Source organism: Salinarchaeum sp. Harcht-Bsk1, assembly GCF_000403645.1.
Lineage (GTDB): Archaea > Halobacteriota > Halobacteria > Halobacteriales > Salinarchaeaceae > Salinarchaeum.
In genome coordinates this window covers 2,840,473-3,061,611 of sequence record NC_021313.1, presented here as the reverse complement: position 1 = coordinate 3,061,611, position 221,139 = coordinate 2,840,473, and the positions used below count along the sequence as shown (strand labels likewise).

Below are 221,139 nucleotides of genomic sequence, written 5' to 3'. Positions count from 1 at the left end.
CCGAGGTGCACACCTCCGGCACCGGAGGAACGAGGTTCACCGTCAGGGCACAGGATTCCTCGGATCACATATAGGTTTGCGGCGGAGCAAGTCCTGACCATGTACGAATCCCGGATGGTGGATCGCAGATCGGTACCGGATCAAGGCGAGCGCGAGCGCATCCTCGCCGAGGCGGGGTACAATCTCTTTGCCGTGCCGGCAGACGCCGTCGCTGTCGACCTCCTGACGGATTCCGGAACTGGCACGATGAGTTCCGAACAGTGGGGCGCCCTGTTGCAGGGCGACGAGGCGTACGCGGGCAGCAGCAGTTTCGCCGATCTCGAATCCGCAGTCTCGGCGGTCATGGGCTTCGATCGGATCGTCCCCGCCCACCAGGGCCGTGGCGCCGAGCACGTCCTCTACGGGGCGATCGTCGACGACGGGGACGTCGTGCCGAACAACACCCACTTCGACACGACGCGGGCACACGTCGAAGCGGCGGGCGGCGATCCGGTCGACTGTCCCGTCGAGGGGGCGAGGGATCCCGACGCCGAGGGTGACTTCCTCGGAAATCTCGACGTGGACGCGGCGCGGGCCGTCGCGGCAGAGCACGGCGAGGACCAGGTTCCAGCGATCGTGGTGACGGTGACGAACAACGCGGCGGCGGGCCAGCCGGTCTCGATCGAGAACGTCCGGCGCGCCCGGACGCTCGCCGACGAGATCGACGCTCGACTCGTGATCGACGCCTGCCGGTTCGCGGAGAACTCGTTCTTCGTGAAAGAGCGCGAACCGGGCTGGGGCGACGCGTCGATCCAGGAGATCGCCAGGGAACTGCTCGGCTACGCCGACGCGCTCGTGATGAGCGGGAAGAAGGACGGCCTCGCGAACGTCGGCGGTTTCGTGGCCGTAGCCGACGACGGGACCGAGGCCGCGGACGCGCTGTTCGACGAACTGAAACAGCGCGCGATCCTCTACGAGGGATTCCCGACGTACGGCGGGATGGCCGGCCGGGACATGGCGGCGATGGCCGTGGGGCTCCGAGAGGCCGTCGAGCTACCGTACCTAGAGGATCGGATCGGACAAGTGCGGGAGCTCGCCGACCTGCTAGAGGCCGCCGGCGTACCGATCTATCGGCCCGTCGGGGGCCACGCCGTCTACCTCGATGCGGCGAGCGCACTGCCCGACGTTCCCGCTCACCAGTTCCCCGGACAGACGCTCGTCTGTGCGGGGTATCTCGAAGGGGCGGTACGGACGGTCGAGCTAGGGAGCTTCGCGTTCCCCGACACCGATCGGCCGGAACTCGTCAGACTCGCGCTCCCGCGACGGACCTACCACCGCGAACACCTCGAACTGGTCGCCGACACGTTCGGCCAGGTCGTCGATCGAGCGGCGTCGCTGGGCGGCCTGGAAATCGTCGACGAACCGGGTCGAGCGTCGCTCCGGCACTTCTCGGCGCGACTCGCGCCCGTCGACGGCGAACTGGTGGCACCGGCGGCGGAGTGACTGGTGGTCGACGACAACTGAAGCAACGGTGAAAGGTGCGGCCGATTCGAGCGGCGATCAGACCCACTCGGCGAGCGGACCCACGGCGTCCGACTGGATCCAGGCGTCCTCGATCTCTCGGTCGTAGATGATTGTCTCCTCGTGATCGACGGCCACCGCCGAGTAGCGGTCGCCGTCCGTGGCCTCGTGGTCGACCGAGCCGTTCGCCATCATCTCGTCCGTCTCGTCTGCTGGCATGAGTTTGGAGTGCAGGGTCGTCGTGACCCCGTCGTCTTGCAATTGTCGTGCGATTCAAGCACTGCTATGCGCCCATCCATGTTAACTGTTATCGTTCGTCAAACGATTGCCGGGTTAAGGCCGATCGCCAGTTGCGCTGGCCTCGCTCGGGGATGCCCTACGAGTCACGCGAGCGGCTCGAACCACACCGCCGCCACAAGCACGGCGAGGAAGACGTAGGCACCCCGGACGAGGAGCATGGTCGCGAGTTCGGCGTCGGCCCGCCGGGTCGCGACGACAACGGCACCAAACGCGGCGACTGCGAGCACGCTCGTCGGCGGAAACACTGCGACTGCGACGAGCGCGACGACGACGAGGAGACCGACGGCCATCAGCCCGTAGGCGAGCCGGCGAGCCGCAGGCGGTCCCACCGTGACGGCGACGGTGCGCTTGTCGATGGAGCGGTCGTACGCCACGTCCTGGGCGTCGTCGATGACCTTCACGCCGGAGAGCACGAGCAGGAAGACGAGTGCGAAGGCGGCCGTCACCGCTCCGATGGACACTGCCTGGACGTAGCTGCCCCCGAGAATCGCTAGCGCGATCCCCGCAGGGTAGCCCGTCGTCGCCGTGAGCGGATTTGTATCGAGCTGAGGGGCGTGGTGGTAACCGATCAGCCAGCCAGGAAGCGTGAGGAGGGCAGCGACGAGATTCACGCCGATCCAGAGGACGCCGAGCAACGAGAAGAACACCGCCGTCGCACCGGCGAGTGCGATCCGGCAGCCACTGACCGTCAGCGGGTGGTCGTCGTCCTCGTCGCGCACGTGGAAGTCGACGTAGCCGTCCTTGACGTGGGCGGTGTAGACCGCGGCGAAGATCGCTAACGAGTGGACCGCCCCGAGTGCGACCGATTCGAGCCCGCCGAGTACGGCGCCGAACCAGGACGCTGCGATCGGCGGGAGCATGAACACTGGATGGACCTGCGACCCGAACGCACGGAGGGCCGCAAACGGCCCGCTACCGTGACGTGCGATGCTGCCGCGGGGACCTTCCATGCTGAGACAGACGGTCGCATGCTACAAAATAGCACGTGCGATTGCTGGCGACCATTCGAGAGAACGTGGTCGACTGCAGGAACCGAACTCGCTTGCAGCGGAAACCGGGACGAATCGACGGCCGGCGGAGCCTCGCGTCGCGCAACTGGATCGCTCGCGTAGTGCTACTGGATCGATCGCGTAGCGCTACTGGATCGCCCGCGTCGCGTCGCGCATGATCGCGAGTGCGTCCTCTAGTTCCTCCAGTCCAGTCGCGTAACTGATCCGGGCGTATCCGGCACCCCGTTCGCCGAACGCGTCTCCAGGCACGACGACCACGCCGCGATCGATCACCTCGTCGACCCACCCCTCAGGGACGCTCGGCATCGCGTAGAAGGCGCCCTGTGGCGTCGGCACCTCGAGGCCCATGTCGGTGAGTTCGTCGAGCACCAGGTCACGGCGCTCCTCGAAGGCAGTGACCATCTCCTCGACGGGTTCGCGTGGGCCGGTCAGCGCCGCCTCGGCGGCGTACTGCGACGGTGCGCTCGCGCAGGCCTGGCCGTACTGGTGGACGCGAAGCATCCGCTCGATCCGTCGTTCGCTCCCGGTGACCCAGCCGAGTCGCCAGCCAGTCATCGAGTAGGTCTTCGAGCAGGCGGAGACCACGACGACGTTGTCGCTCTCGGCGTACTGGATCGGTGAGTGGTGCTCGCCGTCGAAGACGATGTGCTCGTAGACTTCGTCGGAGAGACAGAGCACGTCGTGCTCGTCCGCGATCCGGGCGAACTCGCGCATGTCGGCCTCGGACTGGACGGCGCCGGTCGGGTTGGCTGGGCTGTTGACGACGAAGACCGCGGTGTCGTCCGTGATAGCCTCCTCGACAGTCGCGGGATCGAGCGTCAGGTCCTCCCGGAGCGGAAGCGGCACCGGGTCGCCGCCGGCGATCTTCGTCAGTGCGTCGTAGGAGACGAACCCGGGGTCGGGGAACAGCACTTCCTCGCCCGGATCGACGTGGGCTTCGAGCGCGATGTGCAGCGCCTCGGAACCGCCAGCGGTCGCGATGACGTCCGCGGGATCGACGTCGATGTCCCAGTCCACGTCGTACCGGTGGGCGATCGCCTCACGGAGCGATTCGGTACCCTTGTTCGACGTGTAGCCGTCGGCGAGGCCGTCCTGGATCGCCTCGCACGCGGCGTCGCGAGCGTGGGCCGGCGTCGGGAAGTCGGGCTGGCCGAGTCCGAGGTTGATCGCGTCCTCGCCAGCGGCCTCGAACACCTTCCGGATCCCGCTGATCGACACCGACTCCACGCGTTCGGAGAATGCCGTCATGTGCCAACGAGCGTCCGGGCCGGCCATACCTCTTGCGGAGGCTCCGGCGGTCGTTCGCTCGGGCCCGACGGACGGTCCGATCGACGGCGTCAGACGTAACGTTCCAGGAGCGCTAAATTGGTCATGGCGGCGATTCCGCCGCAGACGTTCGTTCGGCGATTGCAGACGCTCGACCGAGCGGCGTTCGCTGACTTTCTGGCGGACCTGTGGGCAGCCTGCGGGTGGGACACCCGGATCGACGGAGCAGTCGTAACCGCGAGCAATGGAGCCGATGTGAAACGCATCGCCGTCCTTCCGCCCAGGCGGTTCTCGGGCCGTCGTCTTCGTCGGATCGCTCGGCGGTGGCAATCGGTCTCGCTTCCGGACGACGCCGACGTGGTCGCGTGGGCTGGCCGGGGATCGGCAGCGCCACCGGTTACAGGCGACCGGCCGATCCTCGACGCCGACGACCTTCGTGATCGAGTACTGTTCGGCGTGGACCCGCCAGTCGCCGACGAACTCTGCGAGCGTCACCTCGGCCGTCCAGCGAGGGACGAGCGCTGGAACCAGACGGCGCCGCAACGTCGACGCTGGATACCGACGCGTCCAGCCAGGAGCCGATCGACCGCTTCGGGCCAGCGGACCACTCGGGACGGCGTGCTATCGACGGGAATCGCGGTCCTCGTCGTGCTCGCTCTCATCGCAGGACCGGTTCTCTACTCGAACGCCGTCGGATCGTTCGGCGATCCCTTCGGTGACGATGGCCAGGCGTCGGCCACGCCTGTTCCGGAGCCCACCTGCGAGCGGAGCCCCGCCGAAGTCGCCACGACAGTCGGCGAAGCACTCCAGCCGCCCGAAGTCGGTGCCTCTGGCATGCACACCTTCTGGCAGTTCACCGTGCGGGACCTCCGGGAATCCATGCACTATCGAGCCTTCCGCGGGTACTACGAAGGGCCCCGCTTTGCTGCGCTACGGGAAGCAGACCAGGTCGCGTCCGAGATCGTCGAGCGCGAGGGCGATCGGGCGACCGTTACCGCCCTCGCTCGGACCGACCAGAACACGGCCTGGTACGTCTTCCAGCTCGACCGTCACGAGGACCCAGACGGTGCTGGAAGCTGCTGGCGCATCCGTTCGGTGACACCAGCCTAATCTGCAGGCGGCGTCGCGCCGGAACCGGGCATCGGTCCGTCGTAGCCCTCGGGAACGTACGGGCAGAGCGGGTCGGCTGCGAACGGATCGCCGGTCGTCGCGAACGCTCGCGAGCGGCTCCCGCCACAGACGTGCTTGAACTCGCAGACACCGCACTTGCCGCGAAGCTCCGACCGATCGCGGAGTCGCTCGAAGAGATCAGCGTCGCGGTAGACGTCGACGATCGACTCTTCGGGGACGACGCCCGCCGATTCCGGCAGGAATCCCGATGGGTAGACCTCCCCAGTGTGGGAGACGAACGCGAAGCCGTCACCGGCGACGATTCCGCTACGGCGGCCAGGGCTGCCACTGTCGGAGCGCTCCATTCCGTCAGTTCCGTCTCGCGAGGGGCCACCGCCGGTCTCGTCCTGCGCTCGCCGTGTTTGCATCGCGACCCGACGGTAGTGGGGTGCCTCGGTCGTCTTCACGCCGAACGATTCCTCCCGGGAGACCTCGTGTAACCATTCCATCACTTCTTCGGCGCGCTCCGGCGAGACCGGGTCGAGGAGTTCGCCACGCCCGACCGGCACGAGGAAGAACACGCTCCAGAGGGCCGCCCCGAGATCGGCGACGAGGTCACGGATGGCGGGAAGCTGATCGACGGTCCGGGCGCAAACCGTGGTGTTCACCTGGAGCGGGATGCCCGCCTCGCTCGCGTAGCTCGCGGCCTCGAGCGTCGCAACGAAACTGCCCTCCTCACCTCGAAACGCGTCGTGGTCGAGCGCGAACCCGCCGTCGATGCTGAGTGCCAGCCGGCGAATGCCAGCGTCGGCCAGGTCGTCGATCACGTCCCGCGTGAGTGACGCGGTCCCACTCGGCGTCACCGTCATCGAGAGCCCGAGATCCGTGCCGTACTCGACGAGTTCGATCAGGTCCGGCCGCGCGGCCGGATCGCCGCCGGACAGGACGACGAGTTGGCCGTCGCCGAACCCCCTGGCCTGCTCGAGCAGTTCCTTGCCCTCTGCAGTCGTGAGTTCGTCGGGATGGCGCTCGGCCTGTGCCTCTGCCCGGCAGTGGTCGCAGGCGAGTTCGCAGGCCTGGGTCAGCTCCCAGATCAACACGAACGGTCGTTGGTCGGTGTCGAGAGAACTCGGTCGCATGGTGGTGGCGGCGAGGTAGCCGCTTGTAATCGTCTTCGATAGCCGCCGAAAAGGCCGCGCCGCCCGTTCCCACGGCCTGGGAACGCGAGGGGCGGTTTTGGTCGTCTACCTGGAACTGCGTGTATGGTCGAGACGGCAGATCGATCGCGAGTCGGTGAAGAACCCCGGGGCGACCCGACGCGCGAGTGGGAAGTGTTCGTCCGCGAGAATTCCGACGACCCGCTCCGTCACGTCGGGAGCGTGAGCGCTCCGAGCGCCGAGGTCGCGCACGAGCAATCGAGCCGCCTCTTCGCGTGGTACGCCGACGATCTCTGGCTGTGTCCCGCCGACGAAGTCCGGCGGTTCTCCACGCACGATCTGGCCGAGGAGGAATCGTCCCCAGAATCGGAGGAATCGTCCCCGACACCGGAAGATCGATCCAGCTCGGAGGCCGTCGTCGACGAGGACGAGACTGCGACCTACGACGGGGCGGACGAGCCGCGCGTGACCGAACTCTGACTCGCGACGCACCGAGGAACCCACCCCATGATCTCCATCAGCAAGTTGCTCTGTGGCGGCGAAGCGGAAGGCGACGGGCTCCGGTACGACGCGGCCGGCGAATCCCGCAAGCCCCAGATTCGCGAACGGAAGCAACGACGGCCCGTGGTCGTCTGGAACACGACCAAGCAGTGCAATCTCTACTGTTCGCACTGTTACGCTGGCGCCGAAGACGCGAGCGCGCCGGGAGAGCTATCGACCGCCGAAGGGAAGGCCCTCCTCGAGGACCTCGCGGCCTTCGACGTGCCGGTCGTGCTGTTCTCCGGCGGCGAACCGCTGGTCCGCGACGATCTCGAGGAACTCGTCGCCTACGCGAGCGACCTCGGTATCCGGCCCGTCCTCTCCACGAACGGCACGCTGTTGACCGAGGGCAGGGTCGAGGCGCTCCGGGACGCCGGACTCGCCTACGCCGGCGTCTCCGTCGACGGGATGCCAGAGCACAACGACGAGATGCGGGGGCAGGAGGGCGCGTTCGACGCCGCACTCCGAGGGATCCGAACGAGTCTCGACGCTGGGCTCAAGACTGGGCTGCGGTACACGATCACGGAGGAGAACGCCGACGACCTCGAAGACGTCATCGACCTGCTGCACGAGGAGGGCGTCGATCGCTTCTGCTTCTACCACCTGGACTACGGCGGTCGCGGCGCCGAAATCGCCGACGCCGACCTCGCCCCCGAAGACAAGCGCGAAGCGGTCCGCACGCTCTGTGACCTCACGCGCGAGTACCACGATCGGGGTGACGAGATCGAGACGCTCCTCGTCGGCAACTACGCCGACGCCGCGTTCCTCGTCGAGTACGCGCGATCGGAACTCGGCGGTGACGCAGCCGAGCGGATCCGGGCGTACCTCGAACGCAACGGCGGCGATCCGACCGCGGAGCGGGTCGCCGACGTCGACTACCAGGGGAACGTCCACCCGACGCAGTTCTGGCAGTCCTACAGCCTCGGGAACGTGCGGGACCGATCGTTCGGCGATATCTGGACGGACGAGACGAACCCACTGGTCCGTCGGCTTCGCGAACGGGAGGACCACCTCACCGGTCGCTGTGCCAGTTGCCAGTACCGGTCCATCTGCCGCGGCGGCTCCCGGCTCCGAGCGCTCGCGGCGAGTGACGATCCGTTCGGACCGGATCCCCAGTGCTACCTCAGCGAATCCGAACGGGAACCCGGGGGAGCAGGGGATCTGGCCGCGGACTGACGGGAACGCGGACGCTTTGAGGCCCAGCGCGTCGGAGAGGTCGTAACCACATTCAATTACACAAAGTGGCCCTGAGCAACGGCTTCATTACCGATCGGCAGCATTCCAGAGACATGTCCGACTCGTTGCTCGGTGGCGCGAACCAGCGCCTCTCCCGGTCTGTCGCCAAGACGCTCGGGTATCGGGTGTTGATGCTCGCGATCACGATCACCGTCGCCTTCGCCGTGACCGACGACGTCGTCGCCGCGCTCAACATCGGCGTCATCACGAACGTCGTCAAGACCGGGACGTACTTCGGCTACGAGCGGCTCTGGGCCCGGATCTCCTGGGGGGCGACCTCGGCGTAACGATTACCGGAAGCGACGATTCCCCTCCACGACCGAAACTCCTACCGCCCGGGCGTTCGTTCTGCCGGCCATGTCGCTGACGCTGTACCAGCTAGATGGCTGCCCGTTCTGTGAGAAGGTCGCCGACGCACTCGACGACAACGGCATCGAGTACGACACGATCTGGGTCGACGCGCCCCACTCCGAGCGGAACGAGGTCAAGCGGGTATCGGGCCAGCGCGGCGTTCCCGTCATCGTCGACGAGGACCGTGGCGTGACCATGGCCGAGTCCGACAACATCCTGGAGTACATCGAGCACACCCTCGCGCCGCAGGCCAGCGCCTGAATCGTCCGAACTGGTTCTCACTGCACTCGTCGGTGGGCCGATCACGGCTCCCGATCACTGACGGGCGGTTCGCCCTGCAGCCGCCGTGCGCCGACGGTGAACAGCCCGAGGAGGATCAGGTACAGCTGCCAGCCGTGGACGGCGAACGGCACGATCCGCTCGACGTTCTCGTCGACCCCGCCGCCAGGCTCCGGATCCGTCGGCGTCGAAACGTGCACGTCGTCCGTGCTCCCCTGTTGGCCGACGTCGATGGTGGTGCGACCGCCGTCGTCGCTCCCGATTTCCACGAACGTCTGGATCCAGCCGTCCGCCGTCGAGTAGACCAGTTTCCCCTCGAGGCGGAAGAACTGGTCGCCGATCGGGTAGAGCAGATTGATCCCCGAGAGATGTGCCCAGTCGAGCAACAGGTGGGCGAGGAGATGGGTCGCAAGGAGTGCCCACGCAGCGCGAACAGCCCAGTCGCCACCACGCTCTCGGAGCCAGGAGACCTCGCGAACTCGCGTGTCGTAGGCGATGGCTGCAGCGGCGACGCCGACGAGCACCAGCGTGTGAAACATCGCTCGATGGGCGCCCGGTAGCCACCAGCCGGGGATCGAATCCAGGTCCGGGAAGATCAAGATCGCAGCGAAGACGGCGAGCAGGTTCCGATCGAACCGCTCTGACGGCAGGAGCGCGGCCGCGACGAGCAGCCCGAATCCGAGGTGCACCGTCGTCGCCGGCATCAGGCCGACACCTCGAGTCGATCACTCAGTTCCCAGCCACGGATCGCGAGCACGGCCACAGAAGCGACGACCACGATCGTCTGCCAGCCAGACTCGACGAGCGTCAGTCGTCGTTCTGCCCCGCGATCCCACCCGGTGTCCGGCGTCGGATTGAGCCAGGATTCGACGTGGTGGTTCGCGGTCGTTCCGGGCGAACCCACGGAGAGGAGACCCTCGTCACCGATCTGGACATAGGTCTGGACGAGTCCATCCTCCGTCGAGTAGAGTAGTTTCCCAGTGACGGCGTAGAAACGATCGTGAATCGGGTAGAACAGGTTCGCGCCCTCGGGACTGAACAGATCCAGGCCGATGCCGGCGACGACGTACGCCGCGAGCGCGACCCACGCGATCCGAACGCCCCGCCAGCCGTAGCGCTCCCGCAGCCAGGATCGATCGCGGCGGGTGGTGTCCCAGTACAGCGCGATGCCGAGGAGTCCAGGGAGTAGGAGGGTATGGAAAGCGGCGTTGGTCGCACCGAAAACGAGGAGACTCACGGCGGCGTCGAGATCCGGAACCACGCCAGCGAACACGACGATTCCGAGCGAGCGCCGGTCGAACGCCGGGCCGAGCAACGCAGCAGCGAGGAGCGCGGCGACCGCGGCGGCGACCAGCGTCGGCACCATAGGGAACCCTGACGCCTCGGCTCAATAAGTGCGCCGGAGGCTGAAATCCCGCTCGTGGCGATCACCGTCATTCCGATCCGTCCGCGGGCGGCAACCGTCGCGTCGAAGGAAAACCACTTGCCCGCGAACGTCGAATCTGTGGACATGAGCCAGGAGCAGGTCGCTGGGGACGCAGTCGACGCCGGCGAGGACCCACTCGCGGAGATCGCGGTCGTCGACTACGGTCTCGGCAACCTCCGGAGCGTCACGCGCGGCCTGGAGCGGGCCGGCGCCGCCGTCGAGATCACCGACGATCGCGACGAGATCCGCGCTGCGGACGGCATCGTGCTGCCCGGCGTGGGCGCATTCCGCGAGGGTGTCGAGAACGCGGGGCCGTTCCGGGACGCCCTCCTCGAAGCGGCCGAGGACGGCCAGCCCCTCTTCGGCATCTGCCTCGGGATGCAGATGCTCCTCACCGACAGCGAGGAGGCCGAGCGCGCCGGGCAGGGTGACGTCACCGGACTCGACCTGATCCCCGGCACCAATCGCCGGTTCGACCAGGGGCAGAAGGTGCCCCACATGGGCTGGAACGAACTCCACGTCGAACAGGAGCACCCGCTCGTCGAGGGCGTCGACGGCGACTACGCGTACTTCGTCCACTCCTACTACGCCGTCCCCGAAGACGAGGCCGCGACCGTCGCGACGACGGACTACGAGACCCGGTTCGCCAGCGTCGTCGCCAACGAGGCGGGCAACGTCTTCGGCACGCAGTTCCACCCCGAGAAGAGCGGCGAGACAGGCCTGCGGATCCTCCGGAACTTCGTCGAACTCTGCGCCGAGCAGTAACGCCTCGCGGCAGGCGTCGTTGCGCGGTGCTGTCGGGAATAGTTTATCCGGGATGCAGTGCTACGAAGTAGCATGGACTCCCGCAGTTACGCCTTCGAGGGGACGCGTCCGGCGATCGACGAGGATGCACACGTCAGTAGACAGGCGACGCTCGTCGGCGACGTCTCGATTGCGGCCGGCGCCAGCGTCTGGCCGTGTGCGGTGCTTCGCGGCGACGTCGGTCCCGTCGAGATCGGTGAGAGCGCCCACGTCGGTGATGGCGCCGTGTTGCACGCTTCCAGTGCGGCCGACGAAGCGATGATCGGCCACGGGGCGGTGCTGAACGACGCGACGGTCGGCGAGGACACGCTCGTCGGATTCAACGCGACGCTCAACTCCGACGTGACGATCGGTGCTGGGAGCGTCGTGGCGTCGGGATCGGTCGTGCCGGACGGCTGGACGATCCCGGAGGACTCGTTCGTCCGAGGCGTGCCCGCGCAGGTCACCCCCATCGAAGCGACGAGTCTCGACGCCGATCGAATCGCCGAACGGTACGCCTCTGGAGCCTACACCGATCTCGCCAGTCGACACGAGGAACTCTTCGCCGACGAAGCCGCAGAGGAGTAGTTCGGCCCGTACGCGCCGATCAGGACTGAAGTTGCTGGAGGACGGGGATCTCGGCGATGCGATCCGGATCGAGGAGCGGCCAGTCGACGCCCTCGGGCCTCGCACCGCTTCGTTCCGTTCGAATCGTCCGCTCCGGCGTGACGAGCAGGTCCAGTGGCACGTCGTGGTCGCCCGGATCGGGCAGGTCGTCGAGCACCTGTCGGTCGTGCACCGTCGTCACGACCGTCGTCGATTCGTCGACGGCCCCGAGTTCAGAGAGCACGGCGAACTCGAGATCGCTGTACCCCTCGCCCTTCCCGATGCGGGTGCCATCCGTCGAGACCGCGACGCTGCCCGAGACGATCAGGTCCACGTGCGGCACCGCCTCGGGCCCGACCGGTTCGCCGTACTCGTCGATCCCGGAGATCGTCGTCGCGTCGTCGATCGATGCCCCGTCGATGGCAGCGATGTGCTCGGGATCGAGCGCTCGAAACGGCTGCTCGTCGGCGAGGCGCGGGACAGCGACGTACACCGTTTTGCCTGCACGCAGCGCACGCCGGCGGACCGGGAGTTGAGGCGCGTCCGGATTCGCCTTGACGACGTCAGCGGCCGCCCACTCGTCCGTTTCCGAGAGGCGCTGGGCTGCCTCGCTCGCCCCCGCGAAGTTGGGGATGCGATCGTGCGGCGGGAACGGGAATCTGGCGATTCCCTCGTCTTCGAGGGCGTCCCAGATCGCGTCCCGAATCGACTGCTTGCTCATACGAACGCAGCGCGGTCATGCACAATGGAACTGCCGGAACGACGACCACCTAACCGAAACCGCGGAATACTTTTTGCGCGTGCAGCGGACAGATTCACCATGCAGGGCAAGCGCGTCCTCGTGACCGGCGGAGCCGGCTTCATTGGCTCCAATCTCGCCAACCACCTGGCCGCCGACAACGAGGTAATCGCCGTCGACGACTGTTATCTCGGCACCCCCGACAACCTCAGCGACGCAGTCGACTTTCGAGAGCAGAGCGTCCTCGACGAGGACCTTCCAACGGACGGGCTGGACGTCGTGTTCCACATCGCGGCGCTCTCCTCCTACAAAATGCACGAGGAGAACCCCACGCAGGGCGCTCGCGTCAACGTCGAGGGGTTCGTGAACACGGTCGAGCAGGCGCGTGACGACGGCTGTGACACGATCGTCTACGCTTCGACTTCCTCGATCTACGGCGATCGAACCGAACCCTCACCGGAAGATATGCCCGTCGAGGTCAACACCGGGTACGAAGCGTCCAAACTCGCCCGCGAGCGCTACGCCGAGTACTTCCACAATCACTACGACCTCTCGATGGCGGGGATGCGCTTCTTCTCCGTCTATCAAGGAATGGCGGAAGGCGCCGAGGGGCACAAGGGCGAGTACGCGAACCTCATCGCGCAGTTCGCCGACGACATCGCGAACGGTCGCCGACCCGAGATCTGGGGCGACGGGACACAGACCCGCGACTTCACGCACGTCGACGACATCGTGAACGGACTGGTACTCGCGGCGGAACACGAACTGAATGGGATCTACAACCTCGGTACTGGCGAGCAGTACAGCTTCAACCACCTCGTGGACGCGCTCAACGAGGAGCTAGGGACCGACGTGGAGCCCGTCTACGAGGAGAACCCCATCCCCGAGGAGATCTACGTGCACGACACGATGGCCGACCCCACCAAAATGCACGAGGCGACGGGGTGGGAGCCGGCGATCGACTTCGAGGAGGGAGTAGCTCGCGTCTGCGATCAATATACGTAGCGCCTGTCGTGATCGTAGCAGTGTGTGACTTCGTCCCAGGGGACGGCTACTTTTGAGAATCCCGCCCGTCGCGGACCACGTGCCATCGCCCCTCCCGCGAGCGTCGGTACCGACCACGGTACCAGAAAGTACATGCCAACCAAGCGAGGTACTGATGCCATGACCAGGGTCGCCGTCTTCGGTATCGGAAGTACGAACTTCCGGTACGCCGTCGCCACACCAACTGGCGAGTTCGTCACGGAGCCCGTCGTCGAACCCACTCGCCCTGAGTCGCTGGCCGAGCAGGTCGTCGACGCCGTCGACGACGTCCAGACCAGCGGCCCGGGACGGATCGACGCAGTCGCCGTCTCCGCCCCCGGATTGATCGATCGGGACGCAGGAACGATCAGGAAACTCGACGCACCCGACGGACGGACCGTCCCCGAAATCCACGTCCGTCGGGCCGTTCGAGACGCACACGACCTCCCGGTGTACGTCGAGAACGACTGCAACGCGTCCGTCCTGGCCGAGTGGCACTTCGGGTCGGCACCTGCAATCGACTCGGTCGCTCACCTGACGATTGGCACCGGGATCGGTGGTGGTGTCGTCGAACGCGGTCGCCTGATCGCTGGCGAGGACGCACAGGCAGGCGAATTCGGGCTCTTCTCGGTCGCTCCAGCGGGCGACCTCGAGAGCACGGGCGTCACCGGAGCCTGGGAGGCCTACTGTTCCGGGCGAGAGATTCCCCGGTTCGTCTCGCACATTCTCGAACACGAGGACGTCACCGGTGGCAGCTATACGGCGGACTCAAAGCTGGCGGCGTCGCTGGAATCGGGAGAGGAGATCACCGCACAGACCGTGTTTACCCATGCGAAGGACGGCGATGCCTTCGCCGAGTCCTGTCTCGAGCGGATTCACCGCTACAACGCCGTCGGCGTTGCCGGAATCTGCAACGCGTTCAACCCGGGCCTGTTGACCATCGGCGGCGGCGTCGCTCTCAACAACGACGACGCGATCATCGACGGTATCGAACGCTATATCGACGAGTACCTGTTCGTCGATCGCCCGGAGATCAGGATCACCGTCCTGGGAGACGACATCGGCCTCTACGGGTCGCTCGCGACCTACGTCGCTCGGTCAGAGGAACCCACGGGCGTCCCCGAGCGACAGGCGATCCGGTCCGAGATGGACTGATCCGGTCGGACTGTAAGTCCGGGGTCGGTACCGAGATTACTCGGCGTCGGCGGGCGCGTAGTAGTACTCGCCCTCGCGCTTTTGCTGGCGATCGAGCTGTGAGCCGGGCTTGTTGATCCGTGGCCGGCCGATTCGCTCGTCGCGACGGAACGTGATCTCGAGGTTGGAGAGGAACTCGTTCATCCCCGAACGCATCCCCTGCGGCGTGCCCGCGTGGCCGTGGACGGCCGGTTCGCCGTCGAAGACCTGGAGGCGGTCGGCCAGCAGGTCGATCATGTAGATGTCGTGGTCGATGACGAGCACGGTTGCGTCCTGTTGCTCGGCGTACCGACGGATCGCGCTCGTCGCCTGCACGCGCTGCTCGACGTCGAGGTGGGCAGAGGGTTCGTCGAGCAGGTAGAGGTCCGCGGGTTCGGAGAGACAGGCAGCGATCGCGACCCGCTGGCGCTCCCCGCCGGAGAGGTCGGTGAGCTGTTGTTCCATGATCCGGTCGAGCTGGAGGGGCTGGGCGATCTCCGTGTTCCAGTAGGAGGAGCCGAACTGGTCGGTGATCCCCCTGAGGAACGTGTCGACGCGCTGCTGACGATCGATCTCGATGTACTGGGGTTTGTAGGAGATGTCGAGGTCGGCGTCGATGGATCCCTCGTCGGGCTGGAGTTGGCCAGTGAGCAGCTTCGCGTAGGTCGACTTCCCGATCCCGTTGGGACCGACGATCCCGAGGACCTCGTTCTCGCGGATCTTCCCGGCGTCGACCTCGAGCGAGAACGCGTCGTCGCCGTAGCTCATCGTCATCTCGGGGTACTCGACGAGCGTCTCGGATCGAGAGACGGTCCGGGGTGCGTGCTCCTCGAACTGGATGGCCTCGGGCCGGATCCGCATGTTCTCGTTCTCCAGGTAGCCCGAAAGGTACTCGTTGATGCCGTTCCGGACGGACTTGGGATCTGTGACGACGCCGTACGCGCCGGGGCGGCCGTAGGCGACGTGGAGCGTGTCCGCGAGGAGGTCGAGGATCGCGAGGTCGTGTTCGACGACGAGCATCGAGCGGTCCTCGTCCTCGAGCGTGTCCCTGAGGAGGCGTGCGGCGGCCATCCGCTGGCCGATGTCGAGGTACGGCGTGATCTCGTCGAGGAAGTAGAAGTCGGCGTCGCGAGCCAGACAGGCCGCGATCGCGACCCGCTGGAGTTCACCGCCGGAGAGAGCGTCGATCGACTGGTCCATCACGGGACCGATGGAGAGGGCCTCGACGAGGTCGTCGAGGACGCACCGTTCGTTCGTACCCTCGAGAAGCTGTCGCGTGTTGCCGTCGAACTGGTCAGGGATTCGATCGACGTACTGGGGCTTGCGGGAGACGGAGACGTCGTCGTCGCGAATCGCCGCGAGGTAGTCCTGTAGTTCGGTGCCGCGATAGGCGTCGAGTACGTCGTCCCAGCCCACGTCGGCGTCGGGGTCGTAGTGGCCCAGGTTCGGCACCAGTTCGCCGGCGAGCATCTTGATCGCGGTCGTCTTCCCGATACCGTTCGGTCCGAGGATCCCGACGACGTTACCCGATTCGGGCGCGGGCAGGCCGTAGAGACGGAAGGCGTTCTCCCCGTAGCGGTGGGCGGGATCCTCCTCGAGCTCGCTGGGGAGGTTGACGATCTCGATGGCGTCGAAGGGGCACTTCTCGACGCAGATACCACAGGTTTCGCCCAGACAGATCTCCTCGCTGATCCGAACCTGATCCGGGTCGCCCTCGTCGGCGTCCTCGCCACGGAGCGTGATGCACTCCTTGCCCGTCCGGTTCGGTGGGCAGTAGTTCTTGCACTCGTAGTTGCAGCGGTCGGGCTGGCACCGATCGAGGTCCACGACCGCGATGGAGTCGTCGCTCATTGGCAGCCTCTAGACGATGCTCGCATCGGAAGTGAGGATGACGCCCCAGGTGACGAACCAGAGGATGAACGTCATGAAGGCGACGTAGAGGACGTCTTTGAACCCGCCCCAGTCCTCGAAGACGAAGTGATAGACCGGTAACTGTACTGCGACGATCGCGAGCAGCGCGAACTGTGCGTCGCGCGAACCCGCGGCAGCGCCGGGCGACATCCCCGACGTCAGCGCCTGCGAGACGATCGCAGCGATGACGCCGGCCAGGGCAGCCGTGGACGTGATCGCGATCGCCCGCACGTGGGTCTGGCGCTCCTCGACCTCCTCGCTCATGATCTGACGTGCGCGAGGGCGGGGCAAAAGGGGTTCGCTTTCGCCGCCGGGTCCCGGCTTTCGCCAGGTCGAGTTCGTCGTCCACGGATCGGATTCCGAACAGTGTCCCCAGTATTGCGGCCAGAGAGGGCAGCGAACGTGCGTTCGCACCCCCAGTACTGGCGGTCACGCCAACCGCGGCACAAATCTTTATCACTCCTCGCCTGTTTCGATTCGTAGTGATGGCAGGTACTGACGACGACGGCCTAGAGGATCTTCCACCGAGTGCCAAACTCGTTTTCAAGGTGCTCGAGTACGACGGGCCACTGACACAGAAGCAAATCGTCGAGGAGTCGATGCTGTCGGCGCGCACCGTCAGGTACGCCCTCGAGCGCCTCGAAAACATCGGGATCGTCGAGGAGGACATCTACTTCGCCGACGCCCGACAGAACCTCTACTCGATCACCGCCGAAGCGCCCTCCGATGCGGAACAGGGCGTCGACGCCAGCGCGACCGCGGAGTAATCCGCCGTCTTCTTTCTGCCACCACGTTCCTCCAGCGGCTGCATCGTCCGCCACCACCGTCCCGGGTACTGGATCGGCACGTTTTTTCACTCCCGCTCGAGTGTGCTGCTCAATGGCACGCTCGAGACCGGTCGCTGCGGCGATCGGTGCAGTGGGACTCGTGCTTGGCTGGGCGTTCCTCCAGGCGATGACGCCCAGGACGATGCCCGACACCCAGCCCTACGTCGAGACGATGAGTTTCGCCCTCTCGACGCCCGCCGGTCTCGTCTTCCTGACCTACCTGACCGCCGTCTTCGACTTCGAGACGTACTACGGCGAGCGAGGCTGGCCGGGGCTGTTCGGCGATTTCTTCCTGACAGTGCTGACCGCAGCGGCGGTAGGGATCCCGGCGACGGCGATCGTCGTCGAGGTCACCACGGCTCGGCAGGTGCTCTTCGTCGTCTCGTCGTTCGCGACGTTCGTCGGCGGGTTCGGCTTCTTCTACCTGCGGACGCGCCGGTACTTCGTGTGGGAGACCGACGGAGGCGACTGAACAGCGCCAGAGTACAGGAGCAACAGCTGCTACGAGCAGGAGGGAGACCGCTCCGGACAGTCAGGACGGCACGACCGTGATCTGTTGCTTCCGATCGATCGCGTCCTCGAGTTCCTCGGCGATCGCACTGCCCCGAGAGACCTGCACCTCCCCGCCACGGCTGACGGTCGCGGTGAAGAGGTAGTCGCCGCCGGCCTGCACCTCGACCGTCTCCCCCGCGTGGCCGTCGACGGGCACGACGACGTGTCGAGAGGTGATCTCCGGTTCGACGATCTGGCCCTCTCGACCGCCGCCACCGGAGCCTGAGGTTCCTCCGGCGCCGCCCGCTCCGCTCGTACCGCCTCCGCCAGCACCGGGCCGGTTCGCGGGGTTCTCGTCGTGGGTTCGGACGTCGATGCTGATGCCGAGTCGGTTCTCGACCTCGCTAATTCGGCCACCGCCCTTGCCGATCACGGTCGAGATGTCGTCGTCCTCGACGTAGACGATCGCATCGTTCGATCCCTTCAGCTGCACCTCGACGTGGCCGCGGGCGATCGAGCGGATCTCTCGTTCGATCTCCTGTTTCGCGATGCGCTCGACTCCCTGCTCGGAGCGGCCGCCGGCGCCGCCCTCGTCGTCCTGGAGCGGGACGGTCACGACCTGGCGGTTGAACGTGTAGATCTCGTAGGCCGGCTCCCCGGTCTCGAAGTCGGAGACGACGATCACAGGGCGCGCGAGGTCCTCCTCGGTGAGCCCGTGGGGCACCTTCACGTCTGTCTGGACGTCGTAGACGGTCTCGACCTCGCCGGCCTCGATGTAGACGACGGTGTCGACGACCTGGGGGATCATGCCGAGTTCGACGCGGCCGACGAGGCGCTGGAGCGCGTCGATCGGTCGAGTCGCGTGGACGACGCCGATCATCCCGACGCCCGCGAGCCGCATGTCCGCGAACACCTCGAAGTCGTCGGTCTTCCGGACCTCGTCGTAGACGGTGTAGTCCGGGCGGACCATGAGGAGCGAGTCGGCGGTCTTGGACATCTCGCCGCCAAGTTCCGTGTACTGGGTGATCTCCGGGCCGACCTGGAGGTCGCGAGGCTTCTCCATCGTCTTCACGACGACGTCGTGTTCCGCGAGGAAGGAGGCGGCTGCCTGCGCGAACGTGGACTTCCCGGCGCCGGGCGCTCCCGAGATCAGGATGCCGCGCTGGCGTTCGAGGAGCCGCTCTTTGAGCTCCTCGTCGTGCTCGTAGTCCTCGAGGTCGGTCTGGACGATCGGCCGCACGGCGGTGATCTCGACATCGTCGGAGAAGGGCGGTTCCGCGAGCGCGATCCGGTAGTCGCGGTACTGGACGATCGTCATCCCGGGCTCGGAGAGTTCGATGAACCCCTGATCGGACTGTCGTGCGGCGTTCTCGATCTCGTGTGCGAGGTCGCGAACGGACTCGGTGTCGAGGACCTCGTCGTCGATGGCCTCGTAGCGGAGGTCGCCGACGTGGCCACGCTTGGCCATTGGCTTCGTGCCAGCCCGGAGGTGGACGGACATCGTCGTCTCGTCGAAGTAGTCCTCGATCGAGAGGTCGGCCATCGACTCCGTGCGAGATGCGACGTAGTCGACGTCGATGCCCTTTGCCTCGGCGACCTCCGCCTGGACGACGTCGCTGGTGAAGAAGGTCGCGTCGAGATCGCTCGCGATCTCGCGAATGAGCGCGTCGATCTCGCCCTCGCTCGCGTGGCCTCGCTCGACTGCGTCTGGACGCTCGCCGACGTACTCGAGGTCGATGTCGCCGTCGTCGGCGAGGTCGGCGAGGCGCTGGAGTTCTGAGAGCCCGTCCCAGCCGCTCTCGTGGCCCTCGTTTGCCTGGGCCTCGAGTTCGGCGACGACGGCCTCTGGGACAGAGACGGTGGCGTCGGCGAACGCGCCCTCCGCGATACGCTCGGAGACGCGCCCGTCGACGACGACGCTCGTGTCCGGAACGACGTGCATACACGGTATTCCGGCGGCGTCGTTCAAAAGGGTGTCCAAGCGAGCGAGTGACAGGTCGACTGGGCGGACGCTGGACCCACGCCGACTGCTTCTCCCGGCCGATCGGGCAGCAGAAATATAGTGGTCGACAGTGAGGCGAGTGACATGAACGGCGACCCGGACGGCAATGGCGGGGAGCCGCCCGATCCGGCGGCGCTCCTCGATCGCGCCGGCCTCGACGTCGAGGGCCTCGCTCGGCGCAAGGCTGCGATCGGTCTCGACGAGCGGGACGCCCGGCGACTCTCGAAGCTCCAGCCCGTGCTCCGCGAGCGACGGGCGGAGATCGTCGAGCGGGTCAGCGGTTCGGCGGAGCACGGCGACGAGGAGAGCGACGGCGCAGGAGCGAGCGTTACCGAGCGGATCGAGCGGACGTGGCGGACGGAGTTGACCGGCCTCGGCACTGGAACCTACGACGAGTCGTTCGCTCGTGACCGGGCGGCGATCGCGCTCGAGACGACCGAAGCCGACGTGCCGCTCTCGCAGTACCTCGCAGTGCACGGGCGGACCTACGATCGCGTGTTCGCCGACCTCGAGGCCCGGATCACCCACGAGATCGAATCGGCGATCGAGTCCTGGGCCGAGGACCAGTCCGAGACCGACGGTGGCGGAGGCGTTCTCGGCGGTCTCAAAGCAGCCGTCGGCGGAAACGGTGACGGGACCGAGGACGAGGCGATCGAGGCGCTCGAATCCGCGATCACCGAGGCAGTCGCAGACGGCCTCGGAGACGCCGGTGCACTCGCTCGCGTCGGCGCCCTCGACGCCGGGATCGCGGCCGACGTGACGACCGAGCACTCCGAACGACGCGCAGAGCGGGCCCGTCGACGATGGGCATCGCTGCTCGACGCACTCGAGGACGACGTCGCAGTGCCACTTGGAAACGTCCACGAGACGGCCAGTTCCGTCGCGACGAGCGCGGCGACGATCACCGAACTCGCGGGCGCCCAAGCCGAAGAGGTGCCGGCAGCGGCAGCCGACCTCGACGACCTCACCGCGACGATCGAGGAGGTCGCGGCGACCGCCGAGGAGGTCCGGGACGCGAGCGCAGAGACCGAAGAGCGTGCAGACGCGGGGCTCGAGTCTGCACGTGAAGCCGTCGAGGAGATGGAAGCGGTTCGCACTGCGACGGAGGGGCTCGTCACCGTCGTCGAGGAACTGGAAGAACGTGCCGAGCGCATCGACGCGATCGCCGAGAGCATCGACGACGTCGCGTCCCGATCGAAGGTGCTCGCCAGCAACGCGCAAGCCCAGGCGAACCGCGACGTCGACGCGAAGCGGAGTCTCCAGGTCCTCAGCGAGGAGGTCAGTGCCTTCGCCGACGAGACCCGCGACGAACTCGGGGACCTCCCGGCAGAGGTAACGGCGCTCCAGGAGGTCGCCGAAGCCGTGGGCAGGGAGGTGGAACGGGCAGACGATCGCGTGACGGATGGCGCCGATCGGGTCGCCGCCGTCGAACGCGAGATCGAGGCGATGGCCACCGCCGCCGAGACGACCGCGAGCCACATGGACGAAGTCGCGGCTGCGACCGATCGGCAGGCGACGGCGGCCGAGTCCATCTCCGGGAGCGTCGACCGCCTCGCACGCCGCTCGGAACAGATCGCCGCGGAGACGGAGTCGGTCGCCGCGGCGACCGAAGAGCACGCCGCAGCGCTCGGCGAGGTCGTCGACTCGCTCGACCGCATCCGAACCGAGCACGCTGCGGCGCGGCAATCGGACGCCGAGTGACTACGTCCCCAGTCGCTCGGGCGTAGCACCTCGATCCGATCGCAGCAGAGCCTCGATCACCGCGGAGGACAACCCTTTTGCGCCCACTACTCACACTCACGAACATGGACTGGCCCCACGACCCGGACGACGAGGAGGGGAGCGAGGGAGGACGAAAGTACGGGATGGCGATCCTGGCGAAGAAGGTCGACGAGGACGAGGACTTTCCGCTCGACGTCGAGTCGTTCGTCGCCGAACACCGCGACGAACCGCTCCGGTTGAATCACCAGCGGGTCGTCTCCGTGGAGGACGTCTTCGAGTACGTCACTGCGGACACGTTCGAGGACATCGTCGACTTCCACAAGGGCGTGGGGAAGGCGATGCGCACTGGCGGCTTCTGGGAGTATCACCCCGAGGGCGAGAACCCGCAGCGCAAGCGCGCCTGAGGTGCCGACAGCGTCGCCGGCCTGCGGAGCCTCAGTGGGCGTGCAATCGAACGACTACGGTAAGGTAGGGGATAAGCTTGCCGGGAGTACCTTTTAGACCGACGATGCGGTACCGATTCACATGGAGGGAGTGACCGCCCGGGACGTGATGTCGCGCGCCTTCGCCGGCGTCTCCGAGGGGGACGACGTCGACGACGTCCGCGAGCTACTGATCGAGGAACGCGTCGACGACGTGCTCGTCCTCCGTGGCGACGAGCCAGTCGGTCACGTGTCGGCCCACGACGTGCTGGAATTCCTCAGCCGAGGAGCGCAGGGCGACTCAGCACCCGTGGAATCGATCATGCAACCCGCGCCGGAAGCGATCGACGCGGATAGCGACCTCGCGGACGTTCTCGCCCGCCTCTCCACGTCGGGCGTCGATCGGCTGCCCGTCACGAACGGCGACGCCGAACTGGTGGGCGTCGTCACCGAGGCCGACGTCATCGCCGCCGCCAGCAACGTCGTCTCAGAGCCACGGGCACCGAGCGTCGGTGGCCCGGAGCCGGTGAGCGAGGCGGAAGAAGACGCGATCGCTGGCACCGGTCAGTCCGCCGTCGCACGCACCACGGGAAAGGAGCACGAGGCAACGTCGGGTCAGTACTCGAATCAGAGCGTCTGTGAATCCTGTGGCACGTTGAGCGCCGACCTCCAGGTCGTGAACGGCCAGGCGATCTGCCCGGACTGCCGCGACGTGTGACCGGACCAGACGACCGGTCCGACGCCGGAGCCACAACGACCGAGCCAGCCGATCGGATCGCGGAGGCGACCATCGACGACCTCGACGCGATCGTCGATCGATGGGTGGCACTGATCGACCACGGCGACCAGTACGGCCTCCACATCCGCGGCGAAGCGAACCGCACGATTGCCCGGGAGAGCCTTGCGGCGGCGATCGCCGACGACCTGGCGTTCGTCGCGACGATCGAGGACCGCGTCGTCGGGTTCTGCTCGCTCACCCTCGAGACGGGCGGGTTCGAGCGAGACGTCGTTCGCGGCGTCGTCGAGAATCTCTACGTCGATCCGGCAGCCCGCGGCGTCGGCCTCGGCAGCGCACTGCTCGAGGCGGGGGAGCGACGGCTCGTCGAGCGCGGCGCAGACGTCATCGCCGTCGAGACGATGGCCGTCCACGAGTCGATTCGGGCGTTCTACGAGGAGCGAGGGTACCGACCGCACCGGCTGACCCTGGAACGCCGAGTCGAAACCAATAGGTAAGGCAAGAGCGGAGTCCCGACCGCGCCAGGGGAGCGTGGGCGGTGCACGCACTCGACTTGTAATCGAGACTCCGTGGGTTCAAATCCCACCCCTGGCTCGTAGCGAGGAACGGACGTAACGAGCGGACCTGAGCGGAGGTAACGAACGGCGAGGTGCGGACGTAACGAACGGCGAGGAACCGAGGAACTACCCTCGTACGACTACTTTCTGGTTGCAGTACCGTCGATAGTCCTCGTCGATAGCAGACTACCGACCCACCAGGATCCCAAGGACGAAGCCGATAGCGAACCCGACCGCAAGCAGTTGTCCCCGGTTGTTCTGTTGTCGCTGCTCGGCCTCTTCGGGGAAGTACTCCTCGAGCGCGTCGAAAGCACGCCGTCCGAGCTGCGTTCGGGCTTCGGTCGCCGTCTCCTGGGCCGCCTGCTGTGCACGCTCTCGCGCCTCCGTCTGCGATTGCTCTAGCATCAGTGTAACAGACACCCGAGCCGACGCATTGTAATGAACACCATAGCCGACGGCTGCTCGCGGACACGATGACCATACCAGCACGGTGCCAACCCCGAACGTCGCTCCCGTCGCAGCCGCTGCCCTACCTTTATCTCCACACTCCGCCCCACTGTCCACTGTGAACGCAGGAATGGGAAGAGGGATCGATGGCTGAACTCGTCACCCTCGGCGAGACGATGCTGCGACTCTCGCCGCCGACGGGCGAGCGCCTCGAAACGGCGACGCGACTCGAGTGCAGGACCGCCGGTGCAGAGAGTAACGTCGCGATCGCTGCGTCGAGACTCGGGACCGATGCGGCCTGGCTCTCGAAGCTTCCCGAGTCGCCGCTTGGAAGACGCGTCGTCGGTGACGTCCAGCGGCACGGCGTCGATCCACTGATCGCCTGGAGCGAGGACGGCCGTCAGGGGACCTACTACCTCGAGCAGGGCGGCGAGCCACGCGCAACGGACGTGATCTACGACCGCGCAGACGCGGCGATCACGAGCGCTACCACGGGCGACCTCGCCGTCGAGGCGGTCGAAGACGCCGAGTTGTTCTTCACGACCGGTATCACGCCAGCGCTCTCGGACACCTGCTTCGAGACGACGAGGCAGCTTCTGGAAGTGGCGGATCGGACCGCGTTCGACCTCAACTACCGGAGCAAACTCTGGAGCGACTCCGAGGCCGCCTCGGCCTACGAAGCGTTGCTTCGCGACGTCGACGTGCTCTTCGCACCCGAACGGGACGTCGAATCGATCCTCGGCATCGACGGCCAGCCCCGAACCGTCGCCGAGACGCTCAGAGACCGCTTCGGGTGTGAAACGGTCGTGCTGACCCGCGGCGAACACGGGGCGCTGGCGCGGACGCCCGCAGGCACCGTCGAGCAGCCAGCGATCGACGCCGACACGCTCGATCCGATCGGGACGGGCGACGCGTTCGTGGGTGGCTACCTCTCGCGGATCCTCGACGGCGAGGCAGTCGAGCGAGCGCTCGCCTACGGCGCAGCGACGGCAGCGCTCAAGCGAACGATCACCGGTGATCTCGCCGTGGTGACCGAGCGGGCGGTCGAGCGCGTGCTCGACGATCGGACGACCGACATCGAGCGCTAACCGGATGCAGGGCGGAAATGGAGCGAGTCAGGCGTTCGGAGCGCGGTCGACCTCGTCGAGTCTGCGATTGTGGACGGCCGCCGAGCTAGCTGCATCGAAGACGTGGATGGCTTCCGGCGGGAGGTACGCAGTGACGGCCTGGCCACTTTCGTACTGTTCCATTCCACCGACGGTCGCGGTGAGGCGGGACGAATCCCCAGCTTCGATGGCGTCTGCCGTATCCCCCTCGGAATCCGGACTCGTGGCTGCAGCCGACGATCGACCGCGGGAGCCGAGTCCGCGAACGAGCGAACCCAGCCGACCGAGGAGCCCCGACTGGCTGGAGCCTGTGGGCGATCCTCCTGCACTCGGTTCCTCGTCCCCGACGCCCACGGCGATTTGCCGATCCGAATCCTCACCCATTGCAGCCTCGTCCAGCGCCAGGTAGACCACGTTCTCGTCGCCGGTCGGTTCCACGACGTCGACGGTCGCCTCGAGAAGGTGGTCGCCACCGTCGCCACCGATCTGGAGTTCGATGTCTTCCGGGCGGATGCCGAGGACGTACTCCGCACCCGGTTCGAGCGACTCCTCGACGTCCGCCGGTAGCGAATACTCGACGTTCTCGTTCACCAGCGTGCCGTCCTCGTGGTCCACGTTCAGGAAGTTCATCGGCGGTTCGCCGATGAATCCGGCGACGAACTGGTTGTTCGGTCGGTGGTAGCACTCCAGCGGCGTGCCGATCTGCTGGAGGACGCCGCCATCGAGGATGGCGATCCGGTCACCCATCGTCATCGCTTCCGTCTGATCGTGCGTGACGTAGATCGTGGTGGTTCCGAGTTCGTCCTGCAGACGCTGTAGCTCCGTGCGCATCTGGGCACGCAGTTTGGCGTCGAGATTCGAGAGCGGTTCGTCCATGAGGAACACCTCCGGATCACGGACGATCGCTCGACCGAGTGCGACGCGCTGTTGTTGCCCGCCGGAAAGGTCCGCGGGCTTTCGATTCAACAGCTCGTCGATCCCCATCATGTGGGCCGATTCCTCGACTCGGCGATCGATGACGTCGCGCTCGAGCGTCGTCGACTCCTCCAGCCCGAACGCCATGTTCTCCCGCACCGTCATGTGGGGATAGAGCGCGTAGGACTGGAACACCATCGCGATGTCCCGGTGCTGGGCAGGCACGTGATTGACGACGTCGTCCCCGATCGTGATCGTGCCGGACGTGACCGTCTCGAGTCCAGCGATCATGCGAAGCGTCGTGGACTTCCCACAGCCCGACGGGCCGACGAGGACGAGAAACTCTCCGTCGTCGATGGAAAGAGACACGTCGTCGACGGCGACGACCTGATCGTCTCCGTCCTGGAAGACCTTCGTGACGGAGTCGAGCGTGACCTCAGCCACGGGTGATCACCGTGAGCGTCGAGCGATTCCGATCGATCGTGTGGATTCGTCGTTTCATTGTTACCCCGAGGAACCGGTGATCCCTTCGGCGAACTGCTTGCCGAAGAGGACGTAGATGATGACGGTCGGCGTCGCGACGACGAACGCCGCGGCGATGACGACCGGGAAGTTCGTCGTCATGGACCCGAATAGCTGCTGTAGCTGTTGGGTCGCGACCTGTTGCTCCGAGTCCGTGACGAGAATCAACGCGAAGAGGAGGTCGTTCCAGATATTCGTGAACTGGTAGATCATCGTGACCGCGAACATCGGCTTCGAGAGCGGCAGAATGATGCGTCGATAGACGGTGAACATCGACGCGCCATCTACCTGCGCGGCTTCGATCATGTCGGTATCGATCGTGAGGTAGTACCCACGGAACAACACCGTACAGATCGGAATGCCGTACGCCGTGTGCGTGATCGTCAGTTCGATCAGATCGGAGTGGTTCGCGAGCCAGTAGGCGCCCGAGGACAGTGGCGGGATCAACGAGTCCCCCAGGAGTTCGAGCGATCCAGCCAGCGCCATCTGCCCCCAGAACAGGCGGAGCGGTACGAGCACCGACTGGTAGGGGATGAACACGCCCGCGACGAAGAGCATGAGAATGCCGATCTGCCCACGCCAGGAGAGTTTCGTTAGCCCGAACGCTGCGAGACTCCCGAAGGTGGCGGACAGAACCGTCGCCGGGAGCACGAACAGGAAGCTGTTGATCAGCCCTGGCCTGACCGACTCGTAGGCCGTTCCCCAGTTATCGAGCGTGAACTCGTCCAGGCCCGGCGGAGCGTACGGGACGCCACTGATCCCCTGACTGATCGCCGTCATGAGACCCGAGTGCAGTGGAATCAGGTAGAAGACGAGGCCGGCGAGCAACGCCAGGTAGAGCACGATCCTGCCCGGCGCGAGCGGCAGGCCTTCGGCCAGACGCTCGGACGGTCGACGCGATTCCGTAACCTCGCCCTCGGACTGGTCGGTGTCGTCGGTCGGCGGCGTGGGGACACCACCTGCCATCAGAGATCACCTCGTCGGTACTGGACGTACAGGTAGGGTGCGATGATGCCCAGCGCCATCAGGAAGAGCACCGTCGCGACAGTCGAGCCGTACGCCCACTGTCGTTGCCCGAACGCGAGGCGATACATGAAGATCGGCATGATGTCCGCGGACGGTCCGGGGTTCGCGCCGCGGAAGATCACGAAGATGAAGTCGAACGCCTTGAGTCCGAACACCATCAGGACGACGGCGGCGCTCGTCGTGGAGGCGCGTAGCTGTGGAAGGATGACGCGCCAGTACATCTTGATCGTCGACGCACCGTCGACGCGTGCTGCCTCGTAGTGCTCGTCGGGGATCGCCCGGAGCCCCGCGAGGTACACGACCATACAGTACCCGCTGAACTGCCAGGTGAGTGCGAAGATGATGGCGAAGAGTTTGGTCGCGGGGTCGCCGAGCCACACGCGCGTGAGTGCGTCGAGACCGATCGCTTCGAGCGAACTGTTGATCACGCCACCGTTGTTCCGGTACATCCACCGCCAGAGGATCGCGGTGACGACGAACGACAGCGACATCGGCAGCAGATAGATCGTCCGGAACCCGTTCTCGAGACGGATGCCGCGATCGATGAGGATCGCGAGCAGCAGTCCGAGGATCAGTGAGGCCACCGTGAAGACGACCAGGAGGACGATCGTGTTCCGAAACGCCTGGCTCTCGATCGTTCCGCCGTTCAGGAGACCGTCGACGACGCGATCGAAGAACGTGACGTAGAACTCGAAGTCCAGGCCCTCGTAGGAGGGATCCCCGAGCCCTCGCCAGTCGGTCAGCGAGATCACGAAGTTCCACGTGATCGCCCCGTAGACGAACAGCGATACGAGCAGGAACGGGGGAAGCCAGAACGGAAGTGCGCGCACCCATTCCTGCTGGCGCAGCGTTCGTCCGGGGCTCTCCGGCCGCTCGGAGACGCCACCGTCCGTCGCTACCGCGGCGTCGCTGTCGGGAGTCTGCCGGGACGGCACGGGAAGACGAGCGGCGCACCCCCGAACGAACGTCAGCAGCCGACTGATTGTCCGACGTACCATGCCGGACAATCAGATTTGATCGACGATCTGGCCGGCCGTCTCTGACGCGTTCCAGTTCTCGAGGAACCCCGAGAAGATCTGCTCGAAGGTACTCTTGCTGTCCGGATCGGTCCCGCTCCCGTGGGCGATCGTCGGGATCTGTTCGCTGGAATCGCCGAAATCGGACGACTGGTCCTGCAGGAACGGAGGGAACTCGTCCATCGAGACGTCGGTTCGCGGCGGGATGGACCCTTTTCGGGTGTTGAACGCGATCTGCCCCTCCACCGAACCGCAGTGACGCAGCCACTGCTTCGTCATCGTCGGCGACGGATTCGGATCGGGCATCACGAACGAGTCCATGACGATCGAGTACACGTCCGACGTGCCGGGAACGGTGGCGTAGTCCCACCCGGAACCGTAGTCGAAGCCCTCCGCCGCGGCGTACTGTCCAGCGGCCCAGTCGCCCTGGTGGATGAGCAACGCGTCGCCGCTGATCACGTCCTGGTTCGCTTCGTCCCAGGTGACGGAGCTGGCGTTCGGCGTGAAGTACTCCCGGTAGTCCACGATGAGTTGGAGGGACTCCTGGATCTGCGATTCGTAGTCGCCGACGTTCCCGTCCAGCACGTCGCGGTAGGTGTCCGCGCCGTGCTGGCCCAGGAACACCATCTCCCAGAGCTGCAGCGTCGACCAGACCGAGCCAGTCTGCTGGGCCATCCCGATGTAGCCCGCTTCGTCGGCGCTGGCCATCGCGTCCAGCAGGTCTTCGGGCGAGGAGAGCCCACCGAGGTCGACGCCGACGTCCTCGGCCACCTCGACGTTGTAGAACACCTGATTCAGGCGGTGAATGTTCAGTGGGACGGCGACGAAATCGTCGCCGTCCTGTGCGGTGTCGATGACGCCGTCGAGGTAGCTACTCTCCATCTCGTCCGTCCAGACGTCGTTGATGGCGTTCAGCGCGTCCGCGTCCGTGTACGGCGTCAGCGATCCACCCGGCCAGATCTGGAACGTGCTCGGCGGATCTTCGTCGATGACCCGCGTCTGGATTGCCGTGTCGATTGCGGAACCAGCACCGCCCGGCGCCGGATTGTTGTTGATGTCGCTACCGGAGTAACCGTATGCTTCTGTGTAGGAGTCGATCAGCGCGTTGAGTGCCTCCTCTTCCCCACCAGCGGTCCACCAGTGGACGATTTCGAACGTCTCGTCCTCCGCTGGCTCGTCCGGAACGCCTTCCACTCCATCGCCACCGCCGTCGTCACCAGTGAGGCAGCCCGCGAAAAGTGTCGTGCCTGCGGCTCCCGCGGCTGCTGCGCCGCGCATGTACTCCCGACGGCCGAGTCCTGACTCCGTACTGTTGGTCATTGGTAGTGACTCACGTATGGAAAAAGAAGGCACACGTATTAGTATTATTTCAATATAGAGTTAATACGATATTAACGGAGGCGCATAGTATGTATTTGACATAGGAGGTGGTAGTTCCAGTTCGGCGGAAACGACCGGACGGTCAACGGTCGTACCCGGCGGACAAGAAGCCCACACGCGCGAATAAGCGTGTCAGAGGCCGCATCGTGCGTCCGTCGGTCGAGCATCGGTCACGGTGACATCGGTAGGAGGTTCCTATCCCCGGGCCGGTTCAGCTCCACATCTTTCCCCCTCTGACATATAAGTGAAGCCGGGGAGGGAAACGCGTACGACCGAGCGACCTTCGACGGTGGGTTGATGCACCCGGGGGTCCGTGCATCGAGCAGTGACGCAGACGATCACGGACTACGAACTCTACGAGGTGCCGCCGCGCTGGTGCTTCCTCAAACTCGAAACCAGCGACGGACGCGTCGGGTGGGGTGAACCAGTCGTCGAGGGGCGCTCGAAGACGGTTCGGGCAGCGGTCGAGGAACTGCTCGACGGGTACCTGCTCGGCGAGGACCCCGATCGAATCGAGCACCACTGGCAGCGCATGTATCGCGGCGGCTTCTATCGCGGCGGGCCGGTGCTGATGAGCGCGATCGCTGGCATCGATCAGGCACTCTGGGACGTCAAAGGCAAGCAGTTCGACGCACCGGCGTACGAACTCCTCGGCGGTGCCGTGCGCGATCGGATCCGCGTCTACCAGTGGATCGGCGGCGACCGACCCGCTGCCGTCGGGGACGCAGCAGCCGAACAGGTCGACGCCGGATTCACCGCGCTCAAGATGAACGCCACCTCGGAACTCCGGCGCATCGATACGCCGGCAGCGGTCAGAGCAGCCGAGAACAGGCTGGAGGCGGTGCGGAATCGCGTCGGGCCCGAGGTCGACGTCGGCGTCGACTTCCACGGCCGCGTCTCGAAGCCGATGGCGAAACGGCTCGTCGAGGCGCTCGAACCCCACGAACCCTTCTTCGTCGAGGAGCCGGTCCTCCCCGAACACCTCGACGGCCTCGGGGAGATCGCCCAGCACACGACGACTCCCATCGCGACCGGGGAGCGCCTGTACTCGCGGTGGGACTGCAAGCAGTTGTTCGAGGACGGACACGTCGACGTGATCCAGCCCGACCTCTCTCACGCCGGTGGGATCACGGAGTGCAAGAAGATCGCCGATATGGCAGCAGCTTACGACGTGGCGCTCGCGCCACACTGCCCGCTCGGACCGATCGCGCTCGCCTCCTGCGTGCAGGTCGACGCCGTCGCCCCGAACGCACTCATCCAGGAGCAGAGCCTCGACATCCACTACAACGAGACGAGCGACGTCCTCGACTACCTCGCAGATCCCGCGGTGTTCGAGTACGATGACGGCTACGTGACGCTGCCGGACGGTCCCGGACTCGGCATCGAAATCGACGAGGACCACGTCCAGGAGATGGCCGAGCAGGATGTGGACTGGCACAACCCGGTCTGGACCCACGAGGACGGCAGCGTCGCCGAGTGGTGACTCGCTCGGGAAACCGCGATCGAGAGAAGGAGAACCGTAGCCCGATTAGACGCCGCGGCCCTGCAGCTTCTCTTCCTCGGGGAGGTCGGCGTTCGCGTCGCCCTTCATACCCGAGCCGATGTTCGAGGAGATCTCCGCGAGTTTCTCGGGGTCGTCCCAGTTGTTGACGGCGTCGACGACTGCCGTGCCCATCGCCTCGGGGTCCTCCGCACCGAAGATGCCGGAACCGACGAAGATGCCGTCGCACTCGTGATGCATCATGAGCGCGGCGTCGGCGGGCGTCGCGATGCCACCGGCGGCGAAGTTGACGACTGGGAGACGGCCGAGCTCCGCAGTCTCGTGGACGAGTTCCGCGGGGGCTTCGTTCTCCCGGGCCCAGGCCTCGCGCTCCTGGTGAGTCGCGCCCTCGAGCTGGCGGATGGCGCCCTTGATCTGGCGCTGGTGGTGGACGGCCTGATTCACGTCCCCGGTGCCGGCCTCGCCCTTGGTGCGGATCATCGCCGCGCCCTCGTCGATGCGGCGAAGCGCTTCGCCGAGGTTCCGCGCGCCACAGACGAACGGCGCGTCGAAGTCGCGCTTGTCGATGTGGTACGCGTCGTCGGCGGGCGTGAGCACTTCCGACTCGTCGATCATGTCGACGCCGGTGGCCTGGAGGATCTCAGCCTCCTTGCGGTGGCCGATGCGGGACTTGCCCATCACCGGAATCGAGACTTCGTCGATGATCGCCTCGACGTCGGCAGGATCCGCCATTCGTGCGACGCCGCCGCGCTTGCGAATGTCCGCTGGTACCGCCTCCAGGGACATGACCGCGACTGCACCGACGTCCTCGGCGATGCGGGCCTGCTCGCGATTCACGACGTCCATGATGACGCCGCCCTTCTGCATCCGGGCGAACCCGCGCTTCACGAGTTCCGTCCCGCGCTTGAGTTCCTCCAGATCGGTCTCTGACGACATGCGAACGGATAGGGATCGGAGGCACTTACTGGTGTCCTTTGTGTGCGAACGTGCGTCGACGTCCGGACGGGCGCCGAGTGGGTGCCTCGGCGGCGTTACTCGACGACGACGATCGCGCCCTTCATCCCGAGCGAGAAGTGGGGCTCACAGTGATAGAGCGCCACGCCAGTCTCTTCGAAGGCCCGAGTGTACTGGACCCCGGAGCCACCCGTCGCCTCCCCGGAACTGAACTCGAAGTCGGATTCCCCGAGTTGCTCCGCTGGGAGTGCTTCGACGTTGTGGGGATTCCCCTCGCCCGTCCAGTCCCACTCGACCGTCGTCCCCACCGAAATCGCGACGGCCGACGGCCCGTAGGCGAACGAGCCGCCGTTCCCGTCCGCGCCGACGGCGACCGTCACGGTGTCGGTGCCGGTCTCGTCTGCGAGCGTGCCGTCCCACGAGTCGTCGGCCCCGCCGAGTTCCGTCTCCGTCAGCCACTCTTCGACGACGGGGTAGTCCTCGATCGACGGCGCGCCGCCGGTCTCGCCGTCCCCGTCGGTTTCGTCGTCTCCGTCGGTGGTCTCGTTCCCGCCGTCGGTTTCGTCGCCGTCATCCGTCTCGCCTCCGCCATCGGTCTCCTCGTCACCGTCCGTCATGTTCGCACCGTCGCCGTCCTCGCCGTCCTCCATCCCACCGTCCGTCGCGTCCGCACCACCGTCTTCCTCGGTGTCGTTTCCGTCGTCGTCGCCACCGACGCACCCGGAGACGCCGACGCCGATCGCGAGTGCACTACCGTACAGGAACCGTCGACGGGATGGATGCTCCATGGACCGTCTATTCGGCAAATACCTCGATAAACCCGGGCAATCGTTGTTTCGAACAACGCGACCTTATTCTCCGGAAATCGGACCGTACCGACTCGGTTCACGTGGGGGAGTGCGAGGGATGGGACGCCGCTCACGACGCACGGACCGCTACCGTTTTTGCCCGTCCATCGTTGGTCGAAGGTGATGCGTAGCTCCGAGGCGGCGACGGGATCACGGCTCCGCACGCTCACGAGTAGCGACGGCCTCCCCGAGCGCGCCTCACTCCCGTGGTATCTCGCGCCGGTTCCCGAGCGCCTCGAGAACCTGGGGCTCCGACTGGCGTGGGCGGTCGTCGTGACGAACCTGCTTGGAACGGCCTTCGGCTTCTGGTACTATCGCGCGCAGTTCGGCGAGACGCCGACGCCGATGTGGCCGTTTCTGCCGGACAGCCCGATGGCGACGCTGCTGTTCGCCGCCGCCGTCGCGAGCTGGAAACTCGGACGGAACAGACAGTGGCTGATCGCACTCGCCTTCGTCGGGAATATCGTCCTCGGTGCGTGGACGCCATTCGTCCTACTCACGTTTCGTGCGGAGTTCCCGGTCTCGCCGCCGATGTGGCAGTTCCTGTTCTGGAGCCACCTCGCCATGGTCGTCCAGGCGTTCGTCCTGCACCGGATCGGCGACTTCCCGCCGCGAGCGATCGCGGTCGCGGTCCTGTGGTACGGTACCAACCTCGTCGTCGACTACTTCGTGCCCGTGCTCGGCGACCATCCCCATCACACCGCTCTCCCAGTCGAGCCAGAGTACCCCGTTGCACTGGGTGCCAGTGCCCACGACGCCGCTGGTGCTGCGGCACTCGTGCTGGTCCTCTTCGCAGTGTCCGTTGCCATGGCGACGGGGAGTGCGAAGCGTCGAGGGCACGAAACTGCGGCCAAGCGTCTCGATTGAGCGCGACACCAGCTAGCAGCTCCTCGATACGTTGGCAGTGATAAAAAGCCGGCACGGCACCCAGCCAGTGGGCCCTCACTCGACGAGGAGACTCGCTGGCAGTTCGTTGCGGAGGAGCCGGCGACAGAGGACGACGGCTCCGTTGGTTCGGCCTTCTGCGACGATCCCCTGTTCGCCGCCGGAGTGATCGACGGGTGGCGTCGTCAAGACGAGCGTGTCCCGGTCGACGAGGACGAGGCGACCGATCTGCCCGTCGTCGCCGGACCCTTCCAGCCAGGGCAGTTCGGACTCGACGGTTTGGACGCCGTCGAGATCGCTCAGGTCGATCGACGCCCCCGGGATCGTGACGACGTGCATGGACACGCCACGATCGACAGCCACCTCGACGGCGTTCTGGAGTTCGGGCGTCCAGTCGTTCGCAGTCCCGAGGACCAGAATGGCCTCATCGTTCGCCCCAGTGATCGTCTCAGCGATCCTGGCGTCGAGCGTCCCCTCGGAGGCGACCGTCCAGACTTCAGGCGCGTCGACGTCCTGATCGGCGGCGTCCAGTTCGAGGTCGGCGAGCGTCTCGTGCAGGCGCTCGATCCGGACCTCGTACTGTTCGCGAAGCGTCCGGACGGCCTCCGATAGCGGAATCGCCCGGAACCGCTGGGGATTCGTGTGCTGGACCTCGATGAATCCCTGTTCTGCGAGCGCCTCGGTCGCGTCGTACACCCGCGTCCGCGGGACGTCGGCGACCTCGCTGATCTCGCGAGCGGTACCGCTAGGGATGGTGTTCAGGGCGGCGAAACACTCCGCCTGATACGTCTTCATCCCGAGTTCTTTCAACAGTTCGACAGCCCGATCGTGATCTGCAGTACCCATCGGTTCCAACCACCTACCCGGATTGTCATCCGTTTGTGACTCCTCCGACATATACGTTCTTGCTTACGTGACCGTGAGAACGACGAAAATTCTATCCCAAATTGAAACGTGGAGAGGTGAGAGAGCCGCTCTAGGCGCCGGATTTGCCGGATCGGGATGTTTCTATCCAAAGGAGGGTTCCATCAGTGGGTTAGTACGGTAACAAGAGCTGGTAATTACCTATCAACAATGAATAGTAGAACTCGGACCCGGGACCCGCCGGTACCGATGCCACTCACCATCGTTGGTCACCGAGGAAACCAGCGGACGATTCTCGCTACATCGATTTGGCCGTTCCTTACGCGCCGTTGACTTCGGATCGAAGCGTCGCGACATCGACGACCCGTTCCGCGTGTGCGTTGTGCTGGTGGATCGATTCGTCGTTCGACTGCCGCATGGTCACGACCGCGTCGTCGGGAAGGTCGGGGAAGGTTCGCACGACGCCTTCGGCCATCGATCGGACGCAGTCTTCGACGAACTTGGCGTCGCTGTGTGCATCGAACGTCATGTGGTCCTCGTCCGGACGCTTCGCGAGGTTGTAGATTCGTGCGCTCATCGAGTCGCGGGCGACGTCGATCAGATCGACGAGATCAACCTCAGGCACACCGTCGCTCTCGACCGTGAGCGTCGCGTGGCCACGCTGTGAGTGGCCGGGCTGGGGGACCTCATCCAAGAAAGCCTCGACGGTGTCGTCGTCGACGTCGAGATCCTCCAGCGTCTCTCGCGCCCTGGCTTCGGACATTCCCTGGGAGCACGGACAGACCGTCATTCCCGTGACTTCTGCGCCGATCTCGGTTCGCACGCCCTCGTCGGAGGCGGTCGCCCTGGCGAGAACGTCGCTCACGAACTGCGTCTCCCGCTCGCTCGCCGGCGTGTCCTCTCGCTGCACGAACTCGGCCTCCATCGACACTTCGGCCTTGCTCGTATAGTCGTGCTTCTCGAGAAGGCGTCGCGCCGCCTCCGTACAGACGTTCTCGATGCCGTAGACCTCGTCCCGGGTCGCTGCTTCGAGCGTCTCGTCGACGACCTCCATGTTGCGACTCATGTCTGCGCCTTTCCGCCACGACGGGAGGTCGACGAACACCTCGAACTCCGCCATGAGAACGATCGGGCGATCGTCAGGCCGGGCGATCTTGACCAGTTTCTCGACGCCAGTCACGCCGACCCGGTTCAACCCGACCTGCACGTCCGGCCTGTCGGCCTGGACGTCCGGCAGTTGCTGACTCATTGTGTCGTATGGGGTGCTTCGGCCGATTAGGACTTACGAAACCCGGGATGAATCGTCTCTCCCGCGATGCACCATGCAATCGCGGGCAAACGACGATTCTGTCGGGCCACCGGTACAGAAGCAGACGATGCGGGCCGTTACTCGAGTTTTCCGAGCGCCTCGAAGAAGTTCACGTCCGGGCCGGCGATTCGAAGGGGCTCCTCGCTGACCTCGACCGTGGCAGTGAACGGTGCCTCGAACTCGCGTGCTTGCCGTCCGTCGGTCACCACGTAGCCCGACGTGGCGTCCTCGACGCGAAGTTCGATCGTGGAACCGTCGTCGACGACGAGCGGCCGCGCTCCCGTGCGGGGAAACATCGGCGTGACGACCATCGAGTCGACCGCGGGATGAACCAGTGGACCGCCCTCGCTGAGGTTGTACGCAGTGCTGCCGGTCGGCGTCGCGACGAGCACGCCGTCGGCGATCTCGCGAGTGTAGGTCGAGTCGTCGACCGAGATGGAGACGGTGGCGTCTGCACCGGCCCCGCGGCGAGGGCCCTGCACGAGTACTTCGTTGATGGCCGGTTCGGACGACCAGTTCCCGCACTCGGCCCGGAGTCGCGGAACGTCCCGGATCGAGAGCGTGCCGTCCTCGAGGTTGGACACCGCTTCGCTGGCGGCCTCGACCGCCCGATCCGGCGGGACGGCGTTGAGGAAGCCGACTTCCCCGAGATTGACGCCCATGATCGGCGTGGTGCCACCAGCGCGGGCGGCGTAGAGGAAGGTGCCATCGCCGCCGATACTGATCGCGAGATCACACCGCTCGAAGGCTTCCGGCGGAACGCCCGCCACGTCGAGGGCGCTCGCAGTCGCCTCGTCGAGCACCACCTCGACCCCACGGGCCTCCAGCTCGTCGCGAACCGACGCGGTCACTTCGACCGCCCGGTCGCGCCCACGCTGGCCGACGATCCCCACCTGCATTGCTCCCGGCTACTTTCCCAGGGGGCAAAAACGCCCCGTCACGGAACGGACGCTCGCGAGACTCCGCATACTCGTCGGGGCGATTGCACAAATGCTCGCCGCGCTCGATCGAAGGAAGTCACCCGGAAACTCACAAAACTTTTATCGGGGGATTACCCTCTCAGAGATGGGGTGCGCTACGGTCTCCAACCACCTACCCCGCACCCCATCTTCCTGACGACACCGCGAGCGACGAGTGCTTCGCTACCGGATCGGTCGTCGACCGCGAAAATACAGCGTGCGAACGCAGGCCAGAGCGCCCAGCTTACGCGTCGACGATGACCGTCGCCGAATCGATCGCCAGTAGTTCGCCCTCGCCGTCGTAGGTCTGCTCGCGAACGAGTTCGTAGTGGTCCGGATCGAGCGTCTCGCCCGCAATGACGAGTCCTTCGTCGGTCTCCTCGTACTCGCCTGCCTCTATGGCCGCGTCAAACTCGCCGATCTGCTCGCCGAACTGGGGGCCAAGCGTCGCGTAGTCGAGATCCACGTCGACGATTCGCGTCGTGGTCGGCGCGTCTCCCTCGATTGCCGTCACCTCCTCGACGTGCATGACGTCAGCGACAGCGCCCTCGAAGCCGGCGACGTCGCCGTAGACGGTCACGGCGGAGAGGTCGGCGTTGAGCGGGAGTCCGTTGTCGGTCTTGTACCCGCGGAGTGCCGAGATGACGGCGAGAGCAGTCTCCCCGGCGTCGAGGTCGGCCGTCTGTCCGGTCGCGTCCGGCCAGTCCGTCGCGTGGATGCTCGCAGCCTCGCTGCCGTCCGCGTACGCGGCCTGCCAGATCTCTTCGGTCACGTGGGGGAGGATCGGGGCGAACAGCGAGCAGAACTGCTCGTGGGCAGTCCGAAGGGCGTAGGCCGCCGATCGCGATTCGGCGTCGGCGGTGCCGTCTGCCAGCGCCGCCCGGTCGGCGTCGTCGAGTCGCTGCTTGGCGATCTCGAGGAAGTCGTCACAGAACGTCTCCCAGAAGAAGGTTCGCAGCTCCGTCCGTGCCTTGGCGTACTCGTGCTCGCGGTACTTTTCAGTAATCGACTCGAGGACGGCGTCCTGCCGGGCGAGGAGCCACTCGTCGATCGGTTCGAGGTCGAGGTCGTCGGGAGCGATATCGTCCGGGTCGAGGACCGCATCGCCGGTGTCGTCGCCCGACGCCGCTCCTGGCGGTTCGACGTCGACGGGTGCGAGCTGGTGGACCAGCTTCGAAGCGTTCCAGAGCTTTCGCAGGAGCCGCTCGCCAGCCTCGAGGTCGCCCTCCTTGAACGGGAAGTCGTCGCCGACGGCGGTGCCGGCCGCCCAGAAGCGAGCAGCGTCGACGGGGAACGCGTCGAGGACCTCCTCGGGCGTGACGACGTTGCCCTTCGACTTCGACATCTTCTCGCGGTGCTCGTCCAGCACGTGACCGTTGATCATCACGCCCTCGAAGGGCACCTCGCCGGTGTGCTCGTAACACTTGACGACAGTGTGGAACAGCCAGAAGCTGATGATGTCGTGGCCCTGTGGTCGGAGGTCGAAGGGGTAGAGTTCGGGGTTGTCGAGCGTGAACGCGCCGTCGACGGCGTCGCTGGCGTGGCCGATTCCATCGGCTGGGTCGGCCTCGGGATCCCAGTCCCAGCCCGCATTGATCAGCGGCGTGAGCGAGGAGGTCGCCCAGGTGTCGAAGACGTCCTCCTCTGGCTCGAAGGCATCGTGTCCGCACGCAGGACACGCGTCGATCGGCGGCTCGTCCTCGATTGGCTCGACGGGGAGGTCCTCTCGGTTCGCGAGGATCGGTTCGTCGCACTCCTCGCAGTACCAGACCGGGAAGGGAATCCCGGAGTCGCGCTGCCGCGAGATCAGCCAGTCCCACTCCAGGCCCTCGATCCAGTGCTTGTACCGAGTGAACATCTTCTCGGGGTACCACTCCATCTCGCGTCCGGCCTCGAGGTACTCCTCCCGCCGGTCTAGCAACTCGACGTACCACTGCTTGGAGACGCGGTACTCGACGGGGACCTCACAGCGCTCGTGGACCTGCACGTCGTGGGTGATCGGGTCGTGGTCGTAGAGGAGCCCTGCGTCGTCGAGGTCCTCGATGATCGCCTCGCGGGCCTCCTCGGTGGACTTTCCCTCGTACTCGGCGGCGATGTCGGTCATCGTGCCCGAGGCGTCGATCGCGACACGGAGGTCCAGATCGTGTGCCTGGTACCACTCGATGTCGGTCTGGTCGCCGAAGGTACAGCACATGACGAGGCCCGTCCCCGTCTCGAGGTCGACGCGGTCGTCCTCGTAGATCGGGACCTCGTGGCCGAAGAGCGGGACCTTCGCCGTACCGCCGACGAGGTGGGCGTTCGCCTCGTCGTCGGGGTGGACGAACATCGCGACGCACGCCGGGAGCAGTTCCGGCCGGGTCGTCGAGATGACGAGGTCGTCGCCTGGCTCGGTCGGTGGGGCGTAGGGGCGCTCCTCGGCGGCTTCAGCGACTGCGTCGGCATCCGGCTCGTCGCCGGCTTCGACGAGTTCGAACGGAATGTCGTTGAAGGCGGAGTCGCGCTCGGCGTCCTCCATCTCGACCTGGCTGATCGCGGTCTCGCAGTCCGGACACCAGATCGCGGGCGCCTTCTGCCGGTACTCACGGCCCTGCTCGTAGAGGTCGATGAAGGATAGCTGTGAGATGCGCTGGACCCGGGGCTCGATCGTCTTGTAGGTCCGATTCCAGTCGATGGACATCCCCAGCGACTGCATCTTCTCGGTGAACTCCTCCTCGTAGTCCTGGCAGACCTCGCGACACTTCGCCTGGAACTCCCGACGAGAGAAGTCCTGATGGCGAATGTCGAGTTCGCGCTCGGTCAGGCGCTCGGAGGCGATCCCGTTGTCGTCGTAGCCGAAGGGGAAGAACGTATCCTGACGGTCCATCCGGTGGAACCGCGCGGCGAAGTCCTGGAGCGTGCTGCCGTAGAGGTGCCCCATGTGGAGGCTCCCCGAAACCGTCGGCGGCGGAGTGTCGATCGAATATGCGGTATCGGGGTCCTCGATATCGTCGTCGTAGCTGTAGACGCCTGCTTCGAGCCAGTAGTCTTGCCACCGCGATTCTGCTTCGCGGGGGTCGTACTCCCCCTCGAGGCTGGCCGCTGGGGCGTCCGTGCTCGATGAGTCGTGTTGGTCGGGCGTCGATGCTGCGTTCGCGTCGGCGTCGTCGGGATCTGACTGTGTAGCGTCTGGCATTGCTGAACTGTGTGGTGTGATTCGGGCCTGGAACGGCGTCGTCGGCCGACCGCGTACCGGATCCGTGGCGTCTGACCGAGGCCGGGGGCCGCGGGCGGCGAGCGATGCGAGAACTGGAGGTGAGATATGTGGGGCTACGAGGCCCCTACTACGACCGCCGCTACGACGGACCCGGAATGCATCAGTAGAACGTGTCTCCGTTCGGCACTTACCTCTTTCGTCGTCGCTGTGGGTGCAGCGACCGCGTGACGGTGACGATCGGTTCCGATCGGCCCGGGACGACGATCGGCCGAACCGGATTATCGCGGACTCGCCGTCTGGCAGAGTGGAACGTCGCGGACTCGCAGTCAGGCGAACCAGGTCGGCACGGACTCGCCGTCTGGCGAACCGGGTCCTCGCCGAGGGACCAGCACGGCAGTGTGCGCCAGGATGGCAGCGAACCGAACCTATACACCGGTCGCGGACGCAAGCAATCGGTATGTGCGAGAGCGGGTCGAACGCGCAGCCAGGTGGGAACGAGATCGGTCAGTCGCGTGGGCGAGGTCGCTGACAGATGGATCGGGATCTCGCGGACCGCTACGCCGACGTGCTCGTCGACAACAGTCGCATCGTCATCGTCGTGCTCCTGCTGCTCACTGCCATCGTCGGTGCCGGTGCAGTCGTCGGCAGTAGCGAGGAGGGCACGATCGGGGAGTTCCAGACGGAGTCCCCGGAGCGGGAGGCCCTCGACGAGATCGAAGATACCTACGGCACCGACGACACCACCGTCGCCCAGATCGTCGTCCGCGATCGCGAGGGGAACGTCCTGACGAAAGCGTCGCTCCTCGAGGGACTCTATCTCCAGCAGGCGATCCGATCGGACGAGTCGATCGCGAGCACGCTGGTCGAGGAGAACGCGATCGGTGGACTCGAGAACGTGGTCGCGACCGCAGCCTACTACGAGGACAATCCGGCGACCGCCGCTCCAGGCGGGAACGACACCAACGCCTCGAGTGGCGGTGCGCCGCCAGCAGGGCCGACGCTCCAGGAACAGATCGCCGCCCTCGAAGGGCGCTCGTCTGCCGAGGTCGAAGCGCTGCTCGAGCGGGTGCTCGACCCCGAGACCGACGTTCGTGCCGGCGACCCCTACCGGTACCTCCCGACGAGCTACGAGCCCGGGACGACGACCGCGGAGAGCAGGATCACCTTCGTCTTCCAGAGCGATCCGACCGGCGCCGACGAGGTGCCGACCGAAGCCTACGAGGCGCAGGTCGCGATCGACGACCTCGTGCAGGACCGCTTCGAGGACGGCTTCGTCTTCGGCCAGGGGATCAGCGACGACGCGTCGAGTCGCGCCGTCGGTGACAGCTTCCTGATCATCACGCCCGTGGCGCTCGTGCTCGTGCTGTTCGTCCTCGGCGTCGCCTATCGCGACGTGCTGGACGTGCTCTTTGGCATCTTCGGCATCCTGGTCGTCATGACCTGGCTCGGCGGCGTCCAGGGCTGGCTCCAGATTCCCTCGAGCCAGCTCCTGATCGCGGTGCCCTTCCTCCTGATCGGCCTCAGTATCGACTACTCGTTGCACGTGGTGATGCGCTATCGGGAGGCTCGGGAGGGCTCCCTCGATACCGACACCGAAGCGACGGGTCGCAGGAGTCCATCGGCGGCGATGCGCGTGGGAGTGGCCGGCGTCGGCGTCGCGCTCGCCGCCGCGACGTTCTCGACGGGGATCGGCTTCCTCTCGAACTACGTAAGCCCGCTCGTCGCGATCCAGAACTTCGCGCTGCTCAGCGCGGCGGGCATCCTCGCGACCTTCGTCGTGTTCACGGCGCTCGTGCCAGCGGTCAAACTCGAGGTCGAGAAGCTGCTCGACCGACGCGGCCGCGAACGGCACAAACCCGCGGTCGGCGTGACGGCAGGACCCATCAACCGGCTGCTCTCGGGGCTCGGGAGGCTCGCACGCCGAGCGCCGCTCGCCGTCGTCATCGTTGCACTGCTGCTGGGGACCGCGGGCGTCTACGGCGCCACGACCATCGATACCGAGTTCAACCGCGCCGACTTTCTGCCCGAAGACGCGCCAGACTGGGCGAAGTCGTTGCCAGGCCCGCTCTCGCCAGGCGACTTTGACATCCGCGAGAACGTCGCCTACCTCTCGGAGAACTTCCGCCAGCGCGGCGAGGGGACGGAAGCCCAGATACTGATACGCGATGGCGTGACCGATCCTGCGACGCTGTCGGCGATCGACGCCTCGACGAGTGAAGCCAGTCCCGACGACGCGATCGCCGACCGCGCCGACGGCTCCGTCGCCGCGGAGACGCCGGCGACCGTGCTCCGAGACGTCGCCGCGGAGAACGAGCGGCTCGCGGCTGCGATCGAGGAGCGCGACGACGACGGCGACGGACTGCCAGACCGCGACGTGGCCGCCGTCTACGACGTGCTCTTCGAGGTCGCTCCCGACCGCGGAGCGTCGGTCCTCTATCGCACCGACGACGGAAGCTACGCGTCCGGACGCCTCACCGTCGGCGTCCGGGGCGACGCCAGCGCCCAGACCGTCGCCAGCGACGTGCGGTCCCTCGCCCGATCGATCGAAGCCGACGCTCCGGTCTCCGCGGTCGCGACCGGTGGACCCGTCATCACCGCCGTGCTCCAGGACGCACTCCTGGAGACGCTGGTGCAGGCGCTGGCGATCACCCTGGTCGTGATCGGGGTCTTCCTGCTCGGCCTCCAGTGGTACAGGTACGGCGCACCGGACCTCGCACTCGTGACGATGACGCCGGTCGTGGTCGCCCTGGCGTGGCTGCTGGGCACGATGGCCGCCTTCGATCTGCCGTTCAACAGCGAGACCGCGGTGGTCACGAGCCTCGCGATCGGACTCGGGGTCGACTACAGCATCCACTTCGCAGAGCGGTTCGTCGACGAACGCCGGCGTCACGACGGCGTCGAGGATGCACTCACGGCGACGATCACCGGGACGGGCGGGGCGCTGCTCGGCAGCGCTGCGACGACGGCCAGCGGGTTCGGCGTGCTCGCACTGGCGCTCTCACCGCCGCTCCAGCGCTTCGGCACTGTGACCGGCCTCAGCATCGTCTACGCGTTCGTAGCGTGTCTGACGGTCCTCCCGAGCCTGCTCGTGCTCCGCGAGCGAGTCATCGCGTGGCGGAACGGACGCGAGGCCGAGGAACCGAGCGGCGCCTGATACGGTCGAGGGAAGACGCCGGTGGCACTGAAAGGCAGTCGTGACGTGTACGCCGGCCTCACTTCGACGCCGACTCGACTGGAACGCCGAGGAATCGAGCCCGCTCAGTCGACCTCGGCTTCGGCCGGCGGCGAGTCGGAGTGCGCCCGGACCCACAGCTCCCCGATCCGGGAGAGTCGCGTCCGGTGGGACTTGCCGTGGTGTTCCTGCTCGATGTACCCCTTCCCGCCGGGGCCGAGGCGATCGACGTTGTAGATGACTTTCGAGCGGAAGCTGTCGGTGTACTCCTCGTCGAGTTCGTCGGCCAGCGCCTTGGCGAGTTCGGATACGGAGTCGAACACGCCGGCCTCGCCGAGTTTGTAGAGAATGACCTCCTCGAACGGTTTGACGTTGGAGAAGGAGGCGACCGGTAACTCGACGATGTGGCTGTCGCCGATCTCCTTGGCGCCGATCGTCGTTCCCCGCTCGTCGAACTCCGCGAGCAGGTCCTCGGTGGCGTCCAGTCGCTGTGCGATGCGCTCGTCGGCGACGGCCGTCGCGACGTCGGCGTCGACGTCGTCGTCCTCGATTGCAGAACGGACGTCCTCCAGCAGGGCGCGCTGTTCGCGAAGCTCCTCGGCGAGTTCGGTTTCGAGGTACTTCTCCGGAGCCGTGTAGTAGGTGTGGATCTTCTCTCGGTCGGCCTCCCGCTCGACCATGATCGAGTGTGCGGCAGTCGCAAACGCGAAGGAAACCGGCCGGGGCATCGCCGAGACGTTGACCCAGACCTCGTTCCCGCGGTCGAGTTCGTCGTTGATCAGTTCGTAGGCCTGCTCGAAGGCGGCGTCGTAGTCGTAGACGTCCGCGAGGACGACCCGCTCGGTCGTCGCGCCGAGGAGGTTCCGGAAGTCCTGTTCGAGCTTCGTCGAGAGCCGGCGGGAGTACTCGACGTTCGCCTCGCTCCCGACGGCGCCCTCCAGGAGGATCGCACGATCCACGTCGAGCTGGTCGCGAACGAGCGGCGCGATCAGCCGGTCGTAGTCGAAGCCGACCGGGACGACGTGGGTTTGCATCGTTTGGTTTCGAGGACGAGCACGGTCCCTATCAGCCCATCGGTCGCCAGTAACGATTCGAACGCGGATCGGCGATCACGTAAGACGTAGTGACGGCCGCCGATGCCCGAACCGGCGACCTGCGTCCCGGGATCGGGCGACGGAGGGGAGGACCGAGCGCTCGGTGCCGGCGTCGTCAGTACCGGTACAGCGAGACGACGTAGGGTAGCTTGCCGAACATCCAGATCGCGATCGGGAGCCCGATGATCGAGACCGTGAACGCGTAGGCGACCGTCGTCCAGAGCAGACTCAGCCACCACCCGACGAGGAGGAAGTAGACGGCCCGGAGGAGGATCGACGACTGCTCGGGACGGGTCGTCTCCGTCGTCGTCTCGTCGCCCTCCGTGACGATCTGGGTCCTGACGTCTCTGCGTTTGAGCGAGAGCACGAACGGGATCCTGTTGATCAGTACGATCCCGAGTGGCGCCCCGACGATCGTGATCAGCAGGAACCAGGCGACGGCCAGCCAGATGCCGGTCAGCCACCAGCCGACGAAGACGAACCAGAGTGCTCTGACGAGGAGCGACGTGTTCTGGCGAGGCAGGGCGGTCGTGGACGCACTGCGATCGGCGTCTGCGCGCGAGGCGTCACCGTTAGCCATGACGTGTAGTCGTTGGTCTCGAACGCCATTAAACAGACCGCGGATACCGCGGTAGGACCTCGATACTGGTTCGAGGCGGTACTGGATTAAAGCGGTACTGGATTGAAGCGGTACTGGATGGTGACGGTAGCGGAGCGAGGCGGTACTGGAGCGAGAGTCGACGGGTGCCGCCGCCACAATCGCTTTCCGGGCTGGTGTACTATCCACGCCCCATGTTGGAACCGGGCGCACCAGCCCCGACGTTCTCTCTGCCCGGCGCACACGACGGGGAGATCGACGAGTTCGGACTGCCAGCGGAGCCAGACCGCGTCCACGTCGTCGTGTTCTACCCGCTGGATTTCAGTCCGGCCTGCACCAGGGAGATGTGCTCGCTGCGGGACGTCGAACTCTTCGGCCTCGAACGTGACGTCCGGTTGCTCGGGATCGGCGTCGACAGCGCCTACAGCCACCGCCGGTTCGCCGAGGAAAACGGACTCGGCTTTCCACTCCTCTCCGATCGACTCGGCGACGTCGCCGAATCCTACGACGTCCTCGCCGGGGAGGTTGAGGGGCACCCACGCGTCGCGAAGCGAGCGATCTTCGTCGTGGACCTCCACCGAACCGTGCAGTACGCCTGGAGCACCGACGACCCCCTCGAACAACCCGATCTGGGGCAGGTGACCGACGCCATCGAGGCGATCCAGGACGATCGCACGTCGATGCACCGCTACCGCGACGCCCACGAACAGTTCCAGTACGGCCGCTCGGAACTCGACGCGGCCCGCGCTGCGTATCACGAGAAGCACTGGGGGCTCGCCATCGAGACGTTTCAGGAGGCACAGTACTACCTCGACGAAGCCGCGGAGGGATTCTCCTCCGCCCGTCGGTTCGCAGAGTCCGACGGCATCGAAGCCGCGGCCGCCAGCGCCGCGGAGAAAGCCCGCCGTCTCCGGCAGGCCGCAGACTGGTTCGCGACCGCGGCGCGCAACCACGGCGACGGCGACGACGAGGCGGCCGAGGAGTACCACGACGACGCGACCGCGGCCATCGAGGAGGTCGGTGAACTTCCGTCACTCAAGCAGGAGGTCGACCTCGACATCGCGGGCGACGACGACTGATCGGTGCGGCGGACTCGCCGACCTGCCGTGCGACGCGGTGCGGTGTAACCACCGCGATTATCTGCCGTCCGCTCCGAGTCACGGCCATGGACGCCGAGGCGCTGGCCCGCCGGTACTACGCGGCCATCGACGATGGCGAGTACGACGACCTGCGCGAGGTGCTGGCCCCAGCGTTCACCCAGGTCCGGGGCGATCGCACCTTCGAGGATCGCGAGTCGTTCGTCGCGTTCATGCGCGACGACCGTCCGGAGACCGACACGACCCACGAAATCGAGCACGTGACGGCAGACGGCGACCGCGTGGTCGTGGAAGGGACGCTCCGACGCGCAAACGGCGACGTCTGGTTCCGGTTCGCCGACGCATTCGACGTCGAGAACGGACGGTTGGCGTCGCTCCGGACGTACACAGTCTGATGCCAGCGGTTCGAGCAGTGGCTGCCCCGTGGGTTGCAGCTACTCCTTCTCGCCTGCGCCGACCGCCGCCTCGCCGACCGGTTCGTGTCCCTCGATGACCTCTTGGCCGTTCATGTACGGCCGGAGCGCCTCGGGTACGGTCACGGTGCCGTCCTCGTTCTGGTAGTACTCGAGGATGGCGACCATCACCCGACCCACGGCAGTACCGGAGGCGTTGAGCGTGTGGCAGTACTCGGCGGACTCGTGGCGTTCGGGCCGGTAGCGCAGCCCCGCGCGCCGGGCCTGGAACGCCTCGAAGTTCGAAGCGCTGGAGACCTCGAGCCAGCGGCCGCCCTGCTCGGGACCGTCGGGCATGTCGTCGCCGGGCGCCCAGACCTCGATGTCGTAGGTCTTCGCGGACGCGAAGGTGAGGTCGCCGGTGCAGAGGTTCAGGATCCGGTAGGGAAGCCCCAGGCGCTGGAGCACTTCCTCGGCCTCGCCGACGAGCGTCTCGAGACGGTCGTAGCTCTCCTCGGGTTCGACGAAGTTGACGAGTTCGACCTTGTTGAACTGGTGGACGCGCACGATGCCGCGCGTCTCGGTGCCGTGTTCGCCCGCCTCGCGCCGGAAGTTCGGAGTGTACGCCTGGTGCTTGAGCGGGAGGTCGTCCTTCAGCAGGATGTCGTCGGCGTACATGTTGGTGACCGGGACCTCGGCCGTCGGGCAGAGCCAGAGGTCCTCGTCGTCGTAGTCCTCTGTCTCCGCACCGCCGAGTCGGTATGCGTCGTCGGCGAACTTCGGAAGCTGCCCGGTGCCCTCCATCGACGTGGACTTGACGGGGATGGGCGGGAAGACGTCGACGTATTCCTGCTCGCGGTGGACGTCGAGCATGAACTGGACGAGTGCGTGTTCGAGCCGCGCGCCGTCGCCCTTGAGGAAGTAGAAGCCGCTGCCGGTGGTCTTGGCGCCGCGTCGCTCGTCGATGACGTCGAGTTCCTCGCCGAGGTCGTAGTGGGAGATCACGTCCTCGGGGAGTTCCGCCCGGAGGTCGTCGAAGCCTTCCCGTCGAAGCTCCTCGTTGTCGCTCTCGTCCTCGCCGTCGGGAACCGACTCGTGGGGGAGCTGGGGAATCTCCATGAGGCGCTCCTCGAGTTCGGCTTCGAGGTCGTCGGCACGCTCCTCTACTTCCTCGAGTTCGGCCTTCAACTCGCTGGAGCGCTCGATCGCTTCCTCGGCTTCCTCCTCCTTGCCCTCGCGTTTGAGGTCGCCGATAGAGCGGCTGACCTCGTTGCGCTCGTGACGAAGCTCGTCGCCGCGTGCTTTCAGCTCGCGCCACTCCGCGTCCACCTCGAGCACCGCGTCGAGGTCGAGGTCGCTCCCACGGGCGTCGAGTGCCGCGCGGACCCGTTCGGGCTCCTCCCGGAGGGTCGTCCTGTCGAGCATTCTTGGCGTGACGTTTTCCGGGGGCCCGCAAAACCGTGTCGATGGTCCGACAGCCCGGGCCACGCGTAGTGGGCACCTTCGTTCGAAGCGTCGGTCGAACGAGCGGCGGGTTTTAAAACCTCCGGCCCGAACCTGATTTCAAGCGCTATGGAGCCATCTACCTCGAACGGCCGGGGAAGCCTCTCCGCAGCCGTCGATGCGCCCTCCTTCCTGCTCGTCGAACTCCCCCGCTTCGACGAACGCGACACGTCGGCCTGCCTCGATCTGCTCACTGCGTCGGAGCCTGCCGGAGAGAAGCTGCTGATCGTCAGCGTCACGGAGACGATCGGCAAGACCCACCGCCGCTGGGACGATCACGTGGGCGAGCACCCCGACGAGTTCGCCGTCGTGAGCGCGAGCTTCGCGGAGTCGGCCCCAGGTGAAGACGCCCCTGACGAGGCGGGGGGCACCACCCCGGCCGCTGCTGACGGGCCCGAACCCACGGCGAGTTCCTGGCTGACGACCCACCAGGTAGACGATCCGGGCGATCTCACCGGACTGGGGATCACCGTCAGCAATCAGCTCGCCGAGTGGGCCGACGCCGAGGAACAGGTCGTCGTCTGCTTCCGATCCCTGACGACGACGCACCAGTACGTCGGCACCCAGGAGCTCGTCCGCTTCCTCGGCGAACTTCGCAAGCACGTCGAAGCCAGCGACGCGATCGCGCACTTCCACCTCGATCCAGACGCGGTCGACACGCAGACGCGAGCGGCGATCCGCAGCGTGTTCGACGGCGTCGTCGTCGCCTCGGACGACGACCCTGGCGTCGAGTTGCTCCAGTGAGCGCTGGCACTCGAAGGGGTACGGGCCCCGTTAGCACTTTGCACGTACGGCGTCACTAGCGTTGTATGTCCCAGGGGATCACCCACTTCGCTGTGGGCGCGACGGTGACGGTGCTCCTCGTGACGGTGGCGATTCCCACCGTCCGGTACCCGCGGACGTGGACGCTGGTCGGCGGCGGGTGGGCGCTCGTTCCGGACGCGAGCAAACTCCACGCCGTTCCCGAAACGCTCGCGTTCCACGACTCCATCCTCGCCAACGTCTGCTGGGCGCATCGGACCCTCGATCGCCTGGATCCGGGAGATAGCACGACCTGGGCGAGCGCTGCGCTCCTGGCACTCTTCGGGGCGACGGTGCTCGCTGAACGGCGATCCTACCGGACGCCAGCACCGATCGCGTCCTGACTCGAGGCGAACACGATCCTCGATCGAGACTGACTGGCGGACGGTGGTGGTAGCGGAGGGGCGATCAGCGATCGATATCGATCCCGTCGAGGCCGTCGTCCCCGCGATCCGCAATCGTCCCGACGAGGAGTTGCCCACCGATCACGGCCGGGTTCACGACGACGTCGGCGCCAGCGCGACGGAGCTTGCTCGTGTTTTCGGCGTTGGTCGCGGCGGCGACGATCCTGATCTCGGGATCGAGCTGTCTGGCGGTGAGTACCGAGAACGCGTCCGCGGAGTCGCTGCTGGTCGCTGCGACGACTGCGGTCGCTTCGTCGAGGTTCGCTCGTTCGAGCGTCGCGTGGTCACTCGGATCCGCGTGGAGCGCGAGCACGTCGCGCTCGGCGAGTTCGGTGGCGGTCTGGGCCTGGCGGGTCGCGACGACGAACTGGCGATCCCGATCCTTCAGCGCGTCGACGATCGGCTCGGTCAGATCGCCGTGGCCCAGGACGAGCACGTGGTCCTCGAGGAGGTCGAACTCGCGGTTGCGAACCCTGCCGAGTGCGGCGGCGAACCGGGACTCGAGGATCGGAGCGAGCAGGGTACCGAGAGCGATCGCGAACGTCGCCGTCCCGAACACGAGCACGCTCATCGTGAACAGTCGTGCGACCTGCGTCGTGGGCGTCACGTCGCCGTACCCCACCGTCGAGGCCGTCACGAGCGTGAAGTAGAACGCGTCGAGGACGGTCGAGACGCCGGAAAACTCCTCGCGAAGCGCGTACGTGCCGACCGTGCCGTATAGCTGGACGCCGACGAGCGCGAGGCCAGCGGCGATCTGCGCCGTCGAGAGGGAAAGCGGGCTGCGGAAGTGGTGGCGACTGAGCACGAGCGTCGGCATCGAGAGGAGCGAGAAGACGACCAGCGGGAGCGAGAGCGGACTGGACTGGATCAACCCCTGCGCAGCGGTGATGGGGAGGAGGACGATCGTCAGGATCCACGCGGCGCGGTAGCCGCGCCTGAGTCCCAGGGCAGCGAGCAACACGAGAAACCCAGAGATGGCCCCGGAGAACCCGGCGACCAGCCGCACGGTCTCGGGAACGTAGGGCTCCAGCGGGCCGACGACTGCGATCGCGCCGATCCCCACGTTGGCGATCCCCGTGAGCACCGAGAGGACGCCCACGATCACCGCGAGGAGGACGCTCAATCGCTTGCCGGTCCAGGCCCCGAACATACAGGCGTCTGGGTAGGGCCACGGTAAGAAGGTCCCGGCACCGAACCGTCGGACGAGCCAATCGTGGAGCTCCTCCTCGAGGATACGATCTTACGAGCCCATGAGGATTCGCTCCGACGAGCCAGTGGAGGATCCGGTCGGTTCGAACCCAGGTGGATCCCGTCGGTTCGAACCCAGGTGGATCCCGTCGGTTCGAACCCAGGTGGATCCCGTCGGTTCGAACCTCGTGGCCCGTGGAGTCAAGCCCCTGACGCAATGAATACGAGCTACTCGCTGGCGCTTGCAGGCGCGAGGAGTCGGCCCTCAGGCGTTCTCGCCGAGGAGCTGCGCGACGACGTCGTCGACCTGCCGCTCGGAGAGCGCGACCTCCACGAGTAGTTCGCCGACGGCCTGACCGAGACTCACGACACGGTCGGCCCCGGCGGCCCGTAGCTTCGGCACGTCCTCTTCCTCACCGGCGAAGGTCACGACGTGCATCGACTCGTCGACGTTCATGACGGTGAGGACGGCGAGGACGTTCAGCTGGTCGTCGAGCGTCGCAACGAGGACCGCGTCGGCCCGATCGATGCCAGCCTCGCGAAAGCAGGCTTCGTTCACGTCGTCCGTGGGTACGACGGACACCGGGCGCTCGGCCAGCCCCTCGGAGGCCGACTCGCGGCGCGTGATGACCGAGACGGAGACGTCGAGTACCTCGAGTTCCGTGAGCACGGCCGGGGTCCAGCCGTCGTAGCCGACGACGACCACGTGGGAACCCGGTTCCACCGTCTCGTCGAGCGGATCGCCGACCACTGTGTCGTCGAGCGGATCGGCGGGCGGATCGGCGGCCACGGTTTCGTCGAACGGATCAGCGGCAGCGTTTTCGTCGAGCGAGTCGCTCGGCGGATCGTCGACCTCGCTATCGTCGAGGGAGCCGGCTGGCCCGGGTTCGTCGGTCCGTGCCTCGCCGGTAGCCGAGTCGATCGGCTCGGAGTCGTCACTCGACTCGAAGACGGATTTGGACGATTCCTGCTCCGACATCGCTACCGGACGCGACGGGAGCACGACCCACAGAGGTGTGGTTCTTTGACGTCGACCTCGCGGACCGTCGGCGAGAAGTTCATCACGCAGCGCTTGTTGTCGCAGTGTTCCAGGCCGAGCGTGTGGCCAATCTCGTGGACGATCTCCTTCCGGACGCGATCGCCGAAGATCTCGTCTGAGCCGCGTTCGGAGAAACCACCGTCGGAGGACGTCTGGAGGCGGTACGTGGAGACGACGGAACCGTTGCCGTCGAGGTAGGCGAGACCGAAGACGTAGTTCCGCCGACGGTAGAAGAGGTCCTCTGGCGTGAGTGCGATGTTCTTCTCGCCACGACCGACGCGGCTGGCGAGTTCGATGAACTCCTCGGCACGGTACTGGGAGCGGCCGTCGTCGTAGGCGCTCGCGGGGACCTGCTGGGGCTCGTGCACGGACACGTCGCAGTCGTAGACCGACTGGAGTGCGTCGGAGGCCTGGCGCTTGACTGGCGCCGGCACCTCCCCGACCGGCACGATGTCGACGAGCATGGACACCTGTTATGCCTTCCCGGCCATAAACGTCCCGGCGTGTCGGACGCGGATCGAACGACTGCGCTGGCCGACGCCCTGATCGAGGGGGTCCGATCCCGGCAGTCTCAGGAGAGTGGCGGCGGAGTCGAGCCAGCGGCGCTGCTCGAGGTCGGGATCGGCGAACGGACCGGAATCGCCGCGACACTGCTCGACCGTGGGATCGCGGTCAGTGCCGTCGACGTCGTGGCGCGCGCCGTTCCCGACGGAATGGCGTTCCAGCGAGCGGACGTGACCGAACTCGACGCGGCCGAGTTCGAGGGTATCGACGGCGTCTACGCGCTCAGAGCGCCGCCCGAACTCCACCGCCCCATCGCCGACCTGGCGAGAACGCTGGACGTACCGGCCGCGTTCACGACGCTCGGTGGCGATCCGCCGATCGTCCCGGTTCGTCCCGAACAGCTTCCCGGCGGGGAGACGCTCTACTGGGTGACGGACTGATCCGCATCGCCGCGGGGTGTGGTCGCATCCCTCACTCGTCCGCCGTCGGGTCGTCCCGACGGGCCGTGAGCACCGGTACCGGCGAGGCGCGGACGACTCGCTCGGTCGTGCTCCCAGCGGCGACGAACCGCGATAGCCCCGTCCGTCCGTTCGTGCCCATCGCGATGAGGTCGGCGTCGTGGTCCTCGGCGTACGCAATGATCTCCTCGTGGGGGACGCCAGTGAGGAACACCTTCTCGACGGTCACGCCCTCGGGTGCGTTCGATTCGATCCGCTCGACGGCGCTCTCTCCGGTGTCTTCCATGTTTTCGCGGACCACGTCGTAGTGGCTGTGCGCCGGAAACGTCTCGTCGACGACGTAGAGCGCGTGGACCGTGGCGTCGAACGCCGCCGCGAGCCGGTATGCCTGTTCGACGGCCCGACACGGCCCCTCGCTCCCGTCGGTCGGGACGACGATCGTGTCGTACATCGGGGCGGTGTTCGCGTGCCCCGATAAGGAGTGTTCGGGCCATCTGCGAAGCAGTCCGTCAAACAGGTGTCCTCCACCGATCTTCTGACCAGCACCGGTCCGATCCGAATGGGTACGCCCAAATGCGAGGCCGGCAAGTCGCAGGTATGCAGGTCGACGCTATCGTGCTGGACGTCGACGGCGTGCTCGTCGACGTCGCCGACTCCTACCGACGCGCCGTCGTGGAAACCGTCACGCACCTCGAGGGCACCAGGTTCGAGCGCGACGTCATCCAGCCGTTCAAAGACGCCGGCGGCTTCAACAACGACTGGGAGCTGACGGACGCCTTGCTGCTCTACGCCATCGCCCAGGACGCCGGCTACGACGTCGAGGTCGAAGCGTTCACCGACGCGATCGCCGAGGCGGGCGGCGGCCTCGACGGTGCCCGTGCCGTTCTCCGCGACGCGCTCGGCGAGGAGTCAGCGACCGACGTCGAGTCCCAGTGGGATCCCGACGCGGTTCGCGACGCGTTCCAGCTCCGATATCTCGGCGCGGAGCTCTATCGCGAGATCGAAGGCGAGGAGCCCGAACGGGAGCTTCGGGGATACATCCACGACGAGCCGGTACTGATCGAGCCGGAGACGATCGAGTGGCTCGAGGAGCGGTTCCCGATCGGCGTGCTGACCGGCCGCCCGGCCGCGGAAGCCGACATCGCCCTCGACCGCGTCGGCCTCGACGTACCGGACGACCACCGATTCACCATGGACGACTGGGAAGCGGGCAAGCCAGACCCTCACGCGCTCCGGACGCTCGCGGAGCGCTTCGACGCGACGGAAGTCGCCTTCGTGGGCGACACGCTCGACGACGTCCGGACCGCGACGAACGCGGCCGCCGCCGATCCGTCCCGGACCTACCACGGAATCGGCGTCCTGACCGGCGGGTTGACCGGCGAGGCTGGCCGGCAGAAGTACGAGGAGGCCGGTTCGAGCACCGTCGTCGACGACGTGAACGGGCTTCGGACGCTGCTGGCGCCCCACGACTGAGTCCGGCCGGAGTTCTCGACGCAGCTGCCCCTCCGTCCGCGGTCGCCACGGTGCCGCGAAAGCGACATTCCCTTGTGCGCCACGCGATAGGCACTGCCATGGACACCGATCGATTCGTCGAGTTCCTGTCGACGATCGTGATCGTCGGAATGATCGCCGTCCTCGCCGTCCCACGCTTCGGCGTCACCGGACTCGAGGATCGGCTCCTGACGTCCGCCGCCGTCGCCATCGTCGCGGGCGGCCCGTTCGCCGTGCTGGTCGTCTACGTCTTCGACGTCGACTCCAGTCACCTCGGACCGTGGGGCCCCGAGGACGTCGTCTTCGTCGCTGCCGTCGCGCCGCCAGTCGCTGCGACCGTCTGGGCAGCCGACGCCGTCGGGCTCAGTGGGACGCTCTACGGCGTCGCGGTGCTGGCAGGGGCGATCCTCTCGATCGGATTCGCCGTCGTGGTTCGGGACGCGACCGTCGGCGAGTGGCCGCCCGGGTCCGGAGCGGAGCGGCGTCGCGAAGCCCAGCAGCCCAGCAAGGACTAGCGAATCGACGGAACGTTTTTCGCGGCGGTCGGCGACGCATCGATCGTGCAGATCGCAATCCTCGGCGGCACCGGCGCACTCGGCGGTGGCCTGGCCCTTCGTTTGGCACACGATACCGATCACGAGCTCTCCATCGGCTCCCGCGACCCGGAGCGGGCCGCGGACGCAGCGGCCTCGTACCGCGAGACGCTCGCAGATCGCGGCGTAAACTCCCGGATCGAGAGCGGTGCCAACCCCGATGCAGCGGCTGGCGCAGCCGTCGTCGTCGCGGCCGTTCCCGCAACGTACGTGGCGGACACCATCGAAACGGTTGCCGATCGACTACACGAGGACGCGATCGTCGTCTCGCCAGCCGTCGGGATCGACGCCCACGCCCACGGGTTCGACGCGGCCCAACCGGCGCCAGGCAGCGTGACCGCAACCGCTGCCGACGCAGCGCCGGCGTCGAATCCGGTCGTCGGCGCGTTCCACACGCTCGCAGCGGGCCGGCTCTCCGACCTCGATGCGGCCCTGGAGATCGACGCACTGGTGGTCGGCGACGATCCAGACGCTCGCGACCGCATCGCGGCGCTCGTCGAAGAGATCGAGGGGCTCCGTGCCCTCGACGTCGGACCACTCGCCAACGCCCACGGCGTCGAATGCCTGACCGCACTCCAGTTGACCCTCATGCGTCAGAATTCGGCGCTGGAAGACGTCGGCGTCCGATTCCGCTGACGGGGATCCCGGCGCGCTTTTTGCCCCGGGCGACCACGGCCTAGTCGTGAGCTGGGCCGATCTGTTCGAGCGGGCAGCCGACTACGAGGTCGCCAAGGACGAGATTCGATCGACGCTCGATCGCCTACGAGGGGAAGATGCCGACGCCTGATCCGGCAAGCGTCGTGGCCGACGCCGACGTGCTCGCGGCGGACCTCCTCGTCGACGGAGCCGCTCGCCAGGCGCTAGACGTCGTGCGATCCCACTCCTGGATCGACCTCGTCGCGAGCGATCCGCTCCTCGACGACGCCGAGGCGGTGATCGCCAGCCGCTCCGACGCCGACCTCGCGGCAGACTGGCGGGAGCGAATCGAAGCGGAGCGACGCTCGGTTCCCCACCCCGCGGGCGACCATCCAGGCCTCGCCAGCGCACTCCACGGCGACGCGGCGCACCTGCTGAGCTTCGACGAGAATCTCACGAGCGCCGCTGCCGGGGTTGGCCTCCATGGCCACGTCTCCGTCAGCGTCCGGACGCCGGACGCATTTCTCGCCGTCTTCGACGCGAAGTCCCTCTACGAGTCCCTCGACGAGCGGAGCTATCCGGGACCGGATCGCGATCCACGCGACTGACTCGATCGGAACTACTCCTGGGCCGCGAGCCAGTCCGCGAGCTTCGCCAGCGCCCGTCCCCGGTGCGAGATCGCGTTCTTCTCCGCCGTCGACCGCTCGGCCATCGTCCGGCCCTCGTGCTCGAAGATCGGGTCGTAGCCGAAGCCGCCATCGCCACGGGGCGTGACTATCTCGCCACGCACCGTTCCCTCGAAGGTCGCCACGGCGACGCCGTCCTCGACGGTAACGCCGTCGTGCCAGTCGGGGTCGTCGTCGGTGACGTCTTCGTCCAGTGAATCAGCATCCGCTGCGTAGGCGACGACGCTCCGGAACGACGCGCGGTGGTCGTCCTCCGGTTCGACCAGACGGTAGACGCGCTCGATCCCGAGCGTGTACTCGGCGTACGCGGAGTAGGGACCGGGGAAACCCCCGAGGGCGTCGACGAAGAGGCCGGAATCCTCCACGGCGACCGGCTCCGTGCCGCCGAGTTCCCGGAACGATTCACGGGCGCCACGCGCGGCAATCGGCGCGAGGTCGTCGGACTGCACCTCCACGTAGTCGTAGTCGGTCTGCTCGACGGCCATCGGGAGGTACTCCCGCGCCTCCTCGACCTTGCCCTCGTTCCCCGTGACGAACCGCAGCATTCAATCGTCGACCAGGACCTCGACGGGTTCGTCCGAAGACGACTCCTCGGCCATCGCTTCGTCGCTGCCGGAGCGCTCCTGCCAGAGGAGCGCGCCGGCGATCCCGATGACGACCCAGGACCGCCAGTTCGCGAGGTTCAGCGTGTAGCCGACGCCGAAGGGCTTCTTCACGAGCATGCCGTCGCCGGGCTGCCAGTAAGAGGAGAGCAGCCGCCGCATGCTCGGCTTCTCGAAGTTGTAGGGGATCCCGAACAGTTCGCCGGAATTCGGCTTGTCGACCATGTCCGATGATACGTCGCCATCCGGGATAAAAACTGGGAGGGTGTGGGCGCAGGAGCGACTCGCTGGAGCCGACGAATCTCGCCGACATCGCCAGGTTCGAGCTACTGGTATCGGCCCCTGCCCTCGATCTCCCGGAGCCGATCGAGCACTGCAGGATCGCCCGCGTCGGCGTAGGCAGTCTCCAGCGCGTCCCGGCAGGCCACCGCGTCGTCGGCCGTTCCGTCGAGTGCCTGCTCCAGGACGTGCAGATCCATCGCCTTGTCCTCGACGTGGTCGCTGTCGTAGCCGAGGCCGAAGTCGATCAGCGCCACGCTGGTGTCGGACGCGGACTCGACATCGGCGTCCACGATCCGCACGTTTCGCGTCGTGGGATCCCCGTGAACGACCCCGTCGGCGTGCAGCGTCGCGAGGTGGGTCCCGACCTGCTCGAGCAACGCAGGATCGAGGTCGGCCTGCAAATCCCGGTCGCCGACCCGGGTCAGTTCGATCGTCGCTTCGACGGGATCGACGTCGAGCACGACCGGCGCCGGGACCCCGAGTCTGCGCGCCCGAGCGGTCAGTTTCGCTTCCGATCGGGTGCGCTCGCGTCGGAGGCGGTCGTCCAGGTCGGGGTGCCGATACCCCTTCGGCACGCGTCGCTTCACGACGCGGTCCTCGCCGACCTCGACGACGGCCTCCGCGCCTCGTCGCTCGCGCTCCTCGGCGGGAACGACGGCCGTCGAGGAGTCACCATCACGCCAGGTGACGGGGACCTGGTCGGGACGGTAGTCCGGTCGCACGCCCGAGTCCTCGATCGGCAGCGTATCGCCGGCCGCGAGCATCTTCGACCCCGTGAGTGCGATCATGGCCGCATTGTCGCCGAGGAAGCGGGACTCAGGCATGAAACACGCGGCGCCACGCTCCTCGCACATCCCCTGGAGCATCTCGCGTAGCCGGGCGTTGTTCGCGACGCCGCCGCCGAGGACGAGTTCGTCGCTCCCAGTCAGCGAAAGTGCTCGTTCGGCGACCTCCGTGAGCATCGCGAAAATGGTCTCCTGGAGCGAGCAGGCGACGTCCTCGATCGCCGCGCCGTCGTCGAGTGCGTCCTGCGCAGCCGTGACGATCCCTGCGAAGGAGAAGTCCATCCCCTTGACGACGTAGGGAAGATCGATCAGGTCGCCGTCGGCCGCAAGCTCCTCGAGCTTCGGGCCGCCGGGATGGGAGAGCCCAGCGTGGCGGGCCACCTTGTCCAGCGCGTTGCCCACGCCGGTGTCCATCGTCTCGCCCAGGACCCGATACCGACCACCGTCGGACTCGATTCGCTCGTTCGACGAGGCCGATCTCGCCGTGTTCGATCGACTGCGATGAAAGCCGAGGACGTGTGCGTTGGCGCCGCTGGCGTTCAAACAGACCGGCGCGTCGAAGCCCGATCGATGCCGGCCGATCTCGAGGTGGGCGACCATGTGGTTGACGCCGACGAGCGGCACGTCGAGCGTGTGAGCGACGGCCCTGGCAGCGGTTCCCGCGATCCGCAAACAGGGACCGAGGCCAGGCCCTCGCGAGAACGCGACTGCGTCGATCGGCGGTTCGGCGCTGCCCGCCTCGGCGGCGTCGGTAGCCACTCGATCGCGAGCCTCATCCAGGACGACCGCGACGACTTCGGGAATCGCGTCGGCCATGTGGTCGGCCGACTCGCGCGGATCGATGCCGCCGCTCTCGGGGACGTACGCGTCGGTCTCGACGAAAAAGGAGTCGTCCTCAGTATCGTACAGGGCAGCGCTGGCGGCCCAGGCGGTCCCTTCGATCCCGAGGACGCGCATCCCCTACTTCCACTCGGTGTAGCCGCACTTGCCGCAGTGGAGTCGATCCTCGTGCTCGCCGAGGAAGGTGTCCTCACAACGCGGGCACGGCTGGCGGTCGATCTCGCCGTCGTCGCCGTAGAGTTCGTGGCGGCTCATGCCTCCTCGGCCTCCTCGTCGGCCTCGGCCTCGACGCCGATCTTGTTCCGCTCGAGCATGTGGTCCTGCTCGATGTCGGTCGCGTACTCGGCGTCGTCGTAGACCTTCGCGGTGCCGATCGTCTCGCGCATCCCGAACTTCGTGTCGAGCTTGCGGATGACGACCTCCTCGGCGTCCTTGTTCAGCATCGCAGCGAGACTGTCGCGAACGGAGAGGCGCTCGGGCGTCGTCTCCTCGTGCACGACGCGAAATCGCACGTCGGTCCGATGCAACATGGGGTTCTCGTCTTCCTCGATGATGTCGACGTCCATGGCTCAGTTACGTGTATCTGGCCGGGAAACGCCTAAAAGGATTTCGAAGGGACCTTTTTAGGCTTCTGGTGGTACCGGGACGGACTGCGGGCGACCCTCGTCACCGCGACAGCGGTGCTCCCAGCAGGCGATTGCCGAAGGACCGATGCGTTCGCTCGATCGGTGCCAGACCCAGTACCTTTGTGTCGACTCGACGCGGGGACGCCGTATGGACCGCATCGAAGTGTCCACCGGGACCGGGTGGGAGGACCACGTCGGGTACTCGCGGGCCGTACGCGTCGGGAACCAGATTCACGTCGCCGGAACGACGGCGGTCGACGAGAACGGAGAACCAGTCGCACCGGGCCAGCCCTACGAGCAAGCGAACCACGCGTTCGCACTCGTCGAGGCGGCGATCCGAGACGCCGGAGGTGAGCCGTCCGACGTCGTCAGCACCCGCATGTACGTCACCGACGTAGAGGACTGGGAGGACGTCGGCCGTGCGCACGGGGAGGCCTTCGGCGATGCCAGGCCCGCGGCGACGATGGTCGAGGTCTCGGCGCTGATCGATCCGGACCTGGTGGTGGAAGTCGAAGCTACCGCGATCCTGGAGACAGACGGCGAGAACGGTACTGACGGCGAGAGCGGTTCAGACGCCGAGAGCGATTCAGACGGAGAGAGCGATTCAGACGGAGAGAGCGATTCAGACGGAGAGAGCAGTTCGGCCGCCGAGAGCAGTTCAGACGCCCAGTAATTGCAGTGCTCGTTCGACGTCACCGTCGAACGTCGAGAGCAGGTCGCGGAACTGCGCGCGGTGGTCCTCGGTCACGTCGACGGCGACCATCCCCTCGTCGGGTTGGCCGTAGACGACGGTGCCGCCGAGCGGCGCGACGAGGACGACCGGCACCGTCGCGAGGTCCTCCTCGCCGTCGACGACGATGGTCGTCGGTCCGTCCGTGTCGAGGGCGTCAGCGATCGCACCGAGCAGATCGGCGGTGATGACTCCGGCGGGGTTGCCGACGGTGATCCGATTCGGGCGCTCGTCGAGTTCGGCCCGGACGTCGTCGGGCGCGGTCTCGCGCTTGGTTCGGCCGTCGACGAACGCGACCGCTGGCTGGTGATCGGCCTGCTCGAAGTGATATGTGACGATGTCGCCGACGGTGACGATCGGGCCCGAGTGCTCTGCGAGCAGAGCGTCGACGTCGGTGTAGACGGGCCCGAAGGGATCTTTGAACTCTCCACGCGCTGCTTCGGGAAGTTCGAGCACGACGTCCGGTTCCGACGCGGATCGGTCCGCCGAGGTGCCGCTGTCCTCACCCCCCGACATTGCCTCAGCGAACCTTCAGCGCGTAGGCCCCGGGCTCCGTGACGCCCATCGCCTCGGCGATCTCGCTCTCCTCGGGGTGAGCGATGATCACGTAGCCCGCCCAGTCCTCCGTCAGCGAGGAGGAGCCACAGGTTGGACAGGCATCGACGTCGGGATCGACGACGGAGTGACACTCCCGGCAGACGAGACGGTCGTCGGCCATTACTGCTCACCTGCCGCGACGTCCTCGGTCTGTCGAGCCTCCTCGAGCCAGCCGTGCTTGCCGAGGCCGGGCTGCTTGGCCGTCAGGCCGATCTTGGAGTCCCGCGGATTGCGCTCGTCGATGGACTTCGTGACGATCCGGGAGCGGACGGAGTCGCCCTCGGCGAGCACCCGATTGGACTCGTTGGAGGCGAGCTGTCGATTCTCGCCGTCGAAGGCGAGGTACTCGTCGGAGATCTGGGAGACGTGGAGCAGGCCGTCGACGGGACCGATGCCGACGAACGCACCGAACTCCACGACCTCGACGACGACGCCGTCGACGACCTCCTGCATCTGGGGGTCGAAAGTGACTGCGTCGAACTCTGCGGTGTAGTAGACGCCGGGACGGTTCGGGAGCACCCGGCCCTGGCCGACGTCGTGGACCTCCGTGACGGAGACGACGGAGCCGAGGTCCTCGTCAACGAGACCCTCGAGCTTGTCCTGGAGCAGTCGCTTGACGAGCTCGGGCGTGACGTTCGCGAGCTCCTCGGGCGGTACCTCGACCGTGTCGGTGACTCTGACCCGTTTGTACATTGGTAGATGAGTGGCGGCTACGGTTGGGTTACTGCCAATTTATCGGTCCCCCGTAAACTAAGTACCGAAACGCCAGCGTCGAGGACGCGGTCGCGCAGGGGGAGGTCGTTCGTGACGACGTAGTCCGCAGTGCCCTCTCGAGCGAGTTCGACGATCGCGTCGTCGGCGACCGCAGTTTCGGTGTCCACCGGCATGCAGCGCTCCGTGGCGAGGTCGTACCCGACGCTCGCAGCGATGGCCTCCTCGCCACCGCCGCCTTCGGAGAGCCGCCGGAGTTCCTCGATGACAGCCTGGGGCACGATCGGCTCGAACCCTGCCCGGCCACCGTCGGCGCTCGCACCGCCGAGTACGCGATCGAGTTCCTCGAACAGCCGCACGTCGAGTTCGACTGGCATCATGAGCGCGTTCGTGTCGATCGCGACGGTCCTGGTCATCTGCTGGAGTCGGTGCGTGCTGTGTGGCCTGGCCGGAACGGTTCAATCGGTGAGGGTGCCGATGCCGATGAGTCGCCAGCGGGAACCGACGCGGCGGTTGATCGCGATCGTCGCACCCTCCTGGGCGCAGACTGGTCGCTGGAGCGCGACCTCTGCCTCGTCGCCGCGGGCACTCGTGACGGAGCCGACGGTCGTGGCCGTCCCGACTGTCATCATCAGTGGCTCGCCGGTGGTGATCTCGTCGACCTCCTCCTCGTCCATGTCGCCAACGACGCGGTCGAGCAGGTCGACGGACATCGTGAACTGCTCCCAGGTGGGCGGCAGCGACCCTTCGTGGCCCGCCACCTGCCCAGCGAGCGCGTCACCCTTCGTCAGGCTGGGGTCGAGTCCGGTCCCGATTCCCAGCAGTCCACCGGGCGTCGCTTCGTCGGTCGGCGTCCCGCCGGCCTGGATCGATCGAACGGTGGTCGAGATCGGGTCGTACCGCGTCTCGCCGCCTTCCTCGACCTCGCGGCCGGGGCGGATCTCGATCTCGTCGTCGACGGAGAGGGTTCCCTCGACGAGGCTGCCACCGAGCACGCCGCCCAGGAGGTCCTCCCAGGTCGTGCCCGGTCGATTGATGTCGAAACTCCGCGCGACCTGCATCCGCGGGTCGGCGTCGGGGTCGCGCTCCGGCGTCGGGATCTGATCCTCGATCGCCTCGATGAGGAGGTCCATGTTGACCCCCTGCTGTGCCGAGACGGGGACGATCGGGGCGCCCTCGGCGACGGTCCCCTCGACGAACTCCTCGATGGCCTCGTTGTTCGCGACGGCCTGCTCGCGATCGACGAGGTCGATCTTGTTCTGGGCGATCACGAGGTTGTCCAGCCCCATGATGTCGAGCGCCATCAGGTGCTCTTCGGTCTGGGGCTGTGGGACGTCCTCCGTCGCGGAGACGACCAGCACGGCGCCGTCCATGATCGCCGCTCCGGAGAGCATCGTCGCCATCAGGGTCTCGTGGCCGGGGGCGTCGACGAAGGAGACGGTGCGAAGCACGTCGGTCTCCACCTCGTGCTCGGGGCACTCCTCCGCGACGGTGTACGCCTGGGTGCCGTCCTCCTCGGGGCACTTTCGGAACGTCGTGTCGGCGTACCCGAGACGGATCGAGATCCCTCGCTTCATCTCCTCGGAGTGCTGATCGGTCCACTCCCCAGAGAGGGCCTGGACCAGGGTGGTCTTCCCGTGGTCCACGTGGCCGACCAGCCCGATGTTCACCTCCGGATGTCGGTTGCTACCTGCCATGTGAGCGAGTAATCGTGTCTTTTCTTCGCCTCCTCCGATTCATAAAGGTGCTGTTCTGGGTGCGTGCCCGCGTGCGGATGCTCGGCGCAGTCGAGTCGGGACTCTGGACCCCGAAATCGCGATCCATCGCGACCGATCACTGCCACCCCACACCCCGTGTTTTTGCCGACGCGGCCCTGACCCGCCGCCGTGCGCGAGTTCGGGTTCGAACTGTCGCTGTGTGCTCGGCTGGAAGCCCGTGGAGTCCCCACGCTGGACGGCAAGGACGCGATCGTGGCTCGGCAACTCGGCGCGGGCGTCGCGAACCCCGGCGGCCGAGTCCTCGACGCCGTACTCGTCGAGCCAGGCCCAGCGTTCGACGACCGGGCGGCGATCACGCCAGAACGGATTCCAGCGTCGGTGATCGACGCCGATCTCGGCCCCGGACGGTCCCGGCGCGTGACCGACGCGTTCGACGTGCGGCCAGACCGCGCGCGGTCGATCGCCGAGCACGCTGCGGAGATCGGCGTGCTCGAACTCGACCGACGCTCCGGACACCTGCACGCCAGACAGGTTGCGAGATATCCCGACCGGTGGTTCGATCGGCTCGTCGGCATCGAGAACAAGCCGGATCTCGGGACCCCCGGCGCGCTCGAGGAGCAACTCAGAATCGACGTCAGCCTCGGCGTCGCCGATCGAATCGTCCTCGCGACGGAGAGCTACGTGACGGGTGCCCACCGAAACCGGATACCCGACGATGTCGGCATCTGGCGGTTCGACCCCGAGGCCGACGAACTCGTCGTGATCCGAGAAGCAGCACTACTCCCGGCCGGTGAACCCGGAGTCGAAGTACTCGAGCGGCAAGCGGGCCGCGCCGAAATCGAGGTCGTCGATCCCGACGCGAAGGCTCGTGCCAGACGCCGGATCGCCGAGCGAGCGTACGGAAAGGGCTGGCGAACGTTCTCGTTTCCGGAGTGCGAGCAAGGGACGACGCGCAACCGGCATGGCGCGTCGCTGCCGTGGTGTGCCTGGAAGGATCGGGTCGTCGACCCGGCCAGCGAGTGCGGACCTGATTGCCCGGGATTCGAACCCGCGGACGCACCGGTTGTCGACGGCCAGACCGAGCGAATGCGCGCGTCGCCCTGGGTCGCGGAACCGGAGGGACGCAAGCGACGACAGACTGGGCTCGATCGATACTGAAATCCGGGCTAGGCAACTGCCTCTAGCCAGTGTCCTCCGCGGGTAACTGCTCCGCCCAGGATGGTCGCTCCCCCAGGGTCAGCGCTGCTCGTCCTCGTATGCGAAGTCCTCTCGAAATCGATAGGCGATGAGCACGACGGCGAAGATTCCCAGCCCGAACGTCACGACGGCGACCACTCGGTCGTCGAAACTGTATCCCTCAGCGATCAGGAGGTAGCTGGCCCCGGCGAGACTCAACAGGAAGAGGAACCGGCTGGAGTCCCGGAGAGCGCCCATAGGAGGACGGAAGCGATCGATGACCTTCAGCGTTCGCTGGCGGGAGGCGCTCAGGTAGATCGAAGATGGGCGAGGACCGATCTCAGAGGTCGCGAATCGCCGCGACGGCGTCCTCGATCGACGGCGCATCGAAGAACTGCTCGCCCACGTAAGCGTTCGCTCCGGCAGCGTACATGTCGCGTGCCACCTGGAGGACGTCGTCGTCGAGCGGTGCTGGCGCTGCGTCGCAGAGCCCCTTCCAGTCGGCGACGCCCTGGGCCTTGGCCTCCGTCTTCGCGACGTCGACGGCCTCGACCCACTTTGGCTGCGTTCGCTTATGGTACTGCCTGAGCACCTCCTTCGAGAGCTGTTGGCCGTCGTAAGCGAAGCGGTTCTCGTCGAACGTGCCGACGACGTCGGCGACGAGGAGATTGCCCTGGTGGTAGACGACCTCGATCTTGCCGTCCTCGTGAGCGAACCCCTGCGTCGCTGCCCAGCGAGTGACGAGGTCGTTCACCTCGCGAGCGAGGCCGTCGAGGTCCTCGATCGGCGCCTTGCCGGCGATCGCGTCGGCTTCCGTCCGGTCGAGGTAGCGATCGGACTCCTCGTACTTGGTGGAGAACTCGACGATCGGATCGTCGAGATCGACCGGCTCGTCGGGCCAGGTCTCGAAGTCGAGTCCGTGGTCAGCGGGGTCAGTGCGGGAGCGGAGACTCGATCCGATCGGCACCGAGTTCCGGAAGACGATCTCGAGGGGAACGACGTAGTTCTCGCCGGCTGCCTCGTGGTAGACGTCGTAGTCGTAGTCAGTGCCCTCACGGGGGAGATCTGGGCGCTGGGAGAGCGCGATCGCCATCTCTGTCGGCGGTTCGTCGACGACGTCCAGTCCGACCGGTTTGCCGCCATCGGCAGGGAGGACGCCACGATAGTGCGTGCGGATGCTCTCATTGGCGAGCAGTTCGAAGTTGAAGGCGCCCATCGTACACAGCGAGGCACCTTTGTCGGGAATCGGGTCGGGCATCTTCCCCCAGTCGAACACCGAGTAGTCGTCGGTGAACTCGAAGACGCCGTGGCCGAGTTCCTCGGCCGTCGCGGGCTCCTCGATGCGGAACTCCTTGACGCTCGTCATGCTCGAACGCTCTCCGCCCCGCTACAATAAGCGTTGCACTCGGCGGTGGCTTCGGCGCCGACAGGTCGACGATTACGACGGGGGAGGAATTTTTCGATATAAGCAGAAAATCTCGAGAAGGGGCAAATCCCTCGGAGCCAGCCCGCCGCGTTCGAAGTCCCGGCGAAAACCACCGCATCGGCGGCCTTCCGGCGTCATCGCACCCGGCGGGCACTGCCGGAAACCCCCTTGTTTTACCTACCGGAGTTTGTGATTGGAGCATAATGGGTGACGGGTTCATCTGCGGCGTCGACGTCCCCGAGGAGGGCGTCTCCGTCTCCTTCGACCACTTTCCCTGTACCGACCAGTCCTTCGAGAACGCCCTCGAGCGGGCCCGAGCAGGCGATCGCCTCTCCGTCGAGGACGGCGTCGAGCTGATCACCACCGGCACCGACGAGCCGGGCATCGACCCCGAGCGCAAGGAGCGCGTGCTCGAGATCGCGAACCGCCGACGCGCCGAGGCGGTCGGCGACGAGGTCACGTTCGTCGCGAACCTGAACAACAACGTTACGACGGCCTGTAACACGGGCTGCCTGTTCTGTAATTTCAAGGATCGCTCCCAGAAGTTCCGGAGCGAGTACCAGAGCGACCACGGTGGCTTCACCAAGACGCCCGAGGAGTCCAGGAGGATCGTCGACGACGCGCTCGACATGGGTATCTACGAGGTCACGTCAGTCTCCGGCCTCCATCCCGCCTTCGCGCTCGACGAGGAGCACCGGGAGATCCTCGAGGCGAAAGACGATCCGACGATGGTCAACTACCGACCGCCAGCGGAGTACGACACCTCGCCGGGGACCTACGTGGAGCAGATGGCGGCGATGAGCGTCGACGACGTCCACCTCCACTCGATGACGCCCGAGGAGGCCTACCACGCCCAGCGCGGCGCGGACTGGGACTACGAAGAGGTCTACGGCCGACTGAAGGACGCCGGCCTCGACTCCGTCCCCGGGACCGCAGCCGAAATCCTCGTCGACGAGGTCCGGGACGTGATCTGTCCGGGGAAGATCGACACCGAAGAGTGGATGGAAGCGATGCACGCCGCCGCCTCCGTCGGCCTCGACACCACGGCCACGATCATGTACGGCCACGTCGAGAACGCAATGCACCGGGTCATGCACCTCAAGCGGATCCGCGACCTGCAGGAGTGCACCGGTGCGATCACCGAGTTCGTCCCCCTCTCCTTCGTCCACGAGGAGACCCCGCTCTTCGAACGCGGCTACGTCGACGGCGGCGCGAGCACCGACCAGGACGAGTTGATGATCGCCGTCTCCCGGCTGTTCCTCGACAATATCGACCACATCCAGTCCTCCTGGGTCAAGTACGGCGACGCCCAGGGCCTCAAGATGCTCACCTGCGGCGCCGACGACTTCATGGGGACGATCCTCTCCGAAGAGATCACCAAACGCGCCGGCGGAGATTACGGGGAATTCCGCTCCTTCCAGGAGTACGCCGACATGATCACCGCGATCGGCCGGACGCCCGTCGAGCGCTCCACTGACTACCGTGAGCGTCGCCAGATCGACCCCGAGGCCGACGTCATCGGGCCGGCCCTGGGCCCCCGCGCGGACGGCACGCCGATGGTGGACCACACGCCGACGCCGCCGGAACGATCGAGCGACGAGTCCGGCGACCAGGAGCCAGTTGCACCCGCGGACGCGAAGCGAAGCGACTGATCACACGGCGGCCGCGCAATCCCACGCGTCCCCGCAATCCTCCACGTCCGCGCGACCCCTCACGCCCGCGCATGACGAGCGTCTGACGGGTGCTTTTGGTCGGTGGCGTCGTAGCACGCGGACATGACTGGTCTCGCTGACGCCTACACCGACGACGTCGGTGGGCTCCAGACCGACACCCGGCTCAAGGCGGGCGTGGCCCTGCTCGCCGTCGGGACCCTCCTGGGGCTGCTCGCGGTCGTCGTCGCCATCGCCAACCCGACCGAGTGGGGCGCCCGACGCGTCGCGGGTGCACTCGGACTCCTGGCTGCCCCGGCGCTCGCCGGCGGCGTGGTCGTGATCCTTCCCGCGAACCCCCGGCTCCGCGCCGCGGCGGCGATCGGTGCGAGCCTGACCCTCCTCGGCGTCGCAAGTTTCTGGCACGCCTATCCCCAGCACTGGCTCGGGCACGGCGACCAGCTAACCCCCTACGTGACCGCGATCTACTTCCTCGGGATGCTCACGATCGCGCTCTGTCTGTTCGCGGGGATCGCCACGTTCAAGCGACGTAACGATCCCGGCGGCACCGTCTCGCTGCGCGTCGGCGAGGGCAAGACGAAGTACGTCGAGGTCGAGGCCGACAACGAGGAGAGCGCGCTCGGCGGCGGCGTCGGCCTGCTCGGGGGAACGCCCGACGGCTCCGTCGAGACGCAGACGAACCGGCCGGAGAAGCGGGACGCCGAATCCTCGCACTCCCGGTCCGCAAACGACGACGCCACGGTCACGCGATCGAGCGGCAGTGGTCGTTCCGGCGGCACCTCCAGCACGGGTCGCACCTCCACCACGCGATCGAATCCGGCGACCGGCCTCGGCACCGCGAGCGACGGCGGCTCCGGTACGGAGACCCTCGCTTCACCACAGCCCAAGCCGGACGCGGGGTCGGATCGATCGGCCGACGTTGCGGACAAGTACTGCGGCAACTGCGAGCACTTCAGCTACGCCCGCACCGAGCAGGGGATGACGCCGTACTGCGCACACCGATCGGAGTACATGGACGACGTCGAGGCCTGCGAGGACTGGTCGCCGAACGCCGGTCGCTGAGACGGTCCGGTCGTCCCGTCCATTCGCTCCGTTCAGATCGCTTCCAGCGTCGCAGCCACGCGCTCCCAGTGACTCCCTTTCCAGAAACACTGTCCACAGTCGCGACACTGCCAGACAGCCATTTTGGCGGCATCTGGAACGTGGGATGGGGTGGTATCTGAGGGGTCGATGCGCCCGAGGCGGCCGTTACACCGCCCACACCGCGTGGGTTCCTCGGACAACTGGAGTTCGATGCCCTCCGATGCGAGCGTCGCGAGCTGCTCGGTCGCGTCAGTCGATTCGAGCAGAATGGCGTCGTCGGCTCGCACGACGAGGTCGCGATCGCGTGAGACGATCGTGCGGCCCTCATCGTGTGCGAGTGCGAGAATCTCCTCGTCGGTCTCGATACCACGATCCAGTGCGTAGACCGTGTCGTGACCGCACATCCGGAGGTGGGCTCGGATGCCGCCACACATGACGTCGAGGAGGAGTCGTACCACGATCCTCAGCGGAAAAGCCGCACCACGGCAATCAAAGGAGGAACTCGCGCACGTCCGCCGGGTCCCAGGTGTTGAGGACGTCGGCGGGTTCGGCCCACCCGCGTCGTGCTGTGTGAACGCCGTAGCGGACGTTGGCGTACTCCGCGGTCGAATGCGCGTCCGTGTCGATCACGATCGTCGCTCCGGATTCGACGGCCGCCTGCACGGCTTCGCCCCAGAGGTCGAGGCGCGCAGGGTTGGCGTTGATCTCGAGGGCGACGCCGTTCTCGGCCGCCGCCTCGCCGATCCTGCTGGCGTCGAACTCCAGGCCGGAGCGCTCGTTCAGGAGGCGGCCACTCGGGTGGCCGAGGACGTCGACGTGGGGATGCTCGATCGCGTCGACCAGCCGGTTCGTGGCCTCGCCGTCGAGGCCACTGTGAGGCGAGGCGATCACGACGTCGAGGTCCGCGAGCACGTCGTCCGGCGTCGAGACGTCGCCGTCGACGTCGACGTTCGTCTCTGTGCCGTGGAAGACGTCGATCTCGGCGTCGGCGTCCACTTCGGCGACGGCCTCCTGTTGCTCGCGGAGTTCTTCGGGCGTGAGGCCCATGCCGGCGACGACGCCCGGCCCCTCCGCGTGGTCGGTGATGGCGACGTAGTCGTGGCCGAAGTCGGCCGCGCCCTGCGCCATCGACTCGATCGTCTCGCGGCCGTCGGACCACTCCGTGTGGACGTGGAGGTCGCCCCGGACGTCGCCTTCCGCCACGACCTCGGGAAGCGTCCCATCGGCAGCGGCCTCGACTTCGCCTCGTCCCTCGCGAATCTCGGGTGGCATCCACGGCAGGTCAAGCACGTCGTACATCGACTCCTCGGTGTCGCCGGCGAGGCGTTCGCCAGCGTCCCTGGCGTCGCCGGGATCGACGTCGGGGTCGGAGACGTCGAAGGCGCCGTACTCGTTGAGCGAGACGCCGCGATCCAGCGCGTAGTTCCGCAACTGGACGTTGTGCTCCTTGCTGCCGGTGAAGTACTGGAGCGCGGAGCCGAACTGATCCGGCGCAACGACCCGGAGATCTGCCTGCTGGCCGTCGAGTCGCGCGCTGGCCTTCGTGGTCCCGGACTGCATCTCCTCGTCGGCAAGGTCGAGGAACGCGTCGACGGCGTCCTCGGCCTCGTCGGGATCGGCGGCGACGAGCAGGTCGACGTCGCCGATCGTCGGCCGCCACCGGCGGATCGAGCCGGCGACCTCGGCCTGTTGGACTGGTTCGGCGTCGCGCATCGCCTCGAGGAGGCGATCGGCGACGGGCCGGGCGTTCCCGAGCCGTTCGCGCCCACGGGCCTCCTTCGCGAACGCAATGTTGTCGAGGATGTTCTGCTCGGTCTTCGGACCAAATCCCTTGACCTTCTGGATCTCGCCGGCCTCGGCCGCCGCTTCGAGGTCGGCGAGGGTGCGGACGCCGAGGTTCCGGTAGAGCGTTCCAACGGTCTTCGGGCCGACGCCCTCGACGGCGGTGAGATCGTCCATCTGGACGGGCAACTCGTCGCGGAGCGTCTCCAGCTCCTCGATCTCTCCCGTCTCCAGATACTCGACGAGCTTCTCCGCGATCGCCTCGCCGACCCGATCGACGCGTTCCACGGTCTCGGGATCCTGGGCAGCGAGTCCCGCGATCGAACCGGGGTAGTCCCGGACGTTGTCCGCCGCACGACGGTACGCCGTCGGCTTGTACTCCACGTCCTGGGCCTCCAGTCGATCGGCGAACTCGTAGAGCAGCCCAGCGAGTTCGTCGTTCGAGACCCCGGTCGGGTCGAATGCCAGTTCGCCGTCTGCGTCGGTCACCTCCGTCTGGTCGTCGCTCATGAGTTCGAGATCACCTGCCTCCGGATCGCATCGACGCGCCCGGCCTCAGCCCAGATCACGGTCCCACCCACGATCATGGGCCCATCCGCCCCCGCGCGTCGTCGTTGTCGCGGCCAAGCGCCTGTTTCAGGAAGGACACCCAGCGTTTCTGGTCCGCGGCCTCCTTTCGCTCCCGCTCGCTCTCCAGATCCGTCGGGCCGAGCGATTCGAGTGCGTTCAGCGCCCGGTCGATCCCCACGATCGCGTTCGCGAGCGCCTCGCCCTCCGCCTTCGAGATGTCGGCCTCCTCGAGCCGTTCCAGGCGCTCGGTGCGCTCGCGGCGGAGGTTCCGCTTCGCGCGATCGACGCGCTCGCGCTCGCCGGCCGGGATCGTCTCCCGGCGCGAGATCTCCATGACGAACTCCCGGAGATCGACGGGTTCGCCCTGGACGTCGACGGTCTCCGGGATGGAGACGCCGATCGTCGCGCCATCGCGCTCGACGCGGGCCAGGAGCTGTTTGCGCTCGTAGGACTTCACATCGGAGGGTCGGTTCCGCAGGCGCAAAAAGCCAACTCACGGCGGTGGATCTGTTGACGAGCGAAGCGAGACGATAGCCGACGGGGGTTCGACCGGGGAGTCAGGCCGACTCCGCCCGCGGCTGCAGCGCCTCCGCTTTCGAGCGGGACTGTTCGACGACGGCCGGCCGGGCCGCGAACTCCACCAGCACGTCGTCGTCGCCGTAGGTCACGTCGTCGACGCGAGCGTTGTCGTGGAGCCAGGAGACGACGGACATCGTGTCGTCGGTCATCGGCATGACGAGACGCTCCTCCTCGAGTGGCGGCAGGGCGAGCCGGACTCGCTCGCTGAGTTCGTCGATCCCCAGCCCCTCCTTCGCGCTGACGGCGACGGGATTCGGCGCCAGCGCGGAGAGTGCCTCACGCTTGCGTTCCAGTTCCTCGTCGTCGACCAGATCCGCCTTGTTGAGGACAGTGACGATCGGCGCCTCGTTACGTTCGTACAGCGTATCGTGGGAGGTCACGAGCTTCTCGCGGATCGACTCGACGGGCTCGCTGACGTCGACGACGAGCAGGACGAGGTCCGCGCGGTAGGCGGCGTCGAGCGTCGACTTGAACGACTCGACGAGCCAGTGTGGGAGGTCGGAGATGAACCCGACCGTGTCCGTGACGAGGACGTCGCGACCCTCGAAGTCAGCACGGCGAGTGGTGGTCCCCAGGGTCGTGAATAGCTGGTCCTCGGACTCCGCGGTAGACTCGAGGTCCTGGTGGAGTTCCTCGTTCTCGTCGACGTCGAGTTCCTCGGCGAGGCGGCGCAGCAGGGTCGACTTGCCGGCGTTCGTATAGCCGGCGAGGGCGACGAGGTCGAAGCCGGACTCCCGGCGCTGCTCACGGCGATGCTGCTCGGTCTGCTCGATCTGGTCGAGTTCGTCGCGAATCCGGGAGATACGCGACTTGATGTCCTGCTCGCGGGACTCGTCGTACTCGCCCAGCCCCATGAACCCGGGGTGTTCCTCCCGCTTCGCGAGGCTCGTCTTCGCCTCGGCGCGAGGCAGTTCGTACCGAAGCTCCGCGAGTTCGACCTGTAGCTGGGCGGTGCGGGTCTCGGCGCGCTGGCCGAAGATCTCGAGAATGAGGGTGAAGCGATCGAGGACCTCTACGCCCTTGGGCAGCAGCTGGCCCAGGTTGTACGTCTGGTAGGGGCCGAGTTCGTTGTCGAACAGGACGGTGTCGGCGTCTTCTCGCTCGACGATTCGCGCGAGCTCTTCGGCCTTCCCCTCCCCGAACTCCAGGGCCGGGTCCTCGGTGCGAGTCTGCGTGACGACCGCCGCCACCTCGTAGCCGGCCGAGCGGGCGAGGTGTTCGATTTCCTCGGTTTCGGGCTCGCCTGCGTCGGCACGCTTGGCGACGACGGCGCGGTCTGTCGCTGACACTCGGGTGGTCTCCTCCGTAGGAACGGGTAGGGCACCCTCCACTATAAACGCAAGGCTGGGAGGGGCAGTGGGACTCGATTCGTTCGCACCGAAGTGGGCGTCCTGAAGACACGTGAGATCGGCGTAACCTGGGGTTCCAGCCGATCAGCATTGCCGTTCCACCTCCCGATCCGAGTGCCCGGAAATCCTCGATCGGCGTCCCGGCGAATCGGTCCTGTCGACGGCATCCCTAAACCAGCAGCGCAACAATGACAGCGTATGCGCGTCCTCGTGCTCGGCGGTGGCTACGCCGGCGTGACCCTCACCCGGAAACTCGAACGGCGACTACCCGACGAGCACGAGATCGTACTGATCGACGAAGACGGCCAGCAGGTGCTCCAGCACGAACTGCACCGCGTCGTTCGCCGACCGCAACTCGCAGCGGACATCGCGGTCGACCTCGGGACCGTTCTCGACCGGGCACGACTCCGGGTGGGCACCGTCGACGCTATTCGTCCCGACGATCGAGCGGTGGTCGTCGAGGGCGAGACACTCGAGTACGACGCCTGCGCGGTCGCCATCGGCGCCGCGCCTTCGACGGCCGTCGAGGGCACGACGGAGCACGGACTTCCGCTGAAGTCCCTCGACGACGCCCGGTCGATTCACGAGCGTGCGACCGACGTGCTCGACGGAACCGACGGGCAGATCGTCGTCGGCGGGGCAGGGCTCTCGGGCATCCAGGTCGCTGGCGAACTCGCCGTGCTGGCCGATCGTGCCGCTCCCGACGACGGCAGGGCGACGATTACCGTTCTCGAACAGGAGCGCGAGGTCGCACCGGGGTTCGACGCCCCGTTCCAGAGTGCGATCCATTCGGCGCTCGAATCCAGGGGCATCGAGGTCAGGACGGACGCAACCATCGATCGTGCCACGGCTGACGCCGTCGACCTCGTGCGTGGCGAATCGGTCCCGCACGACCTCCTCGTCTGGACCGGCGGCATCACTGGACAGGCCGCCTTCGACGGCGATCGACCGCTCGTCGACGCCCGCCTCCGACTCGGTGACCGGACCTTCGGCCTCGGTGACGCCGTGCGCGTCGTCGACCGCGACGGGCAGGCCGTGCCGGCGACCGCGCAAGCCGCCGTCCGCGAGGCAGACACCGTCGCGACGAACGTGAAGCGCGTACTGGAGGGTGGCACCACGTTCGAACCCAGACTGGAACGGTTCACCTTCGAGTCACCCGGCTGGGTCGTCAGCATCGGGAACGGTGCCGTCGCCCAGGTCGGACCGACGGTCGTCACCGGCACCGCAGCCGTCGCGATGAAAGCGAGCGTCGGCGTTGGCTACCTGAGTTCCGTCGGTGCACTCCGAGACGCCGTCGACCTCGTGAACGAGGAACTTGGACTTGCGGTCGGACGAGAGTGAGCACGCGCGACCGCGGCGAGTCGGAGGTCGCCGCTCGCTCCAACCGGTTCAGGCGCCCGGAATCCCGTAGGCGCCGATACCGCCGACGCCCAGCAGGTTCAGTACGACGAGTGCGACGATCGCAGCGACCCAGGCGAAGGCACCGATCAACCCGGCGCGGAGCCACCCCGTCTCGTACCGCCAGCCGATCACGCCGACCCAGACGACCAGTGCGACGAACGAACTCAGTCCAGGCGAGAGTCCGACTGCGGTGAAGAGGTAATTCACGACTGCCCACGCGAAAGCACCCAGGACCGCAGTGACGACGGCATGTCCGTAGTCTTTTGAGGCGAGCGCGAAAGCGGCCCCGACGTGGATCGCGAGGCCACCGATGAGGATACTCACGACGAGCACGAGAATCGACGAGGTCGCCCCACTTGCCATGGAGGGCCCTCGAAGGGTCCCGGCATACGTTTTGTGCCTCACCCCAAGCCCGTGGACGTCGAGGTGCGGACACCGCCGAGAGAACGGACGAGTAAGCGAGCTAGCGGACCTGGAGCGATGGCAAGCCGAGAAAGCGAGGGAGAAGCCGAGAGAGCGAGAGAGCAGGACGAGGAAAAATGGACAGGGTGACGAACGAAGTTCAGCGATCGAGCGCCGAACCCAGGCGGGCCAGCAACCTGCCGAGGATCCCCGAATCGTCGGCGTTCTCCGTTACGTCGGTGAGCGCCCAGCCAGCGCGGTCCGCCGCGTCCTCGACGTGCTGGAACTCCCAGTGCCGGCTCTCGGCCAGGTCTCGCTGACCGTCGACACCGACGAAGACGTACCGTTCGGTTCGGTAGTTCCCCTTCACCGCGTAGAGGGTTTCCGCGGGCGGGCGCGTCCCCGAGAAGAAGTCGAGTCGAATCCGCCGTTCCTTCGTGAACGAGAGGGCGCCGTTGGGCGCCGCCGACACCGCGCCGACGTACTGACTCCACTCGCGAGCGTCGTCGATCGCCACGGCCGGATCCGCGAGTTGCTGGAGTGCCTCCAGGGAGAACGCCAGCGTCATGTCGCTGCTGCGATCGGCCATCGGGTCGGAGTCCGTGGCGTGGACGCAAAAACCTCGCGTCAGCGACCGATCGGACTCGGCAGTGTGCAGGCGGACGGACGAATGAGGCGCGAATCCGAGGTTCGATCGACAGCGCTCAGACTCGGTAGCGGTACGGGCGGTCGCGGATCACGTCGACGTCGCCGCTGTCGGCACGGCGGCCCAGCACCGTCGCGACTCGGTGGGCGCTGTCGATGTCGTCCTCGTCGAGGTGCTCGAGGATCTCCTTCGCCGTCAGCGGCTCGTCGGCCTCCTCGAGGATGCGGCGGATCACCTCGTACTCGCTGTGACGGGCGGCCATCGATCACGTCTTGATCGTACTCGTCAATAAAACGGCGTCAGACGAGCGTCTGACGCGGGGAGTAATCGGGGAGACGCTCCTCAGATCGCGGCGTCGCGCTCGGACTCGAAGTCCCGCTCCGCACGGTACTGGTCGACGAACGCCTCGACGTCGAAGTCCTCGAGGTGCTGGTCGAAGACGGCGGCGTGGTCCTGGTCCTCGGCGTGGCTGATCGCGTGGTCCATCAGTTCGATCAGCAACTCGACGACGATTTCGTGCAGCCTGCGGTCGTCGAACTCGGTGATCCAGACCATCGCGTACCCGACCTCGCCGTCGCTGCTGGCGTCGTGCGTCGCCACCTGCTCCGGGAACTCCTCGATGACGGCACCCATGACGTGGGGCGTTCCGAACGTCTCGAAGTCGTCCTCGACGTCGACCACCGACTGGAGGACCTCCACGAGGAACTCGGGGACGAATCGTGCCGGCGGGTGGACGTCCATCACGACCGCGTGGTCCTCGCCGCAGGCGCAGTGGAACTCCCGCAGCCCCAGGTCGAGGTCCTGCGGACCGATCGTCTCGCCACAGGGGAGTTCGATCGCACCACCCGGATCCGTGCCCGGGACGCGCGGTTCGGTCATGAACGGGTTTGGTGGCTATGCTGGATAAAGGGCGCGTCTCGGAACGGCAATGGCAAGGCTGGGCGCTCGTCGCGCTGCCCGCGATTGCGTCACCCGCGGGATATCGACGACCCGGGGTGGGCACGCTGTGGAGTCGAGGGCAAAAACCACGCTGTGGAGTCGACGATCAGGAACAGTTACTCCGTGGAGAACTCGCTCCCGGTGACTGGCTCGTCGGCCTCCGGAGCGTTCGCGGCGACGTACCCTCGCGTGAGAATCGCGAGGACGAAGAGGGCGCTGGTCGCACTGAACGCCGCATTGACGATTCCCGCTATCGTTCCCGGCAGAGCGAACGTCACGATCGAGGACGCGATACCGATCCCGATGCCGACGCCGATCGCGACAGCTATCAGGAGCAACGTCTGGCCGGCGTTGTCCGTCACCGTGTTCAGGGAGTTCCCCAGCGCGCTCACGAAGTTCGTGTCGTCGACGACCACGGCGACGGGAAAGTAGACGAACAGCACGAACACGATCAATCCGGGGATGATCAGGAAGGCGAACCCGACGAACAGCAGAATTCCGAAGACGAGCCCACCGACCAGAATGTTGAGCGTGCGCCAGAGCAAGCGGGACGTATCGAGGTCGTCGATCGTGTTCGCACCGTACGCGAACGCGTCGATCGCGACGGCGACGATCGCCACGCCAGCAACGAGTGCGACGAACCAGAGCGCGATCGCGGGCACGAGATCGAGTCCGAGCGCGAGTGGCAGGTCGTTCAGCACCGGATCGGTCGAGTCGACCAGTTCCTGGTACTCCTCGGCCGTGAGTTCGTCGCGTCCCCAGTCGCGAATCGACTCGACGAACTCTCGGAGTACGTCCTGGCTCGCGGCAGACTGCAAGACAGAGGTGATGGTATAGAGCCCGATCAGTACGAGGGCGGCCTGCGTCGTGATGCGATCGAACGCTTCAGAAACGGCGTCCCCTACTTCCAGTGACATCGTACGAGTAACTATGCCCGTTCCGAAGAAAAAGGCAAGCACCTGTTGCCGACGCTGAAACAGTGCGAATCGGAGCTTTCGGAGCGGAAACGTCCAGAGGAAGGCGCGTCGTTCAGGGCCAGTCGTCCCGCTCGGGTTCCTCGACCGGCGCCGCGTCTGCCTCGGGGGCGTCCTCGGCGAGCGTCCAGCCGGCGGCGTCGGCGGCGTCTTCGACGGAGAGGTACTCCCAGCCCTCGGCGTCGGCGAGTTCCCGATCCTCCTCGGACGTGCCGACGAAGACGTGCCGTTCAGTGTCGAACTGCTCCCGAACGCTTTCGAGACTCTCTGCCTTCCCACGCGGGCCGGAGAAGAAATCCTGGCGGATTCGGTGCTTGCGAGTGTAGTTCGTGACGACGTAGGTCGGTTCCGCAGAGACGACGCCGACGTACTCGCTCCAGCGACGTGCATTGCCGAATGCAGCGTCGGGCTCGGCGAGTTCCTCGAGCGCCGAGAGCTCGAATGCGAGCGTCATGTCCGTACTGCCGTCCATGGCTGAAGTGTGCGAAGACGCGGGGAAAACCATGTCGGTCGGCGGATCCGGCGTGACGTAGTGTTACAGACGCCCTGGGGAGCTGTACGAGATCTCCATTCGCGTCCAGGCACTGTGGAGTGAAAGCAGGCCGACCACCGGCGCAAAGAATCGTGCCACGGTGTATAGTACGCTATCGAACAACGGTGGCGACTCCGTCGAACGCAGATACACGCGGTAGTACCGTCCATCGGCAGTGCGAATCGGATGGCGAGGTACGTCCACGCTTCGCTGCGTTCGGACGGTACCCGTCGCTGCAGCGTCCCTGACGACGCCAGGAACCGCCTCGTCGGTACTCGGGATAGAGAGGTCCCGGAGCGCCGCATCAGCGTCGACTCGCTCGAGGCCGAGAACGATCGGGTATCTCGAGGCGGCGTCGTCAGCGTCCCGTCGACGAGCCTCGCCGACGAATGCCATCTGGTCGTAGACGGAGCCATTGACCTGAACGTAGCTGAACTGACTGCGGATCCACGGATCCTCGTCCGGGTCGTCGGTCCATCCGACGATCGGTTCGGCGTCGTTCGAAGCGATCGCGCTCTCGTGATAGCACAGGCGACTGGGCCAGTCGTCGTTCGCGATCGTACAGCCGAGATCCTGGCTGATCTCGACGGGCTGGACAGCTTCGAGCGGGCGATCGACGAACTCGATCCGTCCGTCGTCGGTCGTCACCGCTGCCCGTTCGTAGACGGAGACTGGCTGGTCGACGTGGAGGAAGCCGATCCAGACTGGCGCAGTGCAGAGCAACAATCCGAGCACGAGGAACCCGAGCGCTGCGCGTCGCTGGGAGAGCCGAGGACCAGGGACCATGATTCCACCCGACCGATCGAACGATAAAGTCTCTTCTGGATTCGAGAAATCGAACGGCTGACACAGCGCTCGCGAACTGCCGTCGTCGTTACTGCTGCTGAGCGGGCGCGATCGCGTCGGGATCGACCGTCTCTTCGAGCAGCGCCTCCTCGTGGCCCCGCACGTCGCGTTCCTCGCGAGCGAGGGTCTTGTACGCCGACTGCGGGGCGAGGTCGCCGATCAGGACGCCGCCGACGATCTGGCCGTCGCGGATCGCGAGTCGTCGCCACTCGCCCTCGCCGTAGGACTGCTCGAGGTACTCCTCGCCGCGGGTGGGGTGGCCGAAGGAGAGGAAGGGGAAGTCGAAGTGGGTGATCGAGTAAGAGGAGACCCAGCGGAACTCATCGACCTCGTCGTCGGCAGCCATGTTCTTGCCGGCGGTCGCTCCCTGCTCCTTCGCGGACCCCCAGGACCCGTTCTGTTCGTAGGAGTTCGTGATGGTGTCGTAGAAACGCGTGAGGTCGCCCGCTGCGTAGACATCGTCGAGGTTGGTCTGCATGTACTCGTCGACGACGACGCCGTCGTCGCGTTCGAGGCCGGTACCGTGCATGAACTCGAGATTGAAGTCGAGGCCGATCGCCACCCCGGCGAACTCCGCCTCGTAGCGGTCGCCGTTGGGGTCGACGGCGGCCTCGACGTGGCCCTCGTCGTCGACCTCGAAGTGATCGACACCGGAGTCGAACACTGGCTCGACGCCGAGTTCGCGCAGGCCCTCGTGGATGATCTCGGCACCCTCCTGGCTGAGGGCGTAGCGCCACCAGCACTCGCCGCGCATGAGGTAGTGGGCGTCGACGTCCTGGGCGCCACAGACGGCGGCGAAGTCGATCCCGAGCAGCCCCGCACCGACGACGACGCCGGTGTCGGCCTGCTCGGCGTGTTCGCGGATCTTCCGGGCGTCCTGGAACGTCCAGAAGTGGTGGATGCCGTCGGCCCCCGCGTTGTCGACGGGGAGCTGGTTCGGCGTCCCGCCCGTCGCGACGAGCAGCTTGTCGTACTCCAGCACGTCGCCCTCGTGGGTGTGGACTTCGTGCGCGTCGGGATCGACGCGCGTTACGTGGGTGTCGAGCCAGAGATCGATGTCCCGCTCCTCGTACCAGCCAGGATCGTGAATGGAGATGGGCGCCTCGGGAAGTTTCCCCTTGGCGTGTTCCTTGATGAGAATCCGATTGTAGAGGGCCTCCCCCTCATCGGTGAGGACCGTGATGTCCGCGCCGGGTGCCTCCTCGCGGAGCGTCTCCGCGGCGGAGCTCCCCGCGATCCCGTCACCGATGATCACGTACGAAGCAGCCATGTCGGTGGCGTTAGTCGTCGGCCTTGAAGTGAATTGCTATCCGCGCGAATACAGCGCCGCCGGCTGGTGAAACGGTAGTGTACACTCGTCCAATACTGGCGCGTCAATACCGGCAAATTGCGTACGAACGTCCGTGAATTGGAGGATCGAGTGGTACCAACCCACACGACCGGCGGTACGCTCTTCGTACTCTCGGACGACGTCACCCGAGGCTAGGGAAAGCTGTTCTTTCGCGGTGATCTACCGGCGTTCCATCGCGGCGATCCCCTGCCTTCGCTCCCCGCACATCGACCGGTGACGCGGCCTTCAAGGTCGTCCGGCCCGCACGATCGCGCATGAAACTCCGTCAGAACGCTCGCCACTGGGCCTTCAAGGCCGCACTCACGGCACCCATCGTCGGCGGCTACACCCGTGGAAAACTCGTCGACATGCACACGGGAATCTTCCTCGACAAAGCAGACCCCGATCGCCGTGCGGAGCGCCGCGAGCACCTGGACGAACTCTTCGACGCGACGACGGACACGTACCTCGCCGCACTCGACGCCGGGTTCCCGGAGGCCGAGGCCCGAGAGATCACGCACGTGCAGGCGAACTTCGACTTCTACAACCACGGCTGGACGGAGATGATGGAGATCCCGATCGAGGAACTGGTACCCCACTACGAGCGGTACGAGGCGTTCTTCGAGCAGTACGAGATCACGATCGACGATCCCCTCGGAACGTTCGCGCCGCCGGGCGGACTGCCAGATGCACCCGCCACGCCAGAGAATCTGGAGGACCCTGATCATCCCCACGCGGAGGGTGGCTTCGCGGACGATGCGTACGTCGAAACCGAGAACGGCGACCTCGTGGTCGGTGGGCAAGACCAGCCCGCGGACGTGTCGCCCGGTGACGCTCCAGGTGTCGAAGCTGGCGAGTAGGTGCGGACATTCGTGACGATCGAAGCGAGAAGGCGGAGGTGAGAAGCAGAGCCGTGTCTCAATTGCGGGAAGCGGGTGCGAGAATAGACGGACGCGGGCCATAATGTGGAACGGTGAGGGCCAGTTCGAGTTCCCGATTCGTGTCCCACTGGCGAGTAAGCATTCGGATCGAAGGCCGGCGTGGGGGATCGTACCAACGGCTTTTTGAGTGCGTCGGGCTATCGCCTGCGTATGATTACCGTCCGGGCGCCAGCTACCAGTGCGAACCTGGGTAGCGGCTTCGACGTCTTCGGCGTCGCGCTCGGGCGTCCCGCGGACGTCGTGCAGGTCGAGAAAGCCGACGAGACCTCCATCGAGGTGACCGGAGTCGGGAGCCGATTCATCCCCGAGGATCCGGAAGGCAACACGGTCGGCGCCGTCGCGAAGGCCCTCGACGCACCAGCCCACATCCGGATCGACAAAGGCGTCCGCCCCGCCTCCGGCCTCGGCTCCTCCGCGGCGAGTGCTGCCGGAGCGGCCCTCGCGCTCAACGAACTCTACGATCGCGGCTACTCCCGGAGCGAACTCGTGCCCATCGCGGCCGAGGGCGAGGAACTCGTCTCCGGTGAAGCCCACGAGGACAACGTCGCGCCGGCGCTCATGGGTGGGTTCACGGTCGCCGCTGGTGGCGACGTCGGCGTCACTGCCGTCGACGCAGGGATCCCCCTCGTCGTCTGTCTCCCGGAGGTCGTCGTGTCCACGCGCGACGCGCGCGGCGTACTCCCTGATACCGCGTCCCTCGAGGAACTCGTCGACACGGTCGGCCGCGCAGCGACCTTGACCCTCGGGATGGCTCGCGACGATCCGGAACTCGTCGGTGCCGGGATGCACGACGAGGTCGTCACGCCGGCACGCGCGAAGCTGATCGACGGGTACGACGACGTTCGCGACGCCGCACTCGAAGCGGGCGCGACGGGAGTCACGGTCAGCGGCGCCGGTCCGGGAGTGATCGCCGCGTGTTATCCCGGCCGTCGCCGAGCGATCGCCAGCGCGATGGTCGAGGCTTTCGACCAACGCGGCGTCGAGTGTCGCGCCTACCAGACCGCGGTCGGCCTGGGCGCGACGATTCACTGACGTGACACGCGAACGCGACGCTGTGCTAGCGGGGACCCTCCTGTGTATCACACTGCTGTTCGGCTGGCTAGGGGCCGCCGCGCCGCGAGGCGCATGGTTTCTCGGCGGCGTCGGGGCGACGGTCCTCGCAGAGGTGCTTGCCTACCGCCGAGCAGCGGCAGTGCGAGCGGCGGCAGACCGGCGCTGGGTCGTTGCCGCATCCGTCGCCAGTGCAGGTGCCGCGATCGGAGCCGGGGCGATGCTCGTTCCCGACCGAGCGATTTCCTTCGCCACCGGCGCGCTCTGTGCGTACCTCTGCTTGCTCGGGATTGCGACGGCCTCGGGATGGCGGCCGACCACCGACTGACGGCGTGCCGTGAGCGGTGCGGTTCGTGCCCGAAGATCTGACCCGCAGTTCCCGACTGCAACCGGCGACATTCACAACGCCTTTGAGCGCCGCCGGCACAGTCGTCGTATGTTCATTACCGTCTCCGGACCACCCGGAAGCGGCAAGAGTACCACCGCCGCGGCGCTCGCCGAGCAGTTCGGGCTCGAGCACACCAGCGGCGGTGACATCTTCCGGGGCCTCGCCGAGGAGAAGGGCATCTCGCTCGCCGAACTCAACGAGCGTGCGGAGACCGATCCCGCGATCGACCGGGACCTCGATCGCCGCCTCCACGAGATCGCGACGGACGCCGAAGACCTCGTCCTCGAATCCCGACTCGCCGGCTGGCTCTCCGGCGACCACGCCGACTTCCGGATCTGGCTCGACGCGCCGGTCGCCGTCCGCGCCGAGCGCATCGCCGAGCGGGAGGACAAGTCCGTCGAGCAGGCCCGCGAGGAGACCGTCGAGCGCGAAGCCAGCGAGGCCCAGCGCTATCTGGAGTACTACGACATCGACATCGAGGACCTCTCGATCTACGACGTCGCCCTGAACACCGCCCGCTGGGGCGAGGACGACGTCCCCGAGTTGCTTGCCAGCGCGATCGAACGCCACGACCCCGCCGTCGACGAGGGCAAAGCCCCCGTCGGCTTCGAACTGTAACGATGCGTGGACCCCCGGAGGAACGCAGCGACGCCGAACTCCTCTCCTTCGGGGTCGTCAACCTCGACAAGCAACCCGGCCCGTCGGCACACGAGGTCGCCGGCTGGGTTCGCGACGCCGTCAACGACGCCCTCGGAAGTGGGGAACTGACGGGAAGCCGTCCCGACGATCCGGATCCGATCACCGGAATCGACGGCGCCGCCCACGGTGGCACGCTCGATCCGAAGGTCACCGGCTGTCTCCCGACGTTGCTGGGCGACGCGACGAGGCTCGCGCAGGTACTCCATCGGGGAGCCAAGGAGTACGTCGCCGTGCTGGAACTCCACGCCGATCCACCGACTGATCTGGAGGCAGTGGTCTCGGAGTTCGAGGGGCCGATCTACCAGAAACCCCCGCGGAAGAGCGCCGTGAAGCGACAGATTCGCGTCCGCGAGATTTACGAGCTGGACGTGCTGGAGGTCAGGGATCGGCAGGCGCTCCTCCGCATTCGCTGTGAAGGCGGGACGTACGTCAGGAAGCTTTGCCACGACCTCGGACTCGCCCTCGGGACCGGAGCCCACATGGGGCACCTGCGACGGACGGGAACGACGCCGTTCGACGACTCGGATCTCGTATCGATGGCGGAACTCGTCGATGCGCTGGCCTACGCCCGGGAGACAGCCGACGCGAGCGACGGGTCGGAGGATCGAGATCCGGCCCCGATCGAACTCCGCGACGTCGTCGATCCCGCCGAACGTGCCCTCGAGAATCTCCCGAGTGTGACGATCGCGCCGAGTGCCGCCGAGCAGGTCGCAGAAGGCGCTCCCGTGTACGCTCCTGGCGTGCTTGGAGGACCCAACGGTGGGAATCAGGGAGCCGAACTCGAGGCCGGCGACGCGAAGACGGAGGCACCGCTCGTCGGCTGCTACACGCCCGACGACGCGGTGGTCTGCCTCGGCCGGCTCGTCGGTGACCCCGACGCGGACGAGGGACTCGCCGTCGAGCTCGAGCGAGTGCTCGTCTGAGTCGACCATCGGAAACTAGCGCGGAGCGATAGCCGGTGCCTATGCTGAAGGAAAGGCGTTTCTGGATTAGCCACCCAGGACGTGCACGCGAGAGACGTGGCCACCACAGCCGCACTGCTCGACGTAGTCGACCGCGATCTGCTGCCCGAACGTATCCCTGAGGACGTCGTAGAGATACTCCTCGGGGTGACCGTGGTCACCGTGGGTCACGAGATTCACGTGATTCCCGGGCAGGGTGTACTCGACGGCTCGTTTCGCACCGGCCACCACCACGTCCGGATCGTCGGCGTGTTCCGGTTTCTCGAGGTTCGCCGACCACGAATTGTCGTGTCGCTCGTCGGTGACGGGGTCCTGCATGGCGTTCGACATCGTGCGACCGTAGGCCAGGAGTCCGGAAGTGCCCCGTCCCGAATCCGTTCGGTCAGGCTCTCGACACCGGAGATCGGGACCGAGATACCCACCAGTAATCCGGGCCGCTCGGGCCATGTTTTATGATTATGGGTAATTATTTGGGGGCCTGGACCGTAGCTACGCTCGATGGCCGCCAAGGAACCTTCCCGCGATACGCCCGGCATGGCCCACCCGACGGTCGTGCCCACGAACGCCGAGCAGGAGGAGAACTGCCCGGAGTGTGGGTCGCCGATGGACGACGAGTAGCGAAGCGTAGCACCTCTCACCGTCTTCCTCCACGCTACCAGCTCGCCGATAGCGGCTGCTCCGTCAGTCCACGGCAAGACCGGCCGACGTCGATGACGATGCACAGCCGAAACGGCGAAACCAAGCGTTTAGTACCCGCTCGGACTACCCGCGCACATGGGGCTGTTCGACCGGCTCAGCGGTGACGACAGGCCGCGAGTCGCATTCATCGGTATCGATGGCGTTCCCTGGAGTCTCGTCGCCGACAATCCCGGCGAGTTCCCGAACCTCACCGCGCTCGCCGAGGACGGCGCCGGTGGTGCGATCGAGAGTATCGTACCACCCGAATCTAGCGCGTGCTGGCCGGCGCTGACGACCGGGGAGAATCCGGGTGAGACCGGGGTATACGGGTTCCAGGACCGCGAGATCGACTCCTACGACACTTACGTCCCGATGGGCAACGACGTCCAGGCCACGCGAGTATGGGATCGGGTGACCGAAGACGACCGGAAGGCAACCGTGCTCAACGTTCCCGTCACGTTCCCGCCACAGCGCAACGTCCAGCGGATGGTCTCGGGCTTCCTCTCGCCCGGCGTCGACAAGGCTGCCCACCCCGAGGAGCTTCGATCCTACCTCGACTCGATCGACTACAGGATCGACGTCAACGCCAAACTCGGCCACCAGGACGACCGCACGGAGTTCGTCGCGGACGCGCACGAGACGCTCGACGCCCGCTTCGAGGCGTTCGACCACTACATTCAGCAGGACGACTGGGACCTCTTCTTCGGCGTCTTCATGACGACCGACCGGGTCAACCACTTCCTGTTCAAGGACTACGTCGAGGACGGTGAGTTCGCCGAGGAGTTCATGACGTTCTATCGGCAGCTCGACTCCTACCTCGGCCAGCTCCGGAACGAACTTGGCGACGACGTGACCCTCGTGATCGCCAGCGACCACGGCTTCCAGGAGCTGAACTGGGAGGTCAACTGCAACCAGTGGCTCCGCGATGAGGGCTGGCTTTCCTTCGAGGACGACGAACACGAGAACCTCGGCGATATCACCGACGAGTCGCGTGCGTACTCGCTCATCCCCGGCCGCTTCTACCTCAACCTCGAGGGCCGCGAGCCACGCGGGAGCGTCGCCCAGGAGGACTACGAGGCCGTCCGCGCCGAACTCAAAGACGACCTCGAATCGCTCGAAGGGCCGGATGGCAACCCCGTTGCCATGCGCGTCGTCGAGGGCGAAGACGTCTTCGAGGGCGCCCACGACGCGATCGCGCCCGACCTGGTCGTCATCCCGAACACTGGCTTCGACCTGAAGTCCGGCTTCAAGGGCGGCAAGGACGTGTTCACGAACGGCCCGCGCAACGGTATGCACAACTTCGAGGACGCCACCCTATTCGTCGACGACCCCGACGCCCAGATCGTCGACGCGAACCTCTACGACGTCGCACCCACCATTCTCGACCTGATGGAGGTCGACTACGAGCAGAGCGAGTTCGACGGCGCGTCGCTGGTCTAAATCCGCACCACCGTTTCTTGCGATTTCGCCATCCACCGACCAGCGCTAAGTGAACCGTTCCACCGGGGTTTCACGAGCTTCGACTAGTCACTATCGGGTGGGAATGGAAGGGGCCGACCGCTCGTCGCAAGTAGCGACGCAAGCACTGCAGCGACCGACCGAAGGGAGGGAGCGAAGCGCGCAGCGAGGTAGTTGCGACGAGCGGGAGGGGGCTTCCAAGCTGTTCGCGGTCGCGGTTGGGACCGCGGTTGCAAGACCTCAGTTCGACCGCCACACTTCTCACCGTCCGACGAAGATTCAACACCAGAATGACGCCGCCGCTCGCGCTGGACATCGACGGAACGCTGACCGATCCCGAACACGATCGGATCGATCCACGCCTCTTCGATCCACGCCTCTTCGATCCGCTCCTCGAGTGGCCCGAACCGATCGTCCTCGCGACGGGCAAGGCGTTCCCGTACCCGGTCGCGCTGTGTCACTACCTCGATATTCCGATCCGAGTGGTCGCGGAAAACGGCGGCGTGGCCTTCGCGGACGGCGTCACGGAGATCCTCGGCGACGGCGAGGCGTCGCGGGCCGTCGCGCAAGCCTATCAGGACGCGGGTCACTCGCTCGGGTGGGGTGGCGTCGAACCGCTCAACCGGTGGCGAGAAACCGAGGTCGCCGTGCAGATCGATCAGCCGGAAGCGCCGCTCCGCGAACTCGCCGCCGAGCACGGACTGGAAGTGGTCGACTCGGGGTACGCCTACCACGTCAAATCGCCGGACGTGGACAAGGGGAAGGGGCTCGAAATCGTCGCCGCTGCGATCGGCGTCGAACCGGAGGACTTCGTCGCGATCGGCGACTCGGAGAACGACGTGGAGACGTTCGAGCTGGTCGACCGGAGTTTCGCCGTGGCGAACGCCGACGACGCAGCACGATCGGCTGCAGACGAACTCCTCGACGACGCGCACGCCGACGGGACGCTCGCGGTGCTCGAACGGCTGCGCGAACCGTAAGCAGGAAACTGCCACCGCGACCGAGCGGCGTCAGGGCAGGGTCACGCCGTTGCGGGCGAGGAAGTCGTTCGCCTTCTTGATCTCGACCGGGCTGCCGATGATCCGGCAGGGCCCGTCGCCGACGATCGTGACGGTGAAGCGTTCTTCGAGATCGGCACAGAGACCCTCCAGCGTCGCCGCTGGGAGCACGATCTGCGTGCTGTCACGAAGGCTGGAGGGTTCGGGCATGGCTATCGGCATCTTCTCGGGACCGACCCAATAGTATGTCGGAATGCGTCTCGTCGTGCCGATCGCGCGCGGATCGCTGCGTCACCCGACGACGATCGGCCGTCCGAACGGCTCGAACCGACCGACGAATCCCCGCCGGCGATGGGAAGCGTTTTCGGGGCGGTCGCGTTAGGCCCGAGCGAGATATGGGGCTCGAGGAGGAGATAGAGGAGCTCCGCGAGGAGATCAGCGAGACGCCGTATAACAAGTCCACGGAGGCCCACATCGGCCGGCTGAAGTCCAAGCTGGCCGAGAAGAAAGAGGAGCTGGCGAAGCGCCAGCAGTCCTCCGGTGGCGGTGGTGGCTACCACGTCGAACAGCACGGCGACGCCACCGTCGCTCTCGTGGGCTTTCCCAGTGTCGGCAAGTCAACGCTCCTCAACGCCCTGACGAACGCCGACAGCGAAGTCGGCTCCTACGAGTTCACCACCCTCGACGTGAATCCGGGAATGCTCGACTTTCGCGGTGCGTCGATCCAGCTGCTCGACGTGCCGGGACTGATCGAGGGCGCAGCGGGCGGGCGCGGTGGCGGGCAGGAAGTCCTCTCCGTCGTGCGCTCGGCGGACCTGATCGTCTACGTCCTCTCTCCGTTCGAACTCGAGCAGTACGACCTCCTGGCCCAGGAGCTCTACGACAACAAGATCCGAGTCGACCAGGTTCCCCCGCGAGTATCGGTCGTCGGCAAGGGCAAGGGCGGAATCGACGTCACAGCCAGCGTCGACCTCGACCTCGACGAGGCCACGATCAAGAACGTCGTTCGCGAGCACGGCTACGTCAACGCCGACGTCAGTATCAACGAGCAGGTCGACATCGATCGGCTGATCGACGGCGTGATGGAGAATCGCGAGTACGTCGACTCGCTCACCGTCGTCAACAAGGCCGACCTCATCGACCCCAGTTACGTCGACACCGTCAAGGAGGGCCTCCGCGAGCGCGGCATCGATCCAGAGGAGGCCATCTTCATCAGCGCCGAGGAGGAGAAGGGCCTCGATTCGTTCAAAGCGGAGCTCTGGGACGCACTGGGGCTCATCCGCATCTACATGGACAAGCCCGGACGCGGCGTCGACTACGACGAACCCCTGATCCTCCGCGAGGGTCAGACCGTCGGCGACGCCGTCGAGAAACTCGGCTTCGACGACCGCTACCGGATGAGCCGGGTCACCGGCCCTAGCGGGCAGCACGACGAGCAGCAGGTCGGGCTCGACCACGAACTGATGGACGAGGACGTGCTGCGACTCGTACTGCGGAAGTAACGGGCCAACCCGGGTACCTACCCCACCCGCCCCGCCGCTGGCGACACAGTTTCCTGCCGGGAAGCCACAGTATCGTCCATGACAGGACAACTCGATCACGTCATGATGCGCGTCGAGGACCTCGAAGCGGCGGAGGACTTCTACAAGGGCCACTTCGGTTACGAGGAAGTCGGCCGCTGGGACGCCGACACGTTCACGAACGTGCACCTCGCGCCGCCGGACGCCAGCGACGACGCGGCCACGCTCGAACTCACCTACAACCACGACGGCCGTAGCTACACGATGGGCGACGCCTGGGGCCACATCGCCGTCCGCGTCGAGGACGTCTACGAAGCCTACGACGAACTGATGGAGGCCGGCGTCGAGGACTACCGCGATCCCGACTCCTGTGGCGGTTCCTACGCCTTCGTGAAGGACCCGGACGGCCACGAGATCGAAATCGTCGAGCGCGACCACGGCGCACGCTGGTCGCTCGACCACACGATGATCCGGGTCGAGGACGCCAACGAGGCGATCGGCTGGTACCAGCGCGCGATGGACTACGACCTCGTCCGGCGTGCGGAGATGGACAGCTTCGCACTCTACTTCATGGCGCCGTCCGACGCGCCGGCGGAGGCGATGACCGTCGAGTTGACGTACAACTACGACGGCCGGAGCTACGAGTTGGGCGACGCCTGGGGCCACCTCGCGGCTCGCGTCGACGACCTCGAGGCCGACTGGGACACGCTCATGCTCCGAGACGCCGAGGACTATCGCGACCCCGAATCCTGCGACTTCAACTACGCGTTCACGAAGGACAGCGACGGGCACGAGATCGAACTGGTAGAGCGGTAGATCGGACTGCTCGGGCGGTTAGATCGTGCTGGTCGGGCGGTACGGAGCGCCTCCGTCCGTTCGTCGGTCGCGGCGAGCAGGTGGTGCGAGGGGAAGTTCTTTGGCGCCACGGCACAGCCGATCTGACGAATGCAGTCTTCACTCGGGATCGTCGTGCCCGCATACGATCCCGACGTCGAGCGAATGGCGAGCTACGTCGATTCGCTCGAGCAGCGTCTCGATCCCGCGACCATCCGGATCGAACTGGACGATCCGTCGGGACGAGTCCGCGAACGGATTCCCGACGACCTTCCCGCGACGGTCGCCGTCTCGGCCACTCGTCGCGGAAAAGGCGCGGCGATCACCGCGGGATTCGAGGCGCTCGACACCGACCTGTATTGCTTCGTCGATGCAGATGGAAGTACGGACGTGGAGAGCGTCGAGCGAGTGATCGACCAGGTGCGATCTGGTGGCTGCGACCTCGCGGTCGGTTCACGGCGACATCCCGAGGCGACTGTCTCGAACACGCAATCACAACTCCGGGGGACGCTGGGTGACGGTTTCGCCTGGATCGCTCGTCTGCTCCTCCCCGTCGCGTTGTTCGACTACCAGTGTGGAACGAAAGCCATGGACGCAGATAGCTGGGCCATCGTCCGCGGAGACCTCTACGAACCAGGATTCGGCTGGGACGTCAACCTGGTCGCTGCGGCTGGCTATCACAGCCTCACCGTCGCAGAGGTCCCCGTCTCGTGGTCGGACCATCCCAGTTCGACGGTCGATCCGCTCTCGGCGACGCTCACGCTGGGCGGCGCACTGTGGCGCACGAAACGACACCGGCTACTCGGCAGCACGGGACGACGACCGCTACTGGAGCAACTGGCCGACCACGAGTGATCAGGTCGATGGTCGATCTCAGAACTGCGTTCGCCGACGCGATCCAGTTCACCCGCATCTGGCAGTTCGTCGCCGTTGGCGCCGTGGGCACTGCCTGTGACTTCGCGGTCCTGATCGGACTCGTCGAACTGTTCGACGTCTGGCCGGTCGCCGCGAAGATCGTCAGCGCCGAAACGGCGATCGTGGTCATGTTCGCGATTAACGAGACGTGGACGTTCGCCAGCTGGGGCGTCGACACGTTCCGGGGGATCCTCCGTCGCCTGCTGACCTCGAATCTCGTCCGTCTCGGGGGGATGGCCGTCGCGACAGTCGTCCTCGCAATTTTGACGACGCAGTACGGCGTCTCGTACATTCTCGCGAACGCCGCTGGCATCGCTGCTGGCTTCACTGTCAACTACATGATGGAAAACCTGTTCACGTGGCGCACCCACCGATAGCGAGTGCCACGCCGTACAGGAATCACAACCCTTAATGGGTGCACAGCGGAATCAATCGGTAGCGGGATGGGATAGCCAGGAGATTCCGCCGGGCTCATAACCCGGAGACCGGTAGTTCAAATCTACCTCCCGCTATTTTCCGACGATCACAACGAACGAGGAGCGCAGCGACGAGTGAGCCGATCGTCGGAAAATAGCCGAGTAGATTTGAACGAGAGAAGACGCAACTCGCGAGCGGAACGAGCGTGTCCGTCTTCGCGTTGTTCAAATCTACCTCCCTGCCTATCGATTCGATCGTGGCCTCGAATTCGACTCCGAGCCCCGCCCAAATCCACCCGATTCGCCGTACGAGCGTTTACAACACCCCCGCCCAAACCCCGCCTGCATGGAGGGCGTCCTGTGGTACGTGCTGGCCAGCTCGCGCGGCGGGCCGACCAGGACGCAGCTCGTCAGGGCGATCGACGAGCAACCACGGAACGCCAACCAGCTCGCGGAGACACTGGAGTACGACTACACCACGATCAGGCACCACCTCGACGTCCTCATGGACAATAACGTCGTCCGCCGGGCCGGCGACGGGTACGGCGACGTCTACCTCCTCACCGAACAGGTGAAGGCCAACAGAGAGACGCTCGAGGAGGTGCTCGACACCGTGGACGTGGGGTAATTCAGAGGAACTTTGGACAGAACCTATAACCGCGCCGTCGATAGGGGGAACCGATGGAGGTCTGGCTGAACGCCGCACGGGCCGCGGCAGGCGTCAACGTCCTGCTGTTGCTCGCGCTGGGATCGGTGTGGCTCCGGGGTTACAGGAGCCACGGCGCCAGCCACACGCTCGGCCTGTTGGTGTTCGCCGTCATGCTGCTCGTCCAGAACCTCCTCTGGCTGTACTTCTACGTCCTCCACCCCGACTTCATCGAGTGGTTCCGCGTGACCGGGACCGACGTCCAGGTCGGGATCACGCTGCTCTGCGGGCTCGAACTCGCGGCACTGGCGTTCCTCTCCTGGATCACGTTTCGGTAGTGCGGAGCCAATCAGATCGTCGCAGTCGTACTCGGGCCCCTGCGTACCTCGTGATATCTCGGACGAAGTTTGGACCGACTTCGGAAAATCTTCAACCGGCAGATCGGCGTGTGCTACAGTATGGCACAGACCAGACGCAGGTGGCTGGCGGCCCTGGCGGCGAGCGCATCACTCGCTGGCTGCATCGGTGACGGCGATTCGGACGGCGGATCGGAATCGGACGGCGGCGGGAAAGTCTACGGTACGACGACCGGCAGTGGCGACGACGGAAGCGACGGTGACACGGCCGACGACGAGAACACGTCCGAAGACGGGGGGACGGGCCGCGCTGCCGCGTCGATCCAGACGAGCGACCACGAGCAACTGGGAGAGATCCTCGTCGACGGAGACGGTACGACGCTGTACATGTTCGAACCCGATCCGCAGGGCGAGGGATCGAGCACCTGTTCCGGGGACTGCGCGGCAGCGTGGCCGCCCCTGACCACGGAGACAAATCCCGAGAGCGGCGACGGCGTCACTGCCTCGCTCGCGACGTTCGAACGGTCGGACGGCTCGACGCAGGTCGCGGCCAACGGCTGGCCGCTGTACTACTTCGCTCAGGACTCGGAACCCGGAGACGTCGCTGGGCAGGGGATCGACGGGTTCGGCGGCTACTGGTGGGTGCTGCGCCCGGACGGAACGCCGGTCCGCCCGGACGTCCAGATTCGCGAGCACAGCGACCTCGGGAATATCCTGGTCGACGGCGAGGGAATGACCCTCTACATGTTCGACTCGGACAGTCAGGGGAGCGGTTCGAGCGCCTGCTCAGGTGGCTGCGCTGACGCGTGGCCGCCGCTCACTGTCGAGGAGGAGCCGATGGCAGGGACCGATCTCGATGCCGAACTCACGACCTTCGATCGATCCGGCGGGAGCACGCAGGTCGCCGCGAACGGGTGGCCACTGTACAACTACGCGCAGGATTCGGAGCCGGGTGACGCCACTGGACAGGGGGTCCAGGACGGCTGGTGGGTGCTCGATCCGAGTGGCGCTCCGATCCGGGACATCGGTGGATCGTCGGAGGGCGACTTCGGCGGCAGTAGCGACGATGAAACAGGATACTGAGCGAGTGTGAACTGCGGTCCGTTAATACAGGATTCCTCGACGCCGGTGGACTCGGCGGGACTGAGCGAATCCCTGGGATTCGCGAAGGTCGCCGAGTCCGCCGACTGAGCGAACGAAGTGAGCGAAGGAGGTGGACTCGGCGGGAAGGCCGCGACGGGGTAGGTCGCGCGGTGACTGATCGAACGGTCGATGCGACTGAACTCAGTGTGGTTGGAACTCGTTGAATCATGAGTCTGGCAGGTGGTCGCGCCGCAGCTCCATTTTCTCGCGATCGGTACGACGGTCGTAGTGCTGATCGAGCACGTCAGCGGAGACGTTCATCCGGTCGGACACCACGCGCTCGGGCGTGCCCGTCCGCAGGTGGTGGGTGATCGAACCCCGGCGGATGCTGTGAGGCGAGCGACTCGAAGGGCACTTCGAGGCCGCTTTCGGCGGGATCGCCTCGCACTCCTCGATGTCTCGATCGTGTGGACAGTCCTTGCCGACCTGGCAGGGACGTGACCAGCCGTAGACGGTATCCCGAATGGGCGTCGCCGTGAGGCGGCCCTGATTCGAGGAGATCAGCGGACGCCGACCGTGATCGTCCGTGATCTTGTACCGGTTGTTTCGGATGAAGTCCTGCAGGACGCCGCAGTAGTAGTCGCCGACCGCGATCGAGCGCTCGGCGGCGTCGCCGTTCTTCAACGGCGTCCCCGATTCCGGTCGGTGACGGAGATCGAGGCACTGGGCCTCCTGGTCGAAGTCGTCGACGTCCAGGGCGCGCAGCGCGCCCATGCGGATGCCAGTGTGCCACAGGATCGCCAGAACGACGTGATCGCGACTGGCGTACTCGTACCGTTCAAGGTACTGCAAGATGTCCTCGGCGCGGTCTACGTCGAGCTTCACGTCGCGTGCTTCGTCGGCACGGTCGAGCGACGGCAGCTTCACGCGCTCGCGCATCCCGTCAGGGACGAAGTTCAGATCGGCACAGAACTCGAGGAACACGCGAAGCGTCGCGAGGTCACCGCGCAATGTGACGGTCGCCACGTTGCCCTCGCGTCGACGCCAGGAGCGGAACTGGTGAATGTCCCGTGGCGTCAGCTCGTCAAGCGTCTCGATACCGAACTTCCCACAGAACTCGCAGAACAGTTCGAGACGATACTCGTGATTGTGAAGCGTCTTCTCAGTGACCTCGGGTTCGCGGTGATCGAGGTAGAGCGGGACCGCCTCGGCGGGCGGGATCGGATCGAGGTCGTCCTCGTTCACGCCTCGACCTCCAGGCCGCCGTCGTCGACGACCTCGATCTGATCGCGTTCGATCAGCTCGTTCGTCTTGCGATCACGGAGTTCGTAGAACTCGGGATCAGGACCAACAGGGCGCGACGCGCACTGCTGGCACCAGAAATGGTTATTGGTGGGCTCCCACGAGCGGTGGCCTGCAGGGCAGCAGAACCGCCAGCGGTCGGCGCTATTCGACAACCGAATTTCTCGCTTCGTTGCAGGCATCCACCTGCAGTTGATTGCCACCTGAAATGGCGGGCGGCCAAAGGCCAAGACTGAAAGTGAAACTGTACGACAGCGGCGTCGATCCGGGGGCTTATGCCCGGTGGGGCTTGTGTTAAGCATGCTTCTGCCTAGGATACCAGAAGCAGCGGGCCGGACACTCCGGCTCGTTTCCAACGAGATCGAGAGTGACGACCATGCTTCTGTGGTCACTGTGGTAGCTGTATTCCCTTATCTCTTTGGTGGCCACAGTAGCCACAGCTTACCAGGGCTAAAGGTTCACACCTGCCAAAGGAACTCAATGGCCGACGATAAGACGAATATCGAGGTGCGGCGGAAAACTTGGAAACGCCTCACTATGCGGAAAGAGCCGGGAGACAGCTTTGACGATGTGATTACGGAACTTCTAGATGAAGTAGAAGAGGAAGTGAATTAGAGGAAGATTGAAAACAATGGTTAACTGGGTTATCACCATCCCAGCGATTACGGGTGTTTTGATACTAGTTCTATCAATAGCTGACATTTACTTTTCTCATATCAAACGGACAGGGGCGAATCTTGAATTCCAAGATGTTGTTCCGGGTCAGGGAAACGTAAGAATAGATCGGATAGACGGAAAAGAGGTCATTATATTTACTTCTGAAATAATTGCGCATAACATTGGTGACCGAAATGCGATCATGGATTTCGTAGATGTTGAAAGCATGAAAGTCTATGAGACAACTACCACGGATAATATACTCTACACAGACCAGTTCTTAGGGAAATTATTTCCTGTATCTGTAGATGACCATCACCTTTCCAATTCAAATTTCATAGACCCTGATACCAATGAAGTAAAGGCCAAAACGAAGGTGCAGAAAGGTGAAGCAAAGACCATCCTGATTGAATCGAGAAGATTCCTTAGCGACGAATTTCTGATTGAGCTAAGCGAAGGACACAAATTTAAAATAGTATATAATATTGGATATTCTGATCATAATAACACATATCAAGATAAAGCAACTGGAAATGAGATATTACTAAAAGTAGATATCGACCGGCTGCAAGACTCTAAGATAGATTCGAATTGACGATTACACTTAAACTCGGCATACCGCAATCGGATGGTCGTTCCCCTCTTTACTTCGATCGGGAGGTCCCTGACCTGATCACATCGCCATGATGGATGCTCGCCATCGCCAGCAAAAACACTCAAGAGGAAGTCGATTACAGTTCTGCACATGCCTTCAGTTGGGGAATATATCGCATCAGGAGAAACGGTGGCCGTCAGAACGACCGCCAGCGACTCGATGGATCCGACAGATAGCAGTAAGCAAGGGGAGATCGCCGCGACGGAGGAACGAGTAGTATATTCTAGAGGAAACTACGTTGCTGATATATCGCTAAGGTCAGTCAATTCGGTGGAGTACGAATTACCGACGGTGAACACAAGGTATCTTGCTTCGGGGTTTCTATTCCTGGCTATCGGGTTCCTTATCTGGATTGTTGGTCCCGATTTTATAAACGAATCTGGGTTGACTACTCTCCTGACGGCGACCTTTGGCGTCATCGGACTCGGATTCGTGATAAGTGGCTTAATTCTCGTTCGTCACACACTTGAGATTCACACTCCATCGAAGAGCTACGAGTTCAACTCGAAGAATAGTAAGCTCGAAGACGTAGCTCACGCCATCCGTGCACACGAACCGTAGACAGTCGGTAGATTGAGGATCATACGCCGCTACGGCTAACAGCACCGCCTTCTCGTTCCCCTCCCTCCGGTCGGGGTGGCGCTGCGTGCGCGGGCTCCAGCCCCCATGGGAGGGGGCCATCGCCCGCGTACTCGCTTGGAGAAACCGTCACTCGAGCTGCGTAGCGTCGGAGATCGTGCCCCAATGACCACCTGGCGGATTCGGTCGGTGGGTCGGTGAAAATATCAAGCTCTATGGGATATCGGTTTATTTAATTGGATAATTGAATATGGCAGCACCGACGTTTGAAGATGGCCTGAGACGATCGACGGAAGTGTTTTTACTTCCGAATATTGCTGTGCTGATTGTTGTTGTCCTATCTTTAGACATCTGGGGAGTCATCATTGCGAGTCTACTATATCTGGTTGCAGTTGCAATGTCGCTCCAACAACTAGTCAGCGCAGCAAACTATTGGAATACCGGGTATCGATACGGATTTCTGATGGGGAGTGTATTTTGGATACTGGTCTTCCCAGGAGTCCTCACATCAATAATAAATCCAATAATTGGAGGACTCGTTGTTGCTATCGAGATTGCTGCTGTAGCAGCGATTACGCAGAAATAATCATCGGGATATGACTACTGAGGCCCACGTTTCTCCAATGCGGATAGCAAGCCGGCCCAGTCGAGATCCTCAGTGAACAGCTCCGGTCGGAGGTTCCAGGACCAGGGGGCAGCGTCGTCAGGGTCGTACTCGACAGCGGTCGGTTCGAGCTGGTGGACGTCGCCGGCGAAGATTGGATCAACCGGCACGTCGGAATCCCGCGGCCAATCGCTGTAGAATCCGGCGACCGTTTGCTCAGGCTTCAGGAACGCGAGATTCACCATCGCCTTGGCCTCGGGATGCACGTCCTTCCCGGTGTGACCGACGAGACCGCACAGCACCACACCGAGCTTCGCGAACCGCTTGGCGAGAGGCGACCACTGGTGAGCGACTGCACGCTGGAACGTCCGGGCGTCGAAGTGCGTCGACGCCTCGTCGATAAAGATCACGACGGGGACGCCTCGATGCCGCAGCAGCTCGACGGCGAGATCGTGAGCCGACGTGACTACCACGTCGGTCAGCTCCCAGCTGCGAACGTTCGACAGCACGACCACCTCATCGTGGTCGAGCAGCGCCAGCTCCGTCAGCAGGCTCATCGTGTTGGTCTTGCCCGTCTCCGGGTTGCCAGCACCGAGCGCGTACGTCGGCTCGGGCGACTGTAGCTCCTCGAGTAATCGCGACGCGAGTCGGATCGTACTGCCGTCGAGTTCCTGTTCCGTCACCTGCGTGAGGAACGACGCCTCGGCAGCCGGGGACGACTGCGCGACCTCGGTCGCACGGCGGGTGCCAGCGACCTCGACGGCATCAGCGACGTACGCCGACTGGTCGTCGACGGGAGTCTCGGGAGCGCACTGCTCCGCGAACGACAAGACGTCGGCGAGATCAGGCGAGACGCGCCCGGCGTGGGGGAGAACGTGATCGTTGTCCTCGGCGAGATCACCGTCGGGGTCGACGAACTCCCCGAGTTTCCCGAAGACGATACCGTCGTCACTCACTGCGACCACCGTCGGGGGCCGCAGGTGGCTCCTCGGGCGTCTCTCCGGGCGGCAGCGCGCCCGCGTCGTCCTCGGCAGCGTCTTGGTCAGGGTCCGGCGTGTCCGGGCGAGCGTGGCCGCCAGCGGCGTCGGTCGGGTCCGCGTCGGGGTCCTTCCGGTACTGCTCCTCGATGTTGGCGAAGACGTCGCCGAACTCCTCGCCCTCGGGGAGCGTTTCGGAGTCGTAGGCGTCCATGACGCCGGCCTGGTGCCGTTGCACGCCGCGACGCATTCCGCTGCGCATCGTCGCCTCGGTGTGCATCGCGTTGGCCGCCTCGCGTTCGAGCCGGTCGTACGTCTCGTGCACCTTGTACTTCAGACCGACCAGCTCACGCGGCGAGGCCGACGCCCACCACGGGCCGACAGCTCGGTTCGTCTCCTTCTCCCAACTGAGGGAGATGAAGACGGGGACCTTCGTCCCGCTGGGCTCCTCGAAGTCGCCCCACGTCATCTCCGTGTCCGCGATCGTCTCTCGATCGAGGCGATGAATCGCGAAGTCGAGGCTACCCCATAGCGGGTTCAGCTCGACGAGTAGCGGTCGCGACTGGAACTCTTCGAGTGCTTGCTTCGCTGCGCCCAGCGCTGCGAACGGCGCGGCGACCAGGAAGGCCGCCGTCGAGATCAGCGCGACGACCACGATCCAGCGGAGGCCAGGAAGGCCACCGAGCCACCAGACCAGCGGGAGGCCGAGCAGGACGCCCAGGACCGTCACGAAGACGATCGCGAACTTCCAGACGTTCATGCGACCCTCCCGGCCTGATCGCCGAGCAGTCGCTTGAAGATCGGTCGCAGTCCGAACGCCAGCGTCAACGAGATCGCGGCCGTGATCAGGATTGCGAGGCCGACCTCGACGCGACCCCAGTTGCTCACCCAGGGCTCGTCATCGCGAATGACCTTCCCGATATGGCCGCCTGGGTAGATGATCCCGACGACGCGGGACTCGCGGAACGCCGTGGAGTCCACGGAGATCGTCCGGGTACGGTTCGCCGGGATCACCGCCTCGCGCTGGGCCGGTTCGCCACCGTGCATGAACCCGCTGGCGTCGTAGATCGTAACGCGTTGGCGGGTTTCTGCGTAGAACGTCAGCTCGGCGCGACCGTTGTTGAGCTCGCGCTCGACGAGAACGAGATCGTCGTTCAGCTGCTCACCGTTCGCGATCGCCTGCTGGTCCGTCTCGTTGGTCGCCGACTGCGCAGCGGCTGGGGCAGTCAGCACGCCAGCGAAAACGAGAGCCGACAGGAGACCGAAGACGATCAGCAGCCACTTCAGCAGTTTGAGCGTGAGCATGGTCAGTCACTCGCGACGAACCACGCGATGACGAAGGCGACAGCAGCCACCCCGAGTGAGCCGAGGCCAGCGAGCAGACTCCAGAGGAGGCTATTGCCACCGCCGAGATCGATACCACCGCCGAAGAGCGAACTGCCCTCGACGTTGATATCCTGACGTGCCTCCTCAGCGTCGGCCTTCGCGTCTCCGTTCTCTTCGAGGATCTTGCGGATCTCCGTGGGACTCATCGAGGTCTCGATCACACCGCGGCGCGTGAACGCCACCTCGCTGGATCCGTCCTCAGCCGCGACGATCGTGAACGCGCCGGTGATCGAGGTGATCGCCCCGCCGGTCACGTTGCCGTCGGCGTCCTCCTCGTTGTAAGCCATGTAGACGGTGCCGGCGATGTTCGACGCATCTACCTGTGAACCGACCGGCAGGGGATCGAGGTCCGTCGTCCGAGCGACTGCAAGGTGAGCGTCCACTTCGACGGTGGTGCCGTCCTGCCGCTCGAATTCCACGACGGTCGGCGTATCGGCCGTGTAGTAGCCGGCCGATCGGAACGCCAGCGCGGCCTCGCGGAAGTTCTCGGCGTTCCGTGCTGCCTCCCACATGGCTTGCGACCCCACGAGGTCCTGCAGACTCACGTCTCCGGATTTCATGCCGTCGAATTTCGCCTCAACCATGGAATCGAGAGTGGACAGCGTGTCCTGCATCATCCGCTCGATCTCCGCCACCAGCGCGTGGAAATCGCGGGTGTTCATGATCGGCTTGTGGCCGTCGAAGTCGGAGGTGTCCACCTCCGAGCTATCCACGGAGTCGTAGAGGGTAGGGTCCGGTTCTCGGATCCGTACGTCGGTATGGAACCATGCCTGATCGGCGTTCCCGTTCGGCGGGTTCCGGTAGTTGTGTACGGCGTTCGCACCGAGGTCGATCGACAGCGCAGCGCCGAAGTAGGAGGTCTCGTTGTCGTAGCTGCTCGTCTTCACCTCCGTACCGCCGGGAACGGTAACGGTCTGGCCGTCGGGCAGGGTCACGTCCGAGTTAGTCAGCGACGTGATGACGGGCATGAGGTCGGAGCTAACCGTCGTTCCGCTCTGAGTCCCCCACGAGGAGTTAAAAGCCGTCCAAGCGTCGTGCGGGCCGTCATAACCGCTGTACCCGCCACCAGCCGCGTAGGTCTCCGCCACCTCGTTGACGCTCGTGGCGAAATCGGAGGAGTTGACCAACTGCATCATCTCCTGCACCTGCGTCAGACGGCTGGTCCAGTGGTTGTAGACGCCCTGAAGCGTCTCGCTGTAGCGAGCGCGAGCGGCGTCCTTCGCTGCCGTCTTCGCTTGGGACAGCGTGCCGTCCGAAATCGCCACCTCGTAGGCGGCATACAGGCCGTCCTGCCTGCCGGCGGTCTTCATGCCGTAGGCGTCTCGCTTGGCCTGCTCGATTTGCGTGGAGTCGTCGGCGTTCGCCTGCCGAGCGTCAGCGTAGAAGTCCACCCACTGCTCCCAGTCGGCTTCCTGCTGCTCAGCGCTCATGTTTGCCGAAACCGAATTCTGGCCGATCGCGTAGCCGATCGCGCCGGCACCGACTCCGATAGCGACCGCGGTGCCGATGCATAGACCACCGCAGGCACGCGCATCACCGATTGCACCGTATCGGGCTGCACTGTAGCCTGTCGCAGAGACAGCAGTCCCACCGACAGCAAGACGCAAAGCGTCACGCCGGCTAAGGTCGGTCACCAGCGACTCCGGGCGACTACGCCCACGGCAGCGAGCATGAGCGTGAACGCAAGCCCTGCCGCGACGATCCAGAGGTTCGACGACGAGCCGTCATCGGCGGTTGCACCGCCGACGAACGTCGCGTTCTCGCTGGTGTCCGACTCGTTGCCGACCCAGATCGCACTCACGTCCGAGGCGTTGCCATACACCTCAACACGGTACGTACCGTTTTGAGACGCCACAAACGAGTGGCTCCCGATCGATCCAGTAGTACTGGAAATCGATGCGTTCGCCGTCTCGTTCCCAGCTGGGTCGAACAGGTAAGCGTCGAGATTCGCATCAGCTGCGAACTCGACGTCGACGTACACCGACTGATTGGGAGCGTCCGTGATGTTGACCGATCCATTCACCAGAGGTTCCTCCGCTGGAGCAGCTGCACCGCCACCGGCAGCGACAGCGACCAGGAGGATCGCGACGCCGGCGCCGGCGAAGACCATGCAGGCGATACCGATGAGCCAGCGACGAGCGCGCTGGTCGGGACTTCCCAGCATCGCTATCGCCCCGTGATCGCCGCCGCGACGAGCGCGACCAGCGAGATGATGCCACCCGTGACGGGCTGATAGGTTGCCACGAACGCAGCGAACTCGGCGAGGAACGCGGATGCGATCATCAGCCCGATCGAGGCGAAGACGATGCCCATCTCGGCCCAGTGGTAGTACTCCGGACTCCGCGTGTTACTGCTCGCGAAGATCACCACGAGGCAGACCAGCGACGCGACCACGGTGATCGCCGGGTGCGCCTCGAGGAACGTGATCGCCTCAGAGGCGAGGCCGGTGACGACGAACGTCAGCACGGCGAAGACCAGCATGAACAACGTGGTCAGCACGTTGAGCTGACCGAACGCCGCGACCATCGAGCGGTTCGCGTGCGCCATCAGTCACTGGCCTCCGGGAAAGCCGCCTTGTGCGGGTGCTGGGACTCGTCCGAGTCGGGGAGCGTACGCTCCTCCGAGTCGTCGACGTAGAGGCACACGTCCGTGCCCTCACGGATGCGGCCGCTGTTGACGTGCTGCTTCACGTCCCACTTGGCCCAGACCTTCACGAGGCCCTGGTCGTCGTCGAGGACGGTGAGCAGGTGCCACGGGCCGCGGTCGTCCTCGCCGCTCCGGATATTGACGACAGTGCCAGCGACCGGGCCGTCTTCGGCCAGATCGATTTCCGGCACGTCGTCGCCGTCGTCTTCGCGCTCTACCTCCGCAGTCTCGTACCCCTCGATCGGGGCGGTGTTGGTTCCCATTTGGTGGGTCGAACCCGGACGCCCTCACGGGCATCCGGGGCACCGAGTGGACCTCGGTACAGTAGACTGTCCGCCCGGAAGGGAACTAAAAGAAAAACTAGAAGTCTAAGTTATATATACAAGTTATTCCCAAAGAGACAATCTAGGAAAAGTTGAATGAAATATTTGTATTGACCCACTATTCGCCATTGCTTTTATACATCGCGGCTCTGAGGCTGATATAGAAGATCATCGAGTATGGCAGCTGGTGGTCAACTGGCGGACGAAGCAAGGAAATCTCGCACTTCTATAGTCTTATTAATAATATCTGCAGCTTCATTCTACTATTCCACACAGATTCAACTGAACCATTCGGATTATTTGTGGACCTACGCACTCGCTGGAGCAGGAATCGTGTTCTTCATTTTTGCCATAATTTTAATGTATAAAGATTACGACCATGATTCAAAGTACAGAAAGCTTCTCAGGAGGGAAAAACGAGCTGAAGTACTATCAAAGGAAGAAGAGGTTGAGGGACTTCTGGAAGGTGAAGCTAAATCGAAACAGGATGCAGAATCCCCGGCAGATATTGCTGATGAGGGAGATCCCCTCGGTACTACATGGTGGAGGGGGTAAGAATCATGGATAAATCATTGGATTACAACAAAATCAAGGATTTCGTACGGCTATTCCACTATAAATACTCAGAAGAGTCAATACTATCGGAAGTTTGTGATATTACCCTATATCAAGAAAAATTCTCAGAGAAATATGGGACGATTGGAAACTGGGAATATTATTCGAGAGATAGCAAGAAGGGCCACTCAACTCATGAATATAACCAGATCGGACAAAGGAGTTGGACACCAGTGGAGATCTTAAACTCCGATCAACCGCTTGACGTCATCCAGAGCTTTGCCCGAAGATTGAGGCTTGGAGAACGCCAGTACATACTAAATCAGCTGAACGACAGTGCTGAGAGGGGTGATATTGAAACCGTTTCATTCGATGAAGCGAGCCATGTAAATTTTCAAGAATGGTGTAGCCAAGTCCGAAATCCCGATCATCTGTTTCTCCCTTTGGATGCCGAGTTCCACGATACTGTATTTGAGTGGCGACAACGGAATGATTATAATCTGAACATGGGAGAAATAGCGATATCTGGACGGGACGTTGTTAATATTCACTGGGTTCCACTGGACTCCGGCATCGAGAATGGGTATCTCATGAGCAGCGAAGGACTAAATGTAATCCAAAAGTGGTTCGGCGACTCCCCCGATCCTGCTGAATTTACCTATGACTCACAATATACCACTCTGAGTGAAAATCGACCACTCATGGTGTACATCGGGGAAGAGATTAACGAGGACGAAGAGGAAGATATTGAAAAGTTCAAGCAAAAAGTGGAATTCCTTTACCGAATCGTTATATCAGATATATTAGTAAGTAGTAATCGAGCTTTGAGACTTCAACCAAATAGGCCGCTATCAAACGAATAATAAAAACTCTATTATTTATATTTCAACTTTTAGGGTATATGTTGTTATTTGTTACCAGAGATATTTCAATTGGAAGCTAATATGGTTGCATCGATATCATTACTGGATGGGATACTGATCACCACAGTTCCAGCATTCCCATGTACTCGTCTCTCGATCGCCCTCATACTCGCCGTCGCTGCACCCCCAGCACTCTGGTTCCCACCAGGGAATCGGACGGTGGGGTACATCGACGAACGCCTCAATGATGTGCTCGCATCGGTCGACCGACGCGCCAGCACGTTCGGCGAGTCGATCGACGACGTCGCTCACTCGCGTATGCGAACCCTTCCAGAGCAGCTGGCCACAGGTGTCCGCAGCCATCTCGAGGATTCGGGTATTTCTCCGAATCCAATCCTTCAGGGCTTCGCCAGATAGTCGCGTCTCGACGAGCTGCACACCACCGCCACCGTCGTCGACGGAGTGGCGTTCGCCGTGCACAGTGATCGCGTCGAGTCGCCACGCTGGCGGACGCCTGAAGCTCACCATGTCCTCCTGAGGATCGTAATCAGCCCGCTCTTGGTGGACGAATTCGGCGATTCGGTCCGGATGAAGAGAATACCGCTCCTGCAGGAAGACGACGATGCGGGGAAGCGGGTCCCTGAGATCAGGAGCCCGTGACCACGCCGAGTAGACCAGTGGGTCATCGGGATCGGGGCGATAGCGTGGATCATGTTCGAGAATCCAACCGTCCTTCATCCACTCCGGACGGCGAACGCCCTCACCGAGACCACGGACCAGCAGCCGAATGTCTCGGTCGGTGATCGCCTTACCTTTGTCAGAGTCGTCGGGATTTCGAATCTCTCGACCTGTGCGCGTCGGCTGTTCGCCGACGGCGACCGCAGCGTCAGCTGACGGCCAGCGGTCGCGAAGCGAATCCTCGCGTTCTTCGTGCCAGTCCCGACCACCGTCAGCGACGGCCGTCGGGCCATCGTCCGTGCCGTGCTTCGCCTCGACGAGCGTTTGGGACTGGTCGATACCGTGCGGTGACCCGCACTCCGCACAGACGAGTTTCCGCTGTTGCCGTATCTCCTTCCGGCGAATCTCCTCCCCGTGGTCGAGGTCCTGGTCGCACTGCGAATGCTCGAATCGCTGCTTACAGGCGTCGGCTGTCGACGCTCGGCAAGCGGCATCAGATCGGGAGATCGTCTGAGCGTTGACCGCCCACATCGAGGCCGCGAACGCGACGTATGGCAACTCGCGTTCAAGCAAATCGGCGGGTTCGATGCTCGCATAGTCGCAGACGTAGGCAGCAAGATTGTCAATCTCGTCGGGCTTTCGAATCTCGGCAGTCCCGACGTCTTCCCGGTTCGCATCCCAGTCCTCGACGTCGAGATCGTGCGCGACCGGGCCAGCTGCGTCGCACGTCTCGACGTGCTCCTCGACGATCGGGCGGAGGTCCGACAGCTGGAGATCAGGCGAGTCGATCAGCAACACGATGTGCTCGTGCGGATAGCACTGATTTTCACCGTCGCCAGGGTGCGGTTCGACCCGTTTGTCGTACTGCCATTCGACGCCGAGGCTGCGGAAGTGATTCCGCATCTTGTGGTACACCGCCGTCCAGCTATCGCGCAGCTGGTCGGCGTGATCAACGGGACCGAGCTTGTACTTGCCCGGGCGAGAGGAGGCCGAACGAGTCAGCAACACCACGTTCGGATGCTCCATGATCCCGTCGGGAGACTCACCCGAGGGACGTTCACCGACGCCGACAACCTCGCGAAACCAGCCGTTCATCTCGGCGAATTTCTTCTTCTGGTACGACGGCATCCAGCGGTTATCGGCTTCAACGTCGTGCGTTGCGTGGCCGGGGTCGCCGGGGTATCCCCGCTCCAAGTGGAGGGTCGTGTTCCGGCAGTCCTCGTGTGACTGGAGCAACCGGACCACAGCCTCTCCCCACATGACGGGGTTCCGGCCGTCCTCTTGCTCGACGTCGAACCCAGACGTCCAATCTTCGGGCTTGTCGTCGAGCGAGTCAAGGTTAGCGCCATCGGGCAAGTCCTCGACCATCGGCTCGACGAACTCCTCGGACGTGTCCCGATCGAGTAGTTCGGGCCGGAGGCCGCGTTCGTGCTGGTGGGACAGCGGCATCCGAGCCATCTCAGGAAACTCGTTCCAGAACCGTTCGGACACATCGCCGGGCTCCGGCATTTCACGGTCTTCGTCGAACTCGACAGGACCGCCGTCAGCCCGGTTTACAGAGTCTATCTCATTGGTGAGCCAAGCCGCACCGCACTCCGCAGGCGGTTCGTCGGCCGGCTCCCCGCGGCCGTCAGCAGGTGCTACAGGCTCACCTTCGAACCGGTCGGCGTCGACGATCTCGCCGACCACGTTTCAGGCGTCGAGCTGCTGCCGGCGATGCCGGCGGCCGTGATCGTCGGGCCACTCGCCTCGAATGTTCTCGGGGCGGTTGTCCCACTTCTCACCGTTCCGGTGATCGGCGTGACGCGGATCGTCGGTGATCCAGGGCGAATCGAGTTCGCCACTGGCGAAGCCGGTGAGCCGTTGCACGTAGACGTAGCAGTCCCTGCCGAGTTCCGGGCTGTAGGCCCTGATGCGTACGTAGCCGTCAAGCGCGAACTCGACGCGAGGACCGACGGTAACGGTCCCCTCAGACATACTCTACTATCTCACCGTCATCTGTGTGAGTGCCGCAGACGACGACCGTCGTGCCGTCTCGGTCGATATACGCGACAGCGCAGTTAGTGCAGCCGCGACGGCCACAGCAGGGCTCCTCCGCGCCGATCATCGTGACCGACCTCCGGTAGCCGGTTCACGAACGGTCGGGCGCGTACGAGGCACGCACAGCTTGCAGGCGTCCTCAGACTCGGCTTCAGACCCGATTTCGTTGATGCACTGGGACCGGCAGAACCGGCAGCGGTACGAGCGCATCTGCCGCCAGTTCGTCATGGCCGGCACCTCCGATCGCCGACAGCTGGGCAGCGCTCAAGCTCGGCAGCAATCTCGTTGCCGCAGAACTCGCAGACCGGTCCGGAGACCGAGGGTTCACTCGCGCTGGAGCCCGACGGCGGCTTGGCCCGCCCCGAATCGCGGTGAACTCTGCTCCCTCCGGAGGCATCGCTAGAATGCTCTTTACCGAATTTCTCTGCTAAGAAGCGTTGTACTCCGGGGAGACGACCCCCGGCCACGGCGAATAAATTCCGATGGACTCGGCGGGATTTGAACCCGCGGCCTCCCCCGTGCCAGGGGGGTGATCTACCACTGATCTACGAGCCCGCACTCGAATTGTACTGCCGGGCCTGGTGATAAACCCCTCGAAACGAGTCCCCCGCGGCACTCGCTGACGCGGACGTGCGCGCCGAGATCACGTGGTTCGAGATCGGTCACGTCGAGGTCGTGCGCACCGAAGATTAGCCCTGTCACCGAGTAGAAACCCTTTAGAACGGTCCACGGGTACGGATCGTTGGGAACAGCACGGCCGCAAGTCTGACTCGCCGCCGCGTGTCTTCGCGGAGCGTCCCTCCGCCACGCACGGCTTGGGATTGCGGAAGTGCGCCCGGAAGCGGCTCGAATCCCACCACGCGGTGGGCCGCTCGCCGCAACCGGCTTTCGTGCGGTTGTGCCGTTCCTATCATCCAACAATGGCACGAATGCACTCACGACGCCGCGGCTCGTCCGGTTCCGACCGGCCCGCGGACGACGAACCTCCGGAGTGGAGCGACGTCGACGCCGACGCGATCGAGGATCGAGTCGTGGAGCTGGCCGAGCAGGGGTACGACCCTTCCCAGATCGGTCTCAAGCTTCGCGACGAGGGCGTGCAGGGCACGCCGATTCCCGACGTGAAGGCAGCGACCGGCTCCAAGGTCACCGAGATCATGGAGAACAATCACGTCGAGAACGACGTCCCCGAGGACCTCCGACACCTCCTCGAGCAGGCGATCCGCCTGAACGAGCACATGGAGGAGAACGGCCAGGACCACCAGAACCGCCGGGCCCTCCAGAACACGGAGTCGAAGGTCCGCCGCCTGGTCGACTACTACCGCGGCGACGAGATCGCCGAGGACTTCACGTACACCTACGAGAACGCCGTCGAACTCCTCGAGTAACGCCGAACATCGATGCCCGCAACGAGTCGCGCCGCGACGGACGCCCCCGACGCGAGCGACGCTGCTGCGTCGCTCCGGGAGGCACCGCTGGCGCGGCTGGTCGTACGCCGTGACGGCGACGCCGTGGCCGCGGCGAGCGTGCTCGCACGAGCACTCCGCCAGATCGACGTCCCGGTGCAGGTCTCCCCGACCGCGACCGAGCAGGCGCGAATCGAGCGCGTCGACGCAGGCGATCCGAAAGCAGTCACGGTTGCGATCGGCCCGGTCGCCGGCGCCGACGTCGCACTCGGCGGTGAGGATCGGCCGGTGTCGATCGCTACCGCGGAGATCGCCAGAGAACTCGGGGTCGAACCCGACGCGGAACTTGCGCTGGCTGGCGTCGTCGCTGCCGGTGAACTGCCGGCCGACGTGGCCCCGGCGCTGCTCGAACGCGCCAAGGCGAACGGCCTCGAACGGCGAGACGGCGTCGGGATCGCCACCGACGACCTCGTCGACGGGATCGCCCACTCGCTGGCGTTCCACGCGACGTTCTCGGGCAACACCGAGGCGACCGCGACGGCACTCGACGGAATCGGGATCGACGGCGACGTTCGCGAGACTGTCGCCGGCGACGAGCACCGAGCGCTCACCGACGAACAGCGCCGGTCGATCGCCTCGCTCGTCGCCGTGGCAGGCACCGAAAGCGACGCGCCCGAAGCCGCTGCCGACTCGATCGAACGGGTCATCCGACCCCACCGTCTGGCGGGGCCGGTGCCGACGCTGGAAGGCTACGCGGACCTGCTCTCGACGACCGCGGTCGTCGAACCCGGTCTCGCAGTCGCCCACGCAATCGGCGACCTCGCGGTCGACACCCTCGAATCGTCCTGGCGCGCGGCGAGCGTCGCCACCCACGGGGCGCTGGCCGACGCCGATCCTGCACGCTACGACGGCGTCGCCGTCTACGACGCTGAGGACGCGTCGCCCGAGATCGTCGCCGCACTCGCCCGGGATGCGCTGTCGCCGGAACCGGTCGCACTCGCGATCGGCACCGACGCGATCGGGCTGGCGAGCCGCGACAGCGACGCACCCGACCTGGTCGGCGCACTCGCAGACGCGGCGGGTGGCGACGCCGACGTCACTACGCGCTATGCAGTCGTTCGCGAGCCGACCAACGTGACTGAAACGGCCCTCGTCGAGGCCATCAGGGAGGCATGATGACGGGAGACGACCAGACCGAGACGACCGACGCCACGGAAGCCGTCATCGGGACTCGCCGCGCGACGATCACCAGCGAGGTCGACTCGCCAGCGACCGTCGCCGCCGCAATCGCACCCGACGACACCGAGGAGATCGACACCCGCGTCGAGGACGGCCTGGTCGTTTCCACGATCGAACGGGAGACGACCGGCGGGCTCGAAGCGACGATCGACGACTACGTCGTTGCACTGGACGTCGCGACTACGACGGCAGGACACGCCACAGTGGACGAAGCTGGCATCGAAGCAGCTATCGAGGAATCACAGACGGACTCCACAGCGGAACAGCTCGACGAACGACACGACACAGATTCACCATGAGCGAGCGATCAGTCTCACGACAACGACAGGAGAAGCGGTGGTACACCGTGCACGCCCCCGAGCAGTTCGACCGGGCGGAGCTCGGTGAGACCCCCGCGGACGAACCGGATCAGGTCCTCGGACGGACCGTCGAAACCACGCTCGGCGACCTGCAGGACGACGCCGGCGAGAACAACACGAAGCTGACGTTCAAGATCAACGACGTCGGCAGCGACGCGGCCTACACCGAGTTCATCGAGCACGAGCTCACGCGGGACTACCTCCGCAGTCTCGTGCGCCGCGGTGCCTCGAAGGTCGAGGCCTACGTCACCGTCCTCACGACGGACGACTACCGCGTGCAGATACAGCCCGTTGCGTTCACGACCAAGAAGGCCGACGCCAGCCAGGAGAAGGCGATCCGCCGCGTCATGATCGACATGATCGAAGAGGCCGGCGAGGAGCGCACCTTCGAGGCGCTCATCGACTCCATCGTCGAGGGCCGCCTCTCCAGTGCGATCTACGGCGAGGCGAAGTCGATCTACCCGCTCCGACGGGTCGAGATCCAGAAGGCCACCCTCGAGGCGCGCCCCGAAGAGGTCGCGGCCGAGGAAGAGGCCGCCGTCGACGTCGACGACGAAGACGTCGAGATCTAGTCGTTTTCGGACGACCGCATTCTTCTCACGCCCGGTGGAGGGCACAGCTTCAAGTCGGATAGCGCAGCGAACAATCGCTGCATGTCGACATCGACAGCATCCGGGTACCAGGTCGACGAAACGCCGACGAAAACGAAGCTCCTCACAGCCCTGTTCGCAATCGGTGGCGTGCTCTCGCTCCCGACAGGCATCCTCCTGCTCGGTGCGTCGTCGGCACCCGCGGTCGGAGTGGCTGGAAACGTAACAGGAATACTCACCGTCCTCGCGATCGGCACATTCGTGTTCGGGGGGATTTCCCTGACGTTGGCGTACGGTCTCTGGAACGTGCGGGCGTGGAGCTGGTATGGGACAGTGCTAGTAACCGTGTCCAGTATCGGGTTGAGTCTCTGGGTCCTTCTCCAGGCCGGGAGTCTACCGTGGTACAATCTCTTGATTGCCCTGGCCGTGCTCTGGGCGCTCTGGGACGACCAGGCTGCCTTCGGACTCGATCACCAGTTGCCAGTCTGAACGCACCCGCGACGGCGACTACTCCTCGACGACGATCGCACCCGCCATACTCTCGGACTCGTGCGGGATGCAGAAGTAGTCGTACCGACCCGGGACCTCGAAGGTGTGTTCGTAGGTCTCGCTGGGGCCGATGATCCCGTCGTTCTCGCGACCGGTGTTCCACGCCTCGCGAGCCGCCTGCTCGCTTTCGAACTCGCCAGTCGCGAAGAAGCTCGCTTCGGCCGGAATCGCGTTCTCGTAGGCCGTGATCGTGTGGCCCCGAGAGCTGGTGTTCTTCCAGACGACGGTCGTGCCGACGTCGACCGTCAGGTCGCGTGGTTCGAAGTCCGTGGGCGACATCCCGACGTCGTAGTCCTCCTCGAGAAAGCCCATACAGCCCGCCAGACCGACCACTGCAGCACTCCCCATCCCCGTGAGATACGCACGGCGCTCCATCGACGACTGATTCGCGGCGAACGATTATAGGGCGTCCGATACTGACCGACGGATCCCCACAGTATGGTGGGCGACGACCGGCCAGCGACCGCCCTCACGAACGAAAAGGGGTAAGGTGACCCCCGAGTACCGATTCGGTATGCGCCCGCGGTTCGTCGGTCGGACGGGACTCGCAGACGCCGTCACCGTGGCGAACGCGATCCTCGGCTTTCTGGCGATCGTCGTCGCCACGACGGACACGTGGACTGCCGCACGGTTACTGCTGCTCGCAGCGATCCTCGACGGACTCGACGGCGTCGTCGCCCGGTGGCGTGGCGGAACGGCCGTCGGGCCGTACCTCGACTCGCTCGCGGACGTCGTCTCCTTCGCGATCGCACCGGCAGTGCTCGTCTACGCCGTCGCCGCAGAGGAGTGGGGAATCGCCCCGCTCGAGAGCGCGGAACCCCGGGCCGTCGTTGCCTTCCTGTTGCCAGCACTGTTCGTCGGGGCCGCGATCACGCGCCTTGCGCTGTACACGGCCTACGATACAGACGAAGAGTACACCGAGGGCGTCCAGACCACGCTCGCAGCGACGCTCATCGGCGCCGCAGTGCTCACCGGAATCACCCGGCCCGACATCCTGCTCGTCATCACTGCAGCCTTCGTCTACCTCATGCTCTCGCCGCTCCGCTATCCCGATCTCCTGGCACGCGACGCGCTCGTGATGGGCGTGGTCCACGCGCTGGCGGTGCTCGTCCCGCTTGCACTCCAGCGTGCGTTCCCCTGGGCCCTGCTCTTCCTCGGACTCGGCTACCTCGTCTTCGGGCCGTGGCTCTACTGGCGCGAATCGTTTCCCCTCCCGATCCCGAGCGAGGAATCCTGAGACGATCGCGATCGATCGCCCCAGGAGCCCGAAACCACGCGAACGAAACGCTTAGAAGGAATCCGGCGAGACACACAGACAATGAGCGACGAGGAGCCCACCGTGGAGTCGTTGCGCGAGCGACTCGAGGCGATCGAGGCGGAGCTCGAGGCGGCGGAAACGGAAGACGACCTCGACGAGGTCGAGTCCCAGATCGAGTCTCTCGAGGCCGACGTCGAGGAGGCCGACCTCCCCGAACCCGAGGACGAAGACGAGACGCCCCCCGAAGAGGAGCTAACCGACGACATCGAGTCGGTGGCTGGAGACCTCGAGGATGCCCGTGGTCCCTACGCTGCGGACGTCGTCGCCGATCTCGAAGCCGCAGTCGAGACCGTCGAGTCTGGCGAGTGGACCGAGACCGGCGAGCAGCAGGTCGCCGACGCCGTCGGGTCCTATCTCGACGCCGTCAGCGAGTACGTCGACACGCCGACGCTCCACGGCGACGACCCGGAAGCCGCCGTCGAGGCCCTCCAGTCCGTCGCGACGGACGTCGAGGAGGCCGACCTCGATCCCGACGACGACGCCGAGACGATCGCCGGCCTCGTCGAGGCCACCGACGCGCTCGCCGAGGACCTCGACGACGCCGAGGAGTGGGACGACCTCACCGTTCGCCAGCAACTCGACGCCCAGGGCTACTACGACGTCCTCGACCACCGCAAGGACTTCCCGCCCGAGTGGGGCGCGCTCAAAGTCTACGAGAAGCGCGGCGAAGCCGAGCCGATCCTCCTCGCGCTCGATACTTTCGACTCGGACTTCATGGAGGAACACTGCATGGAGGCCCTCGAGCGGATGGGCCCGGAGGAGGCCCTCGACGAGATGCTCGCCCGTGCCGGCAAGCGCGACAAGCAGGCGATCCGCGTGCTCGGCACCATCGGCAGCGAGGAGCCCGTCGAGACGCTGCTCGACTACGTCGACGCCGACGTCGGCCTCCAGAAGGTTACCTTCCAGGCACTCGGCAAGATCGGTAGCGAGGACGCCGTCCAGCCCCTCGCGGACCAGCTCGTCTCCGACGACGCCGAGGTTCGCTCTGCTGCTGCTCGCGCACTGGGCCTGATCGGCGACACCCGCGCGATCGATCCGCTCGGTGACGTCCTCGCCGACGAAGAGGAATCCGGCTCCGTTCGCGCCTCCGCCGCGTGGGCGCTCGTCCAGATCGGGACCGAGGACGCCCTCGACACCGCAAGCGAGTACGTGGACGACCGCGAGTATCTCGTGCAGGCCGAAGCGGAGAAGGCGCAGGACGCGACGGCAGCCTGAGGCCGATTTTCCGTCCGATCAGCCGCTAGATCCCTCGATACGTGAGTTCGAGAGGGACGACGCGAACGTAGGCAGTATCGACGTCGGTGCACTCCGCGGTCGTGCCCGACACCGACCACCCGTCCTCATCCTCGAAGTACGATCGCCACGCGGTTTCGTACCCGCTCCCACCGAAGTCGATCGTGACGTTGTACGGTGGAGAGCCGACTGGTGAATCATGTCGGGCTTCGGCAATCGTCGATTCGTCCTCTCGTGGGCCGGAGGCCACCAGCGATAGCGAACCGTCCGTCGAAACGGACCGGGACGGACCATCGATCGACACCAGGGAAACGACAGCGTGCTCGTCACGACAGCTGAATCTCGGGGGCCGGCTCACGAGCTGCGAATCAGGTCCATCGCTCCGGATGACTGCGCCGGATTGATAGACGATCTCCGTTCCCGTTCCACGACCGTAGACGAGTGCTCCGTCGACCGTCGTCGGCGAGCCGCCGTCGATCCTGGCGGTGAGTGACGCCGAATCGTTGACCGATAAGGTTCGTCCCGAGAGTTCGAGATCGATGGCACGCTGTGAGCCCCTGCCAGCCTGGATGTCGTCGAGTGCGACCGCCATCGCGCCGAACGCACGCTCGGCGCTCCGGTCGGTTTCCGATTCCTGAATCTGCGTGATGCTACCGAATCCTGCCGTGTACAGCAACCCGACGGAGGTGATCACGATCGAGAAGATCAGGACGAATGCGATGACCTCGCTGACTGCACGATCGGTCACGCGTCCTCACCCCGAATCGTTACCGTATCGTTGGTCCAGTACTGGATCACCACACGACCGCCCTGCGCACTGCCGTCCTGTACGGTGACTCCCGAGGGAACGCCTATCGGCACCTGAACGCCGATGTCACGGCCCGACGCGTTCAGGAAGAGACAGCCATCGTAGCCCGACTCCTCGAAACACGACGACCTGTCGGTGAGCTCGACGCGGTAGGATCCGCCGACGGAGCTGCTCGGCTGGCGCGAGTGAATCGTCACGTTACCGTTCGACTCCAGGCCGCTCGTCGTCGCGGTGACGATTTCGGTGGCGTGGCGGTCGCCGATGGATCGAAGCTCCTGATTGCCGGTCGACCGTCGCTGGTCCTCGAGCATGTTTCCAGCGCCGAGGAGTAATCCGGCGATGAGGATCGTGGTGATCCCGATCGTCATGACGTGGGTGACGGTGATGGAGACCGCACGGTCGTCAGTCATAGACGTCGATCACCCTGGATTCGCTCTCGACGGTCGCTCCGGGGGTGTCGTAGGTGAAAGAGTACTCGAAGGACCAGACGGCCTCGGTTGGCGTCGGCTGACTTCCGGCTGCACCGTAGGCCGGGTACGAAGTCAAGTCCGAGTCAGTTACAAATTGATACGTGCCGGCGACCTCGTCGCCGCCGGTGAACGTCATCACGTATCCCGGATTCGTACCCGCGAAGAGGTCGAACTGACAGCTATGGTCCTCGAAAACGACCCCGTGCGTGACGTCTATCCGGACTGTATTCGACGTCACCGGCACGTCAGAGCACGTCGTTCCGGTACTCGTCGAAATAGCAACCTCTGAGCCGGACTCCGGGGTGATCGTGAGCGAGCGATTTGGCCCACCGACCGAATCGACGTATACGGTGAATGGGTCGCCAGTTCCACTGGCGGCATAGTCGATCGTCATCAGGAACCCGCCGATATCACCTTCTTGCCCAAGTGGAATCGGTTGCCAGGTCGGATTGCCAGCGACTGAGGTGAAGCCACTCGACTGATTTTGAGACACGAACGTTCCACTTTCGTTAATGGAATCGTAATTCACCGAAACGAACGCACCACCAGATTCCATACTACGATTCTGCAGGATAGGTTCCAGATTCGGGATGGTATTTGTGTCAAGAGTGTTGTTCTTGGAACTCGCAGTCTGTCCGTAGTCGTCATTCAGTGACCGTGCGGAAGAAGCAATGGCTTCACCCACCTCCTGCCCGGAAATGGCCCCGTCTTTCGCCGTCTCGACGGTCCCCTCCGAGCCGACTACCTGGGTGAACAACGCAGTATTGACCACGAGCACGAGACCCAGGAGCACAAGTGCAATCGCTACGGCACCAACGAGGATCAACTGACCGCGATCTCGCGTTACCATAGCACCAATCGCACCTCCACGACGTTCCAGGTCGCTCCCGTCGATCCCGGGTGTCGCTCGATGACCGGATCTCCACAGCCAGCGACCGACTGTCCAGCCGCGTTGGCGGCAGTGATCTGCTGTGACTCGGTGAGCGTGATCGTGTACGAGGTACTCACCACCTCGTCACCCGGAGTCCCCTGATAGATCACGCGCGTGACGTTCTGACCACTGCCGGTGTCGTAGACCAGCAGCAGATTGTACCGCGTCCCTTCACCGAACGTTCGATTCAGGCTCTCGCCGAGATCCTCGACTGGCGCGACGTCGTTCGCGTAGCCCTGGTTAGGTACCCAGGCCCCCGATTGCATATCCGACGCCATCGTGCCGGTCGAGCAGTCCCAGTACCGGGCCAGTCGGGAGAGTTCGCCTTCGTTGGCCGCCGTGACGAGCACGTCGTTGGCCTCCTGTTCGAGTTGCCCCTGGACGTCGCGGTCGAGCGCCCCGGCACTCGTCGGCGTAATGACGACCGACTGCAGGGCGAACAGCACCGCAGTCACGAGCAGGAGCGCAGCGATCAGCGATTCGAGCGTGTAGGCCTGCCCACGGTCCCCAGATCCTGCCATCGTTACCACACCCGCACGGTCATTCGACAGGCTGGATCGCACGTCCCCGGCTCGTTCGTCCGCACGATACGGGTTGCAGCAGCCGTCGCACGACCTTCACGGTGCATCGCGCCACCCGACCAGACCAGATCGTCGCTCGCGACGTTACGGACGGTGACGTTGATTCGCGCCGTGAACGGCAAGCCCGTACGATTTCGGAGTGCGTCGACGTCTGCTCCGTTGAAATAGGTCGTCGTCCGGGACGCGTGCAACTCGTTCGGACGATCCTCGACGGAGAGGTTCCCGACGATCAGCGATGCGGCGCGGTCGGCCTGTGCCGACTCGCTTGCGCCGACACCGACGTCGTACGGCGAGACGACCTGCGGGACGAACGCGAAGACGAAGGCGACGGCGAGCAGGAACAGGCCGATACCGACGGCGAAGTCCTGGGCCGTCTGGCCGCGATCCCGTCCGCCGCGAGAGGTGAGATCCTGGTTCATATTATCCGACGAACATCCAGACGCCGAGTGCGATCGTCAACAGGACGACCACGTACTTCACGCCGCTGAGGATGTCGGCGTCGCGCATGTAGCCGCTGATGAACCCCGAGAGGATCGCCTGCATCGTGACGGCGTGGAAGAACAACAGCGAGAGTTCGTTGGGGTTGACCGCCCCGAGGTTGAATCCAGCACCGGCGGTGGAGGCGGACTCCTCCTCCGATCCCGAGGTCAGTTCGGCCATCGTCTCCAGGAACTGGGTCTGGAGAATCGCCATCACGGCGAGCAACGTCAGGAAGGTCATCATGATGATGACGACCTGCATGCGCGTCCGTGACTTCCGCTCCCGGTCGATGTCGTCCTGATTCTCACTCGCCGTCGCGGCAGTCCGAAGGACGTCGGTGATCTGGCTCGAGGCTTCCTGGGCCTTGCTGATGAGCTTGACCGTCCGGGACAGCCGAGGAATGTGGTACTTGTTGTTGAACTCGACGAGCGCCTCCCGGAGGCTCATTCCGTAGTTGACCTTCGCGTGCATGGTCCTGAACTCGGTCGCGAGTTTCCCGGAAGTCGTGTCTGCGACCGTGTAGAACGACTCCAGCAGCGTCAGCCCAGTGTCGTTCGCGCTCGAGAGCTTCCGGAGGTTGTCCGAGAGGTTGTTCGTCACGCCGTACCGGGAACGGGTGTTCCACTCGTAGAAGATGGTGAGCGGGACCAGAACGATGTACGCCGGGAGGTAGATGTACAGGAAGGTCCCCCAGATCGGTGATTCGATCATGCCACCGGCGCCCTTCCAGGCCGTCGGTGCCGATCCGGTCCCGACGGCGACCCCGACGATCACGAGCGCGAGCGGCACGGTGATCGCCAGCGTGTACAGCGGATTGTCCCTGAAGAACACGTGGGGCCGCTTGATGATCTGCGTCGCCTCGTAGCTCCCCTCGCGGTTCTTGATGCGATCGAAGACGCTGTACTCTCCGGTAAAGCTCTCGACGATCCCGAGGTTGAGCAAGCCGCTTTGCTGCTGGACCCGCAACCGATCGCTCCCGCCGCTTGGCATCAGGTACCCGTCACCGACCTCGTCCTGCTTGACCGTCGAAACGAGGACGAGGAAGCCAAGTCCCGTCATCGGAACGAGCGCGTAGACGGTCGCGTAGATCATCATCGCCTGGGCCTCGCCGATCATCATCATGATGACGAGAATGATGATCAACAACAGTGGGAACAGCGAGAGCGTCATGTACATCTCGCCGAACAGCTCCAGGGTCTCGAGGGTCATCTCCTGTTGCTGCTTGGCGGTGCGCATGTGCTTGTCCTTCTTGTCGTCGAGGAACGCCTCCATGTTCCCACCGCTGGAGACGATCGAGAGCATGTCGGTCAGGAACTGGGCGAGTTCGTCGCTCGGCGTCGTCAGCGCCTGGTTCCGTATTGCAGTCCGGTAGTCTGTGTCGAAGTACTGCGTCTCCTGGACGATGGACTTGAACTCGCGGGAGACTTCCCCGTAGGTGTCGTCGGCTTCCGCCATCGCCTGGAGGATCTCGAGCTGGTTCAGGCCTCCAACCGACAGGGCGTACATGAACGAAACGGCGTCGGGCAGGAGCATGTTGATCTCCCGTTTCCGAGTCGACGCACGCGAGTAGGGAACGGCCACGAGCACCCCGAAGCCCATCGCGAATCCGACCGATCCGAACATCAGACCGGTGACGAGTACGAGCAACGGAACCCGCAGCATCTTCAAGACGTCCGCGACGCCAGGCGAGACGTTCTGGACGATCACGGCAGAGCCCAGATCGATCACGCCCGTCGCGAAGAGCACGTATCCCAGGACCGTTCCGACGATCCACAGCGAGACGCCCGTGATCGCACCGATAGCCAGCGCCCTGGAGAGGTAGAGCTCCACGGTGTCGGGCATACGAGCCTGCGCGAGTTTCGTCTCCAGGTCGGACACGAACTCGCTGTCCTCCGAGAACAGCCACTCGTAGAGGGGATAGAACGCGTCACCTAGCGAGTCGGCTCCCGAAACCGTCGTCCCCTGTCCTGATTCACCGAGGGTATCCAGGCTCATTCGTCCTCGTCTTCGTCGGCGTCGTCTTCGGCACTACCGAACGGCCCCTGATCACTGGAGGGATCACTGCCGAACGGGCCACCATCGGACGATTCGCCGTCGGTATCGCTCCCGTCGGCGTCGTCGGCTTCGGACTCGTCGTCCGGAGGGTCCGCGAACGGTCCGCCCGATCCACCTCCGAACGGATCGTCGCCGTCGTCATCGGAGAAGGGTCCGGTGTCGTCCTCTGCAGCACTGCCGAACGGACCGGGAGCGTCGGCTTCCTCGTCGGGTTCCGAGTCCGAATCGTCGAGGACCCGATCGAACGGATCGTCGGGTTCCTCGTCGACGCCTGCAACTGCCGGTTCGTCGTCCGACTCGCCGCCAGTCTCGAACGCATCGGCGTCAGTGTCGCCGTCGGGGTCGTCGGCTTCGGACTCGTCGGACGCCTGGGACGCGGCGTCACCCGCCGAGTCCGTGGCATCTGTTTCAGTATCTGGTTCACGTTCTGCCTTGGCTTGCGATTCGGAAGCGTCGCTGCTGGCCCGAGTGGACGTTTCGGTGTTATCGGCCTCGGCGTCGTCACCGGGTGCGTCACTGTCGTCCACCGACGACGAGACGGCACTCGAGGCTTCACTCGGTTGGGTCGACGTCGCCGGCGAATCGGACCGATTCGACTCGTCCGGGGACTGGGAACGATTCGATTCGGCCGGAGTCTCGGACTCGGTCGACTCGGCCGCGTTCGATTCTGAAGACGTTGCTGTCGTTTCGGCAGCTGCTGTAGCAGCCGCATCGCTTGGCTTCGACGAATCCGAATCCTCGTCGGGAGTCGCGTCGGCCTCGGCAGCCGGCTCCGAATCCGAGTCCGCGTCGTCACCGTCGCCATCGACGGCTTCCATTGTGGTCTCGTCGTCGTGTTCGACGTCTGGTCGATCGCCCGAGACTGCGTCCGTTTCGTCTTCGTCGCCGGGTTCGACGGCCTCCCCGGCATCTAACTCAGGAGGCTGCGGAGCTTCGTCGTCGTCCCCGGACTCCGGCTTCGAAGCTTCGTCGTCGGGCAACGCTGCTGGCTCGGCGCCGTCGCCAGCGTCGGTCGCACCGTCCGCCGCTTCGGAGCTATCCGCTAGCGCCGAGGGGCCGACCGTCTCACCGTCCTGGTCCTCGAGTTCGGGGTCGGAGTCGGCCGCGGGTGTCGCGTCGGCGGCGTCGGATTCGCCCGATTGCTCGTCGTCCGGCGAGTCCCCACCTTCGAGCGCTTCCCTCGCGTCGGCCCAGATGTCCTCCGTCGTTTCCTCGCCGTCGCCACCCAGCCAGTCGGGCCCACCGGAGAAGGGATCGCTGGAGTCCCCGGCGTCGTCGCCAGCCGCGGCGGCTGCTTCGGGCTCCGCGGCATCGGCACCTGCTTCCGCCTCGTCGTCACCGTCGAACGGTGCGGAGTCGCCCCCGAAGCTAAACTCACTCTCGAAGCCGTCTGCGACTTCGCCCTCGAAGCTGATCTCCTCCTCGTCGACGTCGGTCTCGACGCCGGGTTCGGGCTCGGAGACGCCTTCGAGGGCGCTCTCGAGGCCTTCGACGGACTTGCCACGGTACTCGTCGAAGAGCGATTCGTCGGCTTCCTCGACGATGCTCATCGCGAGATTGTACCCCTCGTCGTCGGGGTCCGGACGGGGCACCAGTTCTTCTTTCGCTGGATCGACGTCGATCAGGACGCTCTCCATCTCGCGGAGGTCCTCGAGGCTGTCTTCGAGTTGCCCGTTCGCGATCAGCGTCAGGATCGTGTCAGGATCGTTGATGAACGCCTGGATCGTCGCGGCAACCTCGCGGTACTGGTTGAGACCGTTCTTGATGAGGTACGCGAGGATGATCTCCCGTTTGAACAGTTCCTGCTGGAGGCGTTCGTCGTTCCACCCACGGTCGAACTTGATCTCCTCGAGGGTGTTCGAGTCGCCGAGTTTGAGGAACTCGTCGGTCTCCGCCTGCCACTGGTAGACGTCCTGAACGTTGATCTCGTCGTTCTCTGCGTCGTAGTGATTGACTTCGGTGAGCGTCTTGTTCCGACGAACCTTGTGCCCGTGCACGCGCGTTTGAGTCTGAATCGAGACGAGGTCCAGCGCGGTGAACATCGTCTTCGAGACGTTGATCGGCTCCGTGGTGAACCGCTTGAGGACCTCGCCGACGGAGTCGGCGTGGAAGGTCGTGTAGGTCGTGTGCCCGGTGGACATGACCTGGAAGAGCGTTCGTCCCTCCTCACCACGAATCTCACCCATGACGATGTAGTCCGGTCGCTGACGCAGTGCGGCCTCCAGCAGGTCGAACTCGTCGACGTCGCCCTGGGCGTCGTCGGAGAACGACGGTCGGGTGACGCTCGCGATCCAGTTACGCTGGGGCAGTTCGACCTCGCGGGTGTCCTCGATGGAGACGATCTTCGTGTTCGACGGGATGAACAGCGAGACCGCGTTCAGGCTCGTCGTCTTCCCGGACGCCGTACCGCCGGCGAAGATCAGGCTCTTGTGGTTCTCGATACAGAGCCAGAGGAACGCCATCTCCTCCAGGGAGAACGTGTTCCAGTTGATCAGGTCGATCGGCGTGAACGGGACGTCCTTGAACTGTCGGATGGTGTAGTTCGTCCCGTGGTCGGAGACTTCGCGGCCGAGCGTAAGCTGGGCACGTGAACCGTCCGGGAGCGTGGCGTCGACCTGTGGGCGTCGCTTCGAGATGCCCTTCCCGGATCGCTGCGCGAGTTTGACGACGAAGTCGTCGAGTTCGGCCTGTCCGTGGTAGATGTTCGAGATGATCTGCTCGTAGTCCGTGTGGTAGACGAAGACAGGTGAGTTGTACCCGTCACACGAGATGTCCTCGACGTTGATGTCGTGCTTGATGGGGTCGATCCGCTCGTACCCGATGAAGTCCCGCTTGAGCAGGTAGAGGAGCTTCTGGATCTGGTACTCGGTGAGCGTCTCGGCGTCGTCGGCGAGCACTGCTGGCTCTGGTCGCGCTTCGATGCCGGCGAGCTGGTCGGGGACCGACTCGTCCTCGTCCGCTTCCGGGGAGCTCCCATCGTCGTCGCCGAACATCGCCTTGATCTCGTCGAGGAAGCCCCCGGAGCCCCCGTCCGAGCCAGAGCCGGTTGCGGTCTCGACGGAGCCATCGAAGAGATCGTACCGATCGAGCAGTCGCTTGGTCTCGCGTTCGATGACGGCTCGGCGTTCGGCCTCGGTGCTGTCGGCACCAGCGGCGACGTCCTCATCGGCGTACTTGATCGCGGTTCGAAGCTTTCCGATCAGGAACTCGCGCAGGTCCTCTTCGATCTCGTTGAGGTTGGGCTCGACGGCGTAGTACTTCTTCTCGTTTTCCTTCCGGGAGTGAAAGAGGATGACGAAGGCGTAGGGCTTGTTGACCCAGTACCGATCCTCCTCGACGAAGTGGGTCTTCTTCTCCATCGGAACGGCCTTCTCGAGGTCGTACCGATTGGTGACGGTCGTATTGCCGTGTTCGTCGGAGAAGAACTCGTCCTCGTCGACGTCGTCCTCGACGTCGACCGTCCGTCGCTCGACCACCTCGTCGAGTTCGCGGGCGATAGAGCCAGCCTGGGCGAGCACGCCCTCGGTCTCCTCGGCGTCGAATGAGAGATAGTCCGTCGAGTCGAACGGCTCGACCTCGCCGTCGGAATCACGGGGGCGGGAGCCGTCGGTATCGTAGTAGTAGAGCCGCTTGAAGTGCTCCCACATCCAGACGTCCTTGACGACCGGGGTGGAATCGGGATCTGCGAACTCCTCGAACTCGGCGTCGAGCCACTTCGCACTGGCACCGGCCTCCTCGGTGATGCGCTGCTCGAGGTCGTCGGGGTGAAATCCGAGGTAGTCGGCCGGGTCGAAGGAAACGTCATCCCAGTCGGAACCGGATGGCGTTCGGCGCTGCACGTCGTCGCCGCTGGAGAGTCCCACGTCGGCCGCCGCGCCGGCCTGTGGACGGCCGCGGGGGTAGAGGTCGCTTACCTGGTCTTCGAGGCCGTGATCGTCCAGGAAATCAGCCCACGTGTACCGACCGACGGCGACGGGATCCGGCGAAGCATCACCAGCGCCTGTCTCGCTCGTGGATTCCGAATCGTCGGACTCCCCGATCTGTCCGGATTCGGCACTATCAGCCTCGTCAATAGCCATTGCTCACAGGGTTCTGCTGGCCAAGCAAAAAAGCTTTTGTTAATAGTAATTAATTGATAATTCTACACCGAGCTACGACCATCGCGGTAAGCCGGTACAAACCCGGCCACTGTTGGTGAATTTTCGGCTCGTCTCGCGAACGAGCGGCCAGTTTATTGTAGTTTGATGTATAATAATATTATATTACGAACTCTGTGACCGAACCGCCTTTATGATGGCCAAAATGGCTGCGTGTCAGCCTCTACCAGCCACTCGTACCCGAGTTACTTCGTTGCTTTGGCTACGGCGATCCGTTCTGGAACGCAGCACCCGGAAAGGGTGCCGGTGCTACTGTCTCACCGCTGGAACACAGAGTGAGTCGACCACTGCAACGGTACGGAGCATTTTGTGCATCCTGAACAGGACCTTGTATTTCCCTATCGCTCCCGATTCCAGCGGGCCAGTTCGCGCTTCTGGCGCTCACGGGCGCGGCGGGACTGAGCAAAATACGGAGTACTTTGCGAAGGTCGACGCGGCCGTTTGGCTGCGTGAAACGAAGCCACACGGGCGCGGCGGGATTCGAACCACGTCCAGAAATGCTCGCTACGCTGTGCGCTTCTGTTCTACTTCGATCCCTGGTGCCAATTCGCGCCCATGGCGCTCACGGGCGCGGCGGGATTCGAACCCGCGATCCAGGAGTTAGGAACCCCTTGCCCTGTCCACTAGGCCACGCGCCCCGAAGAAAGTCGACTGCGTTATTCCGACGAGCCGCTCTCCTCGGTGCTCGTCCCGCTGGACTCCGTCTCGGTCGTCGACTCGCCCTCGGCGTCGATCTCCGTCAGGTCCGTTTCGCCGTTGCGAATGTCCTCGAGCTCCTGCTCCGCCTTCGTCTTGCCTTTTTCGAACTCACCGATCGCCTGACCGGTCGAGCGTGCGAGTTTGGGAATCTTGTTCGCGCCGAACAGCAGGATCGCGATGAGCAGGATGACCACGAGCTCCGGACCCATCGGAATCCCGAACAGGGGTGTGACTACCATGTCTATCCCAGCGTAGCCGAGGATCAATTATAGGCCTTTTGCTCGGTTCGACCGGGATCACCGCCGTCAGGCGGGCGATTCGTGCGTGAGTACGAGTACCTGTTCGTCGGTCCGGGCGATACAGATCGGACCGGAGGGTGCACTCGCGAACGTGACCTCGGGCTCTTCGCTGACGAACAGCCGATCGAACTGTCGATCGCAGGCTGGACACGCCAGTTCTTCGCGGTTCGAGAGCGTCATCGACGCGTCGTCCTGTCGAAGGAGCTTCAACGACGAACGGTACTCGTGGACGTCGAACCTGGGATCGATGTCCAAGGTGGCCATGGGCGTTTCTCGACGCGACGGGTCGTAGGCTTGCCGGCCAGGGCGGCCATCCCCGCGACGGGAACACGCTCGGCCGATCAAATCGGGAAGCCGATCGTGAGGAACACGCCGGCGACGAGCGCGATGCTTCCCCCGAAGGCGAGTGCGAACACGCCGGGATGCCACCTGTAGACGGTCCGGCCGTCGAGCGGACCGAAGGGGATGAGATTGAACGCCCCAAGAAACGCGTTCACGAACACGCCGAACGCGCCGACCGAGTAGACGATCCCGTCGAACAGCAGAAGCGGCGCGAAGGCGCCGACCAGCGCGACGTTCGAAGCCGGCCCCGCGAGCGCGATGATACCGTTCTCGCGGTCGGTGATTCGACCGACGTGGTGGACGGCACCCGGTGCGGCGAAGATGAACCCCGCCAACGCACCGACGATCGCAACCCCGAGCATACTGTAGTCGGCGCGGAACTCCGCTAGCTGTCCAAACCTGATCGCGGTCACCTTGTGCGCGAGTTCGTGGAGCATGAACGCGACGCCGACGGAGAAGATGCAGACGACGAACAGGCGGGCTGCCCACGTTGGATGCGCCGCGAGTACCGGGGGCCGGCCGATGAAGATCGTGAATGCGATCGAGAGCGCGAGCCAGGCTGCCGCGAGGTCTCGAAGCTCCCGACGTGAGAACCGGATCGTCGCGTCCTGGCGGCGATCGTATCTACTACTCATCGTACGAGGTCGATCAGGAGGTCGAGGCCGTTCTCGACGCCCTGCAGGAGGAGTTCGCCAACCTCACCGACGCCGCCCACCCCCTCGAAGAAGAAGGGGAGGACGACGAACGGGAAGAGAATGGACGCGAGGAAGCTCCCGACGTTGGTCATCGCGACGACGGCGATCAGCCGGAACAGCGGGACGTCGAGCATGTCGCCGAGCACGTCTCCCAGCGGGCGCTCGTTGTCGTCGAGCAGTTCGTTGAGTCGTCCAATGTCCGCGACGTTGACCGGCCGGTGGCGGAGTTCGACGTAGCCTGCGAACCACCCGGGAGCGAGGAGCGGATTGATGCTCGTCAACCAGGCGACGCCGCCCCCGACGGCAGCGGAATCGAGTCGAGCACCTGCAACGCGAGCGCAAACGAACGCGAACGTGCCGTTGAACAGGAACCAGGCGCCGAACAGCTTGAGCAGGAAGACGTTCTGCGCGCCGCCGAGTGCCAGCAGCCCGAAGAACGCGACGAACCCGACGAGCACGAGGTAGCCAAACGCCTTGCCCCAGGAGAACCGCCCGGAATCCTCGGTTCCAGTGATCGACTCCATCGTCGGAAGCGTCTCCGGCGCTGCGAGATAGGACTCGATCCCCTCGCGGTGACCCGCACCGACGATCGCAACGACGTCGTAGCCCTGCCCGCGAAGGCCGACGAGCTGGTGGGCGATGTAGGCGTCGCGTTCGTCGATCAGCGCTTCGGCACCACCGGGAGAGAACTGCCGGAACTCCTCCATCATCGCCGTCACGACGTCGGCGTCGGTGAGCGACTCGATGTCGAACTCCTCCAGCTGGTCCTCGGCGGAGCCGCTCGGGCCGAAGACGGCGCCGAGTCCCATCCCGAGAATCCCACTGACCGCACCGCCGGAGAGCGCGCCGACGAGTCCACGGAGCACGGTTCCGCCGATCGGGACGAAATCCGGCGTGCCGACGATCGGGAGCGAGGCACCGGTACCCGCGAGGGCGCCACCGATTGCGACCCCGCCGAGCAGGCCACCGAGCGAGCGCTCGATTGGCCCGAGATAGCCGACCCCCGGGAGCGAGAACGGTGGGACGACACCCACACCGACGACGAGACCGACCAGCCCGCCGAGGACGACGCCGCCGACGATCCCAGCGGCGAGCGTGCCCCCGAGGCCGAGCGTGAACGCACCGCCGAGTCCGAGCGCCGGCGCGAGCGCGAGGCCGCCGATAAGCCCGAATATGACGCCGAACGCGACGCCCATCGAGAGGCCGATCATCGGCCCGTCGGCGGCGCCGATCGCGAGCCCGCCGACGAGGCCGAACTTCTCGCGAATCGACAGCCGCGCCCAGAACCGCTGGACGGTCTCCTGGATGTCTCGATCGACGAGTGCGAGGCCGAGGCCGTGCTCCTCCGCGACGTCGATCCCGGCGCGCATGTCCGCGCCGGGCTCGATGTCGAAGCGATCGCCCAGCCGGTTCTGCACGTAGGAGAGCATCCAGTACGCGAGGAACTGGAAGACGGTGTTGCCCGAGAGGAGGTCCGCCGGTTCGAGGTCGTCCGGCGCCTCGTCCTGCATCATCTGGCGGTAGCGCGCCTCGTCGAGTTCCACCGCGACGACGTCCGGGTCGTGTTCCTCCACCTCGTCCCGAACGCGTTCGGCGCTCTCCTCAGAGACGTGGGCCGTGCCGACGACCGTGACCTCGCCGGGACCGTCCGACACCGCGTCGCCCGCGGCCTCTTTCATTGCAGCGTCCTATTCAGGCACGGCTCTTACCACCTTCGACACGGGGATCGGGGCCCGTCGGCGGACTACGTCTCGCGATCGAACGTCACGGTCGGTGGCTCGCCGCGGTTCGCCTCGAACTCCTCCGCGGCGATCGTGTACCGATGGGCGTCGACTGCACCGCCCGTCTCGAGGTTCGCGGGCTCGAAGTTCCGGAGCAATCCCTCGTGCCGTCCGCCGAACCGGTCGACGTACTTCTCGATCGCACGCCGAGACTTCTCGTTTCCCGCCTGGTGCGTGACCGAGACCATCTCGAGGTCGACGTGGTCGAAGGCAACCGCGAGGAGTCCACCGGCGCGCTCGCCGGAGTACCCACGGCCCCAGAACGGCTTCCGGAGCCAGAGTCCGATCGTACCGAGTTGCTTGTCCCAATCGACGTGGAGGGCAGTCGATCCGGCGATCTCGCCAGCGCCGTCCTCATCCTTCCCAGGCCGGATCACGTATCCGGCGGAGTCACACTCCTCCCATTGCTCGGCCTGGTGCTCCAGAAACTCGGCGGTCTCCTTGGGCGTGTCGTGTGGATCCCACGGCATGTACTCAGTGACGTCTTCGATGCCATCGTCCTCGGCGCAGATCTCGTACAGCCGGTGGACGTCGACCTCGTGCATCGGCTCCATGACGAGCCGATCCGTCTCGATGCGCTCAGGGAAGAGATTGGTCATAGCGAACCGTGAGAACGAGCCAATCCTAACAGTTTGGGGAGTGTGTGAGGGCGTGACAGAACGCGTGCAGGGACACGGAAGCCGCGAAGATCAGGCCAACTCCACGTCGGCGAGATCGAAGTGCCGTCGTGCCATCGTCCGCGCCGCCTCGATGTTCCGGCCGTCCTCCCCGATCGCGACGCCGACGTCTGCCTCCGCGACCTCTGCGTACGCGACGATGTCGTCGTTCTCGCTGATCGTGACGTTGAGCACTGCCGCCGGCGCCAGGGCGTTCGCAACGAAGTCCGTCTTCGTGTCCGCGTCCTCGACGAGTTTGACGTCGCGGCCGAGCTCCTCCTCGACCGCCCGAACGTTCTGGCCACCGGGACCGATCGCCTGGGCCATGTCGGTTGCCGGCACGAGGATGATCGCGCGATCGAACTCGTCGTCGATCACGCAGTCGACGCCGGAGACGTCGGTGACGTCTTCGAACAACGCGAGCGTGCGGCGAGCCTCGTCCGTAAGCGTTCGCGTGGGCATTCGCTACGCTGGCCTCCTGGTGGATTCGGAGCCGATAGTCGAGCGCATGAAGATGAAAGTAAACCGCCGTCGTCAGTCCGCGGAGCCGTCGGCGACGAACGATCCCATCCGGAGGTCGACGTCGCCGGTGCCGAGCTTGATCGGCTTGCCGACGATTACGTTCTCCGTGACGCCGTCGAGGTCGTCGACCTCGCCGTGGATCGCCGAGGACAGCAGGTGGTTGACCGTGACCTCGAACGCCGCGCGGGCGAGGACGGAGTCCTTCGAGCCGGAGATGCCGTGGCGGCCGATGGACTCGATCTCGCCGTTGTTGCACATGATGTCGGAGACGAGCATGAGGTGCCGGACGTTCACGTCGTCGAGCCCCTGCTCCTCGAGCGTCTCCATCGTCTCGTTGATGATGGACTCGCGGGCGGCCTCGACGCCGAGGTTACGGTAGACCTCGTGGATGTCGTTCGTGGAGCAGCGGGAGGCGTCCACGCCCTCGATGTCGAGGACGGTACCGAAGTCCGATCCCTCGGTGTAGAGCACGAACTCCTCGCCGGTGTCGGTGTCCTCCTTGCGGACGACGACGCGGTTGATCCCCTCGATTCCCTTGAACGTGATCTCGCGGAGCTCCTCCACGAGCTGGAGGAGATCGCGGTAAGACGGCTCCTCGGGGCCGAACTGGATCGATGTCCCCTGCTGGATCGCCTCGACGCCGAGAGAGGATTCGATCGTTCCGGCGATCTCGGCGGCGACCTCCGTCGCGTCGTCCTCGGTCGGCCACCGCTCGAGGAGCGTCTCCTCGTTGAGGTCGACGAGGACCTGCATGTCCGCGACGTTCGTGGAGACGTCACCGAGCGCGAGGATCTTCGTCGCCTCGATCTGCCAGACGACCTCGTGGGCCTTCTCGCGGCTCGTGGCGTACTCCTCCTCGAGGAACACTGTCATCATCGGCGTGTCGGGCTCCTTCCGGGCGTCCACAAGCTCGATGAGCCGGGGGAGGCCCTGCGTCACGTCGATCTCCGCGACGCCCGCGTAGTGGAACGTGTTCATCGTCATCTGCGTTCCCGGCTCGCCGATCGACTGGGCCGAGACGGTGCCGACGGGATCGAGTGGATCGACGCGGGAGTCGACGTACTCCGCTTCGACGGCCTGCGTGATCTCTTCGACCTGTTCGGTGGAGTCGACGTCCCGGTCCTCGATCGCCTGGTACACCCGTTCCTTCAGACGGAGCGGGAGTTCCGATCCCTCCACGATGTCCTCGTGTGCGCTGGTGATCTCAGTCATCGGATTCCACCCGCCAGGATTCGCCGTGCTCGGAGAGATTCGTCGCCGGAGTCTCCTCCCCGAGGAACTCGCGCTTCTCGCCCTCGCCGAACTCTTCGTCGAGGATCGCGTCGGCGATGCCCTCGACGTCGACGTCGTGCTCTTCGGAGGAGGACACCTCGACGGGCGAGGTGCCGTCCTCGCCGAACTCGAACTGGACGATGGTGTCGGAGGTGTCCCGCACCGTGCCGTCGTACTGCGTCTCGAGCTCGGAGAGCGCGTTGATCAGTCGCCGCTGCAGGTAGCCGGACTTCGACGTCCGGACTGCGGTGTCGACCAGCCCCTCTCGGCCACCCATGGCGTGGAAGAAGAACTCCCGTGGCTCGAGGCCGTCGGTGTAGGAGTGCTCCACGAAGCCGTGGGCGTCGGCGGAGAGGTCGTCTGCGTCGTAGTGGCTGAGGGTGCGTCCCTCGTACCCACGGTTGATGCGCTCGCCGCGAACTGCCTGCTGGCCGACGCAGCCGGCCATCTGGGTGAGGTTCAGCATCGATCCGCGAGCCCCGGACTCGGCCATGACGACCGCCGGGTTCTCGTCGTCGAAGTTCTCCTCGGCGATGTCACCGGCGTTGTCGCGTGCCTTGCCGAGCGTCTGCATGATGCGCATCTCGAGCGTCTCGTCGACCGTCCGGCCTGGCAGCGATTCGAGCTCCCCCGCCCGGTAGGTCTCGATCAGCTCGTCGACTCGGTCGTATGCGTCCGTGATCGTTTCGTCGATGCGTTCCTGGGCCTCGGTCGAGATCGTTTCGTCGTCGATCCCAATCGAGAACCCGAAGTGCATGATCGTCCGCATCGCGAGCGCGGCGACCTCGTTGACGAACTGGCGGGCTCGCGTCTTCGAGTACTCCTTGGCGATCGTGTCGACGACCTCGCCGCCGAACGCGCCGGCGGCGTCCTCGTCGATCGTTCCCTCGAGCAGTTCGCCGTCCTCGACGACGACCGTGTCGCCGGCCGAGGACGTGAACTCGAGGTCCAGCCCAGCGGGGAGCAGCTCCGAGAAGAGCGTGTGTCCCGACCAGTACGGCTCGCCGTCCTCGTCCTCGCCGTCTGCCTCGGGGAGCTCGTCGATCGACGTCTGTCGGAGGAGGTCGAGCGCCTGCGTCTCGTTGAAGCCGGGGTTCTGGTTCGTCAGGAGGTAGAGCCCCGAGATGTGGTCCTGGATCGCGCCGATGATGTTCTCACCGAAGCGCGGGGAGAGGATCTGCTCCTGGACGCGCATCAGGACGCGGGCCTCCGCACGCGCCTCCTCGTTCTGAAGGGCGTGCATGTTCATCTCGTCGCCGTCGAAGTCCGCGTTGTACGGCGGGCAGACGACGGTGTTCAGTCGGAACGTCTTGTACGGCATGACCACGACCTCGTGGGCCATGATCGACATCCGGTGCAGCGACGGCTGCCGGTTGAAGATCACGATGTCGCCGTCGACGAGGTGGCGGTTGACCTCCCAGCCGGGCTCGACCTTCTCGGCGAGCTCCTCGCAGTTCTTCTCCGTGACCTTGAGGCGGCGGCCGTCGGGTCGGCGCACGTAGTTCGCGCCGGGGTGTGCCTCGGGCCCGTTGGAGACGTAGCGGCGGGCCTTCGGGAGGTTCCGCTCGTTGACGTTCATCGTCTGGGTCATCTCCGTCGCGACCCGATCCGGCACCCCGACCTCGTTCAGCGAGAGGGTCGGGTCCGGCGAGATGACGGTACGCGACGAGAAGTTGACGCGCTTCCCGGAGAGGGACCCACGGAAGCGACCCTCCTTGCCCTTGAGACGCTGGGAGAGCGTCTTCAGTGGGCGGCCCGAACGGTGTCGGGCCGGCGGCGTTCCGGAGATCTCGTTGTCCATGAACGTCGTGACGTGGTACTGGAGCAGCTCCCAGAGGTCCTCGATGATCAGCTGGGGCGCACCGGCCTCGCGGTTCTCCATGAACCGCTGGTTGATCCGGATGATGTCGACCAGCTTGTGGGTGAGGTCGTCCTCGGAGCGCTGGCCATTGTCCAGCGTGATCGACGGTCGCGCGGTGACCGGCGGCACCGGGAGGACGGTGAGAATCATCCACTCCGGCCGGGACTTCTCCGCGGAGATGCCGATGGTCTCGATGTCCTCGTCCGGAATGGCTTCGAACCAGTCCCGAATGTCCGAGGGCATCAGCTTGTTCGTGTCCTCCTCGGTGAGGTCGGCGTCGAGGGCCTTCTCGAGGGCCTTGCGGTCCTCCTCGCGCGGGCGGTGCTCGCCCGACATGATCGACTGGATCCGGTCGAGCGGGATGTCGGTCTCCTCGGCGAGTTCCGGCGGCGCCACGCCCTCGGAGACCACCTCGCCGTCGTCGTCCTTCTCGGGCTGCATCGCGACCGCGATGCGTTCGGAGTAGTCCGAGGCCAGCACGTCCTGGACCTCGTAGTACGTGGTCGGCTTCTCGTGCTGGATGTCGTACTGGATCTCGCCACAGTGCGGACAGCGATCCTTCTTTCGAGCCTGCCGGATCGCGGCCTTCGTGACGTCGTCGACGTCCTTCTGGAGTTCCTTGACGCGAACGATCTGGTCGCGGAACTCCTGTTGCTCGTCCTCTGTGAGACACAGGCGGGAACACTCCCGGCAGGTGCCGCGGAGGAGGCGCCGAATGAGCTTCGTGAAGCCGACGTGGATGACCGGCGCTGCGAGCTCGATGTGGCCGAAGTGGCCGTTACAGGAACCGGAGCGCTTGCCGCAGGTCTTGCACTCCAGTCCGGGGTCGATCACGCCGAGACGCGGGTCCATGAGCCCCATGTCGATGGGGAACCCGTCGTCGTCGTAGGTGTCGGCCGTGATGACCTTCGTGGCGCTCATCTCCCGGTACTCCTCGGGGTTCATCAGGCCGAAGCTGAGCGAGCCGATGGCCTTGGGTGTCGTCTCTCGGACCATGTTAGACTGCGTCCTCCAGTTCGAGGCGCGGCGCGATGCCGAGCGCCTTCATCTCGTCGAGGAGGAGCTTGAACGCGTAGCTCATCTCGATGTCGTGAATGTCGGTCTCCTCGTCGCAGTTCGGACAGTACACGCGGTGTTGCTCGACGTTCTCGACGGCGGCCATCCCACACTGGGCGCAGATCGGGACGAACTCGCGGTCGGACTCGTCGAGCAGGCGCTCCTTCAGGGTCATGGCCGCGCCGTGTCCGATGAACACGTCGCGCTCCATCTCCCCGATCCGCAGACCCCCTTCCCGCGCACGCCCCTCGGTGGGCTGGCGGGTGAGGACCTGCACCGGCCCGCGCGAGCGGGCGTGGATCTTGTTGGAGACCATGTGGTAGAGCTTCTGGTAGAAAATACAGCCGACGAAGATCTCGGCGTCGATCTTCTCCCCGGTGACGCCGGAGTACATGACCTCCTTCCCGGAGGACTTGAAGCCGTGGTCCTCCAGGGAGCCGCGGAGTTCATCCTCGTCCTCGCCGAGGAACGGCGTGCCGTCGACGCGCCGGCCCTCCAGCGCGCCGACCTTCCCGCCGATCATCTCGAGGATGTGCCCGACCGTCATCCGCGAGGGCAGCGCGTGCGGGTTGACGATCAGGTCGGGGACGACGCCCTCCTCGGTGAACGGCATGTCCTCCTGGGGCGCGATGTGGCCGACGACGCCCTTCTGGCCGTGCCGCGACGCGAACTTGTCCCCGAGTTCGGGGATCCGCTCGTCGCGCACGGAGACCTTCGAGAGCTTCGAGCCGTCCTCGCCCTCCATCAGCGTGACCGTGTCGACGACCCCGGACTCGCCGGAGCGCATCGTCACCGAGGTCTCACGCCGCTTCTGCGGTGAGAGACCGCCCATGTCGTCGGGCTCCTCGAGGAATCGCGGCGGCGAGGTTTTCCCGAGGAGCACGTCGTTCTCGCCGACCTGGGTCTCGGGGTTCACGAGGCCGTCGTCGTCGAGGTGCGTGTAGGCCTCCTCGCCGCGGGCGCCGCGAACGTCCTGGTCGGGGATCTCGAAGTGGTCCTCCTGGCCGCCGGGGTATCGCCGTTCCTCGCCCTCGTAGGTACGGAAGAAGTGCGAGCGGGCGAGGGCGCGGTCGACCGACCCCTGGTTCAGGATGAGCGCGTCCTCGATGTTGAACCCCTCGTAGGACATGACGGCGACCGTGAAGTTCTGGGCCGCCGGGCGATCGTCGTACCCGATCTGTTCGGTGGTCTGGGTCTTGACCATCGAGAGCTGCGGGTAGTGCAGGAGGTGCTGGCGGGTGTCCGGTCGGATCCGGTAGTTCGCCGCTGGCAGTCCGAGGGATTGCTTGATCATCCCTGCACCCATCGTAATCCGCGGGCTGGCGTTGTGCTCGGGGTAGGGAATCATCCCTGCCCCGATCCCGAACATCAGTTGCGGGTCGATCTCGAGGTGGGTATGGTCTTCGGTGAGTTCCTCCTCGTCGACGGCGACGAAGATGTCCTCTTCCTCCTCGGCGTCGATGAACTCGACGTAGCCGGCCTCGACGAGGTCCTCGAACTCGATGTCGTCGTCTTCGACGGCCTGGAGTTCCTCTTCGTCGATCAGGGGCTCGCCGTTCTCGACGACCAGCAGCGGGCGGCGGGCACGGCCCGCGTCCGCGTTGATGATGACCTCCTGCGTCCGGTCCTTGACCGAGACGTTGACCATCTCGGAGACCTCGCCCCGACGCCGTGCCTCCCGTACCTGTGCTGCGAGCCGGTCTGGGTCCGGATGCGTCCCCACCAGGCTCCCGTTGACGTAGACTTTCGCCTCGCGCTGTTGACTTGCCATGTTAGTTGCCCTCCAATCGCACGTCAGTCGCCCTCCGCTCGTCGATCGACGCCCTCGATGCCGGGGATCCCCTCGACCCCCATCGAGGCCAGTTCTCGCTTCAGCTCCCGGTCGTCCTCGATGTCCTGTGACAGCTCCATCGCCTGCGCGAAGTTCTTCACGAGGCCACAGTTCGGTCCCTCCGGCGTCTCGGAGGGGCAGACGCGCCCCCACTGCGTGGCGTGCAGGTCTCGCGCTTCGAAGTGCGGCTGGGATCGCGAGAGGGGCGATCGAAGCCGTCGAAGGTGGGAGAGTACGCCCATGTGGTCCGTGCGGTCGACGAGCTGGGAGACGCCGGAGCGGCCGCCCACCCAGTTCCCGGTGGCGAGCGGGTGCTCGAGGCGCTCGGTCAGCACGTCAGACCGCACCACCGTCGAGACCGAGAGATTCCGATTGCGCATGTTGGCCCGCTCGAGTTGGTACTTCACGTCGCGTGCGAGCTTGTTGAGCGCCGTCCGGAACAGGTCGGTCATCAGGTCGCCGCTGACCTTCAGACGCTTGTTTGCGTAGTGGTCCTTGTCGTCGGACTCGCGACGATCGAGCGCGAGTTCGAAACAGGCCTCGGCCATCCGGCAGAGGTAGAACGCCTTGTTGATCCGGACCTCCTCCTCGTCTACGCCCTCCTCGTGGAGATGCGGCAGGAGATACCGGTCGATGACGTAGTTGGCCCGCTTGAGCTGGTAGTTCTTGCCCTGGCCGCTCGCGACGCGCTCGCCGAGGGTCTCGATGGCCCCCTCCTCGGTCTGGACGTCCGCAGCCTCCAGATTTTCGAGCATGAACTTCACGATGTCCGGGTCGTCGGAGACGCGGTGAACGATCTCCTCGTCGGACTCGAGCCCGAGCGCGCGAACGAGCGTCACGAAGTCGATGCTCCCCGAGACGGAGGGGAAGGAGACCTCGAGCAGTCCTTCGCGGTTCCGCTCGACGAGCACGAGGGCGCGGTAACCACGGCGCTGGGAGAAGGTCTTGGCGACCTGAATCTCGTCACCGTACTTGGTGTCGTACTCGGCGAGGATCTTGTTCGGTGCGAGGTCCTCGCTGGTCATCAGGACGCGCTCGGACCCGTTGACGCAGAAGTAGCCGCCGGGGTCTGCGGGGTCCTCACCAATCTCGATGAGTTCCTCGTCGGAGAAGCCGGCGATGTTACACTTGTTGGAGCCGACCATGATCGGCATCCGGCCGATCTTGGTCTCGGTCTGGTCGACGACCCGATCCTCACCCTGCTCGGGGTCGCCCTTCACGATCGCCATCTCCATGAAGACGGGTGCGGAATAGGTGATGTTCCGGAGGCGCGCTTCCTGCGGGTAGAGCAGCTCTTCGCTGCCGTCGGCCTCGCGGACGCGGGGCGTGACGACCCGCACCTCGCCCAGTTCGACGTGGACGGGTTCCTCGCCCTCCTTGTCGCCGATGTCCGTGTCGATGGTCTCCTTCTCGTCAACGACCTGCTGCATGCCCCGGTCGAGGAAGTCGTTGAACGAGCGGAAGTGATGCTCCGCCAGTCGTTCCTGGGAGAAGTACTCCCGGGAGATCGCGCGTCGGTCCTGTCGATCCATTAGTCTACCACCAGTCGATAGGTGACCGCTCTGTCCGTGGTTCGGGAATCCCGGACGATCTGAATTACGTCGCCGACCTCCGCGGCGGCCGGTAGCGCCGGGTCGCTCCGCTTGATTTTCGGCAGGTCTGTTCGTTTGATGTCGTACTCCTCGAGCACGTCGTCGAGGACATCCTCGTCGACGACCTCGTGCTCGGGGACGAGTTCGTGCTGGCTGACGTCTACCATGTGTTGACTACTGGGGGAGAAGCGGCTGTCACGAGATACTACAGATAGCTACGTAGCGGCAACCCCTTAACGCTTGTCAAATCAGATGGCAGAAGCTACGACCGACCCGCCCGAGCGCCGCGTTCGAAACGACGTGTGACGATGTGTACCTCGATATTGGGGACTACTCCTAATAGGCGTTTGGGGGCACGGTGGCGATCGTCTGGGGGTGGTTTGTGGGTGCTCGTGACGGCGGCCAGCCCGCCCGCCTCGTCGATGAAGTGGTTCTCCACTGTATCACCCAAACGAACACCCACTTCGGTGTGCAGGTGGGATTGGCTGGTCGGTCATCAGGTAGTCTACCGGAGGACCGAGTCCGGACACCTCCCCGGGGCGTGTCCCTGTGCCATACCGAGGTTCTTTGCAAAGCCTTAAGTTCCATTCCCGGTCTACGATTGAGTGCAGGCAGGCAGACAGAAAAGCCCGGATGGTGTAGTGGCCCATCATACAACCCTGTCACGGTTGTGACGCGGGTTCAAATCCCGCTCCGGGCGCTTCTCGCGGCGAACAACGAACGAGGAGCGGTAGCGACGAGTGAGTCCTGCGTCGATACGATCCCCGGTACCGAGGCAGTCGATGGCCCGGGCCGAGTGCATCCTCCACAGTTGCTGCAGTCCGGACCCGTGTTGCCCCGACCCGTCGCCCACAAATCCGTAGTCGATGCGTCGCAGCGTCGCGGTCCCCGCCGGCGCGCAGCGTCCGACGCCGATTCGAGCAGGTCGTCGTGCGATTCATTGCCGAGCGAGCATCGGGAATCGCTCGGGCCGCTCCACGATAGCTGGAAGCGAAGGGATCTGGACCTCGCTGGCCGACACATAGAAAGTCGAGAATTGCGATTGTAAAAGCAGATGGACGCCGCCGGGCATCGACGTGCACTGTACGAGGCATTCTCCGGGACAGGCGGTGCGTTCGACGCCAAGATCGAGCAGGCGCTCGACGTCGGGATCGCGTATCTCGAGGTACCGCTTGGCTTCCTCACACGAATCCAGAACGGAACGCAGGAAATCGTCGCCGTCGTCGGCGACCACGACCGGATTCGACCCGGCGAACGGTGTCCGCTCGACGAGGCGTACTGCCGGCGCACGGTTGAAAAAGAGAGTGCGCTCGCGGTTCAGGACGCGGCGGCCGCGACCGAGATCGCCGACGTCGCCTACGACACCTTCGAACTGGGCACCTATCTCGGCGTGCAGGTGATCGTCGACGGCGAGACGTACGGGACGGTCTGCTTCGCGGACAGCGACGTGCGAACGGTGCAATTCGCTGCAGCCGAAGAGGCCTTCGTCGAACTGCTCGCGACGCTGGTCGGACAGGAGTTGGAGGCCCGCGAGTACCGGCGCGAACTTCAGGAACGGAACGCGAACCTCGAACGCGAGCGCGAGCGCTTCCGGGGGATCGCCGAGACGAGCGCGGACATCCTGTTCCGGCTCGACGACACCGGGACGTTCACGTACGTCTCGTCCGTCGTCGAGTCGATTCTGGGGTACGAGCCGACGACGCTCGAAGGCTCGTCGTTCACCGAGTTCGTCGCGGAGCCGTCGGTGGAAGCGGCCCTGACGGAGTTCGAGGAACTCCTCGAGGGGGAGACGGTCGAGCAGCTGGAGGTGCTGTTCTCGTCGTCCAGCGGTGAAGCGATCCCGATCGAGGTGAACGCGACCCCGCTGCGTGGAGACGATGGAACGATCGAGGGCGTCCAGGGCGTCGGGCGCGACGTCAGCGAACGCCGCGAACGGCAGGCGGAGCTCCGCCTGAAGAATCGGGCGATCGACGAGGCGAACCTCGGGATCTCGATCGCCGACCCCCAACAGCCCGAGGTTCCGTTCGTCTACGTCAACGACGGCTTCGAACGCATCACCGGCTACGACGAATCCTTCGCGATCGGCAGAAACTGGGGGCTCCTGACCGGCGAGGCGACCGACCTCGACACCATCGCCGCGATCAGCGACGACGTCGCCGCCAACGTGAGCAGTGCCTACGAGGTCGTCAACTACCGCGCCGACGGGACGCCGTTCTGGAACGACGTCAGGATCAGTCCGATCCGAGACGAAACTGGCGCCGTCACGCACTATCTCGGCTTCCAGGACGACGTCACGGGGCGGAAGCGAACGGAACAGCTCGTCCGGCTCCTCAACCGCGTGCTCCGACACAACTTGCGCAACGACATGACGTCGGTCATGGGCTACGCTGAGCTGCTGGCCGGTCGCGAGGACGGCAGCGACTACGCCGATCGCATTCTCGACACTGCCAGCTCGCTGGTCGCACTCAGCGAACAGGCGAGCACGCTCAAACGGGTCGCCGGCCGGGATCGCAACCCCGTCCGCCTCGATCCCGACGAGCTACTCGACGCCGTGCTATCCTCGATCCGCGAGACGGAGGGAGCGGCGACGATCGATACGACGATCGCGACCGATCGCGGCGTCTGTGCCGGTCCCGAGCTCGAGGACGCGCTTCGGGAACTCGTCGCGAACGCGATCGCACACAATCCATCCGCCGATCCCTCGGTCGCGATCGAGGTGACGGGGGACGATGCGTGGGTCGACATCAGCGTCACCGACGACGGGCCCGGGATCGACGAACTCGAGCGAGCGATGATCGAACGCGGGGAGGAGACGCCGCTCGAGCACGGCTCGGGCCTCGGTCTCTGGCTCGTCAACTGGATCGTCACGCGCTACGGCGGGTCCTTCAGGATCGAGGCGAGAGACGACGGCGACGGGTCGATCGCCACTGTCAGGGTGCCGGGCATCGGCGACGAGGAGACCGTCGAGGAGGCCGCCCGGCAGCCCACCGTGCTCTTCCGATAGGGGTCTCGACGACGAAGTCGCAGAGCTCGCCGGCCGACCGACGGCGGAACGACCAAGGCACCCGCGACCAACTGCCCAGCTATGCCGGATCTCCAGTCGCCCGCCGAAACCGCGATCCAGGACTGTCTCGCCGTCGGAAGCGACGAGTCTGTCGCGGTCGTCACGGACGACGAACGCCTGCCGATCGGCGAGGCGCTCTACGACGTCGCCAGCGAGGTCACTGCCGACGCGACGCTGGTTCGCTACCAGCCGGGCGACCAGCACGGCGCGGAGCCACCTGCCCCCGTCTCGGGGGCGATGGCCGACAGCGACGTGTTCGTCGCGCCGACCACGAAGAGCTTGAGTCACACGCGCGCTCGCTCGCGGGCGTGCGACGACGGCGCACGCGGAGCGACGCTCCCCGGGATCACCGAGGACGTGTTCACCACTGGCCTCGGCGCCGATTACGAGTCGATCGCTCGGGAGTGCGAACAGATGCTGGACCACGTCGCCGGCGCCGAGGAGATCCGCATCGAGACGGAGCTCGGCACGGACTTCACGGTCCGTCCCGGCGAGCGGAGCTGGAATGCCGATACCGGCCTCGTCCACGAGGCGGGCGACTTCTCGAATCTCCCCGCGGGCGAGGTGTTCGTCAGCCCGGAGACCGCCGAAGGCACCTACGTCGTCGACGGGACGATGATGCCCCACGGCCTGCTCGAGGACGACCAGACGCTTCGCTTCGAGGTCGACGACGGCTACGTGACCGAGATCTCCGATCCCGAAATCCGCGAGCAGGTCGAGACTGCAGCAGCCGAAGTCGGCGACGCTGCGTACAACCTCGCAGAACTGGGTATCGGAACGAACCTCGCGGTCGACTCGCTCGTGGGATCGGTGCTCCTCGACGAGAAAGCCGCCGGCACGATCCACATCGCAATCGGCGACGACGCGGGGATCGGCGGCGATACCGAGGCGCCGTTGCACCTCGACGGCATCGTTCGCGACCCGACGGTGTACGTCGACGGCGAACCAATCGAACTCCCCTCGCCCTGACCGATCGGCTGAGACCGCCGATGCGAACAGGTCGCCACCACCGACGCTGTCGCTGGAGCCGGGCTGTTTTCGCGAAAATTGGTCGTTCGGATCGCCGATCAGGCGAGCAGCGACTGCGCCGCGCTCGCGATTTCGCCGTTGTCCGCGGCCTGGAGGCGCTCGTCGCCGAGCTTCAGCCGCAGCCGGGGTCGGCCGACGTCGATCGGGACCTTCTCCGTGTCGAGCAGGCCCTTGTCCTCGAGTTTCGTCTTCGTGCGGGAGAACGTCGCCTTGCTGGCGATGCCGATGTCCTCGCCCCACTTGCTGATGTCGTAGAGCAGTGCCTCGTTCTTGGCGGCCACGAGGAGACTGATCGTCACCTCGTCGAGCCCGTCACCGTCACCGCGTGCGGTTTCGAGGGAAGCGAGGATGTTCGTGAAGTCCTCCTCTGCATCCGGGCTGATGTCGTCGGCGAGCGTCTTGCGGACGCGTTCGATCGACGGTGTGCGGAGCGAGTACTCGTCGGCACCGTCCCAGTCGCTCTCGAACCGGTCGTTCGCCGCGCCGACGAAGTCGGCCTCGTCGCTGACGAGGCCGGCGACCTGTGTACCGGCGTCGACGATCGCAACGACGCGATCCTCCGTAACCAGCAGTGCGTTCTCCGGACCGTCTTCGACGGTGCGGAAGTCCAGCACGTCGTCCTCGATGAGGACGGCGGCGTTACTGGCGACGATGAAGTCGTCCATCACGTCCTTGAGCGTACGTTCCTCCGCGAGGACGCGAATGTGCGGCAAGTCGTCGCGTTCGGACGCGACGTCGATCAGCGATTCGAGCCCATCCCCCGTCGGATTGACGACCACGAGTTCCTCGCCGGCCTCGGAAAGCGCCGTGCGAAGGATATCGTCAAGCCGATCACCCAGTAAATTCGATTCCATAGACGTGTGGGTATAAAAGGGGCGTCAATACTTAATTTTATTGGCCGTTCGTTGTCCACATCATTCAAGTTCCTTGACGAAGCGGCAATGGAAATGGCGGTTAGCTATCGAACGCATTACTGCGATTTCCCGTGGCAAGATTGAAGTGGGTGTGGGTGTGTAACGTGGGACGTGCTTCGAATCGTCCAGTACCTCTCGATCACAGCTGGCGGAAGCGGCTATACAGGCCCCTGAGACCGTAGATTTCTGTCACTTCGGGATAAATCGGGTCTCCGGATAGCCCAGCTGGCCGTCCGGGGCCCGATCGAGTTCGACCGACCGAGCGTGACCATCGAGAGTGTCGCCGGGTGCCAGACTGGCGAGCATCTTACTGATAGTGCAAGCGAGATGCTTGTAGGCAGTCGATGTAGTGATCGGGCAAATGGGCTGCTCCTCGGCAGGCGAGTCGGTGATAGGTCACGGGGAGCGTAGTCCGGGCGGATTACAGACGTAGCCAGTCAGTGACCGGATCGAATCCGGTCGGCGAGGTCGTCCGACCAGTACACGTCGCCGTCGTAGATCACGGGAAGGGCCGCACGTTCGAGGAACGCCGCGACTGCAGACCGGTCGAGCACGTGGTCGGACTCGTTCCCGCAGAGGTAGGCGTAGCGGTCCTCGCCGAGGTACGGGCGGTAGAACGCGCCTGCGTGTCGGGAACTGAACTGATCGTACGTCAGGAGAAAGCCTGCTTCAACGGACTCCAGTTCGACGGTCGCCGGTAACCGGTTCTCGCTCTGGGCGAGGGAGTGCGTGCCGTCGCCGACGACGGCGTAGTCTTTCCCCATCATGATCCGTCGCCTCGCGAGCTGGAGCGCTCGCTCGAAGCCAAACCCGTGGACGAGCAGCTTCGCGAACGTCGAACCGACCGAGACGGCGTGGTCGTTCAGCACCTGCGAGAAGGTGACCGCTCCAGCCACGGCGCCCTGCCTGACGAGGTCGACCCCCTCGTGGTACGAGCCACAGGCGTTCAGGAAGAATGTCTGTAAACCACAGCCCGTCAGCGAGGAAGCCGAGAGGTGACCGTCTGGGCAACGAAATCCGCCGGTCTCGCAGTGGCCGATGTAGTGAGCGAAGTCGTACTCCGCTTCGAAGAGGCGAGCGAGTTCGGTCGTCGAGAGCCGTTCGTGGACGGAGACGTCGATGGAGACGTCAGCGCCACGCGTCCGATAAATGTCCGCGACGTCGGCGTGCTCGACCTCCATCGCTGCGTCGTTGCGAACGACTGCGATGTCGATGCCGTCGCCCGCTCGATCGAGCGCGTCGATCCGGTGTTCGAACGCCTCTGGCAAGCAGTTGAACACGTCGATGGGCGTCCCTTCGGCGAGCCAGCCGTGGATGCGACCCCCGCGGAGTTCGGGCTTCAGGACGTCGACGGAGGCAACGTCGCCCGCGCTTCTGACGTCCGAATCGCCGGAAGTAGCAGTTCGATCACCAGAGCGAGCACCGTGGGCTTCCTCCCGTTCGGCGGATTCCGTGTCCACATTTCGGGGGGAACGGGAAGAGATGGATCGGTAGTCCTCCGGCGAGCGGCCCCGGTAGAAGTCGTCGAGGGAGCGCTCGACCAGTTCGCTTCCTTCGAGTTCTGACGTCCTGGGCATGTAGATCAGGCTCATCCGGTCGAGGAGGAATGGAAGCGCCCGGAGTCCGTCCCGGTCGGGCTCGACGTAGGTCGAGCAGTGCCAGTCCGGAAGCCGCTGTTCGATGGCTCCGTACGGAACGTCGAGGTACGCTGCGAGGCGATCGGCGGGTGAGGCGGCGTAGAGTGTCTCAGCATCCACGCCGAGCGCGTCGAGGAGGCTCGCCTCGGCCAGTTCCGTGTCGTACGGGCCGGCGTTGCGAACGAGACAATCGAGAAAGAAGACCTTCCGGAGGAGCCGGGTCGCGTCGCGTTCGAGGTCCGGCATGGCGGGTAGCTCGTGCGCGACGTCGGCGTCTGGGGCACGCAGGATGGGTGAGGCGACGTTCCCGACCTGGACGTCTGCTCCGATGTAGTACGCGAGTGGCGCCAGAACGAGCAGGGATTCGACGGCGTTCGGCGCGAGGAGTTCGATCCCAGTGTCGTCTCTCGCCTCGCGAATCGCACTTGGGACCTCGACGTCGGCGGTTTCGTCGGCGATCTCGAGCAGCGGGGGATGGCCCCGGAGCGTCGGATAGGAGCGATCCGTCCCCGTCGTCTTGTGGGCGGCCGAGGAATACGTGAGAGCGGTTGCGACGCCCTCGGGCGTCGGTGGGATCGTCAGTTCGGCAGTGGGCTTCCGGTTGCGGCTGCGGAAGCCGAGCGTGATCCGGCGACGGGCCGGAACCGAGAGGACGACGCCGTCGTAGTCGGCCGTCCGACAGAGCGTGAACGGTCCGGTGAGCCTGAGATACGTCTTGACCTCCGCGTCGACGTCCACCAGGTACTCGCCTTCCGGCATCGCCTTCGGCTCGGTGGTCCCAGGGAGCTCCTCGGTCTCACCCGAGGTCAGTGAGATCAGGTAGACGACGGCGCCTGGGAGAGTGAGCTCCGTCGTCAGGCAATCCAGCGTGATGTCGACCGGACGGGGAAGCTCGCGTTCCGGTTCGGTAAATTCGAGCTGAGAGCCACCGACCGAGCACTCCGCTCCTGCGGAGTCGTGAACCCGAAAACCGCTCTCGGTCGCCTCCCACTCGAGCATCTGGAGTATCCTATCTTGCCGCTTTCCTCAAAGAGCTTTCCGTATGCTTACCAGTGACATTGTCGGGCCAAAGCGTGCCCACCGAGAGAAACTCCGCACGCTCCAGGCGGGCCGTTCCGATGGATATAGGGCGTCACCGCCGAACCACGTTGTATGCGCCACGACAGCGTTCGCGAGGCCGATCCTGCCGTCGCCGACGCCCTCGAAGGGGAGATCGAGCGACAGCAGACTTCTCTCCAGCTCATCGCCGCGGAGAACCACGTCAGCGAGGCCGTGCTCGACGCACAGAGCAGCGTCCTCACCAACAAGTACGCCGAAGGCTACCCTGGCGCCCGCTACTACGGCGGCTGCGAGTTCGCCGACGAGGTCGAACAGCTCGCCATCGACCGCGCCAAGGAGCTCTATGGGGCCGACCACGTCAACGTCCAGCCCCACTCCGGAACGCAGGCCAACCAGGCCGTCTACTACGCGATGCTCGAACCCGGCGACAAGATCCTCTCGCTGGACCTCGAACACGGCGGCCACCTCTCCCACGGCCACCCCGCGAACTTCGCCGGTCAGCTCTACGAGGTCGAGCAGTACGAGGTCGACCCCGAGACCGGCTACCTCGACTACGAGGGGCTCCACGAGCACGCCGAGGAGTACGAGCCGGACGTGATCGTCGCCGGCTACTCAGCGTACCCGCGCGAGGTCGAGTGGGAGCGCATCCGGGCCGCCGCCGACGCCGCCGACGCGCTGATGGTCGCCGACATGGCCCACATCACTGGCCTCGTCGCCGGCGGCGCTCACCCCTCGCCGGTCGGCATCGCCGACTTCGTCACCGGTTCGACGCACAAGACGATCCGCGCCGGGCGCGGCGGGATGGTCATGTGCGACGAGGAGTACGCCGACGACCTCGACAAGGCCGTCTTCCCCGGCGGACAGGGCGGCCCGCTCATGCACAACATTGCAGGGAAAGCAGTCGGCTTCGAGGAAGCCCTCCAGCCGGAGTTCGAGGAGTACGCCGAACAGACCGTCGCGAACGCGAAGGCGCTAGGCGAGCACCTCCAGGAGCACGGCTTCGAACTCGTCTCCGGCGGCACCGACAACCACCTCGTGCTCGTCGACCTCCGCCCGTCCCACCCCGACACCTCCGGTGGCGACGCCGAGGAAGCGCTCGAGGACGCCGGTCTCGTGCTCAACGGCAACACGGTCCCCGGTGAGACCCGCTCGCCATTCGATCCGAGTGGCATCCGCATCGGCACCCCGGCGATCACGACTCGCGGCTTTGGCGAAGACGAGTCGCGTACGGTCGCACACCTCATCGCCCGCGTCGTCGACGCCGTCGCCGAAGGCACCGAGGACGAGGTCGTCCCCGACGTGCGCGAGACCGTCGAGAACCTCTGCGCCGAACACCCGATCTACGAGTAGCGCTCCGCCGGCGATCCGGTTCTCCCCGTTTCTCTCCCTCGTTCTCTCCCGCTCTCGATCGGTGTCCTGTCCTGTCGTTCGATCGTCCGGTCGTTCGATCGTCCGGTCGTTCGATCGATCCATCTGCAGACGTCGGTCGTCGATCGCCAGATCCGTTCGGCCGACGGTTGCGCTCGTAGTACCTTTTCCCGAGTTCTCAGCATCCAACAGCACCCGGCGGTGACGACGGCCGGGAGCTGTCTGCACCGCATCCGACTCTGACCGATCCCGGCACAGGTTTCGACCCAGTCGAAATCGATAGGGCAAACTACAAGTTTAGATGTATCTAAAACTCTGCCATGCAACTCTGTACCAGCGGCGGGAGGAGGTACCGATGGGTGGCGTAGATCGGGATCGGGCCGGGGCGATCACCCAGGCCCTCGAAGAACGACTGAGTGAACGCGTCGACGTCGAACCGCAGGTCGACAGACGCGCGGTCCTCGGTGGCCTCTCCATCGCCGGGGCCGCGGGCGGGCTGATGGGGCTGGCGGGCGCCGACGAGGGCCACGACGGTGGGAGCCACGGCAGCAGCCACGGGAACTTCGGTGCGCGTGGCGAATTCGACGGTGACACGCTCGATCCACACGAGTTCTTGCGAACCTTCAACACCGGGACGGAGGGCCAGGACGACCTCTCGCAAGAAGTCTACCAGGAAGACGGCCGAACGATCCGGCACTACACGATCGTCGCACAGGACGTCGAGATCGAGATCGCCCCCGGCGTCACGTTCCCAGCCTGGACGTTCCAGGGACAAGTGCCCGCGCCGACCCTCAGGGCCGTCGAGGGCGACCTCGTCAGGATCGACTTCGTCAACGGCAGCCAGCACGCCCACACGATGCATCCACACCTCGAGAACCACCAGCCGGAGATGGACGGGGTCCCCCAGAACGGAACCGGACTGGTGGACGTCGGGGAGTCGTTCCGCTACGAGTGGATCGCACAGCCGGCCGGCGTCCACTTCTATCACTGTCACGCGCTGCCGCTGAAAGAGCACATGCACAGGGGCATGTACGGCGCACTGATCGTCGACCCCGATCCGGAACGGGTCCGTGAGCACCCCCGCGAGTACGTCAACTACCACGGACCGATCGACGAGACGTACACCGACGAACTCGTCCAGCGAGCGAGGTCCCGGAATCACACCTACGACGAGAACGACGACGTCCAGGAGCTGGTGATGGTGATGAACAGCTTCGACACGAACTTCGACGGCGAGAACGAGGTCTACGCCGCGAACACACGGGCGTTCGCCTACGCACCGGCGAGCACCGACGCCGACGACGGCGATTACACGCCCGGCGAGACCAAACACCCCATCGAGATCGACCGCGATCGGCCGGTCCGGATCCACCTGCTCAACACGACCGAGTTCGATCCGATCAACTCGCTGCACACCCACTCCCAGTTCTTCGACTACTACGATCACGGGACGACGCTGTTCCCGACCCACAAGCGCATCGACACGATCATGCAGTGCCAGGCACAGCGAGGAATCCTGGAACTGGACTACAGCGAACACGAGGAGGGCCTCTACATGTTCCACGCCCACCAGTCGGAGTTCTCCGAACTGGGCTGGATGAGTTTCTTCGAGGTGGTCGAATGACCGACGACGCCCCGAGCGGGAGCGACGTCGACGCGCCCGCCCCGGCACCGGAGCCGGGGTCGGAAGCCGCCGGCGCAACGGTCGAAACTGACTCGACCGGCGAGGAAACCACAGGTTTCGACGCGTCGACCTGGGGGATCGCGCTGATCCCACTGGTCCTGCTCGGCCTCGTGGTCGGTGGCTTCGTGCTCGCGGATCCCACCGACCAGTTCCAGCGTGGCGAGCCGACACCCGACGTCACCATCTCGCATCACACGGTGCCCGACGACGAGACGATCGTCCTGCACGTCACGAACAACGGCCCCGAGCCGGTCCGCGTGGAGCAGGTGCTCGTCGACGACGCCTACTGGGACCACGACGTCGTCCAGGACGGAGAGACGAAACGGACGATCCAGCCACGAGAAACCGCAAGCGTCGAGATTCCGTACCACTGGCAGGCTGGCTGGGACTACCACGTGGTCCTGGTACTCGACAACGGCGCAACGTTCGGCCACACGATCGTCGCGATCCAGGAGTCGCCGAGTCCCGACGGCGGCATGCTGTGGACGCTCGCCCTGATCGGACTGTTCGTCGGCGTGATCCCCGTCGCGCTGGGGATGTGCTGGTTCCCGTTCATTCGAGCGATGGACGCGAAGTGGTTCCACGCCGTCCTCGCGTTCTCGGGGGGAGTCCTCGCCTTCCTCGCGGTCGACGCCGGGTTCGAGGCGCTCGAACTCGCCGAGCGCGTGCCGGGCGCCTACGAGGGGACGCTCCTCGTCGCACTCGGTGCCGTCGGGGCAGCACTCTCGGTGCAGGCGATCAGCGCGTGGCGCGAGTCACGCACCGACGGCGCGAGCGGCGGTCTCTACGTCGCCTACCTCGTCGCGATCGGCATCGGACTCCACAACCTCGCAGAGGGGCTCGCGATCGGGAGTTCCTTCGCACTCGGCCGGGTCTCGCTCGGCGCCTTCCTCGTCGTGGGGTTCATGCTCCACAACGTGACGGAGGGGCCGGCGGTAGTCGCCCCTGTCGCCCGGGGTGAGCGCGAACGGCCTGCACTCTGGCACTTCGTCGCACTCGGTGCGATCGCTGGGGCTCCGGTGATCCTCGGCGGCTGGATCGGTGGCCTCTCGCTGTCGCCAACCGTCAGCGCGTTCTTCCTCGCACTCGGCGTCGGCGCGATCGCGCAGGTGCTCTGGGAACTCGCGGGGCTCGTCCGGACCGACGGCGGCGAGATCGGCTCGACATGGAACGTGCTCGGCTTCCTCGTCGGCTTCGCGGTGATGTACGCGACGGATCTGCTGATCGTGATCTGAGCGGGCGATCCGAGCGATCGTCCACCACCGGACGCCAGCAGTCGACTGCGAAAACAGTGCGAAACGCTACTACTCAGGCTTCCAGTTCACGAAGTTTCTCGCGACCCGGCGCGATCAGTTCGTCGAGTGCACTCGCGAGCGCAGACTTCGCATCAGCAGGGTGGAGTTCGCCAGTATCGAGCGCCGTCGCCAGCGCCTCGTAGCTGTCGTAGGTGACGTTCCCGCCGTACTCGTCGGGACGCTCTACGGTCACGGACTCGAACCGCGGGAACACGTGGTACTGGAATAGCTGGAGGACGGGATGCTCGCGGTCCTCGCCCTCATCGGTCGGCTCGGGATCGCGCGTTGGGGGACAGTACGCGGCGTTGATCTTCTCCTCCAGATCCTCGGTGGAGTCCTCCATCGTGATGTCGATGCCCTCGCTGGCGGACATCTTGCCGACGCCGGTCTCGAGGTCGGCGATGATCGGCGTGTGCAGGCAGGGCCGGACGTCGTAGCCCATCTCGGGCATCCCCTCGCGGTGCAGCATGTGCACCTTCCGCTGGTCGATGCCGCCGATGGCGAGGTCGAGGTCGAGGTACTCGATGTCGAGTGCCTGCATGATCGGGTAGACAACGTGCGCGACGCTCGCTGTCTCGCCGGACTGAATCTCGGCCATCGCGCGCTGAGCGCGGTTGAGCGACGTCTCGACCGAGAGTTGGTGGACGTCGAGCACGTAATCCTCCTCGAGCTGGAAGTCGGAGCCGTAGACGAACTCCGTCTGGTCGGGGTCGAGCCCGTAGGCGAGGAACTGTGCTTGCATCGCCTCGGCAGTCTCGTGCAGTTCTTCGAAGGTACCCTTGCCGTTCAGGTAGGCGTGGACGTCCGCGAGCAGGACGACGACCTCCATGCCGAGTTTCTGGAGGTCGATCAGCTTGTTCGCGGTGAGGAGGTGGCCCAGGTGGAGCGCTCCGGAGGGCTCGTAGCCGACGTAGGCCCGTTTGCCTTCGGGATCGGCGGCGAGTTCGCGGGCCTCCTCGTCGGTCACGACCTCCACGGCGTTCCGGGAGAGCAGCTCGTAGGCCTCCATGGGTTCGGGGAGGGCAGGGGTGTTCAAAGGCGTTGTGTCATTGGCCGTCCGCTACCGCGAGGGGTGAGACGGTCCCCTGTCGATACAGTCGGGACTACCGAGAGACTACCACGAAACGACGAAATGCTCGCGAGTGCGCTAGTTCGAGAGACCGTCGGGCGCCTGGCTATCGGTCAGGAAAATGACGATGCTGGCACCGACGGTTGCCGCGATCCCGCTACCGAGACCGCTGACGATGACGTTCACGACCTCGAGCGACGTGTTGTCGGCGGGAACCAGCACGAGGAAACCGGTCACGAGCGAGAACACCGGAATAGCGACCAGCGACGTGGCGGCAGCGACTTTGATCGCGGTGTATTCCTCGTTATCGATGTTCCATGCGAAGACGACGCCGAGGAGTACGACCAGCAAGATACCGATGTTCATCGCAAGACCGAGACCACTGAACGGAGAGAACGGCGTCCCCGCCGACTGACCCATGACGCTCGTCTTCATCAGTGCGTGACCCCACTGATCCTGGATGATGGAGTTGAGCCCGATGCCGATGCCGATCGCCGCGAACAGGCCCGTTACGAACCCAACCCACTCCTTGATGATCTCCTGTTCCGCAGCGCTCACGAAGTCTTCGAGGCTCGATCCCCCCGAACTCCCCTCCTGAATCGACGTGGTCGTCGCCTCCGTGGAAGCCTCCGCAGACCCGTCGTCGCCGTCTTCCATCGTGGCCTCTGTTTCGGACATACACGGGAGCGGTTATCACGTTCTCCCTTAACTATTTCCCTTAGTGAATAAAATAAGTATGCTTTATTTACCAGGTACAAACCATCGCCTCGTCGTTCGATTTTCTGTCAAAAGACGGCGTCCGAATCAGCTTGTCATCTCTCCAGTGATACCCTCCACCTACCCGCTGCTCAGTTCGCGGGCCCCGATCGTCCACGAACTCTCAAGGCCCCACTCACACAAGCAAACCTATGACCAACACGCGCCGTGCCATTCTCGAACGGCTCGCCGACGGACCACGCTCTGGCGAGGCGCTCGCCGACGACCTCGACGTCTCCCGTGCTGCGATCTGGAAACAGGTCGAGGCGCTCCGCGAGCAGGACTTCGTGATCGAGAGTGACGACGAAGGGTACGCGCTGGTCGACGTTCCAGAGTACGGCGGCGATGCGATCCAGTTCGGCCTCGACGCTCCGTTCACGATCGAGTTTCACGAGGAAACCGGAAGTACGAACGACCTCGCACGCGAGCGGGCAGCCGACGGTGCCGAAGACCTCGTGATCGTCGCCGAGGAGCAAACCGGAGGCAGGGGTCGGCTCGATCGCGAGTGGGCCTCGCCCTCGGGCGGGATCTGGCTCTCGATCCTCGTTCGGCCCGATCGACCGCCCGCGACGATCCCCCTGTTCACACTCGCTGCTGCCGTGGCGATCACCACGGCAGTCCGCGAGTCCGGCGTCGACGCGGGGATCAAGTGGCCGAACGACGTCTTGGTGAGCGAGCGCCAGCGAGCGAACGACGGTTCGTCGGGGGAGCAAAGCGAGTCCGACGGTGTGCCGGTTTCCCCCGACCCCGACGGCGAGGAAGCCAAACTCGCCGGCGTCCTCACCGAAATGGAAGGCGAGGCCGACCGGGTCGAGTGGCTCGTCGTCGGCATGGGGATCAACGCTAACCTCGACGCCGACCGACTGCCCGACGGCTCGACGAGCCTCCGAACGGAACTGGGCGAGGACGTGAATCGCCGGTTGTTCGTCCAGCGAGTGCTAGAGACGTTCGACGACCTCCGAAACGATCCGGACCGGATCCTCGAGCGATGGCGAGCGGACGCGCTCACGCTCGGGCGGGAGGTCCGCGTCGAAACTGCCAGCGGCGATACGGTCGTCGGCACCGCTGTCGACGTCGAGCATCCCGGTACACTCCTCGTCGAGACCGAGGACGGCGTCGAACGAATCCACGCCGGCGACTGCGAGCATCTGCGCCCCACCTGAACGAGAGGCGGACGAAACGGAACTGCTACGGAGCGTCTTCAGCCGGTTCGACCGATTCCTCCGTCGAGCTACTGGCCTCGCTCGCCGTCCGTTCCTCGGCGTCCGGCGGTTCACCGACCCTGACGGTCAGGACGGGAATCTCGGAGCTCCGGACGACGCGTTCGGCGACGCTCCCCAGGAGGAGGCGATCGAGTCCGCCGCGACCGTGCGTGCCCATCACGATCAGGTCGCAGTCTGCTTCTTCCGCGTAGTTCACGATCTGGCGACTGGGCGACCCGTCGAGGACGGCCGCCTCGGCCTCGACCTCGGCGGCTTCAGCGAGCGTGCGCACGCGTTCGAGCGCGGCCTGTCCCTCGTCGGAGAGGACGTCCCGGATGCCGTCCCAGGACGTCTCCATCGGGATACCGCCGTAGCTGGCCGTGTTGACGACGTAGACCGCGTGGATGGTGGCGCCGTGGGTCGTCGCGAGGTCGATCGCGTGCTCGACTGCCCGCTCGACGCCAGCCGAACCGTCGGTCGGAACGAGAATCCGCTCGTACATGCTCCCTGGTACCGAATGACGGGGAAGCGGCAAAACTGTTCGGGGGCGTTCTAACCGATTACGACGCTAGTGGGCTACTAAGCGCTCAGGTAGCAGTCGCGTTCGACGCATCGACACGTTCTTTCTCCGCGGCCGGCAAGGAACCGCCAGCATGCGGATACGGGACTGGGACGACCTCGTGAAGGACGTCGTCGAGAGCGACGTCGATCCGGAAGGCTGGCGCGCCGTCGCTGGCGATCGCTCCTCGGGGCTCGGCGAGGACATGTACCTCGGCCACCCCGGAGCCGGCGTCTATCAACTCAAGACGTTCGCGAAGAACCCGTTCGAGGTTCGCGGCGTCGGCGCGCAGGTCGCGCGACGGATCGACGAGGATCTCGACCCGCTGTTCCCCGGAGAGGACGGCGGTGCCCGCTTCGCGGTGAACGACGGACCAGCCGACGAGGACGAAGCCGAAACGATGGCGAGCCGCGTCGAGGAGGTCGTCAAGACGCACGCCGACGCACCGACGACTGCCGACGCGCTCTTCGAGGACGTGATGGACGCGATGGACGCGCCGGCCTACGGACCCATGGAGTACGATCAGTACGGCCGTCCCGACGCCCTCGACGACCTCGCGGGCACGTTCGACGAGGCCGAGGAACTCCTCGACGCCGAACTCGACGACCTCGTCGACGACGCGAGCGTGGGCAGGGGGTTCGAGTGATCGACGCGCTGGTGGATACCGCGTTGCGGCCCAACCGGTTCCAGCTAGCGATCGTCGTGACCGTGGGACTCAGCGGGGGCCTCGCATCGGCCAGCGTCGGAGCGTCGCTGCCGGTGATCGGCCTCGCAATCCTCCTGGGGCTCGTGGCTGGCGTCCTCCTGACGGCCTATCTCACGTACATCGTGCCGGAGGGCGGCGCGTCCAATCGACCGGGACGTCGACGTGGCCCGCGATAACGACGGACCGCGATGACGACGTGGCGCGCGAAAACGACGGGCGCGCATAAAAGTGGAGCGCGAAAACGACGGGACGCGGTGGTTCCCTCGTCGACTCAGGGATCGATCCGCTGGAGCCACAGCGCTGGCTCGTCGAGTTCCTCGTCCGTCGGGAGGTGGTCGGGCGACTCCCAGACGGCGCCGGCGGCTGCGAGCCCGCGTGCGTCCGCCACTTCGTCGAAGAAAGATTTCCCGCGTTCGTACTGCTCGCGCTTGAGCCCGATACCGAGGAGCCGACGGAGGAGCCGCCCGACGGGGCCAGCCTCGGCGCGGCGGTCGTCGAGTTTCGCGCGGAGGTCGTCCGACTCGTCGTCGAACGCCTCGTCCATGAGGAGTTCCGCGTAGCCCTCGACGGCGGTCATCGCCGTCTGTAGTTCCGCGAACGTCTCCCGGTCGATGTTGCCGTCGGCGACGCCGTCGATACCGCGCTCCATCCGCTCCGCGAGGTGGTCGCTGAGCCACGGCGCGGCGCCGAACTCCGCAGCGTGGGTGACCTCGTGAAACGCGATCCAGCGCCGGAATCGCTCGAAGTCGACGTCCAGCGTCTCCGCCACCGCGACGATGTTGGGATGGACGAAGTAGAGCCCGTGTGCGTCCTGTGGCGAATCCGCGAGCAAGAGCGGATCGTACTGCCCGAGCACGTTCCGGGCGAGATAGCCCAGCATGACCGACATCGAGGCGGTGTTCGTCTTGCGTGCGAGACCGGGGACGAGCGCCTCGTCAGCCATCCCCTCGAGCGGTCGCATCACTTCCCGGAACGTCTCCACGTTCGCGTCGACCCAGTGGTGGCGGTGCTGGATTTCCAGCGTCTCCGGGACGACGAACTCGTGGGTCGTGACCGCTCGAACGCGTCGGCGTGCGTCGCGGACGTCGCTCGCATACCCCTCCCGGTCGGCGGCCGTGAGGGCGAGCGACCCCGGCTCGGTAGCGGCACAGGCCGCCTCCGTGACCGCGTCCCAGTCGATGAGTCCGTCCCCGGACGCGTTGGCGACGGCCCGGACGCTGTGATAGATCGTCATAGACTCCGTTGCCGCTCGGGGGTCAAAACCCTTCTCCCCACCGCAGGCACGCGAATCGGAGGGATCGATGGCGGGACAGCGAAGCGCTGCCACAGAACAGATGGCCGGTGTACTGCAACGAACGCCAGGTGACCGGTGGTCGGTTGAGCGGGGACGCTCCGGAACGCGACCCGATCAGAGGTCGTCGGACTCGGCGACCTCGACCTCGGTTCCCTCGTCGCCGCCCTTGAGTTTCTTGACGACCATCGCGATGCCGACGAGCACGACCAGCGCGACGACGAGTCCGCCGAGTCCACCGCTCTCGTCCTCCGCAGGGACGTCGATCGACTCGTCCTCGGATTCCTCCTTCGACGACCCACCGCCGAACCAGGACTTGCCCGCGGATTCGGCCTCGGATTCGTCCTTGGAGCCGGGGGCGGGGATGCTGGTGGGCCCGAACTGGACGTCGCCGTGCGAGTGGAACGCGAAGAGGGTGAGATTTCTGTCTCCCATGGCGTCTGGACGTACGTCGCCGCACGCCTTAGACGTTGGCGCTGCCGCCGCGAGTAGCCGTCGACTACGCGGTTCGGCTGTCCTTCGCGCGCCGTCGCGGCAAGCACCTGCTCCCCGTGAGCGGTCACCCGGCATCCGAGGATTCAACTGCCAGCCACGACGACGACCGGGCATGGAGGACGTTCGACGCGAGTTCCTCGACGACCTGCTCACGACGCCGAGTCCGTCCGGCTACGAAGTCGACGGACAGCGTCGCTGGATCGAGTACGTGGAGCCCCACGCCGACGAGGTTCGGACCGACGACTACGGCAACGCCGTCGCCGTGCTCGAAGGCGAGGCAGACGCACCCTCGATCGCCGTCGCTGGCCACGGGGACGAGATCGGGTACATCGTCCGCAAGATCGACGACGAGGGGTTCGTCCACCTCGGCCGGATCGGCGGCTCGGACCGCACCGTCTCGCGGGGACAGCACGTGACGATCCACGGCGAAGACGGCCCCGTCAACGGCGTCATCGGTCAGACGGCGATCCACCTCCGGGAGAACGACGACGACACCTACGACGACATCGCCGAGCAGCGCGTCGACGTTGGCGCCGAAGACGGCGAGGAAGCCCGGGAACTGGTGGAGGTCGGCGACGCCATCACGATCTCCTCGACCGTCGAGGAACTCAACGGAAGCCTCATCGCGGGGCGGGGACTCGACAACCGTGTCGGAACGTGGGTCGCAGCGGAGACGCTCCGTCGCGCGGCCGAAGCGGACGTCGACGCGACGGTGTACGCCATCTCGACCGTGCAGGAGGAGGTCGGCCTCAAGGGCGCGAAGATGATCGGCGACGACCTCGCCCCGGACGCGGTGGTCGCCGTCGACGTCTATCACGCGACGGACTACCCCGACGCGCCGGGTGACAAGTCCAGCGAGGTCGCACTCGGCGACGGCCCCGTCGTCGGTCGGGGCAGCGCGAATCACCCGGCGGTCGTGGACGCGGTCAGGGCGGCGGCCGACGACGTCGATCTCGACGTCCAGATCGCAGCCGACGGGATTTACACCGGGACCGACGCTGACGCGTTCTTCACGCAGGCCGGCGGCACGCCGTCGCTGAACCTCGGACTCCCGAACCGATACATGCACACGCCGGTCGAGGTCGTCGACACCGAAGACCTGGACGCTGCGGCGGACGTGCTCGCCGCGACCGCCGAGCGTGCTTCCGAGAGCGCGCCGTTCTCGGTCGACCTCTGAGCAGGGACCCGCCTTCGCGCCATCCTCTCAGTGGCGACCGCCCGTCGCGTCGATCGACTACCGGGTGACCACGCGGAGCAAGAGGAGCGTCACGACCACGATCACGACGACGATCAGGAGAATCGTCACGACGAGGCTGTCCGGGGCGACCGTAGTCGCAGTGATGGCACCAGCTAGCCCCGCGACCAGACCGATCGCGGCGAAGCGTAGCGGGTTGACGGACCGGCCCTTGCCCGCCGGTTTTTCGGACACAGCGGCCGGACCGCTTCGCACATCATTTTCGGGGGCATCGGGCTGCTCTGGATCTGAATAGCTCTCACTAGACGAGTGTCGCTCGGCCTCGACGGGCCGATCACGATCTGCGTCCTCGCTCGTCACGACACAGGCTGGGAGCCTGGGGACCGAGAACCCTCCGATGTGCGGAGACGCCTCCGACGTACCCAGAAGCCCGGTCCGAACAAGGATGGGCAGATTGCACGCCCGTTCTGGCGGTACCAGTCGGTACGTTTATGCGGCCGTCGGGAGGCACTTTTGTCATGAGCGGTCGACCACTGGACGTGCTGGAGGCTGCCGTCGGGGACGACGTCGAGGTGCGGCTCAAGAGCGGCGAGACCTACCGTGGTACCCTCGCCGGCTACGATCAGCACATGAATCTCGTGCTGGACGACGTCGTGGCGTCGGCGAGTTCCGAGGAGGCCGAGCCCAGCGACGATTCGAACGCCGAATCCGACGACGGATCGTCCGTGGACGTACGAGACACAACGATTATACGCGGCGACAACGTCGTCTCGATCACACCATGACGACGGGAACCTCTGCGGAAGGGAAGAAGAACAAAACGACGCACGTGACGTGTCGTCGGTGCGGTGAGGCGTCCTACCACACTGGCAAGGAGCGCTGCTCCTCCTGTGGCTTCGGCACATCCAGCAAGCGCCGAGACTACGAGTGGCAGTCGAAATCCGGCGAATAACGGGTCATGCACGAGAAGTGCGGCGTCGTCGGCGTCTCACTCGCTGACCGTGCCGCCGCCCGCCCGCTCTACTACTCGCTCTACGCTCTCCAGCACCGCGGCCAGGAGTCCGCGGGCATCGTCACTCACGACGGGTTCCAGCAACATAGCCAGGTCGACGTCGGCCTCGTCGGCGACGTGTTCGACGAGGACGACCTCGAGAACCTGAACGGCGAGAACGGCGTCGGGCACGTCCGCTACCCGACCTCGGGGAGCCTCGACTGCTCCTGCGCCCAGCCGTTCTCGGTGTCGTTCAAGAGTGGCTCGCTCGCGCTCGCCCACAACGGGAACCTCGTCAACGCCGACGAGATCCGCGACGAACTCGCCGACCTCGGCCACGCCTTCACCAGCGACGGTGACACGGAAGTCATCGCCCACGACCTCGCGCGAAATCTCCTCGAAGAGGACCTCGTGCGAGCGGTCAAGCGGACGATGAACCGGATCCACGGCTCCTACTCGCTGACGATCATGCACGACGAGACGGTCCTCGGCGTGCGGGATCCGGAGGGGAACCGGCCACTCGCGATCGGCGAACTCGAGGACGGCTACGTCCTCGCGTCGGAGTCCGCCGCGATCGACACCCTCGACGGCGAACTCGTCCGGGACGTGAAACCCGGCGAACTGGTCGTCCTCCACCAGGACGGCTCCGGCTACGACTCCTACCAGCTGTTCGACCGCGACCGCACCGCCCACTGCTTCTTCGAGCACGTCTACTTCGCGCGACCGGACTCCGTCATCGACGAGGAACTCGTCTACGAGGTCCGGCGGAATCTCGGGCGTGCGCTCTGGGAGGAGGAGGGCGTCGAGACTGACGTGGTCATGCCAGTGCCGGACTCCGGACGGGCCTTCGCCTCCGGGTACGCCGAGGCAGCCCAGGAGGATGGCGCGGACGTCGAGTTCGCGGAGGGCCTGATGAAGAACCGGTACGTCGGCCGGACGTTCATCATGCCCACCCAGGACGAACGGGAGCGGGCCGTCCGCCTGAAGTTGAATCCGATCAAGAGCACGATCGAGGGCAAGACCGTCACCATCATCGACGACTCGATCGTCCGCGGGACGACCTCGACCCAGCTCGTCGACCTCATTCGGGACGCTGGCGCCGAGGGCGTCCACGTCCGCATCGGCGCGCCGCCGATCGTCGCGCCCTGTTACATGGGCATCGACATGGCGACGCGGGAGGAGCTGATCGCCAGCAATCGCTCCGTCGAGGAGATCCGCGACGAGATCGGCGCCGACTCGCTGGAGTACATCTCGATCGACGCCGTCGCCGACGCGATCGGCCGCTCCAGGGCGGATCTCTGTCTGGGCTGTGTCACGGGGGAGTACCCCTACGACATCGATGGCGAGGCGACCGACCGCGACGTCACGCGCCCGGAGATCGGCGAGCCCACCGCACAGGCCGACGACTAATTTCGTTTTCTCCTTCGAGACGCAGTCTGTCGACAGTCCCCTTCTCGAGTATCCGCTGCGCCTGATTCCCGATCCGCCCTGTATCAGGGGTCCGTGTCGCTCGGTTCGTCGGTGTCGCCGCCGTCGCCGTTGCCCTCGGACCCGGGCGGTCGTTCGGCGAGCCGATCGAAACGATCGGCCATTTCCGAACGGCGGCGTTCGGTCTCGGCCGGCTCGAACACGAGGTGGAGGAGATCACCGGCCTCGAAGGACGCCGTGAGCACCGCGCCCTCCTCGACGCCGGTCGGAAGGTCGTCGTTGTCGACGCGAACCTCGTCGATCACCTCGTCGCCCCGTTCGTTCTCGATCAATAGGACTGCGCTCCAGTCGTCGATCTCGTCGACGACGGCGCGGTGCCGGCCGTCGAGACTCACGCGCCGTCACCTCCAGCGATCGCAGTCGCCGGCTGTGAGCCGACGCTGCTCGTCGGGGACAGCGGTGCCGGAACGATCAGTGCGCTCGCATCGGGGCCGACGTCGTAGGTGCCACGGACCTCGATCGGTGCGATAGCGGACGCGTCGGCTGCCGGCGAGGATCGCAGGTCCGCGGGATCCGTCCTCGCGTCCGCGACGGTGCTGATCGTCACCGCGTCGCCGTCTGTGCCGGCCACGATCGTGCCGTGCGTTCCGGTCCAGTAGGTGTCGATGCCGCGGTCGGCGAAGCGAGCGAGCACCTCCTCGTGAGGATGTCCGTACTGGGAGTCGTAGGCGGAGGAGACGATCGCGAGGCGCGGCGAGACCGTATCGAGGAACTCCGGGGCAGAGCTCGTGGAGCTGCCGTGGTGGCCGGCCTGGAGGATGGAGGACTGGAGATCGCTGCCCCACCGAGCCACGAGGTCGTCCTCGGTCTCGGTGGTCATGTCTCCCGTGAAGAGGAAGCCGGCGTCGCCGTAGCCGATCCTGACGACGACGGCGTTGGCGTCGAGGTCCTCGTCGCCGTGGTCGATCGGCGGATTGAGCACCTCGACGGTTGCGCCCTCCATCGGAATTGTGTCGTTGGCCTGCGTCTGATAGAGGTCGACGTCGTGACGTTCGATCGCGTCGAGGTAGTCCTCGTACGTCTGGCTGGTGTGGGGAACGCCGGAGTCCCAGACGCTCCCGATCCCATCGCGTTCCGTCTCGTAGTGATCGATGACCTCCGCGGAGCCGCCGATGTGGTCCGCGTGGGCGTGCGTCGAGACCACGTAGTCGATGCGCTCGACGCCGCGGGCTTCGAGGTACTCGATGACGACCTCGCCGCCGTCGGACCAGTGCCCGCTGTCGATCAACATCGTCTCGTTCTCGGGACCGCGGACGAAGGTCGCGTCTGCCTGACCGACGTCGATGTAGTGGACGGAGAGTTCCGCGTCGACGGGTTCGAGACTCGCGTTCGCACCGATCTCGCCGTCGAAGCCGCTCGAATCGCCGGCGTCCGGGCTGCTGGTCTCCGTCTCCACATCGACGCCAATCGCGCCGAGACAGCCTGCCGAGAGAACCAGCACGAGGAGGGCGCCGACGACAGCGAGGCGTCGCATGGGTTCGACTCCGGCTGCTCGATGGATAAGCCGACCGGTGGAGAAAGGCTGCTCCGACGTATGTCGATCGGACCGGCCGGGGGAACGGACCCTCGAACGGCGCAGGCGATCGGCCGGAGCGTTGATACCGCATGCCGACGCCATCCATCGATGTGTATCGCGTCGTCCTCACCGACTCCGCGACGGACAACGACGTAGCAGCAGCCCGCGGTGGGCCCGGTGCTCTCCTCCAGTACGAAGATCGCGAGGCCGCGGCGGCCGCTGCCGAGCGCTACAGCGACGACGGCGACGTTCCCGTCCGGCTCCAGGCGCCTGCCCCGCAGGATCCCCGCGACGTCGACGCCTACCTCGTCGCAAATCCCGAACGACGCGTCCGCCGTCCGACCGGTTCGATCGACGACGGTCTCGCCTTCGAGACGAGCGCGAGCCAGTACGGCGCACTCGGGGAGGCCCTGCTCACGAGTCACGAGCAGGATCCGCCCGTCCTGCTGGCCTACGCTCGCCGGACGCTGGACGGCGACCAGGACCGCGACCCCGCTGTGCAGCTCGAGACCGATCCGGATCCAGTCACGTTCCGCTCCCAGGAGACCGGCGACACCGCGACCTGGCTCCCCGACTGTGCGGCGACCGTCACCGTCGGGGGCGCCATCGAGCGGCGGCTGCTCTGTGAGGTCAAGACCGGCAACGGCTCGACCGAGCGCGATCAACGACGCGTCATGCAGTGGGCGGCCAGCGAGCGGGATCGTGAGGTCCTGCTCGTCCGACTCGACGTCGAGGCGCTTCCGGACGAGTACACGGCACGAATCCAGGAGATCGAACCGCAGGAACCGGATCGCGAGTGGATCGACGACGACGCGGACCTGACCCTCGGCGAGTTCCAGTGAGGCGTGGGCGGTCGGCGGAACAGGCCGTCGTCCGCGTCGACCAGTTGAATCCGAACGATGGCGCGACGTCTGACGCGCGTCCGACAAACGTTCATGTGACCGAGCGGCTATCTGGGAGGTAGATGGAGGACGCCCTGGACGCCATCAAGGCGCAGGTCGATGGCATGGAGACCAGGCCGGCCGTCTTCGACCGGGAGCTTCGCCAGCGCTTCGATCGGTGGCGGCTCGCCGACCCCGTGCCTGCCGAGGAGATCATCGAGCGCTTCGCGCGCCACGGTGGCTTCGACGGCGACGGCGCGACAGTCCGGATCCCACTGCACGAGGTCGATTCGGCGGAGCTGACCGGCGAGTACCTGCTCTATCACCCCGAGCACGTCGTCGAGTGCGTCGGATTCTACGAGTACGAGAAGGGTGACCTCACGCACATCCGGATCGAGGACTTCGCGGAGACGTTCCCCGCCTGGCGGCTGCGGTTCTGGCACCACAGCAACGCGCCGCCGAGCCAGCCCAGTTATCTCAAGGAGTCGACGGACCTCGCCGACGAGAGCGCCGCGCCCGGAAGCAGCGTCGCGGGGCTCCAGAGCGTCGACGGCGAGGATCTCTTCGACCAGCTGACCGCGTTCGTCGAGCGGGAGAAGGAGGCCGAGCGCGAACAGACGCGACGGCACTTCGCAGACCTCTCGGCAGAACAGTTCTTCGCCGAGTTCGGCGGCGTGAGCGGCGTCGAACCGGCCGGCCGCGAGGTCGGCGAGTACGGCGAACAGATCGTCACACTTCGCGTCCCCGGCGAGGACCAAGACGATGACGATGGCGTCCCCGGCGGCGATTTCGACACCGCCGGAAATGGCGACGACACCGCCGAGGATCCCACCGCCGGTGGTGCCCGGTACGACAACTGGGAGGAACTCGCCGAGGCAGCCGGGATGTCACCGGACGAGGTCCGGGAAGAACGCAAGGCAGCGATCAACGGCGAGGGTGAAGCGGACGGCGACGCGACGGGCGCTGGCGATCCGTCCAGCGCCGCGACTGACGATTTCGACTTCCGCGCGGCGGGCCTCTACCCCGGAAGCGAGGTCATCATCGGGCACGAGCGCGGCGGTCGCGGCTTCCCGGTCGAAGCCGAACTCTACGAGGTCGAGGGCCGGACGATGCGCCTCGGCGTCTACTGGCGCCAGACCGAGGACAAGGCCGCTGCCGAAGCAGCGTTCAAAGCAGACAGCGACGCGACGTTCGTGGTCGGCGAACTGTTGAACGTCGTCCCCTTCGACCGGCAGTGGGACGCCATCGAGACGATCCAGGCCGACGACCGGAAGTCAGACGTGCTGACGGGGCGACGGGACGTCGGGTTCCGGGACGCGACCGAGGTCGACGTCCGGACCGGCGACCTCAACGAGTACCAGGCGAGGGCGTGCACCTCCGCGATGCGCGCCGAGGACGTCTTTTGCATCCACGGACCCCCGGGCACCGGGAAGACCCGCACCCTGACGAAGCTGATCCGGGAGGCCGCTCGCGACCACCAGCGCGTGCTCGCCGTCGCCCACTCCAACCAGGCCGTCGACAACCTCCTCGTGGGTTCGAGCACGACCGAGCAGGCCGATCCGCGATCGCTCCACGCGCTCGCCCAGGACGACGAACTCTCGATGGCCCGGGTCGGGTCGAACTGCGACCACCCGGTCGTCGAGGAGGAGTACGTCGGCGAGGACCACTGGCAGGCCGACGTCGTCGGCGCGACGATGAGCGCGGCCCACCAGTTCCCGGACGACCTCTTCGACCTCGTCGTCGTCGACGAGGCCACGCAGGCGACGATTCCGGCGACGCTCATCCCGGTCTCGAAGGGCGAACGCGCGATCCTCGCGGGCGATCACAAGCAGCTTCCGCCCTACCACTCCGGGGAGTACGCCGACCGCGAGGAGATGGAGAAGTCGCTGTTCGAGCACGTCCTCGAAGTCTACGGCGACGACATCGCCACGACGCTCGCGACCCAGTACCGGATGCACGAGGACATCGCGGCGTTCCCAAACGACGCGTTCTACGACGGCATCCTCACGCACGCGAGTCGGAATCGGGACTGGACGATCGGGACGCTCGATCCGCTCGTGGGCGTGGACGTGACAGGGTCGGAAGAACGGACGCCGCGGGAGTCACTCTACAACCCAGCGGAAGTCGACGCGGTCGTCGCCGAGATCGATCGACTGCTCCGCTACGGTGTCGATCCCGCAGACGTGGGCGTGATTACTCCGTACACCGGGCAGGTCGCGAAGATTCGCTCCGCGCTCGCGAGTCACGACCCACCGGGACTCCACCACGACGTGACCGTCAACACGATCGACGCCTTCCAGGGGAGCGAGTCCGAGGTCATCGTCGTTTCCTTCGTCCGGAGCAACGACGCCGGCCAGATCGGATTCCTGGACTTCCCGAACGAGGGCCCGCGGCGGCTGAACGTCGCGCTGACCCGGGCGAAGAAGCGCCTCGTGCTCGTCGGCGACTGGGACTGCCTGACGACGCTGCCGGGGCGGCGCGATCCAGCAGACTCGGCGACGCCGGTGTACCAGAACCTGCACCAGCACCTGCTGGATCACGCGAGCGTGGAGACCGTCGGTGAAATCGAAGGAGACGCGGTCGGCCGGCCGGAGTGACTATTCGAGCGACTTCTTTGGCGGTTAGCCCGCTATAGCTGCCCAGCGCCCTGCCGCTGCCCCGTGAACTCCCGCCAGTGCTTGATCCCCCAGTAGCCGATACCTGTGCCGAACATTCCCGCTGCGAGGAAGTACAATACCAACTTGTCCACGAACACGTCGCCGGGGTTCGTCCGGGCGTAGTTGACGCCCTCGACTGCCAGCACGATCAGGATAAATCCAAGAATCGTGACGACTGCCGTGATCGCGATGATCTCGACGCCGTCGGCGCCGTGTTCCTCGAGGAGGAAGATCGTCGCGAGGAAGATCAGCGACGTCGCTACGAGGTACCAGGGAATCCGGCTGTCGAGCGTCGAGAACTCCCCTTCCAGCAGCGCGAGGACGCCGATGAAACTCGCCGTGATGACGATGGTCGAGGCGGCGGCGAGGGCGGCAGTCCGCGCGAAGTAAATCGTTCGTTCGTCTGCGTCCATCGTGCCCCGATTGCGCGGAATCCGGGATAATCCTTGGGGTCGCGTTCGAACACCGGAGTAGCAATTGTAGGAGCTGCCAAGGGAAGCCCGCTTTCGGAATGCTACAGGGGGATTCTGCACGTGACCCGAGCGCGTCGAAATTAGATCGACTGCATCCGGTACTTCAACTTGCAGTCCTCCCTGGAACGGTACACCTTTTGTGCGGCCACCCGACCCCTCGAGCATGAGCAGACTCGGTCTCGTCGTCGCGCAGTTCAACCGGTCGGTCACCGAACCAATGGAGGCGGAGGCCCACGAAGCGGCCGAAGACAGGGATGCCGAAATCGTCGAGACCGTCTCGGTTCCGGGCGTCTACGACGCACCGCTAGCCGCCGATCGCCTGGCTCGGCAGGATTCGATCGACGCCGTCGCGGTGATCGGCGCGGTCGTCACCGGCGACACCGACCACGATCAGGTGATCGCGCAGTCCTGCGCCGACGCGCTGAGCGAAGTCAGCCTCGATCGGGATCTTCCCGTCACCTACGGCGTTAGCGGTCCGGGGATGAGCGGTGCCGAGGCGCGCGAGCGGACCGACGTCGGTTCTCGTGCCGTCGAGAGCGCGCTGTCGCTGTTGGAGGAACTGCCCGAATCGGACGGCCAATAGTGCTTCGGCAGAGCACGTGCGTCTGCTCGATTTGCGTCGACCGTCACGGGACGGTATCGGCACGGACTCGATGAGCCGCAGGAGCGGCCAGTCTCGTCAGCGCGCTCCGGAGCCAGATACGCGGGTGAATGTACAGTGCCCTATTATGTGTTAATATACCTTGAACACCTGGTACTTATTAATATCTATAACGGATGTGCAGTTGCATGATCCACGACGTCCCCGACGACGAGGCGGAAGAATCGACCTACGAGTGTCTGCAATGTGGCGCAATCGTCACGAGCGAGACACACCCCGGGGAGTGCGAGGAGTGCGGTGGGGACTTCCACAATCGCGCGATGTCGCTCGAATAATCGTTTCTGTATTCGATTCATGTCTTCTGATCAGTCCGCAGTTCCGGCAGACTCGACAGCCGACGACGCAGATACGGCTTCCGAATCAGCCCGCGCAACGGCACGCAAACAGCTCGAACGTGCAGCGGCGGAACTGGACCTCGACAGGAACGTCGTCGAGCGACTTCGCCATCCCGCGAAAGTCCACGAGGTGACGCTGCCCGTGGAGCGAGACGACGGCTCCGTCGACGTGTTCACTGGCTACCGCGCCCAGCACGACAGCGTTCGCGGCCCGTACAAGGGCGGACTCCGGTACAGTCCACACGTCACGAAAGAGGAGTGCGTCGGGCTCTCGATGTGGATGACCTGGAAGTGCGCGCTAATGGACCTCCCCTTTGGCGGTGCGAAGGGCGGGATTCAGGTGAACCCCAAGGCGCTCAGCGACGACGAGAAGGAGCGCCTCACCCGTCGCTTCGCACACGAACTGCGGACCGCCATCGGCCCGATGCAGGACATCCCGGCACCCGACATGGGCACCGACGCCCAGACGATGGCCTGGATCATGGACGCCTACAGCATGGAGAACGGCGAGACCGAACCGGGCGTCGTGACGGGCAAGCCGAAAGTCATCGGTGGGAGTCCCGGTCGCAGTGCGGCACCCGGTCGGAGCGTCGCGATCATCACGCGGGAGGCGCTCAGGTACTACGATACGCCGCTCGAGGGTGCTAGGATCGCCGTCCAGGGCTACGGCAGCGTCGGCGGCCACGCCGCCCGGTTGCTCGACGACTGGGGCGCCACGATCGTCGCGATCAGCGACGTCGAAGGAGCGATCCACGATCCCACCGGACTGTCAGTCGACGAGATTCCACTCCACGACGAACAGCCAGGAGCCGTCACGGCCCACGAGGGGTCGTCCGTCTCCCACCTGACGAACGACGACCTCCTGGAACTGGACGTCGACGTCCTGATCCCGGCAGCGATCGGTAACGTGCTGACCGAGACGAACGCGAACGCCGTCCAGGCCGACCTGATCGTCGAGGGCGCGAACGGGCCGACGACCAGCGCCGCGGACGCGATCTTCCGCGAGCGCGGACTCCCGGTGATCCCCGACATTCTCGCGAACGCCGGCGGCGTCACGGTCAGCTACTTCGAGTGGCTCCAGGACATCAACCGCCGGAGCTGGTCGCTCGAGCGCGTCAACGAGGAACTCGAGACGGAGATGGTGGGGACGTGGAATCGCGTCCGCGAGGAAGTCGCCGAGCGAGACGTGAGCTGGCGGACCGGTGCCTACGTCGTCGCTCTCTCGCGGGTGGCAGAGGCCCACAGTCACCGCGGGCTCTGGCCCTGATCGGCCACGGTCCGCGGGCGGCACCGGACGAGGCTCCCGCTTGCCGCATCGCAACGGGTAAGACGGAGCCGTTCGGACCGCTGAGTATGGACTATTCGGATCGCGTGCAGCGGGTCGAACCGAGCGCGACGGTCGCCGTCTCGAACCTCGCCTCCCAGCTCGAGGCCGACGGCGTCGACGTCGTGGACCTCAGCGTCGGCGAGCCGGACTTCCCGACGCCCGAGCCGATCGTCGATGCCGGAAAGACCGCCATGGACGAGGGCCACACCGGCTATACGCCCTCGAACGGCATCCCGGCGCTCCGCGAGGCGATCGCGGCGAAGCTCGCCGACGACGGCCTCGACTACGACCCCAGCGAGATCGTCGTAACGCCCGGCGGCAAGCAGTCCCTCTACGAGATTTTCCAGACGATCCTCGACGACGGGGAGGAGGTCGTCCTGCTTGACCCAGCGTGGGTCTCCTACGAGGCGATGGCGAAGCTCGCCGGCGCCGAGCCCACCCGCGTCGACCTCTCCCAGTACGACTTCCAGCTCGAACCCGGCCTCGACGACCTCGCCGAAGCAGTCTCCGACGAGACGGAGCTCCTGGTGATCAACTCCCCCTCGAATCCGACCGGCGCGGTCTTCTCCGACGCCGCCCTCGAGGGCGTCCGCGACCTCGCGGTCGAACACGATATTACGGTCGTCTCCGACGAGATCTACAAGGAGATCACCTACGGCACGGACGCCACTTCCCTCGGAACGCTCGACGGGATGGGCGACCGGACGATCACCGTCAACGGCTTCTCGAAGGCCTACTCCATGACCGGCTGGCGTCTCGGCTACTACGCCGCATCCGAGGAACTCGTCGAGCAGTCCGGGAAGCTCCACAGCCACTCCGTCACCTGCGCGACGAACTTCGTGCAGCACGCAGGCGTCACCGCGCTGGAGGAGGTCGAGGAGGAGATCGTCGAGATGACCGATGCGTTCGAGGAGCGCCGCGACTTCCTCGTCGAGGCCTTCGCCGAGCGCGGCGTCGAGGTGCCCGAACCCGAGGGCGCATTCTACATGATGCTGCCCGTCGACGAGGACGACCAGGCCTGGTGTGAGAACGCCCTCGAGGACGCCCACGTCGCCATGGTTCCCGGGAGCGCGTTCGGCACGCCCGGCTACGCACGAATCTCGTACGCGGCGAGCCTCGACCGGCTGGAGGAGGCCGTCGAGCGCCTGGACGACGCGGGCTATCTGTAGGGCGGAGCTCGGGACCACTCGACTCGAATCGGCGAAGTAACCCCGGTTTCCTGACGGCTGCTCACGCCGCTTCGACCGCCCCTTCCACGACCCCTCGGGCAGTGGTGACCACCTCGTCCACGGCGTCGGCTTCTGCGTAGATTCGCAGATACGGCTCGGTGCCGCTGGGCCGGACGAGAACCCAGCCTCCGCCAGCGAGTTCCACCCGGATACCGTATTCCGTGTCGACCGCCGTCGACTCGAACCGCTCGGGCAGCGCCGCCTCGACGCGGCGCATCGCCGCCGTTTTCGCAGCGTCGGGACACGGCACGTTCTCCTTGCGGTACGGTCGCTCGACGACGTCGGCAGTGAGGCGCTCGATGCCACCCGCTTCGGCGGCGAGGGCGGCGATCAAGGCCGCAGAGACGATTGCGTCGATCCAGCCACCGAACGCCGGATGGACGTGCTTCCACGGTTCGGCGGCGAAGACGACGGCCGTGTCGTCTCCGCCTGCGGCTCGTTCGCGGGCGATTCCCTCGTGGAGAAGCCCGAGGGCGATGCGCTCGGTTCGCCCGCCGGCAGCCGCGACGCGCTCGTCGATCCGACCGGAGGCGTTCGGCGTCGTGACGACGACTGGATCGCCGGCAGCGGAGTCTCGAACGTAGCGCTCGGCGATGACGGCGAGAACTGTATCCTCGTGGACGACGTCACCGTCGGGGTCGACGACCGCGAGGCGGTCGCCGTCACCGTCGTGTCCGATCCCGATCGCTATCTGCTCGTCTGCAGCGACGAGCCGCCGGAGGCCGGTGAGTGACTCCGGGGTCGGCTTGCTCTCACGGGCGGGGAAGGAGCCGTCGACGTTCGCGTTGAGGGCGACGGGGGTCGCGCCGAGCGCGCCGAGAATCTGGGGCGTCGCGAGTCCGGCGACGCCGTTGCCACAGTCGACCGCGACGCGCTGGCCAGCGAGCGCCTGGATCGCCTCCGGGAACCGCTCGGTGAGGTAGTCTACGACGGCACCGCGATACGCGTCGAGCACTGATCCGTCCCGGATCGATCCCCACTCGTCCCAGTTACCGGGGGCTGGATCGGCTGCGACGAGCTCTTCGACCCTCGATTCGGCCTCACCGTCGTACTCCACGCCGTCGTGAAAGAGCTTGATGCCGTTGTCCGTCGGTGGATTGTGGCTCGCGGTGATCATCACGCCGCGACGGCCGCGAGAAGCGAAGGCGAGCGTCGGCGTCGGGACCCGTCCGATCTGCTCGACCTCGGCACCGCCACTCGCGAGCCCGGCAGCGGCGGCCGCGGCGAGTCCCTCGCTCGTCTCGCGACCGTCGATCCCCAGTGCGAACGACGGCGAGCTCCCCGAATCGTCCGTCGTCACTGCGTGGCGGGCCGCGGCCCTGCCGACAGCCAGCGCGAGTTCCGGATCGACCGCCTCTCGCACGTCACCACGGATCCCCGCGGTGCCGAACAGCGTCATGACCGACCGTTCCGCTCCCGGCCACTTAGCTTGGCGCCATCAGCGAACGGACGGCGATCGCCCGGGAACCGATCTCGAATCGGTACACGCGCAGACTCGATCTTCGACGAGCGTTGAGATTTCGGCAAGACGCGTCATCGCCCCCAGCCTTATCCGTGATGCCCCTGCAAGCAGGTGTAACACGCCTTCATGGACGAGAAGCCGCCGCAACAAATCACCCACCGCCCTGGCACGTGTGAACTCTTGCTCGCCCCCGGTCGCACCGCCGGGACCGCTGCACTCGGGGATCGACTCACCGATCCCGACACCTCCACGGCAGTCTTGTACGTCACCACCGGCAACGCCGACGACGCGGTCGATAGGCTTCGAACGCGGAGCGTCCCAGCGGAGGCGATCGGCGTCGTGGACGCTTCAGGCGCGGACCGGACGCCCGACGGCGTCGCAGAGTCAGCTGTCGTCGGTGGACCGGGCTCGTTGTCGGCACTGGGCATCGCGGTCTCCGACGTGCTCGAGCGACTCTCTCACCGGTTCGATCGCGTCGTCATCGGATTCGACTCGACGACTGACGTACTCGACGCAGCGCCGCTCCCGGCGACGTTCCGTTTCTTCCACGTGCTCTGTGGCAGGGTCCGTACTGGCGAAGCCGTCCTGCTGGCGACGATCGACAGCACGGCGCACGACGAGGAGACCCGCCGCACGATCGCAGAACTGTTCGACCTGGCGACAACTATCGAGTGAGCTACCGACGGTCGTCACACACCGGACAGCGCCCACCGAGCGACTTGCAACGGGCCGCGCGCACGAAAGAGCTCGCACCGAACGGCACGTACCGGTCCGCCCTTACAGTTCGACGCCAGACGGAATCAGGCTGTGATTGCGGAGGAGGTTTCCGGCGTCGTTGTAGACCAGGAACGTTCGCTTCTCGTACTCGAGGAAGGGCTCACCGTCGATGAGCACCCGCACGTCGTACCCACCGTCCTCGTCGGCGTCCAGTTCGCCGTAGCGACGCGCAGCCCGGATAAACGCGAGCACGTCGTCGGCGTCCTCGTTCAGTTCGAGGACGAAGTCGCCCGTGATGCGGTTGGTGACGCTGACGACGCCTGCCGCATCTTCGGCGTCGAGGTCGTCCTGTAGACGGAAGGCCACATCGGTCTGTTCGGCGTCGAGCAGTCCCTCGTCCCCGTCGGCGAAGCGCTCCTCGAGTGCAGCAGCGGGTCCCTCGAAGTCGATGGTGACGCACGGCTTCGCGGGATCACCGTCGTCCTCGATCCAATCGACGTCCTCGACTTCCAGGCTGAAGTAGTCGCGTCGCATTCCCTACCTGTGATAGTGGACGACGTGGCTTGAACGTAACGCCCGGAGGGAGTTTTGACGTCACCACGTCCCAACGCGACCGGTGGGAGGCGGCGAGCCTAGTGCGTGCAGTTCCGGATCGAGTGGCGTCGGGGTGATTCGACGACCGTCGATCTAGAGCGTGGGCGGTCCATCTCGGTATCGGTATGGACGGTCGCTTCACTCCGGGATCCGTGAGGCCGGTCGCTTCACTCCGGGATCGGTATGGACGGTCGCTTCACTGCGACATTCGCGAACCCGGTAGCTTCTTACCGGGCGCGGTGTCCACTCCGGGCATGGTCTGGGTCAAGTCGGAGTACGCCGGCGAACTCGCGGTCGTCTCCGCGTGGCTCTCCGTACTCCTCCCCTGGTACACGTCCTACGTGCCGGAGATCGACGGGCTCCCTGGGTCCGTGCTCTTTCTGCGATTCCCGCTCGCGCAGATCCGGTTCACCTTCGGCGTGCCCTTCGCCGAGGCGATCGACGTCCGGACGCCGATGGGCATCGTCGTCCAGCGGGCGGATACGCTGGAATCGGGGGCCATCGAGATCGCCTACTGGGTCTGGTACGTCGGTGCCGCGCTCGTCGTCCTCGCGGTCGTGCTAAGCGTCGTGATGTACGTCGAGTACGAACAGGTGCTCGACGCCCTTCCAGTCCATCCGGTCCGGGTGATGGGCGCCCTGCTAACCGGGGCAGGCCTGGTGCTCGCACTCTCGACAGGGCTGTTCTACCGTCATCGCGTCTTCGAGGAGTATCCGGTGCCGATCGGACTCGTGGTCATGCTCCTGCTCGGCGGGAGTTTACTCCGCGTCGAACTCCTCGAGGACGAGCAGGCGACTGACGCGAGCGAACCGACCTGACTCGCTCCCGTCCATCGGTGAAGTCGGGCAATCGACGACGGTCGCGACGCCCACCGGCCACCCCACTTAAGGTCAGTGCCTGACATACTTCGGCAGACGACGGACTTCCGTCACCTTCCAATGGCCGGGACACCCGATCACCCCGAGTCCGCACCGGACGAGGCGCGCGCCGAGCAGCGCGACGCCGCCAGCGATCGCGGCGCGCAACGCGGCGCCGCTGCGGATCACGGCGGCTCCGATACCACGGTCACGACAGCAGAAGAGCCTCCCCAGTCGAACGACACCAGTTCGCTCACTGGCGAGTTCGAGGCGAGTTTCGCGTACGTCCGCCGGCAACTCCTCCGGGCCGGCCAGCTCCTCCAGGGGTCGACCATCCCGACCGACGAGTACAGCCCGAGCGAGCACGGACCGCTGGTCAGCTTCGACGGGCTCGACGGCTACGAGGAGGTCGACCGATACTGGGTGAACGCGCCGTTCGCGTTCGTCTCGATCAACTACGACGACGCTGCCAACGAGTATCGCTACGAGATCGTGGAGCCCGAACTCACCGACGACGAGTTCGCACTGCTCGAAACGGCGATCGAGGACGTCCGCGACCCGCTGATCTACCGGACAGACATCGACGTCGACGACGCCGAGACCGTCCTCCGCGACGAACTCCGCGAACAGCTCGAGCAGTACGGCGCCGACCTCTCCGTCGGCTCCTTCCACAAGCTGCTGTACTACGTCTACCGGGCATTCCGTGGCTACGGAAAGATCGACCCGATCCTCCACGACCCCCACATCGAGGACATCTCCTGTGACGGCTACGACCTCCCGATCTTCGTCTACCACGACGACTACACCGACGTCGAGTCGAGCGTGAGCTTCGCAAAGGAAGAACTCGACAACTTCGTCGTGCGGCTCGCACAGCAGTCCGGGCGCCACATCTCCATCGGCGATCCGATGGTCCAGACGACGCTACCCGACGGGTCCCGCGTCGAGATGGCGCTCGGCGAGGAGGTCACGCCCCGCGGGTCCGCGTTCACGATCCGGAAGTACGCCGAGGACCCCTTCACCCCGATCGACCTGCTGAACTACGGCACGTTCAACGTCGAGCAGATGGCCTACCTCTGGCTCGCGATCGAGCACAACAAGTCGCTGATCTTCGCGGGGGGGACGGCGTCGGGGAAGACGACCTCGATGAACGCGATCTCGATGTTCATCCCGCCGCGATCGAAGGTGCTGACCATCGAGGACACCCGCGAACTGACCCTCTACCACGACAACTGGCTCTCGAACGTCACTCGCGAGCGCCTCCACGAGGGCACCGACATCGAGATGTACGACCTCCTGCGCTCCGCGCTCCGTCACCGACCGGAGTACATCATCGTCGGCGAGGTTCGCGGCGACGAGGCGATCACCCTCTTCCAGGCGATGAACACCGGGCACACGACCTACTCGACGATGCACGCCGACAGCGTGCAGACGGTGATCAATCGCCTCGAGAACGAGCCGATCAACGTCCCGCGATCGATGGTCCAGTCGCTGGACGTCCTCTGCGTCCAGACCCTGACCCGATTCGAGGACGAACGGGTCCGCCGAAACAAGACCGTCGCCGAGATCGAGGGGATCGACCAGCGCACCGGCGAACTCGACTACTCGACGGCGTACCGCTGGGACGCCGACGACGACAGCTTCTCCGGCAGCGGCTCGGCGGTCATGGGCGAGATTCGCGAGGAGCGGGGGTGGACCCAGAGCGAGTACCTCAGCGAGCGACGGGATCGCCAGCAGTTCCTCGAGTACCTCCGCGACAACGACGTCACCGACTACCGCCAGTTCACGGCGCTGGTCAACGAGTACTACGCCGACAAAGACGCCGTGATGGAGCGAGTGTCAGGGACCGGCGACCACCCGGTTCCCGACGCGTAGTATGATCGGCACCGCGACGGTACCGGCGTCGGTCGTCTCGCTCGTCGGGGTGCGTCCGTTCATCCCGCTGATCGCACTTCGACCGTTCATCCCGCTGGCGATAGCCGGGCTCCTCGCCCTCCCGATCTTGCTCGCGATCGGGATCGATCGGGTCGATCGCGTGCTCCGGCGGATCTCCGTCGTGGCCTTCGGCAGCTACGTCGATCGGAGCGAGCGCAAGAAGGCGTCGCGCCAGCACCGGCTCCGCGCGGCACAGTTCCCGACCACCTATCGCGCCTACGCCTCCACGACGATCCTCTACTCGATGGTCGGCGCGCTGGTCGGCGGCATCCTCGGCCTCTACGTCGTCTGGGGCGCCCTCAAGATTCTCGCGATCGACCAGGAACGGATGCGAGCGCTCTTGCCGACGGCGCTGGCACCGCTGTCGAACTTCGCGGGCCTGGGGACGTTGACCCCGATGGAGTTGCTAACCGTGATGCTCGCGAGCGGGCTCACGTTCGGGCTCCTGGCCGGCCTCCTGACGTACGTCTTCCGCTGGTGGTGGCCCGGACACGTCGCGGCGACCCGGATGCGCTCGATCGAGGCGACGATGCCCCAGGCGATCGCGTTCATGTACGCACTCTCACGGTCCGGGATGTCGTTCACGAAGGTTCTCTCGATTATGGCTGCCCACCGGCGAATCTACGGGGCGACAGCCGCGGAAGTCGACGTCGCCGTCCGGCAGATGGACCTCTTCGGCAGGGACATGATCACCGCGATCCAGCGGATGGGCCGGCGCACGCCGAGCGAGCAGTTCCAGGAGTTCGCCGAGAACCTGGCCTCCGTCCTCCAGAGCGGCCGGAACCTCGCCGGCTTCCTCGACGATCAGTACGACGACTTCCAGGAGGAGGCCGAGGCCCAGCAGGAACAGCTACTCAACCTCATCTCCACGCTGGCGGAAGCCTACGTAACCGTCCTCGTCGCCGGTCCACTGTTTCTCATCACGATCCTGGTGATCATCGGAATCGCCGGCGCGAACACGCTCACGCCGCTCCAGGTGTTCGTCTACTTCCTCATCCCGATCGGCAACCTCGGCTTCATCCTCTATCTCGACACCGTCACCGCGCGCTTCGGTCGCGGCGAGCGGATCGAGTCGCTGCCGGCCGTGGCGACCGGGCTCCACGACATCAGGCGGGCGACCGGTGATGGATCGAGCACTCGGGGACCGACCGCTGGTGAACTGGGGGCTGGTGGAGCCGGCACCGGTACGTCCACCGCCGCTGGTGGTCGAGACGCGAGAACGGACGGTGGCTACGCCGGCGACGCGGACCGCCAGCGCGCGAACCTCGAACGCCTCGCCGTCCATCGCCGGATCGAATGGCTCCGCGATCGGATCGGCGCGCCCGGGCGGACCGTCGTCCAGCGACCGATCACGCTGCTCTACGTCACGGTCCCTATCGCCGTCTTCGGGACCCTGTTCCGCCTGGCGACCGCCGGGCAGTTGACGGTCGACGTGGTGGACGACATGTTCATCCAGGCGACGCTGTTCGTCGTCGCGACGTTCGCGATGGTGTTCGAGATCCACCGCCGCCGGATCGAGACGATCGAGGCCGCCGTGCCGGACTTCCTCGATCGGCTCGCGAGCGTCAACGAAGCCGGACTCTCGATGATCGACTCGATCGGGCGGGTTCGGGCGAGCGACCTCGGCGCGCTCGGCCCGGAGGTCGATCGCATCTGGGCGGACATCCAGTGGGGCTCGGACATCGAACGAGCGCTCAAACGGTTCGAACGACGGGTCCGTACGCGGACGATCTCCCGGGTCGTCGCGTTGATCACGAACGCGATGAACGCCAGCGGCGACGTCTCCCGCGTCCTGCGCATCGCCGCAGCACAGGCGAAAGCCGACCGCCGACTCAAGCGCCAGCGCAAACAGGAGATGCTCGCCTACGTCGTGGTCGTCTACGTCTCCTTCGGAGTGTTCCTCGTCATCATCGCCGCCCTCGACGCGGTTCTCATTCCGAACCTCCCCGAACAGGCGATCACGCCCGGCGGCGGGAATCCGAATCAGCCATCGGTGACGCCGGGAATGGGACAGCTCGAGGGACTGGGAACGATCGACGCCGAAGCCTACACGCTGTTGTTCTTCCACACTGCGCTCTTGCAAGCGCTGCTGTCGGGGATCGTCGCCGGCCAGATGAGTTCGGGGGACATCCGCGACGGCGCCAAGCACGCTGCCATCCTGATGTCCGTGGCCTACATGGCGTTCCTCGTGATCTGACGGTGTCGGACGACGGTGGGGACGCTTCGCCCGTCGGAGCGACCGACGTCGAGAAGGAACTGCGCTACGTCCGGAAGCTCTCGCCGCAGCCACACTCGCTGACGACGTTTGGGTTCTCGACGTGGAACCCCTCGGCCTGCAGTCCCGACTCGAAGTCGAGGACGCTTCCTTCGAGGTAATCCAGCGACGCGGGATCGACGAAGACGCGGAGGCCGTCGTGATCGGTGACATGATCGTCCTCGTCCGGTTCGTCCTCGAAGCGCATGCCGTAGGAGAGTCCGGCGCACCCGCCTTGCTGGACGAACAGTCGCAGGCCCGACTCGTCGGGATCCATCTCCTCGGAGTTCAGCAAGGAGAGCGCCTGCTCGACCGCGTCGTCCGTGACGTCGACGCGCCCCCCGGTTGCGGCGTCCGTGCTCATGCCCCCACATTGCGGGGGAGGGTGGTTAACCTTGACGCAGGCGGTACGGGTTCCTCACCCGAACGCCGCCACGCTCGGACCGCCTGACCGCGCAGAAACCGGACCACCTTTCCGACGGGCGTCGAATATCTAGATATGGGTTTTGGAAGCTACGACGAGTCCGAGCAATCCGACCGTGATCACGATACCGACGACGATCAGGCCGTCTCGGTGCACGAGCACGACCACGACGGCGAGGTCTCCTTCGAGAACGACTCACCGACGAGTGACCTCGTCGATCGCCTCTCGGAGATGGGCGACGACGAGGAGTAAGCCGAACCTGGTCCGACGAACCTGGGCACAATCGGGGGTGCGATCGCACTGCTACGGTTAGATCGCACCTCCGGTTCGATCTGGCAGCACGCCCACCGTATCCATTCTGCCGCGGTTCGTTCCACTGCCCGCCGGCGCCGATCGACCACCGGAACGGTCTGCCGTCCGTGGCGTTCATGAGGCCGCCAGCCGCAGAGGGGAGCATGGCGCGGTTTCGACCCCGGCGACGGTTCCGGATCGCGGACTCCGCCCAGCAAGTCGTGGGCGGGTTCCTCCTCGCTGGGCCCTTCGTCGTGACCGAAGAGGTCTGGACCCTCGCGACGAACATGAACGCGATCCAGGCGCTCGTCACCGTCGCGATCGTCTTCTCGATCGGCTACGCCGCCCTCTACAAGGCTGCAGGCCGTGACTCCGAGGACGACGTCGACGTCGCCGGCGTGCCGGTCCGGTTCGTCTCGTTGATGATCGTTTCTTACGGTTCCGTCGCCGTGCTCGCCCTCACGTTCGGGGCGCCGGAGACGTTCCTCGCGGAGCACGGCGACGTCGAGCGGGCCTACATTACGGTGAAAGCGATCGGCGTCGGTGCGATCTTCAGCGTCGTCGGTGCCGCGACCGCCGACTCCGTCTTCTGAGCACGCTGGGACCGATCGGAGCGATTCTCGACGGATACACCTCCACTCTTGGGGGCAGGACCGTTCCGGGAGCCCAACCTTGGTGTCCCCGTGAGACCTACGTCGACCCATGTCGACGGTAGCGCCGTTCGAGGAACACACCGACCGGTACGACGGGTGGTTCGAGGACCACGAGCACGCCTACCGATCCGAACTCGCGGCCCTCGATCGCCTCGTTCCCGCGACGGGCCACGGAGTCGAGATCGGCGTCGGGACCGGCCGCTTCGCCGCACCACTCGGGATCCAGGTCGGCCTCGACCCGTCCCGGAAGATGCTCGAGCGGGCACGGGAGCGCGGGATCGACGTCGTCCAGGGCGTCGCCGAGGCGCTTCCGTTCGCGAACGGTACGTTCGATACGGCGCTGCTCGTCACGACGATCTGTTTCGTCGACGACGTCGCACAGACCTTCTCGGAAGCCGCACGGATCCTGGACCCCGACGGCGCGCTCGTGATCGGGTTCATCGACGCGAACAGTCCCGTGGGCCGGATCTATCGGGAGAAGCAGGAGCAGAATCCGTTCTACCGAGACGCGACGTTCGTCACGACAGCGGAACTCGTCGAGGCGCTCCGGACGGCCGGGTTCGGCGACCTGACGTTCGTCCAGACGATCTACGAGTGGCCCGGAGAGATCGACGAACCCGAACCCGTCGAGTCGGGCTACGGCGAGGGCTCCTTCGTCGGGATCGAAGCGACGCTGTAACACTCGGAACGGTGGGCCCGCTCGTGACGACGTCCTCGAAGCCGACAGACGCGAGCGACCTGCCGATGGGGTTCAAACGCAATGGGCGAGCGCTGCGCTGCCGGCGAACCTGCCGACGGGTGCCGAGAAGTAACGACTAACACGAACCCAGTCGATGTTCCGAACGAGTTCGCCCGGCCGGTTTCGGTGCCGGAGCGAGCGGCCGAAGCGGCCGCGGGCGAGGACGGGGATGGACAGGAGCGCTGCGTGGGCGGCGCGAACGAACAGTCGAGCACCCAGGTACCAGATCGTCGATGACTCAGCCACTCGTCGCCACGTACGCGGTCCTTCTCGTCTGCCTGTTGGCCACGATCGCCGTCGCCGCCGGTATCGGGAACGTACCGGCGCTCGTCAACGCACTCGTCGCCACCGGTGCCGCAGTGCTCCCCACCTTCGGTCCGGTGGTGGGCGGCGCAGCGACAGTCCCAGTCCTCGATGCGGCACCGCTGCTCTCCGTCTGGCTCGCTACGGCGGGGCTGGTCCACACCGTCGGCATGTTCGGCCCGTACGACTGGGTCTGGTGGTGGGACCACGTCACCCACACGCTCTCTGCGACGCTGCTGGCTGCACTGGTCTACGCCACGTTCCTCGCCGCAGACAGGCACGTCGCCGGCATCGGCTTCGACGCGCCGACGCTGGCCGCCGGGACGATCCTCGTCACGCTCGCTCTCGGCGTCGTCTGGGAGTTCCTCGAACTCTGGACGCGCGAACTGGGCAAGGCGCGGGGCGTCGATCCGATCCTCGAGTACTACGGACTCGACGACACCGTCTACGACCTCGCGTTCGACGTGCTCGGCGCGGTGATCGTCGTCGGCCTCGACGTCCGGATCTTCCTCGTGGTCGTGGAGGCCGATCCCGAACTCGCGGCGAGCGTCCTCGGCGCATCGATCGTCGTCGGCTTCCTCGCTGTCGTCACGATCGCCGCGTGGCTGGAGCGGCGGCGCTGACGCAACCGTGGAGGGCATACCTCAGCCGCGGATCGCCCGACTTGATGGACATGCGACGAGGAGATTCGCGTGCACCTCGAATTGCAAAGTCTATCGGAGCCGATCGTTCGCATTTCGAGCCGCAATGGGGGTAAACGAGGCTGCCGTACTACGTCGTATGAGCGACCACAACGGCAGATCCCGTCTGACCGTCGCCAGACTCGTGGGTATCGCCCTGATCGGCGTCCTCGTCGTAACGGCGATGAGTGCCCCTGCAGCAGCCCACAGCGGGGACGATGGCGACCATCACCACGACGGCCTGATGGGCACCCACGACGGGATGGGCGGGTGGATGGACGGTGGGACCGGATTCCTGTGGATGCTGCTCGGCACGCTCGTGCTGGTCGGCATCCCAGTCGCGTTCCTGTATCTGCTGGCCAACGGTGGCAGCGGTCGTAGCGACTCGACGGATGGCGATGCGCTCGCGGTCCTCCGTCGACGCTACGCACAGGGTGAGATCGACGAGGAGGAGTTCGAGGCCCGACGAAGCAGGTTGCGAGACGACGCCTGATCGACAGGGGCGGAGAACGGAACCGGTTTTCGAAATCGGCGGGTTCGACGAGGACTCAGTCGACCTGCCGCCAGTCGGAACTCGCAGCGAGTGACCGAAATGCGGAGTCGAGTTCCGATCGGATCGCGCCGTAGAATCGCGCTCGGCCGACCGGCGTCCGAACGCGGAGGAGGACGGTCTCGTTCGTCACCGCGAAGACCGATAGCGCCCAGCGATCGCTCCGGTGCCGCCAGCGCTCGAGGAGGGTCGCCTCTTCGTCCTCGATGGAGCGGGTGCCGAGTTCGTAGCTCGTTCGGGTCAGGTGCGGCAGCGAGAACGGCACGACGGCTGGAAGCGAGACGGTCCCACGGACCTCCGCCCGACTGTCACGAACTGCCATGCCTCGAAGACCGTGATCGTTCAGCAAAAATGTATCCATTCACCCGACGGCGGGACGATTGTAGTGACCGCAACGTGGGAAAAACGGCCCCGAAGCCGATGAGTGATGTACTACTGGACGGTCGAGGCGCAGATGATGAGTGGAATATCGCCCGGAACACTACCGGGCGAGAATCTACTAGTAGGCAAGATGAACGTGATTTCGACCGCGACTTGATGGGAATTCCAGTATACCAGCACATTCATTACGCCAGTACACCAAGTACATAGCATGCCCGTTCGCATCGAGGAGTTCGAAGCCGGCGAACTTCCGCAGGGCCCGAGCGTCCCGGTACAGGTGATCACGTTCCTGTACACGAACCGGGATCAGGCGTTCACGCGGTCCGAGATCGCTACTGGAATCGACGAGGATCCGAACACCGTCGGTACCGCTCTCTCCCGACTGAAGCAGCGCGAACTCGTCCGTCACAAAGGTGAGTACTGGGCCGTCATCGATGACCTGGAGCGGGTGAGCCAAGCGTACGATCTCCACGCTATCTCGCAGCGACTCGACGACGAGGACGGCGGTATCGACCCGGAGAAGTGGAATGCTACTGCGCCGGACGAGCCACACCCCAGCGAACGGGACGAATAGATGCAACCGGAACGAGGAGACGTGGTTCGAAGTGCAGATCCGTTCAAGCTAGGGAACGATCGACAGCGGCCCTGGCTGATCGTGAACAACGATTCGCATCCCTTCGGTGGCGAGCAGTTCCTCGCCGTTGCGATTTCGACCAAGGAGTACGAAGACTCGCTCGCCCTGACGGACGAGCAATGGACCACCGGCGGCGTCCCACGGGAGTCGTTCGTTTCGCCATGGGCAGTCCACTCACCCCGATCCGAGGATCTGATCGCGTGGCAAGGTCGAGTGACCGAGGGATTCGTCGATGAAGTCGTCGAGTCGATCGAAAACTACCTTCGCTGACACGAAATATACACCCGGATCACTACCAGGGGAGAATCTAATAGTAGCTCAGTGGAGGTTTCGAACGCAAACATTCGGCAACCGAGTGGTCCGAAGGATCCGGTAGATCTTCGATTCACTCGCGCGAACGAACGTGAGCGCGAGGCCGACGAGCGACCAACGGGAGCGAATAGTGCTTATGGTCGAGATTTTGCAAGCGAGCGTAGCGAGCGCTGCAAACGGTCGAAATGTACGCCCGGAACACTAACGATCGGCGTCATCCCAGGCGGCGTGCCGCGGTCGGCCGACTAACCCTCGTGCCGGGCGGGGACGATACTCGTGCCCCAACGGTGTCGCGTACCGGGGTTCTCCGCCGATCATCGCGGCCTGGTGGCGTCTCGGGCGGGGACTACGGTACGCAGAGACGGATAGGCGGAGCAGACGCTAAGGCGTTGTGACTGGCGACGGCTCCCCCGTCGGCCCGTTACGCTCCGGAATCGTCGACGTCGACGACGCCGATCGACGCCAGTACGGCGAGCGCGAATGCCGCGACCGCGAGACTGAATCCGGCGAGAAGCAACGGCGCACCGAGGAGGAGCGCGGTGTCACGGGCGACCACCAGTCGTGACATGCCGCTCACGACGAATCCCGCGGCGGCGACCACGAGCGATCCGATGCCGAGTTGGACGAAGCGGCGACGCTGCACGAGTCGAGCGAGGACGCGACCCCACATAAGCGGGTTGCACGGGCTCCGAGACCGAAGTCGTATTGAGCGCCGATCGGCTAGGCGACGCCGATGACCCTCCCCGATCGGGACGCGGTCTCCCGACGCGAGTTCCTCCAGGCCGCCGTCGCCGTCGGTGGCGCGGTCGGTCTCTCCGCCTGTCTCGAAGCGAGCGGTGGCGGCGACGAGCAGGTCGACGCGCCCACGGGTGGCGATCTCGACTCGCTCCCCGCGAGACAGCACGCCTGGAACGACGTGCTCGACCGCGACGTCGACGGGAACGTCGATCCACCGGACCACCACGTCCTCGCGGAACTCTCGCTAACGAGCGACGCCGAGCGCTCGGCGGACGGCCAGCCGACCGAGGCTGCCCGCGAGGCCGTCGAATCGACGTTTCGGGAACTCGAACGCGCGATCGCCTGGCAGACCGACGGGCTGCTGTTCACCGCTGGCTACACGCCGGCGTACTTCGATCGCTACGAGGAACCCCTGCCTGAGTCCGTCGATCTTCCAGAACCACAGGCGCTCACCTCCCTGGAGATTCCGGAGACGATGGACTTCGACACGCACGACCTGACCGTGCACCTCGCGAGCGACGACCCGGCGGTCGTCCTCGCCGCCGAGGAGGCGCTCCTCGGGAACCGCGAGACGCTGAACGGCCTCGAGATGGCCACCTCCGTGGACGGCGTGCTGGAGGAGGTCGACCGCACGACCGGCTTCGTCGGACCGGGGCTCGTGGCCGAGAAGCAGGCCGAAGGCGAAATCGGTGGCCTGCCCGAACACGACATTCACGAGGAGGCGCCGTTCTGGATGGGCTACCGCTCGGGCTTCCAGGAGAGCCAGGCGACGGAAGACTTCGTGACCATCGATGACGGCCCGTTCGCCGACGGTACCACCCAGCACCTCGAATCCGACCGCCTCCAGCTCGGGGCGTGGTTCGACCAGGACAGCCACCACGAGCGAGTGAGCAAACTGTTCAGTCACGTCCACGCCGAGGAGGAGCGCGTCGGCGAGTTCGGCGAGAAACTCGGGACCTCGACGAACGTCCTGGAGGTCGTCGACGACACGGCCGAAGACGCCCGGGATCCCGGCGTCGTGGGACACGCCCAGAAGGCCGCGAGGGCGAGAGTGGACGGCGAACCGCCGCTGCTCCGCCGCGATTTCAATACGACCGACGGCGACTACCCGGGCGTGCACTTCCTCGCGCTCCAGGACGGCATCTCGACGTTCGTCCGCGTCCGCGAGGCGATGGCTGGTGAAGACCTCGCCCAGAACGGTGCCGTGGGGAGTCGACAGAACAACGGGATCCTCCAGTACCTCAGCGTCCAGCGTCGGGGGAACTACCTCCTCCCGCCACGAGCACTGCGTGCGCTGCCCACACCGAATCCATGACGCCGGACGGCGCTCGCCGGGACTCGAGGGACGATCCATCCCGACGACGCTACCTCGAGAGCGTCGCCGCCCTCGGCGGCGCGAGCCTCGCCGGCTGCGTCGATCCGGGGCTCGGATCGAGCGGCGACGGCGAGAACGACGGCCAGCCCCAGTTCCAGCAGGTCGAGAATCCGCCGGACGTCGTCTACGTTCCTGGCCACCGCGAGGGTGTGGAGATGCTCGGCACGACGACCGACGGCCCGTACCGCTTTCGCGCGATGGTCTCCTATGCGCATCCGTTCTGGATCGTCACCGGGAGCGCCGTCGAACCCGTCGAGGTATCGGACGCTGTGGACGTCCACCTGATGGTCGCCATCGAGGACGCCGAAACCGGCACCGTGCTCCCCGTCGATAGCGGCCTCACGACGACCGTCCACGACGCCGACGGCCGACTCGTCGACAGCCGATCGCCCTGGCGGATGCTCTCGCAGACGATGGGCGTCCACTTCGGCGACAACGTCCCCCTCGACGATGACGGCACGTACGACGTGGCCGTCGAGGTGCCGCCGATGGAGGCTCGCACGACCGGCGCCTTCGACGGACGGTTCGATTCCGCAGCCGCTACCTCGTTCTCGTTCACCTACGACCAGGCCCTCCGGGATCGGCTGATCGATCGGATCCGCTACGTGGACGACGAGCAACGCGGCGTGCCAGGCGCGATCGATCCGATGGACGGCGCGAGCGGACTCCCTCCGGCCAGCGCACTCCCCGGAACGCTGCAGGGTACGGGCGAGAGCGACGGCGGATCCGGCTCCGGCGAGCCGTCGCTGCCGCGGAGCCACGACGCCGACGCCGCGGTGACGGTAGTCGACGGCTTCGCGGGCGACGACGCCTCCTACCTCCTCGTATCGCCCCGGACGCCGTACAACCGGTTTGCGCTGTCCGGGGCTGCCCTGTCGGCGACGATTCGGCGGGACGGGGCAGTCGTGGCCGAGACCGATCTCCTCGCCACGGTCGACCATCGGGCCGGATTCCACTACGGAGCCACGATCCCGGAACTCTCACCCGGGGACGACTGCACGATCACGTTCGACGCACCGCCGAGTATGGCACGGCACGCTGGCTACGAGACTGCCTTCCTGTCGATGGACCCCGTCGAGGTCGCGCTGGAGGGGTGGTGACCGTGCGCGGATCTCGGGTACCCCGAGTCGAAATCCGACGACGCGTCGTGATCGCCGCAGCCGTGATCGTGGTACTGCTCGCGGGCCTCGCGCTCGTCGGCCCAGCCCTCGCTGGCGACGCCGTCGCACAGTTCGACTTCGGAGAGGAGGAACGCACCGCATCGCCCGGCGAGACCGTCACCGTCGACGTCGTCCTCCGAAGCGACGGCGGATACGCCGGCGAGGGGATCGAATCCTACTCGTTCGTCGTCGCCGTGCCGCCCGAGGTCGGCGAACCGACGAGCGTCGAAGCGGGCCCGTGGCTCGCCAGGGACGGCGGCAGCGTCGAGCAGACCGTCACCGACGCCGGTGAGGGTGCGATCCGCGTTCGGCACGAGCAAGCCGACGCGGAGGACGGCGTCACCGGCGCCGGCGTCGCGGCGACGGTCACGATCGAACTCCGCGAGGACGCGCCAGCGAGCGACGCGACGGTGCTGATCGCGGATCCCGACGCGCAACTCCATGGGAGCGACTTCCCGATGCGGAGCTTAGGCGACGAGGCGACGATCGTCGTGGACGGCGGCGGGGAACAGCTCGAGCCGGCGTACCAGCCTGGCGATCGATCGGGTGACGGCGTCGACGTGACGACGGCGAACGAGACGAATCGAACGCCTGAGTCCGGGGACGACGCCGGGGCCGAGACCGATGGTGGCGGGGCGAACAGCGGGGACGATTCGCTGCCCGGATTCGGCCTCGGAGCGTCGATTCTCGCGCTGGGCGTGCTCGCTGCCGTCGCGGGAGCGGTTCGACGGTAGCGATTTCCGGCGTTTCGTGTCCGGTCGGTAGCCGATCTCTCGACAGACGTAGGAGTCCCTTTGTCACGGACGTGACCGCCTTCGGGCGTCGAACTACCGTCCGGCTGCCAGTCGGGAACTAACAAACGACGTACCGGCCCTCCAATCGACATCGCCAGCGTTGCCGGGGGTTCGACGACGCGACGCGGGTTCCTCGAGGTCCTCGAGAGCGCGAGCGGACTCGCCGCCGTCGGTTCTGGGCAAAAGCCAGACCGTGACGTCGTTCTGGAGATCGGGATCACGCCATCTGCAGCGGCGATCGAGCGCGGCGGGGCGGAGCCGATCATGCTCGCCTGCGAGTCGGTGCAACGAGCGATCGTCGACTGCCTTCCAGCGGACGTGACGTGTCGGATCGGGCCACACGGGATCGCGGAGCTACCCGGCGAGCAAGGGCAGTCGATCCGCTCGACCATCGAGTGGTGGCGGTCCCATCGACCTCGGGAGTACGTCGACGCCGAGGTCCTCGTCTGTTCGAGTGCCGTGACGTGGGAATACGGTGGCATGGTGGAGGAACTCGGTGGAAGAGTCGGCGTGGCGTCCTACGGCGACTGGATGGAGGACCCCCGGTACCGACGGATCCTCCTCCACGAGGTCGGACACTGCCTCGGGATGCGTCACGAGCACGGCCGGCGGTGGTCGACCGACGGCGAGTCGGTGGCGACGGCGATGGCCCCGGTGTACCCGGCGCGATCCCCACTCGATTACAGCGACGAGGCTGCGGCCGAATTGCGACGGTACGCAGGAGTGGAGTGACGGGGCGGAGCGACGAAGTGGAGTTATCGAGTGGAGTAGCGGAGCGCAGTGACCGAGCGGAGTGGTGGTGTGGCGGAGTAGCGGAGCGAAGTGACGGAGACGAGTGGCGGAGCGCAGTGACCGAGCGGAGACGGGGATTCGGACTCCCTACGCTTCGGCGGGCCGGTCGGCAAAGAGCGGTCGCGGCTGGAGACGCGTCGCGACGATCGCTCCGAGGACGAGTCCGTAGGAGAGGTGCGCGATCCCGAGCACGACGCTGATTCGTGCCATCACCGTGGCACTCGGCGTCAGTCCGAGGGGGAAGGATCCCCCGGATAGGAGGGAGATCGGGATGACGACGCCCCAGGTGACGATCGCGAGCAGGCCGCCGTAGGCGACGCCGAGCAACGCCGTGTCGACTGGCTCGCGAAAGGCCGATGCGACGGGCGTCGTCGCAAGCAGGAGGACGAAGCCGACCGCGAACCCCATCGATAGCAGCAGGTGGAGGATCCACCCGGCGATCGCGCCGGAGGGGCCGACGATCGCGCCGATGGTCGAGAGGACGTCCGATCCCGCGTACATGATCGCTCCCATCACGATCCCTGCCACCAGCCCCGCGAGGACCGTCGTTCGGAGTGCATCGGCCTTCGGTGTCGCCGTCGTCGGTGTCGCTGTGGCTCCCATGGCGAACGTCTGCGCTAGGGGCGCTGCATTGCTAAACGTTACCGAATTACATAGCTGACCCGTACGTATCTGGGAAGGAGTGCGTCGCTGGCGTTCCACGTCGTTTATGCCACGGCACTGCGGAGTCGTGAGCATGACCGACCGGACGCTCATCGATGCGCTACGGGACGCCGACGCGGTCCAGTTCGGCGAATTTGAGCTCTCACACGGCGGGACGAGCGACTACTACGTGGACAAGTACCGCTTCGAGACGGCACCGGAGTGTCTCGAACTGATCGCCGAGGCGTTCGCCGACCGACTCGACGAAGACGACGGCGGCGCAGCGTCGGCAGCCGACGGGCCCAAACTCGCCGGCGTCGCGCTGGGCGCGGTTCCGCTCGTCGCGGTGACGAGCGTCGAGACCGGACGGCCGTACGTCATCGTCCGGAAACAGCGCAAGGAGTACGGCACCGCGAACCTCGTCGAAGGCGAACTCGCCGATGGCGAGGAGGTCGTCGTGCTCGAGGACATCGCGACGACTGGCCAGAGCGCCGCCGACGCCGTCGAGGCGCTCCGAGATGCGGGGGCCACGGTCGACCGCGTGCTCGTCGTGGTCGATCGCCAGGAGGGCGCTGCCGAGTTGCTCGCCGACCACGACGTCGAACTCGAATCGCTCGTGACCGCCGAGGACCTGCTGGCAGACGCCGAGCATTCCTGAGTACCCGGCGAGCAACTCGCCGCCACGGTGCGGCTTCGTTTTGCCGCTGTCCACCGCGCCCAAACAGTCAATTCCCTCCCCGCCGAACGTTCGAGTGATGCCCGTCGCGCAGGGGTACCGTGACAGAGGCGACGTCGAGCTCGCCGTCCTCGAAGCGCTGGTCGACAGACACGAAGAGGGGATGACGGTGTTCGAACTCCGGACGCACGTCGCCACAGACATCGACTCGATCGAAGACGCACTCGCCTCGCTCAAGGAAGACGACCTGATCGTCGTCGAGAACGGGCCGGAAGCCCCCGGCAGCGCGACGATCAAGCCCGCGGACCGCGTGGTGCCAAGCGGCGAGGAAGTCGACGACGAGTCCTTCGTCGAGTGGCTCCGCGACCGTCTGCCATTTTAGCCGCTTCGCGACCAACGTCCATTCGTTAGAAGGCACCGTCGTCGATCCACGGAGCGACTGGATTGCGGAGGGGACTCGACGGATCGCGGGTGTTTTGGGGCCCGCCGTCGGACGATAGCGCGATGACGGTGCTCCGGTCGGTGCACGAAGCCCACGGCGCGACGTTCACCGAGCGCGGCGGCCGCTCGGTCGTGCTGGACTACGGCCGACCCGAGCGGACGGTCACGGCGGTGCGGAACGTGGCCGGGGTGACCGAGGCTGCGTACGGCATCGTTTCTGTCACTGGCGACGATCGGGTCGACTACGTCGACAACGCGGTGACCAATGCAGTGCCGACGGCGGAAGGCGACGGTTCGTACGCGCTCTTGCTCGATCCCGATGGGAAGATCCGGACGGACATGTACGTCTACCACGCGGGCGAACGACTGCTCGTCTTCGTTCCGCCCGGTGAGGCCGAGTCCCTCGCCGCGGAGTGGACGGACAAGACGTTCATCGAGGACGTGAACTTCGAGGTCGCAACCGCGGAGTTCGGCGTGTTCGGCGTCCACGGTCCGAAGGCGACGGAGAAGGTCGCGAGCGTGTTCACGAACGGCACGCCCCCGGACGAGCGGCTGACGTTCGACCGCGGACAGTTCGACGACGTCGGCGTGACGGTGCTCCGGACCGACGCCCCGACCGGCGAGGAAGGCTACGAGGTCGTCTGCGCAGCCGACTCGGCCGAGAAGGTCTTCGACGTGCTCGTGAACCAGGGCCTGAACGCGGCGCCGTTCGGCTGGAAGACCTGGGACACGCTGACGCTGGAGGCCGGAACGCCGCTCTTTGCCAGCGAACTCGACGGACGGCTCCCGAACGTCGTCGGCGTCCGGAACGCGCTCGACTTCGAGAAAGGCTGCTACGTCGGCCAGGAGGTCGTCTCCCGGATCGAGAACCGCGGGCGGCCTCCCGAGCGACTCGTGGGGATCCAATTCGACGCGGAGGCAGTGCCGGAGGCCGGCGCCGCCGTGATGGACGGCGATGCGGCGGTCGGCGAACTCACGCGAGTCATGGAATCACCGACGCTCGACGCGACGATCGCGATGGCGGTCGTAGCCGCCGACCTCGATGGCGGTTTCGAACCCGACGCCGAATCGACCGAGGAAAACAGAGCGTTGTCGGTTCGGGTCGCCGGGGAGGCAGTGGCGGCCACAATCGTGACGCTCCCGTTCGTCGACGGAAGTGACCGATCAGCGCGCGTCCCCCGATACGTCTGACCTGACTCCCGACGAACGCCCGCTTCCCGTCCGCTCGACCCAAAATGTACGGCGATACTGCCGGAGTAATTCGAGACTATCACCATCTTTCCCTGCCATTCTATGGCAAAGCCTTTACTGGGGAGCGACGAACTTTCGCAGTAGCACGGGCCCACGCGGCCGTGACACAAACCTATGACTGACGACGAACTCATCTGGCGCGTCGCAGGGGGTTCCGGGGACGGGATCGACTCGACGAGTCAGAACTTCGCGAAAGCGCTGATGCGCTCGGGGCTGAACGTGTTCACGCACCGGCACTATCCGTCGCGGATCCGGGGCGGCCACACGTACGTCGAGATCCGGGCAGCGGACGAGGAGGTAGCCTCGCGGGGCGACGGCTACAACTTCCTGCTCGCACTCGGCGACTCGTTCGCCCGGAATCCCGACGAGGACGCCTACTACGGCAACGAGGAGGTCAAGCCGCTGAAGGAGAACCTCGACGAACTCCGAGAGGGCGGCATCATCGTCTACGACGAGGGGCTGCTCGACGAGGACGACGTCGAGGACCTCAACGAACGTGCCGAGGAGGAAGGCTGGCACGTCTACCCGATCGACCTCCGCGGGATGGCCCGCGAGGTCGGTCGCGAGGTCATGCGCAACACGGCGGGCGTCGGTGCGACCGCCGCGCTCCTCGACATGGACCTCGACGAGGTCGAGAACCTGATGGAGGACGCCATGAGCGGCGACATCCTCGAACAGAACCTCGAAATCCTCGAGACTGCCCACGACCACGTCAAGGAGGAGTTCGAACACACCCACGACCTCGAGGTCCCGACGGGGACCAACGAGGAGGAGCAGGTCCTGCTCTCGGGGTCCAACGGCGTCGCCTACGGCGCACTGGACGCTGGCTGTCGCTTCATCGCCGGCTACCCGATGACGCCGTGGACGGACGTGTTCACGATCATGTCCCAGAACCTGCCCGACTTCGGCGGGATCTCCGAGCAGGTCGAAGACGAGATCGCGGCGGCCGCGCTCGCCGTCGGCGCCTCTCACGCGGGCGTGAAGTCCATGTCCGGATCCTCCGGCGGTGGCTTCGCGCTCATGAGCGAGCCCCTCGGGCTCGCGGAGATGACCGAGACGCCGCTCGTCCTCATCGAGGCGATGCGCGCCGGACCGTCCACCGGGATGCCGACCAAGCCCGAGCAGGGCGACCTCGAGCACATCCTCTACACGAGCCAGGGCGACTCCAACCGCGTCGTGTTCGCGCCCGGGAACATCAAAGAGTGCTACGAGCAGACCCGCACCGCGTTCCAGATCGCCTACGACTACCAGATCCCGGTGATGGTCATCATCGACCAGAAGCTCTCCGGTGAGAACCGGAACGTGCCGGAGTCCTTCTTCGATCGCCAGCCCGACCCCGATCCGGGCGCGGTCCTCACCGAGGAGGAGATCGCCGAGGCGGCCCACGACCCCTCCGGGAAGTTCAATCGCTTCCTGCACGAGACGGAGAAGGGCGTGAGCCCGCGCTCGCTGCCCGGCCAGAAGGGAGGGCACTACCTCGCGACCGGGAACGAGCACAACATGGCCGGTCACATCAGCGAGGACCCGGAGAACCGGGTCGCGCAGATGGACCGCCGGATGCAGAAACTCGAGTCGATCCGCGAGGAACTCGACGAGGAGAGCAACCAGACCACGCGCGGCCCCGAAGACGCCGACTTCGGGATCCTCACCTGGGGCAGCTCCCAGGGCACGGTCCTCGAGGCGACAGACCGGCTCAACGAGGCTGGCCACGACGTCAAGACGCTCTCCGTCAGCGAGATGATGCCGCTGCCGGCCGAGGACATCGCAGCGTTCCTCGAGAGCGTCGACGAGGCGATGGTCGTCGAGATGAACGCGACCGCGCAGTTCCGCGGGCTGATCCAGAAGGAGCTGGGCCGCTTCGGTCCGAAGCTCACCAGCCTGCTGAAGTACAACGGCAACCCCTTCGAGCCCGCGGAGGTCGTCGAGGGGTACCACGCCCAGCAGGACGGCGAGGGCGACACGCCCGGAACGAACACCACCATCCAGCCTGCAGCGGGTGACTAACCATGAGTGCATTCAACGCCATCGGCCAAGAACGGGAGATCGAAAGCGACGAGTTCACGCCGGGGATCGAGCCCCAGCCCACCTGGTGTCCGGGCTGTGGTGACTTCTCGGTCCTCAAAGCGCTGAAACAGGCACTGCCCGAGGTCGGCAGGACGCCCGAGGAGACGCTACTGTGTACCGGTATCGGCTGTTCCGGCAAGCTCAACAGCTACCTCGACAGCTACGGGTTCCACACGATCCACGGCCGCTCGCTGCCCGTCGCACGGGCCGCGAAGCTCGCCAACCCCGGCCTCGAAGTGATCGCGGCCGGCGGTGACGGCGACGGCTACGGCATCGGTGGGAACCACTTCATCCACACCGCCCGGGAGAACCACGACATCACGTACATCGTGTTCAACAACGAGGTCTTCGGCCTCACGAAGGGCCAGACCTCGCCGACGAGCCCGAAGGGCCACAAGTCCAAGACCCAGCCTCACGGCTCGGCGAAGTCGCCGCTCCGACCCCTCAGCCTCTCGCTGACGTCCGGAGCGTCCTACGTCGCCCGGACGGCAGCCGTCAACCCGAACCAGGCGAAGGAGATCCTCATCGAGGCGATCGAACACGACGGCTTCGCGCACGTCGACTTCCTGACCCAGTGTCCCACCTGGAACAAGGACGCCAAGCAGTACGTCCCCTACGTGGACGTCCAGGACTCCGACGATTACGACTTCGACGTCACCGACCGCCAGGAAGCAGCCGAGATGATGTACGAGACGGAATCCGCCCTCTACGAGGGGACCGTCCTCACCGGCCGCTTCTACAAGGACGATCGTCCGTCCTACAGCGAGGAGAAGCAGGCGATCGGCGAGATGCCGGAAGAACCCGTCGTCGAGCGGTACTTCGACGACGACGCGGAGTGGAAGCGCAGTTACGACCTGCTCGACCGCCACAAGTAGATCGGCGGAGCCACGACGCTCCCCGCGGTCAGTTTTGCGGTTTCGTCGCTGCATTGCCAGCGACGCAGCAGCCGGCACGCGACGGATTTCGCATTCGAAAAGATATTTTTGCTGCAGCGCCAACACATGTTGTGATGAGTAGCGAGTCGACGCGGGACCGAATTCTCTCTGTCCTGGAGACCGACGCGAAAGCCTCCTACGGCGAGATTGCGGAACGTGCGGACGTCTCGAAGCCGACGGTGCGCAAGTACATCGACCAGCTCGAATCCGAAGGCGTCATCGTCGGCTACTCCGCGGAGATCGACCCCAAGAAGCTCTCCGGACAGTCGATCGCGCTCGTGGGAATGGACGTCGAGAGCGAGCGCTACGTCGAGGCGACGCGACGGCTCCAGGAACTCGAAGAGATCGAGGCGCTGTACACCTCCAGTGGCGACCACATGCTGATGGCGGAAGTCCGCGCCGGCGACGGGGACGAACTGGGTGACGTGATAAGCGAGGAGATTCTGACCATCGACGGCGTGACGGCCGCCCACCCGTCATTCCTGCAGGAACGACTGAAGTAGCCGATCGCGACCGGCAAACCGCGGCTCGTGAGCGGCGCTTCAGGCCTCGATGATCTCGCCGACGGCGAAGTTCGACTTGACCTCGCTGACCTCGACCTTCACGCGCTCGCCGACTTCCGCGCCCGGCACGATGATCACGTAGCCGCGCTCGACGCGGGCGATACCGTCGCCCTGCTTGCCGATGTCTTCGATCTCGACGTAGCGCGTCTCGCCGACCTCCACCGGCGGCTGGGGCTGATCCGAGGCCACGTCGGCCGCAGGCGCACTGCTGTCTCGTGCAGCCGGTGACTCGTCCTCGTCGCCGGCGATGAGGGCGACGCGGTACGTCTCACCGTCCTCGATCGAGCCGGTTTCGAGTTCTCGCTTCGGTACTTCGACGACGTAGCGGTCGCCGTCAGATTCGATCTCCGCGCTGAACAGACACAATAGCTTTTCAGAGATTTGCACAGTAGATCTCCATTCGCGCTCTTGGCGGCGTCGACTAAAATTCTGTCGACGTTTCACTGGATTCAGTGATCATTCAAATGACGTACCGTCCGAACGCTTTGGCCCCTCAGAATCGTGGACGACGATCTCGCCGGGACCGGCCGGCATCGGCTCGTACGCGTCGCGCACCGCGATTGCCTCCTCGAGTTCCCGGATGGCTCGCTCCCGGAGCGCCATCGCGAGCTCCTCGGCGTCGGTTCGGGCGATGTCCCGCCCGAGCCCTTCACACTCGTGGGCGCGGACGATCCCCTCCGCGTCGACGGCCTCGCCCATAGGCTGGCTCGTCCCACCGAGCGCGACGCTGAACGGATAGGTTTCGCAGATGAGCGGGCGGTCCTCGTGGACGGTGCAGTACCCGTTGCCGGGCTGGTCCGCACCGCGTTCGTCGTCGGATCGATCCTGCCCAGCGGCACCGGACGCATCCGAAGGCTCCTCGTAAAACCGGCAGTCCCCGCAGGCGTCGGTCTGGAGCGCCCACTCGAAGGTCTCTCCCTCGAGTCCGTCCGGGCCGTCTGTGAGGCCATACGGCATCGGGCGCGCGACGTCACGCCAGTCGTACTCGGTCTGGTCACCGTCGTCGTCATCGACGTCGTCGCCGTCAGCCGCCACCGCGCTCGCCTGGAGTCGCCGTACCTCGTCGGGGAACACCGTCGCCGTGTGGGGCTCGTCGGTCTCACCCTTGCAGCAGCCACCACAGCGCGTGCACTCGAAGCCGATGGACTCTATCGCGTCGGCGAGGACCGCCACGTCGAGGTCGCGGGCACGTTCGAGTTCGGCTTCGAGGGAGTCCACGGCGGGTGAGACGCCAGCGACGGGGAAAAGCGATGCGTTGGGCCGGCGTGTGAACGGACGGAAACCCTTTTTCCTGCGGGCGGGGAACCCGCGCACATGGCAGACGACTCCGAGGAGCACGACGAGGAGGGCGTCGAGAACGAGAGCGAGGACTCCAGCGAGGAGACGTCGTTCCGCGAGCGCGTCGAGGAGATTCGCGAACAGCGTGCCGAAGAGGGCGACGACGAGCGCCGCGAGCGCATGGAAGAAATGATGGGCGGAGGCGGCGGCCCCGGCGGCATGGGCGGTGGCGGCAACCCCTTCGCACAGATGATGGGCGGCATGATGGGCGGAGGCGGCGGCCCCGGCGGCATGGGCGGCGGGCCCGGGGGCCCGGGGGGCGAATCCGCCGGCAACGAAGAGTTGACCCGAGAGGTTCGCCAGCTTCGCGACGAGGTGCGGGACGCTACCCGTCAGCTCCAGCGGATCGCCGACGCTCTCGAGGACGACTAGGGGCGTGCACTATTCCCGCGGCGAATTGGAGAAAAATTTTAGTGGTGTTGTCGCGATAGTATCCACTGGGGCACTACAGGACATCTCTTGGACCAACCTGTTCCGCCCCGACATCCCCCCACTCCCCCCGTTCCGGCCATGAGCAACGCCATTGCGGTGGAGCGAATCCAACGGCTGGCGGCCCTGGCTGCCGACGCGACGGCAGACGGCGACGTCGAGCGAGGGAGGTCGTACGTGCGGACCGCGCGCCAGCTCGCGCAGCGACAGCGACTCACCCTCCCGAAGGAGTTTCGACGTAGGACGTGTGACCGGTGTGACGCGTACCTGATCCCGGGGACGAACGCCAGGGTGCGGACCCAGGACGGGCACGTGGTAGTGACCTGTGACTGTGGCGAGATCGCTCGGTATCCGTACGACTGAGCGATACTCGATCGCGCTGAGGCCGTCGAACTGGGCGCCCGTCTGTGCGTGGTGACAACCCCACGTAGCGGCCGAACCCACAACAGGTAAACCGCACAGGTCCGTTTTCTCGGGCGTGACAGACGCTGATCTCCGGGCCGAGGCTCACGACCTGGACGTGACCGTGTGGGTCGGGAAGGGCGGAATCGAACCGGTGATCGACGAGTGCAACGACCAGCTCGCCGCTCGCGACCTGGTGAAAGTGAAGTTCCTTCGCGCCGCACGCGGGGGAACGACCGTCGAGGACCTCGCCGAGGACCTCGCCGAGGCGACCAGCGCGGACCTGATCGAGACGCGGGGCAACACGGCGGTGCTGCACCGATGATACCACTGCAGGGACTCGGGCCGGTCGAGCGGTTCCTCGAGGACAACACCGACCTCGCGCTGGGGACGATCGACACCCTCTCCAGCCTGCTGATCTTCGTGGGCGTCCTCGTTGGCCTCTACGTGATCGGCCGTGCGACCGTGTTGCCGATCGCCCGACGACTGTTCGCACGTCGAGGGCTCGACGAGCACGCGAGCAAGCCGTTGCTCAAGGTCGTCTGGTTCGTGGTCCTCTTCGCCGCGATCGCGATCGCGTTCGGCGCAGCGGGGTACGGCAACTTCCTCTCCTCGCTTGCGGTCATCGCAGCGGCCGCGACCCTCGCCGTCGGGTTCGCCATGCAGGACGTGATCAAGAACTTCGTCTCCGGCATCTTCATCTTCAGCGAGAAGCCGTTCCGCATCGGCGACTGGATCGAGTGGGGCGACCACTCCGGCGTCGTCGAGGACATTAGCCTCCGCGTGACGCGGGTGCGAACTTTCGACAACGAACTCCTGACGGTCGCCAACTCCGAGTTGACCAACGGCGTCCTGAAGAATCCGGTCGCGAAGGACAAGCTCCGACTGCAGTTCACGTTCGGCATCGGCTACGGCGACGACGTCGACGCTGCCACGGAGATCGTCGTCGAGGAAGCGGAGGCGCACGATGGCATCATGGACGATCCCGCGCCCTCGGTCCGACTCACGGAACTCGGCGACTCGTACGTCGGCCTCACGTCACGGATCTGGATCGAGAACCCCTCGCGAGCGGACTTCGTCGGCATCCGCGGCGAGTACGTCCAGTCCGTCAAGGAGCGCTTCGACGAGGAAGGGATCGACATCCCCTACCCGACCCGCACCCTCGACGGGGTCGTCGAAGTCGGCGAGCAGACCGCGTAATCGGCCCGGATCGCCGGGCAGAAACGCTCCGCTTTTTCGACAGGCGAACGCCCGCTACGTCGTCGCCTCGGGCTCCCTACTCGGGAGTAAGATTCACGGTCCCCTGGGGGGAACGACTGGGTATGACAGACGTGCTCGCCGAGAGCCTCTCGGAGAAAGCGGTGATGGGAACCGACGGAGCGGAGATCGGCTCGCTCTACAACGTGACGGTGGATCTGGAGTCCGGCCAGCTCCGAGACCTCGTCGTCTCGCCGCTGGAGGACGGCCCCGACTTCGAGTTCAAGATCGACGAAGACGGCCACTACCTCGTCCCGGTCGGACGCGTGCAGTCCGTGCGCGACTACATCGTCGTCGAACGCTGAACTCGGTTTCTGCTCGAATGTACGTTCTCGATTCCTCGGCGTTCATCCGCGAGTACCACACCGAAGAGCAGACGGCGACGATTCCCCTCGTTCGCGAGGAGCTCGAAGACGAGAGTGCCTATCGCTTCGACGCGATGGAAGGCTCGGGGATGCACATTCACATCCCGAGCCAGGAGACCGTCGAGAAGGTCGAGCGGGCCGCCCGGGACCTCGGCGACTTCGAGGAGCTCTCCGAGACGGACGTTCGGCTCGTCGGCGCGACCTTCGAACTCGACGGCACCCTCGTGACCGACGACTACGCGATGCAGAACGTCGCGGACAGGCTCGGCGTCGCCGTCGAGGTCATCGCGCACGACGGCATCGAGGAACAGCGCGAGTGGCTGTTCCAGTGCCAGGGCTGTGGCCGCGAGTTCGACGACGACAAGGATCGCTGTCCGATCTGCGGAAGCGGCCTCTCGCGAAAGAACCCCTCGAACGCGTAACGACGCCGGTCGCGGTGAAGCAACGGTTCTGCGACCTTCAGTGACCCAGGACTTCGGACGGCTCGTCGTTGCCGCCGTCGTCGGTCGTCTCGAGGCCGCGCCGAACGAGCTGACGGAGCACCTCCTGCTCGGTCAGGCCGTACTCGCGGGCGAGGGCCTCCACGGCGTCGCCGAGGTCGTCGTCACAGACGACGGAGTACCGCCTGGGCATCGATGTCACCCAATACCACGGGACTGGCAATAAACCCCTGTCAGACGTTCGTCCGACCCCGGGCCCACGCCGAGAAAGTGCTGGCCGGGGACGTTCCGGTTCCACACGTGCGTTGGTTGGCCGGCCCAGGGCGCTCAGCCCGGGAGCCCCACGCTAGCGACCTCCACGTAGAGGATCGTGAACTGGATGGCGTTGTAGATGCCGTGGGTGAGCGCCGGGACGAAGAGCTTCTCCGTGCGAACGTAGAGCCAGCCGAGCAGGATCGAGAGTGTGAACACGACGACGAGCGAGGCGAGGATCTGTGAGAGCGAGCCAGTCGCGTAGGCCGGGAAGTGGATCGCCGCAAACGCGACGCTCGCCAGACCGATCGCGCCCCACGTCGAGAACGACTCGCCGAGCCGTTTCTGCACGACGTTTCGGAAGACGAGTTCCTCGCCGGGGCCGACGAACAGGATCGACGCGGGAATGAGCAAGGCGACGATCAGCGGATCGGCGGACTCGGCGGTGTCGGCGAGCGAGTGATTCGACAGGCCGAGGCCCAGCGCGTTCGCGACGATTGAAATGGCGAACAGGGCCCCGACGAGGACGACGACGCCGAGCACGACGTAGCCGACGTCCCGGAGGCCCGGCGGATCGAGGTCGAGGAAGGACGCGTCGTGCCGGGAGTGCTCGAAGTACACGAGCGCGAAGAACACCGCACCGACGCCGGTCCCGACCGCAGCGACGACGTTCGCCTCCATGTCGGTGAGGCTCCCGGCGAAGCCAATGGCGCCGACCACGAGGACCAGCGCCGTCAACTGAATCCCGACGTAGCCACTGGCACCGAGCACGAAGGACAGCACCGCCTCCCGGAATCGACTGTCTGCGGCTGTGCCGGTACGATCCGTGGCGACCTCTGAATTCACAGGCCGATATAGCCACCCAGGCCACAAAGGGGCTCCGCACCGCGACGTTGGGCTATCACTGCTGGGCAACACCCGGTAGCGACGGCAGGTGCGACCGTGCTCACTCGATCCAGAGCGACTCGCGGTCCTCGATCGCTCGCGTCGACTCGGTCTCCTCGCCACGGAGGAGCGCTCGCGTCGCGTCCTTGCCCCACTCGACTGCCGGCTGGTCGAACGCGTCGACCTCGAACAGTTCGCCGGCGAGGACGCACGCCGCCTCGAAGCAATAGAGCAGTTCGCCGATCCCGTGGGCGTCGACGCGATCGATCTCGACGCGGACCACTGGCCGGTCGGTCGCCGTCAGACTCGCGGTCGTCGCCGCGCACTCGAGGTCGACGATCTCACCGAGGGTCGTCCCCTGGAGGTGGGCGAGGTCCGGGTCGTCGGGCTCGGGGACCGGGCAATCGGGGCGTTCCCGCGGACGGACCGTGGTGACCACCGTCGATCGGGGACCGTCGCGATAGCACTGGAGCTGAGAGTGCTGGTCGGTCGCGCCGAGCGCTCGCTGTGGGACCTGGCCGACGCCGTCCTTGCCGAGGCTCTCCGCCCAGAGCTGTGCGTACCACTCGCCGAAGGACTCCAGCGCCTCGGCGTAGGGCATCATCGCCGAGACGGTGGCGCCACGCTGGGCGAGCGCGTAAGAGACGGCACCGTAGGCGTAGGGCGGGCACTCGTAGAGGCTGCCGGCGAGCGCGGCGTCACCCGCAGCACCTCCAGCGAGGATCGACTCGACGTCGCCGCCAGCGAGCGCGATCGGTGCGAGCCCGACGGCAGAGAGCGCGCCGAAGCGGCCTGGAACGCCCTCGGGCACCGCGAGCGCGGGGAGGGCCGCCTCGTCCGCGAGTCGTCGGAGTGGCCCCGTATCGCCTGTGACGACGAGCGTTCGGTCGGTCCAGTCGACGCCAGCGTCCTCGAAGGCCCCACGAACGACCTGGACGTTCGCGAGCGTCTCCACCGTGGTGCCAGAGCGGGAGACGGCGACGAGTGCGGTCCGGTCGAGCGTCTTGGCGTCGAGCAGGCGGTGGGTGGGAGCGGGATCGACGTTGTCCAGTGTCACCACCTCGGCGTCCGTCTCGACGGCGTTCGCCAGCGTCGCGGCGCCGAGCGCGGAGCCGCCGATCCCGGCGACGAGGACGGTATCGATCGGCCGGGCGATCCGATCGACGGCGGTCGTGATCTCGGCGGGATCGGTTCGCTCCGGGAGGTTCAACGCGGCGTACCCGTGCTCGCCGTCGGCACGACCTGCCTCGATCCGCTCGTGGGCAGCCGCGACGCGGTCGTCGAGGCGGTCGATCGAGGCGCGAGCGACGCCCGGTGAGGCGTGCTCGGAGAGGGCACCGGCGATGTCGACGTCCATACCCAGGGTTGCCAGGGGCTGGCGCAAAAGCGTTCGGAGTGGGAGCGTGTACTCGCGAGGGGAGGACGATTTCGCCGGTGTCGAATACGCGTTTAGCGGTAGCGAAGCCGTTTCAGCGACAGTGAAAACGTTTCGGCGGCAGCGAAGCCGTTTCGGCGGCAGCGAAGACGCGCACCGGCCACCGGGAGCGGTCCGCTCCTTGCCGGCGACCCAAACCGTTTCCCCCGCTGGCATCGAGGGAGTGCCATGAGCGACGACCACTCCTTGCTCGTCGTCGGTGCCCACCCCGACGACTGCTCGATCAAGGCAGGCGGCATCGCCGCGAAGTACGTCGAGGCGGGACACGACGTGACATTCCTCTCCGTGACGGACGGGAGCGCTGGCCACCAGGAGATGGGCCGAACCGAACTTGCATACCGACGCCGTCGGGAGACAAAGGCCGTGGCGCGGACGCTCGGGATCGACTACGACGTGTTCGACCTCCCGGACGGCGAACTCGAGCCGACGCTGGACAACCGGCGGAAGCTGATTCGATACATTCGAGAGGTCGATCCCGACATCGTGCTCGGCCCGCGACCCAACGACTACCATCCCGACCATCGCTACACGGCGCAGCTCCTGCGGGACGCGGCCTACTCGCTGATCGTACCGAACGTCTGCCCCGACACGGACGCCCTCGATTCGAACCCGATCTTCGGCTACGTCGCCGACCACTTCCAGAAGCCGGCACCCTTCGAACCCGACGTCGTCCTCGACGTGAGCGACGTCGTCGAGACGAAGGTCGACGCGCTGCACTGCCACGAGTCGCAGATGTACGAGTGGCTCCCCTACACGTTCGGCGAACTCGACTCGGTGCCGGACGGGGAAGAAGCACGCCGGGAGTGGCTGGGGAACGACGGCCTCGGTCACCTCGTCGAGAACACCGAGATGAACGTCGCCGCTCGGTTCCGCGACGAACTCCGGGAGCGATACGGCGAGGACGCTGGCGACGCCGTCGAACACGCCGAGGCCGTCGAGATCTCGGAGTACGGCGCACCGCTGACCGACGAGGATCGCGAGGCGCTCTTTTTCTTCTGAGGACCGCGAACGGTATCCCTCACGCTATCGGACCGCGGGAAGTGCCCCCGGCATTAAGACGCTCGGGGCCGTCGTCTCCGACGATGGCAGACGTTCGGCGGATCGTCCTGGACGTGTTGATTCCCCACGACCCGTCGTTGCTCGAGTTCACCGACCGCATCGCGGAGGTGGACGGCGTCGGGGGCGCAACCGCTACCGTCGTCGAACTCGACGAAGACGTCCAGAATCTGACGGTCGCCGTCGAGGGGCAGCGACTCGAGTACGAGGCGATCGAAGCCACGATCGAGGACCTCGGCGGCACGATTCACTCCGTCGACCAGGTCGCGTGCGGTGAACGCGTCGTCGAACGACGGCCGACGCCACAGGACGGGTGAAGCGCGTGCCTGGGAGCCGTCGTCAGATCCTGCGCGATCTCCTCGCGGACGAGGCGGTTCGATCGATCTCCCGCCGGTACTTCGTCTCCAACGGCTTCGACGGCACGCTCACCTGCATCGGGATCGTCGTCGGCGCGGTGCTCTCGGGGATCCCCGACGGGCTGACCGTGATCCAGATCGGGCTCGGCGCAGCGGTCGGGCTCGGCACGTCGGCGCTCTGGAGCGTGTGGGAGATCGAGCGTGCCGAGACGAAAGCGGAGATCCTCCGCCTCGAGCGTGCGATGCTCATCGATCTCGACGACACGAGGATCGAACGGTCCCATCGTGGCGAACGGCTGGTCCACGCCACGGCGAGCGGTCTCGGCCCGACGATCGGGATCCTGATCCCACTTACCCCGTTCGCCTTCGAAGGCGCCCTGCTCTCGATGGTCGAAGCCGGTGCGATCTCGGTCGCGCTCGGCGTCGGGATCCTCAGCGTGTTCGGGGCCTACATGGGCTCGATCTCGGGACAGCGCTGGTACGTCTCGGCGGCGCGGATGGGGCTGGCCGGCCTCGTCGTCACCGGGATCAATCTCCTATTGCCGGGGTAGGCTCGTCCGAAGCGTCGGCGTCCTCGGCCGTCGCCGACCGCCGGCTGTGCCAGGCGACCGCGAGCATTGCGGGCGTCCCGACGAGGAGTACGACTCCGAGCAACGCCCAGTCGCCAGCGTCGAGCGCGACAGTGCCGAAGTAGGTGCTGAGTGGCGTGTAGAGGATCGCGAGCTGGAGCACGAGCGAGGTCCCCACTGCGAGCCCGAGGTACGGATTCGAGAGCGTCGGCGTGTCCCGCGCCCAGCGAACGACGTAGAGCTTCACGAACTCGAGGACGACGAACCCGGTGAACACCATCGTCATCGCGTAGTCGGTCATCGAACTCGCGCCGTCGAGCGTGACAGCCAGCAGTCCGAGCATGAGCGCCGTCGCGATCGCGCCGGCGCCGCCGATGAGTTCGAGCATCGGGCCGTCGATGATGCCACGGATGCGCTCCCGCGGCTGGCGCTCCATCACGTCGCCGCCGGGATCGACGCCGAGCGCGAGGGCAGGGAGGCCGTCGGTGAGGAGGTTGATCCAGAGGAGCTGGACCGCCGGGAGGACGAGGTAGCCGAACAGCGAGGCGATCAGGACGACGGCGACCTCCGCGACGTTCGCGCTGAGCAGGTAGGCGACGAACTTCCAGACGTTGTCGAAGATCGTCCGGCCCCGCCGGATCGCGTTGCGGATCGTCGCGTAGTTATCGTCGAGCAGGACCACGTCGCTGGCCTGCTTGGCGACCTCGGTGCCGCGGACGCCCATCGCGATGCCAACGTCGGCGTTCTTCAGCGCCGGCGCGTCGTTGACGCCGTCCCCGGTCATCGCGACGCGGTGGCCCTCCGCCTGGAGCGCCTGGAGGATTCGAACCTTGTGGGTCGGCTCGGCTCTGGCGAAGACGTCGGTCGTCTGGACGCACTCGCGGAGTTCGGCCTCGTCCATGCTCTCGATCTCGGTGCCGGAGACGACGTCGGAGTCGACCCCGATCTGGGACGCGATGGCCCTGGCGGTCGTGGGATTGTCGCCGGTGATGACCTTGACGTCGATGCCGGCGCGCTGGGTGTCGGCAATCGCGTCGGCGACCTCGGGCCGGGGCGGATCGAGCAGACCCTGGAGTCCGACGAACACGAGGTCGGACTCCAGATCGGCCATCGCTTCAGCCCCGTCGCTGGTAGCTGCATCGACGGCTGCGTCGGGGGGATCCCGGTACGCGAAGCCGAGCACGCGGAGGGCATCCTCGGCGAAGGCGTCGATCTGGTCACGGATCCGCTCGCGACGCTCGTCGTCCAGCGGCTCCGGTCCGTCGGGGCCTAGCACCCGCGTTGACGCGTCCAGCACGACCGTGGGCGCGCCTTTGACGAAGACCGCGTCGTCGTGAATAGTGGCCATCAGCTTCCGTTCCGACGAGAACGGAAGTTCGTCGCGTCGGGGCCGTTCCGCCCGGAGTTCGTCGACGTCGAACCGGCGTTCGGCCGCGGCCACGAGGGCGCGCTCGGTCGGATCGCCGTCCTCCTCGGTAGCGTCGTTGCAAACCGCCCCGATCTCGAGGAGCCGATCGAGTCGCTCGTCACCGCCATGTGCGAGCGAGCCGGCGGCCTCGGCGGTCGTACCGGCGGCCCCGTCACCGTTGGTGGCGACGGACTCGTCGCCGGAATCGACCGTCTCGTACGCCTCGTCGAAGACCCACGCCGCCTGGACGCGCATCTCGCCCTCGGTCAGCGTGCCGGTCTTGTCGGTACAGACCACGTCGATCGCACCGAGCGCCTCGACTGCCGGGAGCGTCCGGACGAGCGCCTCCTCGCCTGCCATCTTCCGCACCCCGAGCGCGAGCGTCAGGGTGACGACCGCCGGGAGCCCTTCGGGGACCGCGGCGACGGCCAGCGAGACGGCTGTCAGCGCGGACTGGACGAGCGAACGGCCGCCACCGAGGACGAGGAGCGGGACGATCGTCGCAGAGAGCGCGACGACGGCGAGCCCGAGGCGCTTGCCGAGGCGATCGAGGTCCTGCTGGAGCGGGGTCTGGCGATTCTCGGCCTGCTCCAGCGACGTCGCGATCTCGCCGACCTGCGTCTCCATTCCCGTCGCGACGACGACTGCCGTCGCCGAGCCGCGGGTCACGTTGGTGCCCTTGTAGCACATCGAGGATCGCTCGGCGAGAGGCGCGTCGGCATCGACCGGGTCGGCGGACTTCTCGACGGGGACGCTCTCGCCGGTGAGCGCTGCCTCGTCGACCTCGAGGGATCCCGCCTCGAGGATTCGGCAGTCGGCCGGGACGACGTCGCCCTGACCGAGCACGACGACGTCACCGGGCACGACCTCCGTCGCCGCGATCCGGGTCTCCGCTCCGCCGCGGCGGACGGTGACGGTCGGCGACGCGAGGTCCTGTAACGCCTCGAGGCTCTGCTCGGCGCGGTACTCCTGGACGAACCCGAAGATACCGTTGGCGAGCAGGATGATGGCGATGAGCACCGCGTCGACGACGTGCCCGATCGCGACGGAGAGTACCGCCGCGAGGATCAGCACCCAGATGAGCGCGCTCGCGAACTGGGAGAGGAAGATCCGGAGCGGGCCGCGGACCTCGCCGGACGTGAGTTCGTTCGGACCGACCCGCTCGCGACGCTCCGCAGCGTCCGCTTCGGAGAGGCCCTCCGGGGAGCTATCGAGTTCGTCGGTGCACTCCTCGGGCGGGCTGGCGTGCCAGTCCATCAGCGTCGATGCACGGCGGTTCCGCGTGCGTCCGAACCGATCGGGCAGCGTCGACCGGCCGGGGCAGTCCGTGCCGGATCGGCAGCGTCCATACCGACACCGACGCGCGCCACCCCCTCAGTGGTTTCGCCCGCTGCCGATCGTCGGGAACCGGCCAGGGCACCCGTGGCGAACAGAGCTATGCGGCACCGCCGAGGAGTCCTCGCCAATGCACGACCACCATCGCGAGGCGACCGACGCGGTCGTCGCCGACGTCCGCGACCGCGAGGAGTTCCTCGCGTGCGTCCTGAGCGGCTCCGTCGCTCGCGGCTGGGAACGACCCGACTCCGACGTCGACTTCGTGATCGTCGCGACCGAGGAGGAGTACGACCGTCGCCGCGCCGACTGGGACCTCCAGTACTACCGCGAGGACGTCAGCGACCGCGACGGCGTCTACGCCGACGGGAAGATCGTGACCCACGCCTTTCTGGAAGAAGTGGCCGAGAACGGGAGCGAACCTGCCCGGTCGGCGTTCGTCGACTGCTCTGTCGAGTGGACCGGCGACCCCGCCATCGCGGAGACGATCGCCGAGATTCCGGTCTACCCCGAGGACGAACGGATCGATCGCATCGAGACCTTCTACAGCCAGATGCAGGCCTACCGCTGGTTCGTCGACGAGGCCGCTGCCCGCGAGAATCCCTACCTCCGGAGCTACGCCGCGACCCAGCTCGCGCTCTTCGGCGGTCGCCTCCTGCTCGCGAACGACCGGACGCTCTTTCCCTACCACAAGTGGCTGACGCGGGAGCTACGGGAAATCGAAGCGACGCCGAACGGCATCGCTGATCGGATGGAGACGCTCGTCGAGGAGCAGACGCCGGAGGCGGCCGAGGCGTTCGTCGAGCCGATCGAGGAGTATCGGGACTGGGAGACGCCCGAGGCCGGGTGGCCCGTGCGATTCATGCTCGATCGGGAGTGGCAGTGGCGGCGCGGGGAGCCGGGGCTGGAGGAGTTGTGATTGCCACTGGGAGAAGCGGCTCGCGAGTTGCTCACAGCAGGATGCACCGTCTGGGATTTGAACCGGAGGAAGACGTTCCGGGGTGCTCGCTCCCTTCGGTCACTGCGCTCCCGGGCTGCGACTACCGTCAGAGCAAAGCTCTGACGACGTCTCGCTCGCTTCGCTCGCGAGACTTCCAGGGCTCAAATCCCTTCTGAGCTGCACCTGCTGCTCGCGTTTTGCTCGCAGCAGGATGCACCGTCTGGGATTTGAACCACGCTCAGACGGTCCGGGCATGCGGTTCGCTACGCTCACCGTTCCGGGCTGCGACTGATCTACTTCAAATCCCAGCGAGGAGCATTTGCTCCTCACATCCGTTCGTCGCAAAATGCACCGTCTGGGATTTGAACCCAGGTCTTCGGCTCGAAAGGCCAAAATGATTGGCCGGACTACACCTCCGTCGGACCTGCGGTCCGACGTGCCCTGCGCAAAGCGCAGGACAACGGTGCCTGCAAGCGGTTCTCCCGGTAGCGACCATTCTCCGTGAGAGCAGACTGAGCGGATCACCTACATAAATCCCTGGATGAGTCGGCATAACGCCGAACGTGACTCAACGGGAGAAAAATCCCCCTGTCGCTTGTTCGATAAGGGACTTCGGAAACCCAATGAGAGCGTAGCGACAGTGATCGAGAAATGCTGATACAGAGATAAATCAGTGGAGAACTACAGATAGATGTTCTCCGGATCTTCGTATCGTGAATACAATCCGAATGTTTCCTCGATATCCCGATGATCCCTAGCGATCATAGAGAGAACATGTCTTACTGGTAGCTCTTCACCGGGTTCATAGTGGAAGGAATACGCGTAACCAGTGTTGTCATTCTCACGAATGTGCAACTCCCATCCATCCCGATACTGATAGCAATAATTCGCATCCTCGCCTTTGGGTAGATACCACCGAGTATCCTTCAGGAAGTCGTGGCCTGGTGGATCAATCTGCATACTAATGCCCCATTTCTCTCCAATCAGATCCTTCCGAGGTAGTTCATAGTATGCATTTTTCAAAAGATCGAATACCTGATTTTCTGAGATTCGGCGACAGCCAATATGACCAGCAGGAGCTCCACAGTTCCGGCAAAGTGCTTCGCCCTTTATCCTCTTGTCAACACGTACAGACTCTGATGGGCGAGTCCTCCGATACGCCATAGTGCATTCAAACAATTCATCGCTTATTGAATAGTGTCTCACCAGAGAGTGAAAGTGAAATCGGTTTCTGACTCCCAGAACCTTTTTCCTGCCGACGTTTTCCATGCAACCTTTGACTCCCTCGAAAGCAATTCCTGGAATTCGCCGGGGCCCGGAGGTTAGACTCCAAAGGTAAAGACTTCGACCGAATGGCCCTACGGCGTTCTAAGCCGATCCGGGGGTGATGCGATCCAAACCACCCGTCAAAACGTCGCGGCGATCGAGCGCACCTTCGGGACGATTTACGCCCGGACCTACCACCAATCGATGCCCCACCTTGGATTCGGAAATACCACCGAAGCAGGTCATATACGGTCGTCGCAACGCAAGAGGTTGACGAGGAATCCATCTATCACATTCAGACTGCCAGACACCAGCTGAGGGAGTTTGAGCAGGAAGGTGAGATCAACAATAGGGCTAGGGAAGCGGCTTGTCCGGTGGGTGAGCTGGTCAGAGATTGTTATCTAGAATACGTTCGCACAGATCCGTGCCCTTCTCTGAGAAATGGTAAAATATGAGATATTCGCTATCTGGTGACCTCGTATATACAATTTCATGAGGTGCATCACCTATATTAGAGAGATTGTTAAGATCAATCTCATGGCTATTTGTACCCACCTGCAACCCTTTCCAAAGATCACCACCCTGCCCCTCTGCTACGGTGAGGTAACCGATTCGCTCGCCATCAGATGAAAGTGACTTCCTGGCAGAATTGCTATTTACATCCTCCAGAGCGTCTTTCATCTCGTCCACAAGGGTTGGATGAGTATCAGCACCGTCAATAAAGTGAAATCGAGTACTCTCAATTATTTCCAGCGTAAGGAAGAACCAAAGGCCATCCCTCTGAGCTACAGACTCACTACGAATCTCGGCCTTAATTAGATTCCCCGGTTCCAGACTGTCAATATCGTCAATCAAACTATCAGAATAGGACTCATCACGAGTCTCAACGTGCACTGGGGGGTTTCCCTCTACGTCACTAAGCAGCACATCCTCACTAAAGAAATGTAAAACACGAAATCGGCTTTCGATAATTTGGGCCACGGGAGAGCATATATGGGACAGCAGTTATCTTCTTCTAATCGAGGAGGGCAACCATGGCAAATTCAAACGGAGATGACGAGCCCCCGGATGTATTCTCGCGGTTACGGGATCATGAGGCTCGGGAAATTGAGGAAGCTCGTAAGAAATTCCAGTGGCGATATTCAACACTAAATAATGATTTCTCTGACCTCATGCGTCTGGGTAGTCTCCACGTTGCACCATCGAACGATGCAAACGAGCGATTACGAGAACAAGGCTATGTATTTGAAGTAGAACGGCGATTGCACCACTTCCTGTCTGGTTTGTACACGCTATTGGAAGTCCACAAGACCATTCAGGACGGAGTTGGCCGAGAATATCGCAATGAGATTTCAGAGATTGAGGATACCTTTCGTGGAATGGAGTCCTCTCGGACACTTCTCGGATTAAGACATTATGTTCAGCACGAAAATGTTCTACCCCTTCAGCCGCGAACCTCGACAGTTGAGGGCGAATCGGAATTAGTTGTCCTGCTAGACGATCTAGAAATGCAGGAGGATTACCAAGATGGCTTTGAAGCCCACTATGGACACTTGGAGAAACCGTATTGTGTCCCGATTAACGAGATCGAAACTAATTGGCCTCATGTAGAAGATTTCTTCGATGAAACAATTGAGTTACTAAATACTGAATTCGAACCAGAGTTTGGGGAATATGAGGGCCTTCAAGAACATGTCGAATCACTCACTGAGGAATTGCATGAAGAACTACTATCGGACGACCCATTTGGTGAAGAATTTTCGCCCTTCTCTGAAGAATGATTAATTAAATTATAACCTTTTCGCCAAATATATCTCATATAGATAATTTGTATCCCAACCCTGCACTTTTCCCCATCCATCCCAGTTCCTGTAGCCATGCCTACAGCCCTCTACGTCCGGGTTTCGACAGAAGAGCAGAATCTCGAACGCCAACTTGATAGCACTCACGACTACGCTGAGAATGATCTTGGCCAGCCTCTCTCGAACCTCGACGTATACCGTGACAAGTCCACTGGCACCGATACTGCCCGCTCCGGCTACAAGGAGCTGATGCAGGCCGTAGAAGCTGGTGAGGTTGATCACGTAGTGGTCCACGAGATCTCCCGGTTGGCCCGATCGCTCCAGGACCTCGAGCGGACCGTCTCACGAGTCACAGACAACGGCGCTGCAGTCCATTTCGTTCGGGATGGGCTATCCTTCGGAGACGGCAAGGAACGGCCCATGCACCGCCTACAGATGCAGATGCTTGGAGCCTTCGCGGAGTGGCAGGCCAGGGTCAAGCAGATGAACACCAAGGAGGGGATCGCTGCAAGACAGCAGGAGGACGGGTATCACCATGGCAGGCCTCCGCTCGGGTTCGAGAAAGATGAGGGACAGCTGATCGAGGGATCAAATTACGATCGAGTCTGTGCCGTTCTGGACATGGTGCAGAAGGGAGAACTGTCGAAGCGAAAAGCGGCAGGTGAATTAAATACCTCCCGGAAGACGATAACCCGAGCACTGGACAGATCGGAGTTATACATCTGAAAATCACCCCTCCATGAATTCTGAAGACATTTCTGGTGTAGATTCAGAGATTGCGCTTACAGCCTTGTTAGCTGCAGGAGTTTCTGCGTATCCCTCTCCCTCTTTGAGCATATACCCCGTCATCAAAATCATAGCAATCTTCCCGCTATTATTGACGTTAATTCGCAGAATGGCAGTGGTTTCAGGGAAGTCTGTTGACACTCCTGAAATCAGATTGACGACTTATCTATTATTACCATCAACATGTATCTCGATGCTCTATCTCATAATATACGGAATTTCGAATTCGGGAGGATGGGACCCTCATCCAGCGATTTTAGCGATACTCACGATATTGGTAATCGTCGCTGTTGCTCTCTCCTGGGAACTGTTATTCAATACGATCATTCGGGAAGGAGAGTCAGTCATTGGTGAAATGTCGGATAAACATCGGGGACAGATAATTGGGAGTCACCTCTCGACATTGTCGAGATACGTTTCTCCTGATCGGGTTTATCACAATGAGGTATATGTTCAAAAGACTCTCCGAGATTATATAGAAACACGACCATTCGAAGAGGCTTCTTTTGAGGAGCAATGGATCGTGGTCAAGGCCATCCTCAAAACACTCCTCGGATATATTATCCCGCCAATTTCATATGTGGTATTGATTTACCTCGCAGCCCGCTTTTCCGGAGCCATGCTCATCTCTACCTTTTTGCTGTTTTTCACTACCCTCGTTCTCTTTGGTGTAATGCGGCTCTGGTTCTCGAGTTACGGATTGATCCAAGTAGCAAATGAGAGCGGATATTTCATTTTCTTAGGCCAGATTGTGACCTATGTATTTCTCCTTGAGATAGTCTTGCTATGACCTAGAACTCGGAGAGGAGATCCAGCCCACCCCTTCGATTCGCGCATGGTCCCATCCTATATAAAGAAAGTCAATTGCGCACAGGCTGGGCGATTACGGTCGTTTTCGTCCAATCCATCAAAGAGAATGACTTAGCTATCGCCAACAAATCTTTGAGATACCCTGTTCTCCTTGAGCAGATATTTCAGATCTCTTTTGAGAAGAACCCTCTTCACCCGTCTCGTCCCCGATGCATCCAATACACGTGGCCTTAGGGAGATCATTGGGATAATCCGATTTAATCCCCGAATAGATTTAACGTAGATATAAGTCGTCCAATCCCATAATAGAGATGTCCTTGAGAAAAACTTCAGGAACGTGTCGTCCATTCCATGAGATGTCTTTCTAGGGAGGTTCTCTAAAGAATTATCAGCACCGAAATCCTGGGGGTTGATACTCTCCGTCATTGGATTAATACGGTCCCAGCTAGAGTTTCCAGAGAGTTCCGACCCCATGACTGCATGTGTATATTTTAATTCTGTTGCACCCCTTCCCTTCTCATTTCTTGCGTAATTACTGAATTTCAAAGTTAACCAATCACTTGGCCAATCCTTGTGCGCATGCTTTCCGATCTGCGAGGTGCCATGAAATGGAATCTCCTCTTCTCCAGGTCGGATAATGTTAGTCCATTCTCCTCCTTTACCGATACGCTTCAATGCATTTGCTCGAAGAGCATGATTTCGGTGGCTACCTGAATCGGATTTTACCAGAGTGGTGAGCCGTAGATCCTTGACAACTCCATTGCCGAAATTCGACAACCAAATAATAGCATTATCACCGTACCACTCCACATCTGTCACTTCGAGAACTGCCTCGTGCTGAGCTTCAAGCTGACTTGATTGACGTTTGTATAGAAGGACTAGGAAAATTGTGAGAACTACGGTGCCGATTCCCGCAATGACCTCGCTCCATTGCTGGAGCCAGGAAGGTGGAGTAGAGATCATACATCATAGCTTACCTTGGGTATTACAAATGCTGTGGTGGGATCGCCGAGGTGCCTAAACAGGTGAAAGGCTCCTAAGAGCAGCTGCAACATCAGAAGCTGAATTGAGAAGATCGAGTCGGTGTTCTCGCTTCTTGTCTTTGCGGTACCCCCTAGCTCGGTGAATCTCTCGTAGAGCTGTTTTCTTCGCATCTTCTAGCTGCCGTTTCTCCGACGTTGTTAGCGGATCTCGAGGCTCTTGGTGGCTTGACCAGAGAGTCTGCAATTCCTTTGGAGCACGGGAAGTCCGAGAGGGAAAACTTGACTTGAAACGATCAAACTCATTCAAGATCAAATACTTCTGCTCGTGGAGATAGTCCAGTGAGCAATCTTTGAGCTTATCGTACTGATATCGCTCCTCGATATCGTCAATGAATGACTCGATGTGTTTCTGGTTCGGGGTGGTTTGATCCATCACCGTGGAGTAGGATACGATCGCATTTCAATTGTCTGCTGAACTCCAAGACGCGAAGTTTATTATCTTAAGTAATATTTCCCGGGTGCAATTTGCCAGTGGAAACATTGTGAGACTACACCCGCTTCTGAAACCCTTGTATTCGGGTGTCACAGCACCGAATGCGCTTGTTTAGCTCGATGCCGCATCCATTTTTTGCAACCCCAAGGGTTCGCTTGGCCTGACCTACCGAAAAACCGATCTCCTGGTATATCGGGATATGAGGACTGTTGAATCTCGAATTCATTTCCGCATCCTATGCTCCTGCAGAGCCGAGCAAGGCCCATTGCACATCTCTAGTGGTTCACCGAATCACCATTGACGAACTCATTCCAATGACCATTCTGAAGCCATTGATTCACCCATTCACTGAGCCCATTGCAAGAACTTAGACAAGGTACTAGTATGGCTCCATAGGGAATGGCCGTCATTGAGCTGAAATCCTGAGAAGGGGGATGATGGTGATACCTCGAGTATCGCTAGCGGCTAGCCATATTCGGGTTAGGTGATCCAAGCTAGTGAGTCAGCGATCCTGCTAGCCTGTTTGAGTGAGCCAAGATAGCGGGAGTAGAGAGATTTGAAGCGAAAATTCACCAGCGACATATTAGGGTGGTACAAGCCTATCCTGCAAATTCTCTTATTTGTCATAATACTTATGTATATGGGGGCCATTGGTCTTGATGCAATGGCAGCCGAAAATGACGATTGGAACGAGGGAGAGCAGTCCTCGCCTCCTACTGATGATGGTCCGCCTGCCGAGACAGAACAGGCAGAAATCCAAGAGGTCCAGGTTGACGACCAAGAAATCGCGGAGAGGATGGATGAGGCTGAGGTGTTTGGCACCTACACCAAGAGAATTGGGTCGTACAAACTGCAGATCGGCCCAGTTTTCTCCAACTCAGGTACGTACTGGGTTCTCTCAATCTACAAGGAAGGTGTCACTGGAGCATTGTATGACAGCAGTGAACCACTCACTGACAATGACGCTGGTTGGCTAGGGATCGAGTCCAACGTACAAGAAGCAGCAAACGATGCGCTGGAGTTCGCAAATCAGAATTTGATCCCGTCTCGAAAATACCGTAGCCAACAGCGTCCGAGTCGGTCGTTCAGCGAGCTGGAAGAGATGATGGAGGAGGAAGATGCCTGAGACAGCGAGCATCCACTCGTTCATCAAGAGCCATCAGGCGCTCATTGATCTGTTGACCGAGCTCGATGATCAACGAACAGCCTACGAGATCTCTACTGCCTTCGAGGCGGCTGGGAGAGACATTCGGGAGGAGTTCGAGATCGAATTCGAGGAGCTATCTGACCGCGAAATCGGGATGTTTGTCACCGCCTGGGAAGCCACCCATCTCGACCAGAATGATCAGCGGATGATCGCGTAGCTCAATAGTTCAACCAGAGGGAAAACGGGCCAAAGCCCGGGGATGCACCTGGCTTTGGCCTGTCTAGCCACATAAAATTCATGGTTGAATACCTCACTCATTAGAGAGAATAGACAGTGCCAATGGATCTTGAGAAAATTGAGGACGTACTCGGTGAGGAGTTCCGCATAGCTCACGAAGAGAAAACGAAGGAGAGCTGGACTCTGGAAGAGTCGCTATCAAAGGATTGGACAGACAAAGAGAAATTGCCAGACGAGGACTCGGATTTCGACCAATGGACTGTACCTCAAACCCTGGCGGTTCATAACCCAATAATCGAGATTATCGATGCGATCCGACGGGAGTACAATATCCGGAGTGAGGCTCATGCGGTGAAGCGTGGACTTCGATATGGCCTTACGATACTCTCCGAGGAGTGGGAAGATACGATCTCCCAATTGTCCCGGAATAGGATTGTAGCTGGCGAAGTGAGCGGGTACATCCCACGAGGGGGGATGTATGATCGCTTCAACGAGACGGATATATTGGCTGTCGACTGGGGGAGAAAGGTCGATAGGAAGTCCTGGAGGATAATATGGAACCAGAAGGGGTTCATCAAGTACCTCTCAGAAGCTCTGGGAGTGGATGAGGCTGATATCGTCCGGTGGTCAATGATCATCGTCGGAGATGGACTTGGGCAGCGTGAAACGATTGGTCCAGCTCTCCAGGACAGGATTCAGGATATTCTTGATGAAATCGAATATAGAGTCAAAGATATCGCAGCAAATCGCAGATCGATCAGGCGAGCAATGATCGCAGATGCCCTCACGGGGCGATATTCTCAAGATGCTGCCGGACTCTTGCAGGAGAAATATCCCGATGTATGGCGCGAATTTCGCCCAAATGCTGATAGACTACAAAAACAGCTGCCAGATAGTAGAGATCCAAGTCTGGAAGGCACGACCGGATTCCTCGATGATATAAAATAATTTAGTATTTGTAACGGTGTATCGGCCCGTTACAAATTGAACTACCCCATCCGCTCTAGGGCGTCTTTCCGATCCTCTACCGGAGCTTGATCGTATTTCATGGTGGTTGTCTCGGACTTGTGCCGGAGTTGAACCTGAGCGGCTGCTAAGCCCTCCTCTCTGGTCATATACGTCCCCACAGAGTGGCGAAGCGAGTACCATGACAAGCTGCGATCAGACGTAGCAATGTCCCCCTCCTCGCAGATCCGCTGAAGGACGTATCGTAGTGACTGAGATCGATACGGATTTCCTTCGCGGGTCAGCCACAGTGCCTCTCTGCCATGATATTCCGAATAATTCTGCCGCTCCGACAGCCACCGTCGGAGGGAGTCGGAGGTTCGATCCGTTAGTCCGACTGTCCAGTTATCTCGGTTCTTACTGGATTCCTCCTTCGGTATTCGCAGTACACCATTCTCGGTATCTACCCAGCTGGTTGTTGCGCGCTCGACCTCGATAGGTCGGAGTCCGCAGTCGAGTGAGACCCAGACGAGAGACGGAATTTTCCATCCGTTTGCTCGGCTCCAGTCTGCCGGAACGACCTCTTCCATGGGCTTCTCGAAGCGTTGGGCGAGATATCGCTTCCAACGGGTACGTGCATCCGGCGAGAGATCGTTATAGGCGGGGATCGAACCGTATTCCAGAGCAGCTTCTCGGAGTTGGTTCCGCTCCTCTCGGGTGAGGTAGTCTCGAGGTTGGGATGCCGGAGAGTTGCGTGAAAACGTGAACTCGGGCTCCCACGAATCTCCTCCCCGCTCGTACTCTCGCCACTTGAACAGCCGTTTGAGAGCAGATAGCGTGTTGGACTTGTGGGTGTTCGACTCCTCACCCATTGCGAGATCTCGGACGTAGGCATCTGCATCCTCGGATGATGGGCTACTCGTGTAGCCACGCTGGTCCCAGACCCACCGGTAGAACTGATCAACTCGATATGCCGTTCGTAGTACCGTGTCTGCACTGTAGCCCACTGCGCTCTCGGGATCCTTCCCGAAAGCGTAGAGCCAAGTGAGAAAATCCTCGCGATGATTTCGATAATCCACCAGCTGGCGGTCGCTCAGACGCTCTTCAGCCGGTCCAGTCACCAGCGGAACGTCATCAGGAAGCATGGCACTCTCCCGGAGAATGTATTTCGGTCTGACATATTTCTAATCGCTGTACAGCGTCGGGGTCCGTCTTCCGTTGAGTCGAATCGGTCTGGCGCATCTGACTAACCTCTCGTTAATCTACGGAGGATAATCGCCAGCCGGAGAAGGAATTGCATGCACCGTCTGGGATTTGAACCCAGGTCTTCGGCTCGAAAGGCCAAAATGATTGGCCGGACTACACCAACGGTGCCTTCACTCGGTCCGATGCAGCGGATACAATAAATGCCTTCGATTCGCCGGACGCCACGCGAGTCCGTCACAGACGGTGGCACGATCGACCGCCAACGGAACCGATTTTCCGGACAGGAGCCGCGCAGACCCACGAGAATCGCACGTTCGCACTCCTGCTTCAGGCACTCGACCAGCTCAATCCCCACGGCGCCGGCCGCTCCACGGTCGGCGGCCGCAGCTTCGGCGATGCCCGTAGGGAACTCCGAGCCACATCATTTTTGCCTGTGCCGTGTGCCTCCATCCCACGATGCGATCCAGACGGTGCGTACTCGGTGCGGTCGGCAGCGGACTGACCGCGGGGTTGGCCGGGTGTACAGGGTTCCTTTCCTCGGGGGCAATGGCGGTGACAGCACCGGCGGCTCGCTGGACACCGCATTGCTCGTCGATCCGAATCTCCAGTCGGTGGTCGACCAGCCGGACTGGGAGCGACCCTACGCGAGGGCCTCGATGGAGTACGTCGACTGCGTCGCTCTGCGAGAACGAGACGCGCCCGTGGCGGACTGGGCGACGACGACGGGCGGAGCGTATCGCTTCCTCGGTGTCACCGATCCGGAGTCCCTCGGGTCGCTGCGCCAGACCGCGATCACCAGGTACGAAACGTCCTTCGCGCAGTCCCAGCTCCTCGCCGGCACTGGCGCCTACGCCGCGGGGCCGGTCGACGAACGGGGACTGGATAGCGAATATACGGCGGACGACCCGGACACGCGGATCGAGGGCCACGGCGTCTACTCGTTCGAAACCCACGGGAAACTCGGTGTCTCCGACACCGGCCTCGCGTTCGCCCGGCCGTGGAACTACATCGATGAGGAGCTAGAGGAGGCGACAGACGCGGCGTACGAGCAGTTCGCGACTGGACTCCTCCGGCGGTCGATCGCTCGCGCGAAGGAGGGACCGACGCCGCCCGACTGGCTTGCGGCCGCGCTCGAACGGCTGGGCTCCTACCAGTACGCCACGTTCGACCTCCGTAGCGCAGCGGGCCCGAATCCCGACCGGATCTTTGCGAGGAGCTTCGACGTCCAGGGAACGGAAACGAGCCTGCAGGTGCTCATGGCCACGCCGAAGGCGTCGAACTTCGAGCAGGTCTGGGACCCATCCGGCGTCGAGCGACAGTTCAGGCAGTGGCCCGACGCGTCGCCGAGCCTCGACGTCGGCGACCGCATCGGCGTCGCCACCGCGACGGTCCCAACGGAGGACACCGCCCTCGCGAACGAACCGGGGGTGTGAACGGCGTGGATCGCCGGACGGAATCTTCGCCACTCCACCGTGGACCGATCGCTGCCGGAGCACCAACGCCTAACTCCCCGCATCCAAATCACCGAGCATGCACACGGTTCGATTCCGCGATCCCGCGGGCGCAGTCCGCGAGGGCACCTGGACCGACGACGGCGTCGCGTTCGCCGGCCGCGAGTACGATCTCGACGAGGTCGACGTGCTCGCACCCTGCGACCCCGAGAAGATCGTCTGTATCGGCCGGAACTACGTCGCCCACGCCGACGAGCGCGACGAGGACGTGCCGGATCGCCCGCTGCTCTTCCTCAAGCCGCCGAACACCGTCGCGAGCCACGACGATATCGTCGAACTCCCGGCGGGGAAGGAGACCCTCGAGTACGAGGCCGAACTCGGCGTGGTGATCGGCGAGCAGTGCCGCGATGTCGCGGAGGCCCACGCCGAGGACGTGATCGCGGGGTACACCTGTGGCGTCGACCTCTCGAATCGCGACGACCAGTCCCGCGAGCAGAACTGGGTCCGCGGAAAGGCCTTCGACGGCGCCGCGCCGCTCGGCCCGGTCCTCGCGACGCCCGACGAGGTCCCAGACGACGCGCGGATCCGCCTCTGGCAGAACGGCGAGCTGCGACAGGATTCGACGTTGGACCACCTCGTCTTCCCGATTCCGGAGTTGATAGCGGAGATTTCCGCGTACCTCACCCTCGAACCCGGCGACGTGATCCTGACCGGGACGCCCGAGGGCGTAGGACCGCTGGCCGACGGCGACACGATCGAGATCGAGGTCGAGGGCGTGGGTCGGCTGGAACACGAGGTTGCGATTCCGAACTGACATGCACGACACCGCGGCGCGATACCAGGAGCAGGTCGACGAGGAATACGACCTCCACGTCACCGTCGAGGAGCTCCCCGAGGGCACGCACAGCGCTGCAGACGCCGCCGAGGCGATCGGCTGCCCGCTCGGCGCGATCGTCAAGAGCGTCGTCCTGGTCGTCGAGTTCGACGACGGATCGACGGAACCGATCGTCGCGTACGCGAGCGGGGAGCATCGCGTCGACGTCGACGCGCTCGCCGAGTACCTCGGCGCCGCTGACGCTCGCACGGCAAGCCCGGACGAGGTAAAGGAGTACACCGGCTGGTCGATCGGCGGCGTGCCGCCGGTCGGGCACGGGATCGAGCGCACGCTGTTCGACGAGTCGCTGCTCGAGCACGAGGAGATCTGGGGCGGTGCGGGGACGCCGGAGGCCGTCGCGGCGTTCGATCCCGAGACCGTGGTCGCTGCGACTGACGCCGAGATTGCGAGGATCTTCGAATAACCTGCGGCAGTATTCAACGAGCCAGCGACGCCGTTTGTCTTGCCAGCGGCGATCTACGAGGAGTCAGGATTCTCTGGGTCGCTTCACTCCGCCACGTTCACGAATTCGACGGAGCCGTCGTCCGTGTCGAGGATCGCGACGCTCCGGTGCTCCGCGGGAATCGTCGGGAAGTGGCCGCCGGGGTTCAGGACGGTCGTGCCGTCCACCTCGCGCTGCTCGGCCTCGTGGTGGTGCCCGTGGCAGACGAGGTCGTACTCGCCGCCGGCAGCGAGGTCGTCGACCTCGTCGAGGTCCTCGCCGTGGAGCATCGCGACCTCGAACCCGTCGAAGGAGACGACGGCGAAGCGGCCGTGCAGTTCTGAGCCGTTGCCGAGGTCGCGAAATGCCGACTCCAGCCCGTCCAGTTCGCCGTCGTTGTTCCCGAGGACGGCGTGGACTTCGAGCCCCTCGAAGAAGGGGACGACTGGCGGAGCGATCACGTCGCCGCAGTGGACGACGGTCTCGACGTCGCGCGCCTCGAAGACGTCCACGGCCCGTTCGACCGCCGCGACGTTGTCGTGGGTGTCGGAGATGATACCGACGAGCATGGCCGAGGGTTCGTTCGGGAGCGCCAAATACGCCGGTGGTCGGTACGGGGTCCACGTGGACAGCGGCCGAGACCGCACGATCGGGGACCGCCACCGCGACGCGCAAACCCCAAACCCCGGGGGTGCGATTCGACGAGCATGGACGTCTACGGACTCATCGGAAACCCCGTCGGCCACTCGCTCTCGCCGCCGATGCACGAGGCCGGCTACGAGGAACTCGAGATCGACGCCCGCTACGTCACCTACGAACCCGAGGACGCCGGCGCGGCCATCGAGGCAGCGGCGGACCTCGGCATCGCCGGCCTGAACGTCACCATTCCGTTCAAGCAGGACGTCCTCGACCACGTGGAGCCAGACGAGACTGCCGAACGCATCGGCGCGGTGAACACGGTCGACTTTTCGAGCGTGGGGTCTACGAACGGCGGTCGCCCGACGGGCCACAACACAGACGTCGCGGGCGTTCGCCGGAGTTTCGCCCACCACGACGTCGATCTCGACGGCACAACCGCCGTCCAGATTGGTGCCGGCGGCGCGGGCCGCGCGATCGCGTTCGCGCTGGCCGACGCGGGTGCGTCCGTCCACGTGGCGAATCGCACCGCCTCGAAGGCCCACGACCTCGCGAGCGACGTGCCCCGTGCGGAGGGTCACGGACTCGAGGCCGTTCCCGACCTGCTCGCCGACGCCGACGTGCTCGCGAACGCCACCAGCGTCGGGATGGACGACGACGTGTCGCCGGTCGACGCCGACGCGCTGCACGAGGACCTGGTCGTCTTCGACGCGGTCTACAGCCCGATCGAAACCCGCCTGTTGGCCGACGCGGCCGCTGCCGGAGCAGACACGATCGACGGCGCGTGGATGCTTCTCTTCCAGGGCGTGGCGGCGTTCGAGCGTTGGACGGGAGAAGCGGCGCCCGTCGAGGCGATGAATGCTGCGCTCCGATCACACCTCGAGTGAGCGCGGAGAATCGAGCCCGCGAGGGAGCGCTCCGGAGCCCAGCTATCGGTGACATTAACACCGGGGGCGAACGAAATTGTACGTATGTCTATCGTACGGAAGCTGAAGTCCCTCCTCGGCCTCGACGAGGGCGGGTCCGAGCCCGAACGCGACGTGACCGTGACGGTCGAGCACGACCCCGAGAACGAGGCTGCAGTCAAAGGGGCCGACGTCGAGGAGTCGACTTCGGGTGGCAGTCACGCGGTCGCCGTCTCCGGGGACGAGGACGAGGACGAGGCGGCTGCCGAGGAGGAAACTGAGAGCGTCGCCGACGAGGCCGAAACGAGTATCGAGGAAGAAACCGGGACGAGCGTCGACGAAGAAGCCGAAACGGGTGCTGAGGAGGAGGCGGACACGGAGGCGGCACCTGAGGACGAAACAGCGACGGCAGCGGAGGACGAACCCGACGAGGTCGAGATTCCCGACGCCGAGGAGCCCGAGGCTCCCGTCGACGAGGAATCGGACGAAGAGGAGGCCGAAGCAACCGAGGCGGCCGGCTCCAGCGAACCCGTCGACGTTCTGAACGGCATCGGGCCCGCCTACGCCGAGCGCCTCGGTGACGCTGGCGTCGAGACTGTCGGCGAACTCGCGGCCGCCGACGCAGCCGGCCTCGCCGAGGAATCCGACATCGCCGAGGGCCGGATCCAGGGCTGGATCGACCAGGCTGGCGAGTACTGACGCCACTTTCTTCGAGCCTGCCGTGTCGCCCCGTCTCGACCCACCGCAAGGACAATACGACCAGCCGCGCTCCCCTCGAACATGACCGAGGCGACCGTCGTTACCGACAGGGACGCGTTCCTGTCGACGGCCGCCGACGCGCCGACCGGCACGCGGGTCCCCGTCGAAGTTAGCCTGCCGGTCGACGATCCCTTCGATGCCTACCGGCGGGCTCGCGGCGGGGATGGCGATGGCGGGGCCTTCCTCGAGACGACCGGCGGCCAGTCCGGCTGGGGCTACTTCGGCGTCGATCCAATCGAGCGACTGACGGTCGGTCCGCAGGCCCGGTCTCGAAACGCCCCAGTCGACGGTGAAGGGTCCAGCGGACGGGCCCCGACGGGGGACGACTCGCCGACGCTCGCTGCACTCCAGGCGCTACTGCAGGCAGAGGCGCTCCGTCGCGGCGACTGCGAGATCCCGTGCCCCTGTGGCGCGATCGGCTGGCTGTCCTACGACGTCGTCCGAGAGCTAGAGGACCTGCCGGGCGAAGCCGTGGACGACCGGGACCTGCCGCGGTTCCAGGCAGCGTTCTTCGATCGGCTCGCTGCCTGGGAGTGTCCCACGACCGAGGGCGAGACGACGCTCCGGATCACGGCGTGCCCGGCGATTGGCGGCGAGGGAGATCGCACCGACGCGGACGCCGCGTTCGACCGCGGCCAGGAGCGCGCACTCGATCTCGTCGATCGGATCGAAAAGGGCGACCCCGACGTGCCGACCGTCGGGGATGCCGCCGGGGACGCGACGTTCGAGAGCGATTGCACCCCGGAGACCTACGCCGATCGGGTCCGGGCGGTCAAGGAATACGTGCGCGCCGGGGACACCTTCCAGGCGAACGTCTCCCAGCGTCTCTCCGCGCCGGCAGCCGTCCACCCCGTCGCGGCGTACGACGCCCTTCGTTCGGTGAATCCCGCACCGTACTCGGCGCTGCTCGAGCTCCCTGCGGCGGATCTGGTGAGCGCGAGTCCGGAACTCCTCCTCGAACGCGACGGGGATCGAATCCGGACAGAGCCGATCGCCGGCACCCGCCCACGGAGCGACGATCCCGAAGCGGACGCCGCCCTCGAAACCGAACTCACGAGCGACGAGAAGGAACGCGCAGAGCACGCGATGCTCGTCGACCTCGAACGGAACGACCTCGGAAAGGTCGCTGCGTACGGCACCGTCGAGGTCACCGAGTACCGTCGGGTCGATCGCTACTCGGAAGTGATGCACCTCGTCTCGCTCGTCGAAGGGAAACTTCGGGAGGGAGCGACGCTCGCGGACGCCATCGCGGCGGTGTTCCCGGGCGGCACGATCACCGGCGCGCCGAAACCGCGGACGATGGAGATCATCGACGAACTCGAGGGGACCCGACGCGGTCCATACACCGGATCGATCGGCATCTTCGGCTTCGACGGTCGCGCGACGTTGAATATCGTCATCCGGACGCTCGTGCGCCACGAGGATCGCTACGACCTCCGCGTCGGCGCCGGGATCGTCCACGATTCGGTGCCACAGCGAGAGTACCGCGAGACCCTCGACAAGGGCCGGGCGCTCGTGAACGCCGTCGATCGAGCGCTTGGTGAACGGGCCTCGCTCGCGGTGAACGGCGAGGCGATCGACGTCGATGCCCTCGACGAGGGAGGTGAGCAGCCGTGAGCACGGAACCGTCCGAAGCGAGCGACGCTGTCGAACGCACAGTCCCCGAACCGAATCCCGACACGGTGCCCGACGTGGAAATCCTCGTCGTCGACAACTACGACTCCTTTGCGTACAACCTCGTGCAGTACGTCGGCGAACTCGCCGGCGAGGTCGTCGTCCGGCGAAACGACGCGATCGACGTCGCGGACGTTCGGACGCTCGATCCCGACGGGGTGATCGTCTCTCCTGGGCCGGGCCATCCCGAAGACGCCGGCGTCTCGATGCCGCTCTTCGCCGAGACGGCGGTTCCGGCACTCGGCGTCTGTCTCGGCCACCAGGCGCTCTGCGCTGCGAACGGGGCGATCGTCGAGCTTGCGCCGGACGTCGTCCACGGCAAGCCGTCGGTGATCGAGCACGACGGAGCGGGCCTCTACCGGCAACTCCCGAATCGGCTGCGGGTCGGCCGATACCACTCGCTGGCCGTCGATCGGTCGGAGTTGCCAGCGGGCCTGGCCGAGACGGCAACGACGACCGACGACGACGGCTCGGTACTGATGGGCGTCCGCCACCGTGAACGACCCCACTTCGGCGTGCAGTTCCACCCCGAGAGCATCCTCACCGGCGAGGTCGACGCCGAGGAGGGGGCGTCGCTCGCGGTCGGCAAGCAGCTCGTCGCGCAGTTCTGCCGGCTGGCGGCGGAGTGGCAGGCCGGCGACGGCACGAAACGGACCGGCGGGAGCGGTGGTGATCGAACGTGAGTCCACAGTACAACGTCGACGGCGAGATCGTACCGGCCGAAGAAGCGACCGTGAGCGTCGAGGACCGCGGCTTCCAGTACGGCGACGGCGCCTTCGAGACGCTCCGGGCCTACGGCGGCGACGTCTTCGAGTGGGAAGCCCACGCCGACAGACTCGATCGGACCTGCGAGGCGCTCTCGCTCGATCACGGCCTCGAAAGGGCGGAGTTGCGCGAGCGGATCGACGAGACGCTCGCCGCCAACGAGTTCGACGACGCGTACGTCAAATGCTCGATCACGCGAGGGAGCCAGCCCGGGAAGCTCACGCCGCAACCCGAGGTCGATCCGACCGTCGTGGTCTACGCCAAGGAACTGCCCCGCGGGGGCGTCGACGGCGACGACGTGTGGGACGAACCGGCGACCCTCCAGACCGTGAAGACGCGGCGGATGCCGGATTCGGCGATCCCCGCGACAGCGAAGACCCACAACTACCTGAACGGGATTCTCGCCCGGGCCGAGTTGATCGAGACAGCCGACGAGGCGCTCTTGCGGGATATGGACGGGGCGGTGGTCGAAGGAGCCGCGAGCAACGTCTTCTTCGTGCACGACGACGCGGTGCACACCCCGAGCGCGACGCGGGATCTGTTGCCGGGCATCACGCGTCGGCTGGTGATCGATCTGGCCGAGGACGCCGGGGTGCCGGTCCGAACCGGGACCTACGAGCCCTCCGACGTTCGGGAGGCGAATGAGGCCTTCGTGACGAACACGACGTGGGAGGTTCGGCCCGTGGATCAGGTCGACGGAATTTCGGTCGGCGGTGGGGCGGTGACGGAGTTGCTTTCGCGACTCTTCGACGAACTCGTCGAGGAACGGCACTATTGAATCTAGCTCCTCTGCCCTGCGGCGATTGCAGGAACAGCAGACCGGTTGGAAGCCCCCGATCGATGCGGTCGCGCGGCTCGCTGCGCTCCTCAGTCAGTCACTTCGTTCCCTCCTTCCGGTGCTTGCGTCGCCGTGCTTCCCGCATCGATCGGCCCCTTCCAGTCCCACCCGACGGCAATCGGTCAGTCCCACGGAGCCCCTGTGGTGAGTGAAAGCTCGCGGATAGACGGGACAACTCTCCTCGTTGGAGCAACAATTCCGAGGCTACGGTTCAGATCCTAGAGGCTCTCGATCGCGAACGTCGGCTCCTCGAGCGACTCGCTCTTGCACTCCGGACACCGCGAGGGCCGATTCGCGGGGTCGTCGAACCCGTCGAACCCGCAGTCCCGGCACTCCGGCGGCGCCACGACGACCTGCTCGTCGGTACCGTCGAGCGTCGCGGCGACGTGTCGAACGTGGTCGATCGCGACGTCGGTCGGGATCGTGAAGTGCTCCGCGAGGTCGCTCGCAGTCGCAGGGCCCTCCCGGAGCCGCTCCGCGATCCGCTCGCGCGTCGTCCGCTCGGCGTCGGTCATGACTCGCACTCCTCGACGGTCGGGGTTAGTCGTTGCGACGCTTCGGCGCCGTGGCCGGCCGCTCGCGGGACGCGGAGCCAAACGGGTCGCTTCCGAAACCGATGGGTACAGGTGGCGGCCGCGCATACCGCGGTCCGAATGACCGAGCACATCGAGGTGCGGGGCGCGGCGGAGAACAACCTCGCGGACCTCGACGTGGACATCCCCCGCGAGGAGTTCACCGTCGTCACCGGCCTCTCCGGCTCCGGCAAGTCCTCCCTTGCCTTCGACACCGTCTACGCCGAAGGACAGCGACGGTACATCGAATCGCTCTCTGCCTACGCCCGGAACTTCCTCGGGCAGATGGACAAACCGCAGGTCGAGAAGGTCGAGGGACTCTCCCCCGCGATCTCGATCGACCAGAAGAACGCGGCGAACAACCCACGATCGACCGTCGGGACCGTCACGGAACTACACGACTACCTCCGATTGCTCTACGCGCGGACCGGCACGCCCCACTGCCCCGAGTGCGGCCAGCCCGTCGGCGAGCAGTCCGCGAGCACGATGGTCTCCCGGCTGCTGGAGCTGGAGGACGGCACCAGGGCGAAGATCGCGGCCCCGGTCGTCCGCGACCAGAAAGGCGCCTTCGAGGACCTCTTCGAGGAGCTGAAAGCGGACGGGTTCGGCCGCGTGGAGGTCGACGGCGAGGAGCACGACCTGACGATGGAGATCCC

The 221,139-nt window shown here is 65.1% G+C and carries 238 protein-coding genes and 7 tRNA genes (1 of these 245 only partly in view); 127 read left to right on the top strand and 118 right to left on the bottom strand.

The window, feature by feature from the left end; genetic code table 11:
• Positions 1-93: 93 nt before the first annotated feature.
• The gene (locus L593_RS14245) at positions 94-1,482 is read left to right on the top strand and encodes a tryptophanase (protein WP_144060810.1); all 1,389 of its coding nucleotides are present in this window, start codon (positions 94-96) and stop codon (positions 1,480-1,482) included.
• Between the two features lie 57 nt (positions 1,483-1,539).
• Here L593_RS14245 and L593_RS14240 read toward each other — a convergent pair whose 3' ends face one another.
• The 3 genes from L593_RS14240 to L593_RS14230 all read right to left on the bottom strand — a co-directional run bounded on the left by L593_RS14240 (position 1,540) and on the right by L593_RS14230 (position 4,058).
• Positions 1,540-1,761 (bottom strand): hypothetical protein, encoded by a 222-nt coding sequence (locus tag L593_RS14240; RefSeq protein WP_049894187.1) that lies wholly within the window; start codon positions 1,759-1,761, stop codon positions 1,540-1,542.
• Positions 1,762-1,883: 122 nt separating this feature from the next.
• Positions 1,884-2,750 (bottom strand): UbiA family prenyltransferase, encoded by an 867-nt coding sequence (locus L593_RS14235; protein WP_049894185.1) that lies wholly within the window; start codon positions 2,748-2,750, stop codon positions 1,884-1,886.
• A 186-nt stretch (positions 2,751-2,936) separates the two neighbouring features.
• Positions 2,937-4,058, bottom strand: a complete 1,122-nt coding sequence (locus L593_RS14230) for a pyridoxal phosphate-dependent aminotransferase (RefSeq protein WP_020447674.1) — start codon at positions 4,056-4,058, stop codon at positions 2,937-2,939.
• Between the two features lie 636 nt (positions 4,059-4,694).
• On the opposite strand from L593_RS14230, the gene L593_RS15775 reads away from it, so the two are divergent.
• Positions 4,695-5,186 carry a hypothetical protein gene (locus tag L593_RS15775; RefSeq protein WP_144060779.1) on the top strand — a complete coding sequence of 164 codons (492 nt, stop codon included), beginning with the start codon at positions 4,695-4,697 and terminating at the stop codon, positions 5,184-5,186.
• Here the strand turns inward: L593_RS15775 and L593_RS14220 are convergent.
• Positions 5,183-6,325 carry a TIGR04053 family radical SAM/SPASM domain-containing protein gene (locus tag L593_RS14220; RefSeq protein ID WP_020447672.1) on the bottom strand — a complete coding sequence of 381 codons (1,143 nt, stop codon included), beginning with the start codon at positions 6,323-6,325 and terminating at the stop codon, positions 5,183-5,185. The genes L593_RS15775 and L593_RS14220 overlap by 4 nt on opposite strands.
• A 123-nt stretch (positions 6,326-6,448) precedes the next feature.
• Between L593_RS14220 and L593_RS14215 the strand changes: the two genes are divergently transcribed.
• From L593_RS14215 to L593_RS14200, 4 genes are all read left to right on the top strand, one after another.
• Positions 6,449-6,823, top strand: coding sequence for an Htur_1727 family rSAM-partnered candidate RiPP (locus L593_RS14215; RefSeq protein WP_020447671.1), 375 nt, complete (start codon positions 6,449-6,451; stop codon positions 6,821-6,823).
• Positions 6,824-6,850: 27 nt separating this feature from the next.
• The gene (locus tag L593_RS14210; RefSeq protein WP_020447670.1) at positions 6,851-8,059 is read left to right on the top strand and encodes a TIGR04347 family pseudo-SAM/SPASM protein; all 1,209 of its coding nucleotides are present in this window, start codon (positions 6,851-6,853) and stop codon (positions 8,057-8,059) included.
• A gap of 113 nt (positions 8,060-8,172) precedes the next feature.
• On the top strand, positions 8,173-8,406 hold the full coding sequence (locus L593_RS14205) for a DUF2061 domain-containing protein (protein WP_020447669.1): 234 nt from the start codon (positions 8,173-8,175) through the stop codon (positions 8,404-8,406).
• Between the two features lie 70 nt (positions 8,407-8,476).
• On the top strand, positions 8,477-8,731 hold the full coding sequence (locus L593_RS14200; RefSeq protein WP_020447668.1) for a glutaredoxin family protein: 255 nt from the start codon (positions 8,477-8,479) through the stop codon (positions 8,729-8,731).
• 41 nt (positions 8,732-8,772) lie between these two features.
• Here the strand turns inward: L593_RS14200 and L593_RS14195 are convergent, their stop codons facing one another.
• A complete protein-coding gene (locus L593_RS14195; RefSeq protein ID WP_020447667.1) occupies positions 8,773-9,453 on the bottom strand; it encodes a metal-dependent hydrolase in 681 nt (226 codons plus the stop codon).
• On the bottom strand, positions 9,453-10,115 hold the full coding sequence (locus L593_RS14190; RefSeq protein WP_020447666.1) for a metal-dependent hydrolase: 663 nt from the start codon (positions 10,113-10,115) through the stop codon (positions 9,453-9,455). Before L593_RS14190 ends, L593_RS14195 begins: the two co-directional genes overlap by 1 nt.
• Before the next feature lie 144 nt (positions 10,116-10,259).
• On the opposite strand from L593_RS14190, the gene hisH reads away from it, so the two are divergent.
• Both hisH and L593_RS14180 read left to right on the top strand, forming a co-directional pair.
• Complete coding sequence (gene hisH, locus L593_RS14185) at positions 10,260-10,940, top strand: imidazole glycerol phosphate synthase subunit HisH (RefSeq protein ID WP_049894535.1); 681 nt, start codon at positions 10,260-10,262, stop codon at positions 10,938-10,940.
• A gap of 72 nt (positions 10,941-11,012) precedes the next feature.
• Complete coding sequence (locus L593_RS14180; RefSeq protein ID WP_020447664.1) at positions 11,013-11,546, top strand: gamma carbonic anhydrase family protein; 534 nt, start codon at positions 11,013-11,015, stop codon at positions 11,544-11,546.
• Between the two features lie 19 nt (positions 11,547-11,565).
• Here L593_RS14180 and L593_RS14175 read toward each other — a convergent pair whose 3' ends face one another.
• Positions 11,566-12,285 (bottom strand): 5-formyltetrahydrofolate cyclo-ligase, encoded by a 720-nt coding sequence (locus L593_RS14175; protein WP_020447663.1) that lies wholly within the window; start codon positions 12,283-12,285, stop codon positions 11,566-11,568.
• A 99-nt stretch (positions 12,286-12,384) separates the two neighbouring features.
• Between L593_RS14175 and L593_RS14170 the strand changes: the two genes are divergently transcribed.
• Together L593_RS14170 and L593_RS14165 are read left to right on the top strand one after the other, a co-directional pair.
• Positions 12,385-13,308: an NAD-dependent epimerase/dehydratase family protein gene (locus tag L593_RS14170; RefSeq protein ID WP_020447662.1), complete on the top strand. Its 924-nt coding sequence runs from the start codon at positions 12,385-12,387 to the stop codon at positions 13,306-13,308.
• Between the two features lie 159 nt (positions 13,309-13,467).
• A complete protein-coding gene (locus tag L593_RS14165; protein WP_020447661.1) occupies positions 13,468-14,481 on the top strand; it encodes an ROK family protein in 1,014 nt (337 codons plus the stop codon).
• Between the two features lie 36 nt (positions 14,482-14,517).
• Here L593_RS14165 and L593_RS14160 read toward each other — a convergent pair whose 3' ends face one another.
• Complete coding sequence (locus L593_RS14160; RefSeq protein ID WP_020447660.1) at positions 14,518-16,350, bottom strand: ribosome biogenesis/translation initiation ATPase RLI; 1,833 nt, start codon at positions 16,348-16,350, stop codon at positions 14,518-14,520.
• A gap of 9 nt (positions 16,351-16,359) precedes the next feature.
• A complete protein-coding gene (locus L593_RS14155) occupies positions 16,360-16,674 on the bottom strand; it encodes a hypothetical protein (RefSeq protein ID WP_020447659.1) in 315 nt (104 codons plus the stop codon).
• A 221-nt stretch (positions 16,675-16,895) separates the two neighbouring features.
• Here L593_RS14155 and L593_RS14150 point away from each other — a divergent pair, with 221 nt between their 5' ends.
• The gene (locus L593_RS14150; RefSeq protein ID WP_020447658.1) at positions 16,896-17,177 is read left to right on the top strand and encodes a helix-turn-helix domain-containing protein; all 282 of its coding nucleotides are present in this window, start codon (positions 16,896-16,898) and stop codon (positions 17,175-17,177) included.
• A gap of 112 nt (positions 17,178-17,289) precedes the next feature.
• Entirely contained in the window at positions 17,290-17,709 is a 420-nt protein-coding gene (locus L593_RS14145) for a hypothetical protein (RefSeq protein ID WP_020447657.1), read from the top strand.
• 60 nt (positions 17,710-17,769) lie between these two features.
• Here the strand turns inward: L593_RS14145 and L593_RS14140 are convergent, their stop codons facing one another.
• Positions 17,770-19,671 carry a PINc/VapC family ATPase gene (locus L593_RS14140; RefSeq protein ID WP_020447656.1) on the bottom strand — a complete coding sequence of 634 codons (1,902 nt, stop codon included), beginning with the start codon at positions 19,669-19,671 and terminating at the stop codon, positions 17,770-17,772.
• Between the two features lie 144 nt (positions 19,672-19,815).
• Here L593_RS14140 and L593_RS14135 point away from each other — a divergent pair, with 144 nt between their 5' ends.
• From L593_RS14135 to L593_RS14115, 5 genes are all read left to right on the top strand, one after another.
• Positions 19,816-21,432 (top strand): methyl-accepting chemotaxis protein, encoded by a 1,617-nt coding sequence (locus L593_RS14135; protein ID WP_144060778.1) that lies wholly within the window; start codon positions 19,816-19,818, stop codon positions 21,430-21,432.
• A gap of 104 nt (positions 21,433-21,536) precedes the next feature.
• Complete coding sequence (locus tag L593_RS14130; protein WP_020447654.1) at positions 21,537-21,857, top strand: DUF5785 family protein; 321 nt, start codon at positions 21,537-21,539, stop codon at positions 21,855-21,857.
• 121 nt (positions 21,858-21,978) lie between these two features.
• Entirely contained in the window at positions 21,979-22,593 is a 615-nt protein-coding gene (locus tag L593_RS14125) for a CBS domain-containing protein (protein WP_020447653.1), read from the top strand.
• Complete coding sequence (locus tag L593_RS14120; RefSeq protein ID WP_020447652.1) at positions 22,590-23,108, top strand: GNAT family N-acetyltransferase; 519 nt, start codon at positions 22,590-22,592, stop codon at positions 23,106-23,108. The genes L593_RS14125 and L593_RS14120 overlap by 4 nt, the downstream gene beginning before the upstream one ends.
• Before the next feature lie 23 nt (positions 23,109-23,131).
• Positions 23,132-23,205 (top strand) — tRNA-Thr (locus L593_RS14115).
• 149 nt (positions 23,206-23,354) lie between these two features.
• Here L593_RS14115 and L593_RS14110 read toward each other — a convergent pair.
• Complete coding sequence (locus L593_RS14110) at positions 23,355-23,573, bottom strand: hypothetical protein (protein ID WP_020447651.1); 219 nt, start codon at positions 23,571-23,573, stop codon at positions 23,355-23,357.
• A gap of 188 nt (positions 23,574-23,761) precedes the next feature.
• Between L593_RS14110 and kdgK1 the strand changes: the two genes are divergently transcribed.
• Positions 23,762-24,703: a bifunctional 2-dehydro-3-deoxygluconokinase/2-dehydro-3-deoxygalactonokinase gene (gene kdgK1 / locus L593_RS14105; RefSeq protein ID WP_020447650.1), complete on the top strand. Its 942-nt coding sequence runs from the start codon at positions 23,762-23,764 to the stop codon at positions 24,701-24,703.
• Between the two features lie 27 nt (positions 24,704-24,730).
• On the opposite strand, the gene L593_RS14100 is transcribed toward kdgK1, so the two are convergent.
• The 4 genes from L593_RS14100 to L593_RS14085 are packed head-to-tail and all read right to left on the bottom strand — an operon-like array spanning position 24,731 to position 29,520.
• The gene (locus L593_RS14100) at positions 24,731-26,080 is read right to left on the bottom strand and encodes an ABC transporter ATP-binding protein (RefSeq protein WP_020447649.1); all 1,350 of its coding nucleotides are present in this window, start codon (positions 26,078-26,080) and stop codon (positions 24,731-24,733) included.
• Positions 26,081-26,140: 60 nt separating this feature from the next.
• Positions 26,141-27,124, bottom strand: coding sequence for a carbohydrate ABC transporter permease (locus tag L593_RS14095; RefSeq protein ID WP_020447648.1), 984 nt, complete (start codon positions 27,122-27,124; stop codon positions 26,141-26,143).
• The gene (locus tag L593_RS14090; RefSeq protein WP_081638718.1) at positions 27,124-28,182 is read right to left on the bottom strand and encodes a carbohydrate ABC transporter permease; all 1,059 of its coding nucleotides are present in this window, start codon (positions 28,180-28,182) and stop codon (positions 27,124-27,126) included. The genes L593_RS14095 and L593_RS14090 overlap by 1 nt, the downstream gene beginning before the upstream one ends.
• A gap of 9 nt (positions 28,183-28,191) precedes the next feature.
• A complete protein-coding gene (locus L593_RS14085) occupies positions 28,192-29,520 on the bottom strand; it encodes an ABC transporter substrate-binding protein (RefSeq protein WP_020447646.1) in 1,329 nt (442 codons plus the stop codon).
• Positions 29,521-29,905: 385 nt separating this feature from the next.
• Between L593_RS14085 and dgoD the strand changes: the two genes are divergently transcribed.
• Complete coding sequence (gene dgoD / locus L593_RS14080; protein ID WP_020447645.1) at positions 29,906-31,063, top strand: galactonate dehydratase; 1,158 nt, start codon at positions 29,906-29,908, stop codon at positions 31,061-31,063.
• Between the two features lie 45 nt (positions 31,064-31,108).
• Here dgoD and pdxS read toward each other — a convergent pair whose 3' ends face one another.
• Positions 31,109-32,017, bottom strand: coding sequence for a pyridoxal 5'-phosphate synthase lyase subunit PdxS (gene pdxS, locus L593_RS14075; RefSeq protein WP_020447644.1), 909 nt, complete (start codon positions 32,015-32,017; stop codon positions 31,109-31,111).
• A 95-nt stretch (positions 32,018-32,112) separates the two neighbouring features.
• Complete coding sequence (locus tag L593_RS14070) at positions 32,113-32,823, bottom strand: halocyanin domain-containing protein (RefSeq protein WP_020447643.1); 711 nt, start codon at positions 32,821-32,823, stop codon at positions 32,113-32,115.
• A gap of 183 nt (positions 32,824-33,006) precedes the next feature.
• Here L593_RS14070 and L593_RS14065 point away from each other — a divergent pair, with 183 nt between their 5' ends.
• Positions 33,007-33,750, top strand: a complete 744-nt coding sequence (locus tag L593_RS14065; RefSeq protein WP_020447642.1) for a DUF1405 domain-containing protein — start codon at positions 33,007-33,009, stop codon at positions 33,748-33,750.
• A gap of 75 nt (positions 33,751-33,825) precedes the next feature.
• Here L593_RS14065 and L593_RS14060 read toward each other — a convergent pair whose 3' ends face one another.
• The 4 genes from L593_RS14060 to L593_RS14045 all read right to left on the bottom strand — a co-directional run bounded on the left by L593_RS14060 (position 33,826) and on the right by L593_RS14045 (position 40,072).
• Complete coding sequence (locus L593_RS14060; protein ID WP_020447641.1) at positions 33,826-34,614, bottom strand: TrmB family transcriptional regulator; 789 nt, start codon at positions 34,612-34,614, stop codon at positions 33,826-33,828.
• Between the two features lie 337 nt (positions 34,615-34,951).
• Positions 34,952-35,881: a GTP cyclohydrolase MptA gene (gene mptA / locus L593_RS14055; protein WP_020447640.1), complete on the bottom strand. Its 930-nt coding sequence runs from the start codon at positions 35,879-35,881 to the stop codon at positions 34,952-34,954.
• A 137-nt stretch (positions 35,882-36,018) separates the two neighbouring features.
• Positions 36,019-36,840, bottom strand: coding sequence for an NAD(+)/NADH kinase (locus L593_RS14050; RefSeq protein ID WP_020447639.1), 822 nt, complete (start codon positions 36,838-36,840; stop codon positions 36,019-36,021).
• Between the two features lie 304 nt (positions 36,841-37,144).
• Positions 37,145-40,072: a valine--tRNA ligase gene (locus L593_RS14045; protein ID WP_020447638.1), complete on the bottom strand. Its 2,928-nt coding sequence runs from the start codon at positions 40,070-40,072 to the stop codon at positions 37,145-37,147.
• 553 nt (positions 40,073-40,625) lie between these two features.
• On the opposite strand from L593_RS14045, the gene L593_RS14040 reads away from it, so the two are divergent.
• Positions 40,626-43,247, top strand: a complete 2,622-nt coding sequence (locus L593_RS14040; RefSeq protein WP_020447637.1) for an RND family transporter — start codon at positions 40,626-40,628, stop codon at positions 43,245-43,247.
• A 104-nt stretch (positions 43,248-43,351) separates the two neighbouring features.
• On the opposite strand, the gene L593_RS14035 is transcribed toward L593_RS14040, so the two are convergent.
• Complete coding sequence (locus L593_RS14035; protein ID WP_020447636.1) at positions 43,352-44,299, bottom strand: DUF6293 family protein; 948 nt, start codon at positions 44,297-44,299, stop codon at positions 43,352-43,354.
• Between the two features lie 175 nt (positions 44,300-44,474).
• Positions 44,475-44,939 carry a YccF domain-containing protein gene (locus tag L593_RS14030; RefSeq protein ID WP_020447635.1) on the bottom strand — a complete coding sequence of 155 codons (465 nt, stop codon included), beginning with the start codon at positions 44,937-44,939 and terminating at the stop codon, positions 44,475-44,477.
• Between the two features lie 212 nt (positions 44,940-45,151).
• Between L593_RS14030 and L593_RS14025 the strand changes: the two genes are divergently transcribed.
• Both L593_RS14025 and L593_RS14020 read left to right on the top strand, forming a co-directional pair.
• Positions 45,152-46,036, top strand: coding sequence for a redoxin domain-containing protein (locus L593_RS14025; RefSeq protein WP_020447634.1), 885 nt, complete (start codon positions 45,152-45,154; stop codon positions 46,034-46,036).
• Positions 46,037-46,122: 86 nt separating this feature from the next.
• The gene (locus L593_RS14020; protein WP_020447633.1) at positions 46,123-46,449 is read left to right on the top strand and encodes a nuclear transport factor 2 family protein; all 327 of its coding nucleotides are present in this window, start codon (positions 46,123-46,125) and stop codon (positions 46,447-46,449) included.
• A gap of 39 nt (positions 46,450-46,488) precedes the next feature.
• On the opposite strand, the gene serS is transcribed toward L593_RS14020, so the two are convergent.
• Positions 46,489-47,871, bottom strand: a complete 1,383-nt coding sequence (gene serS, locus L593_RS14015; protein ID WP_020447632.1) for a serine--tRNA ligase — start codon at positions 47,869-47,871, stop codon at positions 46,489-46,491.
• Positions 47,872-48,018: 147 nt separating this feature from the next.
• Here serS and L593_RS14010 point away from each other — a divergent pair, with 147 nt between their 5' ends.
• Both L593_RS14010 and L593_RS14005 read left to right on the top strand, forming a co-directional pair.
• Positions 48,019-48,693: a hypothetical protein gene (locus L593_RS14010; RefSeq protein ID WP_020447631.1), complete on the top strand. Its 675-nt coding sequence runs from the start codon at positions 48,019-48,021 to the stop codon at positions 48,691-48,693.
• 65 nt (positions 48,694-48,758) lie between these two features.
• Entirely contained in the window at positions 48,759-49,094 is a 336-nt protein-coding gene (locus L593_RS14005; protein WP_020447630.1) for a hypothetical protein, read from the top strand.
• Between the two features lie 64 nt (positions 49,095-49,158).
• Here L593_RS14005 and L593_RS14000 read toward each other — a convergent pair whose 3' ends face one another.
• From L593_RS14000 to L593_RS13990, 3 genes are all read right to left on the bottom strand, one after another.
• Positions 49,159-50,304: an NAD-binding protein gene (locus L593_RS14000; protein WP_020447629.1), complete on the bottom strand. Its 1,146-nt coding sequence runs from the start codon at positions 50,302-50,304 to the stop codon at positions 49,159-49,161.
• A 303-nt stretch (positions 50,305-50,607) separates the two neighbouring features.
• A complete protein-coding gene (locus L593_RS13995) occupies positions 50,608-51,321 on the bottom strand; it encodes an NAD-binding protein (RefSeq protein ID WP_020447628.1) in 714 nt (237 codons plus the stop codon).
• Positions 51,322-51,323: 2 nt separating this feature from the next.
• Entirely contained in the window at positions 51,324-51,845 is a 522-nt protein-coding gene (locus tag L593_RS13990) for an archaemetzincin family Zn-dependent metalloprotease (RefSeq protein ID WP_020447627.1), read from the bottom strand.
• 39 nt (positions 51,846-51,884) lie between these two features.
• Here L593_RS13990 and L593_RS13985 point away from each other — a divergent pair, with 39 nt between their 5' ends.
• Positions 51,885-52,325 carry a UPF0146 family protein gene (locus L593_RS13985; RefSeq protein WP_020447626.1) on the top strand — a complete coding sequence of 147 codons (441 nt, stop codon included), beginning with the start codon at positions 51,885-51,887 and terminating at the stop codon, positions 52,323-52,325.
• A gap of 31 nt (positions 52,326-52,356) precedes the next feature.
• Here L593_RS13985 and L593_RS13980 read toward each other — a convergent pair whose 3' ends face one another.
• The gene (locus tag L593_RS13980; RefSeq protein ID WP_020447625.1) at positions 52,357-52,794 is read right to left on the bottom strand and encodes a universal stress protein; all 438 of its coding nucleotides are present in this window, start codon (positions 52,792-52,794) and stop codon (positions 52,357-52,359) included.
• Between the two features lie 146 nt (positions 52,795-52,940).
• Here L593_RS13980 and L593_RS13975 point away from each other — a divergent pair, with 146 nt between their 5' ends.
• The 4 genes from L593_RS13975 (at position 52,941) to L593_RS13960 (ending at position 55,671) form a co-directional block, all read left to right on the top strand.
• On the top strand, positions 52,941-53,816 hold the full coding sequence (locus tag L593_RS13975) for a TIGR01548 family HAD-type hydrolase (protein ID WP_020447624.1): 876 nt from the start codon (positions 52,941-52,943) through the stop codon (positions 53,814-53,816).
• 98 nt (positions 53,817-53,914) lie between these two features.
• Positions 53,915-54,349, top strand: coding sequence for a hypothetical protein (locus L593_RS13970; RefSeq protein ID WP_020447623.1), 435 nt, complete (start codon positions 53,915-53,917; stop codon positions 54,347-54,349).
• A 45-nt stretch (positions 54,350-54,394) separates the two neighbouring features.
• Positions 54,395-55,063 carry an NADPH-dependent F420 reductase gene (npdG, locus tag L593_RS13965; protein ID WP_020447622.1) on the top strand — a complete coding sequence of 223 codons (669 nt, stop codon included), beginning with the start codon at positions 54,395-54,397 and terminating at the stop codon, positions 55,061-55,063.
• 137 nt (positions 55,064-55,200) lie between these two features.
• Complete coding sequence (locus L593_RS13960; RefSeq protein WP_020447621.1) at positions 55,201-55,671, top strand: hypothetical protein; 471 nt, start codon at positions 55,201-55,203, stop codon at positions 55,669-55,671.
• Between the two features lie 11 nt (positions 55,672-55,682).
• Here the strand turns inward: L593_RS13960 and L593_RS13955 are convergent, their stop codons facing one another.
• The 5 genes from L593_RS13955 to L593_RS13935 form a co-directional block, all read right to left on the bottom strand.
• Positions 55,683-56,294, bottom strand: a complete 612-nt coding sequence (locus tag L593_RS13955; RefSeq protein WP_020447620.1) for a non-canonical purine NTP pyrophosphatase — start codon at positions 56,292-56,294, stop codon at positions 55,683-55,685.
• Positions 56,295-56,576, bottom strand: coding sequence for a DUF5808 domain-containing protein (locus tag L593_RS13950; protein WP_020447619.1), 282 nt, complete (start codon positions 56,574-56,576; stop codon positions 56,295-56,297). It abuts the gene before it with no gap.
• Positions 56,577-56,677: 101 nt separating this feature from the next.
• Positions 56,678-58,375 carry a bifunctional N(6)-L-threonylcarbamoyladenine synthase/serine/threonine protein kinase gene (locus L593_RS13945; protein ID WP_020447618.1) on the bottom strand — a complete coding sequence of 566 codons (1,698 nt, stop codon included), beginning with the start codon at positions 58,373-58,375 and terminating at the stop codon, positions 56,678-56,680.
• Positions 58,376-58,378: 3 nt separating this feature from the next.
• Complete coding sequence (locus L593_RS13940; protein ID WP_020447617.1) at positions 58,379-58,513, bottom strand: 30S ribosomal protein S27ae; 135 nt, start codon at positions 58,511-58,513, stop codon at positions 58,379-58,381.
• Positions 58,510-58,824, bottom strand: a complete 315-nt coding sequence (locus tag L593_RS13935; protein WP_020447616.1) for a 30S ribosomal protein S24e — start codon at positions 58,822-58,824, stop codon at positions 58,510-58,512. The genes L593_RS13940 and L593_RS13935 overlap by 4 nt, the downstream gene beginning before the upstream one ends.
• Before the next feature lie 208 nt (positions 58,825-59,032).
• Between L593_RS13935 and L593_RS13930 the strand changes: the two genes are divergently transcribed.
• Positions 59,033-59,557 (top strand): RidA family protein, encoded by a 525-nt coding sequence (locus L593_RS13930; protein WP_020447615.1) that lies wholly within the window; start codon positions 59,033-59,035, stop codon positions 59,555-59,557.
• Here the strand turns inward: L593_RS13930 and L593_RS13925 are convergent.
• The 5 genes from L593_RS13925 to L593_RS13905 are packed head-to-tail and all read right to left on the bottom strand — an operon-like array spanning position 59,543 to position 62,619.
• Positions 59,543-60,130 carry a GTP-dependent dephospho-CoA kinase family protein gene (locus L593_RS13925; RefSeq protein WP_020447614.1) on the bottom strand — a complete coding sequence of 196 codons (588 nt, stop codon included), beginning with the start codon at positions 60,128-60,130 and terminating at the stop codon, positions 59,543-59,545. The genes L593_RS13930 and L593_RS13925 overlap by 15 nt on opposite strands.
• A gap of 4 nt (positions 60,131-60,134) precedes the next feature.
• A complete protein-coding gene (spt4, locus tag L593_RS13920) occupies positions 60,135-60,332 on the bottom strand; it encodes a transcription elongation factor subunit Spt4 (protein WP_020447613.1) in 198 nt (65 codons plus the stop codon).
• The gene (locus L593_RS13915) at positions 60,332-60,904 is read right to left on the bottom strand and encodes a DNA-directed RNA polymerase (protein WP_020447612.1); all 573 of its coding nucleotides are present in this window, start codon (positions 60,902-60,904) and stop codon (positions 60,332-60,334) included. The genes spt4 and L593_RS13915 overlap by 1 nt, the downstream gene beginning before the upstream one ends.
• Positions 60,905-60,921: 17 nt before the next feature.
• Positions 60,922-61,338 (bottom strand): PIN domain-containing protein, encoded by a 417-nt coding sequence (locus L593_RS13910; RefSeq protein WP_020447611.1) that lies wholly within the window; start codon positions 61,336-61,338, stop codon positions 60,922-60,924.
• 42 nt (positions 61,339-61,380) lie between these two features.
• The gene (locus L593_RS13905; protein ID WP_020447610.1) at positions 61,381-62,619 is read right to left on the bottom strand and encodes a translation initiation factor IF-2 subunit gamma; all 1,239 of its coding nucleotides are present in this window, start codon (positions 62,617-62,619) and stop codon (positions 61,381-61,383) included.
• Positions 62,620-62,808: 189 nt separating this feature from the next.
• On the opposite strand from L593_RS13905, the gene L593_RS13900 reads away from it, so the two are divergent.
• Positions 62,809-63,798 (top strand): DUF5787 family protein, encoded by a 990-nt coding sequence (locus tag L593_RS13900; protein ID WP_020447609.1) that lies wholly within the window; start codon positions 62,809-62,811, stop codon positions 63,796-63,798.
• A gap of 78 nt (positions 63,799-63,876) precedes the next feature.
• On the opposite strand, the gene L593_RS13895 is transcribed toward L593_RS13900, so the two are convergent.
• Together L593_RS13895 and L593_RS13890 are read right to left on the bottom strand one after the other, a co-directional pair.
• The gene (locus L593_RS13895) at positions 63,877-64,074 is read right to left on the bottom strand and encodes a hypothetical protein (RefSeq protein ID WP_020447608.1); all 198 of its coding nucleotides are present in this window, start codon (positions 64,072-64,074) and stop codon (positions 63,877-63,879) included.
• Between the two features lie 82 nt (positions 64,075-64,156).
• On the bottom strand, positions 64,157-65,182 hold the full coding sequence (locus L593_RS13890; protein ID WP_020447607.1) for a phosphoribosylaminoimidazolesuccinocarboxamide synthase: 1,026 nt from the start codon (positions 65,180-65,182) through the stop codon (positions 64,157-64,159).
• A 263-nt stretch (positions 65,183-65,445) separates the two neighbouring features.
• On the opposite strand from L593_RS13890, the gene cofH reads away from it, so the two are divergent.
• On the top strand, positions 65,446-66,894 hold the full coding sequence (gene cofH / locus L593_RS13885) for a 7,8-didemethyl-8-hydroxy-5-deazariboflavin synthase subunit CofH (RefSeq protein WP_020447606.1): 1,449 nt from the start codon (positions 65,446-65,448) through the stop codon (positions 66,892-66,894).
• A gap of 123 nt (positions 66,895-67,017) precedes the next feature.
• Positions 67,018-67,974, top strand: a complete 957-nt coding sequence (locus L593_RS13880; RefSeq protein WP_020447605.1) for a hypothetical protein — start codon at positions 67,018-67,020, stop codon at positions 67,972-67,974.
• Positions 67,975-68,006: 32 nt separating this feature from the next.
• Here the strand turns inward: L593_RS13880 and L593_RS13875 are convergent, their stop codons facing one another.
• The 4 genes from L593_RS13875 to hflX form a co-directional block, all read right to left on the bottom strand.
• The gene (locus L593_RS13875; RefSeq protein ID WP_255347052.1) at positions 68,007-68,453 is read right to left on the bottom strand and encodes a DUF5615 family PIN-like protein; all 447 of its coding nucleotides are present in this window, start codon (positions 68,451-68,453) and stop codon (positions 68,007-68,009) included.
• Positions 68,454-68,484: 31 nt separating this feature from the next.
• Entirely contained in the window at positions 68,485-70,287 is a 1,803-nt protein-coding gene (locus tag L593_RS13870) for a helix-hairpin-helix domain-containing protein (RefSeq protein ID WP_020447603.1), read from the bottom strand.
• A gap of 73 nt (positions 70,288-70,360) precedes the next feature.
• A complete protein-coding gene (locus L593_RS13865; RefSeq protein ID WP_020447602.1) occupies positions 70,361-70,804 on the bottom strand; it encodes a DUF5788 family protein in 444 nt (147 codons plus the stop codon).
• Positions 70,805-70,904: 100 nt separating this feature from the next.
• Positions 70,905-72,215, bottom strand: a complete 1,311-nt coding sequence (gene hflX, locus L593_RS13860) for a GTPase HflX (RefSeq protein WP_020447601.1) — start codon at positions 72,213-72,215, stop codon at positions 70,905-70,907.
• Positions 72,216-72,473: 258 nt separating this feature from the next.
• On the opposite strand from hflX, the gene L593_RS13855 reads away from it, so the two are divergent.
• Positions 72,474-73,616, top strand: coding sequence for an NAD(P)/FAD-dependent oxidoreductase (locus L593_RS13855; RefSeq protein ID WP_020447600.1), 1,143 nt, complete (start codon positions 72,474-72,476; stop codon positions 73,614-73,616).
• A 48-nt stretch (positions 73,617-73,664) separates the two neighbouring features.
• Here the strand turns inward: L593_RS13855 and L593_RS13850 are convergent, their stop codons facing one another.
• The 8 genes from L593_RS13850 to L593_RS13815 form a co-directional block, all read right to left on the bottom strand.
• Positions 73,665-74,039 (bottom strand): hypothetical protein, encoded by a 375-nt coding sequence (locus L593_RS13850; RefSeq protein WP_020447599.1) that lies wholly within the window; start codon positions 74,037-74,039, stop codon positions 73,665-73,667.
• Between the two features lie 199 nt (positions 74,040-74,238).
• The gene (locus L593_RS13845; RefSeq protein WP_020447598.1) at positions 74,239-74,667 is read right to left on the bottom strand and encodes a hypothetical protein; all 429 of its coding nucleotides are present in this window, start codon (positions 74,665-74,667) and stop codon (positions 74,239-74,241) included.
• 115 nt (positions 74,668-74,782) lie between these two features.
• Complete coding sequence (locus L593_RS13840) at positions 74,783-74,986, bottom strand: hypothetical protein (protein WP_020447597.1); 204 nt, start codon at positions 74,984-74,986, stop codon at positions 74,783-74,785.
• An 80-nt stretch (positions 74,987-75,066) separates the two neighbouring features.
• A complete protein-coding gene (locus L593_RS13835) occupies positions 75,067-75,603 on the bottom strand; it encodes a DUF5815 family protein (protein ID WP_020447596.1) in 537 nt (178 codons plus the stop codon).
• A 176-nt stretch (positions 75,604-75,779) separates the two neighbouring features.
• A complete protein-coding gene (locus L593_RS13830) occupies positions 75,780-76,580 on the bottom strand; it encodes a hypothetical protein (protein WP_020447595.1) in 801 nt (266 codons plus the stop codon).
• A 112-nt stretch (positions 76,581-76,692) separates the two neighbouring features.
• Positions 76,693-77,109 (bottom strand): hypothetical protein, encoded by a 417-nt coding sequence (locus L593_RS13825; RefSeq protein WP_020447594.1) that lies wholly within the window; start codon positions 77,107-77,109, stop codon positions 76,693-76,695.
• 63 nt (positions 77,110-77,172) lie between these two features.
• Positions 77,173-77,955: a hypothetical protein gene (locus L593_RS13820; protein ID WP_020447593.1), complete on the bottom strand. Its 783-nt coding sequence runs from the start codon at positions 77,953-77,955 to the stop codon at positions 77,173-77,175.
• 88 nt (positions 77,956-78,043) lie between these two features.
• On the bottom strand, positions 78,044-79,285 hold the full coding sequence (locus L593_RS13815; RefSeq protein WP_020447592.1) for an NAD(P)/FAD-dependent oxidoreductase: 1,242 nt from the start codon (positions 79,283-79,285) through the stop codon (positions 78,044-78,046).
• A 335-nt stretch (positions 79,286-79,620) separates the two neighbouring features.
• Between L593_RS13815 and L593_RS13810 the strand changes: the two genes are divergently transcribed.
• The 5 genes from L593_RS13810 (at position 79,621) to L593_RS13790 (ending at position 83,346) form a co-directional block, all read left to right on the top strand.
• Positions 79,621-80,205: a DUF6149 family protein gene (locus L593_RS13810; RefSeq protein ID WP_020447591.1), complete on the top strand. Its 585-nt coding sequence runs from the start codon at positions 79,621-79,623 to the stop codon at positions 80,203-80,205.
• A gap of 231 nt (positions 80,206-80,436) precedes the next feature.
• Positions 80,437-81,318: a homoserine kinase gene (locus L593_RS13805; protein ID WP_020447590.1), complete on the top strand. Its 882-nt coding sequence runs from the start codon at positions 80,437-80,439 to the stop codon at positions 81,316-81,318.
• 1 nt (position 81,319) lies between these two features.
• The gene (locus tag L593_RS13800; protein WP_020447589.1) at positions 81,320-81,664 is read left to right on the top strand and encodes a hypothetical protein; all 345 of its coding nucleotides are present in this window, start codon (positions 81,320-81,322) and stop codon (positions 81,662-81,664) included.
• A 108-nt stretch (positions 81,665-81,772) separates the two neighbouring features.
• Positions 81,773-82,342: a (d)CMP kinase gene (gene cmk, locus L593_RS13795; RefSeq protein ID WP_020447588.1), complete on the top strand. Its 570-nt coding sequence runs from the start codon at positions 81,773-81,775 to the stop codon at positions 82,340-82,342.
• 2 nt (positions 82,343-82,344) lie between these two features.
• Positions 82,345-83,346: an RNA-guided pseudouridylation complex pseudouridine synthase subunit Cbf5 gene (locus L593_RS13790; RefSeq protein ID WP_020447587.1), complete on the top strand. Its 1,002-nt coding sequence runs from the start codon at positions 82,345-82,347 to the stop codon at positions 83,344-83,346.
• Between the two features lie 66 nt (positions 83,347-83,412).
• On the opposite strand, the gene L593_RS13785 is transcribed toward L593_RS13790, so the two are convergent.
• The gene (locus L593_RS13785) at positions 83,413-83,715 is read right to left on the bottom strand and encodes a CGCGG family rSAM-modified RiPP protein (protein ID WP_049894180.1); all 303 of its coding nucleotides are present in this window, start codon (positions 83,713-83,715) and stop codon (positions 83,413-83,415) included.
• A gap of 444 nt (positions 83,716-84,159) precedes the next feature.
• Between L593_RS13785 and L593_RS13780 the strand changes: the two genes are divergently transcribed.
• Together L593_RS13780 and L593_RS13775 are read left to right on the top strand one after the other, a co-directional pair.
• Entirely contained in the window at positions 84,160-85,503 is a 1,344-nt protein-coding gene (locus tag L593_RS13780; protein ID WP_020447585.1) for an alkaline phosphatase family protein, read from the top strand.
• Positions 85,504-85,811: 308 nt separating this feature from the next.
• Complete coding sequence (locus L593_RS13775; RefSeq protein ID WP_020447584.1) at positions 85,812-86,501, top strand: HAD hydrolase family protein; 690 nt, start codon at positions 85,812-85,814, stop codon at positions 86,499-86,501.
• A 30-nt stretch (positions 86,502-86,531) separates the two neighbouring features.
• Here the strand turns inward: L593_RS13775 and L593_RS13770 are convergent, their stop codons facing one another.
• Positions 86,532-86,729, bottom strand: coding sequence for a hypothetical protein (locus tag L593_RS13770; protein ID WP_020447583.1), 198 nt, complete (start codon positions 86,727-86,729; stop codon positions 86,532-86,534).
• A gap of 185 nt (positions 86,730-86,914) precedes the next feature.
• Here L593_RS13770 and L593_RS13765 point away from each other — a divergent pair, with 185 nt between their 5' ends.
• The 8 genes from L593_RS13765 (at position 86,915) to L593_RS13730 (ending at position 92,289) form a co-directional block, all read left to right on the top strand.
• Positions 86,915-88,021: a GTP-binding protein gene (locus L593_RS13765; RefSeq protein WP_020447582.1), complete on the top strand. Its 1,107-nt coding sequence runs from the start codon at positions 86,915-86,917 to the stop codon at positions 88,019-88,021.
• A 78-nt stretch (positions 88,022-88,099) separates the two neighbouring features.
• Positions 88,100-88,855, top strand: coding sequence for a VOC family protein (locus L593_RS13760; RefSeq protein WP_020447581.1), 756 nt, complete (start codon positions 88,100-88,102; stop codon positions 88,853-88,855).
• Between the two features lie 129 nt (positions 88,856-88,984).
• Positions 88,985-89,728, top strand: a complete 744-nt coding sequence (locus L593_RS13755) for a glycosyltransferase (protein ID WP_020447580.1) — start codon at positions 88,985-88,987, stop codon at positions 89,726-89,728.
• A gap of 8 nt (positions 89,729-89,736) precedes the next feature.
• Complete coding sequence (locus L593_RS13750; RefSeq protein WP_020447579.1) at positions 89,737-90,165, top strand: GtrA family protein; 429 nt, start codon at positions 89,737-89,739, stop codon at positions 90,163-90,165.
• 60 nt (positions 90,166-90,225) lie between these two features.
• Positions 90,226-90,300 (top strand) — tRNA-Met (locus L593_RS13745).
• Positions 90,301-90,550: 250 nt separating this feature from the next.
• Entirely contained in the window at positions 90,551-90,832 is a 282-nt protein-coding gene (locus L593_RS13740; RefSeq protein ID WP_020447578.1) for a winged helix-turn-helix domain-containing protein, read from the top strand.
• Between the two features lie 53 nt (positions 90,833-90,885).
• Complete coding sequence (locus tag L593_RS13735) at positions 90,886-91,188, top strand: hypothetical protein (RefSeq protein ID WP_020447577.1); 303 nt, start codon at positions 90,886-90,888, stop codon at positions 91,186-91,188.
• 120 nt (positions 91,189-91,308) lie between these two features.
• Positions 91,309-92,289, top strand: a complete 981-nt coding sequence (locus tag L593_RS13730; RefSeq protein ID WP_049894179.1) for a hypothetical protein — start codon at positions 91,309-91,311, stop codon at positions 92,287-92,289.
• 225 nt (positions 92,290-92,514) lie between these two features.
• Here the strand turns inward: L593_RS13730 and L593_RS13725 are convergent, their stop codons facing one another.
• Entirely contained in the window at positions 92,515-93,534 is a 1,020-nt protein-coding gene (locus L593_RS13725) for a site-specific integrase (protein WP_020447575.1), read from the bottom strand.
• Positions 93,531-93,773 (bottom strand): hypothetical protein, encoded by a 243-nt coding sequence (locus L593_RS13720; RefSeq protein WP_049894177.1) that lies wholly within the window; start codon positions 93,771-93,773, stop codon positions 93,531-93,533. Before L593_RS13720 ends, L593_RS13725 begins: the two co-directional genes overlap by 4 nt.
• Before the next feature lie 449 nt (positions 93,774-94,222).
• On the opposite strand from L593_RS13720, the gene L593_RS15765 reads away from it, so the two are divergent.
• The 3 genes from L593_RS15765 (at position 94,223) to L593_RS15755 (ending at position 96,068) form a co-directional block, all read left to right on the top strand.
• Positions 94,223-94,843, top strand: coding sequence for a hypothetical protein (locus L593_RS15765; RefSeq protein ID WP_144060776.1), 621 nt, complete (start codon positions 94,223-94,225; stop codon positions 94,841-94,843).
• Between the two features lie 150 nt (positions 94,844-94,993).
• A complete protein-coding gene (locus L593_RS15760; protein ID WP_144060775.1) occupies positions 94,994-95,464 on the top strand; it encodes a hypothetical protein in 471 nt (156 codons plus the stop codon).
• 268 nt (positions 95,465-95,732) lie between these two features.
• Complete coding sequence (locus L593_RS15755; protein WP_144060774.1) at positions 95,733-96,068, top strand: hypothetical protein; 336 nt, start codon at positions 95,733-95,735, stop codon at positions 96,066-96,068.
• Positions 96,069-96,082: 14 nt separating this feature from the next.
• Here the strand turns inward: L593_RS15755 and L593_RS13715 are convergent, their stop codons facing one another.
• From L593_RS13715 to L593_RS13685, 7 genes are all read right to left on the bottom strand, one after another.
• Positions 96,083-97,042, bottom strand: coding sequence for a hypothetical protein (locus L593_RS13715; protein WP_201764630.1), 960 nt, complete (start codon positions 97,040-97,042; stop codon positions 96,083-96,085).
• A complete protein-coding gene (locus tag L593_RS13710) occupies positions 97,035-97,823 on the bottom strand; it encodes a hypothetical protein (RefSeq protein WP_020447572.1) in 789 nt (262 codons plus the stop codon). Before L593_RS13710 ends, L593_RS13715 begins: the two co-directional genes overlap by 8 nt.
• Positions 97,820-98,368, bottom strand: coding sequence for a hypothetical protein (locus L593_RS13705; RefSeq protein ID WP_020447571.1), 549 nt, complete (start codon positions 98,366-98,368; stop codon positions 97,820-97,822). The genes L593_RS13710 and L593_RS13705 overlap by 4 nt, the downstream gene beginning before the upstream one ends.
• A gap of 2 nt (positions 98,369-98,370) precedes the next feature.
• Entirely contained in the window at positions 98,371-99,879 is a 1,509-nt protein-coding gene (locus L593_RS13700) for a hypothetical protein (RefSeq protein WP_020447570.1), read from the bottom strand.
• 200 nt (positions 99,880-100,079) lie between these two features.
• Entirely contained in the window at positions 100,080-100,613 is a 534-nt protein-coding gene (locus L593_RS13695; protein ID WP_049894175.1) for a pre-peptidase C-terminal domain-containing protein, read from the bottom strand.
• A 2-nt stretch (positions 100,614-100,615) separates the two neighbouring features.
• Positions 100,616-100,996, bottom strand: a complete 381-nt coding sequence (locus L593_RS13690) for a hypothetical protein (protein ID WP_020447568.1) — start codon at positions 100,994-100,996, stop codon at positions 100,616-100,618.
• Positions 100,996-101,358, bottom strand: a complete 363-nt coding sequence (locus L593_RS13685) for a hypothetical protein (protein ID WP_020447567.1) — start codon at positions 101,356-101,358, stop codon at positions 100,996-100,998. Before L593_RS13685 ends, L593_RS13690 begins: the two co-directional genes overlap by 1 nt.
• A 237-nt stretch (positions 101,359-101,595) precedes the next feature.
• Between L593_RS13685 and L593_RS15750 the strand changes: the two genes are divergently transcribed.
• Together L593_RS15750 and L593_RS15745 are read left to right on the top strand one after the other, a co-directional pair.
• Complete coding sequence (locus tag L593_RS15750; protein WP_144060773.1) at positions 101,596-101,973, top strand: DUF3290 domain-containing protein; 378 nt, start codon at positions 101,596-101,598, stop codon at positions 101,971-101,973.
• Positions 101,958-102,836 (top strand): hypothetical protein, encoded by an 879-nt coding sequence (locus L593_RS15745; RefSeq protein ID WP_144060772.1) that lies wholly within the window; start codon positions 101,958-101,960, stop codon positions 102,834-102,836. The genes L593_RS15750 and L593_RS15745 overlap by 16 nt, the downstream gene beginning before the upstream one ends.
• A 99-nt stretch (positions 102,837-102,935) precedes the next feature.
• Here the strand turns inward: L593_RS15745 and L593_RS13675 are convergent, their stop codons facing one another.
• The 4 genes from L593_RS13675 to L593_RS13665 all read right to left on the bottom strand — a co-directional run bounded on the left by L593_RS13675 (position 102,936) and on the right by L593_RS13665 (position 106,109).
• Positions 102,936-104,963 (bottom strand): hypothetical protein, encoded by a 2,028-nt coding sequence (locus L593_RS13675; RefSeq protein WP_187292625.1) that lies wholly within the window; start codon positions 104,961-104,963, stop codon positions 102,936-102,938.
• 243 nt (positions 104,964-105,206) lie between these two features.
• A complete protein-coding gene (locus L593_RS13670; RefSeq protein WP_020447564.1) occupies positions 105,207-105,491 on the bottom strand; it encodes a hypothetical protein in 285 nt (94 codons plus the stop codon).
• Positions 105,484-105,621, bottom strand: a complete 138-nt coding sequence (locus L593_RS16110) for a hypothetical protein (RefSeq protein WP_187292624.1) — start codon at positions 105,619-105,621, stop codon at positions 105,484-105,486. Before L593_RS16110 ends, L593_RS13670 begins: the two co-directional genes overlap by 8 nt.
• A gap of 416 nt (positions 105,622-106,037) precedes the next feature.
• Positions 106,038-106,109: transfer RNA gene (locus L593_RS13665), tRNA-Ala, on the bottom strand.
• A 365-nt stretch (positions 106,110-106,474) separates the two neighbouring features.
• Here L593_RS13665 and L593_RS13660 point away from each other — a divergent pair.
• The 5 genes from L593_RS13660 to L593_RS13640 all read left to right on the top strand — a co-directional run bounded on the left by L593_RS13660 (position 106,475) and on the right by L593_RS13640 (position 109,634).
• Positions 106,475-106,939, top strand: a complete 465-nt coding sequence (locus L593_RS13660) for a 30S ribosomal protein S15 (protein WP_020447563.1) — start codon at positions 106,475-106,477, stop codon at positions 106,937-106,939.
• 12 nt (positions 106,940-106,951) lie between these two features.
• Positions 106,952-108,133, top strand: coding sequence for a hypothetical protein (locus L593_RS13655; protein ID WP_020447562.1), 1,182 nt, complete (start codon positions 106,952-106,954; stop codon positions 108,131-108,133).
• Complete coding sequence (locus tag L593_RS13650) at positions 108,130-108,495, top strand: KEOPS complex subunit Pcc1 (RefSeq protein ID WP_020447561.1); 366 nt, start codon at positions 108,130-108,132, stop codon at positions 108,493-108,495. The genes L593_RS13655 and L593_RS13650 overlap by 4 nt, the downstream gene beginning before the upstream one ends.
• The gene (locus L593_RS13645; protein WP_020447560.1) at positions 108,492-109,127 is read left to right on the top strand and encodes a 30S ribosomal protein S3ae; all 636 of its coding nucleotides are present in this window, start codon (positions 108,492-108,494) and stop codon (positions 109,125-109,127) included. Before L593_RS13650 ends, L593_RS13645 begins: the two co-directional genes overlap by 4 nt.
• An 81-nt stretch (positions 109,128-109,208) precedes the next feature.
• On the top strand, positions 109,209-109,634 hold the full coding sequence (locus tag L593_RS13640) for a hypothetical protein (protein ID WP_020447559.1): 426 nt from the start codon (positions 109,209-109,211) through the stop codon (positions 109,632-109,634).
• A gap of 18 nt (positions 109,635-109,652) precedes the next feature.
• Here the strand turns inward: L593_RS13640 and L593_RS13635 are convergent, their stop codons facing one another.
• Entirely contained in the window at positions 109,653-110,069 is a 417-nt protein-coding gene (locus tag L593_RS13635; RefSeq protein ID WP_049894171.1) for a plastocyanin/azurin family copper-binding protein, read from the bottom strand.
• Positions 110,070-110,208: 139 nt separating this feature from the next.
• Here L593_RS13635 and L593_RS13630 point away from each other — a divergent pair, with 139 nt between their 5' ends.
• On the top strand, positions 110,209-110,931 hold the full coding sequence (locus L593_RS13630; RefSeq protein ID WP_049894170.1) for a protein sorting system archaetidylserine synthase: 723 nt from the start codon (positions 110,209-110,211) through the stop codon (positions 110,929-110,931).
• An 81-nt stretch (positions 110,932-111,012) separates the two neighbouring features.
• On the top strand, positions 111,013-112,227 hold the full coding sequence (locus tag L593_RS13625; protein ID WP_020447556.1) for a HEAT repeat domain-containing protein: 1,215 nt from the start codon (positions 111,013-111,015) through the stop codon (positions 112,225-112,227).
• 25 nt (positions 112,228-112,252) lie between these two features.
• On the opposite strand, the gene L593_RS13620 is transcribed toward L593_RS13625, so the two are convergent.
• The 19 genes from L593_RS13620 to L593_RS13530 all read right to left on the bottom strand — a co-directional run bounded on the left by L593_RS13620 (position 112,253) and on the right by L593_RS13530 (position 134,500).
• Entirely contained in the window at positions 112,253-112,993 is a 741-nt protein-coding gene (locus L593_RS13620) for a hypothetical protein (RefSeq protein WP_020447555.1), read from the bottom strand.
• Complete coding sequence (locus L593_RS13615; RefSeq protein ID WP_020447554.1) at positions 112,990-113,463, bottom strand: hypothetical protein; 474 nt, start codon at positions 113,461-113,463, stop codon at positions 112,990-112,992. The genes L593_RS13620 and L593_RS13615 overlap by 4 nt, the downstream gene beginning before the upstream one ends.
• The gene (locus tag L593_RS13610; RefSeq protein WP_020447553.1) at positions 113,456-114,373 is read right to left on the bottom strand and encodes a hypothetical protein; all 918 of its coding nucleotides are present in this window, start codon (positions 114,371-114,373) and stop codon (positions 113,456-113,458) included. Before L593_RS13610 ends, L593_RS13615 begins: the two co-directional genes overlap by 8 nt.
• The gene (locus tag L593_RS13605) at positions 114,367-114,975 is read right to left on the bottom strand and encodes a hypothetical protein (RefSeq protein WP_020447552.1); all 609 of its coding nucleotides are present in this window, start codon (positions 114,973-114,975) and stop codon (positions 114,367-114,369) included. Before L593_RS13605 ends, L593_RS13610 begins: the two co-directional genes overlap by 7 nt.
• A 2-nt stretch (positions 114,976-114,977) precedes the next feature.
• Positions 114,978-115,454, bottom strand: coding sequence for a hypothetical protein (locus L593_RS13600; protein ID WP_020447551.1), 477 nt, complete (start codon positions 115,452-115,454; stop codon positions 114,978-114,980).
• A 1-nt stretch (position 115,455) separates the two neighbouring features.
• Positions 115,456-117,510, bottom strand: a complete 2,055-nt coding sequence (locus L593_RS13595; protein WP_020447550.1) for a type II secretion system F family protein — start codon at positions 117,508-117,510, stop codon at positions 115,456-115,458.
• The gene (locus tag L593_RS16535; protein WP_020447549.1) at positions 117,507-121,649 is read right to left on the bottom strand and encodes an ATPase, T2SS/T4P/T4SS family; all 4,143 of its coding nucleotides are present in this window, start codon (positions 121,647-121,649) and stop codon (positions 117,507-117,509) included. The genes L593_RS13595 and L593_RS16535 overlap by 4 nt, the downstream gene beginning before the upstream one ends.
• A gap of 643 nt (positions 121,650-122,292) precedes the next feature.
• Positions 122,293-122,365 (bottom strand) — tRNA-Arg (locus L593_RS13585).
• A gap of 18 nt (positions 122,366-122,383) precedes the next feature.
• On the bottom strand, positions 122,384-122,665 hold the full coding sequence (locus tag L593_RS13580) for a twin-arginine translocase TatA/TatE family subunit (protein ID WP_020447548.1): 282 nt from the start codon (positions 122,663-122,665) through the stop codon (positions 122,384-122,386).
• A gap of 66 nt (positions 122,666-122,731) precedes the next feature.
• The gene (locus L593_RS13575) at positions 122,732-122,989 is read right to left on the bottom strand and encodes a hypothetical protein (protein ID WP_020447547.1); all 258 of its coding nucleotides are present in this window, start codon (positions 122,987-122,989) and stop codon (positions 122,732-122,734) included.
• Between the two features lie 77 nt (positions 122,990-123,066).
• Positions 123,067-123,702 (bottom strand): metalloprotease, encoded by a 636-nt coding sequence (locus tag L593_RS13570; RefSeq protein ID WP_020447546.1) that lies wholly within the window; start codon positions 123,700-123,702, stop codon positions 123,067-123,069.
• On the bottom strand, positions 123,699-125,441 hold the full coding sequence (locus L593_RS13565; protein ID WP_020447545.1) for a TraB/GumN family protein: 1,743 nt from the start codon (positions 125,439-125,441) through the stop codon (positions 123,699-123,701). The genes L593_RS13570 and L593_RS13565 overlap by 4 nt, the downstream gene beginning before the upstream one ends.
• A 65-nt stretch (positions 125,442-125,506) precedes the next feature.
• Complete coding sequence (locus L593_RS13560) at positions 125,507-126,142, bottom strand: GNAT family N-acetyltransferase (protein WP_020447544.1); 636 nt, start codon at positions 126,140-126,142, stop codon at positions 125,507-125,509.
• Positions 126,143-126,232: 90 nt separating this feature from the next.
• Positions 126,233-126,661 carry a NusA-like transcription termination signal-binding factor gene (locus L593_RS13555; protein ID WP_020447543.1) on the bottom strand — a complete coding sequence of 143 codons (429 nt, stop codon included), beginning with the start codon at positions 126,659-126,661 and terminating at the stop codon, positions 126,233-126,235.
• A gap of 72 nt (positions 126,662-126,733) precedes the next feature.
• Positions 126,734-127,933, bottom strand: a complete 1,200-nt coding sequence (gene rpoA2, locus L593_RS13550; RefSeq protein WP_020447542.1) for a DNA-directed RNA polymerase subunit A'' — start codon at positions 127,931-127,933, stop codon at positions 126,734-126,736.
• The gene (locus tag L593_RS13545) at positions 127,926-130,850 is read right to left on the bottom strand and encodes a DNA-directed RNA polymerase subunit A' (RefSeq protein ID WP_020447541.1); all 2,925 of its coding nucleotides are present in this window, start codon (positions 130,848-130,850) and stop codon (positions 127,926-127,928) included. Before L593_RS13545 ends, rpoA2 begins: the two co-directional genes overlap by 8 nt.
• Position 130,851: 1 nt before the next feature.
• A complete protein-coding gene (gene rpoB, locus L593_RS13540; protein WP_020447540.1) occupies positions 130,852-132,681 on the bottom strand; it encodes a DNA-directed RNA polymerase subunit B in 1,830 nt (609 codons plus the stop codon).
• Positions 132,682-132,704: 23 nt separating this feature from the next.
• Positions 132,705-134,273, bottom strand: coding sequence for a DNA-directed RNA polymerase subunit B'' (locus L593_RS13535; RefSeq protein WP_020447539.1), 1,569 nt, complete (start codon positions 134,271-134,273; stop codon positions 132,705-132,707).
• A complete protein-coding gene (locus L593_RS13530; protein WP_020447538.1) occupies positions 134,273-134,500 on the bottom strand; it encodes a DNA-directed RNA polymerase subunit H in 228 nt (75 codons plus the stop codon). The genes L593_RS13535 and L593_RS13530 overlap by 1 nt, the downstream gene beginning before the upstream one ends.
• A 460-nt stretch (positions 134,501-134,960) precedes the next feature.
• On the opposite strand from L593_RS13530, the gene L593_RS13525 reads away from it, so the two are divergent.
• From L593_RS13525 to L593_RS13515, 3 genes are all read left to right on the top strand, one after another.
• Positions 134,961-135,033: transfer RNA gene (locus tag L593_RS13525), tRNA-Asp, on the top strand.
• Between the two features lie 354 nt (positions 135,034-135,387).
• Positions 135,388-137,337 (top strand): PAS domain S-box protein, encoded by a 1,950-nt coding sequence (locus L593_RS13520; protein ID WP_020447537.1) that lies wholly within the window; start codon positions 135,388-135,390, stop codon positions 137,335-137,337.
• An 81-nt stretch (positions 137,338-137,418) separates the two neighbouring features.
• Positions 137,419-138,366 carry an aminopeptidase gene (locus L593_RS13515; RefSeq protein WP_020447536.1) on the top strand — a complete coding sequence of 316 codons (948 nt, stop codon included), beginning with the start codon at positions 137,419-137,421 and terminating at the stop codon, positions 138,364-138,366.
• A gap of 98 nt (positions 138,367-138,464) precedes the next feature.
• On the opposite strand, the gene tbsP is transcribed toward L593_RS13515, so the two are convergent.
• Positions 138,465-139,280, bottom strand: coding sequence for a transcriptional regulator TbsP (tbsP, locus tag L593_RS13510; RefSeq protein ID WP_020447535.1), 816 nt, complete (start codon positions 139,278-139,280; stop codon positions 138,465-138,467).
• A gap of 497 nt (positions 139,281-139,777) precedes the next feature.
• Entirely contained in the window at positions 139,778-141,976 is a 2,199-nt protein-coding gene (locus L593_RS13505; RefSeq protein WP_020447534.1) for a hypothetical protein, read from the bottom strand.
• 153 nt (positions 141,977-142,129) lie between these two features.
• Here L593_RS13505 and glyA point away from each other — a divergent pair, with 153 nt between their 5' ends.
• The 3 genes from glyA (at position 142,130) to L593_RS13490 (ending at position 146,323) form a co-directional block, all read left to right on the top strand.
• Positions 142,130-143,386, top strand: coding sequence for a serine hydroxymethyltransferase (glyA, locus tag L593_RS13500; RefSeq protein ID WP_020447533.1), 1,257 nt, complete (start codon positions 142,130-142,132; stop codon positions 143,384-143,386).
• Positions 143,387-143,759: 373 nt separating this feature from the next.
• Entirely contained in the window at positions 143,760-145,028 is a 1,269-nt protein-coding gene (locus tag L593_RS13495) for a multicopper oxidase domain-containing protein (RefSeq protein WP_020447532.1), read from the top strand.
• Positions 145,025-146,323 (top strand): ZIP family metal transporter, encoded by a 1,299-nt coding sequence (locus L593_RS13490; RefSeq protein WP_020447531.1) that lies wholly within the window; start codon positions 145,025-145,027, stop codon positions 146,321-146,323. The genes L593_RS13495 and L593_RS13490 overlap by 4 nt, the downstream gene beginning before the upstream one ends.
• A gap of 73 nt (positions 146,324-146,396) precedes the next feature.
• Here the strand turns inward: L593_RS13490 and L593_RS13485 are convergent, their stop codons facing one another.
• Positions 146,397-147,392: a tyrosine--tRNA ligase gene (locus L593_RS13485; protein WP_020447530.1), complete on the bottom strand. Its 996-nt coding sequence runs from the start codon at positions 147,390-147,392 to the stop codon at positions 146,397-146,399.
• A gap of 138 nt (positions 147,393-147,530) precedes the next feature.
• Entirely contained in the window at positions 147,531-148,130 is a 600-nt protein-coding gene (locus tag L593_RS13480) for a hypothetical protein (protein WP_020447529.1), read from the bottom strand.
• A 230-nt stretch (positions 148,131-148,360) separates the two neighbouring features.
• Here L593_RS13480 and L593_RS13475 point away from each other — a divergent pair, with 230 nt between their 5' ends.
• Positions 148,361-149,371 (top strand): bifunctional biotin--[acetyl-CoA-carboxylase] synthetase/biotin operon repressor, encoded by a 1,011-nt coding sequence (locus L593_RS13475; protein WP_020447528.1) that lies wholly within the window; start codon positions 148,361-148,363, stop codon positions 149,369-149,371.
• Between the two features lie 25 nt (positions 149,372-149,396).
• On the opposite strand, the gene L593_RS13470 is transcribed toward L593_RS13475, so the two are convergent.
• On the bottom strand, positions 149,397-149,912 hold the full coding sequence (locus L593_RS13470) for a universal stress protein (protein WP_020447527.1): 516 nt from the start codon (positions 149,910-149,912) through the stop codon (positions 149,397-149,399).
• A 151-nt stretch (positions 149,913-150,063) separates the two neighbouring features.
• Here L593_RS13470 and L593_RS13465 point away from each other — a divergent pair, with 151 nt between their 5' ends.
• Both L593_RS13465 and L593_RS13460 read left to right on the top strand, forming a co-directional pair.
• A complete protein-coding gene (locus tag L593_RS13465; RefSeq protein ID WP_020447526.1) occupies positions 150,064-150,615 on the top strand; it encodes a hypothetical protein in 552 nt (183 codons plus the stop codon).
• A complete protein-coding gene (locus tag L593_RS13460; RefSeq protein ID WP_020447525.1) occupies positions 150,612-150,851 on the top strand; it encodes a hypothetical protein in 240 nt (79 codons plus the stop codon). The genes L593_RS13465 and L593_RS13460 overlap by 4 nt, the downstream gene beginning before the upstream one ends.
• A gap of 95 nt (positions 150,852-150,946) precedes the next feature.
• Here L593_RS13460 and L593_RS13455 read toward each other — a convergent pair whose 3' ends face one another.
• Complete coding sequence (locus tag L593_RS13455; RefSeq protein ID WP_020447524.1) at positions 150,947-151,909, bottom strand: zinc-dependent metalloprotease; 963 nt, start codon at positions 151,907-151,909, stop codon at positions 150,947-150,949.
• A 174-nt stretch (positions 151,910-152,083) separates the two neighbouring features.
• Positions 152,084-152,401 (bottom strand): hypothetical protein, encoded by a 318-nt coding sequence (locus L593_RS13450; protein WP_020447523.1) that lies wholly within the window; start codon positions 152,399-152,401, stop codon positions 152,084-152,086.
• A gap of 172 nt (positions 152,402-152,573) precedes the next feature.
• On the opposite strand from L593_RS13450, the gene L593_RS13445 reads away from it, so the two are divergent.
• The gene (locus L593_RS13445; RefSeq protein ID WP_020447522.1) at positions 152,574-153,638 is read left to right on the top strand and encodes a M20/M25/M40 family metallo-hydrolase; all 1,065 of its coding nucleotides are present in this window, start codon (positions 152,574-152,576) and stop codon (positions 153,636-153,638) included.
• Between the two features lie 57 nt (positions 153,639-153,695).
• On the opposite strand, the gene L593_RS13440 is transcribed toward L593_RS13445, so the two are convergent.
• The gene (locus L593_RS13440) at positions 153,696-153,890 is read right to left on the bottom strand and encodes a hypothetical protein (protein ID WP_020447521.1); all 195 of its coding nucleotides are present in this window, start codon (positions 153,888-153,890) and stop codon (positions 153,696-153,698) included.
• 284 nt (positions 153,891-154,174) lie between these two features.
• On the opposite strand from L593_RS13440, the gene L593_RS13435 reads away from it, so the two are divergent.
• Genes L593_RS13435 through purF form a run of 3 tightly spaced genes read left to right on the top strand, consistent with a single transcriptional unit; the run spans position 154,175 to position 156,057 of the window.
• On the top strand, positions 154,175-154,441 hold the full coding sequence (locus L593_RS13435; RefSeq protein ID WP_020447520.1) for an LSM domain-containing protein: 267 nt from the start codon (positions 154,175-154,177) through the stop codon (positions 154,439-154,441).
• Complete coding sequence (locus tag L593_RS13430) at positions 154,438-154,608, top strand: 50S ribosomal protein L37e (protein WP_020447519.1); 171 nt, start codon at positions 154,438-154,440, stop codon at positions 154,606-154,608. Before L593_RS13435 ends, L593_RS13430 begins: the two co-directional genes overlap by 4 nt.
• Positions 154,609-154,614: 6 nt before the next feature.
• The gene (gene purF, locus L593_RS13425) at positions 154,615-156,057 is read left to right on the top strand and encodes an amidophosphoribosyltransferase (protein ID WP_020447518.1); all 1,443 of its coding nucleotides are present in this window, start codon (positions 154,615-154,617) and stop codon (positions 156,055-156,057) included.
• A gap of 83 nt (positions 156,058-156,140) precedes the next feature.
• On the opposite strand, the gene L593_RS13420 is transcribed toward purF, so the two are convergent.
• Positions 156,141-156,470, bottom strand: a complete 330-nt coding sequence (locus tag L593_RS13420) for a DUF3006 domain-containing protein (protein WP_020447517.1) — start codon at positions 156,468-156,470, stop codon at positions 156,141-156,143.
• The gene (locus L593_RS13415; RefSeq protein ID WP_020447516.1) at positions 156,467-157,609 is read right to left on the bottom strand and encodes a ComEC/Rec2 family competence protein; all 1,143 of its coding nucleotides are present in this window, start codon (positions 157,607-157,609) and stop codon (positions 156,467-156,469) included. The genes L593_RS13420 and L593_RS13415 overlap by 4 nt, the downstream gene beginning before the upstream one ends.
• Before the next feature lie 152 nt (positions 157,610-157,761).
• Here L593_RS13415 and L593_RS13410 point away from each other — a divergent pair, with 152 nt between their 5' ends.
• Together L593_RS13410 and L593_RS13405 are read left to right on the top strand one after the other, a co-directional pair.
• Positions 157,762-158,493 (top strand): hypothetical protein, encoded by a 732-nt coding sequence (locus L593_RS13410; RefSeq protein ID WP_049894165.1) that lies wholly within the window; start codon positions 157,762-157,764, stop codon positions 158,491-158,493.
• Between the two features lie 122 nt (positions 158,494-158,615).
• Entirely contained in the window at positions 158,616-161,129 is a 2,514-nt protein-coding gene (locus L593_RS13405; protein WP_020447514.1) for an AAA domain-containing protein, read from the top strand.
• Positions 161,130-161,161: 32 nt separating this feature from the next.
• On the opposite strand, the gene L593_RS13400 is transcribed toward L593_RS13405, so the two are convergent.
• Positions 161,162-161,602, bottom strand: coding sequence for a hypothetical protein (locus tag L593_RS13400; RefSeq protein ID WP_020447513.1), 441 nt, complete (start codon positions 161,600-161,602; stop codon positions 161,162-161,164).
• Between the two features lie 223 nt (positions 161,603-161,825).
• Here L593_RS13400 and ribH point away from each other — a divergent pair, with 223 nt between their 5' ends.
• The 4 genes from ribH to L593_RS13385 all read left to right on the top strand — a co-directional run bounded on the left by ribH (position 161,826) and on the right by L593_RS13385 (position 165,154).
• Positions 161,826-162,245 (top strand): 6,7-dimethyl-8-ribityllumazine synthase, encoded by a 420-nt coding sequence (gene ribH, locus L593_RS13395; RefSeq protein WP_020447512.1) that lies wholly within the window; start codon positions 161,826-161,828, stop codon positions 162,243-162,245.
• Positions 162,246-162,451: 206 nt separating this feature from the next.
• A complete protein-coding gene (locus L593_RS15740) occupies positions 162,452-162,598 on the top strand; it encodes a rubrerythrin-like domain-containing protein (RefSeq protein ID WP_020447511.1) in 147 nt (48 codons plus the stop codon).
• A gap of 19 nt (positions 162,599-162,617) precedes the next feature.
• A complete protein-coding gene (gdhB, locus tag L593_RS13390) occupies positions 162,618-163,925 on the top strand; it encodes a glutamate dehydrogenase GdhB (RefSeq protein WP_020447510.1) in 1,308 nt (435 codons plus the stop codon).
• Between the two features lie 86 nt (positions 163,926-164,011).
• Positions 164,012-165,154 carry a pyridoxal phosphate-dependent aminotransferase gene (locus L593_RS13385; RefSeq protein WP_020447509.1) on the top strand — a complete coding sequence of 381 codons (1,143 nt, stop codon included), beginning with the start codon at positions 164,012-164,014 and terminating at the stop codon, positions 165,152-165,154.
• 61 nt (positions 165,155-165,215) lie between these two features.
• Here L593_RS13385 and L593_RS13380 read toward each other — a convergent pair whose 3' ends face one another.
• The gene (locus L593_RS13380) at positions 165,216-166,613 is read right to left on the bottom strand and encodes a phosphoglucosamine mutase (RefSeq protein ID WP_020447508.1); all 1,398 of its coding nucleotides are present in this window, start codon (positions 166,611-166,613) and stop codon (positions 165,216-165,218) included.
• Between the two features lie 189 nt (positions 166,614-166,802).
• Between L593_RS13380 and L593_RS13375 the strand changes: the two genes are divergently transcribed.
• Positions 166,803-167,351 carry a hypothetical protein gene (locus L593_RS13375; RefSeq protein WP_020447507.1) on the top strand — a complete coding sequence of 183 codons (549 nt, stop codon included), beginning with the start codon at positions 166,803-166,805 and terminating at the stop codon, positions 167,349-167,351.
• 102 nt (positions 167,352-167,453) lie between these two features.
• On the opposite strand, the gene L593_RS13370 is transcribed toward L593_RS13375, so the two are convergent.
• Positions 167,454-167,927: a DUF5793 family protein gene (locus tag L593_RS13370; protein WP_020447506.1), complete on the bottom strand. Its 474-nt coding sequence runs from the start codon at positions 167,925-167,927 to the stop codon at positions 167,454-167,456.
• 314 nt (positions 167,928-168,241) lie between these two features.
• Here L593_RS13370 and L593_RS13365 point away from each other — a divergent pair, with 314 nt between their 5' ends.
• From L593_RS13365 to L593_RS13355, 3 genes are all read left to right on the top strand, one after another.
• Positions 168,242-168,805, top strand: a complete 564-nt coding sequence (locus L593_RS13365) for a hypothetical protein (RefSeq protein WP_020447505.1) — start codon at positions 168,242-168,244, stop codon at positions 168,803-168,805.
• A gap of 120 nt (positions 168,806-168,925) precedes the next feature.
• Positions 168,926-170,716: an ATPase, T2SS/T4P/T4SS family gene (locus L593_RS13360; RefSeq protein WP_020447504.1), complete on the top strand. Its 1,791-nt coding sequence runs from the start codon at positions 168,926-168,928 to the stop codon at positions 170,714-170,716.
• 1 nt (position 170,717) lies between these two features.
• On the top strand, positions 170,718-172,973 hold the full coding sequence (locus tag L593_RS13355) for a type II secretion system F family protein (protein ID WP_020447503.1): 2,256 nt from the start codon (positions 170,718-170,720) through the stop codon (positions 172,971-172,973).
• A 64-nt stretch (positions 172,974-173,037) separates the two neighbouring features.
• Here L593_RS13355 and L593_RS13350 read toward each other — a convergent pair whose 3' ends face one another.
• Complete coding sequence (locus tag L593_RS13350; protein ID WP_020447502.1) at positions 173,038-173,394, bottom strand: iron-sulfur cluster assembly accessory protein; 357 nt, start codon at positions 173,392-173,394, stop codon at positions 173,038-173,040.
• 135 nt (positions 173,395-173,529) lie between these two features.
• Here L593_RS13350 and L593_RS13345 point away from each other — a divergent pair, with 135 nt between their 5' ends.
• The 5 genes from L593_RS13345 to L593_RS16335 all read left to right on the top strand — a co-directional run bounded on the left by L593_RS13345 (position 173,530) and on the right by L593_RS16335 (position 176,613).
• Complete coding sequence (locus L593_RS13345; protein ID WP_020447501.1) at positions 173,530-173,706, top strand: DUF5786 family protein; 177 nt, start codon at positions 173,530-173,532, stop codon at positions 173,704-173,706.
• A gap of 203 nt (positions 173,707-173,909) precedes the next feature.
• The gene (locus tag L593_RS13340; RefSeq protein WP_020447500.1) at positions 173,910-174,338 is read left to right on the top strand and encodes a DUF2391 family protein; all 429 of its coding nucleotides are present in this window, start codon (positions 173,910-173,912) and stop codon (positions 174,336-174,338) included.
• A 109-nt stretch (positions 174,339-174,447) separates the two neighbouring features.
• On the top strand, positions 174,448-175,077 hold the full coding sequence (locus tag L593_RS13335; RefSeq protein ID WP_020447499.1) for a class I SAM-dependent methyltransferase: 630 nt from the start codon (positions 174,448-174,450) through the stop codon (positions 175,075-175,077).
• A 293-nt stretch (positions 175,078-175,370) separates the two neighbouring features.
• Positions 175,371-176,063 (top strand): hypothetical protein, encoded by a 693-nt coding sequence (locus L593_RS13330; protein WP_020447497.1) that lies wholly within the window; start codon positions 175,371-175,373, stop codon positions 176,061-176,063.
• A gap of 157 nt (positions 176,064-176,220) precedes the next feature.
• On the top strand, positions 176,221-176,613 hold the full coding sequence (locus L593_RS16335; RefSeq protein WP_020447496.1) for an SHOCT domain-containing protein: 393 nt from the start codon (positions 176,221-176,223) through the stop codon (positions 176,611-176,613).
• A gap of 55 nt (positions 176,614-176,668) precedes the next feature.
• On the opposite strand, the gene L593_RS13320 is transcribed toward L593_RS16335, so the two are convergent.
• Positions 176,669-176,992: a hypothetical protein gene (locus L593_RS13320; RefSeq protein ID WP_020447495.1), complete on the bottom strand. Its 324-nt coding sequence runs from the start codon at positions 176,990-176,992 to the stop codon at positions 176,669-176,671.
• A 270-nt stretch (positions 176,993-177,262) separates the two neighbouring features.
• Between L593_RS13320 and L593_RS13315 the strand changes: the two genes are divergently transcribed.
• Both L593_RS13315 and L593_RS13310 read left to right on the top strand, forming a co-directional pair.
• Positions 177,263-177,625: a hypothetical protein gene (locus tag L593_RS13315; RefSeq protein WP_020447494.1), complete on the top strand. Its 363-nt coding sequence runs from the start codon at positions 177,263-177,265 to the stop codon at positions 177,623-177,625.
• Positions 177,626-177,955, top strand: coding sequence for a hypothetical protein (locus tag L593_RS13310; protein WP_020447493.1), 330 nt, complete (start codon positions 177,626-177,628; stop codon positions 177,953-177,955).
• A gap of 463 nt (positions 177,956-178,418) precedes the next feature.
• Here L593_RS13310 and L593_RS13305 read toward each other — a convergent pair whose 3' ends face one another.
• Entirely contained in the window at positions 178,419-178,640 is a 222-nt protein-coding gene (locus L593_RS13305) for a hypothetical protein (protein ID WP_049894513.1), read from the bottom strand.
• A gap of 90 nt (positions 178,641-178,730) precedes the next feature.
• Between L593_RS13305 and L593_RS13300 the strand changes: the two genes are divergently transcribed.
• From L593_RS13300 to L593_RS13285, 4 genes are all read left to right on the top strand, one after another.
• Positions 178,731-180,050, top strand: a complete 1,320-nt coding sequence (locus tag L593_RS13300; RefSeq protein ID WP_020447491.1) for a hypothetical protein — start codon at positions 178,731-178,733, stop codon at positions 180,048-180,050.
• A complete protein-coding gene (locus L593_RS13295) occupies positions 180,047-181,210 on the top strand; it encodes a hypothetical protein (protein ID WP_020447490.1) in 1,164 nt (387 codons plus the stop codon). The genes L593_RS13300 and L593_RS13295 overlap by 4 nt, the downstream gene beginning before the upstream one ends.
• 47 nt (positions 181,211-181,257) lie before the next feature.
• Positions 181,258-182,004, top strand: a complete 747-nt coding sequence (locus L593_RS13290) for a hypothetical protein (RefSeq protein WP_020447489.1) — start codon at positions 181,258-181,260, stop codon at positions 182,002-182,004.
• Between the two features lie 324 nt (positions 182,005-182,328).
• Entirely contained in the window at positions 182,329-182,796 is a 468-nt protein-coding gene (locus tag L593_RS13285; protein ID WP_020447488.1) for a M66 family metalloprotease, read from the top strand.
• Between the two features lie 147 nt (positions 182,797-182,943).
• Here L593_RS13285 and L593_RS13280 read toward each other — a convergent pair whose 3' ends face one another.
• Positions 182,944-183,459, bottom strand: coding sequence for a hypothetical protein (locus L593_RS13280; protein ID WP_020447487.1), 516 nt, complete (start codon positions 183,457-183,459; stop codon positions 182,944-182,946).
• Between the two features lie 133 nt (positions 183,460-183,592).
• Here L593_RS13280 and pyrE point away from each other — a divergent pair, with 133 nt between their 5' ends.
• The 6 genes from pyrE (at position 183,593) to lrpA1 (ending at position 189,368) form a co-directional block, all read left to right on the top strand.
• Positions 183,593-184,156 carry an orotate phosphoribosyltransferase gene (gene pyrE, locus L593_RS13275; protein WP_020447486.1) on the top strand — a complete coding sequence of 188 codons (564 nt, stop codon included), beginning with the start codon at positions 183,593-183,595 and terminating at the stop codon, positions 184,154-184,156.
• A gap of 97 nt (positions 184,157-184,253) precedes the next feature.
• The gene (locus L593_RS13270; RefSeq protein ID WP_020447485.1) at positions 184,254-184,556 is read left to right on the top strand and encodes a DUF6432 family protein; all 303 of its coding nucleotides are present in this window, start codon (positions 184,254-184,256) and stop codon (positions 184,554-184,556) included.
• A 122-nt stretch (positions 184,557-184,678) separates the two neighbouring features.
• Positions 184,679-185,806, top strand: coding sequence for an aminomethyltransferase family protein (locus L593_RS13265; protein ID WP_020447484.1), 1,128 nt, complete (start codon positions 184,679-184,681; stop codon positions 185,804-185,806).
• Positions 185,807-185,980: 174 nt separating this feature from the next.
• On the top strand, positions 185,981-187,870 hold the full coding sequence (locus L593_RS13260; protein WP_020447483.1) for a 2-oxoacid:acceptor oxidoreductase subunit alpha: 1,890 nt from the start codon (positions 185,981-185,983) through the stop codon (positions 187,868-187,870).
• Between the two features lie 2 nt (positions 187,871-187,872).
• Positions 187,873-188,805, top strand: coding sequence for a thiamine pyrophosphate-dependent enzyme (locus L593_RS13255; protein ID WP_020447482.1), 933 nt, complete (start codon positions 187,873-187,875; stop codon positions 188,803-188,805).
• A gap of 134 nt (positions 188,806-188,939) precedes the next feature.
• Positions 188,940-189,368, top strand: a complete 429-nt coding sequence (gene lrpA1 / locus L593_RS13250) for an HTH-type transcriptional regulator LrpA1 (protein WP_020447481.1) — start codon at positions 188,940-188,942, stop codon at positions 189,366-189,368.
• Positions 189,369-189,407: 39 nt separating this feature from the next.
• On the opposite strand, the gene L593_RS13245 is transcribed toward lrpA1, so the two are convergent.
• Positions 189,408-189,815, bottom strand: a complete 408-nt coding sequence (locus tag L593_RS13245) for a TRAM domain-containing protein (RefSeq protein ID WP_020447480.1) — start codon at positions 189,813-189,815, stop codon at positions 189,408-189,410.
• 69 nt (positions 189,816-189,884) lie between these two features.
• The gene (locus L593_RS13240) at positions 189,885-190,646 is read right to left on the bottom strand and encodes a YkgJ family cysteine cluster protein (RefSeq protein WP_020447479.1); all 762 of its coding nucleotides are present in this window, start codon (positions 190,644-190,646) and stop codon (positions 189,885-189,887) included.
• 96 nt (positions 190,647-190,742) lie between these two features.
• Here L593_RS13240 and L593_RS13235 point away from each other — a divergent pair, with 96 nt between their 5' ends.
• The 6 genes from L593_RS13235 (at position 190,743) to L593_RS13210 (ending at position 193,641) form a co-directional block, all read left to right on the top strand.
• A complete protein-coding gene (locus L593_RS13235; RefSeq protein ID WP_020447478.1) occupies positions 190,743-191,138 on the top strand; it encodes a hypothetical protein in 396 nt (131 codons plus the stop codon).
• Positions 191,139-191,276: 138 nt separating this feature from the next.
• A complete protein-coding gene (locus tag L593_RS13230) occupies positions 191,277-191,558 on the top strand; it encodes a ribonuclease P protein component 4 (protein WP_020447477.1) in 282 nt (93 codons plus the stop codon).
• Positions 191,559-191,673: 115 nt separating this feature from the next.
• Positions 191,674-191,922: a YhbY family RNA-binding protein gene (locus L593_RS13225; protein ID WP_020447476.1), complete on the top strand. Its 249-nt coding sequence runs from the start codon at positions 191,674-191,676 to the stop codon at positions 191,920-191,922.
• Entirely contained in the window at positions 191,919-192,797 is an 879-nt protein-coding gene (locus L593_RS13220) for a mechanosensitive ion channel family protein (RefSeq protein ID WP_020447475.1), read from the top strand. The genes L593_RS13225 and L593_RS13220 overlap by 4 nt, the downstream gene beginning before the upstream one ends.
• A 122-nt stretch (positions 192,798-192,919) precedes the next feature.
• A complete protein-coding gene (locus L593_RS13215; protein ID WP_020447474.1) occupies positions 192,920-193,159 on the top strand; it encodes a PRC-barrel domain-containing protein in 240 nt (79 codons plus the stop codon).
• Positions 193,160-193,176: 17 nt separating this feature from the next.
• Entirely contained in the window at positions 193,177-193,641 is a 465-nt protein-coding gene (locus L593_RS13210; protein WP_020447473.1) for an NOB1 family endonuclease, read from the top strand.
• Positions 193,642-193,678: 37 nt separating this feature from the next.
• Here L593_RS13210 and L593_RS15735 read toward each other — a convergent pair whose 3' ends face one another.
• From L593_RS15735 to L593_RS13200, 3 genes are all read right to left on the bottom strand, one after another.
• The gene (locus L593_RS15735) at positions 193,679-193,852 is read right to left on the bottom strand and encodes a CopG family transcriptional regulator (protein ID WP_020447472.1); all 174 of its coding nucleotides are present in this window, start codon (positions 193,850-193,852) and stop codon (positions 193,679-193,681) included.
• A 134-nt stretch (positions 193,853-193,986) separates the two neighbouring features.
• Positions 193,987-194,757: a CPBP family intramembrane glutamic endopeptidase gene (locus L593_RS13205; protein ID WP_020447471.1), complete on the bottom strand. Its 771-nt coding sequence runs from the start codon at positions 194,755-194,757 to the stop codon at positions 193,987-193,989.
• 100 nt (positions 194,758-194,857) lie between these two features.
• Positions 194,858-196,153 (bottom strand): hypothetical protein, encoded by a 1,296-nt coding sequence (locus L593_RS13200; protein WP_020447470.1) that lies wholly within the window; start codon positions 196,151-196,153, stop codon positions 194,858-194,860.
• Between the two features lie 246 nt (positions 196,154-196,399).
• Between L593_RS13200 and L593_RS13195 the strand changes: the two genes are divergently transcribed.
• From L593_RS13195 to L593_RS13185, 3 genes are all read left to right on the top strand, one after another.
• Positions 196,400-197,230 (top strand): PIG-L deacetylase family protein, encoded by an 831-nt coding sequence (locus L593_RS13195; protein WP_020447469.1) that lies wholly within the window; start codon positions 196,400-196,402, stop codon positions 197,228-197,230.
• 83 nt (positions 197,231-197,313) lie between these two features.
• Positions 197,314-197,604, top strand: a complete 291-nt coding sequence (locus L593_RS13190; protein WP_020447468.1) for a DUF211 domain-containing protein — start codon at positions 197,314-197,316, stop codon at positions 197,602-197,604.
• A gap of 5 nt (positions 197,605-197,609) precedes the next feature.
• The gene (locus L593_RS13185; protein WP_049894511.1) at positions 197,610-198,194 is read left to right on the top strand and encodes a VIT1/CCC1 transporter family protein; all 585 of its coding nucleotides are present in this window, start codon (positions 197,610-197,612) and stop codon (positions 198,192-198,194) included.
• On the opposite strand, the gene L593_RS13180 is transcribed toward L593_RS13185, so the two are convergent.
• Positions 198,172-200,877 carry a cation-transporting P-type ATPase gene (locus tag L593_RS13180; protein WP_020447466.1) on the bottom strand — a complete coding sequence of 902 codons (2,706 nt, stop codon included), beginning with the start codon at positions 200,875-200,877 and terminating at the stop codon, positions 198,172-198,174. The genes L593_RS13185 and L593_RS13180 overlap by 23 nt on opposite strands.
• A gap of 208 nt (positions 200,878-201,085) precedes the next feature.
• Between L593_RS13180 and L593_RS13175 the strand changes: the two genes are divergently transcribed.
• Positions 201,086-201,871, top strand: coding sequence for a nucleotidyltransferase domain-containing protein (locus L593_RS13175; RefSeq protein ID WP_020447465.1), 786 nt, complete (start codon positions 201,086-201,088; stop codon positions 201,869-201,871).
• 368 nt (positions 201,872-202,239) lie between these two features.
• Here L593_RS13175 and L593_RS13170 read toward each other — a convergent pair.
• The 3 genes from L593_RS13170 to L593_RS15725 form a co-directional block, all read right to left on the bottom strand.
• Positions 202,240-202,306, bottom strand: a tRNA-Glu gene (locus L593_RS13170).
• A 267-nt stretch (positions 202,307-202,573) separates the two neighbouring features.
• Entirely contained in the window at positions 202,574-203,161 is a 588-nt protein-coding gene (locus L593_RS15730) for a hypothetical protein (RefSeq protein ID WP_144060771.1), read from the bottom strand.
• 384 nt (positions 203,162-203,545) lie between these two features.
• Positions 203,546-204,085 carry a hypothetical protein gene (locus L593_RS15725; RefSeq protein WP_144060770.1) on the bottom strand — a complete coding sequence of 180 codons (540 nt, stop codon included), beginning with the start codon at positions 204,083-204,085 and terminating at the stop codon, positions 203,546-203,548.
• Positions 204,086-204,192: 107 nt separating this feature from the next.
• Between L593_RS15725 and L593_RS15720 the strand changes: the two genes are divergently transcribed.
• From L593_RS15720 to L593_RS15715, 3 genes are all read left to right on the top strand, one after another.
• Entirely contained in the window at positions 204,193-204,939 is a 747-nt protein-coding gene (locus tag L593_RS15720) for a hypothetical protein (protein WP_144060769.1), read from the top strand.
• A gap of 96 nt (positions 204,940-205,035) precedes the next feature.
• Entirely contained in the window at positions 205,036-205,686 is a 651-nt protein-coding gene (locus tag L593_RS13165; RefSeq protein ID WP_020447464.1) for a recombinase family protein, read from the top strand.
• A 13-nt stretch (positions 205,687-205,699) separates the two neighbouring features.
• Positions 205,700-206,536 (top strand): hypothetical protein, encoded by an 837-nt coding sequence (locus tag L593_RS15715; RefSeq protein ID WP_144060768.1) that lies wholly within the window; start codon positions 205,700-205,702, stop codon positions 206,534-206,536.
• Between the two features lie 131 nt (positions 206,537-206,667).
• On the opposite strand, the gene L593_RS15710 is transcribed toward L593_RS15715, so the two are convergent.
• Entirely contained in the window at positions 206,668-207,519 is an 852-nt protein-coding gene (locus tag L593_RS15710) for a hypothetical protein (protein ID WP_144060767.1), read from the bottom strand.
• Positions 207,520-208,696: 1,177 nt separating this feature from the next.
• On the opposite strand from L593_RS15710, the gene L593_RS13155 reads away from it, so the two are divergent.
• The 3 genes from L593_RS13155 to L593_RS13145 all read left to right on the top strand — a co-directional run bounded on the left by L593_RS13155 (position 208,697) and on the right by L593_RS13145 (position 210,364).
• On the top strand, positions 208,697-209,158 hold the full coding sequence (locus L593_RS13155; RefSeq protein WP_144060766.1) for a hypothetical protein: 462 nt from the start codon (positions 208,697-208,699) through the stop codon (positions 209,156-209,158).
• Complete coding sequence (locus tag L593_RS13150) at positions 209,151-209,396, top strand: hypothetical protein (RefSeq protein ID WP_020447462.1); 246 nt, start codon at positions 209,151-209,153, stop codon at positions 209,394-209,396. Before L593_RS13155 ends, L593_RS13150 begins: the two co-directional genes overlap by 8 nt.
• Positions 209,397-209,518: 122 nt before the next feature.
• Positions 209,519-210,364: a hypothetical protein gene (locus tag L593_RS13145; RefSeq protein ID WP_020447461.1), complete on the top strand. Its 846-nt coding sequence runs from the start codon at positions 209,519-209,521 to the stop codon at positions 210,362-210,364.
• Between the two features lie 41 nt (positions 210,365-210,405).
• On the opposite strand, the gene L593_RS15420 is transcribed toward L593_RS13145, so the two are convergent.
• Together L593_RS15420 and L593_RS13140 are read right to left on the bottom strand one after the other, a co-directional pair.
• Complete coding sequence (locus L593_RS15420; protein ID WP_020447460.1) at positions 210,406-211,506, bottom strand: site-specific integrase; 1,101 nt, start codon at positions 211,504-211,506, stop codon at positions 210,406-210,408.
• A gap of 154 nt (positions 211,507-211,660) precedes the next feature.
• Positions 211,661-211,735 (bottom strand) — tRNA-Glu (locus L593_RS13140).
• Positions 211,736-212,085: 350 nt separating this feature from the next.
• On the opposite strand from L593_RS13140, the gene L593_RS13135 reads away from it, so the two are divergent.
• The 3 genes from L593_RS13135 (at position 212,086) to L593_RS13125 (ending at position 214,316) form a co-directional block, all read left to right on the top strand.
• A complete protein-coding gene (locus L593_RS13135; RefSeq protein WP_144060765.1) occupies positions 212,086-213,000 on the top strand; it encodes a hypothetical protein in 915 nt (304 codons plus the stop codon).
• 97 nt (positions 213,001-213,097) lie between these two features.
• Positions 213,098-213,832 (top strand): fumarylacetoacetate hydrolase family protein, encoded by a 735-nt coding sequence (locus tag L593_RS13130; protein ID WP_020447458.1) that lies wholly within the window; start codon positions 213,098-213,100, stop codon positions 213,830-213,832.
• 1 nt (position 213,833) lies between these two features.
• Positions 213,834-214,316 carry a YbaK/EbsC family protein gene (locus L593_RS13125; protein ID WP_020447457.1) on the top strand — a complete coding sequence of 161 codons (483 nt, stop codon included), beginning with the start codon at positions 213,834-213,836 and terminating at the stop codon, positions 214,314-214,316.
• An 83-nt stretch (positions 214,317-214,399) separates the two neighbouring features.
• Here the strand turns inward: L593_RS13125 and L593_RS13120 are convergent, their stop codons facing one another.
• Entirely contained in the window at positions 214,400-214,903 is a 504-nt protein-coding gene (locus tag L593_RS13120; protein ID WP_020447456.1) for a metallophosphoesterase, read from the bottom strand.
• A 138-nt stretch (positions 214,904-215,041) separates the two neighbouring features.
• Between L593_RS13120 and aroE the strand changes: the two genes are divergently transcribed.
• The 5 genes from aroE to L593_RS13095 all read left to right on the top strand — a co-directional run bounded on the left by aroE (position 215,042) and on the right by L593_RS13095 (position 219,851).
• On the top strand, positions 215,042-215,857 hold the full coding sequence (gene aroE, locus L593_RS13115; protein ID WP_020447455.1) for a shikimate dehydrogenase: 816 nt from the start codon (positions 215,042-215,044) through the stop codon (positions 215,855-215,857).
• An 84-nt stretch (positions 215,858-215,941) separates the two neighbouring features.
• Positions 215,942-216,574 (top strand): helix-hairpin-helix domain-containing protein, encoded by a 633-nt coding sequence (locus L593_RS13110; RefSeq protein ID WP_020447454.1) that lies wholly within the window; start codon positions 215,942-215,944, stop codon positions 216,572-216,574.
• 81 nt (positions 216,575-216,655) lie between these two features.
• Positions 216,656-218,251 (top strand): anthranilate synthase component I family protein, encoded by a 1,596-nt coding sequence (locus L593_RS13105; protein ID WP_020447453.1) that lies wholly within the window; start codon positions 216,656-216,658, stop codon positions 218,249-218,251.
• A gap of 80 nt (positions 218,252-218,331) precedes the next feature.
• Positions 218,332-218,991 (top strand): aminodeoxychorismate/anthranilate synthase component II, encoded by a 660-nt coding sequence (locus L593_RS13100; protein ID WP_049894510.1) that lies wholly within the window; start codon positions 218,332-218,334, stop codon positions 218,989-218,991.
• Positions 218,988-219,851 (top strand): aminotransferase class IV, encoded by an 864-nt coding sequence (locus L593_RS13095; protein WP_020447451.1) that lies wholly within the window; start codon positions 218,988-218,990, stop codon positions 219,849-219,851. Before L593_RS13100 ends, L593_RS13095 begins: the two co-directional genes overlap by 4 nt.
• A gap of 278 nt (positions 219,852-220,129) precedes the next feature.
• On the opposite strand, the gene L593_RS13090 is transcribed toward L593_RS13095, so the two are convergent.
• Entirely contained in the window at positions 220,130-220,426 is a 297-nt protein-coding gene (locus tag L593_RS13090; protein WP_020447450.1) for a transcriptional regulator, read from the bottom strand.
• Positions 220,427-220,564: 138 nt separating this feature from the next.
• On the opposite strand from L593_RS13090, the gene uvrA reads away from it, so the two are divergent.
• Positions 220,565-221,139, top strand: partial view of an excinuclease ABC subunit UvrA gene (gene uvrA, locus L593_RS13085; RefSeq protein ID WP_020447449.1) — the 5' portion only. Its footprint extends 2,446 nt past the window's final position; the window shows 575 of its 3,021 coding nt (coding positions 1-575); its start codon is at positions 220,565-220,567; its stop codon lies off the right edge, out of view.

Excerpts from the sequence above, each read along its gene's own strand:
- L593_RS13565 (WP_020447545.1), bottom strand. The coding sequence starts at position 125,441 with ATGAAAGAGGCCGCGGGCGACGCGGTGTCGGACGGTCCCGGCGAGGTC.
- L593_RS13605 (WP_020447552.1), bottom strand. The coding sequence starts at position 114,975 with ATGGCAGGATCTGGGGACCGTGGGCAGGCCTACACGCTCGAATCGCTG.
- L593_RS14125 (WP_020447653.1), top strand. The coding sequence starts at position 21,979 with ATGGAGGGAGTGACCGCCCGGGACGTGATGTCGCGCGCCTTCGCCGGC.
- L593_RS13220 (WP_020447475.1), top strand. The coding sequence starts at position 191,919 with ATGATACCACTGCAGGGACTCGGGCCGGTCGAGCGGTTCCTCGAGGAC.
- L593_RS13890 (WP_020447607.1), bottom strand. The coding sequence starts at position 65,182 with ATGACGAGCGTCAAGGAGTTCCGCATCGAGGAGCCCGCGACGGCCGAG.
- L593_RS16535 (WP_020447549.1), bottom strand. The coding sequence starts at position 121,649 with ATGGCTATTGACGAGGCTGATAGTGCCGAATCCGGACAGATCGGGGAG.
- L593_RS13945 (WP_020447618.1), bottom strand. The coding sequence starts at position 58,375 with ATGCGCGTCCTCGGGATCGAAGGGACCGCCTGGGCCGCCAGCGCTGCC.
- L593_RS13215 (WP_020447474.1), top strand. The coding sequence starts at position 192,920 with ATGACAGACGTGCTCGCCGAGAGCCTCTCGGAGAAAGCGGTGATGGGA.
- L593_RS13895 (WP_020447608.1), bottom strand. The coding sequence starts at position 64,074 with ATGGGCGCTCTCCGGGACTCCAGCCGGTTCCTCTTCCTGTTGAGTCTC.
- L593_RS14160 (WP_020447660.1), bottom strand. The coding sequence starts at position 16,350 with ATGAGCGACGACTCCATCGCGGTCGTGGACCTCGATCGGTGCCAGCCC.
- L593_RS13300 (WP_020447491.1), top strand. The coding sequence starts at position 178,731 with ATGACCCTCCCCGATCGGGACGCGGTCTCCCGACGCGAGTTCCTCCAG.
- L593_RS13840 (WP_020447597.1), bottom strand. The coding sequence starts at position 74,986 with ATGGCCGCCCGTCACAGCGAGTACGAGGTGATCCGCCGCATCCTCGAG.
- L593_RS13850 (WP_020447599.1), bottom strand. The coding sequence starts at position 74,039 with ATGGCAAGTGGGGCGACCTCGTCGATTCTCGTGCTCGTCGTGAGTATC.
- L593_RS16335 (WP_020447496.1), top strand. The coding sequence starts at position 176,221 with ATGAGCGACCACAACGGCAGATCCCGTCTGACCGTCGCCAGACTCGTG.
- L593_RS13935 (WP_020447616.1), bottom strand. The coding sequence starts at position 58,824 with ATGGACGTCGACATCATCGAGGAAGACGAGAACCCCATGTTGCATCGG.
- L593_RS13470 (WP_020447527.1), bottom strand. The coding sequence starts at position 149,912 with ATGTACGAGCGGATTCTCGTTCCGACCGACGGTTCGGCTGGCGTCGAG.
- L593_RS13360 (WP_020447504.1), top strand. The coding sequence starts at position 168,926 with ATGGCCGGGACACCCGATCACCCCGAGTCCGCACCGGACGAGGCGCGC.
- L593_RS13805 (WP_020447590.1), top strand. The coding sequence starts at position 80,437 with ATGATTACCGTCCGGGCGCCAGCTACCAGTGCGAACCTGGGTAGCGGC.
- L593_RS13835 (WP_020447596.1), bottom strand. The coding sequence starts at position 75,603 with ATGACCGAACCGCGCGTCCCGGGCACGGATCCGGGTGGTGCGATCGAA.
- L593_RS13645 (WP_020447560.1), top strand. The coding sequence starts at position 108,492 with ATGAGCGAGCGATCAGTCTCACGACAACGACAGGAGAAGCGGTGGTAC.
- L593_RS14040 (WP_020447637.1), top strand. The coding sequence starts at position 40,626 with ATGGATCGGGATCTCGCGGACCGCTACGCCGACGTGCTCGTCGACAAC.
- L593_RS13760 (WP_020447581.1), top strand. The coding sequence starts at position 88,100 with ATGACAGGACAACTCGATCACGTCATGATGCGCGTCGAGGACCTCGAA.
- L593_RS15715 (WP_144060768.1), top strand. The coding sequence starts at position 205,700 with ATGAATTCTGAAGACATTTCTGGTGTAGATTCAGAGATTGCGCTTACA.
- L593_RS13150 (WP_020447462.1), top strand. The coding sequence starts at position 209,151 with ATGCCTGAGACAGCGAGCATCCACTCGTTCATCAAGAGCCATCAGGCG.
- L593_RS13930 (WP_020447615.1), top strand. The coding sequence starts at position 59,033 with ATGGACCGCATCGAAGTGTCCACCGGGACCGGGTGGGAGGACCACGTC.
- L593_RS14175 (WP_020447663.1), bottom strand. The coding sequence starts at position 12,285 with ATGAGCAAGCAGTCGATTCGGGACGCGATCTGGGACGCCCTCGAAGAC.
- L593_RS15755 (WP_144060774.1), top strand. The coding sequence starts at position 95,733 with ATGGCAGCACCGACGTTTGAAGATGGCCTGAGACGATCGACGGAAGTG.
- aroE (WP_020447455.1), top strand. The coding sequence starts at position 215,042 with ATGGACGTCTACGGACTCATCGGAAACCCCGTCGGCCACTCGCTCTCG.
- L593_RS15740 (WP_020447511.1), top strand. The coding sequence starts at position 162,452 with ATGATCCACGACGTCCCCGACGACGAGGCGGAAGAATCGACCTACGAG.
- L593_RS14150 (WP_020447658.1), top strand. The coding sequence starts at position 16,896 with ATGGCAGGTACTGACGACGACGGCCTAGAGGATCTTCCACCGAGTGCC.
- L593_RS13915 (WP_020447612.1), bottom strand. The coding sequence starts at position 60,904 with ATGTACAAACGGGTCAGAGTCACCGACACGGTCGAGGTACCGCCCGAG.
- serS (WP_020447632.1), bottom strand. The coding sequence starts at position 47,871 with ATGCTCGACAGGACGACCCTCCGGGAGGAGCCCGAACGGGTCCGCGCG.
- spt4 (WP_020447613.1), bottom strand. The coding sequence starts at position 60,332 with ATGGCCGACGACCGTCTCGTCTGCCGGGAGTGTCACTCCGTCGTCGAT.
- L593_RS14195 (WP_020447667.1), bottom strand. The coding sequence starts at position 9,453 with ATGCCGGCGACGACGGTGCACCTCGGATTCGGGCTGCTCGTCGCGGCC.
- L593_RS15735 (WP_020447472.1), bottom strand. The coding sequence starts at position 193,852 with ATGCCCAGGCGGTACTCCGTCGTCTGTGACGACGACCTCGGCGACGCC.
- L593_RS14085 (WP_020447646.1), bottom strand. The coding sequence starts at position 29,520 with ATGACCAACAGTACGGAGTCAGGACTCGGCCGTCGGGAGTACATGCGC.
- L593_RS14165 (WP_020447661.1), top strand. The coding sequence starts at position 13,468 with ATGACCAGGGTCGCCGTCTTCGGTATCGGAAGTACGAACTTCCGGTAC.
- L593_RS13365 (WP_020447505.1), top strand. The coding sequence starts at position 168,242 with ATGGTCTGGGTCAAGTCGGAGTACGCCGGCGAACTCGCGGTCGTCTCC.
- L593_RS14190 (WP_020447666.1), bottom strand. The coding sequence starts at position 10,115 with ATGGTGCCGACGCTGGTCGCCGCCGCGGTCGCCGCGCTCCTCGCTGCT.
- L593_RS13475 (WP_020447528.1), top strand. The coding sequence starts at position 148,361 with ATGACCAACACGCGCCGTGCCATTCTCGAACGGCTCGCCGACGGACCA.
- L593_RS14005 (WP_020447630.1), top strand. The coding sequence starts at position 48,759 with ATGTCCCAGGGGATCACCCACTTCGCTGTGGGCGCGACGGTGACGGTG.
- L593_RS13785 (WP_049894180.1), bottom strand. The coding sequence starts at position 83,715 with ATGTCGAACGCCATGCAGGACCCCGTCACCGACGAGCGACACGACAAT.
- L593_RS15765 (WP_144060776.1), top strand. The coding sequence starts at position 94,223 with ATGGTTAACTGGGTTATCACCATCCCAGCGATTACGGGTGTTTTGATA.
- L593_RS13610 (WP_020447553.1), bottom strand. The coding sequence starts at position 114,373 with ATGGTAACGCGAGATCGCGGTCAGTTGATCCTCGTTGGTGCCGTAGCG.
- L593_RS13880 (WP_020447605.1), top strand. The coding sequence starts at position 67,018 with ATGACTGGTCTCGCTGACGCCTACACCGACGACGTCGGTGGGCTCCAG.
- L593_RS13825 (WP_020447594.1), bottom strand. The coding sequence starts at position 77,109 with ATGGACGGCAGTACGGACATGACGCTCGCATTCGAGCTCTCGGCGCTC.
- L593_RS13105 (WP_020447453.1), top strand. The coding sequence starts at position 216,656 with ATGACCGAGGCGACCGTCGTTACCGACAGGGACGCGTTCCTGTCGACG.
- L593_RS13815 (WP_020447592.1), bottom strand. The coding sequence starts at position 79,285 with ATGGCTGCTTCGTACGTGATCATCGGTGACGGGATCGCGGGGAGCTCC.
- L593_RS13505 (WP_020447534.1), bottom strand. The coding sequence starts at position 141,976 with ATGCTCGAGTGGGAGGCGACCGAGAGCGGTTTTCGGGTTCACGACTCC.
- L593_RS13970 (WP_020447623.1), top strand. The coding sequence starts at position 53,915 with ATGGACACCGATCGATTCGTCGAGTTCCTGTCGACGATCGTGATCGTC.
- L593_RS13675 (WP_187292625.1), bottom strand. The coding sequence starts at position 104,963 with ATGCCGCTGTCCCACCAGCACGAACGCGGCCTCCGGCCCGAACTACTC.
- L593_RS13780 (WP_020447585.1), top strand. The coding sequence starts at position 84,160 with ATGGGGCTGTTCGACCGGCTCAGCGGTGACGACAGGCCGCGAGTCGCA.
- L593_RS14030 (WP_020447635.1), bottom strand. The coding sequence starts at position 44,939 with ATGGCTAACGGTGACGCCTCGCGCGCAGACGCCGATCGCAGTGCGTCC.
- L593_RS13320 (WP_020447495.1), bottom strand. The coding sequence starts at position 176,992 with ATGGCAGTTCGTGACAGTCGGGCGGAGGTCCGTGGGACCGTCTCGCTT.
- L593_RS13435 (WP_020447520.1), top strand. The coding sequence starts at position 154,175 with ATGAGCGGTCGACCACTGGACGTGCTGGAGGCTGCCGTCGGGGACGAC.
- L593_RS14220 (WP_020447672.1), bottom strand. The coding sequence starts at position 6,325 with ATGCGACCGAGTTCTCTCGACACCGACCAACGACCGTTCGTGTTGATC.
- L593_RS13515 (WP_020447536.1), top strand. The coding sequence starts at position 137,419 with ATGCCGGATCTCCAGTCGCCCGCCGAAACCGCGATCCAGGACTGTCTC.
- L593_RS14025 (WP_020447634.1), top strand. The coding sequence starts at position 45,152 with ATGTTGGAACCGGGCGCACCAGCCCCGACGTTCTCTCTGCCCGGCGCA.
- L593_RS13285 (WP_020447488.1), top strand. The coding sequence starts at position 182,329 with ATGCTCGCCTGCGAGTCGGTGCAACGAGCGATCGTCGACTGCCTTCCA.
- L593_RS13730 (WP_049894179.1), top strand. The coding sequence starts at position 91,309 with ATGGCACAGACCAGACGCAGGTGGCTGGCGGCCCTGGCGGCGAGCGCA.
- L593_RS13995 (WP_020447628.1), bottom strand. The coding sequence starts at position 51,321 with ATGTCGGAGCAGGAATCGTCCAAATCCGTCTTCGAGTCGAGTGACGAC.
- L593_RS13770 (WP_020447583.1), bottom strand. The coding sequence starts at position 86,729 with ATGCCCGAACCCTCCAGCCTTCGTGACAGCACGCAGATCGTGCTCCCA.
- L593_RS14210 (WP_020447670.1), top strand. The coding sequence starts at position 6,851 with ATGATCTCCATCAGCAAGTTGCTCTGTGGCGGCGAAGCGGAAGGCGAC.
- L593_RS14180 (WP_020447664.1), top strand. The coding sequence starts at position 11,013 with ATGGACTCCCGCAGTTACGCCTTCGAGGGGACGCGTCCGGCGATCGAC.
- rpoB (WP_020447540.1), bottom strand. The coding sequence starts at position 132,681 with ATGGCAAGTCAACAGCGCGAGGCGAAAGTCTACGTCAACGGGAGCCTG.
- L593_RS13925 (WP_020447614.1), bottom strand. The coding sequence starts at position 60,130 with ATGTCGGGGGGTGAGGACAGCGGCACCTCGGCGGACCGATCCGCGTCG.
- L593_RS13905 (WP_020447610.1), bottom strand. The coding sequence starts at position 62,619 with ATGGCAGGTAGCAACCGACATCCGGAGGTGAACATCGGGCTGGTCGGC.
- gdhB (WP_020447510.1), top strand. The coding sequence starts at position 162,618 with ATGTCTTCTGATCAGTCCGCAGTTCCGGCAGACTCGACAGCCGACGAC.
- L593_RS13575 (WP_020447547.1), bottom strand. The coding sequence starts at position 122,989 with ATGGCCACCTTGGACATCGATCCCAGGTTCGACGTCCACGAGTACCGT.
- L593_RS13255 (WP_020447482.1), top strand. The coding sequence starts at position 187,873 with ATGAGTGCATTCAACGCCATCGGCCAAGAACGGGAGATCGAAAGCGAC.
- L593_RS13335 (WP_020447499.1), top strand. The coding sequence starts at position 174,448 with ATGTCGACGGTAGCGCCGTTCGAGGAACACACCGACCGGTACGACGGG.
- L593_RS13870 (WP_020447603.1), bottom strand. The coding sequence starts at position 70,287 with ATGAGCGACGACCAGACGGAGGTGACCGACGCAGACGGCGAACTGGCA.
- L593_RS13260 (WP_020447483.1), top strand. The coding sequence starts at position 185,981 with ATGACTGACGACGAACTCATCTGGCGCGTCGCAGGGGGTTCCGGGGAC.
- L593_RS14170 (WP_020447662.1), top strand. The coding sequence starts at position 12,385 with ATGCAGGGCAAGCGCGTCCTCGTGACCGGCGGAGCCGGCTTCATTGGC.
- L593_RS13855 (WP_020447600.1), top strand. The coding sequence starts at position 72,474 with ATGCGCGTCCTCGTGCTCGGCGGTGGCTACGCCGGCGTGACCCTCACC.
- L593_RS13125 (WP_020447457.1), top strand. The coding sequence starts at position 213,834 with ATGCACGACACCGCGGCGCGATACCAGGAGCAGGTCGACGAGGAATAC.
- L593_RS13940 (WP_020447617.1), bottom strand. The coding sequence starts at position 58,513 with ATGAGCCGCCACGAACTCTACGGCGACGACGGCGAGATCGACCGCCAG.
- L593_RS13130 (WP_020447458.1), top strand. The coding sequence starts at position 213,098 with ATGCACACGGTTCGATTCCGCGATCCCGCGGGCGCAGTCCGCGAGGGC.
- L593_RS14010 (WP_020447631.1), top strand. The coding sequence starts at position 48,019 with ATGGAGCCATCTACCTCGAACGGCCGGGGAAGCCTCTCCGCAGCCGTC.
- L593_RS13625 (WP_020447556.1), top strand. The coding sequence starts at position 111,013 with ATGAGCGACGAGGAGCCCACCGTGGAGTCGTTGCGCGAGCGACTCGAG.
- L593_RS14050 (WP_020447639.1), bottom strand. The coding sequence starts at position 36,840 with ATGCAGGTGGGGATCGTCGGCCAGCGTGGGCGCGACCGGGCGGTCGAA.
- L593_RS13315 (WP_020447494.1), top strand. The coding sequence starts at position 177,263 with ATGCCCGTTCGCATCGAGGAGTTCGAAGCCGGCGAACTTCCGCAGGGC.
- L593_RS15750 (WP_144060773.1), top strand. The coding sequence starts at position 101,596 with ATGGCAGCTGGTGGTCAACTGGCGGACGAAGCAAGGAAATCTCGCACT.
- L593_RS13750 (WP_020447579.1), top strand. The coding sequence starts at position 89,737 with ATGGTCGATCTCAGAACTGCGTTCGCCGACGCGATCCAGTTCACCCGC.
- L593_RS13650 (WP_020447561.1), top strand. The coding sequence starts at position 108,130 with ATGATGACGGGAGACGACCAGACCGAGACGACCGACGCCACGGAAGCC.
- L593_RS14095 (WP_020447648.1), bottom strand. The coding sequence starts at position 27,124 with ATGGCAGGTGGTGTCCCCACGCCGCCGACCGACGACACCGACCAGTCC.
- L593_RS13455 (WP_020447524.1), bottom strand. The coding sequence starts at position 151,909 with ATGACGATCTATCACAGCGTCCGGGCCGTCGCCAACGCGTCCGGGGAC.
- L593_RS14110 (WP_020447651.1), bottom strand. The coding sequence starts at position 23,573 with ATGCTAGAGCAATCGCAGACGGAGGCGCGAGAGCGTGCACAGCAGGCG.
- L593_RS14200 (WP_020447668.1), top strand. The coding sequence starts at position 8,477 with ATGTCGCTGACGCTGTACCAGCTAGATGGCTGCCCGTTCTGTGAGAAG.
- L593_RS13230 (WP_020447477.1), top strand. The coding sequence starts at position 191,277 with ATGAGCAACGCCATTGCGGTGGAGCGAATCCAACGGCTGGCGGCCCTG.
- L593_RS14140 (WP_020447656.1), bottom strand. The coding sequence starts at position 19,671 with ATGCACGTCGTTCCGGACACGAGCGTCGTCGTCGACGGGCGCGTCTCC.
- L593_RS13600 (WP_020447551.1), bottom strand. The coding sequence starts at position 115,454 with ATGAACCAGGATCTCACCTCTCGCGGCGGACGGGATCGCGGCCAGACG.
- L593_RS13615 (WP_020447554.1), bottom strand. The coding sequence starts at position 113,463 with ATGACTGACGACCGTGCGGTCTCCATCACCGTCACCCACGTCATGACG.
- L593_RS13145 (WP_020447461.1), top strand. The coding sequence starts at position 209,519 with ATGGATCTTGAGAAAATTGAGGACGTACTCGGTGAGGAGTTCCGCATA.
- L593_RS13640 (WP_020447559.1), top strand. The coding sequence starts at position 109,209 with ATGTCGACATCGACAGCATCCGGGTACCAGGTCGACGAAACGCCGACG.
- L593_RS13535 (WP_020447539.1), bottom strand. The coding sequence starts at position 134,273 with ATGGATCGACAGGACCGACGCGCGATCTCCCGGGAGTACTTCTCCCAG.
- L593_RS14215 (WP_020447671.1), top strand. The coding sequence starts at position 6,449 with ATGGTCGAGACGGCAGATCGATCGCGAGTCGGTGAAGAACCCCGGGGC.
- L593_RS14135 (WP_144060778.1), top strand. The coding sequence starts at position 19,816 with ATGAACGGCGACCCGGACGGCAATGGCGGGGAGCCGCCCGATCCGGCG.
- L593_RS13465 (WP_020447526.1), top strand. The coding sequence starts at position 150,064 with ATGCGGATACGGGACTGGGACGACCTCGTGAAGGACGTCGTCGAGAGC.
- L593_RS14060 (WP_020447641.1), bottom strand. The coding sequence starts at position 34,614 with ATGGGTACTGCAGATCACGATCGGGCTGTCGAACTGTTGAAAGAACTC.
- L593_RS13820 (WP_020447593.1), bottom strand. The coding sequence starts at position 77,955 with ATGGTCCCTGGTCCTCGGCTCTCCCAGCGACGCGCAGCGCTCGGGTTC.
- L593_RS14065 (WP_020447642.1), top strand. The coding sequence starts at position 33,007 with ATGCGTAGCTCCGAGGCGGCGACGGGATCACGGCTCCGCACGCTCACG.
- L593_RS13450 (WP_020447523.1), bottom strand. The coding sequence starts at position 152,401 with ATGGGAGACAGAAATCTCACCCTCTTCGCGTTCCACTCGCACGGCGAC.
- L593_RS13310 (WP_020447493.1), top strand. The coding sequence starts at position 177,626 with ATGCAACCGGAACGAGGAGACGTGGTTCGAAGTGCAGATCCGTTCAAG.
- L593_RS13975 (WP_020447624.1), top strand. The coding sequence starts at position 52,941 with ATGCAGGTCGACGCTATCGTGCTGGACGTCGACGGCGTGCTCGTCGAC.
- L593_RS13980 (WP_020447625.1), bottom strand. The coding sequence starts at position 52,794 with ATGTACGACACGATCGTCGTCCCGACCGACGGGAGCGAGGGGCCGTGT.
- L593_RS16110 (WP_187292624.1), bottom strand. The coding sequence starts at position 105,621 with ATGATCGGCGCGGAGGAGCCCTGCTGTGGCCGTCGCGGCTGCACTAAC.
- L593_RS14070 (WP_020447643.1), bottom strand. The coding sequence starts at position 32,823 with ATGGAGCATCCATCCCGTCGACGGTTCCTGTACGGTAGTGCACTCGCG.
- L593_RS13830 (WP_020447595.1), bottom strand. The coding sequence starts at position 76,580 with ATGTCACTGGAAGTAGGGGACGCCGTTTCTGAAGCGTTCGATCGCATC.
- L593_RS13545 (WP_020447541.1), bottom strand. The coding sequence starts at position 130,850 with ATGGTCCGAGAGACGACACCCAAGGCCATCGGCTCGCTCAGCTTCGGC.
- L593_RS13180 (WP_020447466.1), bottom strand. The coding sequence starts at position 200,877 with ATGGACTGGCACGCCAGCCCGCCCGAGGAGTGCACCGACGAACTCGAT.
- L593_RS13660 (WP_020447563.1), top strand. The coding sequence starts at position 106,475 with ATGGCACGAATGCACTCACGACGCCGCGGCTCGTCCGGTTCCGACCGG.
- L593_RS14045 (WP_020447638.1), bottom strand. The coding sequence starts at position 40,072 with ATGCCAGACGCTACACAGTCAGATCCCGACGACGCCGACGCGAACGCA.
- L593_RS13110 (WP_020447454.1), top strand. The coding sequence starts at position 215,942 with ATGTCTATCGTACGGAAGCTGAAGTCCCTCCTCGGCCTCGACGAGGGC.
- L593_RS14145 (WP_020447657.1), top strand. The coding sequence starts at position 17,290 with ATGGCACGCTCGAGACCGGTCGCTGCGGCGATCGGTGCAGTGGGACTC.
- L593_RS13630 (WP_049894170.1), top strand. The coding sequence starts at position 110,209 with ATGCGCCCGCGGTTCGTCGGTCGGACGGGACTCGCAGACGCCGTCACC.
- L593_RS15720 (WP_144060769.1), top strand. The coding sequence starts at position 204,193 with ATGGCAAATTCAAACGGAGATGACGAGCCCCCGGATGTATTCTCGCGG.
- mptA (WP_020447640.1), bottom strand. The coding sequence starts at position 35,881 with ATGAGTCAGCAACTGCCGGACGTCCAGGCCGACAGGCCGGACGTGCAG.
- L593_RS13495 (WP_020447532.1), top strand. The coding sequence starts at position 143,760 with ATGGGTGGCGTAGATCGGGATCGGGCCGGGGCGATCACCCAGGCCCTC.
- L593_RS13755 (WP_020447580.1), top strand. The coding sequence starts at position 88,985 with ATGCAGTCTTCACTCGGGATCGTCGTGCCCGCATACGATCCCGACGTC.
- tbsP (WP_020447535.1), bottom strand. The coding sequence starts at position 139,280 with ATGGAATCGAATTTACTGGGTGATCGGCTTGACGATATCCTTCGCACG.
- glyA (WP_020447533.1), top strand. The coding sequence starts at position 142,130 with ATGCGCCACGACAGCGTTCGCGAGGCCGATCCTGCCGTCGCCGACGCC.
- pdxS (WP_020447644.1), bottom strand. The coding sequence starts at position 32,017 with ATGTCGTCAGAGACCGATCTGGAGGAACTCAAGCGCGGGACGGAACTC.
- L593_RS13775 (WP_020447584.1), top strand. The coding sequence starts at position 85,812 with ATGACGCCGCCGCTCGCGCTGGACATCGACGGAACGCTGACCGATCCC.
- L593_RS13350 (WP_020447502.1), bottom strand. The coding sequence starts at position 173,394 with ATGAGCACGGACGCCGCAACCGGGGGGCGCGTCGACGTCACGGACGAC.
- L593_RS13655 (WP_020447562.1), top strand. The coding sequence starts at position 106,952 with ATGCCCGCAACGAGTCGCGCCGCGACGGACGCCCCCGACGCGAGCGAC.
- L593_RS13210 (WP_020447473.1), top strand. The coding sequence starts at position 193,177 with ATGTACGTTCTCGATTCCTCGGCGTTCATCCGCGAGTACCACACCGAA.
- L593_RS13595 (WP_020447550.1), bottom strand. The coding sequence starts at position 117,510 with ATGAGCCTGGATACCCTCGGTGAATCAGGACAGGGGACGACGGTTTCG.
- L593_RS13175 (WP_020447465.1), top strand. The coding sequence starts at position 201,086 with ATGCACGACCACCATCGCGAGGCGACCGACGCGGTCGTCGCCGACGTC.
- L593_RS14235 (WP_049894185.1), bottom strand. The coding sequence starts at position 2,750 with ATGGAAGGTCCCCGCGGCAGCATCGCACGTCACGGTAGCGGGCCGTTT.
- L593_RS15420 (WP_020447460.1), bottom strand. The coding sequence starts at position 211,506 with ATGCTTCCTGATGACGTTCCGCTGGTGACTGGACCGGCTGAAGAGCGT.
- L593_RS13090 (WP_020447450.1), bottom strand. The coding sequence starts at position 220,426 with ATGACCGACGCCGAGCGGACGACGCGCGAGCGGATCGCGGAGCGGCTC.
- L593_RS13400 (WP_020447513.1), bottom strand. The coding sequence starts at position 161,602 with ATGGACGCAGACGAACGAACGATTTACTTCGCGCGGACTGCCGCCCTC.
- ribH (WP_020447512.1), top strand. The coding sequence starts at position 161,826 with ATGAGCAGACTCGGTCTCGTCGTCGCGCAGTTCAACCGGTCGGTCACC.
- L593_RS13155 (WP_144060766.1), top strand. The coding sequence starts at position 208,697 with ATGGCAGCCGAAAATGACGATTGGAACGAGGGAGAGCAGTCCTCGCCT.
- L593_RS13340 (WP_020447500.1), top strand. The coding sequence starts at position 173,910 with ATGGCGCGGTTTCGACCCCGGCGACGGTTCCGGATCGCGGACTCCGCC.
- purF (WP_020447518.1), top strand. The coding sequence starts at position 154,615 with ATGCACGAGAAGTGCGGCGTCGTCGGCGTCTCACTCGCTGACCGTGCC.
- L593_RS13570 (WP_020447546.1), bottom strand. The coding sequence starts at position 123,702 with ATGAGTAGTAGATACGATCGCCGCCAGGACGCGACGATCCGGTTCTCA.
- L593_RS13960 (WP_020447621.1), top strand. The coding sequence starts at position 55,201 with ATGCCGACGCCTGATCCGGCAAGCGTCGTGGCCGACGCCGACGTGCTC.
- L593_RS15745 (WP_144060772.1), top strand. The coding sequence starts at position 101,958 with ATGGTGGAGGGGGTAAGAATCATGGATAAATCATTGGATTACAACAAA.
- L593_RS14155 (WP_020447659.1), bottom strand. The coding sequence starts at position 16,674 with ATGAGCGAGGAGGTCGAGGAGCGCCAGACCCACGTGCGGGCGATCGCG.
- L593_RS13520 (WP_020447537.1), top strand. The coding sequence starts at position 135,388 with ATGGACGCCGCCGGGCATCGACGTGCACTGTACGAGGCATTCTCCGGG.
- L593_RS13295 (WP_020447490.1), top strand. The coding sequence starts at position 180,047 with ATGACGCCGGACGGCGCTCGCCGGGACTCGAGGGACGATCCATCCCGA.
- L593_RS13195 (WP_020447469.1), top strand. The coding sequence starts at position 196,400 with ATGAGCGACGACCACTCCTTGCTCGTCGTCGGTGCCCACCCCGACGAC.
- L593_RS13405 (WP_020447514.1), top strand. The coding sequence starts at position 158,616 with ATGGAGGACGCCCTGGACGCCATCAAGGCGCAGGTCGATGGCATGGAG.
- L593_RS13480 (WP_020447529.1), bottom strand. The coding sequence starts at position 148,130 with ATGTCCGAAACAGAGGCCACGATGGAAGACGGCGACGACGGGTCTGCG.
- L593_RS13845 (WP_020447598.1), bottom strand. The coding sequence starts at position 74,667 with ATGGCCGATCGCAGCAGCGACATGACGCTGGCGTTCTCCCTGGAGGCA.
- L593_RS15760 (WP_144060775.1), top strand. The coding sequence starts at position 94,994 with ATGCCTTCAGTTGGGGAATATATCGCATCAGGAGAAACGGTGGCCGTC.
- L593_RS13955 (WP_020447620.1), bottom strand. The coding sequence starts at position 56,294 with ATGCTGCGGTTCGTCACGGGGAACGAGGGCAAGGTCGAGGAGGCGCGG.
- L593_RS15710 (WP_144060767.1), bottom strand. The coding sequence starts at position 207,519 with ATGATCTCTACTCCACCTTCCTGGCTCCAGCAATGGAGCGAGGTCATT.
- L593_RS13765 (WP_020447582.1), top strand. The coding sequence starts at position 86,915 with ATGGGGCTCGAGGAGGAGATAGAGGAGCTCCGCGAGGAGATCAGCGAG.
- L593_RS13430 (WP_020447519.1), top strand. The coding sequence starts at position 154,438 with ATGACGACGGGAACCTCTGCGGAAGGGAAGAAGAACAAAACGACGCAC.
- L593_RS13200 (WP_020447470.1), bottom strand. The coding sequence starts at position 196,153 with ATGGACGTCGACATCGCCGGTGCCCTCTCCGAGCACGCCTCACCGGGC.
- cmk (WP_020447588.1), top strand. The coding sequence starts at position 81,773 with ATGTTCATTACCGTCTCCGGACCACCCGGAAGCGGCAAGAGTACCACC.
- L593_RS14000 (WP_020447629.1), bottom strand. The coding sequence starts at position 50,304 with ATGTTCGGGGCCTGGACCGGCAAGCGATTGAGCGTCCTCCTCGCGGTG.
- L593_RS13380 (WP_020447508.1), bottom strand. The coding sequence starts at position 166,613 with ATGACGCTGTTCGGCACCGCGGGGATCCGTGGTGACGTGCGAGAGGCG.
- lrpA1 (WP_020447481.1), top strand. The coding sequence starts at position 188,940 with ATGAGTAGCGAGTCGACGCGGGACCGAATTCTCTCTGTCCTGGAGACC.
- L593_RS13375 (WP_020447507.1), top strand. The coding sequence starts at position 166,803 with ATGGACGAGAAGCCGCCGCAACAAATCACCCACCGCCCTGGCACGTGT.
- L593_RS13710 (WP_020447572.1), bottom strand. The coding sequence starts at position 97,823 with ATGAACGTCTGGAAGTTCGCGATCGTCTTCGTGACGGTCCTGGGCGTC.
- hisH (WP_049894535.1), top strand. The coding sequence starts at position 10,260 with ATGAGCCAGGAGCAGGTCGCTGGGGACGCAGTCGACGCCGGCGAGGAC.
- L593_RS13670 (WP_020447564.1), bottom strand. The coding sequence starts at position 105,491 with ATGTCTGAGGGGACCGTTACCGTCGGTCCTCGCGTCGAGTTCGCGCTT.
- L593_RS13735 (WP_020447577.1), top strand. The coding sequence starts at position 90,886 with ATGGAGGTCTGGCTGAACGCCGCACGGGCCGCGGCAGGCGTCAACGTC.
- L593_RS14035 (WP_020447636.1), bottom strand. The coding sequence starts at position 44,299 with ATGCAAACCCACGTCGTCCCGGTCGGCTTCGACTACGACCGGCTGATC.
- L593_RS14205 (WP_020447669.1), top strand. The coding sequence starts at position 8,173 with ATGTCCGACTCGTTGCTCGGTGGCGCGAACCAGCGCCTCTCCCGGTCT.
- cofH (WP_020447606.1), top strand. The coding sequence starts at position 65,446 with ATGGGTGACGGGTTCATCTGCGGCGTCGACGTCCCCGAGGAGGGCGTC.
- pyrE (WP_020447486.1), top strand. The coding sequence starts at position 183,593 with ATGACCGACCGGACGCTCATCGATGCGCTACGGGACGCCGACGCGGTC.
- L593_RS13355 (WP_020447503.1), top strand. The coding sequence starts at position 170,718 with ATGATCGGCACCGCGACGGTACCGGCGTCGGTCGTCTCGCTCGTCGGG.
- L593_RS13990 (WP_020447627.1), bottom strand. The coding sequence starts at position 51,845 with ATGCTCGTCGACATCGTGCCGGTCGGGGAGGTGCCGGCGCCAGTCAAG.
- L593_RS13690 (WP_020447568.1), bottom strand. The coding sequence starts at position 100,996 with ATGGCGCACGCGAACCGCTCGATGGTCGCGGCGTTCGGTCAGCTCAAC.
- L593_RS13910 (WP_020447611.1), bottom strand. The coding sequence starts at position 61,338 with ATGACCAGGACCGTCGCGATCGACACGAACGCGCTCATGATGCCAGTC.
- L593_RS13695 (WP_049894175.1), bottom strand. The coding sequence starts at position 100,613 with ATGCTGGGAAGTCCCGACCAGCGCGCTCGTCGCTGGCTCATCGGTATC.
- L593_RS13560 (WP_020447544.1), bottom strand. The coding sequence starts at position 126,142 with ATGACCAATCTCTTCCCTGAGCGCATCGAGACGGATCGGCTCGTCATG.
- L593_RS13810 (WP_020447591.1), top strand. The coding sequence starts at position 79,621 with ATGAAACTCCGTCAGAACGCTCGCCACTGGGCCTTCAAGGCCGCACTC.
- L593_RS13190 (WP_020447468.1), top strand. The coding sequence starts at position 197,314 with ATGGCAGACGTTCGGCGGATCGTCCTGGACGTGTTGATTCCCCACGAC.
- L593_RS13555 (WP_020447543.1), bottom strand. The coding sequence starts at position 126,661 with ATGCCCACGCGAACGCTTACGGACGAGGCTCGCCGCACGCTCGCGTTG.
- L593_RS13235 (WP_020447478.1), top strand. The coding sequence starts at position 190,743 with ATGGCAGACGACTCCGAGGAGCACGACGAGGAGGGCGTCGAGAACGAG.
- L593_RS13270 (WP_020447485.1), top strand. The coding sequence starts at position 184,254 with ATGCCCGTCGCGCAGGGGTACCGTGACAGAGGCGACGTCGAGCTCGCC.
- L593_RS13740 (WP_020447578.1), top strand. The coding sequence starts at position 90,551 with ATGGAGGGCGTCCTGTGGTACGTGCTGGCCAGCTCGCGCGGCGGGCCG.
- L593_RS13490 (WP_020447531.1), top strand. The coding sequence starts at position 145,025 with ATGACCGACGACGCCCCGAGCGGGAGCGACGTCGACGCGCCCGCCCCG.
- kdgK1 (WP_020447650.1), top strand. The coding sequence starts at position 23,762 with ATGGCTGAACTCGTCACCCTCGGCGAGACGATGCTGCGACTCTCGCCG.
- L593_RS13700 (WP_020447570.1), bottom strand. The coding sequence starts at position 99,879 with ATGAGCGCTGAGCAGCAGGAAGCCGACTGGGAGCAGTGGGTGGACTTC.
- L593_RS13445 (WP_020447522.1), top strand. The coding sequence starts at position 152,574 with ATGGAGGACGTTCGACGCGAGTTCCTCGACGACCTGCTCACGACGCCG.
- L593_RS14230 (WP_020447674.1), bottom strand. The coding sequence starts at position 4,058 with ATGACGGCATTCTCCGAACGCGTGGAGTCGGTGTCGATCAGCGGGATC.
- L593_RS13720 (WP_049894177.1), bottom strand. The coding sequence starts at position 93,773 with ATGCCTGCAACGAAGCGAGAAATTCGGTTGTCGAATAGCGCCGACCGC.
- L593_RS15730 (WP_144060771.1), bottom strand. The coding sequence starts at position 203,161 with ATGGAAAACGTCGGCAGGAAAAAGGTTCTGGGAGTCAGAAACCGATTT.
- L593_RS13705 (WP_020447571.1), bottom strand. The coding sequence starts at position 98,368 with ATGCTCACGCTCAAACTGCTGAAGTGGCTGCTGATCGTCTTCGGTCTC.
- L593_RS14090 (WP_081638718.1), bottom strand. The coding sequence starts at position 28,182 with ATGGTACGTCGGACAATCAGTCGGCTGCTGACGTTCGTTCGGGGGTGC.
- L593_RS13530 (WP_020447538.1), bottom strand. The coding sequence starts at position 134,500 with ATGGTAGACGTCAGCCAGCACGAACTCGTCCCCGAGCACGAGGTCGTC.
- L593_RS13635 (WP_049894171.1), bottom strand. The coding sequence starts at position 110,069 with ATGGAGCGCCGTGCGTATCTCACGGGGATGGGGAGTGCTGCAGTGGTC.
- L593_RS13685 (WP_020447567.1), bottom strand. The coding sequence starts at position 101,358 with ATGGGAACCAACACCGCCCCGATCGAGGGGTACGAGACTGCGGAGGTA.
- L593_RS13415 (WP_020447516.1), bottom strand. The coding sequence starts at position 157,609 with ATGCGACGCCTCGCTGTCGTCGGCGCCCTCCTCGTGCTGGTTCTCTCG.
- rpoA2 (WP_020447542.1), bottom strand. The coding sequence starts at position 127,933 with ATGACTGAGATCACCAGCGCACACGAGGACATCGTGGAGGGATCGGAA.
- L593_RS13485 (WP_020447530.1), bottom strand. The coding sequence starts at position 147,392 with ATGGAGGCCTACGAGCTGCTCTCCCGGAACGCCGTGGAGGTCGTGACC.
- L593_RS13265 (WP_020447484.1), top strand. The coding sequence starts at position 184,679 with ATGACGGTGCTCCGGTCGGTGCACGAAGCCCACGGCGCGACGTTCACC.
- L593_RS14020 (WP_020447633.1), top strand. The coding sequence starts at position 46,123 with ATGGACGCCGAGGCGCTGGCCCGCCGGTACTACGCGGCCATCGACGAT.
- L593_RS14130 (WP_020447654.1), top strand. The coding sequence starts at position 21,537 with ATGGACTGGCCCCACGACCCGGACGACGAGGAGGGGAGCGAGGGAGGA.
- L593_RS13950 (WP_020447619.1), bottom strand. The coding sequence starts at position 56,576 with ATGGTCGACAAGCCGAATTCCGGCGAACTGTTCGGGATCCCCTACAAC.
- L593_RS13790 (WP_020447587.1), top strand. The coding sequence starts at position 82,345 with ATGCGTGGACCCCCGGAGGAACGCAGCGACGCCGAACTCCTCTCCTTC.
- L593_RS13280 (WP_020447487.1), bottom strand. The coding sequence starts at position 183,459 with ATGGGAGCCACAGCGACACCGACGACGGCGACACCGAAGGCCGATGCA.
- L593_RS13385 (WP_020447509.1), top strand. The coding sequence starts at position 164,012 with ATGGACTATTCGGATCGCGTGCAGCGGGTCGAACCGAGCGCGACGGTC.
- L593_RS13330 (WP_020447497.1), top strand. The coding sequence starts at position 175,371 with ATGACTCAGCCACTCGTCGCCACGTACGCGGTCCTTCTCGTCTGCCTG.
- L593_RS13165 (WP_020447464.1), top strand. The coding sequence starts at position 205,036 with ATGCCTACAGCCCTCTACGTCCGGGTTTCGACAGAAGAGCAGAATCTC.
- L593_RS13580 (WP_020447548.1), bottom strand. The coding sequence starts at position 122,665 with ATGGTAGTCACACCCCTGTTCGGGATTCCGATGGGTCCGGAGCTCGTG.
- L593_RS13370 (WP_020447506.1), bottom strand. The coding sequence starts at position 167,927 with ATGCGACGCGACTACTTCAGCCTGGAAGTCGAGGACGTCGATTGGATC.
- L593_RS13120 (WP_020447456.1), bottom strand. The coding sequence starts at position 214,903 with ATGCTCGTCGGTATCATCTCCGACACCCACGACAACGTCGCGGCGGTC.
- L593_RS13345 (WP_020447501.1), top strand. The coding sequence starts at position 173,530 with ATGGGTTTTGGAAGCTACGACGAGTCCGAGCAATCCGACCGTGATCAC.